This is a genomic window from Pseudomonas sp. CFBP 8772, from assembly GCF_014841665.1.
GTDB lineage: Bacteria > Pseudomonadota > Gammaproteobacteria > Pseudomonadales > Pseudomonadaceae > Aquipseudomonas > Aquipseudomonas graminis_B.
Genome location: NZ_JACYUI010000007.1, coordinates 1 through 225,980 on the forward strand (window position 1 = coordinate 1; position 225,980 = coordinate 225,980).

At 58.1% G+C, this 225,980-nt stretch carries 220 protein-coding genes, 4 tRNA genes and 14 pseudogenes (1 of these 238 running past the window's edge); 165 read left to right on the top strand and 73 right to left on the bottom strand.

Annotated elements, in window-relative coordinates; genetic code table 11:
* Positions 1 to 200 precede the first annotated feature (200 nt).
* The 47 genes from birA to bfr all read left to right on the top strand — a co-directional run bounded on the left by birA (position 201) and on the right by bfr (position 33,319).
* Positions 201 to 1,157 (top strand): bifunctional biotin--[acetyl-CoA-carboxylase] ligase/biotin operon repressor BirA, encoded by a 957-nt coding sequence (gene birA, locus IFT99_RS15200; protein WP_192133298.1) that lies wholly within the window; start codon positions 201 to 203, stop codon positions 1,155 to 1,157.
* 57 nt (positions 1,158 to 1,214) lie between these two features.
* A complete protein-coding gene (locus IFT99_RS15205; protein ID WP_192133634.1) occupies positions 1,215 to 1,652 on the top strand; it encodes a hypothetical protein in 438 nt (145 codons plus the stop codon).
* Positions 1,653 to 1,794: 142 nt separating this feature from the next.
* A tRNA-Tyr gene (locus tag IFT99_RS15210) sits at positions 1,795 to 1,879 on the top strand.
* Positions 1,880 to 1,906: 27 nt separating this feature from the next.
* A tRNA-Gly gene (locus tag IFT99_RS15215) sits at positions 1,907 to 1,980 on the top strand.
* Between the two features lie 26 nt (positions 1,981 to 2,006).
* Positions 2,007 to 2,082: transfer RNA gene (locus tag IFT99_RS15220), tRNA-Thr, on the top strand.
* A gap of 174 nt (positions 2,083 to 2,256) precedes the next feature.
* Positions 2,257 to 2,332, top strand: a tRNA-Trp gene (locus tag IFT99_RS15225).
* Between the two features lie 44 nt (positions 2,333 to 2,376).
* Positions 2,377 to 2,745 (top strand): preprotein translocase subunit SecE, encoded by a 369-nt coding sequence (gene secE, locus IFT99_RS15230; protein WP_037017694.1) that lies wholly within the window; start codon positions 2,377 to 2,379, stop codon positions 2,743 to 2,745.
* 9 nt (positions 2,746 to 2,754) lie between these two features.
* On the top strand, positions 2,755 to 3,288 hold the full coding sequence (nusG, locus tag IFT99_RS15235) for a transcription termination/antitermination protein NusG (RefSeq protein ID WP_003317113.1): 534 nt from the start codon (positions 2,755 to 2,757) through the stop codon (positions 3,286 to 3,288).
* A 119-nt stretch (positions 3,289 to 3,407) separates the two neighbouring features.
* Positions 3,408 to 3,839 (top strand): 50S ribosomal protein L11, encoded by a 432-nt coding sequence (gene rplK, locus IFT99_RS15240; protein ID WP_037017696.1) that lies wholly within the window; start codon positions 3,408 to 3,410, stop codon positions 3,837 to 3,839.
* On the top strand, positions 3,839 to 4,534 hold the full coding sequence (gene rplA, locus IFT99_RS15245) for a 50S ribosomal protein L1 (RefSeq protein ID WP_065988464.1): 696 nt from the start codon (positions 3,839 to 3,841) through the stop codon (positions 4,532 to 4,534). The genes rplK and rplA overlap by 1 nt, the downstream gene beginning before the upstream one ends.
* Positions 4,535 to 4,731: 197 nt before the next feature.
* Positions 4,732 to 5,232 carry a 50S ribosomal protein L10 gene (rplJ, locus tag IFT99_RS15250; protein ID WP_065988463.1) on the top strand — a complete coding sequence of 167 codons (501 nt, stop codon included), beginning with the start codon at positions 4,732 to 4,734 and terminating at the stop codon, positions 5,230 to 5,232.
* Between the two features lie 78 nt (positions 5,233 to 5,310).
* Positions 5,311 to 5,676 carry a 50S ribosomal protein L7/L12 gene (gene rplL, locus IFT99_RS15255; protein ID WP_019409897.1) on the top strand — a complete coding sequence of 122 codons (366 nt, stop codon included), beginning with the start codon at positions 5,311 to 5,313 and terminating at the stop codon, positions 5,674 to 5,676.
* A gap of 221 nt (positions 5,677 to 5,897) precedes the next feature.
* Positions 5,898 to 9,971: a DNA-directed RNA polymerase subunit beta gene (rpoB, locus tag IFT99_RS15260; RefSeq protein ID WP_192133299.1), complete on the top strand. Its 4,074-nt coding sequence runs from the start codon at positions 5,898 to 5,900 to the stop codon at positions 9,969 to 9,971.
* Between the two features lie 63 nt (positions 9,972 to 10,034).
* The gene (gene rpoC / locus IFT99_RS15265) at positions 10,035 to 14,234 is read left to right on the top strand and encodes a DNA-directed RNA polymerase subunit beta' (RefSeq protein ID WP_192133301.1); all 4,200 of its coding nucleotides are present in this window, start codon (positions 10,035 to 10,037) and stop codon (positions 14,232 to 14,234) included.
* Between the two features lie 200 nt (positions 14,235 to 14,434).
* The gene (gene rpsL / locus IFT99_RS15270; RefSeq protein ID WP_002555494.1) at positions 14,435 to 14,806 is read left to right on the top strand and encodes a 30S ribosomal protein S12; all 372 of its coding nucleotides are present in this window, start codon (positions 14,435 to 14,437) and stop codon (positions 14,804 to 14,806) included.
* A 116-nt stretch (positions 14,807 to 14,922) separates the two neighbouring features.
* Complete coding sequence (rpsG, locus tag IFT99_RS15275) at positions 14,923 to 15,393, top strand: 30S ribosomal protein S7 (protein WP_002555493.1); 471 nt, start codon at positions 14,923 to 14,925, stop codon at positions 15,391 to 15,393.
* A 30-nt stretch (positions 15,394 to 15,423) separates the two neighbouring features.
* The gene (gene fusA / locus IFT99_RS15280) at positions 15,424 to 17,529 is read left to right on the top strand and encodes an elongation factor G (RefSeq protein ID WP_065988460.1); all 2,106 of its coding nucleotides are present in this window, start codon (positions 15,424 to 15,426) and stop codon (positions 17,527 to 17,529) included.
* A 31-nt stretch (positions 17,530 to 17,560) separates the two neighbouring features.
* Positions 17,561 to 18,754, top strand: a complete 1,194-nt coding sequence (gene tuf, locus IFT99_RS15285) for an elongation factor Tu (protein WP_024646116.1) — start codon at positions 17,561 to 17,563, stop codon at positions 18,752 to 18,754.
* A gap of 139 nt (positions 18,755 to 18,893) precedes the next feature.
* Positions 18,894 to 19,205 (top strand): 30S ribosomal protein S10, encoded by a 312-nt coding sequence (rpsJ, locus tag IFT99_RS15290; RefSeq protein WP_003186070.1) that lies wholly within the window; start codon positions 18,894 to 18,896, stop codon positions 19,203 to 19,205.
* Positions 19,206 to 19,286: 81 nt separating this feature from the next.
* Positions 19,287 to 19,922, top strand: coding sequence for a 50S ribosomal protein L3 (gene rplC, locus IFT99_RS15295; protein ID WP_065988459.1), 636 nt, complete (start codon positions 19,287 to 19,289; stop codon positions 19,920 to 19,922).
* 12 nt (positions 19,923 to 19,934) lie between these two features.
* Positions 19,935 to 20,537: a 50S ribosomal protein L4 gene (gene rplD, locus IFT99_RS15300; protein WP_037017717.1), complete on the top strand. Its 603-nt coding sequence runs from the start codon at positions 19,935 to 19,937 to the stop codon at positions 20,535 to 20,537.
* Positions 20,534 to 20,833: a 50S ribosomal protein L23 gene (gene rplW, locus IFT99_RS15305; protein ID WP_065988457.1), complete on the top strand. Its 300-nt coding sequence runs from the start codon at positions 20,534 to 20,536 to the stop codon at positions 20,831 to 20,833. The genes rplD and rplW overlap by 4 nt, the downstream gene beginning before the upstream one ends.
* A 14-nt stretch (positions 20,834 to 20,847) precedes the next feature.
* A complete protein-coding gene (gene rplB, locus IFT99_RS15310) occupies positions 20,848 to 21,672 on the top strand; it encodes a 50S ribosomal protein L2 (RefSeq protein WP_003176423.1) in 825 nt (274 codons plus the stop codon).
* 16 nt (positions 21,673 to 21,688) lie between these two features.
* Positions 21,689 to 21,964, top strand: coding sequence for a 30S ribosomal protein S19 (gene rpsS / locus IFT99_RS15315; protein WP_002555486.1), 276 nt, complete (start codon positions 21,689 to 21,691; stop codon positions 21,962 to 21,964).
* 13 nt (positions 21,965 to 21,977) lie between these two features.
* Complete coding sequence (rplV, locus tag IFT99_RS15320) at positions 21,978 to 22,310, top strand: 50S ribosomal protein L22 (protein ID WP_003103908.1); 333 nt, start codon at positions 21,978 to 21,980, stop codon at positions 22,308 to 22,310.
* 13 nt (positions 22,311 to 22,323) lie between these two features.
* The gene (gene rpsC / locus IFT99_RS15325) at positions 22,324 to 23,010 is read left to right on the top strand and encodes a 30S ribosomal protein S3 (protein ID WP_003176422.1); all 687 of its coding nucleotides are present in this window, start codon (positions 22,324 to 22,326) and stop codon (positions 23,008 to 23,010) included.
* 12 nt (positions 23,011 to 23,022) lie between these two features.
* Positions 23,023 to 23,436, top strand: coding sequence for a 50S ribosomal protein L16 (gene rplP, locus IFT99_RS15330; protein WP_003186052.1), 414 nt, complete (start codon positions 23,023 to 23,025; stop codon positions 23,434 to 23,436).
* Positions 23,436 to 23,627 carry a 50S ribosomal protein L29 gene (gene rpmC, locus IFT99_RS15335; protein ID WP_002555481.1) on the top strand — a complete coding sequence of 64 codons (192 nt, stop codon included), beginning with the start codon at positions 23,436 to 23,438 and terminating at the stop codon, positions 23,625 to 23,627. Before rplP ends, rpmC begins: the two co-directional genes overlap by 1 nt.
* A gap of 2 nt (positions 23,628 to 23,629) precedes the next feature.
* A complete protein-coding gene (gene rpsQ, locus IFT99_RS15340; protein ID WP_003194644.1) occupies positions 23,630 to 23,896 on the top strand; it encodes a 30S ribosomal protein S17 in 267 nt (88 codons plus the stop codon).
* Positions 23,897 to 23,919: 23 nt separating this feature from the next.
* Positions 23,920 to 24,288: a 50S ribosomal protein L14 gene (rplN, locus tag IFT99_RS15345; RefSeq protein ID WP_002555479.1), complete on the top strand. Its 369-nt coding sequence runs from the start codon at positions 23,920 to 23,922 to the stop codon at positions 24,286 to 24,288.
* 11 nt (positions 24,289 to 24,299) lie between these two features.
* Positions 24,300 to 24,614 (top strand): 50S ribosomal protein L24, encoded by a 315-nt coding sequence (gene rplX, locus IFT99_RS15350; protein ID WP_002555478.1) that lies wholly within the window; start codon positions 24,300 to 24,302, stop codon positions 24,612 to 24,614.
* 20 nt (positions 24,615 to 24,634) lie between these two features.
* The gene (rplE, locus tag IFT99_RS15355) at positions 24,635 to 25,174 is read left to right on the top strand and encodes a 50S ribosomal protein L5 (RefSeq protein ID WP_037017720.1); all 540 of its coding nucleotides are present in this window, start codon (positions 24,635 to 24,637) and stop codon (positions 25,172 to 25,174) included.
* 13 nt (positions 25,175 to 25,187) lie between these two features.
* Positions 25,188 to 25,493 (top strand): 30S ribosomal protein S14, encoded by a 306-nt coding sequence (gene rpsN / locus IFT99_RS15360; RefSeq protein WP_003186042.1) that lies wholly within the window; start codon positions 25,188 to 25,190, stop codon positions 25,491 to 25,493.
* Between the two features lie 214 nt (positions 25,494 to 25,707).
* Positions 25,708 to 26,100, top strand: coding sequence for a 30S ribosomal protein S8 (gene rpsH, locus IFT99_RS15365; protein WP_037017722.1), 393 nt, complete (start codon positions 25,708 to 25,710; stop codon positions 26,098 to 26,100).
* A 12-nt stretch (positions 26,101 to 26,112) separates the two neighbouring features.
* Positions 26,113 to 26,646: a 50S ribosomal protein L6 gene (gene rplF / locus IFT99_RS15370; RefSeq protein WP_122536825.1), complete on the top strand. Its 534-nt coding sequence runs from the start codon at positions 26,113 to 26,115 to the stop codon at positions 26,644 to 26,646.
* A 10-nt stretch (positions 26,647 to 26,656) separates the two neighbouring features.
* The gene (gene rplR / locus IFT99_RS15375; protein WP_037017727.1) at positions 26,657 to 27,007 is read left to right on the top strand and encodes a 50S ribosomal protein L18; all 351 of its coding nucleotides are present in this window, start codon (positions 26,657 to 26,659) and stop codon (positions 27,005 to 27,007) included.
* A gap of 3 nt (positions 27,008 to 27,010) precedes the next feature.
* Positions 27,011 to 27,511 carry a 30S ribosomal protein S5 gene (rpsE, locus tag IFT99_RS15380; protein WP_037017729.1) on the top strand — a complete coding sequence of 167 codons (501 nt, stop codon included), beginning with the start codon at positions 27,011 to 27,013 and terminating at the stop codon, positions 27,509 to 27,511.
* A 2-nt stretch (positions 27,512 to 27,513) separates the two neighbouring features.
* A complete protein-coding gene (gene rpmD, locus IFT99_RS15385; protein WP_028621547.1) occupies positions 27,514 to 27,690 on the top strand; it encodes a 50S ribosomal protein L30 in 177 nt (58 codons plus the stop codon).
* Positions 27,691 to 27,693: 3 nt separating this feature from the next.
* Positions 27,694 to 28,125, top strand: coding sequence for a 50S ribosomal protein L15 (gene rplO, locus IFT99_RS15390; protein WP_037017733.1), 432 nt, complete (start codon positions 27,694 to 27,696; stop codon positions 28,123 to 28,125).
* A complete protein-coding gene (gene secY / locus IFT99_RS15395; RefSeq protein WP_065988454.1) occupies positions 28,126 to 29,457 on the top strand; it encodes a preprotein translocase subunit SecY in 1,332 nt (443 codons plus the stop codon). It begins immediately after the preceding gene.
* A gap of 28 nt (positions 29,458 to 29,485) precedes the next feature.
* Positions 29,486 to 29,602, top strand: a complete 117-nt coding sequence (gene rpmJ / locus IFT99_RS15400; RefSeq protein ID WP_002555468.1) for a 50S ribosomal protein L36 — start codon at positions 29,486 to 29,488, stop codon at positions 29,600 to 29,602.
* Between the two features lie 131 nt (positions 29,603 to 29,733).
* Positions 29,734 to 30,090, top strand: coding sequence for a 30S ribosomal protein S13 (rpsM, locus tag IFT99_RS15405; RefSeq protein ID WP_037017739.1), 357 nt, complete (start codon positions 29,734 to 29,736; stop codon positions 30,088 to 30,090).
* Positions 30,091 to 30,120: 30 nt separating this feature from the next.
* The gene (gene rpsK, locus IFT99_RS15410; protein ID WP_002555466.1) at positions 30,121 to 30,510 is read left to right on the top strand and encodes a 30S ribosomal protein S11; all 390 of its coding nucleotides are present in this window, start codon (positions 30,121 to 30,123) and stop codon (positions 30,508 to 30,510) included.
* Positions 30,511 to 30,528: 18 nt separating this feature from the next.
* On the top strand, positions 30,529 to 31,149 hold the full coding sequence (gene rpsD / locus IFT99_RS15415) for a 30S ribosomal protein S4 (RefSeq protein ID WP_037017742.1): 621 nt from the start codon (positions 30,529 to 30,531) through the stop codon (positions 31,147 to 31,149).
* A gap of 22 nt (positions 31,150 to 31,171) precedes the next feature.
* Positions 31,172 to 32,173, top strand: a complete 1,002-nt coding sequence (locus IFT99_RS15420; protein ID WP_007970428.1) for a DNA-directed RNA polymerase subunit alpha — start codon at positions 31,172 to 31,174, stop codon at positions 32,171 to 32,173.
* 42 nt (positions 32,174 to 32,215) lie between these two features.
* On the top strand, positions 32,216 to 32,602 hold the full coding sequence (gene rplQ, locus IFT99_RS15425) for a 50S ribosomal protein L17 (RefSeq protein WP_065988453.1): 387 nt from the start codon (positions 32,216 to 32,218) through the stop codon (positions 32,600 to 32,602).
* A 252-nt stretch (positions 32,603 to 32,854) separates the two neighbouring features.
* A complete protein-coding gene (gene bfr, locus IFT99_RS15430; RefSeq protein ID WP_192133303.1) occupies positions 32,855 to 33,319 on the top strand; it encodes a bacterioferritin in 465 nt (154 codons plus the stop codon).
* Between the two features lie 72 nt (positions 33,320 to 33,391).
* Here the strand turns inward: bfr and uvrA are convergent, their stop codons facing one another.
* Entirely contained in the window at positions 33,392 to 36,226 is a 2,835-nt protein-coding gene (uvrA, locus tag IFT99_RS15435; protein WP_192133305.1) for an excinuclease ABC subunit UvrA, read from the bottom strand.
* Positions 36,227 to 36,415: 189 nt separating this feature from the next.
* Between uvrA and IFT99_RS15440 the strand changes: the two genes are divergently transcribed.
* The 5 genes from IFT99_RS15440 to IFT99_RS15460 all read left to right on the top strand — a co-directional run bounded on the left by IFT99_RS15440 (position 36,416) and on the right by IFT99_RS15460 (position 43,264).
* Complete coding sequence (locus IFT99_RS15440) at positions 36,416 to 37,810, top strand: MFS transporter (protein WP_065988450.1); 1,395 nt, start codon at positions 36,416 to 36,418, stop codon at positions 37,808 to 37,810.
* 9 nt (positions 37,811 to 37,819) lie between these two features.
* Positions 37,820 to 38,359 (top strand): single-stranded DNA-binding protein, encoded by a 540-nt coding sequence (locus IFT99_RS15445; RefSeq protein ID WP_037017756.1) that lies wholly within the window; start codon positions 37,820 to 37,822, stop codon positions 38,357 to 38,359.
* 143 nt (positions 38,360 to 38,502) lie between these two features.
* Entirely contained in the window at positions 38,503 to 39,735 is a 1,233-nt protein-coding gene (locus tag IFT99_RS15450; protein ID WP_192133307.1) for a site-specific integrase, read from the top strand.
* A complete protein-coding gene (locus IFT99_RS15455) occupies positions 39,732 to 41,294 on the top strand; it encodes a site-specific integrase (RefSeq protein WP_192133309.1) in 1,563 nt (520 codons plus the stop codon). The genes IFT99_RS15450 and IFT99_RS15455 overlap by 4 nt, the downstream gene beginning before the upstream one ends.
* Positions 41,291 to 43,264: an integrase gene (locus IFT99_RS15460; protein ID WP_192133311.1), complete on the top strand. Its 1,974-nt coding sequence runs from the start codon at positions 41,291 to 41,293 to the stop codon at positions 43,262 to 43,264. Before IFT99_RS15455 ends, IFT99_RS15460 begins: the two co-directional genes overlap by 4 nt.
* A 607-nt stretch (positions 43,265 to 43,871) precedes the next feature.
* Here IFT99_RS15460 and IFT99_RS15465 read toward each other — a convergent pair.
* Positions 43,872 to 44,147, bottom strand: a complete 276-nt coding sequence (locus IFT99_RS15465; RefSeq protein ID WP_192133313.1) for a helix-turn-helix domain-containing protein — start codon at positions 44,145 to 44,147, stop codon at positions 43,872 to 43,874.
* Between the two features lie 192 nt (positions 44,148 to 44,339).
* Positions 44,340 to 44,810, bottom strand: coding sequence for a hypothetical protein (locus IFT99_RS15470; protein WP_192133315.1), 471 nt, complete (start codon positions 44,808 to 44,810; stop codon positions 44,340 to 44,342).
* A 183-nt stretch (positions 44,811 to 44,993) separates the two neighbouring features.
* On the opposite strand from IFT99_RS15470, the gene IFT99_RS15475 reads away from it, so the two are divergent.
* The gene (locus IFT99_RS15475) at positions 44,994 to 45,767 is read left to right on the top strand and encodes an SIR2 family NAD-dependent protein deacylase (protein ID WP_192133317.1); all 774 of its coding nucleotides are present in this window, start codon (positions 44,994 to 44,996) and stop codon (positions 45,765 to 45,767) included.
* Positions 45,768 to 46,062: 295 nt separating this feature from the next.
* Here IFT99_RS15475 and IFT99_RS26575 read toward each other — a convergent pair whose 3' ends face one another.
* Together IFT99_RS26575 and IFT99_RS15480 are read right to left on the bottom strand one after the other, a co-directional pair.
* Positions 46,063 to 46,353: a BPSL0761 family protein gene (locus tag IFT99_RS26575; RefSeq protein ID WP_342214627.1), complete on the bottom strand. Its 291-nt coding sequence runs from the start codon at positions 46,351 to 46,353 to the stop codon at positions 46,063 to 46,065.
* 245 nt (positions 46,354 to 46,598) lie between these two features.
* Positions 46,599 to 47,192, bottom strand: coding sequence for a TetR/AcrR family transcriptional regulator (locus IFT99_RS15480; protein ID WP_342214623.1), 594 nt, complete (start codon positions 47,190 to 47,192; stop codon positions 46,599 to 46,601).
* Positions 47,193 to 47,264: 72 nt separating this feature from the next.
* Between IFT99_RS15480 and bdcA the strand changes: the two genes are divergently transcribed.
* The 13 genes and pseudogenes from bdcA to IFT99_RS26810 all read left to right on the top strand — a co-directional run.
* The gene (gene bdcA, locus IFT99_RS15485) at positions 47,265 to 47,978 is read left to right on the top strand and encodes an SDR family oxidoreductase (protein ID WP_192133320.1); all 714 of its coding nucleotides are present in this window, start codon (positions 47,265 to 47,267) and stop codon (positions 47,976 to 47,978) included.
* Positions 47,979 to 48,461: 483 nt separating this feature from the next.
* A complete protein-coding gene (locus tag IFT99_RS15490; protein ID WP_192133322.1) occupies positions 48,462 to 49,415 on the top strand; it encodes a LysR family transcriptional regulator in 954 nt (317 codons plus the stop codon).
* A gap of 660 nt (positions 49,416 to 50,075) precedes the next feature.
* On the top strand, positions 50,076 to 50,987 hold the full coding sequence (locus IFT99_RS15495; RefSeq protein ID WP_192133324.1) for a dihydrodipicolinate synthase family protein: 912 nt from the start codon (positions 50,076 to 50,078) through the stop codon (positions 50,985 to 50,987).
* Positions 50,980 to 52,497, top strand: a complete 1,518-nt coding sequence (locus IFT99_RS15500) for an aldehyde dehydrogenase (protein ID WP_192133326.1) — start codon at positions 50,980 to 50,982, stop codon at positions 52,495 to 52,497. The genes IFT99_RS15495 and IFT99_RS15500 overlap by 8 nt, the downstream gene beginning before the upstream one ends.
* Positions 52,494 to 53,840, top strand: coding sequence for an NAD(P)/FAD-dependent oxidoreductase (locus IFT99_RS15505; protein WP_192133328.1), 1,347 nt, complete (start codon positions 52,494 to 52,496; stop codon positions 53,838 to 53,840). The genes IFT99_RS15500 and IFT99_RS15505 overlap by 4 nt, the downstream gene beginning before the upstream one ends.
* A gap of 69 nt (positions 53,841 to 53,909) precedes the next feature.
* Positions 53,910 to 54,758, top strand: coding sequence for a glycine betaine ABC transporter substrate-binding protein (locus IFT99_RS15510; protein WP_192133330.1), 849 nt, complete (start codon positions 53,910 to 53,912; stop codon positions 54,756 to 54,758).
* Positions 54,759 to 54,835: 77 nt separating this feature from the next.
* Positions 54,836 to 55,954, top strand: coding sequence for a quaternary amine ABC transporter ATP-binding protein (locus tag IFT99_RS15515; protein WP_192133636.1), 1,119 nt, complete (start codon positions 54,836 to 54,838; stop codon positions 55,952 to 55,954).
* Complete coding sequence (locus tag IFT99_RS15520; RefSeq protein WP_192133332.1) at positions 55,951 to 56,799, top strand: ABC transporter permease; 849 nt, start codon at positions 55,951 to 55,953, stop codon at positions 56,797 to 56,799. The genes IFT99_RS15515 and IFT99_RS15520 overlap by 4 nt, the downstream gene beginning before the upstream one ends.
* Positions 56,796 to 57,647 carry an ABC transporter permease gene (locus IFT99_RS15525; protein WP_192133333.1) on the top strand — a complete coding sequence of 284 codons (852 nt, stop codon included), beginning with the start codon at positions 56,796 to 56,798 and terminating at the stop codon, positions 57,645 to 57,647. Before IFT99_RS15520 ends, IFT99_RS15525 begins: the two co-directional genes overlap by 4 nt.
* An 11-nt stretch (positions 57,648 to 57,658) precedes the next feature.
* Positions 57,659 to 58,657 (top strand): 4-hydroxyproline epimerase, encoded by a 999-nt coding sequence (locus IFT99_RS15530; RefSeq protein WP_192133335.1) that lies wholly within the window; start codon positions 57,659 to 57,661, stop codon positions 58,655 to 58,657.
* Positions 58,658 to 58,787: 130 nt separating this feature from the next.
* Positions 58,788 to 59,771, top strand: a complete 984-nt coding sequence (locus IFT99_RS15535) for a GlxA family transcriptional regulator (RefSeq protein ID WP_192133337.1) — start codon at positions 58,788 to 58,790, stop codon at positions 59,769 to 59,771.
* A pseudogene (locus tag IFT99_RS26805) lies at positions 59,714 to 60,523 on the top strand (PAS domain-containing protein); the annotation flags it as partial. The gene IFT99_RS15535 and the pseudogene IFT99_RS26805, both read left to right, overlap by 58 nt.
* Positions 60,524 to 60,556: 33 nt before the next feature.
* Positions 60,557 to 61,591 (top strand): annotated as a pseudogene (locus IFT99_RS26810) (ATP-binding protein); the annotation flags it as partial.
* Positions 61,592 to 61,916: 325 nt separating this feature from the next.
* On the opposite strand, the gene IFT99_RS15545 reads toward IFT99_RS26810, so the two are convergent.
* Positions 61,917 to 62,132 (bottom strand): hypothetical protein, encoded by a 216-nt coding sequence (locus tag IFT99_RS15545; RefSeq protein ID WP_192133339.1) that lies wholly within the window; start codon positions 62,130 to 62,132, stop codon positions 61,917 to 61,919.
* A 354-nt stretch (positions 62,133 to 62,486) separates the two neighbouring features.
* On the opposite strand from IFT99_RS15545, the gene IFT99_RS15550 reads away from it, so the two are divergent.
* Entirely contained in the window at positions 62,487 to 62,801 is a 315-nt protein-coding gene (locus IFT99_RS15550) for a hypothetical protein (protein ID WP_192133658.1), read from the top strand.
* On the opposite strand, the gene IFT99_RS26815 is transcribed toward IFT99_RS15550, so the two are convergent.
* Positions 62,731 to 62,952: a PLDc N-terminal domain-containing protein gene (locus IFT99_RS26815; protein WP_192133341.1), complete on the bottom strand. Its 222-nt coding sequence runs from the start codon at positions 62,950 to 62,952 to the stop codon at positions 62,731 to 62,733. The genes IFT99_RS15550 and IFT99_RS26815 overlap by 71 nt on opposite strands.
* Before the next feature lie 406 nt (positions 62,953 to 63,358).
* Here IFT99_RS26815 and IFT99_RS15560 point away from each other — a divergent pair, with 406 nt between their 5' ends.
* Both IFT99_RS15560 and IFT99_RS15565 read left to right on the top strand, forming a co-directional pair.
* Positions 63,359 to 64,861 (top strand): M10 family metallopeptidase C-terminal domain-containing protein, encoded by a 1,503-nt coding sequence (locus IFT99_RS15560; protein ID WP_192133343.1) that lies wholly within the window; start codon positions 63,359 to 63,361, stop codon positions 64,859 to 64,861.
* Between the two features lie 222 nt (positions 64,862 to 65,083).
* On the top strand, positions 65,084 to 65,884 hold the full coding sequence (locus IFT99_RS15565) for an OBAP family protein (RefSeq protein WP_390896233.1): 801 nt from the start codon (positions 65,084 to 65,086) through the stop codon (positions 65,882 to 65,884).
* Positions 65,885 to 65,921: 37 nt separating this feature from the next.
* Here IFT99_RS15565 and IFT99_RS26325 read toward each other — a convergent pair.
* Together IFT99_RS26325 and IFT99_RS26820 are read right to left on the bottom strand one after the other, a co-directional pair.
* Positions 65,922 to 66,152 (bottom strand): annotated as a pseudogene (locus IFT99_RS26325) (tyrosine-type recombinase/integrase); the annotation flags it as partial.
* Between the two features lie 20 nt (positions 66,153 to 66,172).
* Complete coding sequence (locus IFT99_RS26820; RefSeq protein ID WP_192133347.1) at positions 66,173 to 66,442, bottom strand: DUF1652 domain-containing protein; 270 nt, start codon at positions 66,440 to 66,442, stop codon at positions 66,173 to 66,175.
* A gap of 582 nt (positions 66,443 to 67,024) precedes the next feature.
* Here IFT99_RS26820 and IFT99_RS15575 point away from each other — a divergent pair.
* The 3 genes and pseudogenes from IFT99_RS15575 to IFT99_RS15585 all read left to right on the top strand — a co-directional run bounded on the left by IFT99_RS15575 (position 67,025) and on the right by IFT99_RS15585 (position 70,988).
* On the top strand, positions 67,025 to 69,886 hold the full coding sequence (locus IFT99_RS15575) for a PAS domain-containing hybrid sensor histidine kinase/response regulator (protein ID WP_192133349.1): 2,862 nt from the start codon (positions 67,025 to 67,027) through the stop codon (positions 69,884 to 69,886).
* Between the two features lie 159 nt (positions 69,887 to 70,045).
* Positions 70,046 to 70,273 (top strand): annotated as a pseudogene (locus IFT99_RS15580) (DUF2188 domain-containing protein).
* A gap of 379 nt (positions 70,274 to 70,652) precedes the next feature.
* Positions 70,653 to 70,988 carry a hypothetical protein gene (locus IFT99_RS15585; protein ID WP_192133351.1) on the top strand — a complete coding sequence of 112 codons (336 nt, stop codon included), beginning with the start codon at positions 70,653 to 70,655 and terminating at the stop codon, positions 70,986 to 70,988.
* 339 nt (positions 70,989 to 71,327) lie between these two features.
* Here IFT99_RS15585 and IFT99_RS15590 read toward each other — a convergent pair whose 3' ends face one another.
* The 5 genes from IFT99_RS15590 to IFT99_RS15610 all read right to left on the bottom strand — a co-directional run bounded on the left by IFT99_RS15590 (position 71,328) and on the right by IFT99_RS15610 (position 74,858).
* On the bottom strand, positions 71,328 to 71,918 hold the full coding sequence (locus tag IFT99_RS15590; protein WP_342214624.1) for a nucleotidyltransferase family protein: 591 nt from the start codon (positions 71,916 to 71,918) through the stop codon (positions 71,328 to 71,330).
* Between the two features lie 20 nt (positions 71,919 to 71,938).
* Positions 71,939 to 73,465 carry an IS66 family transposase gene (gene tnpC / locus IFT99_RS15595; RefSeq protein WP_192133353.1) on the bottom strand — a complete coding sequence of 509 codons (1,527 nt, stop codon included), beginning with the start codon at positions 73,463 to 73,465 and terminating at the stop codon, positions 71,939 to 71,941.
* A gap of 50 nt (positions 73,466 to 73,515) precedes the next feature.
* The gene (gene tnpB / locus IFT99_RS26330) at positions 73,516 to 73,851 is read right to left on the bottom strand and encodes an IS66 family insertion sequence element accessory protein TnpB (protein ID WP_047579085.1); all 336 of its coding nucleotides are present in this window, start codon (positions 73,849 to 73,851) and stop codon (positions 73,516 to 73,518) included.
* On the bottom strand, positions 73,848 to 74,165 hold the full coding sequence (gene tnpA, locus IFT99_RS15605; protein ID WP_192133355.1) for an IS66-like element accessory protein TnpA: 318 nt from the start codon (positions 74,163 to 74,165) through the stop codon (positions 73,848 to 73,850). Before tnpA (IFT99_RS15605) ends, tnpB begins: the two co-directional genes overlap by 4 nt.
* A gap of 411 nt (positions 74,166 to 74,576) precedes the next feature.
* Complete coding sequence (locus IFT99_RS15610) at positions 74,577 to 74,858, bottom strand: hypothetical protein (protein ID WP_192133357.1); 282 nt, start codon at positions 74,856 to 74,858, stop codon at positions 74,577 to 74,579.
* 195 nt (positions 74,859 to 75,053) lie between these two features.
* On the opposite strand from IFT99_RS15610, the gene IFT99_RS15615 reads away from it, so the two are divergent.
* The 10 genes from IFT99_RS15615 to IFT99_RS15655 all read left to right on the top strand — a co-directional run bounded on the left by IFT99_RS15615 (position 75,054) and on the right by IFT99_RS15655 (position 82,690).
* Positions 75,054 to 75,527 (top strand): hypothetical protein, encoded by a 474-nt coding sequence (locus IFT99_RS15615; RefSeq protein ID WP_192133360.1) that lies wholly within the window; start codon positions 75,054 to 75,056, stop codon positions 75,525 to 75,527.
* A gap of 145 nt (positions 75,528 to 75,672) precedes the next feature.
* Entirely contained in the window at positions 75,673 to 75,912 is a 240-nt protein-coding gene (locus IFT99_RS15620; RefSeq protein ID WP_192133362.1) for a hypothetical protein, read from the top strand.
* A gap of 110 nt (positions 75,913 to 76,022) precedes the next feature.
* Positions 76,023 to 76,727 (top strand): hypothetical protein, encoded by a 705-nt coding sequence (locus IFT99_RS15625; RefSeq protein ID WP_192133363.1) that lies wholly within the window; start codon positions 76,023 to 76,025, stop codon positions 76,725 to 76,727.
* 94 nt (positions 76,728 to 76,821) lie between these two features.
* Entirely contained in the window at positions 76,822 to 77,058 is a 237-nt protein-coding gene (locus IFT99_RS15630) for a hypothetical protein (protein WP_192133365.1), read from the top strand.
* 507 nt (positions 77,059 to 77,565) lie between these two features.
* Positions 77,566 to 77,931, top strand: a complete 366-nt coding sequence (locus tag IFT99_RS26335; RefSeq protein ID WP_238785914.1) for a hypothetical protein — start codon at positions 77,566 to 77,568, stop codon at positions 77,929 to 77,931.
* A 62-nt stretch (positions 77,932 to 77,993) separates the two neighbouring features.
* Entirely contained in the window at positions 77,994 to 78,200 is a 207-nt protein-coding gene (locus tag IFT99_RS15635) for an antirestriction protein ArdR (RefSeq protein ID WP_192133367.1), read from the top strand.
* Positions 78,201 to 78,211: 11 nt separating this feature from the next.
* Entirely contained in the window at positions 78,212 to 78,463 is a 252-nt protein-coding gene (locus tag IFT99_RS15640; protein ID WP_192133369.1) for a hypothetical protein, read from the top strand.
* 387 nt (positions 78,464 to 78,850) lie between these two features.
* Positions 78,851 to 80,854, top strand: coding sequence for a putative bifunctional diguanylate cyclase/phosphodiesterase (locus tag IFT99_RS15645; RefSeq protein WP_192133371.1), 2,004 nt, complete (start codon positions 78,851 to 78,853; stop codon positions 80,852 to 80,854).
* 265 nt (positions 80,855 to 81,119) lie between these two features.
* Positions 81,120 to 82,217 (top strand): alpha/beta hydrolase, encoded by a 1,098-nt coding sequence (locus IFT99_RS15650; protein WP_192133373.1) that lies wholly within the window; start codon positions 81,120 to 81,122, stop codon positions 82,215 to 82,217.
* Between the two features lie 179 nt (positions 82,218 to 82,396).
* Positions 82,397 to 82,690, top strand: coding sequence for a hypothetical protein (locus tag IFT99_RS15655; protein ID WP_244656991.1), 294 nt, complete (start codon positions 82,397 to 82,399; stop codon positions 82,688 to 82,690).
* Between the two features lie 197 nt (positions 82,691 to 82,887).
* Here IFT99_RS15655 and IFT99_RS15660 read toward each other — a convergent pair whose 3' ends face one another.
* From IFT99_RS15660 to IFT99_RS15670, 3 genes are all read right to left on the bottom strand, one after another.
* Complete coding sequence (locus IFT99_RS15660) at positions 82,888 to 83,025, bottom strand: hypothetical protein (RefSeq protein ID WP_166650636.1); 138 nt, start codon at positions 83,023 to 83,025, stop codon at positions 82,888 to 82,890.
* A gap of 448 nt (positions 83,026 to 83,473) precedes the next feature.
* Positions 83,474 to 85,018 (bottom strand): calcium-binding protein, encoded by a 1,545-nt coding sequence (locus IFT99_RS15665; protein WP_192133376.1) that lies wholly within the window; start codon positions 85,016 to 85,018, stop codon positions 83,474 to 83,476.
* Between the two features lie 245 nt (positions 85,019 to 85,263).
* Positions 85,264 to 85,473 carry a hypothetical protein gene (locus tag IFT99_RS15670; protein ID WP_192133378.1) on the bottom strand — a complete coding sequence of 70 codons (210 nt, stop codon included), beginning with the start codon at positions 85,471 to 85,473 and terminating at the stop codon, positions 85,264 to 85,266.
* Positions 85,474 to 85,628: 155 nt separating this feature from the next.
* Between IFT99_RS15670 and IFT99_RS26825 the strand changes: the two are divergent.
* The 3 genes and pseudogenes from IFT99_RS26825 to IFT99_RS15680 form a co-directional block, all read left to right on the top strand.
* A pseudogene (locus IFT99_RS26825) lies at positions 85,629 to 86,396 on the top strand (MCP four helix bundle domain-containing protein); the annotation flags it as partial.
* A gap of 69 nt (positions 86,397 to 86,465) precedes the next feature.
* Complete coding sequence (locus IFT99_RS26830) at positions 86,466 to 87,254, top strand: methyl-accepting chemotaxis protein (RefSeq protein WP_407073268.1); 789 nt, start codon at positions 86,466 to 86,468, stop codon at positions 87,252 to 87,254.
* Between the two features lie 609 nt (positions 87,255 to 87,863).
* Entirely contained in the window at positions 87,864 to 89,948 is a 2,085-nt protein-coding gene (locus tag IFT99_RS15680; RefSeq protein WP_192133382.1) for a calcium-binding protein, read from the top strand.
* Between the two features lie 157 nt (positions 89,949 to 90,105).
* On the opposite strand, the gene IFT99_RS15685 is transcribed toward IFT99_RS15680, so the two are convergent.
* Positions 90,106 to 90,243, bottom strand: a complete 138-nt coding sequence (locus IFT99_RS15685; protein WP_187292089.1) for a hypothetical protein — start codon at positions 90,241 to 90,243, stop codon at positions 90,106 to 90,108.
* Between the two features lie 199 nt (positions 90,244 to 90,442).
* Positions 90,443 to 90,598: pseudogene (locus IFT99_RS15690) on the bottom strand (tyrosine-type recombinase/integrase); the annotation flags it as partial.
* 222 nt (positions 90,599 to 90,820) lie between these two features.
* Between IFT99_RS15690 and IFT99_RS15695 the strand changes: the two are divergent.
* Positions 90,821 to 91,126 (top strand): NIPSNAP family protein, encoded by a 306-nt coding sequence (locus IFT99_RS15695; RefSeq protein ID WP_003419173.1) that lies wholly within the window; start codon positions 90,821 to 90,823, stop codon positions 91,124 to 91,126.
* 825 nt (positions 91,127 to 91,951) lie between these two features.
* Here IFT99_RS15695 and IFT99_RS15700 read toward each other — a convergent pair.
* Positions 91,952 to 92,512 carry a hypothetical protein gene (locus tag IFT99_RS15700; RefSeq protein WP_192133384.1) on the bottom strand — a complete coding sequence of 187 codons (561 nt, stop codon included), beginning with the start codon at positions 92,510 to 92,512 and terminating at the stop codon, positions 91,952 to 91,954.
* Positions 92,513 to 93,238: 726 nt separating this feature from the next.
* On the opposite strand from IFT99_RS15700, the gene IFT99_RS15705 reads away from it, so the two are divergent.
* The 6 genes from IFT99_RS15705 to IFT99_RS15730 all read left to right on the top strand — a co-directional run bounded on the left by IFT99_RS15705 (position 93,239) and on the right by IFT99_RS15730 (position 99,388).
* Positions 93,239 to 93,766, top strand: coding sequence for a sigma-70 family RNA polymerase sigma factor (locus IFT99_RS15705; RefSeq protein WP_192133385.1), 528 nt, complete (start codon positions 93,239 to 93,241; stop codon positions 93,764 to 93,766).
* Entirely contained in the window at positions 93,763 to 94,704 is a 942-nt protein-coding gene (locus tag IFT99_RS15710) for a FecR domain-containing protein (protein WP_192133387.1), read from the top strand. The genes IFT99_RS15705 and IFT99_RS15710 overlap by 4 nt, the downstream gene beginning before the upstream one ends.
* Positions 94,705 to 94,822: 118 nt before the next feature.
* Positions 94,823 to 97,210, top strand: a complete 2,388-nt coding sequence (locus IFT99_RS15715; RefSeq protein WP_192133389.1) for a TonB-dependent siderophore receptor — start codon at positions 94,823 to 94,825, stop codon at positions 97,208 to 97,210.
* A 155-nt stretch (positions 97,211 to 97,365) separates the two neighbouring features.
* Complete coding sequence (locus IFT99_RS26345; protein WP_342214628.1) at positions 97,366 to 97,533, top strand: DUF3649 domain-containing protein; 168 nt, start codon at positions 97,366 to 97,368, stop codon at positions 97,531 to 97,533.
* 23 nt (positions 97,534 to 97,556) lie between these two features.
* Positions 97,557 to 99,053, top strand: a complete 1,497-nt coding sequence (locus IFT99_RS15725; protein ID WP_192133391.1) for a PepSY-associated TM helix domain-containing protein — start codon at positions 97,557 to 97,559, stop codon at positions 99,051 to 99,053.
* Complete coding sequence (locus IFT99_RS15730) at positions 99,050 to 99,388, top strand: DUF3325 family protein (RefSeq protein WP_192133393.1); 339 nt, start codon at positions 99,050 to 99,052, stop codon at positions 99,386 to 99,388. Before IFT99_RS15725 ends, IFT99_RS15730 begins: the two co-directional genes overlap by 4 nt.
* 162 nt (positions 99,389 to 99,550) lie before the next feature.
* On the opposite strand, the gene IFT99_RS15735 is transcribed toward IFT99_RS15730, so the two are convergent.
* From IFT99_RS15735 to IFT99_RS15745, 3 genes are read right to left on the bottom strand one after another with little or no spacing between them, the layout of a single operon-like run.
* Positions 99,551 to 100,618: a maleylacetate reductase gene (locus tag IFT99_RS15735; protein ID WP_192133395.1), complete on the bottom strand. Its 1,068-nt coding sequence runs from the start codon at positions 100,616 to 100,618 to the stop codon at positions 99,551 to 99,553.
* Between the two features lies 1 nt (position 100,619).
* Positions 100,620 to 101,036: a nuclear transport factor 2 family protein gene (locus IFT99_RS15740; RefSeq protein WP_192133397.1), complete on the bottom strand. Its 417-nt coding sequence runs from the start codon at positions 101,034 to 101,036 to the stop codon at positions 100,620 to 100,622.
* 37 nt (positions 101,037 to 101,073) lie between these two features.
* Positions 101,074 to 101,907: a dioxygenase family protein gene (locus IFT99_RS15745; protein WP_192133399.1), complete on the bottom strand. Its 834-nt coding sequence runs from the start codon at positions 101,905 to 101,907 to the stop codon at positions 101,074 to 101,076.
* A gap of 171 nt (positions 101,908 to 102,078) precedes the next feature.
* On the opposite strand from IFT99_RS15745, the gene IFT99_RS15750 reads away from it, so the two are divergent.
* From IFT99_RS15750 to IFT99_RS26860, 19 genes and pseudogenes are all read left to right on the top strand, one after another.
* Positions 102,079 to 102,993 (top strand): LysR family transcriptional regulator, encoded by a 915-nt coding sequence (locus IFT99_RS15750; protein ID WP_192133400.1) that lies wholly within the window; start codon positions 102,079 to 102,081, stop codon positions 102,991 to 102,993.
* A 214-nt stretch (positions 102,994 to 103,207) separates the two neighbouring features.
* Complete coding sequence (locus IFT99_RS15755) at positions 103,208 to 104,545, top strand: carbohydrate porin (RefSeq protein WP_192133402.1); 1,338 nt, start codon at positions 103,208 to 103,210, stop codon at positions 104,543 to 104,545.
* Positions 104,546 to 104,726: 181 nt separating this feature from the next.
* The gene (locus IFT99_RS15760; RefSeq protein ID WP_192133405.1) at positions 104,727 to 106,163 is read left to right on the top strand and encodes a sugar porter family MFS transporter; all 1,437 of its coding nucleotides are present in this window, start codon (positions 104,727 to 104,729) and stop codon (positions 106,161 to 106,163) included.
* Positions 106,164 to 106,240: 77 nt separating this feature from the next.
* Complete coding sequence (locus IFT99_RS15765) at positions 106,241 to 107,137, top strand: intradiol ring-cleavage dioxygenase (protein WP_192133407.1); 897 nt, start codon at positions 106,241 to 106,243, stop codon at positions 107,135 to 107,137.
* A gap of 45 nt (positions 107,138 to 107,182) precedes the next feature.
* Complete coding sequence (locus IFT99_RS15770; RefSeq protein ID WP_192133409.1) at positions 107,183 to 108,055, top strand: sugar phosphate isomerase/epimerase family protein; 873 nt, start codon at positions 107,183 to 107,185, stop codon at positions 108,053 to 108,055.
* 58 nt (positions 108,056 to 108,113) lie between these two features.
* Positions 108,114 to 109,109 carry an inositol 2-dehydrogenase gene (iolG, locus tag IFT99_RS15775; RefSeq protein ID WP_192133411.1) on the top strand — a complete coding sequence of 332 codons (996 nt, stop codon included), beginning with the start codon at positions 108,114 to 108,116 and terminating at the stop codon, positions 109,107 to 109,109.
* A gap of 45 nt (positions 109,110 to 109,154) precedes the next feature.
* Positions 109,155 to 110,246 (top strand): Gfo/Idh/MocA family protein, encoded by a 1,092-nt coding sequence (locus IFT99_RS15780; RefSeq protein ID WP_192133413.1) that lies wholly within the window; start codon positions 109,155 to 109,157, stop codon positions 110,244 to 110,246.
* Positions 110,247 to 110,354: 108 nt separating this feature from the next.
* Positions 110,355 to 111,425, top strand: a complete 1,071-nt coding sequence (gene chvE / locus IFT99_RS15785) for a multiple monosaccharide ABC transporter substrate-binding protein (protein WP_192133415.1) — start codon at positions 110,355 to 110,357, stop codon at positions 111,423 to 111,425.
* A gap of 54 nt (positions 111,426 to 111,479) precedes the next feature.
* Entirely contained in the window at positions 111,480 to 113,015 is a 1,536-nt protein-coding gene (mmsA, locus tag IFT99_RS15790) for a multiple monosaccharide ABC transporter ATP-binding protein (protein ID WP_192133416.1), read from the top strand.
* On the top strand, positions 113,012 to 114,202 hold the full coding sequence (gene mmsB, locus IFT99_RS15795; RefSeq protein ID WP_192133418.1) for a multiple monosaccharide ABC transporter permease: 1,191 nt from the start codon (positions 113,012 to 113,014) through the stop codon (positions 114,200 to 114,202). Before mmsA ends, mmsB begins: the two co-directional genes overlap by 4 nt.
* Positions 114,203 to 114,239: 37 nt before the next feature.
* A complete protein-coding gene (locus IFT99_RS15800; protein WP_192133640.1) occupies positions 114,240 to 114,542 on the top strand; it encodes a Dabb family protein in 303 nt (100 codons plus the stop codon).
* Positions 114,543 to 114,734: 192 nt separating this feature from the next.
* Entirely contained in the window at positions 114,735 to 115,064 is a 330-nt protein-coding gene (locus tag IFT99_RS26835; protein WP_192133420.1) for a reverse transcriptase domain-containing protein, read from the top strand.
* A gap of 85 nt (positions 115,065 to 115,149) precedes the next feature.
* Positions 115,150 to 115,326: a group II intron maturase-specific domain-containing protein gene (locus IFT99_RS26840; protein ID WP_446731136.1), complete on the top strand. Its 177-nt coding sequence runs from the start codon at positions 115,150 to 115,152 to the stop codon at positions 115,324 to 115,326.
* Between the two features lie 199 nt (positions 115,327 to 115,525).
* A pseudogene (locus IFT99_RS15815) lies at positions 115,526 to 115,699 on the top strand (transposase domain-containing protein); the annotation flags it as partial.
* 594 nt (positions 115,700 to 116,293) lie between these two features.
* The gene (locus IFT99_RS26845; RefSeq protein WP_446731132.1) at positions 116,294 to 116,971 is read left to right on the top strand and encodes a reverse transcriptase domain-containing protein; all 678 of its coding nucleotides are present in this window, start codon (positions 116,294 to 116,296) and stop codon (positions 116,969 to 116,971) included.
* Complete coding sequence (locus IFT99_RS26850) at positions 116,917 to 117,126, top strand: reverse transcriptase domain-containing protein (RefSeq protein ID WP_446731133.1); 210 nt, start codon at positions 116,917 to 116,919, stop codon at positions 117,124 to 117,126. The genes IFT99_RS26845 and IFT99_RS26850 overlap by 55 nt, the downstream gene beginning before the upstream one ends.
* A gap of 843 nt (positions 117,127 to 117,969) precedes the next feature.
* Positions 117,970 to 118,675 (top strand): annotated as a pseudogene (locus tag IFT99_RS15825) (IS3 family transposase); the annotation flags it as partial.
* Positions 118,676 to 118,757: 82 nt separating this feature from the next.
* Positions 118,758 to 119,543 (top strand): annotated as a pseudogene (locus tag IFT99_RS26855) (MCP four helix bundle domain-containing protein); the annotation flags it as partial.
* The gene (locus IFT99_RS26860) at positions 119,535 to 120,398 is read left to right on the top strand and encodes a methyl-accepting chemotaxis protein (RefSeq protein WP_446731137.1); all 864 of its coding nucleotides are present in this window, start codon (positions 119,535 to 119,537) and stop codon (positions 120,396 to 120,398) included. The pseudogene IFT99_RS26855 and the gene IFT99_RS26860, both read left to right, overlap by 9 nt.
* 406 nt (positions 120,399 to 120,804) lie before the next feature.
* Here IFT99_RS26860 and IFT99_RS26865 read toward each other — a convergent pair whose 3' ends face one another.
* Both IFT99_RS26865 and IFT99_RS15840 read right to left on the bottom strand, forming a co-directional pair.
* Positions 120,805 to 121,050, bottom strand: coding sequence for an Arc family DNA-binding protein (locus IFT99_RS26865; protein ID WP_446731138.1), 246 nt, complete (start codon positions 121,048 to 121,050; stop codon positions 120,805 to 120,807).
* Positions 121,051 to 121,577: 527 nt separating this feature from the next.
* A pseudogene (locus tag IFT99_RS15840) lies at positions 121,578 to 122,037 on the bottom strand (GNAT family N-acetyltransferase).
* A gap of 70 nt (positions 122,038 to 122,107) precedes the next feature.
* Between IFT99_RS15840 and IFT99_RS15845 the strand changes: the two are divergent.
* A pseudogene (locus tag IFT99_RS15845) lies at positions 122,108 to 122,854 on the top strand (transposase); the annotation flags it as partial.
* 248 nt (positions 122,855 to 123,102) lie between these two features.
* Here the strand turns inward: IFT99_RS15845 and IFT99_RS26870 are convergent.
* Positions 123,103 to 123,513, bottom strand: a complete 411-nt coding sequence (locus tag IFT99_RS26870; RefSeq protein ID WP_192133426.1) for a GFA family protein — start codon at positions 123,511 to 123,513, stop codon at positions 123,103 to 123,105.
* Positions 123,514 to 123,869: 356 nt separating this feature from the next.
* Here IFT99_RS26870 and IFT99_RS15855 point away from each other — a divergent pair.
* The 4 genes and pseudogenes from IFT99_RS15855 to IFT99_RS15870 form a co-directional block, all read left to right on the top strand.
* Positions 123,870 to 124,341 (top strand): annotated as a pseudogene (locus tag IFT99_RS15855) (magnesium chelatase subunit ChlI family protein); the annotation flags it as partial.
* A gap of 273 nt (positions 124,342 to 124,614) precedes the next feature.
* On the top strand, positions 124,615 to 126,198 hold the full coding sequence (locus tag IFT99_RS15860; protein ID WP_192133642.1) for a BCCT family transporter: 1,584 nt from the start codon (positions 124,615 to 124,617) through the stop codon (positions 126,196 to 126,198).
* 139 nt (positions 126,199 to 126,337) lie between these two features.
* Entirely contained in the window at positions 126,338 to 128,347 is a 2,010-nt protein-coding gene (locus tag IFT99_RS15865; RefSeq protein ID WP_192133428.1) for a CocE/NonD family hydrolase, read from the top strand.
* Positions 128,348 to 128,414: 67 nt separating this feature from the next.
* Positions 128,415 to 129,341: a LysR substrate-binding domain-containing protein gene (locus IFT99_RS15870; protein WP_192133430.1), complete on the top strand. Its 927-nt coding sequence runs from the start codon at positions 128,415 to 128,417 to the stop codon at positions 129,339 to 129,341.
* A 119-nt stretch (positions 129,342 to 129,460) separates the two neighbouring features.
* Here the strand turns inward: IFT99_RS15870 and IFT99_RS15875 are convergent, their stop codons facing one another.
* Both IFT99_RS15875 and IFT99_RS15880 read right to left on the bottom strand, forming a co-directional pair.
* Positions 129,461 to 130,522, bottom strand: coding sequence for a haloacid dehalogenase-like hydrolase (locus tag IFT99_RS15875; RefSeq protein ID WP_244656994.1), 1,062 nt, complete (start codon positions 130,520 to 130,522; stop codon positions 129,461 to 129,463).
* Positions 130,523 to 130,926: 404 nt separating this feature from the next.
* A pseudogene (locus IFT99_RS15880) lies at positions 130,927 to 131,115 on the bottom strand (tyrosine-type recombinase/integrase); the annotation flags it as partial.
* 101 nt (positions 131,116 to 131,216) lie between these two features.
* Here IFT99_RS15880 and tnpA (IFT99_RS15885) point away from each other — a divergent pair.
* Complete coding sequence (gene tnpA, locus IFT99_RS15885) at positions 131,217 to 131,645, top strand: IS200/IS605 family transposase (protein ID WP_192133434.1); 429 nt, start codon at positions 131,217 to 131,219, stop codon at positions 131,643 to 131,645.
* A gap of 275 nt (positions 131,646 to 131,920) precedes the next feature.
* On the opposite strand, the pseudogene IFT99_RS15890 reads toward tnpA (IFT99_RS15885), so the two are convergent.
* The 4 genes and pseudogenes from IFT99_RS15890 to IFT99_RS15905 form a co-directional block, all read right to left on the bottom strand.
* Positions 131,921 to 132,883: pseudogene (locus tag IFT99_RS15890) on the bottom strand (tyrosine-type recombinase/integrase).
* A 479-nt stretch (positions 132,884 to 133,362) separates the two neighbouring features.
* The gene (locus IFT99_RS15895; RefSeq protein WP_192133436.1) at positions 133,363 to 133,842 is read right to left on the bottom strand and encodes a nuclear transport factor 2 family protein; all 480 of its coding nucleotides are present in this window, start codon (positions 133,840 to 133,842) and stop codon (positions 133,363 to 133,365) included.
* A 49-nt stretch (positions 133,843 to 133,891) separates the two neighbouring features.
* Positions 133,892 to 134,470: a TetR/AcrR family transcriptional regulator gene (locus IFT99_RS15900; protein WP_192133643.1), complete on the bottom strand. Its 579-nt coding sequence runs from the start codon at positions 134,468 to 134,470 to the stop codon at positions 133,892 to 133,894.
* Positions 134,471 to 134,527: 57 nt separating this feature from the next.
* Positions 134,528 to 136,882, bottom strand: coding sequence for an FdhF/YdeP family oxidoreductase (locus tag IFT99_RS15905; RefSeq protein ID WP_192133438.1), 2,355 nt, complete (start codon positions 136,880 to 136,882; stop codon positions 134,528 to 134,530).
* Positions 136,883 to 137,099: 217 nt separating this feature from the next.
* Here IFT99_RS15905 and IFT99_RS15910 point away from each other — a divergent pair, with 217 nt between their 5' ends.
* On the top strand, positions 137,100 to 139,253 hold the full coding sequence (locus IFT99_RS15910) for a mechanosensitive ion channel family protein (RefSeq protein ID WP_192133440.1): 2,154 nt from the start codon (positions 137,100 to 137,102) through the stop codon (positions 139,251 to 139,253).
* A 3-nt stretch (positions 139,254 to 139,256) separates the two neighbouring features.
* On the opposite strand, the gene IFT99_RS15915 is transcribed toward IFT99_RS15910, so the two are convergent.
* The gene (locus IFT99_RS15915; RefSeq protein WP_192133442.1) at positions 139,257 to 143,570 is read right to left on the bottom strand and encodes a DNA glycosylase AlkZ-like family protein; all 4,314 of its coding nucleotides are present in this window, start codon (positions 143,568 to 143,570) and stop codon (positions 139,257 to 139,259) included.
* 191 nt (positions 143,571 to 143,761) lie between these two features.
* Here IFT99_RS15915 and IFT99_RS15920 point away from each other — a divergent pair, with 191 nt between their 5' ends.
* Together IFT99_RS15920 and IFT99_RS15925 are read left to right on the top strand one after the other, a co-directional pair.
* Entirely contained in the window at positions 143,762 to 144,646 is an 885-nt protein-coding gene (locus IFT99_RS15920) for a sugar nucleotide-binding protein (protein WP_065988444.1), read from the top strand.
* On the top strand, positions 144,639 to 145,568 hold the full coding sequence (locus IFT99_RS15925; protein WP_192133444.1) for an NAD-dependent epimerase/dehydratase family protein: 930 nt from the start codon (positions 144,639 to 144,641) through the stop codon (positions 145,566 to 145,568). The genes IFT99_RS15920 and IFT99_RS15925 overlap by 8 nt, the downstream gene beginning before the upstream one ends.
* A gap of 66 nt (positions 145,569 to 145,634) precedes the next feature.
* On the opposite strand, the gene IFT99_RS15930 is transcribed toward IFT99_RS15925, so the two are convergent.
* The 5 genes from IFT99_RS15930 to IFT99_RS15950 form a co-directional block, all read right to left on the bottom strand.
* A complete protein-coding gene (locus tag IFT99_RS15930; protein WP_192133446.1) occupies positions 145,635 to 146,321 on the bottom strand; it encodes an OmpW/AlkL family protein in 687 nt (228 codons plus the stop codon).
* A 113-nt stretch (positions 146,322 to 146,434) separates the two neighbouring features.
* Positions 146,435 to 146,950: a DUF3299 domain-containing protein gene (locus IFT99_RS15935; protein ID WP_192133645.1), complete on the bottom strand. Its 516-nt coding sequence runs from the start codon at positions 146,948 to 146,950 to the stop codon at positions 146,435 to 146,437.
* A gap of 16 nt (positions 146,951 to 146,966) precedes the next feature.
* Complete coding sequence (locus tag IFT99_RS15940) at positions 146,967 to 148,232, bottom strand: ABC transporter permease (protein WP_192133448.1); 1,266 nt, start codon at positions 148,230 to 148,232, stop codon at positions 146,967 to 146,969.
* A 1-nt stretch (position 148,233) separates the two neighbouring features.
* On the bottom strand, positions 148,234 to 148,944 hold the full coding sequence (locus IFT99_RS15945) for an ABC transporter ATP-binding protein (RefSeq protein WP_192133450.1): 711 nt from the start codon (positions 148,942 to 148,944) through the stop codon (positions 148,234 to 148,236).
* A 63-nt stretch (positions 148,945 to 149,007) separates the two neighbouring features.
* Entirely contained in the window at positions 149,008 to 149,586 is a 579-nt protein-coding gene (locus IFT99_RS15950; RefSeq protein WP_065988438.1) for a DUF2796 domain-containing protein, read from the bottom strand.
* A 182-nt stretch (positions 149,587 to 149,768) separates the two neighbouring features.
* On the opposite strand from IFT99_RS15950, the gene IFT99_RS15955 reads away from it, so the two are divergent.
* Positions 149,769 to 150,122 (top strand): hypothetical protein, encoded by a 354-nt coding sequence (locus IFT99_RS15955; protein ID WP_192133452.1) that lies wholly within the window; start codon positions 149,769 to 149,771, stop codon positions 150,120 to 150,122.
* Positions 150,123 to 150,210: 88 nt separating this feature from the next.
* On the opposite strand, the gene trxA is transcribed toward IFT99_RS15955, so the two are convergent.
* The 3 genes from trxA to IFT99_RS15970 all read right to left on the bottom strand — a co-directional run bounded on the left by trxA (position 150,211) and on the right by IFT99_RS15970 (position 152,292).
* Positions 150,211 to 151,083: a thioredoxin gene (gene trxA / locus IFT99_RS15960; RefSeq protein WP_192133454.1), complete on the bottom strand. Its 873-nt coding sequence runs from the start codon at positions 151,081 to 151,083 to the stop codon at positions 150,211 to 150,213.
* A 103-nt stretch (positions 151,084 to 151,186) separates the two neighbouring features.
* Positions 151,187 to 151,843: a 50S ribosomal protein L11 methyltransferase gene (locus IFT99_RS15965; protein WP_192133456.1), complete on the bottom strand. Its 657-nt coding sequence runs from the start codon at positions 151,841 to 151,843 to the stop codon at positions 151,187 to 151,189.
* Entirely contained in the window at positions 151,840 to 152,292 is a 453-nt protein-coding gene (locus tag IFT99_RS15970) for a hypothetical protein (RefSeq protein ID WP_133776016.1), read from the bottom strand. Before IFT99_RS15970 ends, IFT99_RS15965 begins: the two co-directional genes overlap by 4 nt.
* Positions 152,293 to 152,466: 174 nt before the next feature.
* On the opposite strand from IFT99_RS15970, the gene nrdR reads away from it, so the two are divergent.
* The 11 genes from nrdR to IFT99_RS16025 all read left to right on the top strand — a co-directional run bounded on the left by nrdR (position 152,467) and on the right by IFT99_RS16025 (position 160,902).
* Positions 152,467 to 152,931: a transcriptional regulator NrdR gene (nrdR, locus tag IFT99_RS15975; protein ID WP_065988433.1), complete on the top strand. Its 465-nt coding sequence runs from the start codon at positions 152,467 to 152,469 to the stop codon at positions 152,929 to 152,931.
* Between the two features lie 2 nt (positions 152,932 to 152,933).
* Complete coding sequence (ribD, locus tag IFT99_RS15980; RefSeq protein ID WP_192133458.1) at positions 152,934 to 154,073, top strand: bifunctional diaminohydroxyphosphoribosylaminopyrimidine deaminase/5-amino-6-(5-phosphoribosylamino)uracil reductase RibD; 1,140 nt, start codon at positions 152,934 to 152,936, stop codon at positions 154,071 to 154,073.
* A gap of 46 nt (positions 154,074 to 154,119) precedes the next feature.
* A complete protein-coding gene (locus IFT99_RS15985) occupies positions 154,120 to 154,791 on the top strand; it encodes a riboflavin synthase (RefSeq protein WP_192133460.1) in 672 nt (223 codons plus the stop codon).
* A gap of 17 nt (positions 154,792 to 154,808) precedes the next feature.
* Positions 154,809 to 155,900: a bifunctional 3,4-dihydroxy-2-butanone-4-phosphate synthase/GTP cyclohydrolase II gene (gene ribBA, locus IFT99_RS15990; RefSeq protein ID WP_065988430.1), complete on the top strand. Its 1,092-nt coding sequence runs from the start codon at positions 154,809 to 154,811 to the stop codon at positions 155,898 to 155,900.
* Positions 155,901 to 156,048: 148 nt separating this feature from the next.
* On the top strand, positions 156,049 to 156,525 hold the full coding sequence (ribH, locus tag IFT99_RS15995) for a 6,7-dimethyl-8-ribityllumazine synthase (RefSeq protein ID WP_037017809.1): 477 nt from the start codon (positions 156,049 to 156,051) through the stop codon (positions 156,523 to 156,525).
* Positions 156,522 to 157,022, top strand: coding sequence for a transcription antitermination factor NusB (nusB, locus tag IFT99_RS16000; protein WP_065988429.1), 501 nt, complete (start codon positions 156,522 to 156,524; stop codon positions 157,020 to 157,022). The genes ribH and nusB overlap by 4 nt, the downstream gene beginning before the upstream one ends.
* 37 nt (positions 157,023 to 157,059) lie before the next feature.
* Positions 157,060 to 158,025: a thiamine-phosphate kinase gene (gene thiL / locus IFT99_RS16005; RefSeq protein WP_192133462.1), complete on the top strand. Its 966-nt coding sequence runs from the start codon at positions 157,060 to 157,062 to the stop codon at positions 158,023 to 158,025.
* Positions 158,022 to 158,531, top strand: coding sequence for a phosphatidylglycerophosphatase A family protein (locus IFT99_RS16010; RefSeq protein WP_065988427.1), 510 nt, complete (start codon positions 158,022 to 158,024; stop codon positions 158,529 to 158,531). Before thiL ends, IFT99_RS16010 begins: the two co-directional genes overlap by 4 nt.
* A gap of 11 nt (positions 158,532 to 158,542) precedes the next feature.
* Positions 158,543 to 159,334, top strand: coding sequence for a substrate-binding periplasmic protein (locus IFT99_RS16015; protein ID WP_192133464.1), 792 nt, complete (start codon positions 158,543 to 158,545; stop codon positions 159,332 to 159,334).
* A 106-nt stretch (positions 159,335 to 159,440) separates the two neighbouring features.
* Positions 159,441 to 160,058 (top strand): GTP cyclohydrolase II, encoded by a 618-nt coding sequence (ribA, locus tag IFT99_RS16020; RefSeq protein ID WP_074891807.1) that lies wholly within the window; start codon positions 159,441 to 159,443, stop codon positions 160,056 to 160,058.
* 46 nt (positions 160,059 to 160,104) lie between these two features.
* A complete protein-coding gene (locus IFT99_RS16025; RefSeq protein WP_192133466.1) occupies positions 160,105 to 160,902 on the top strand; it encodes a cobalamin-binding protein in 798 nt (265 codons plus the stop codon).
* Positions 160,903 to 160,919: 17 nt separating this feature from the next.
* On the opposite strand, the gene IFT99_RS16030 is transcribed toward IFT99_RS16025, so the two are convergent.
* The 6 genes from IFT99_RS16030 to IFT99_RS16055 all read right to left on the bottom strand — a co-directional run bounded on the left by IFT99_RS16030 (position 160,920) and on the right by IFT99_RS16055 (position 168,575).
* Positions 160,920 to 162,803 (bottom strand): TonB-dependent receptor domain-containing protein, encoded by a 1,884-nt coding sequence (locus tag IFT99_RS16030; RefSeq protein WP_192133468.1) that lies wholly within the window; start codon positions 162,801 to 162,803, stop codon positions 160,920 to 160,922.
* A gap of 66 nt (positions 162,804 to 162,869) precedes the next feature.
* Positions 162,870 to 164,759 carry a 1-deoxy-D-xylulose-5-phosphate synthase gene (dxs, locus tag IFT99_RS16035; RefSeq protein ID WP_065988423.1) on the bottom strand — a complete coding sequence of 630 codons (1,890 nt, stop codon included), beginning with the start codon at positions 164,757 to 164,759 and terminating at the stop codon, positions 162,870 to 162,872.
* A 158-nt stretch (positions 164,760 to 164,917) separates the two neighbouring features.
* Positions 164,918 to 165,805 (bottom strand): (2E,6E)-farnesyl diphosphate synthase, encoded by an 888-nt coding sequence (gene ispA / locus IFT99_RS16040; RefSeq protein ID WP_065988422.1) that lies wholly within the window; start codon positions 165,803 to 165,805, stop codon positions 164,918 to 164,920.
* Positions 165,802 to 166,044 (bottom strand): exodeoxyribonuclease VII small subunit, encoded by a 243-nt coding sequence (locus tag IFT99_RS16045; protein WP_062384761.1) that lies wholly within the window; start codon positions 166,042 to 166,044, stop codon positions 165,802 to 165,804. The genes ispA and IFT99_RS16045 overlap by 4 nt, the downstream gene beginning before the upstream one ends.
* A gap of 284 nt (positions 166,045 to 166,328) precedes the next feature.
* A complete protein-coding gene (locus IFT99_RS16050) occupies positions 166,329 to 167,498 on the bottom strand; it encodes an L-dopachrome tautomerase-related protein (RefSeq protein ID WP_446731139.1) in 1,170 nt (389 codons plus the stop codon).
* Between the two features lie 69 nt (positions 167,499 to 167,567).
* Positions 167,568 to 168,575 carry a zinc-binding alcohol dehydrogenase family protein gene (locus tag IFT99_RS16055; protein ID WP_192133472.1) on the bottom strand — a complete coding sequence of 336 codons (1,008 nt, stop codon included), beginning with the start codon at positions 168,573 to 168,575 and terminating at the stop codon, positions 167,568 to 167,570.
* Positions 168,576 to 168,691: 116 nt separating this feature from the next.
* Here IFT99_RS16055 and IFT99_RS16060 point away from each other — a divergent pair, with 116 nt between their 5' ends.
* Positions 168,692 to 169,597, top strand: a complete 906-nt coding sequence (locus IFT99_RS16060) for a LysR family transcriptional regulator (RefSeq protein WP_192133474.1) — start codon at positions 168,692 to 168,694, stop codon at positions 169,595 to 169,597.
* A 204-nt stretch (positions 169,598 to 169,801) separates the two neighbouring features.
* Here the strand turns inward: IFT99_RS16060 and IFT99_RS16065 are convergent, their stop codons facing one another.
* Positions 169,802 to 171,586, bottom strand: coding sequence for an IlvD/Edd family dehydratase (locus IFT99_RS16065; RefSeq protein ID WP_192133476.1), 1,785 nt, complete (start codon positions 171,584 to 171,586; stop codon positions 169,802 to 169,804).
* Between the two features lie 47 nt (positions 171,587 to 171,633).
* Entirely contained in the window at positions 171,634 to 172,809 is a 1,176-nt protein-coding gene (locus IFT99_RS16070) for a fumarylacetoacetate hydrolase family protein (RefSeq protein WP_192133478.1), read from the bottom strand.
* A 121-nt stretch (positions 172,810 to 172,930) separates the two neighbouring features.
* Between IFT99_RS16070 and IFT99_RS16075 the strand changes: the two genes are divergently transcribed.
* The 10 genes from IFT99_RS16075 (at position 172,931) to IFT99_RS16120 (ending at position 181,570) form a co-directional block, all read left to right on the top strand.
* Positions 172,931 to 173,872 carry a LysR family transcriptional regulator gene (locus tag IFT99_RS16075; protein WP_192133480.1) on the top strand — a complete coding sequence of 314 codons (942 nt, stop codon included), beginning with the start codon at positions 172,931 to 172,933 and terminating at the stop codon, positions 173,870 to 173,872.
* 134 nt (positions 173,873 to 174,006) lie between these two features.
* Positions 174,007 to 175,392, top strand: a complete 1,386-nt coding sequence (locus tag IFT99_RS16080; RefSeq protein ID WP_065988415.1) for an MFS transporter — start codon at positions 174,007 to 174,009, stop codon at positions 175,390 to 175,392.
* A gap of 127 nt (positions 175,393 to 175,519) precedes the next feature.
* Positions 175,520 to 176,272, top strand: coding sequence for a maleate cis-trans isomerase family protein (locus IFT99_RS16085; protein ID WP_342214625.1), 753 nt, complete (start codon positions 175,520 to 175,522; stop codon positions 176,270 to 176,272).
* 58 nt (positions 176,273 to 176,330) lie between these two features.
* Complete coding sequence (locus tag IFT99_RS16090; RefSeq protein ID WP_192133482.1) at positions 176,331 to 177,212, top strand: LysR family transcriptional regulator; 882 nt, start codon at positions 176,331 to 176,333, stop codon at positions 177,210 to 177,212.
* Positions 177,213 to 177,370: 158 nt separating this feature from the next.
* Positions 177,371 to 177,988, top strand: coding sequence for a LysE family translocator (locus IFT99_RS16095; protein ID WP_192133484.1), 618 nt, complete (start codon positions 177,371 to 177,373; stop codon positions 177,986 to 177,988).
* Positions 177,989 to 178,098: 110 nt separating this feature from the next.
* Positions 178,099 to 179,154 (top strand): ADP-ribosylglycohydrolase family protein, encoded by a 1,056-nt coding sequence (locus tag IFT99_RS16100; protein ID WP_192133485.1) that lies wholly within the window; start codon positions 178,099 to 178,101, stop codon positions 179,152 to 179,154.
* Positions 179,155 to 179,446: 292 nt separating this feature from the next.
* Positions 179,447 to 179,941 (top strand): Hcp family type VI secretion system effector, encoded by a 495-nt coding sequence (locus IFT99_RS16105; RefSeq protein ID WP_192133487.1) that lies wholly within the window; start codon positions 179,447 to 179,449, stop codon positions 179,939 to 179,941.
* An 11-nt stretch (positions 179,942 to 179,952) separates the two neighbouring features.
* A complete protein-coding gene (locus IFT99_RS16110; protein WP_192133489.1) occupies positions 179,953 to 180,795 on the top strand; it encodes an RNase A-like domain-containing protein in 843 nt (280 codons plus the stop codon).
* A gap of 9 nt (positions 180,796 to 180,804) precedes the next feature.
* Positions 180,805 to 181,176, top strand: coding sequence for a hypothetical protein (locus IFT99_RS16115; protein ID WP_244656995.1), 372 nt, complete (start codon positions 180,805 to 180,807; stop codon positions 181,174 to 181,176).
* A gap of 34 nt (positions 181,177 to 181,210) precedes the next feature.
* The gene (locus tag IFT99_RS16120) at positions 181,211 to 181,570 is read left to right on the top strand and encodes a hypothetical protein (protein ID WP_192133491.1); all 360 of its coding nucleotides are present in this window, start codon (positions 181,211 to 181,213) and stop codon (positions 181,568 to 181,570) included.
* Positions 181,571 to 182,123: 553 nt separating this feature from the next.
* Here IFT99_RS16120 and IFT99_RS16125 read toward each other — a convergent pair.
* The 9 genes from IFT99_RS16125 to exaC all read right to left on the bottom strand — a co-directional run bounded on the left by IFT99_RS16125 (position 182,124) and on the right by exaC (position 189,449).
* Entirely contained in the window at positions 182,124 to 182,564 is a 441-nt protein-coding gene (locus tag IFT99_RS16125) for an HIT family protein (protein ID WP_192133493.1), read from the bottom strand.
* Positions 182,561 to 183,412, bottom strand: coding sequence for a macro domain-containing protein (locus IFT99_RS16130; protein WP_192133495.1), 852 nt, complete (start codon positions 183,410 to 183,412; stop codon positions 182,561 to 182,563). Before IFT99_RS16130 ends, IFT99_RS16125 begins: the two co-directional genes overlap by 4 nt.
* Entirely contained in the window at positions 183,409 to 183,921 is a 513-nt protein-coding gene (locus tag IFT99_RS16135) for a TIR domain-containing protein (RefSeq protein WP_192133497.1), read from the bottom strand. Before IFT99_RS16135 ends, IFT99_RS16130 begins: the two co-directional genes overlap by 4 nt.
* Positions 183,922 to 184,041: 120 nt before the next feature.
* Positions 184,042 to 184,284, bottom strand: a complete 243-nt coding sequence (locus IFT99_RS16140) for a hypothetical protein (RefSeq protein ID WP_192133499.1) — start codon at positions 184,282 to 184,284, stop codon at positions 184,042 to 184,044.
* A gap of 8 nt (positions 184,285 to 184,292) precedes the next feature.
* Complete coding sequence (locus tag IFT99_RS16145) at positions 184,293 to 185,015, bottom strand: LexA family transcriptional regulator (protein ID WP_192133501.1); 723 nt, start codon at positions 185,013 to 185,015, stop codon at positions 184,293 to 184,295.
* A gap of 439 nt (positions 185,016 to 185,454) precedes the next feature.
* Positions 185,455 to 185,982, bottom strand: coding sequence for an inorganic diphosphatase (ppa, locus tag IFT99_RS16150; RefSeq protein WP_065988394.1), 528 nt, complete (start codon positions 185,980 to 185,982; stop codon positions 185,455 to 185,457).
* Between the two features lie 107 nt (positions 185,983 to 186,089).
* Positions 186,090 to 186,908 (bottom strand): M90 family metallopeptidase, encoded by an 819-nt coding sequence (locus IFT99_RS16155; RefSeq protein WP_192133503.1) that lies wholly within the window; start codon positions 186,906 to 186,908, stop codon positions 186,090 to 186,092.
* 4 nt (positions 186,909 to 186,912) lie between these two features.
* Positions 186,913 to 187,560, bottom strand: a complete 648-nt coding sequence (locus IFT99_RS16160; RefSeq protein ID WP_065988392.1) for a DedA family protein — start codon at positions 187,558 to 187,560, stop codon at positions 186,913 to 186,915.
* Between the two features lie 368 nt (positions 187,561 to 187,928).
* On the bottom strand, positions 187,929 to 189,449 hold the full coding sequence (exaC, locus tag IFT99_RS16165; protein WP_192133505.1) for an acetaldehyde dehydrogenase ExaC: 1,521 nt from the start codon (positions 189,447 to 189,449) through the stop codon (positions 187,929 to 187,931).
* 313 nt (positions 189,450 to 189,762) lie between these two features.
* Here exaC and IFT99_RS16170 point away from each other — a divergent pair, with 313 nt between their 5' ends.
* The 4 genes from IFT99_RS16170 (at position 189,763) to IFT99_RS16185 (ending at position 194,302) form a co-directional block, all read left to right on the top strand.
* Positions 189,763 to 191,673: a sigma-54-dependent Fis family transcriptional regulator gene (locus IFT99_RS16170; protein WP_192133507.1), complete on the top strand. Its 1,911-nt coding sequence runs from the start codon at positions 189,763 to 189,765 to the stop codon at positions 191,671 to 191,673.
* A gap of 373 nt (positions 191,674 to 192,046) precedes the next feature.
* Positions 192,047 to 193,396, top strand: a complete 1,350-nt coding sequence (gene mpl / locus IFT99_RS16175) for a UDP-N-acetylmuramate:L-alanyl-gamma-D-glutamyl-meso-diaminopimelate ligase (protein ID WP_192133509.1) — start codon at positions 192,047 to 192,049, stop codon at positions 193,394 to 193,396.
* A complete protein-coding gene (gene ubiX / locus IFT99_RS16180) occupies positions 193,393 to 194,022 on the top strand; it encodes a flavin prenyltransferase UbiX (RefSeq protein WP_065988388.1) in 630 nt (209 codons plus the stop codon). The genes mpl and ubiX overlap by 4 nt, the downstream gene beginning before the upstream one ends.
* Positions 194,015 to 194,302, top strand: coding sequence for a YceK/YidQ family lipoprotein (locus tag IFT99_RS16185; protein ID WP_192133510.1), 288 nt, complete (start codon positions 194,015 to 194,017; stop codon positions 194,300 to 194,302). Before ubiX ends, IFT99_RS16185 begins: the two co-directional genes overlap by 8 nt.
* A gap of 138 nt (positions 194,303 to 194,440) precedes the next feature.
* Here IFT99_RS16185 and IFT99_RS16190 read toward each other — a convergent pair whose 3' ends face one another.
* The 3 genes from IFT99_RS16190 to IFT99_RS16200 form a co-directional block, all read right to left on the bottom strand.
* Positions 194,441 to 195,082 carry an oxidoreductase gene (locus IFT99_RS16190; RefSeq protein ID WP_192133512.1) on the bottom strand — a complete coding sequence of 214 codons (642 nt, stop codon included), beginning with the start codon at positions 195,080 to 195,082 and terminating at the stop codon, positions 194,441 to 194,443.
* A 202-nt stretch (positions 195,083 to 195,284) separates the two neighbouring features.
* The gene (locus IFT99_RS16195; RefSeq protein ID WP_192133514.1) at positions 195,285 to 196,979 is read right to left on the bottom strand and encodes a C13 family peptidase; all 1,695 of its coding nucleotides are present in this window, start codon (positions 196,977 to 196,979) and stop codon (positions 195,285 to 195,287) included.
* Positions 196,980 to 197,150: 171 nt separating this feature from the next.
* Positions 197,151 to 197,606: a MaoC family dehydratase gene (locus IFT99_RS16200; protein ID WP_065988385.1), complete on the bottom strand. Its 456-nt coding sequence runs from the start codon at positions 197,604 to 197,606 to the stop codon at positions 197,151 to 197,153.
* Between the two features lie 196 nt (positions 197,607 to 197,802).
* On the opposite strand from IFT99_RS16200, the gene IFT99_RS16205 reads away from it, so the two are divergent.
* The 3 genes from IFT99_RS16205 to IFT99_RS16215 are packed head-to-tail and all read left to right on the top strand — an operon-like array spanning position 197,803 to position 199,479.
* Positions 197,803 to 198,165, top strand: a complete 363-nt coding sequence (locus IFT99_RS16205) for a CidA/LrgA family protein (protein ID WP_065988384.1) — start codon at positions 197,803 to 197,805, stop codon at positions 198,163 to 198,165.
* A gap of 2 nt (positions 198,166 to 198,167) precedes the next feature.
* On the top strand, positions 198,168 to 198,878 hold the full coding sequence (locus tag IFT99_RS16210) for an LrgB family protein (protein ID WP_192133651.1): 711 nt from the start codon (positions 198,168 to 198,170) through the stop codon (positions 198,876 to 198,878).
* 10 nt (positions 198,879 to 198,888) lie between these two features.
* Positions 198,889 to 199,479 (top strand): LON peptidase substrate-binding domain-containing protein, encoded by a 591-nt coding sequence (locus IFT99_RS16215; RefSeq protein ID WP_065988382.1) that lies wholly within the window; start codon positions 198,889 to 198,891, stop codon positions 199,477 to 199,479.
* Positions 199,480 to 199,536: 57 nt separating this feature from the next.
* Here the strand turns inward: IFT99_RS16215 and IFT99_RS16220 are convergent, their stop codons facing one another.
* Genes IFT99_RS16220 through IFT99_RS16230 form a run of 3 tightly spaced genes read right to left on the bottom strand, consistent with a single transcriptional unit; the run spans position 199,537 to position 201,710 of the window.
* Positions 199,537 to 200,853, bottom strand: a complete 1,317-nt coding sequence (locus tag IFT99_RS16220) for a bifunctional DedA family/phosphatase PAP2 family protein (protein ID WP_192133515.1) — start codon at positions 200,851 to 200,853, stop codon at positions 199,537 to 199,539.
* A gap of 4 nt (positions 200,854 to 200,857) precedes the next feature.
* Complete coding sequence (locus IFT99_RS16225; protein ID WP_192133518.1) at positions 200,858 to 201,541, bottom strand: DNA-3-methyladenine glycosylase; 684 nt, start codon at positions 201,539 to 201,541, stop codon at positions 200,858 to 200,860.
* Entirely contained in the window at positions 201,534 to 201,710 is a 177-nt protein-coding gene (locus tag IFT99_RS16230) for a hypothetical protein (protein WP_192133520.1), read from the bottom strand. The genes IFT99_RS16225 and IFT99_RS16230 overlap by 8 nt, the downstream gene beginning before the upstream one ends.
* Positions 201,711 to 202,237: 527 nt before the next feature.
* On the opposite strand from IFT99_RS16230, the gene IFT99_RS16235 reads away from it, so the two are divergent.
* The 12 genes from IFT99_RS16235 (at position 202,238) to lipA (ending at position 213,778) form a co-directional block, all read left to right on the top strand.
* Positions 202,238 to 203,512, top strand: a complete 1,275-nt coding sequence (locus tag IFT99_RS16235) for a glutamate-5-semialdehyde dehydrogenase (protein ID WP_192133522.1) — start codon at positions 202,238 to 202,240, stop codon at positions 203,510 to 203,512.
* Between the two features lie 82 nt (positions 203,513 to 203,594).
* Positions 203,595 to 204,239 (top strand): nicotinate-nucleotide adenylyltransferase, encoded by a 645-nt coding sequence (gene nadD, locus IFT99_RS16240; protein WP_167355788.1) that lies wholly within the window; start codon positions 203,595 to 203,597, stop codon positions 204,237 to 204,239.
* A gap of 66 nt (positions 204,240 to 204,305) precedes the next feature.
* The gene (gene rsfS / locus IFT99_RS16245) at positions 204,306 to 204,725 is read left to right on the top strand and encodes a ribosome silencing factor (RefSeq protein ID WP_065988378.1); all 420 of its coding nucleotides are present in this window, start codon (positions 204,306 to 204,308) and stop codon (positions 204,723 to 204,725) included.
* 9 nt (positions 204,726 to 204,734) lie between these two features.
* Complete coding sequence (rlmH, locus tag IFT99_RS16250) at positions 204,735 to 205,202, top strand: 23S rRNA (pseudouridine(1915)-N(3))-methyltransferase RlmH (RefSeq protein ID WP_065988377.1); 468 nt, start codon at positions 204,735 to 204,737, stop codon at positions 205,200 to 205,202.
* 31 nt (positions 205,203 to 205,233) lie between these two features.
* Positions 205,234 to 207,132 (top strand): penicillin-binding protein 2, encoded by a 1,899-nt coding sequence (gene mrdA, locus IFT99_RS16255; RefSeq protein WP_065988376.1) that lies wholly within the window; start codon positions 205,234 to 205,236, stop codon positions 207,130 to 207,132.
* Positions 207,133 to 207,163: 31 nt separating this feature from the next.
* Entirely contained in the window at positions 207,164 to 208,267 is a 1,104-nt protein-coding gene (rodA, locus tag IFT99_RS16260) for a rod shape-determining protein RodA (RefSeq protein ID WP_065988478.1), read from the top strand.
* Between the two features lie 17 nt (positions 208,268 to 208,284).
* Entirely contained in the window at positions 208,285 to 209,295 is a 1,011-nt protein-coding gene (gene mltB / locus IFT99_RS16265; RefSeq protein ID WP_192133524.1) for a lytic murein transglycosylase B, read from the top strand.
* Positions 209,295 to 210,338 (top strand): septal ring lytic transglycosylase RlpA family protein, encoded by a 1,044-nt coding sequence (locus IFT99_RS16270; protein ID WP_065988374.1) that lies wholly within the window; start codon positions 209,295 to 209,297, stop codon positions 210,336 to 210,338. The genes mltB and IFT99_RS16270 overlap by 1 nt, the downstream gene beginning before the upstream one ends.
* Positions 210,339 to 210,533: 195 nt before the next feature.
* Positions 210,534 to 211,694 (top strand): D-alanyl-D-alanine carboxypeptidase family protein, encoded by a 1,161-nt coding sequence (locus IFT99_RS16275; protein WP_192133526.1) that lies wholly within the window; start codon positions 210,534 to 210,536, stop codon positions 211,692 to 211,694.
* A gap of 98 nt (positions 211,695 to 211,792) precedes the next feature.
* Positions 211,793 to 212,068 carry a DUF493 domain-containing protein gene (locus IFT99_RS16280; RefSeq protein ID WP_065988372.1) on the top strand — a complete coding sequence of 92 codons (276 nt, stop codon included), beginning with the start codon at positions 211,793 to 211,795 and terminating at the stop codon, positions 212,066 to 212,068.
* The gene (gene lipB / locus IFT99_RS16285) at positions 212,068 to 212,715 is read left to right on the top strand and encodes a lipoyl(octanoyl) transferase LipB (protein ID WP_192133528.1); all 648 of its coding nucleotides are present in this window, start codon (positions 212,068 to 212,070) and stop codon (positions 212,713 to 212,715) included. The genes IFT99_RS16280 and lipB overlap by 1 nt, the downstream gene beginning before the upstream one ends.
* A gap of 1 nt (position 212,716) precedes the next feature.
* The gene (gene lipA, locus IFT99_RS16290; RefSeq protein ID WP_065988370.1) at positions 212,717 to 213,778 is read left to right on the top strand and encodes a lipoyl synthase; all 1,062 of its coding nucleotides are present in this window, start codon (positions 212,717 to 212,719) and stop codon (positions 213,776 to 213,778) included.
* 85 nt (positions 213,779 to 213,863) lie between these two features.
* Here the strand turns inward: lipA and IFT99_RS16295 are convergent, their stop codons facing one another.
* The 5 genes from IFT99_RS16295 to leuS all read right to left on the bottom strand — a co-directional run bounded on the left by IFT99_RS16295 (position 213,864) and on the right by leuS (position 219,922).
* Entirely contained in the window at positions 213,864 to 215,201 is a 1,338-nt protein-coding gene (locus IFT99_RS16295; protein WP_065988369.1) for a lytic murein transglycosylase, read from the bottom strand.
* 86 nt (positions 215,202 to 215,287) lie between these two features.
* Entirely contained in the window at positions 215,288 to 215,446 is a 159-nt protein-coding gene (arfA, locus tag IFT99_RS16300) for an alternative ribosome rescue factor ArfA (protein WP_037017982.1), read from the bottom strand.
* 95 nt (positions 215,447 to 215,541) lie between these two features.
* The gene (gene holA, locus IFT99_RS16305) at positions 215,542 to 216,579 is read right to left on the bottom strand and encodes a DNA polymerase III subunit delta (RefSeq protein WP_065988368.1); all 1,038 of its coding nucleotides are present in this window, start codon (positions 216,577 to 216,579) and stop codon (positions 215,542 to 215,544) included.
* 42 nt (positions 216,580 to 216,621) lie between these two features.
* Positions 216,622 to 217,227 carry an LPS-assembly lipoprotein LptE gene (locus IFT99_RS16310; RefSeq protein ID WP_192133530.1) on the bottom strand — a complete coding sequence of 202 codons (606 nt, stop codon included), beginning with the start codon at positions 217,225 to 217,227 and terminating at the stop codon, positions 216,622 to 216,624.
* An 88-nt stretch (positions 217,228 to 217,315) separates the two neighbouring features.
* Positions 217,316 to 219,922, bottom strand: a complete 2,607-nt coding sequence (gene leuS, locus IFT99_RS16315; RefSeq protein ID WP_192133531.1) for a leucine--tRNA ligase — start codon at positions 219,920 to 219,922, stop codon at positions 217,316 to 217,318.
* A 300-nt stretch (positions 219,923 to 220,222) separates the two neighbouring features.
* Between leuS and IFT99_RS16320 the strand changes: the two genes are divergently transcribed.
* From IFT99_RS16320 to IFT99_RS16330, 3 genes are all read left to right on the top strand, one after another.
* Positions 220,223 to 220,594, top strand: coding sequence for a hypothetical protein (locus IFT99_RS16320; protein WP_065988365.1), 372 nt, complete (start codon positions 220,223 to 220,225; stop codon positions 220,592 to 220,594).
* An 85-nt stretch (positions 220,595 to 220,679) separates the two neighbouring features.
* Positions 220,680 to 221,441, top strand: coding sequence for a YdcF family protein (locus IFT99_RS16325; RefSeq protein WP_192133533.1), 762 nt, complete (start codon positions 220,680 to 220,682; stop codon positions 221,439 to 221,441).
* A gap of 476 nt (positions 221,442 to 221,917) precedes the next feature.
* Positions 221,918 to 222,394, top strand: coding sequence for an REP-associated tyrosine transposase (locus IFT99_RS16330; RefSeq protein WP_192133535.1), 477 nt, complete (start codon positions 221,918 to 221,920; stop codon positions 222,392 to 222,394).
* Between the two features lie 530 nt (positions 222,395 to 222,924).
* Here IFT99_RS16330 and lnt read toward each other — a convergent pair.
* The 4 genes in view from lnt to IFT99_RS16350 are tightly spaced (at most 26 nt apart) and all read right to left on the bottom strand, a layout consistent with a single transcriptional unit that may run on beyond the window.
* On the bottom strand, positions 222,925 to 224,445 hold the full coding sequence (gene lnt, locus IFT99_RS16335; RefSeq protein WP_192133537.1) for an apolipoprotein N-acyltransferase: 1,521 nt from the start codon (positions 224,443 to 224,445) through the stop codon (positions 222,925 to 222,927).
* A gap of 26 nt (positions 224,446 to 224,471) precedes the next feature.
* Positions 224,472 to 225,314, bottom strand: coding sequence for an HlyC/CorC family transporter (locus IFT99_RS16340; RefSeq protein ID WP_065988361.1), 843 nt, complete (start codon positions 225,312 to 225,314; stop codon positions 224,472 to 224,474).
* A gap of 5 nt (positions 225,315 to 225,319) precedes the next feature.
* On the bottom strand, positions 225,320 to 225,850 hold the full coding sequence (gene ybeY / locus IFT99_RS16345) for an rRNA maturation RNase YbeY (protein ID WP_192133539.1): 531 nt from the start codon (positions 225,848 to 225,850) through the stop codon (positions 225,320 to 225,322).
* Positions 225,843 to 225,980: the 3' end of a PhoH family protein gene (locus tag IFT99_RS16350; protein WP_065988359.1), read on the bottom strand. 879 nt of this gene lie beyond the right edge of the window; the window shows 138 of its 1,017 coding nt (coding positions 880-1,017); its start codon lies off the right edge, out of view; it ends in the stop codon at positions 225,843 to 225,845. Before IFT99_RS16350 ends, ybeY begins: the two co-directional genes overlap by 8 nt.

A 225,980-nucleotide genomic window follows, 5' to 3' on the forward strand; every position in this document is an offset into this window, starting at 1 on the left:
TCGTCAAGATTAAATTCCAGAACCCCATTTGCGAAAGCAGATGGGGTTTTGTTTTTGCGCGCGGAAAAAGCTGCCAACTAACCCTCCCAACCAATTAGAGCTCAAGCGCAGCACGCCTGCGGCCCAAGTGGTGAAACGTATGCTTGCGCAGGTCTTCTGTATGGCTATCATGCGCGTCTTACTACTAGGCACTCTCACTCATGCATACACTGCTAAAGCTACTTGAAGACGGTGCGTTTCACTCCGGCGAGGATCTGGGGCTTGCGCTGGGCGTCAGCCGGAGCGCCGTCTGGAAGAAGCTGCAGCAGGTCCAGGCTGACCTCGGCATAGAAATTTACAAGGTGCGCGGTCGTGGCTACCGATTGGCGTCGCCGCTGTCCTTGCTGGACTATGAGGCGCTGCGCCGGGAACATGTCGGGTTGGGTTGGACGTGCAGGATTCACGAAATTATCGACTCAACTAATGCTGAAGCCATGCGCGTAGCGAATTCAGGCGCTGAACTTCCTTGCTTGGTTCTTGCAGAGCGGCAGACGGCTGGCCGCGGAAGGCGTGGCCGTCAGTGGGTAAGTCCTTTCGCTGAAAATCTCTATTACAGCCTCGCCTTGCGTCTGGATGGCGGGACGCGCCGCCTGGATGGCCTCAGTCTTCTCGTAGGCCTTGCTGTGGTAGATACGCTGCGAGAGCTCGGTATTGGTACTGCGGGGCTGAAATGGCCTAACGACATTCTGGTTGGCGGTAAGAAGATTGCTGGGGTTCTGCTCGAACTCACCGGCGATCCTGCCAATGTATGTCATGTAGTGATTGGTATTGGGATCAACGTGAATATGCGTGAATCCATTAACGTAGACCAGGCTTGGACTTCATTGGCTCTGGAGCTTGTGCATGTTCAGGATCGGAATCGCGTTGCTTGCGCGCTCAGTCGAAATCTCAGCGTTTATCTTGCTGGTCATCAGGAGAAAGGCTTTGCGGCCTACCGAAGAGATTGGGAAGACAAGCACTTATGGCAGGGCCTTGCGGTCGCTCTCACTACGGGTGCGAAGATCACCAAGGGTGTGGTCTTGGGAGTTGGTGACGATGGAGCGCTACGGCTGGAGGTAGGTGGCCGTGAGGAGCAGTTTGCCGGGGGGGAGGTGAGTCTGAGGCTCGAGGGTAATTAGGGTAGAGATAGGAGTTGGTAGATATGCATTCGGATGCGTGTTGTCTATGAGGTGATTATGCCCTGGGCGTTTTTTTTGTTGCTCATGTTGAACGGTCTTTATTTTGTCTGGCATCAGCAGGATGCGCCGCTACGCCCGAAAGAGGTCGAGCCGCTGTTAACCCATCGATCATATGGCCAGGATATTCGGCTGCCTAGCGAGTCCGGATTGGGTAGGGGTAAGGAGCGGATGGACGCAGAGCAAGAGAAATGCCTCTATTTGGGCGGCACCGCCAAGCGGGCTGAGGTGACGCTTCTCGAGCAGCGCCTTGTTGCGTTGGATATCGATACTCACCTGGGAAAGCGCCTGGATCAGCAAGGCAGCGTGTTTTGGCTAAAAATTGCGCCTGCGAGTAGGCGGCTGGTGAGCGATGCGCTTATCGCCGAGCTCCGTAGAGATTTTCCCATGCTAAAAAATGAAATAATGTCGTGTGAAGGCATTGCAACTCCAGATTAGTTTGAATAGAATGGCGCCCGCTTCGCAGTGCAGATCGCTTGATTCGTACTGATGTAGCAAGAGTCAATGCTTGTAACCTCAAGTTTTTATTGAGAAAAAGGTTGACAGAAGGGTGGCATGATATAGAATGCTGCCTCGCTTAGGAGGGGTTCCCGAGCGGCCAAAGGGATCAGACTGTAAATCTGACGTCTACGACTTCGAAGGTTCGAATCCTTCCCCCTCCACCATATTTTGAGCGTAAGCAGCAAAGCTCAGCGGGTATAGTTTAGTGGTAGAACCTCAGCCTTCCAAGCTGATGATGCGGGTTCGATTCCCGCTACCCGCTCCAAGTTTGCTGGTTGTGCAATGTGTTTTGCTCTTGTAGCTCAGTTGGTAGAGCACACCCTTGGTAAGGGTGAGGTCAGCGGTTCAAATCCGCTCAAGAGCTCCATTACTAAGGCAGATATGTGAGTATCTGCCTTTGTTTTGGGTGCCAAGAATCCCGGGATCTTTACGCTCTTGGTGAGCTGGTGCTGCAGTGAGTCGATTTTTGCCATCGCATTATCGAGTTGCTGTTGAAATCTTCCTGTCAGGTCCGCATAATGTTCGGCCTGATTTTGCTTTTAGGTCAGTAGCTCAATTGGCAGAGCGACGGTCTCCAAAACCGTAGGTTGGGGGTTCGATTCCCTCCTGACCTGCCAGATTCTCAAATGTATCTGGCTTTCTTTTCACAGGATTTTAGTAGATGAATCCAAAGGCTGAAGCCCAAGACTCCCGGTTTGATCTCGTGAAGTGGCTTGTAGTAGTGCTTCTGGTGGTCGTGGGTGTCGTTGGAAATCAATACTATTCTGCGCAACCAATCCTGTATCGCGTTCTTGCCCTGCTTGTAATCGCCGCCGTGGCAGCCTATGTGGCGCTGCAGACGGGGAAGGGCAAGGCTTTCTTTGTTTTGGCCAAGGAAGCGCGCGCTGAGATTCGTAAAGTCGTGTGGCCTACGCGCCAAGAGACTACCCAGACCACTTTGATCGTGGTTGCAGTTGTTCTTGTGATGGCGCTGCTGTTGTGGGGGTTGGATTCCCTGCTCGGCTGGCTTGTTTCCTTGATTGTCGGCTAAGGGTGTCCCGTGGCTAAGCGTTGGTACGTAGTGCATGCCTACTCGGGTTACGAGAAGCATGTCATGCGCTCACTGGTTGAGCGCGTAAAGCTTGCAGGCATGGAAGATGGCTTCGGCGAAATTCTGGTCCCTACTGAAGAAGTAGTGGAGATGCGTAACGGCCAGAAACGCAAAAGTGAACGTAAGTTCTTCCCTGGCTATGTGCTTGTCCAGATGGACATGAACGAAGGTACCTGGCACTTGGTTAAGGATACTCCTCGTGTCATGGGCTTCATTGGCGGCACTGCAGACAAGCCTGCCCCAATTACCGATAAAGAAGCTGAAGCCATTCTGCGTCGCGTCGCTGATGGTAGCGATAAGCCAAAGCCAAAAACTCTGTTCGAGCCGGGCGAAGTCGTTCGTGTTACAGACGGTCCGTTTGCTGACTTCAACGGTACCGTTGAAGAGGTCAATTACGAGAAGAGTCGGATCCAAGTGGCCGTGCTCATTTTCGGACGCTCCACTCCGGTGGAGCTGGAGTTCAGTCAGGTCGAAAAGGCGTAACTGATCTCAGAATCCCATACCCCGCAGCCTTGGGCTGTGGGGTTTTTTCGTCACCGGGATAAACGCGCAAGTAACCGGGGAGCCTCTCGAGGCGCTAGAACCCGTAATTGGAGTGCCTCATGGCCAAGAAGATTACCGCTTACATCAAGCTTCAAGTGAAAGCCGCTCAGGCTAACCCGAGCCCGCCCGTTGGTCCTGCACTGGGTCAGCACGGCGTGAACATCATGGAGTTCTGCAAAGCGTTCAACGCCCGTACTCAGGGTATTGAGCCAGGTCTGCCTACTCCTGTGATCATCACTGTTTACAGTGATCGCAGCTTCACATTTGAAACCAAAAGCACCCCGGCTTCGGTACTGCTGAAAAAAGCAGCTGGCTTGACCAGCGGCTCGGCTCGTCCGAATACCGTAAAAGTTGGCACTGTGACCCGTGCTCAGCTTGAAGAAATCGCCAAGGCAAAAAATGCCGACTTGACCGCTGCTGATATGGACGCCGCCGTGCGTACAATCGCCGGTTCCGCTCGCAGCATGGGCCTTAACGTGGAGGGTGTGTAATGGCTAAGCTGACTAAGCGCCAAAAGGCTATCGCTTCCAAGGTTGAAGCTGGCAAATCGTATAACTTCAACGAAGCTGCTGCCCTGCTGGCTGAGTTGTCGACAGTGAAGTTCAGCGAGTCCGTAGACGTTGCTGTGAACCTCGGTGTTGACCCACGTAAATCCGACCAGGTTGTACGTAGCGCTACCGTACTGCCACACGGCACTGGCAAGACCGTTCGTGTAGCCGTATTTACTCAGGGTCCAGCTGCTGAAGCTGCTCTGGCTGCCGGTGCTGACCGCGTTGGTATGGACGATCTGGCTGCTGAAATGAAGGGCGGCGATCTGAACTATGACGTCGTTATTGCCTCCCCGGACGCAATGCGTGTTGTTGGTCAGTTGGGTCAGATCCTCGGCCCGCGTGGCCTGATGCCTAACCCGAAGGTCGGTACTGTTACTCCAGACGTAGCCACTGCCGTTAAAAATGCCAAGGCTGGTCAGGTTCGCTATCGCACCGATAAAAACGGCATTATCCACACTTCCGTTGGCAAGGTCGGCTTCGAAGCAGACAAGCTGCGTGAGAACGTTGAAGCACTGATCGCTGATTTGAAGCGTATCAAGCCTGCTTCCTCGAAAGGTATCTACGTCAAGCGCGTAACCCTGAGCACCACTATGGGCCCAGGCTTGGTCATCGACCAAGGTTCGTTGGACGCGTGAGACTGGCACGGCGCGGGTAACCGCGCCGTAGCGAAAATTGGGGTCCCTGCCTGGCGGGGGCTATCCAAGACCGTAGGCGGCGAAAGTCTTAAACCTCAAGCCTACGCAGATGGTGCTCCCGGTTCTTTACCGAATCAGACACCAAAACGACATCCGGCTCAGGTCAGATGAAACGGTAACAAGCAGGAGTTAAACCCGTGGCAATTAAACTCGAAGACAAGAAGGCCATCGTCGCTGAAGTCAACGAGGCTGCCAAAAACGCTCTGTCTGCTGTTGTGGCTGATGCCCGCGGTGTGACAGTAGGCGCGATGACCGGACTCCGTAAAGAGGCTCGTGAAGCTGGCGTATACGTGCGTGTCGTACGTAACACTCTGCTCAAGCGCGCCGTTGCTGACACTGAATACAGTGTCCTCAACGATGTGTTCACCGGCCCGACCTTGATCGCGTTCTCCAATGAACACCCTGGCGCTGCTGCCCGTTTGTTCAAAGAGTTCGCTAAAGGTCAGGATAAGTTCGAGATCAAGGCAGCTGCGTTCGAGGGCAAGTTCCTCGCACCTAATCAGATCGACGTACTGGCAACATTGCCGACACGCAACGAAGCGATTTCGCAGCTGATGAGCGTGATTCAAGGCGCTACCAGCAAGCTCGCTCGTACACTGGCGGCCATCCGCGAACAGAAAGAAGCCGCTGCAGCCTAAGGGCAGGCACTTCCTCTCGCGTATTTTTGTTTATTTTGATGGTCGCGTAGGCCGTCCCCCAATTCAGGAATTAGAGTCATGTCTATCTCTCAAGACGATATCCTCAACGCCGTAGCTGAAATGTCCGTTCTGCAGGTTGTAGAGCTGATCAAAGCATTCGAAGAAAAATTCGGTGTTAGCGCTGCCGCTGCTTCCGCTGGTCCAGCTGCTGCTGCTGCCGTTGTTGAAGAGCAAACCGAATTCAACGTCATGCTGCTGGAAGCGGGCGAGAAGAAAGTTAACGTCATTAAAGCAGTTCGTGAACTGACCGGTCTGGGCCTGAAAGAAGCCAAGGCAGTCGTTGACGGTGCTCCAGCAATGGTCCTGGAAGCAGTAGCAAAAGACGCTGCTGACAAAGCCAAGGCTACCCTGGAAGAAGCAGGCGCTAAAGTCGAGCTGAAGTAAGCATCGACTTTGCGTTTCCAGCCCAAGCGTTAAGCGATAGGCTGATGGCTGGTGGCTTCTGCCACCGGCCTTTTTCCGTTGTTGGCAGCTGATTCGGTTAGCGCTGATTACGTGATCTACCCACCTTGAACGGTGGCGCGAACCATGGGGTTCGCAAGATTTTTCTGGCTGCTCCCGTCGGGAGGAGCCAAACAAGCAGGTGACCAAGCTGGGGAACGCTGATGGCTTACTCATATACTGAGAAAAAACGTATCCGCAAGGACTTTAGCAAGTTGCCGGACGTCATGGATGTGCCTTACCTCCTGGCCATCCAGCTGGATTCGTATCGTGAATTCTTGCAAGCGGGAGCGACTAAAGATCAGTTCCGCGACGTGGGCCTGCATGCGGCCTTCAAATCTGTTTTCCCGATCATCAGCTACTCCGGCAATGCTGCTTTGGAGTATGTGGGTTATCGTCTGGGCGAACCGGCTTTTGATGTCAAGGAATGCGTGCTCCGCGGTGTGACATACGCCGTACCTTTGCGGGTAAAAGTACGTCTGATCATTTTCGACAAAGAATCGTCGAATAAAGCGATCAAAGACATCAAAGAGCAAGAAGTCTACATGGGTGAAATTCCCCTGATGACTGAGAACGGTACCTTCGTTATCAACGGTACCGAACGAGTGATCGTTTCCCAGCTGCACCGTTCCCCAGGCGTGTTCTTTGACCACGACCGCGGTAAGACGCACAGCTCTGGCAAACTGTTGTACTCGGCTCGCATCATTCCTTACCGTGGTTCGTGGCTGGACTTCGAATTCGATCCGAAAGACTGTGTCTTCGTACGTATCGACCGTCGCCGCAAACTCCCTGCATCGGTTCTGCTCCGTGCACTGGGTTACACCACTGAAGAAGTGCTGGATGCCTTCTACACCACCAACGTATTCCACGTTCAGGGCGAGAACCTGAATCTGGAGTTGGTGCCTCAGCGCCTGCGTGGCGAAATTGCCGTTCTGGATATACTGGACGACAAGGGCAAGGTCATTGTTGAGCAAGGCCGTCGTATCACGGCTCGCCACATTAACCAGCTCGAAAAAGCGAACATCAAGACCCTTGAAGTTCCGCTCGACTACGTAATCGGCCGCACTAGCGCCAAAGCGATCGTGCACCCGGCGACGGGCGAGATCATTGCCGAGTGCAATACCGAGCTGAACACCGAGATCCTGGCGAAGATTGCCAAGGCTCAGGTTGTCCGTATCGAGACGCTGTACACGAACGATATCGACTGCGGTCCGTTCATTTCCGACACCTTGAAGATCGACTCGACCGGCAATCAGCTTGAAGCCCTGGTCGAAATCTATCGGATGATGCGTCCTGGCGAGCCACCTACCAAGGATGCTGCCGAGACCTTGTTCAACAATCTTTTCTTCAGTCCAGAGCGTTACGATCTGTCGGCTGTAGGTCGGATGAAGTTTAACCGTCGTATCGGTCGTACCGAGATCGAAGGTTCTGGAGTGCTCCACAAAGACGACATCGTCGCTGTGCTGAAGACCTTGGTCGACATCCGTAACGGTAAAGGCATCGTCGATGACATCGATCACCTTGGTAACCGTCGCGTTCGTTGCGTAGGTGAGATGGCCGAGAACCAGTTCCGTGTAGGTCTGGTGCGTGTTGAGCGCGCGGTCAAAGAACGTCTGTCGATGGCGGAAAGCGAAGGCCTGATGCCTCAAGACCTGATCAACGCCAAGCCTGTAGCGGCGGCGGTGAAAGAGTTCTTCGGTTCCAGCCAGCTTTCACAGTTCATGGACCAGAACAACCCGCTGTCCGAGATCACTCACAAGCGTCGCGTCTCTGCACTCGGCCCTGGTGGTCTGACGCGTGAGCGTGCTGGCTTTGAAGTCCGTGACGTACACCCGACTCACTACGGGCGCGTGTGCCCGATTGAAACGCCGGAAGGTCCGAACATTGGTCTGATCAACTCCTTGGCTGCCTATGCGCGCACCAACCAGTACGGCTTCCTCGAGAGCCCGTACCGTGTGGTTAAAGATGCTCTGGTAACTGACGAAATTGTTTTCCTCTCGGCTATTGAGGAAGCAGATCACGTCATTGCACAGGCTTCTGCCGCAATGAACGACAAGAAGATCCTGATTGACGAGCTGGTTGCTGTTCGTCACTTGAACGAGTTCACCGTCAAGGCGCCGGAAGACGTCACCCTGATGGATGTTTCGCCGAAGCAGGTTGTATCGGTCGCGGCATCGCTGATCCCGTTCCTTGAGCACGACGACGCCAACCGTGCGTTGATGGGTTCGAACATGCAGCGTCAGGCTGTCCCAACATTGCGCGCTGACAAGCCGCTGGTTGGTACTGGCATGGAGCGCAACGTTGCGCGTGACTCCGGTGTTTGCGTCGTGGCCCGTCGTGGCGGCGTGATCGACTCGGTAGACGCCAGCCGTATCGTGGTTCGTGTTGCAGATGACGAAGTTGAGACAGGCGAAGCCGGTGTCGACATCTACAACCTGACCAAATACACACGTTCGAACCAGAATACCTGCATCAACCAGCGTCCGCTGGTGAGCAAGGGTGACCGCGTTCAGCGTAGCGACATCATGGCTGACGGCCCGTCCACCGATATGGGTGAACTGGCGCTGGGTCAGAACATGCGCATCGCGTTCATGGCGTGGAACGGCTTCAACTTCGAAGACTCCATCTGCCTGTCCGAGCGTGTTGTTCAGGAAGACCGCTTCACCACGATCCACATTCAGGAACTGACCTGTGTGGCGCGTGATACCAAGCTCGGGCCTGAAGAGATCACTGCCGACATCCCTAACGTGGGTGAGGCAGCACTGAACAAGCTGGATGAAGCTGGTATCGTTTATGTAGGCGCTGAAGTCGGCGCAGGCGACATCCTGGTAGGTAAGGTCACTCCGAAAGGCGAGACCCAGCTGACCCCGGAAGAGAAGCTGCTGCGTGCGATCTTCGGTGAAAAAGCAAGCGACGTTAAAGACACGTCCTTGCGCGTGCCTACCGGTACCAAAGGCACCGTTATCGACGTTCAGGTCTTCACTCGTGATGGCGTTGAGCGTGATGCTCGTGCGCTGTCCATCGAGAAGAGCCAGCTCGACGAGATCCGCAAGGACCTGAACGAAGAGTTCCGCATTGTTGAAGGCGCAACGTTCGAACGTTTGCGTTCCGCTCTGGTGGGTCGTACCGCTGAAGGTGGTGCTGGCCTGAAGAAGGGGCAGGAAATCACCAATGAAATTCTGGACGGCCTGGAACACGGTCAGTGGTTCAAGCTGCGCATGGTCGAAGATGCGCTGAACGAGCAACTCGAGAAAGCTCAGGCTTACATCGTCGATCGTCGCCGTCTGCTTGACGACAAGTTCGAAGACAAGAAGCGCAAGCTGCAGCAGGGCGATGATCTTGCTCCAGGTGTACTCAAGATCGTCAAGGTTTACCTTGCCATCCGCCGTCGTATCCAGCCTGGCGACAAGATGGCCGGTCGTCACGGTAACAAAGGTGTGGTCTCCGTGATCATGCCGGTTGAAGACATGCCGCACGATGCCAACGGTACTCCGGTGGATATCGTCCTCAACCCGTTGGGTGTACCTTCGCGTATGAACGTCGGTCAGATCCTCGAAACCCACCTCGGCCTCGCGGCTAAGGGGTTGGGCGAGAAGATCAACCGCATGCTTGAAGAGCAGCGTAAAGTCGTTGAACTGCGTAAGTTCCTGAACGAGATCTATAACGAGATCGGCGGCCGTCAAGAGAGTCTAGATGACCTGTCTGATCAGGAGATTCTGGATCTGGCGAAGAACCTGCGTGGCGGCGTTCCAATGGCTACCCCGGTATTTGACGGTGCGAAGGAATCCGAAATCAAGGCAATGCTCCGCCTGGCGGACATGCCGGACAGTGGCCAGATGCAGCTGTTCGACGGCCGTACCGGCAACAAGTTTGAGCGTCCGGTCACCGTTGGCTACATGTACATGCTGAAGCTGAACCACTTGGTGGACGACAAGATGCACGCGCGTTCCACTGGTTCGTACAGCCTGGTTACCCAGCAGCCGCTGGGTGGTAAGGCTCAGTTCGGTGGTCAGCGTTTCGGGGAGATGGAGGTTTGGGCGCTGGAAGCTTATGGCGCGGCGTACACTCTGCAAGAAATGCTCACAGTGAAGTCGGACGACGTGAACGGTCGGACCAAGATGTACAAGAACATCGTGGACGGCGATCACCGTATGGAGCCGGGCATGCCCGAGTCCTTCAACGTGTTGATCAAAGAAATCCGTTCGCTCGGTATCGATATCGATCTGGAAACCGAATAACACGTGACGCGAATCGAGGGTGGGTCGGTATGACTGCCCTCTGCTCCGCCAGGAGGAAAGGCCTTGAAAGACCTACTGAATTTGCTGAAAAACCAGGGTCAAGTCGAAGAGTTCGACGCTATCCGTATTGGATTGGCGTCGCCTGAGATGATCCGTTCGTGGTCGTTCGGTGAAGTTAAAAAACCGGAAACCATCAACTACCGTACGTTCAAACCTGAGCGTGACGGCCTGTTCTGCGCCAAGATCTTTGGCCCGGTCAAGGATTACGAGTGCCTGTGCGGTAAGTACAAGCGCTTGAAGCATCGTGGCGTCATCTGCGAGAAGTGTGGCGTTGAAGTCGCGCTGGCCAAAGTCCGTCGTGAGCGCATGGCTCACATCGAGCTGGCTTCGCCGGTAGCTCACATCTGGTTCCTGAAATCGCTGCCGTCCCGTATCGGCTTGCTGATGGACATGACCCTGCGTGATATCGAACGCGTTCTCTACTTCGAGAGCTATGTCGTTATCGATCCGGGCATGACCACGCTCGAAAAAGGGCAACTGCTAAACGACGAGCAATACTTCGAGGCTCTCGAAGAGTTCGGTGACGATTTCGACGCCCGTATGGGTGCCGAGGCTGTCCGCGAGCTGCTGCACGCTATTGATCTGGAACACGAGATTGGCCGGCTGCGCGAAGAGATTCCGCAAACCAACTCCGAGACCAAAATCAAGAAGCTGTCCAAGCGTCTGAAGTTGATGGAAGCCTTCCAGGGTTCCGGCAACCTTCCAGAATGGATGGTGTTGACCGTTCTGCCGGTTCTGCCGCCAGATCTGCGTCCACTGGTCCCGCTGGATGGTGGTCGTTTCGCGACTTCCGACCTTAACGATCTCTATCGTCGAGTGATCAACCGTAACAACCGCTTGAAGCGCCTGCTCGATCTGTCTGCTCCTGACATCATCGTGCGCAACGAAAAGCGCATGTTGCAGGAAGCTGTGGATGCGTTGCTTGATAACGGTCGTCGCGGTCGCGCCATCACAGGTTCGAACAAGCGTCCTCTGAAATCTCTGGCTGACATGATCAAGGGTAAGCAGGGCCGTTTCCGTCAGAACTTGCTCGGTAAGCGTGTTGACTACTCTGGCCGTTCGGTAATTACCGTAGGTCCGACCCTGCGTCTGCATCAGTGCGGTCTGCCCAAGAAGATGGCACTGGAGCTGTTCAAGCCGTTCATTTTCGGCAAGCTCGAGATGCGTGGTCTCGCTACCACCATCAAAGCTGCCAAGAAAATGGTCGAGCGCGAGCTGCCAGAAGTCTGGGACGTTCTCGCCGAAGTCATTCGCGAACACCCGGTGCTCCTGAACCGTGCGCCGACGCTTCACCGTCTGGGTATCCAGGCGTTTGAGCCGGTTCTCATCGAAGGTAAAGCGATCCAGCTGCACCCGTTGGTCTGTGCGGCATACAACGCCGACTTCGACGGTGACCAGATGGCTGTTCACGTGCCGCTGACGCTGGAAGCCCAGCTCGAAGCCCGTGCGCTGATGATGTCGACCAACAACATTCTGTCGCCAGCGAACGGTGAGCCAATCATCGTTCCTTCGCAGGACGTTGTATTGGGTCTGTACTACATGACTCGTGAAGCGATCAACGCCAAAGGCGAAGGTCGTGTATTCGCGGATCTGCAGGAAGTGGACCGTGTATTCCGTGCGGGCGAAGCCGCTCTGCATGCAAAAGTGAAAGTGCGCATCAACGAAACGATCAATGATCGTGACGGTGGCAGCGTCAAGAATACTCGTATCGTCGACACAACCGTCGGCCGTGCGCTGCTGTTCCAAGTGGTTCCGGCCGGCTTGTCATACGACGTCGTCAATCAGCCGATGAAGAAGAAGGCAATCTCCAAGCTGATCAACCAGTGCTACCGCGTGGTTGGCCTGAAAGAGACTGTAATCTTCGCTGACCAGCTGATGTACACCGGTTTTGCCTATTCGACGATCTCGGGTGTCTCCATCGGCGTTAACGACTTTGTTATCCCTGATGAAAAAGCTCGCATCATCGACGCAGCAACCGATGAAGTGAAAGAAATCGAGAGTCAGTACGCCTCCGGCCTGGTTACCCAGGGCGAGAAGTACAACAAGGTGATCGACCTCTGGTCCAAGGCCAACGATGAAGTCTCCAAGGCGATGATGTCGAACCTCTCGAAAGAGAAGGTTGTCGATCGTCACGGTGAGACCGTTGATCAGGAATCCTTCAACTCGATGTACATGATGGCTGACTCGGGTGCGCGGGGTTCCGCAGCACAGATTCGTCAGTTGGCAGGTATGCGGGGTCTGATGGCCAAGCCGGATGGCTCGATCATCGAGACACCGATCACTGCTAACTTCCGTGAAGGTTTGAGCGTTCTTCAGTACTTCATCTCGACGCACGGTGCTCGTAAGGGGCTTGCGGATACCGCGTTGAAAACCGCGAACTCTGGTTACCTGACTCGTCGTCTTGTAGACGTGGCACAAGATCTGGTCGTTACCGAGGTTGACTGCGGTACTGAACACGGTCTGGTCATGACGCCGCACATTGAAGGTGGCGACGTCGTAGAGCCGTTGGGCGAACGCGTATTGGGTCGAGTGATCGCCCGCGACGTATTCAAGCCTGGCACTGAAGATGTCATCGTTCCAGGCGGCACACTGGTTGACGAGAAGTGGGTTGAATTCATCGAGCTGAACAGCATCGACGAAGTGATCGTACGCTCTCCGATCAGCTGTGAAACACGTTTCGGTATCTGCGCCAAGTGCTATGGCCGTGATCTGGCGCGCGGTCACCAGGTGAACATCGGTGAGGCGGTCGGCGTTATCGCGGCTCAGTCGATCGGTGAGCCGGGTACCCAGCTGACCATGCGTACGTTCCACATCGGTGGTGCGGCAAGCCGTACTTCTGCTGCTGACAGTGTTCAGGTGAAGAACGGCGGTATCGTTCGTCTGCACAACCTGAAGCACGTTGAGCGTCTTGATGGTCACCTGGTCGCGGTGTCGCGTTCCGGTGAGTTGGCAATAGCCGACGAGTTCGGTCGTGAGCGCGAGCGCTACAAGCTGCCGTATGGTGCTGTGATTCTGGTGAAGGAAGGTGACAAGGTCGACGCCGGGTCCATCGTGGCCAAGTGGGACCCACACACTCACCCAATCGTCACCGAGATGAAAGGTACCGTGACCTACGTGGGCATGGAGGAAGGTATTACGATCAAGCGCCAGACGGACGAATTGACCGGTTTGACGAACATCGAAGTACTGGATGCCAAAGATCGCCCTGCAGCAGGTAAAGACATTCGTCCTGCGGTCAAGATGGTTGGTGTTGATGGTAAGGATCTGCTGCTGCCGGGTACTGACGTACCGGCTCAGTACTTCCTGCCGGCAAACGCCCTCGTCGGTGTTGCGGATGGTGTGCAAGTGGGTGTGGGTGACGTTATCGCCCGTATCCCGCAAGAGACCTCCAAAACCCGTGACATCACTGGTGGTCTGCCGCGCGTTGCCGACCTGTTCGAAGCGCGTCGCCCTAAAGAAGCATCGATCCTGGCTGAAGTCAGCGGTACGATCGCGTTTGGTAAAGAGACCAAAGGCAAGCGTCGTCTCGTTATCACGCCAAACGATGGTACCGATCCGTACGAAGAGCTGATTCCAAAATGGCGTCATCTGAACGTCTTCGAAGGTGAGCAAGTCAGCCGTGGTGAGGTTATCTCCGACGGCCCAAGCGATCCGCACGATATCCTGCGCCTGCTGGGTGTCAGCGCTCTGGCGAAATACATCGTCAACGAGATTCAGGACGTTTACCGCCTGCAAGGCGTGAAGATCAACGACAAGCACATTGAAACAATCCTTCGTCAGATGCTGCGTAAGGTCGAGATCGCTGAGTCTGGCGACTCCAGCTTCATCAAGGGTGACCAGATGGAGTTGACGCATGTCCTGGTTGAAAACGAGCGCCTTGCGACCGACGAGAAATTTGTTTCCAAATTCACTCGTGTGTTGCTTGGTATCACCAAGGCGTCGCTGTCCACCGAATCGTTCATCTCGGCGGCCTCCTTCCAGGAGACCACTCGCGTACTGACCGAAGCGGCGGTTACCGGCAAGCGCGATTATCTGCGCGGCCTGAAAGAAAACGTGGTAGTGGGTCGTCTGATCCCTGCAGGTACCGGTCTGGCATATCACAGCGAGCGCAAGCGTCGTCGTGAAGCCGACAAGCCGATGCGTGTAAGTGCGAGCGAAGTTGAAGCCGCGCTCACTGAAGCGTTGAACTCAAGCAGTAATTGAGAGTAGGGCCCCGATTTTCACAGTCATTGGTCTCAACCGGTTGATGGGTTGCCAGTGGCTGTGGACACCGGGGCTTTGCCTTGACTGGGGGCAGGATCCTCTTTAGACTCTTGTACCCCTAAATCTGGCGGGACGTATGTCCTGCCATTTTGCTTTTCTTGTAAGACAATAGCGTCGCAAGACAACAGTGGAGCTAGTAGATGGCAACTATCAACCAGCTGGTACGTCAGCCGCGTAAGCGTATCGTCGAGAAATCCGACGTGCCTGCCCTGCAGAACTGCCCGCAGCGTCGTGGTGTGTGCACTCGCGTGTACACAACTACGCCGAAAAAACCTAACTCGGCACTGCGTAAAGTATGCCGTGTGCGTCTGACCAACGGTTTCGAGGTTTCCTCGTACATCGGCGGTGAAGGCCACAACCTGCAAGAGCACAGCGTCGTACTGATTCGCGGCGGCCGTGTAAAAGACTTGCCAGGTGTTCGTTACCACACCGTCCGCGGTTCGTTGGATACCTCCGGTGTCAAAGGTCGTAACCAGGGTCGTTCGAAGTACGGTACCAAGAAGCCTAAGTAGTAGCGGCTTTTTGAAAAAACTGAATCATCTTATTTTCTGAGTCGATAAGAGTAAGGTCGGAGGCGCCGTTAGGTGCTGATTCCGAGCGAACCTGAAGACCGTTTGAGGGCTTATCCATGCCAAGAAGACGCGTAGCAGCCAAGCGCGAAGTGCTTGACGATCCAAAATACGGCAGCCAGATTCTGGCCAAGTTCATGAACCACGTTATGGAAAGCGGCAAGAAAGCCGTTGCCGAGCGTATCGTTTATGGCGCGCTGGAAAAGGTTAAAGAACGCAAGAACTCCGATCCCCTGGAAATCTTCGAGAAAGCTCTCGACGCCATCGCTCCGCTGGTCGAAGTGAAGTCGCGCCGTGTAGGCGGTGCTACTTACCAGGTCCCGGTCGAAGTTCGTCCGTCCCGTCGTAATGCTCTGGCAATGCGTTGGCTGGTAGACTTCGCGCGCAAGCGCGGTGAGAAGTCTATGGCTCTGCGTTTGGCTGGCGAACTGTTGGACGCCGCCGAAGGTAAAGGTGCTGCGGTCAAGAAGCGTGAAGACGTGCACCGTATGGCTGAAGCCAACAAAGCTTTCTCGCACTACCGCTTCTAATTTCAGCGTCACTAATTTTGCGAGGGCTTTATGGCTCGTACTACACCGATCAGCCGTTACCGTAACATTGGTATCGTCGCTCACGTGGATGCTGGTAAAACCACCACCACCGAGCGCGTCCTTTTTTACACCGGCAAAAGCCACAAGATGGGCGAGGTGCATGATGGCGCCGCGACCACCGACTGGATGGTTCAGGAGCAGGAGCGTGGTATTACCATTACTTCTGCTGCTATTACTGCCTTTTGGCAGGGTTCCGAGAAGCAGCACAAAGACCAATATCGCTTCAACGTGATTGACACCCCGGGCCACGTAGACTTCACGATTGAAGTTGAGCGTTCCCTGCGTGTACTCGACGGCGCGGTCGTTGTTTTCTGTGGTACCTCTGGCGTAGAGCCTCAGTCCGAAACCGTATGGCGTCAAGCCAACAAGTACGGGGTTCCACGTATCGTTTACGTGAACAAAATGGACCGTGCTGGCGCAAACTTTCTGCGCGTAATTGCCCAGATCAAGCAGCGTTTGGGTCACACTCCGGTGCCGATCCAGTTGGCAATCGGTTCTGAAGACAACTTCCAGGGTCAGATTGATCTGATGTCTATGGAAGCGGTCTACTGGAACGATTCCGACAAAGGTATGGTCCCTGTTCGCAAGCCTATCCCTGCTGAGCTGCAGGAGCTGGCTGACGAATGGCGCAGCAACATGGTTGAGGCTGCGGCTGAAGCCAGCGAAGAACTGATGAACAAATACCTTGAGGGTGAGGAACTCACCAACGAGGAAATCAAGGCTGCTCTGCGTCAGCGTACTATTGCTGGTGAGATCGTTCTTGCTGTTTGCGGTTCTTCCTTCAAGAACAAGGGTGTTCCCCTGGTTCTCGACGCTGTGATCGACTACCTGCCGGCTCCAGTCGACATTCCTGCTATCAAGGGTTCCAACCCTGATAACGAGGAAGAGGAAATGGAGCGTCACGCGGACGACAACGAGCCGTTCTCGGCTCTGGCGTTCAAGATCGCTACCGATCCGTTCGTGGGTACGCTGACGTTCGTCCGTGTTTACTCGGGCGTGTTGGCATCCGGCGACGGCGTGATCAACTCGGTCAAGGGCAAGAAAGAGCGCGTGGGTCGTATGGTGCAAATGCACGCCAACGCTCGCGAAGAGATCAAGGAAGTACGCGCTGGCGACATCGCGGCCTTGATCGGCATGAAGGATGTCACCACTGGTGAAACCTTGTGCAACGCTGACAAGCCAATCATCCTGGTTCGGATGGACTTCCCGGAGCCGGTTATTTCGGTTGCCGTAGAGCCTAAAACCAAGGATGACCAGGAAAAAATGGGTATCGCACTGGGCAAGCTTGCTCAAGAAGACCCGTCTTTCCGCGTCAAAACTGATGAAGAGACTGGTCAAACGATCATCTCTGGCATGGGCGAGCTGCACTTGGACATCCTGGTTGACCGGATGCGCCGTGAGTTCAACGTCGAAGCCAACATCGGTAAGCCTCAGGTTTCGTATCGTGAGCGCATCACGAAGAACTGTGAAATCGAAGGCAAGTTCGTTCGTCAGTCCGGCGGTCGTGGTCAGTTCGGCCACTGCTGGATCCGTTTTGCACCTGCTGACGAAGGTCAGGAAGGTCTGCAATTCGTGAACGAAGTAGTGGGTGGTGTGGTTCCTAAGGAATACATCCCGGCTATCCAGAAGGGTATCGAAGAGCAGATGAAGAACGGCGTTGTCGCCGGCTATCCGCTGATCGGCCTGAAGGCTACCGTGTTTGATGGTTCTTACCACGACGTCGACTCGAACGAGATGGCGTTTAAGGTGGCTGCTTCCATGGCGACCAAGCAACTGGCCCAGAAGGGCGGCGGTGAGTTGCTTGAACCGATCATGGCTGTAGAGGTTGTTACGCCTGAAGACTATATGGGTGACGTGATGGGCGACCTTAACCGTCGTCGCGGCATGATCCTGGGTATGGAGGATACGGTCTCCGGCAAGGTAATTCGTGCCGAGGTTCCGTTGGGTGAGATGTTCGGTTATGCGACCGACGTTCGCTCCATGTCCCAAGGTCGCGCAAGCTACTCTATGGAATTCAAAAAATACAATACAGCTCCGTCGCACATCGTCGAAACTGTAACCAAAAAACAAGGCTGATTCAGCGCCTTTAGGCTAGGAGTTATTTGTCGTGGCTAAAGAAAAATTTGATCGTTCCCTTCCGCACGTCAACGTTGGCACCATCGGTCACGTTGACCATGGTAAAACCACGCTGACCGCTGCTCTGACTCGCGTCTGCTCCGAAGTCTTCGGTTCGGCTCGTGTTGACTTCGATAAGATCGACAGCGCACCAGAAGAGAAGGCTCGCGGTATCACCATCAACACTGCTCACGTTGAGTACAACTCGTCTGTACGTCACTACGCGCACGTTGACTGCCCGGGTCACGCTGACTACGTCAAGAACATGATCACCGGTGCTGCCCAGATGGACGGCGCTATCCTGGTTTGTTCGGCTGCTGATGGTCCGATGCCACAGACTCGTGAGCACATCCTGCTGTCCCGTCAGGTAGGCGTTCCGTACATCGTGGTCTTCCTGAACAAGGCTGACCTGGTAGACGACGCTGAGCTGCTGGAACTGGTTGAGATGGAAGTGCGCGATCTGCTGAGCACTTACGACTTCCCAGGTGACGACACTCCAATCATCATCGGCTCCGCCCGTATGGCGTTGGAAGGCAAAGACGACAACGAGATGGGCACCACTGCCGTCAAGAAGTTGGTTGAAACTCTGGACAGCTACATCCCTCAGCCAGAGCGTGCTGTCGACAAGCCGTTCCTGATGCCAATCGAAGACGTATTCTCGATCTCTGGTCGCGGTACTGTTGTGACTGGTCGTGTTGAGCGCGGTATTGTCAAGGTTCAAGATCCACTGGAAATCGTTGGTCTGCGTGACACTACCGTCACCACCTGCACCGGTGTTGAAATGTTCCGTAAGCTGCTCGACGAAGGTCGTGCTGGCGAGAACTGCGGCGTTCTGTTGCGCGGCACCAAGCGTGACGACGTTGAGCGTGGTCAGGTTCTGGTCAAGCCAGGTACCGTCAAGCCTCACACTCAGTTCGAAGCTGAAATCTACGTTCTGAGCAAAGAAGAAGGCGGTCGTCACACTCCTTTCTTCAAAGGCTACCGTCCACAGTTCTATTTCCGTACTACCGACGTAACTGGTAGCTGCGAACTGCCGGAAGGCGTTGAGATGGTTATGCCAGGTGATAACGTGAAAGTTTCCGTTACCCTGATCAAGCCAATCGCAATGGAAGACGGTCTGCGTTTCGCTATCCGTGAAGGCGGTCGTACCGTCGGCGCTGGCGTCGTAGCCAAAATCATCGCGTAAGCGATGATCTTCAAAAAGAGCCCCCGCTTGCGGGGGCTTTTTTATTGGGTTGACACCCTGTTAGCTCGTCTATAGAATTGCGCCTCCTTTAAACGGGCGTATTGCGCTCGGTGGGAAGTAGCCTGGAGTCTGAAATCCAATGCAAAATCAGCAAATCCGTATCAGGTTGAAGGCTTTTGACCATCGCCTGATCGACCAATCCACCCAGGAAATCGTGGAAACCGCGAAACGTACTGGTGCTCAAGTGCGTGGTCCGATTCCACTCCCTACCCGTAAAGAGCGGTTCACCGTTCTGGTTTCTCCGCACGTCAACAAAGACGCGCGCGACCAGTACGAGATCCGTACTCATAAGCGTGTTCTGGACATTGTCCAGCCAACGGATAAAACCGTTGATGCGCTGATGAAGCTTGATCTTGCGGCAGGTGTGGAAGTACAGATCAGCCTCGGCTAAGACTCGGGTCTTAGTCGTGTAACGCTCTGAAATGGGCGGCCATAGCGGGTGAAAGCCCCGTACACTCATGAGGTTTACAACATGACTATTGGTGTAGTCGGTCGTAAATGCGGTATGACCCGTATTTTCACCGAAGAAGGTGTCTCCATTCCGGTTACGGTCATTGAGATCGAGCCGAATCGCGTCACCCAGTTCAAAACCGAAGAAGTCGATGGCTATCGTGCAGTGCAAGTCACTGTCGGCGTGCGTCGTGCTTCCCGTGTGACTGCTGCTCAAGCAGGTCACTTCGCTAAGGCGAACGTTGCCGCTGGTCGTACTGTCTTGGAATTCCGTCTTGAAGAAGGCGAATACAAGGCTGGCGATCTGATCAATGCAGAAATCTTTGCTGCTGGCCAGATGGTAGATGTTACCGGTCAGTCCAAAGGTAAAGGCTTCCAAGGTACTATCAAGCGCCACAATTTCCGTGGCCAAGATAATACTCACGGTAACTCCGTGTCCCACCGCGTCCCGGGCTCTATCGGCCAGTGCCAGACTCCTGGTCGTGTATTCAAGGGCAAAAAAATGTCCGGTCATATGGGCGCTGAGCGCGTGACCGTGCAGTCCCTGGAAGTAGTGCGCGTGGACGCTGAACGCAATCTGTTGTTGGTCAAGGGTGCTGTTCCTGGCGCTACTGGCGGCAATGTGGTTGTACGTCCAGCGGCCAAGGCTCGCGGTTAAGGGGAAGCTGACATGCAATTAAATGTAAATGACGCCCAAGCGATCGAAGTTTCCGAACTGACATTTGGCGGCGAATTCAACGAGACGCTGGTTCACCAGGCAGTCGTGGCCTACATGGCTGGCGGTCGTCAGGGCAGCAAGCAGCAAAAGACCCGTTCTGACGTATCCGGTGGCGGTAAGCGCCCTTGGCGTCAAAAGGGTACTGGCCGTGCTCGTGCCGGTACTATCCGTAGCCCGATCTGGCGCGGCGGCGGTACCACTTTCGCAGCACGTCCTCAGGATCATTCTCAGAAGCTCAACAAGAAGATGTATCGCGCTGCACTGCGCTCCATCCTTGCTGAACTGGTTCGCACTGATCGTCTGGTCGTGGTTCAGGATTTCGCTGTTGAATCGCCGAAAACCAAAGATCTGCTGGGCAAACTGAACGACATGAGCCTGACCGACGTTTTGATCGTGTCGGACGCTGTTGATCAGAACCTGTACCTGGCTGCTCGTAACCTGCCGCACGTTGATGTGCGTGATGTTCAAGGTTCCGATCCAGTTAGTCTGATCGCATACGACAAAGTGTTGATCACTGTGTCGGCCGTGAAGAAATTCGAGGAGCTGCTGGGATGAACCAGGAACGCGTATTTAAAGTTCTGCTTGGCCCGCACGTTTCCGAGAAGGCTACGGTTCTGGCAGACAAAAAAGGTCAGTTCGTTTTCAAGGTTGCTACTGATGCAACCAAGCTGGAAATCAAGAAGGCCGTCGAAAGCCTGTTCAGCGTGAAAGTAGAGCGTGTCACTACCCTGAATGTTATGGGTAAGACCAAGCGCACTGCTCGCGGTCTGGGCAAGCGTAATGACTGGAAGAAGGCAGTTATCTCCCTTCAGCCAGGCCAAGATCTCGATTTCAGCAGCAGTGCTGAGTAAGGAAGGGGTGCATCATGGCAATCGTTAAATGCAAACCGACTTCCCCTGGCCGCCGTTTTGTGGTCAAGGTGGTCAACCAGGAGCTGCACAAAGGCGCTCCTCACGCACCGCTGCTCGAGAAAAAATCGAAGACTGGTGGTCGTAACAACAATGGCCGCATCACTACTCGTCACATCGGTGGTGGTCATAAGCAGCATTATCGTCTGGTCGATTTCCGTCGCAACGACAAGGATGGCATTTCTGCCACCGTCGAGCGTATTGAATACGATCCAAACCGTACTGCTCACATCGCACTGCTGCTGTACGCAGACGGCGAGCGTCGTTACATCATCGCGCCTAAAGGCGTGAGTGCTGGCGACCAGCTGATCGCAGGCGCTCTGGCTCCAATCAAGCCAGGCAACGCTCTGCAGCTGCGCAACATTCCAGTGGGTTCTACCGTTCACGGCATCGAATTGAAGCCGGGTAAAGGTGCCCAGATCGCTCGTTCCGCTGGTGCATCTGCACAGCTGATCGCTCGTGAAGGTGTCTACGTGACCCTGCGTCTTCGCTCCGGTGAGATGCGTAAAGTTCTGGCTGAATGCCGTGCGACTCTGGGCGAGGTCTCGAACTCCGAGCACAGCCTGCGTTCGCTGGGTAAAGCTGGTGCCAAACGCTGGCGTGGCGTTCGCCCAACCGTTCGTGGTGTTGCCATGAACCCGGTTGACCACCCACATGGTGGTGGTGAAGGTCGTACCTCTGGTGGTCGTCATCCGGTATCGCCGTGGGGCTTCCCGACTAAGGGCGCGAAGACTCGTGGTAATAAGCGTACCGACAAAATGATCGTCCGTCGTCGCAAGTAAATAGAGGGATACGACAGTGCCACGTTCTCTGAAAAAAGGTCCTTTTATTGATCTTCACCTACTGAAGAAGATCGAAGTGGCGGCGGAAAAGAACGATCGCAAACCAGTTAAGACCTGGTCGCGCCGTTCTATGATCCTGCCACAAATGGTCGGTTTGACCATTGCTGTGCATAACGGTCGTCAGCATGTTCCTGTTCTCGTGAACGAAGACATGGTCGGCCACAAACTAGGCGAGTTTGCCGGTACCCGCACTTATCGTGGGCACGTGGCAGACAAGAAAGCCAAGCGTTAAGGGGTAAGGAACGATGGAAGTAGCCGCTAAGTTGTCGGGCGCTCGAATCTCCGCCCAGAAAGCCCGCTTGGTCGCCGACCAGATCCGCGGGAAGAAGGTGGGCGAAGCGCTCAACCTGTTGGCTTTCAGCAGTAAGAAAGCCGCCGAGATCATGAAGAAAGTGCTGGAGTCGGCCGTAGCCAACGCCGAGCATAACGAAGGCGCAGACGTTGATGACCTTAAGGTCTCCACCGTTTTCGTCAACGAAGGGCGTTCGCTGAAGCGAATCATGCCACGTGCCAAAGGCCGTGCTGATCGCATCGTCAAGCGGTCTTGCCATATCACTGTCAAGGTTGCTGACAAGTAACGGAGTCGAAGAGATGGGTCAGAAAGTACATCCCATTGGCATTCGCCTGGGAATCGTCAAGGAGCACACCTCCGTCTGGTACGCAGACGGTCGGACTTATGCGGACTATTTGTTCGCTGATCTGAAGGTGCGAGAGTATCTCCAAGACAAACTAAAAAGCGCGTCCGTAAGCCGTATCGATATCCATCGTCCGGCGCAGACTGCACGCATCACCATCCACACCGCTCGTCCAGGTATCGTTATCGGGAAGAAAGGTGAAGATGTTGAGAAGCTGCGTCAGGACCTGACCAAGCAAATGGGTGTGCCTGTGCACATCAATATCGAAGAGATCCGGAAGCCGGAACTCGACGGTATGCTGGTTGCGCAGAGCGTAGCTCAGCAGCTGGAGCGTCGTGTAATGTTCCGTCGCGCTATGAAGCGCGCAGTGCAGAACGCCATGCGCATTGGTGCCAAAGGCATCAAAATCCAAGTGAGCGGTCGTCTCGGCGGTGCTGAAATTGCACGTACTGAATGGTATCGCGAAGGTCGTGTGCCTTTGCACACCCTGCGTGCCGACATCGACTATGCCAACTACGAAGCTCACACCACTTATGGTGTGATCGGTGTAAAGGTTTGGATCTTCAAAGGCGAAGTAATTGGTGGTCGCCAAGAAGAGCTGAAGCCGCAAGCACCAGCGCCTCGTAAAAAAGCTGCTAAGTAAGGGGTACGCCAAATGTTGCAACCTAAGCGTACGAAGTTCCGCAAGCAGATGACCGGCCACAACCGTGGTCTGGCACTGCGCGGTAGCAAAGTCAGCTTCGGCGAGTTCGCGCTGAAGTCTGTTGCTCGTGGTCGTCTCACCGCTCGTCAGATCGAGTCAGCGCGTCGCGCACTGACCCGTCACGTTAAACGTGGCGGCAAGATCTGGATCCGTGTATTCCCGGACAAGCCTGTTACCAAAAAGCCCCTCGAAGTTCGGATGGGTAAAGGTAAGGGTAACGTGGAGTACTGGGTTGCCCAGATTCAGCCAGGCAAAGTCCTGTATGAAATCGAGGGTGTTTCCGAAGAGTTGGCGCGTGAGGCTTTCGCCCTGGCTGCTGCAAAGCTGCCGCTCGCCACCTCCTTTGTTAAGCGGACGGTGATGTGATGAAAGCGAATGAACTTCGTGAAAAATCAGCACAGCAACTGAACGAGCAACTGCTCGGCTTGCTGCGCGACCAGTTCAATCTGCGCATGCAGAAAGCAACTGGCCAGTTGGGGCAGTCTCACCTGCTCTCGCAAGTTAAGCGTGACATCGCTCGCGTGAAGACTGTGCTCAACCAGCAGGCAGGTAAGTAATCATGGCTGAAGCCGAAAAAACCGTCCGTACGCTGACTGGCCGTGTCGTCAGCGACAAGATGGACAAGACCATCACCGTACTGATCGAGCGTCGCGTCAAGCACCCAATCTACGGTAAATACGTTAAGCGTTCGACTAAGCTGCACGCGCACGACGAAACCAATCAGTGCCACATCGGCGACAAGGTCACTATTCGTGAAACTCGTCCGATGGCCAAGACTAAATCTTGGGCGCTGGTTGATGTTCTCGAACGCGCTGTGGAAGTCTAAGGGCTAGGGGTCGGAGAAATTATATGATTCAGACTCAATCCATGCTCGATGTGGCCGATAACAGCGGCGCACGCCGCGTTATGTGCATCAAGGTGCTTGGTGGCTCTCATCGTCGTTACGCTGGTATCGGTGACATCATCAAAGTTACCGTCAAGGAAGCAATTCCGCGCGGTAAGGTGAAGAAAGGCCAAGTGATGACTGCCGTAGTAGTCCGCACTCGCCACGGTGTTCGTCGCGCAGACGGCTCCATCATCCGCTTTGATGGCAACGCTGCTGTTCTGTTGAACAACAAGCAAGAGCCGATCGGCACCCGTATCTTTGGGCCAGTGACCCGTGAACTTCGTACTGAGAAGTTCATGAAGATCGTCTCGCTCGCCCCAGAAGTGCTGTAAGGAGATCCGACATGCAAAAGATTCGTCGTGACGACGAGATCATCGTGATCGCCGGCAAAGACAAAGGTAAGCGCGGTAAGGTGCTCAAGGTTCTCGCTGACGACCGTCTGGTCGTTGGTGGGATCAACCTGGTGAAGCGTCATACCAAGCCAAACCCGATGTCGGGCGTACAGGGCGGTATCGTCGAGAAAGAAGCGCCACTGCACGCTTCTAACGTCGCCATTTTCAACGGCGCAACCAACAAAGCTGATCGCGTTGGTTTCAAAGTTGAAGACGGCAAGAAAATTCGTGTCTTCAAGTCGACCCAAAAAGCGGTTGATGCTTGAACACTGCTAGGTAGAAGACCATGGCACGACTAAAAGAGATTTACTGGAAAGAAATAGCACCGAAGCTTAAGGAAGAACTTAAGCTTTCGAACGTGATGGAAGTTCCACGCGTTACCAAGATCACCCTGAACATGGGTCTGGGCGAAGCGATCGGTGACAAGAAAGTCATCGAGCACGCTGTTGCAGACCTGGAAAAAATCACCGGCCAAAAAGTCGTTGTGACTTACGCTCGCAAATCTATCGCAGGCTTTAAAGTCCGTGAAGGTTGGCCGATCGGTGTCAAAGTGACTCTGCGCCGTGAGCGTATGTATGAATTCCTGGATCGTCTGCTGTCGATCTCCCTGCCTCGGGTCCGCGACTTCCGCGGCCTGAATGCCAAGTCCTTCGATGGTCGTGGTAACTACAGCATGGGCGTTAAAGAGCAGATCATTTTCCCGGAAATCGACTACGACAAGATTGATGCCCTGCGCGGTCTGGACATTACCCTGACCACCACTGCTCGTACGGACGAAGAAGGTCGCGCATTGCTGCGTGCTTTCAAGTTCCCGTTCCGCAACTGATTGGAGTAGGACCATGGCCAAGAAGAGCATGAAAAACCGTGAGCTGAAGCGTCAGCTCACCGTTGCCAAGTACGCTACCAAGCGTGCTGCGCTGAAAGCGATCATCGTGGATCTGAACGCAAGTCCAGAAGCACGTTGGGAAGCAACGGTCGCACTGCAGAAGCAACCACGTGACGCAAGTGCCTCGCGCATGCGTAACCGTTGCCGCCTGACAGGTCGTCCGCACGGCGTATATCGCAAGTTCGGCCTCGGCCGTAACATGCTGCGCCAAGCAGCAATGCGTGGCGACGTACCAGGTCTGGTTAAAGCCAGCTGGTAAGCAGCTATTCTCGCACTGCGTCCATCGTGATCACCATGAACCGATGGGCGTAGAGCCTGAATTTGAATCAAGCCCCTTTTGGGGCTTGATTCATTTCTGGGGTGCGCCTAGAATTGCCGGCTCGCCAGAGCCCGTGCTTGCACGTGCCCGAAATTTTAAGGCGATAGGTTGTAGCCGTAAGGCTCATTTTTTTTGTATCAGGAGCGTCTAGCCCATGAGTATGCAGGACCCGTTAGCGGACATGCTAACTCGTATCCGTAATGCCCAGATGGCTGAAAAGCCCGTCGTAAGCATGCCATCCTCCACGTTGAAGGTGGCTGTAGCCAAAGTCCTGAAGGACGAAGGTTACATTGCGGGTTATCAGATCAGCAGCGAAACCAAGCCGTTGCTATCCATCGAGCTGAAGTACTTCGAAGGCCGTCCGGTCATCGAAGAAGTGAAGCGCGTTAGCCGTCCAGGCCTGCGTCAGTACAAGTCCGTCGATGAGTTGCCAAAAGTTCGTGGCGGCCTCGGTGTGTCTATCGTCTCCACCAACAAAGGTGTGATGACGGATCGTGCTGCGCGCGCTGCCGGTGTCGGCGGCGAAGTGCTTTGCACTGTGTTCTAAGGGGGGATAAGCATGTCACGCGTAGCTAAGAACCCCGTTAAGTTGCCAGCAGGCGTCGAAGTTAAACTCGTCGGCCAGCAGCTTTCGGTGAAGGGTGCCAAGGGCACTCTAGACCTGAACATTCATTCGGCCGTTGAAATTGTTGAAGAAGCCGGTGAGTTGCGTTTTGCTGCTCGCAATGGCGATCAACAAACTCGCGCAATGGCTGGTACCACTCGTGCGTTGGTAAACAACATGGTCCAAGGCGTAAGCCAAGGCTTTGAGCGCAAGCTCCAGCTGGTCGGTGTTGGTTACAAAGCGCAAGCAAAAGGCACGGTGCTGAACCTGGCCCTTGGCTTCTCGCACCCAGTGGACTACGAATTGCCGGAAGGCATCACCGCTGAGACTCCCAACCAAACCGATATCGTCATCCGCGGTATCGACAAGCAGTTGGTTGGTCAAGTGGCCGCTGAGATCCGCGACTTCCGCCGTCCAGAGCCGTACAAAGGCAAAGGCGTGCGTTACGCGGACGAAGTCGTCCGTCGTAAAGAAGCCAAGAAGAAGTAGGGCATAGCAAATGACCGTCAAAAAAGTTACCCGACTGCGTCGCGCTCGCAAAGCACGCCTGAAAATGCACGAACTCGAAGTCGTGCGTCTCTGCGTGTACCGCTCTTCGCAGCACATTTATGCCCAGGTCATCTCGGCCGACGGCAGCAAAGTCTTGGCAAACGCCTCGACTTTGGACAAAGAACTGCGTGATGGCGCCACTGGCAACATCGACGCGGCCACTAAAGTTGGCCAGCTGATCGCTGAGCGTGCGAAAGCCGCCGGTGTATCGCAAGTGGCTTTTGATCGTTCTGGCTTCAAGTACCACGGTCGCGTTAAGGCGCTGGCTGATGCTGCTCGTGAAGGCGGGCTGGAGTTCTAAGTTATGTCAAATAACGACCAAAAACGCGACGAAGGCTACATCGAGAAGCTGGTACAGGTTAATCGCGTAGCAAAAACCGTTAAAGGCGGCCGTATCTTCACTTTCACCGCGTTGACCGTGGTTGGTGATGGTAAAGGGCGCGTTGGCTTCGGCCGTGGCAAGTCACGTGAAGTGCCTGCCGCGATCCAGAAGGCAATGGAAGCTGCTCGCCGCAACATGATCCAAGTTGATCTGAACGGCACCACGCTGCAGTACGCCATCAAGTCCGCTCATGGGGCTTCCAAGGTTTACATGCAGCCTGCGTCGGAAGGTACTGGCATCATCGCTGGCGGTGCAATGCGCGCCGTTCTCGAAGTTGCCGGCGTCCACAACGTTCTGGCCAAGTGCTACGGTTCGACCAACCCGGTCAACGTTGTTCACGCAACGTTCAAGGGTTTGAAAACCATGCAGTCCCCTGAGTCCATCGCTGCCAAACGCGGCCTGAACGTCCAGGAGATCTTCTGATCATGGCTACCGTTAAAGTAACGCTGATCAAAAGCATGACCGGCCGCATCCCTAACCACAAATTGTGCGTTAAGGGTTTGGGCCTGCGTCGCATCGGTCACACTGTAGAAGTCGTTGATACCCCGGAAAACCGTGGGATGATCAACAAGGCTTACTACATGCTGCGAGTCGAGGGTTAATCGATGAAACTCAATGATCTGAGTCCAGCGCCGGGTTCCCGTCGCGAAAAGCATCGTCCGGGCCGTGGTATCGGTAGTGGTTTGGGTAAGACCGGTGGCCGTGGCCACAAGGGTCAGACCTCCCGCTCCGGTGGCACCATCGCTCCGGGCTTCGAAGGCGGCCAACAGCCGTTGCATCGTCGTCTGCCTAAGTTCGGCTTCGTCTCTTTGAAGGCTATGGATCGTGCAGAAGTTCGCACCTCCGAGCTGGCTAAAGTTGAAGGCGTCGTCACTGTGCAGTCCCTGAAGGATGCCAACGTGATCAACCAAAACGTGCAGCGTGTGAAAATCATGCTGTCCGGTGAGGTTACTCGCGCGGTCACCCTCAAAGGTATCGCAGCCACCAAAGGTGCGCGTGCGGCTATCGAAGCAGCTGGCGGCAAGTTCGAGGAATAAATGGCTAAGCAAGGTGCTCTCTCAGCGCTCGGCAAAAGCGGCGGGTTGTCCGAACTCTGGGCTCGTCTGCGTTTCCTTTTCCTGGCGATTATCGTCTATCGGATCGGTGCGCATATCCCAGTTCCAGGTATCAACCCTGACCGGCTGGCGGACCTGTTTCGACAGAATGAGGGGACCATTCTTAGCTTGTTCAACATGTTTTCCGGCGGTGCGTTGGAGCGCATGAGCATTTTCGCACTGGGGATCATGCCGTATATATCGGCCTCGATCATCATGCAGCTCATGACCGCCGTCAGCCCGCAGCTGGAGCAGTTGAAGAAGGAAGGTGAGGCTGGTCGTCGTAAGATCAGCCAGTACACCCGCTATGGCACCGTCGTCCTGGCCCTGGTTCAAGCCATCGGCATGTCCATTGGCTTGGCCGGGCAGGGCGTTGCGTTCTCAGCAGATATCGGCTTCCACTTCGTTGCAGTCACCACGTTTGTTGCTGGTGCGCTGTTCATGATGTGGCTGGGCGAGCAGATCACTGAGCGCGGTGTTGGCAACGGTATCTCGATGTTGATTTTTTCGGGTATCGTCGCCGGTCTTCCGAGAGCGATCGGGCAGTCTTTCGAGTCTGCACGTCAAGGTGATATCAATATCTTCGCTTTGGTCGCCATCGGTTTGCTGGCAGTAGCGATCATCGGTTTCGTGGTGTTCATCGAGCGTGGTCAGCGTCGTATTGCTGTTCACTACGCCAAGCGTCAGCAGGGCCGTAAGGTCTTTGCTGCGCAGACGAGCCACTTGCCGTTGAAAGTGAACATGGCGGGTGTTATTCCTGCCATCTTCGCGAGCAGCATCTTGCTGTTTCCGGCTTCGCTGGGTGCCTGGTTCGGTCAGTCTGAGGGTATGGGCTGGTTGCAGGACATCTCGCAGTCGATCGCACCTGGTCAGCCGTTGAATATTCTGCTGTTTAGTGCAGGGATTATTTTCTTCTGCTTCTTCTATACGGCGTTGATGTTCAATCCGAAAGACGTAGCGGAAAACCTGAAGAAGTCCGGTGCCTTTATTCCGGGCATTCGTCCTGGTGAGCAGTCGGCGCGCTATATTGATGGCGTTCTGACTCGTCTGACCATGTTCGGTGCTCTCTATATGATGGCCGTATGTCTGCTCCCACAGTTTCTCGTGGTCGCTGCAAACGTGCCGTTTTACCTTGGCGGGACCTCGTTGCTGATCGTGGTCGTGGTTGTGATGGACTTCATGTCCCAAGTGCAATCGCACCTCGTTTCGCACCAGTATGAATCCCTGATGAAGAAAGCCAACCTGAAGGGCTACGGCAGCGGCATGCTGCGCTGAAGCACCCATAAGGTTCGAGGAGTTGGTGATGAAAGTTCGTGCATCGGTGAAAAAGCTGTGCCGCAACTGCAAGATTATTCGCCGCGAAGGTGTTGTTCGAGTAATTTGCAGCGCGGAACCACGTCACAAGCAGCGCCAAGGCTAAATGTGATCTGTGCTAAAAGCCCAGCAGCTAGTGCGCTGCTGGGTTGATTATTTGTTATTACAGCGATATTATCTCGCGCCCTATTTCTTGGCTTCCGGGGCGTAGGTAGCTGTCAATTGGAGTCCCACTGAATGGCCCGTATTGCAGGCGTTAACATTCCAGATAACAAGCATACTGTTATCTCGCTGACCTACATCTATGGTGTTGGTCGCACAACTGCACACAAAATCTGTGCTACTACCGGGGTTAACCCGGCGGTGAAGATCAAAGATCTGAGCGACGAGCAGATTGAACAGCTGCGTGGCGAAGTCGCGAAGTTCACCACTGAAGGTGATCTGCGTCGCGAAATCAACATGAAAATCAAGCGCTTGATGGACCTCGGTTGCTATCGCGGTCTGCGTCATCGTCGTGGTCTTCCAGTGCGCGGTCAGCGTACCAAGACTAACGCGCGTACCCGTAAAGGTCCGCGTAAGCCGATCCGCAAGTAATCGCCCCAGCGAATCGACAGGAATTAAATCATGGCAAAACCTGCTGCTCGTCCTCGTAAAAAAGTTAAAAAGACAGTGGTTGATGGCATCGCCCACATCCATGCATCTTTTAACAACACAATCGTGACCATCACCGACCGTCAAGGTAACGCTCTTTCCTGGGCAACCTCCGGTGGTTCGGGTTTCCGCGGTTCTCGCAAGTCCACGCCGTTCGCTGCTCAAGTAGCTGCTGAACGTGCTGGTCAAGCTGCGCTGGAATACGGCCTGAAAAACCTCGACGTCAACGTCAAAGGTCCAGGTCCAGGTCGTGAATCTGCTGTCCGTGCTTTGAACGGCTGCGGCTACAAGATCGCCAGCATCACCGACGTGACGCCAATCCCGCATAACGGGTGCCGTCCGCCGAAGAAGCGCCGCGTGTAATCCAGGAGATTGTAAAGAATGGCTCGTTACATTGGTCCAAAATGCAAACTCGCTCGTCGCGAAGGCACCGATCTCTTTCTGAAGAGCGGCGTGCGCGCGATCGAATCGAAGTGCAACATCGAAGCAGCACCTGGTATCCACGGCCAACGCCGCGGTCGCCAGTCCGACTACGGCACTCAACTGCGTGAAAAGCAGAAAGTCCGTCGTATTTATGGCGTTCTCGAGCGTCAGTTCAGCGGCTACTACAAAGAAGCTGCCGGCAAGAAAGGCGCAACTGGTGAGAACCTGCTGCAACTGCTCGAATGCCGTCTGGACAACGTTGTATACCGCATGGGCTTTGGTTCGACTCGTGCCGAATCGCGTCAGCTGGTATCGCACAAGTCGGTCAGCGTAAACGGCAAAACCGTTAACGTTCCGTCCTACCAGGTCCGTGCTGGTGACGTAGTGGCAATTCGTGAAAAAGCGAAGAACCAACTGCGTATTGTCCAGGCTCTCGATCTGTGTGCCCAACGTGGCCGCGTAGAATGGGTAGAAGTAGACACTGAGAAAAAATCTGGCGTCTTCAAAAGCGTTCCAGCTCGCAGTGATCTGTCCGCCGACATCAACGAAAGCCTGATTGTCGAGCTCTACTCCAAGTAAGGGCTAGAAAATAGGTGCATCCATGCAGATTTCGGTAAATGAGTTCCTGACACCCCGCCACATTGATGTGCAGGTTGTCAGTCCGACCCGCGCCAAAATAACCCTCGAGCCTCTCGAGCGTGGTTTCGGCCATACCCTGGGCAACGCGCTGCGCCGCATCCTGTTGTCCTCCATGCCCGGCTGTGCAGTAGTCGAGGCCGAGATTGACGGTGTGCTCCATGAGTACAGCGCCATCGAAGGTGTACAGGAAGATGTCATTGAAATCCTGTTGAACCTTAAAGGTCTGGCTATCAAGCTGCACGGTCGAGACGAAGTTACGCTGACCTTGTCGAAGAAGGGTTCGGGGGTGGTTACCGCTGCCGATATTCAGCTGGATCATGATGTCGAGATCGTTAACCCCGATCACGTAATCGCTAACCTGGCGTCTAACGGCGCCCTGAACATGAAGCTCGTTGTAGCTCGTGGTCGCGGTTATGAACCAGCAGACTCGCGTCAGAGCGATGAAGACGAAAGCCGCAGCATTGGTCGCTTGCAGCTCGACTCTTCGTTCAGCCCGGTCCGTCGCATTGCATACGTGGTCGAAAACGCCCGTGTCGAGCAACGTACCAACCTGGACAAGCTGGTTATTGATCTGGAAACCAACGGTACTCTGGATCCTGAAGAGGCTATCCGTCGTGCAGCAACCATCCTGCAACAGCAGTTGGCTGCGTTCGTCGACCTCAAAGGTGACAGTGAACCCGTTGTAGTCGAACAGGAAGACGAGATCGATCCGATCCTGCTTCGTCCGGTTGACGATTTGGAACTGACCGTACGTTCGGCCAACTGCCTTAAGGCGGAGAACATTTACTACATCGGCGACCTGATTCAGCGCACCGAAGTAGAACTGTTGAAGACTCCGAACCTGGGCAAGAAATCCTTGACCGAGATCAAGGACGTTCTGGCTTCTCGTGGTCTCTCCCTCGGCATGCGCCTCGACAACTGGCCGCCTGCAAGTCTTAAGAAGGACGACAAGGCGACTGCCTGATCGTCGTAATCACCGAACGTAGTGTTTGGTAAGGAATGAACCATGCGTCATCGTAAAAGTGGACGTCACCTGAGCCGTACCAGCTCTCACCGCAAGGCCATGTTCCAGAACATGGCGGTGTCGCTGTTCGAGCACGAGCTGATCAAAACTACCCTGCCGAAAGCCAAAGAACTGCGTCGCGTTGCTGAGCCGCTGATCACCTTGGCCAAGATTGACAGCGTTGCTAACCGTCGTCTGGCATTTGACCGTACCCGTTCGAAAGAAATGGTCGGCAAACTGTTCAACGATCTGGGCAAGCGTTATGCAACTCGTGAGGGTGGCTACCTGCGCATCCTCAAGTGCGGCTTCCGCGCTGGCGACAACGCGCCAATGGCGTACGTCGAACTGGTTGATCGTCCTGTCGGTGGTTCTGTAGAAACCGCTGAATAAGACATCAGTCATTACAAAGAACCGGGCCCAGTGCCCGGTTTTTTGTTGCCTGCGATAATCGTCCCCTGGTAACCGGATTGTCTCGAATATGGGGTGACTCTAAGTGATAATCGGAACCCTCCTCATTTCCCGCCCTTTTCGGTACCAAATGGCCGAATTTCGCAGTATTTCTGACTTTATTTGCTATCCCATAGGGTGACCAACCAGTCTGGTTGGTTCAAACTAACGCCTTTCACGAGGAGATGGACGGCGATGCAAGGCCACCCGGATGTAATTGATTACCTCAACACGCTGCTGACTGGCGAACTGGCTGCGCGCGACCAGTATTTTGTCCACTCGCGGATGTACGAAGATTGGGGTTTCAGCAAGCTGTACGAACGTATCAATCACGAGATGGAAGAAGAGGCTCAGCACGCTGATGCGTTGATGCGCCGGATTCTGATGCTCGAAGGCACCCCACGCATGCGTCCGGACGACCTGGATGTGGGTACTACGGTCCCCGAGATGCTCGCCAGCGATCTTCGTCTGGAATACAAGGTCCGAGCCGCGCTGTGCAAAGGTATTGCGCTCTGTGAGCAGCACAGGGATTACGTCAGCCGTGACATCCTCCGCATTCAGCTCGCCGACACGGAAGAAGACCATACCTACTGGCTTGAAAAGCAGCTGGGCCTGATCAAATCCATCGGCCTTGAGAATTACCTTCAGTCGCAGTGCTGAGGACTGAAAAGCTCGCTACAAAAAAGCCCCTGCCGCAGATCGCGACAGGGGCTTTTTATTAAGAGCATGCGATTAGGCGCGATCGCGCTCCAGGAGCGGCTTCAGATAGTGGCCGGTGTAGGACTGTTTCATGTCCGCCACCTGCTCGGGCGTACCGGTAGCGATGATCTGTCCGCCTTTCGAACCGCCTTCCGGGCCCAGGTCGACCAGCCAGTCCGCGGTCTTGATCACGTCCAGGTTATGCTCGATCACGACGACCGTATTGCCGTGATCTCGCAGGCGATGCAGGACGTCCAGCAATTGCTGGATATCCGCGAAATGCAGACCCGTGGTGGGCTCATCGAGGATGTATAGCGTCTTGCCGGTGTCACGCTTGGACAGCTCGCGAGACAGCTTCACACGCTGGGCTTCGCCACCGGAAAGCGTGGTCGCCGACTGACCCAGCTTGATATAGGAAAGACCCACATCCATCAGCGTCTGCAACTTCCGGGCGAGAGCAGGTACGGCGTCAAAGAACGTCCGCGCCTCTTCGATCGTCATCTCCAGTACTTCGTGGACGTTTTTGCCCTTGTACTTGACCTCAAGCGTCTCACGGTTGTATCGCTTGCTCTTGCACACATCGCAAGGGACGTAGATGTCAGGCAGGAAATGCATCTCGACCTTGATCAGGCCGTCACCCTGACACGCTTCGCAGCGACCCCCTTTCACGTTGAAGGAGAATCGGCCAGGCCCGTAACCCCGTGACCTTGATTCAGGCACGCCCGCGAATAACTCACGGATGGGTGTAAACAGCCCGGTGTACGTCGCAGGGTTCGACCGTGGTGTACGCCCGATTGGGCTCTGGTCAATGTCGACGACTTTATCCAGGTGCTGCAGGCCGTCCATGCTGTCGTGTGCCGAAGCCTCAAGCGTCGTTGCACCATTGAGTGCGGTGGCGCTGAGAGGGAACAGCGTGTTGTTGATCAGCGTCGACTTGCCCGAGCCCGATACACCGGTCACGCAGGTCAGCAGGCCGATTGGAATTTCCAGATCGACGTTGCGCAGGTTGTTGCCGCGCGCGCCTTTGAGTTTGAGCGACAGCTTTTTATTACGCGGCGTGCGCTTGGCAGGCACAGCGATCTTCACCCGGCCCGACAGGTACTTACCCGTCAACGAGTCCGGATGATCCATCACTTCCTGCGGCGTGCCTTCCGCGACGATCTTGCCGCCATGCACGCCTGCGCCCGGACCGATGTCGACTACGTAGTCGGCCAGTCGGATGGCGTCCTCGTCGTGCTCAACCACGATCACCGTGTTGCCGATGTCTCGCAGGTGTCGCAACGTCTCCAGCAGACGATCGTTATCGCGCTGATGCAAGCCGATTGATGGCTCATCGAGGATGTACATGACGCCGACCAGGCCGGCACCGATCTGACTGGCCAGACGAATCCGCTGCGCCTCACCGCCAGAGAGCGTATCGGCGCTACGGTCCAGTGTCAGATAGTCCAGCCCGACATTAACGAGGAACTGCAGGCGCTCGCGAATCTCTTTGAGAATCTTGTCAGCGATTTCACCGCGGCGGCCTGTCAGCTTCAACTCGCCAAAATAATTGGTAGCGTCGCCAATAGGCATGTTGGTCACGGCGGGAAGTGTCTTCTCGCCGACCCACACGTGACGCGCTTCACGGCGCAACCGCGTGCCACGGCACTCGGGGCAGGGCTGGGTGCTGAGAAATTTCGCCAGCTCCTCGCGGACTGTGGTCGATTCGGTTTCCCGGTAACGGCGCTCCAGATTGGGAACGATGCCTTCGAACGGGTGCGCACGTTTGACGATGTCGCCACGGTCGTTCAAGTAACGGAAGTCGACGCTGTCCTTGCCACTGCCGCCCAGCAAGACCTTCTGCAGATCGGCAGGGAGCTCCTTGAACGGCACCTCGAGGCTGAAGCGGTAATGCTTGGCCAGCGAGCCGAGCATTTGGAAGTAGTAGACGTTACGCCTGTCCCAGCCACGGATCGCGCCTTCTGCCAGCGTGAGTTCGCCATTGACCAGCCGCTTGGTGTCAAAGAATTGCTTCACGCCCAGGCCGTCGCAGGTTGGGCATGCGCCGGCAGGATTGTTGAACGAGAACAGCTTTGGCTCCAGCTCACTGATCGCATGACCGCAGATCGGACAGGCGAAGCGCGCGGAGAAAATGATCTCTTCGCCTGGCTCATCGTCCATCGGCGCGACCAGCGCAATGCCATCTGCCAGCTTCAGCGCGGTTTCAAAGGATTCGGCCAAACGCTGTTGCAGGTCTGAGCGTACCTTGAAGCGGTCAACCACGACGTCGATCGAATGCTTTTTCTGCTTGTCGAGCTTCGGCAGCTCGTCCAGCTCGCACAGACGGCCGTTGACCCGGGCACGTACGAAACCCTGAGCGCGGAGCTCTTCGAAAACCGCCAGGTGCTCGCCTTTACGCTCCCGAACCACGGGAGCAAGCAGCATCAGTTTCGCGCCTTCGGGTTGTGCCAGCACCAGATCGACCATCTGGCTGACGGTCTGCGCCTCCAGAGGAATGTCGTGATCCGGGCAGCGCGGCTGGCCCACTCGTGCATAGAGAAGGCGCAGGTAGTCGTAGATTTCGGTGATGGTGCCCACGGTCGAGCGCGGGTTGTGGGACGTAGACTTCTGCTCGATGGAAATGGCCGGGGAGAGGCCTTCAATCGTGTCGACGTCCGGCTTCTCCATCATCGACAGAAACTGACGCGCGTAGGCGGACAGCGATTCAACATAGCGGCGCTGGCCCTCGGCGTAGAGCGTATCGAACGCCAGGGACGATTTTCCTGAGCCGGACAATCCGGTGATGACGATCAGCTTGTCGCGTGGAAGGGTCAGGTCGATGTTCTTCAGGTTGTGGGTTCGAGCCCCACGAATCAAGATCTTGTCCAAAGCTGGCCTCGCACGGCGGGCGTGTAAAACGTGGAAGTATACGGGGAAATACTGGATGGATACACACTATTGAAGGGCGTGCCGCCTCACTCGGAAAAAAGAATATTCCTGCGATGCGCGGCAAACCGTCGTATGTGCTCTAAACGATGGGACTGGTAGAATCGCCGCCGGTTCATACGAGGTTTCTTCATGCACGATTCTCACAGCGAGCGCATGAGCGGCAGCGAAACCCGCGCGGCGGGCGGTCTGGCGCTGGTGTTCGCCTTCCGTATGCTTGGCATGTTCATGGTGCTCCCCGTACTCGCCACTTACGGGATGGACCTGGCCGGCGCGAGCCCGGCACTCATCGGTCTGGCGATCGGCGCTTATGGCCTGACACAGGCGGTGTTGCAGATTCCGTTTGGCATTATCTCCGATCGCATCGGCCGTCGCCCCGTCATCTATTTAGGGCTGATCGTGTTTGCGCTCGGCAGCGTGCTGGCCGCCCAGTCCACCTCGATCTGGGGTGTGATCGCCGGTCGGATCCTGCAAGGCGCGGGTGCTATCTCCGCGGCGGTCATGGCGTTGCTGTCCGATCTGACCCGCGAGCAGCATCGCACCAAAGCCATGGCGATGATCGGCATGACGATCGGCGTGTCGTTCGCCGTTGCGATGGTGGTCGGCCCCATTCTGACCAGTGCGTTCGGATTATCCGGACTTTTTCTGGCGACCGGCGCGATGGCGCTGGTGGGCGTTGCGATCGTTGCCTTCGTCGTGCCCAAGTCCACGGTGACCCTGCAGCACCGGGAATCCGGTCTGGCACGACAGGCATTGGGCGCGACGCTTCGTCATCCCGACCTGTTGCGTCTGGACTTGGGTATATTCGCGTTGCACGCCATGCTGATGTCCAGTTTCGTTGCATTGCCGCTGGCGCTGGTCGAAAAAGCCGGCCTGCCCAAGGAACAGCACTGGTGGGTGTATCTCACAGCGCTGCTGATTTCTTTCTTCGCGATGATCCCTTTCATCATCTACGGCGAAAAGAAGCGTCAGATGAAGCGGGTTTTGCTGGGCGCCGTGCTGGTGCTGATGCTCACTGAGCTATTCTTCTGGGAGTTCGGAGACACGCTGCGGGCGCTGGTCATCGGCACTGTGGTCTTTTTCACCGCATTCAATTTGCTCGAAGCGTCGCTGCCGTCGCTGATCAGCAAAGTGTCTCCGGCGGGCGGGAAGGGCACGGCGATGGGGATTTACTCCACCAGTCAGTTCCTGGGTTCGGCGGCGGGGGGCATCCTCGGCGGGTGGCTTTTCCAGCACGGCGGACTGGATGTGGTGTTCCTCGGCGGCGCCGGGCTGGCCGCCATCTGGCTGGCGTTTGCTGTTACCATGCGCGAACCTCCCTACGTAACCAGCCTTCGCTTGCCGTTGTCGCCCGAGGCTCAACGCGACACAGGCCTTGCCGATCGCGTGTTGGCCGTACGCGGAGTAACAGATGCAGTAGTGGTCGCCGATGAGGCTGCCATCTATATCAAATTTGACAAAGAACTGTTGGATCGGGCGTCTTTCGACGAAGTGGTCAATCCAGCGTCGGAAACGTGTGAAGCCTAGGAGAACGTTATGGCCCGTGGGGTTAACAAAGTCATATTGGTCGGCACATGCGGCCAGGATCCCGAAGTCCGCTACATGCCTAACGGTAATGCCGTGACCAACCTGAGTCTGGCAACAAGCGAACAGTGGACTGACAAGCAAACCGGTCAGAAGGTCGAGAAGACCGAGTGGCACCGTGTTTCGATGTTCGGCAAGGTCGCCGAAATCGCCGGCGAGTACCTGCGCAAGGGTTCGCAGGTTTACATCGAAGGCAAGCTGCAGACCCGCGAATGGGAAAAAGACGGCATCAAGCGTTACACGACTGAAATCGTCGTCGACATGCAAGGCACCATGCAATTGCTCGGTGGCCGTCCTCAAGGCGACGGCGCTCCACAGGGCCAGGGTGGTGGCGGTTATCAGAACTCCCAGAACTCGGCACCGCGTCCGCAGCAGCAGGCACGCCCGCAGCAATCCGCTCCTCAGCCACAGCGTGAATCACGCCCTGCGCCGCAACAAGCGCCGCAGCCAGCGCCTGATTTCGACAGCTTCGATGACGACATTCCTTTCTAGGATGGACGTTTTATCAAAACGTAAAGAATTACTATTAAAGCCCTGATTAGTCAGGGTTTTTTAATTAAACATTATTTGTTCTTGACGGCGTCAAAAAAAGCTACTTAGCTACCTTGATCGGATTGTATTGTTTGGAGGCAGGTATGCTGCGCGCTCAACGGTTCGTGATGAAGTCAGGTGAGCGCTATGTTTCGTTGATTGATGAGCGCACCCGACTCCCCCATTACGCCTCCAATCTGTTCATTACCACCCAAGTGCGCAACGCCAGCCTCTCCTGTGCCGCCATGGTGGCCGCAGCTGGACACCTGACGATCCTGTACCGGTTCTTCGCCATCCGAAACATCGACTGGGCAGCGCGTTGCTCTTCTACGGAATTCCTGTACTCGCACGAAGTAGACGCCCTGCGGGACTTCATGTCGTACCGCTTTCGACAGTGGGACATCTGTACTGTCGAGCAGCAAATGTTCACGGTGGAAGAATTGCTAGCCTCACACGGCACAGTGCACAAGGATGTTCTGTACTCCCGGATGACGACTGCCAGTCGATACATTCTCTGGTTTGGGCGACGTTATTTCGATCACCTCAACCCAGAGCCTGAGGCGCTTAAAAATTTGTTTGAGCAAATCAAGGCATTGCGACCTAGCCATAGAGGACGCAACCAAGAATTGAACGACCGTGCTTTAGACGATCGGGAGAAAGCGTCGCTTAATCGACACGTCGAGGTAGGTGCTGCGGTGAATCCCTTCCACAGCCGTGTGCAGGAGAGAAACCGCCTTATAGTGACGATTGAGTCCGAGTTGGGCATCCGCGGCGGCGAACTGTTGAACATTCGGGTGTCCGACTGCAACTTTTCGACCAGCACGCTGCTCGTTGCTCGCAGGCCCGACCAGAAGGACGATCCCCGTCATTACCAGCCCCTAGTCAAAACCCGTGAACGTAGGTTGTCGGTGTCTAACGAGCTGATGGCAGAGATCCATAACTATATTCTCGGCCCCAGACGCGCCGTACGTAATGCCAGCCGGTGCCCCTATCTGTTTGTCACGCACAAAAATGGGCCCTCGGTCGGCCAACCGCTCTCCATCTCCGCTTATCAAAAAATGTGGGATGTTTTGCAGTCCATCGTTCCCGAGCTGCGGGCGGTCACAGGTCATCGCCTTCGGCACAGTTGGAACCACGCCTTTTCGACCGAAATGGACGCGCTGTCCAATCCTCCCTCTCCGGAAGAGCAAGAGCAGATACGGTCCCGTTGTATGGGTTGGAGGGAAGGGTCGGGAACGGCCAGTCGATACAACAAGCGATTCATCCAGGCTAAAGCCAACGAAGTTAGTTTGATGCTCCAGCGGACGTCACGTTCTAGAACCGGGGGAAAGGCATGAACAAGCGTCTTACAGAGCCTCAGCCTGGTTTCTCGGAGTCATTTAGCTCCTTTGACGGCTACCGCTGCAATTTCGCCGATGATTACTGGAAGCTGAATCGAAACACCACCATCTCCACCGGTGTGGTCCGGGGCTTACTTTCCCCTGAGAGCGAAGATGGGTTGCTGCGAACTTTAAAATTTTTCGTGATAAACGCGTCTGCTGGTCATGCGCAGAACATATTTATGCGTTACTACGCGCTTATTAAGTTTGGTGATGGCGAGCCCGTTAGTCCTAAATCAATAGCACGTTATCGTCAGACGCTAGAAGCAGATCATGAGTGGTACCTTGGCGCTATCCGAGTCTTGGTAAAACAATGGCACCGCCTGGGCTACCCAGGCTTGCACCCAGAGCTAAACAGCTTTCTGACGGACCTCGTGCTTCCGGCCAACCGCAAGGGGGAGGCGGTGAAGCAGTTGGATCCTGAAAAAGGACCGCTGTCGGATATTGAATTGCTGGGATTTAATGATGAGGTTGTGCAAGCCTACGAGGTGGGGAGGGTAAGCATCACGGAGGTGGCACTTTCTCTGCTGGCGAGCCATACCGGCAGTCGCCCCGTCCAGCTCACCAATACGCGACTGGTTGACCTATCGGAAGGCAGTAACGAGCAGGGTGACCGGTTCTTCTTCATTGCGGTACCGCGTGGCAAACAGCCCGGTCAGGCGTTCCGGCTTCTTTTTCGTAAAAGGGCCATCACTGAAGAACTCTTCACGATTCTGACCGCCCAGGCGGCCCATGTAAGGGCGACAGTGGCTGCGATATGGCGCTTTTCATTAAGCGAAAACATGGCTAGAGAATTGCCACTATTTCCGAACTGGAAGGCGATTAAGTCCATAGGCAGCGAGGCTGAGTTCGTGGCCATCGTGACGACCGATTGGCTTCATCTTAAAAGCGGATGGGTCTCGTTAATCCTCCGGAGACTAAGCGAGCAGATAGGTTTTAGATCCGAAAGAACCGGCCAGCCGCTCAACTTGTCCGCCAGGCGTTTCAGGTACACGGTGGGGACGCGGGCAGCTCGCGAAGGCTATGGACCTTTGGTCATCGCTGAGCTGCTCGATCATGCGGATACCCAGAACGTGGGGGTCTACACCCAGAATGTACCCGAGCACGCGGCTCAAATCGACCGGGCTGTAGCGTCCCAGTTGGCGCCATTCGCCCAGGCATTCGCCGGGGTGATCGTGAGTTCCAAGGCCGCAGCTGTTCGGGGAGATGACCCGCAAAGCGACGTTCGTTCCACCAGCGGTCGGGGAGCGGGAACTTGTGGGTCTTTTGGCTTCTGCGCCGCCAGTGTGCCCATTCCCTGCTACACCTGCATTCACTTTCAACCGTGGCTAAATGGTCCCCATCAGGAGGTGCTGTTCGAGCTGTTGAAAGAGCGTGAGCGGGTTGTGAGCGTGACCCATGACTTGACCATCGCTTCGGTGCTGGATCGCAGCATTCTGGCGGTCACCCAGGTGGTGGAGGCGTGTAATGCTCGAAAGACCACAGCGACCACTACAAGCGACGCGGTGGGCACATGATCGACACGTCACGCGTGGTTCCGTTCGTCTCGCGCAAGAATCTGACCGCATCGGTCAACGCCCAACGTTTCATCGACCATATGAAGGCCTGCTTCGTCGGGTCCGCGGACGCGTGGACGGCGGTGCGCTGGCCCGGAATAGGTTTTTCCAAGCTCGGATGCAAAAGTGTTCACATCCCCCGAGACATGGTCATGGATGTCGACTTCATGAACTTTGCGAAAGCCTATCTGATGCACCGCAGGATGGTGGATGCCCGCGCGCATATTGCACAGCACGGCATCATGTTTCGCTGCCTGGAGACCGCACTTGTCAACGCCCATGGTGCCGGACGTATTCATCTGTGCACCGTTGCAGACCTGGACGAAGCGGCACTCACTGCCTCCCAGCATTACTCCCGCGATACGGCTTATGCCACCGGGCTTTACCTGATGCAGATGGCAGAGTATTTGAGCAGCCACTTCCTATGTGGGCAGAATCTGAAGGATTGGGTGAGCCCGATGCCACGCCCGCTGGACATGAACAGCACCACGGGAAAGGAGGCCGAAGAGGCTCGGTCAAGGAAATTGCCAGGCGAAGCGGAATTGAATGCCATTGCTGAAGTGTTTGCCAATGATCCTCAGGATCCCAAGGACATTTTCACCACGTCGACGTTCGCCCTGCTGATGTGCGCGCCTTCTCGGGCCAACGAGGTCTTGGCCCTTCGCGCGGATGCCGAGGTGGCTGAAGTTGATAGAGACGGTCAGGTCAGGTATGGATGGCGGTTTTATTCCAGCAAGGGGTTTGCGGGCGATATCAAATGGATACCCTCGACAATGGAAAGCTTAGCCAGAGAAGCGTTCGGCAGAATGCTGAAATTGAGTAGTCCGGCCCGGGCGCTGGCTTCTTGGATGGAGGAGCATCCCAATGAGTTCTATCGGCATGAGAGGTGTCCACAGGTTCCGGAAGATCAGCCCTTAAGTTTGATTCAACTTGCGGCCGCACTCGGTCAAAAACTTGAAGATCCGAAAACGGCCGCAGCTTTTGTAGCAGCGCGAGGATTAAGGGTTGCGCAAGGTGCGTATACCCTGAAATCACTCGGGGATTTCTTGCGCGGTAAGCTTCCGCCCGATTTTCCATGGTTTGATAGAAAAAAGGGCGTGAAATACTCAAGTTGTATTTTTTCAATTTTGAAAAATCAACTTCATGCGAAAAGTCTCACCATGCCTGTGATGCTGCAGAAGGTGAAGGTCAGCACTGTGTGGGCAGATCTCGGGCCGCGCACGACCGTCATCAATCATCGCAGCGTGTTTGACAGGCATGGGTATCGGCATCCGACGGGTGAATGTTACAAGATGACTACCCATCAGCCCAGGCATTTGCTAAATACGATTGCCCAGCGAGGCGGTCTCAGCAATCTTGCCTTGGCGAAGTGGTCCGGGCGGGCGAATGTTAGCAGCAATCAGGTGTACAACCACGTCAGTGATGCCGAGGTTTTTGAAAAACTTCGGATGTTAAGAGCGGCGGATGAGAGCACTGGTTCGCTCAGCATGCACCATGTCGTCCAGTCACCCATTGATAGCGATGGTACGTTGATCTTTCGTGATGGCGCGGCGCATATCACTGAGTTTGGATACTGCGTGCATAATTTCGTGATAAGTCCCTGCACGAAATTTCGAGACTGCATCAACTGTACAGAGCAGATCTGTGTCAAGGGGCGTCAGCCGAATCGAGACCGTCTGATCGATCGTATGGAGAGGCTCAAGCGAGTGCTCGCATTGGCCACCGAAGGCGAAGGGGTAGGAGAGTATGGTGCCGACAAGTGGGTGACTCATCATATCAACTCAATAGAGAGAATTACAAGTTTGCTTGCGTTGATGGAGGATCCTGCGATTGAAAATGGTGCACTGATAAGGCTTCGAGGGAAAGATTTTAGCCAGTTGAACAGAGTGTTTCATCGACTTGGTGCCGATGACAGGCGGCAGGCAGACTGACAGATATGGCCAAACACTTATCCACGTCCAACGTCGCGGCGATTGTCAATGTTATCCATGGTTGGGAGGGTTCTCAGATCACTTGGGAGGGAATCTGTGCCGCTGTTGTTGACTTAGTGGGAAAGCGACCGAGCAGGCAGTCTCTGAACAGCCACCGGGAAATAGTGAGCGCCTATACGGCAAGGAAGTCCAAACTAAAAAACGCTGAGCCACTCATTGCAAAGCCGTCCAGTTTGACCACAGCGGCGCATCGGATTCGCAATCTTGAAAGTAAGGTCGCCGACTTGCAACTGCAGAACGCAGCCCTTTTGGAGTACCTAACGTTGCTCCAATATAACGCTTACAAACGCGGGATGACCGAAGGGGAGTTGACGATCCCGTTACCCAAAATAGATCGTGAACGAACGGCTGAGTAGCCTAGCCGCACTTGAGTTTAGCTGCGCTTTTCAAGGCATGTGATCCCTGGTCATGTTTTTTGATGCTGATTTGGTCAACGCTGGCCGCGTCACCCGCAGCGGTGCTTTCTAACTGCTTTGGCTTCTGGACGCTTCGCGAACCTGCGCGGCGTTTAGGCTAACAGTGCGGGGCCAGTTTTTTATTGAGCAAGCTATGATTCGGCTATTTCTTTAAGTTCTTGCTCGACTCTCGCCAAAAGCTGCTGGCTATCTTCCGGCCCTAGATTGGCGTAGACCGCTGTGATCAACGTCAGCGGGTGAATACCCAAGCCTTTTGCAATCGATGCCATTTTGGGCAGCGTAGGAGCTTTAAGACCGCTCTCCAGTTCGCTGAGATATCCCTGATTGACGCCCACCGCGCCCTGCGAAAGACCTTTTCCCAATCTGATGGCTCTAAGTGTTATGCCGAATGATTCCTGGAGTTCCATTTGCCTGCCCGCAAAAGGAACGATAAAGCCCGGACTAGACAGAAATCTCTATACGCTATAGCAATATTGATCTTTTTCTTTTTAAAACGGCTTTCAGCAGCACTGGATTGATTCCGCATTAGCAGCTATTTAAGGTGGCCCAGCATTTGAGCGCTTCTCAGAAACGCAGCCCGGCTTGGGTACTAAAATCAATCATCGTTTCCACAGCGCCGCGAGCATGTGGTTGTCTTGGGCAATCTCCAAGTGGGCCGCATACAAAGGGGTATGATCCAATAGTTGCTGTGTTGAAAAGAGAATCCGGCCTTTCTTTCGACGGCGCAGATCTAGGTCGCCCAGCTTGTAGCTTGCGACCGCAGTCTTGTAAACGACAGCATTGTCATTGGTGTCCATGCCGCTGAACGCCACAACGCTCTCAAGCTCCTCTAAGGTCCAGAAAGCCCGCCCGCTGATCGATGGCGGGCACAGCATATGAACGTGTCTGATCGAAACATTGGTTGCGGTCAGCATGTAATGGCGCAACTCGTAGGCGCATCCGAGTATCGCTGCGCGGTCGGCTTGGCGCGTTGTAAGTGAGCGGATGGTTGCAATAAAGCATAGGCCGTCGATCTCTCCGTGGGTCCAGGTGCGGGTCTTATCTTGCTCGGGGTCGAAAACTAGAATCACTGAACACCCCATTCGAGTTTTTGCTGCATTGGTAGTTATGCAATGCTATATGCTATAGCAATTCTTAAAAAAGAGTATTTTTTGTTTGCTCATGCGGTGTTGTCGATTCTGCGTTTGCCTGCACTGCAAATGCTTACAGGCCGCCTCTTCAACGTGAGGCGGCACGGCTCAAGAAGGTGTTAGATGGAGCGTTTACATCTGGCCGTAGAAGCGCTAGTGAGCGCCCGGAGTATTGTCTGCTTTTCGGGAGCAGGCATTTCTGCTGAGAGTGGCATTCCTACCTATCGGGATACGTTGACGGGATTATGGGCTCGCTATGATCCGGCGGAGTTGGAGACCGCGAACGCATTTCGCCGCAATCCCAAGCTGGTCTGGGGATGGTACCTGTGGCGCAGGCAACAGGCGGCCAACGCGCTACCCAACGCAGCCCACTGCGCATTGCAGAGACTCGAATGCCTAGGCTATAACGTGCCTGTCATCACACAAAACATCGATGATCTTCACGAGCGGGCAGGTTCCTCATGTGTGCATCATCTCCATGGGACCTTGGCCACGCCCAAATGCTTCGCCTGCCATCGGCCGGCAGCAAAGTTTCCAGTCGAAATGGTCATTCCCGCGGAGGGAATACTGGTTGAGCCCCCCAGGTGTGGGCACTGTGGGGGTAAAGTTCGCCCTGGTGTGGTCTGGTATGGAGAGAACCTCTCCTCGGAGCTATGGAGAACCGCGGTGTTGTTGGTCAAAAACTGTGACGTCCTCATATCGGTGGGGACTTCAGGAACCGTCACGCCCGCCGCGAATCTTCTAGAGATTGCGCAACAGGGCGGGGCAACCGTCATACACATCAACATTGTGGATGTCGGGACGAACGAGCCCCGCGAGATAGTGCTGGTTGGTGAGGCAACCAAGGTCCTTACGCAACTGGTAACACTGTTACTTCAAAAGGTATGCCCATCATGACAACGCCCTTGGAAGGAACGCAGCATCTTCGAACCTACTGGGTTCCCCACCAAGCTCGCCCAATACATCCTCTGCCAAACTCAGTTCAGCACGAGACAAACGATTGTTTCGCCACCATCCGCGCCCGCTAGACATCTGGCGCGTTGGTCGGCGCGAACTGTGCACGCAGAAGGAAACGCAGCTCCATGGCCCGTCGTCATGCAGTTGGTAAAAGGTGGGTGCCGCTCGCGGAGATACCGACAGGGTGGATGATAAGCCTTCATGCACAGCCTTATCCTTTGACAGTCCGGTACCGCTAGGGCTTTATATCCGCAGTAAACATAGGGTGATAACCGTTGATGGCCAATTCGCGCCTAGGATCTCCGGGTTCTGCTCCTTGAATAATGTCATCCATCTTGCCCACGTGTAAGACAAACGACGACTCAGGGTAATGCCGCAGGAGCCGCTTCGCTTCAATACGGTACTCCTCAGGGATAACGGGGCATTTTGATAACTCTCGCAAAAACGCTTCTGTTTGGATAACACATCGGGTGCGTTCACTCGGTATAGTCATTAAGCCTCCCACTTGTTGATGTTTTATTGCCATCAATAAATGGCCAAGACCACGATTATGACTGAAGGACTGACAAGGTCCAAGTCGTTTAGATACCGCATTCCCTGAGTTCTTTTGATAGCTCACTCCGCAATTTCAGAAGTCCAACTGGCAACATGGGGAGGCAGCTATGGGTCGATTGGAGACACGCTCAGCGGCCGCGGGCTATTGGCTATGAAGTGAGTATTGTCGGCATCGGGCTGTCTCTTCCTGGCAGCTGCAGAACTACCGCGTCCTCCTCACATTTCAGCTGGCATAGCTTGGGCGAGCGCAACGCTGGCAAGTTGTGCGGTGGCCAGGAGACGATCTAGGCTTTGTCCGTGACACGCGCTGGCTGAAAGGCCAGCCATCGTGGTGCTGACGTAATCTGCTAGCCGGTCCGCCTCCTGCGGGTAGCGCTCGGCAATGATGTTTTTGATCACACCCTGTGCAGCGACATGGAAGGTGCAAGCTGCCTCGCGCGCTTCCATGTTGTTGCATCGAGTCCCCTCCAGCACCATACAGCCAGTGGCCGAAGGATCGGCAGCGTAGGCGCGCGCGGCTTGCTCCAAGACCTGCGCAAGCGAGACAGCCAGCGGCCGGCTCGTTCCGAGTATTTCCGATAACGGTATAGCTCCGGTCAGGGCATACTGCTCAAGTACCCTTCTGTACAACTGCGCTTTGCTGCCAAATGCCGCGTAAAAGCTCGGCGGATTGATCCCAAAGGCTTTGGTGAGGTCGGCGACGCTTACGTCGTCATAGCCTCTTGCGTGGAACAAGCTCTGGGCGGTAGCAATAGCCTGATCAGGGTCGAACCGGCGAGGACGCCCACGTGCGGGTTTATCTGTAGTCACTATTACAAGATCCTTTGACAGGGTGGCCGTTGATAAATGTAACATGCGCTACATTAATCAAGAGGTACATTCATGTCGAATTTCAAGAAAAAGTCAGTTCTGGTGCTTGGCGGAAGCCGTGGAATTGGTGCAGCTATCGTCAGGCGTTTCGCCTCCGATGGCGCCAAAGAAGCTTTTACTTACTCAGGTTCGCCGGAAGCGGCACATTCACTGGCTACCGAAACCGGCGCCAGTGCTTACTTAACAGGCAGTGCCAACCGTAACGCAGTCATCGCTCGTGTTCGCGACAGCGGTCCATTGGACATACTGATCGTAAATTCTGGCATCGCCATCTTCGGCGACGCACTCGAGCAGGATCCGGACGCGATTGATCGGCTGTTCCGCATCAATGTGCAAGCGCCTTACCATGCCTCGGTGGAGGCGGCGCGACAGATGCTTCAAGGCGGTCGGATTATCGTGATCGGTTCGGTGAATGGTGACCGAATGCCTATTCCCGGCATGGCGTCCTACGCGTTGAGTAAATCCGCGCTTCAAGGAATGGCCCGTGGGCTGTCCCGTGATTTCGGCCCGCGTGGAATTACGATAAATATTGTGCAGCCAGGGCCCATCGATACTGAAGCCAATCCACCGAACGGTCCCATGAAAGACCTTATGCACAGCTTCATGGCGAACAAAAGGCACGGTCGTTCTGAAGAGGTAGCGGGAATGGTGGCCTGGTTAGCCGGTCCGGAAGCAGGTTTTGTTACCGGCGCAATGCACGCCATTGACGGGGCCTTCGGCGCCTGACATGCAGCCGGGCAGGTTCAAATGCCCGGCCTACTATGCGCTCAGCCTCCACAGGAGCAAGCGAGATGCTGATTTGCTGGTATGGTGTTAGCAGTCCTGATAACTGCTTTCGACCCAAAGCAGCATTCGCCAACAGCGGCAGTTGGGCGAAGCTGTGGTGCATACCATTGTAGGCTGCACCACCACCTGATTGCTCAGGCGAAGCTAGGTGCAGCTAGCAAAGTCTTCGACTCACTAGCCCACGCCCTTACTCAGCACTCCAGCGAACAACCTGCGGCGCGCTAATGGATTAATGCCCAAGCCTAACCCGACCTGTCCAAGCCTCTACCATCTAGCACAACCAACCCGTGCTAAGGATCCACTGCTGCGATAACCGCAACCGAGCTGACCTGCATCGCGTTGTACCGTCATGCTGAATCAGACGCAGGCTGGGACAGTTCCCGTTATCCTGTGGGGCGCTCAAATGGGGTCTTACATTAAGTTATGGTCAAGCACATCGATCCGGATATGACACTCTTGAAAATGCCGTCCCTCAAGGCGGTTAAATCATTTGTCGCGGCCGCCAAATACCAGAGTTTCACGCGCGCTGCAGAGGCGCTTTGCGTTACGCAGGCTGCGATCAGCAGGCAGATTCGCGAGTTGGAGACATATCTGGGGGTGAGCCTCTTCATGCGGGTGGGGCGCGCAGTAGAACTGACGGAAGCGGGGGCCATATTTTTCGATGCGGCGCAGATGTCCTTCGTCAACATCTCACAGGCCGCCGAACGCATCCGCACCCACAACGCTGGCAAGCGCGTGCTGACGCTGTGCTGTTCTCCGGCCTTCTCGGCATTATGGCTTTCAGCCAAACTGCCCACCTTTTTCAGCCAGAACCCGCACATTGATCTCAACCTGATCACGACTCAGAATTTTCTATCGATGGAGCCTGGCATTCGTCCTGACATCTTCATTACCAAGATGGCACGGGTTCAGGAAGGCTATCGTAGCTATCCGCTGTTCCATGACGTGATCTATCCGGTGTGTACACCGCGATACCGAGATGCCCATCCCGAATTGTCGAGCCTGGAAGGGTTGCGCGATTGCGTGCTGCTCAATCTCAGCCCCTACGGCCGCTCGCAAGTGGCGGAGCATGTAGACTGGAATGTCTGGCTTGCGTTTCACAACATCAATCTTGACGACCGCCCCCATACCAGCGCTCACGTGCTAAACGCCAATGACTATAACCTCGTCATCAGCATGGTTTTGACCCATCAAGGTGTCTCCCTAGGCTGGAATCATCTGGTGAGTACGTTGATCGAAGAGGGCGTTCTAGTGCGTCCGGTGAAAGAAGAAGTTGTGCTCAGGGAAAGTCAGCATTACCTGACGTGCAGGGAGGACCGTGAAGGCGACGAGGCCTGCTGCCGGCTTAGGGACTGGATTCTCTCCCAGTTCCAGTGATTAATTCCGGGCCACATTTAGGCCACACCGTCGCCGGTGAGCTGCGACGTCTATCCGCAGCAACGGCCGAGGCAAAAAAACGATAACTTTTTGTTATGCATTGCTCAGCGTAAATGTTTCTTGTTGGCAGCCGCCTCTGACACGTAGTCTTCACACAAGCCGCCAGTAGTCCTCGGCCCCGTGCAAGAGGATTCGAGACGTGCAAAAGCCGACGGGAACATCCCATACGTGCTGAAAATAAGAAACCGTCGTCACTGCCAATGGGGATAGATACGGTCAAAACTATGTTTATTAAAGCTATTGCTCATCTGCCCGTGTCGAACAGATTTTGCCTGACGAAAAGGCGTTGTACCGACGAAAATATTTCATTTATTCAGTTCGCGCTGCCGTTTGGTCGATGCTTGTCGTTCCGGCTTGAAATCAGCAGCAATGAGCAATGAATAAATAGTTAAAGCTTAGCAGTCAGGATCCATTCGAGCCTACTCGCTGATTTAGCAGCAGGTCTGTGGCTGGACAAAATCTATATAAAGTCGGGGTCGTTCCCGATGTAGGCGATGTGAAGACAGTTCAGGTCTTCGGGCAGGTACACATTGCCTATTATTTATTGCTCGTTTTCGTTGGTTAAAACGTAAAGGCTCTTTCTAATCGGAGAATATCGTCTTGAAATTCGAAGGCATCTATACACCGGCAGTTACGCCGCATGCCCCCGGCGGGGAAATCGACTGGGACGTCTTCTCTGGGGTTTTGGAATCCCTGATCGAAGCTAAAGTGCATGGCATCATCATTGGCGGTTCCACCGGAGAATATTATGCGCAGACCGGCGAAGAGCGTCTGAAACTTGCTGCCCATGCCAAGGAAGTGATTGGCTCACGAGCGCAACTGATCATCGGCACTGGCGCTATTCGGACCGAAGATGCGGTGCTGTTTGCTGAAGATGCCAAACGAATCAAGGCCGACGCCATTCTGGTCACAACCCCGCCTTACGCGCTTCCTACCGACCAGGAAAATGCCATCCACGCGTTGACCATCGACCGCGCGGCGAACATGCCGATCATGTTGTACAACTACCCCGGCCGCATGGGCGTGCAAATGAATGAGGCGTACCTTGCGCGCGTGGGTAAATCCAAAAACGTAAAGGCTATCAAAGAAAGTTCTGGCGATATGGGCCGCGTGCACTTGCTCGCTCGGGAATTCCCCCATATCGCCTTATCATGCGGCTGGGACGACCAAGCACTGGAATTCTTCGCGTGGGGCGCAAGAAGTTGGGTATGTGCCGGCTCCAACTTCCTGCCAAGAGAACACGTTGCGTTATATGAAGCGTGTGTAGTCGAGAAAGACTTCGACAAGGGCCGTCAGATCATGTCCGCCATGATGCCGCTGATGAACGCATTGGACGGCGGTAAGTTCGTACAGTGCATAAAGTTCGGGTGCGAACTGAACGGACTCAACGTCGGCGACGTGCGTGCGCCACTGCGTCCTCTCAACTCAGAAGAAAAACGCAGCCTGCAGAGCGTCATCACTACCGTTAAACGCACCGTTGCCTATGTCACCTCGGGAGCCAACAATGCATGATCTTCTAACTGCGGCCGAATATGCCGCCATCGCCAAGTCGATGTCGTTTCCGAATACAGCATTCATCAATGGCGCCTTCAAACCTGCCATTTCCGGCAACACATTTTCTACCCTTAATCCGGCCACCGGCCATCTGCTGACCGAGGTGTCGGCCTGCGGGTCTGAAGACGTCGACTGTGCCGTCAGCAAGGCTAAAGAAGCGTTCGAAGATGGTCGCTGGAGATTGTTGCCTCCCGGCGAACGCAAAGCGGTGTTGCTCAAGTTCGCCAAACTATTGGAAAACAACCGACACGAACTGGCGGTACTGGAGAGCCTGGACAGCGGCAAGCCCGTACGCGAATGCCAATTGGTAGATGTGCCTGACACCATCCATACGCTACGTTGGCACGCCGAAGTCATCGATAAGCTGTACGACCACACCGCCCCGGTGGGCAGCGACGCCCTGACCATGGTCGTGCGCGAGCCGATCGGCGTCGTCGGATGCGTATTACCGTGGAACTTTCCGCTTTTGATGCTGGCGTGGAAGATCGGCCCGGCGCTGGCATCCGGCTGCTCCGTGATCGTCAAACCTGCCGAGCAGACTTCCCTGACTACCTTGCGTGTCGCCGAGCTGGCGTTCGAGGCTGGGGTTCCTGCAGGCGTACTGAACATCGTGACCGGGACCGGCAAAGACGTCGGAGAACCTATCGGGCTGCACAAAGACGTCGATATGGTGAGCTTCACGGGCTCTACTGCAACCGGCCGCCGTTTCTTGCATTACTCCGCCGATTCCAACCTCAAGCGTGTAGTCCTGGAGTGCGGTGGCAAGAACCCGGCAGTGGTGATGGATGACGCCGAGGATCTAGACCTCGTTGCCGAGCAAGTGGTCAATGGCGCTTTCTGGAACATGGGAGAAAACTGTTCAGCGACTTCGCGTCTGCTGGTCCACGCCTCGGTGAAGGACGACCTGCTTGAGCGCATGGGGGCTTATATCCGAGAGTGGAAAATGGGCGACCCCCTCGACCCGCATAATCGCGTGGGGGCGCTGGTCAGCAGCGACCATTTTGCCAAAGTGAAGTCGTATTTGGATTACGCCAGTGCTGGCAATCTGCAGGCCGTATACGGGGGCGACACTCAGAACGGCGCGTTTATCCAGCCTACGGTAATCGACGGCGTGGACCGCGACAGCCGTCTGTTTCAGGAAGAAATCTTCGGCCCGGTGCTCTCGGTTACCACCTTCAGCTCGATTTCCGAAGCCATCGCGCTGGCTAATGACACGCACTATGGCCTGGCCGCTTCGGTGTACACCGGTAGCCTGCGCAGGGCCATCAAACTGGCCCGGGAGATCCGCGCCGGCATCGTGACCGTGAACTGCTTTGGCGAGGGCGATGCTTCAACTCCGTTTGGCGGTTACAAGGAGTCCGGTTTTGGGGGGCGCGATAAATCGGTATTCGCCCATGACCAGTACACCGAAATCAAGACCATCTGGATCGATGTATCCGATCGGTCGGTTGACGAGACCGTAAAATGAGCGAGCACACCATCAAGCGCTTACCGGTGGATACCGGTGTTTCAGGCTGGGAGGCGATTTCCACGCGTTCTGCTCCTGTGCGAATGCTTGATGGGAGCGTATCGGCAGACTGGCTGGTCATCGGAGCGGGGTTTGCCGGCATGTCGGCGGCGCGTCGGCTGTCGCAACTCCGTCCCAATGACAGCATCGTGGTCGTCGATGCCCATGAAATTGCCAAAGGCCCGGCAGGGCGCAATTCGGGCTTCATGATCGACGTGCCCCATAGTCTTTCTTCAGGTGAGTACTCGGTGGCCGGCGAGTCTGCCACTGCGCTAGAGATTGCGCAGAACCGGTTTGCCATCAGCTTTGCCGCTCAGGCTGCAGCCGAGTACGGCATGTCGCCGCAGACGTTCGACCCCTCCGGGAAGATCAACGCGGCGGCCACCGAGCGCGGCTTGAAGCTGAACCTCAACTACGCGAAGTCGCTGGCGGGAATCGGTGAGCGGTACGAACTGTTCGATGCCAGACAAATGCTCGAAATAACCGGTACCCATTACTATCGCGGGGGGCTGTATACGCCCGGCGCTGTAATGATCCAACCCGCTCAGTACATTCGTGATCTTGCGCAAGGGCTCGGCGAGAAGATCAGTCTCTACGAGCGCTCGCCGATTATTAGTCTGTCCCGGTCAGGCCCAGACTGGGTCGCCAAATCTCACAACGGTCGCGTCTCGGCGCCGAAGGTGATTCTGGCGGTTAACGGTCACATTGAAGACTTCGGCCATTTCGAGGGGCGACTGCTGCACGTCTTTACCTACGCATCCATGACGGCCGGGTTCAGCCACGCCGAGTTCAAGCGCAACGTGACCGGCCACGACCGTTGGGCGTTGTTGCCTGCCGATCCCATGGGCGCAACGATGCGAAAAGTCACCGTGAACGGGCTGTCGCGCATTGTCATTCGAACTAAGTTCACCTACGACCCAAATATCACGGTGACGCCTATGCGTGTCGCAGCAGTTGCCGAAGAGCAGCGCCATTCCCTAGATGCCCGCTTTCCAGAGCTCAAGTCGACGCCGATCGAGTTCAGTTGGGCAGGGCGCCTTTGCCTCAGCCGCAACAGCGCACCCGCGTTCGGCGAGGTGGAAGAAAATCTCTACGCTGCTTGTTGTGAGAACGGGCTGGGGACAGTGAAGAGTACGTTGGCTGGGGTGATGGCGGCAGAGTTGGCCACAGGCACCCAGTCTGAATTTTTGCAGCGCTATAGTCAGGCGCCTGGGCCGAGCAAGCTGCCACCCAAGTTGTTGACCCAATTGGGGGTCAGCTCCGTCATCCGCTGGCAAGCGCTCCGGGCCGGCCGGGAAGGTTGAAAAGCGATCGCAATACTGAGTTTCGAAAACACCCATAACCAGTTTCTAAACGTGAGATCGGGGAACGCCATGAAGATGATTTGGAAGGCAGTCTGTGCGGTTGCGGTAGCGGGGGTGATGAGTCTGTCGGTCCACGCTGAAGAGAAAACCATCACGATGGGTACGTTGTCCTGGGAAGACCTGACGCCTATAACCGGGATCACCAAAAAAGCCCTTGAAGATTCAGGCTACAGCGTCAAGGTGGTCGAGTTTTCCGAATGGGGCATCGCTTACGCCGCTTTGACCAAGGGCGACGTCCAAGTGCTGGCCTCGCAGACCGACTACGCAGCAGCGGACTACTGGAACAAAAACAAGAACCGCCTGGAGAAGCTTTCCCCAGTGTCCCACGGCCTCTATCAAGGTATCGCGGTCCCTCGTTACGTCGACATCGATTCAGTCGACCAGTTGAACGCCAACGCTGACAAGTTCGGCGGCAAGATCATCGGCATCGAGCCGGGGTCGGGCCTGATGGGCGATGCCGCTAACGTCGTCAAAGCTTACGAGCTCCAGCTCAAGCTGGTTGAAGGCAGTACTGCGGCCATGACTGCGGCGCTCAAGTCCGCAGTGGATCGTAAGGAGTGGGTAGCGGTCACGGTCTGGGAGCCTTCCTGGATGGTTCAAAAGTTCGGTGTAAAATTCCTGAAAGACCCGAAAGCGGTATTCCCGCCACCACAAGGTTACTACTGGATCGGCCACAAAGGCTTTGCTGAAAGCTACCCGCGCGCCCGTGAGGTCATGGCGGGTGTTTACATCCCGGTCGCCGACATCACTGCCATCAACACGCAGGTCAAGGACGGCAAAACCATGGAGCAGGCCATCAAGGACTGGACCGACAGCCACGCCGATTTGATGAAGCGCTGGGAAAACATAAAAAAATAAGCATGCGACACTTTTTGCCACTGCCGCCTTTTGATCAATGACAGAAGTCAGCCATGACTGACTCGACGGGTTACGACATGACTACGGCTAAAAAAGACACGAACGAAGTGCTGGTGGATTGCCAGAACGTCTGGAAAATTTTTGGAAAGAGCGCACCTGCGGCGATGAAAGCTGTCGTTCAGCAGGGGCTGTCCAAGACCCGGATTCTGCAAGATTACAGCTGCGTAGTTGGCGTCTCGGACGTCAGTCTGCAAGTCCGTCGAGGCGAAATCTTCTGCATCATGGGGTTATCCGGCAGTGGCAAATCCACCCTAATCAGGTTACTTAACAAACTGATAACCCCGAGCTCAGGAAAGGTTCTGGTTAAGGGCAAGGACCTCTCCACTCTATCAGCGGCACAGTTGCGCGAAGTCCGGGCTCGGCACATCGGCATGGTGTTTCAGAGTGTAGCGTTACTGCCCAACCGGACCGTGCTGGAGAACGCTGCGTTTGGCCTTGAAGTCCAGGGCATCGGCAAAGGCGAGCGTAACAAGGTCGCCGAGCGTGCGCTTGCCAAGGTCGGTTTGAGCGAATGGTCTTCGCGTTATCCGAGCGAACTGTCAGGGGGAATGCAGCAGCGAGTCGGCTTGGCTCGTGCCATCACCGCTGACCCGGAGGTGATCCTGATGGACGAACCATTCAGCGCGCTCGACCCTCTGATTCGCCGTCAACTGCAGGACGAGTTCCGCCAATTAACGAAAGATCTGGGTAAATCAGCGGTCTTCATTACCCACGATCTGGAGGAGGCGATCCGAATCGGCGACCGCATCGCGATCATGAAAGATGGCGTAATCATCCAGGTCGGCACTGCCGAGGAGATCGTGCTCCATCCGGCCGACGATTACGTGGCCGAGTTCGTTGCAGGCATCTCGCGTTTGCATCTGGTCAAAGCCCATTCGGTGATGACCCTGGTCGAGCCGTTCAAGGTGTCCAACCCCGGCTGTGATATCTCGCGCCTCGTCAAAACCGCGCCCAATACGGACATTGATGAACTGATCGGCCTGATCATGAAGTCAGAGCGCGATGCGGTGGCGGTGGTGGATGACCGTGGGATCATCGGTATCATTACAGCCAAGGATCTTCTGCGCGGCGTGCAGGGAATTCCAAACGAGTTTTCCGACGCCAGCGCGACCGCTGCATTGGAGGCCTCGGCATGAGTACCCCCGATTTTTCCAGCGAATTCGACCTGGCGATTGACTCAAGTCTCGAGTGGCTGGCCGAGCATGGCGAGTTTGTTTTTGATGCCGCCAACGATGCGCTTACTGCGGTGTACAAAGGCGTGATGTGGTGCATCGCCATGCCGCCGTTTTATGTCATTGCGATACTCATCGCGCTGATCGGCTGGCGGCTGATCGGTGTTCGCTTCGCTGTACTGGCGGGGCTGGCGATGATGTTCTGCGCTTACATGGGCCTGTGGTCGGAAACGGTCAGCACGCTGGCACTGGTACTCACCGCGACCATTCTGGCGCTGCTGGTAGCGATCCCGCTGGGTGTCATCGCAGGACTGGCGCCTGCTTTCGATCGGATCGTAGATCCCTTTCTGGATCTGGTGCAGACGATGCCGCCCTATATTTACCTTTTGCCCGCCATCGCATTGCTGGGTTACGGCCCTGCTACCGCCTTGCTGGCAACCTTTATCGTTGCTCTGCCACCGGCATTGCGCCTGACCTCGTTGGGCATTCGAATGACGCCCAAGGAGTTCATTGAACTGGGTGACGCCAGTGGTGTGACCCGAATGCAGATGTTTTTCAAGATCCGCTTGCCATTCGCGATGCCTAGCATCATGGCGGGCGTCAACCAGAGCCTGATGATGGCGTTCGGCATGGTGGTGATTGCCGGAATCGTCGGTTCGGGTGGTCTCGGGGAGTCGATCTACGGCGCGGTCCGCACACTGGATATCGCCAAATCGATCAATGCTGCCATTGCCATCGTCATTCTGACCATGATCCTTGACCGCCTGGTGCAGAGCGCGGCGCAATCTGGCTTGGGAGAATACGCATGAACGTCACCGACCTGCGCTCCTCTCCCGGCGAGTTCCTTGCGCCCGGCGTGGACTGGCTGAACGCCAATCTGCATGGTCTGTTCGTGGCCATCAGTCAGGTCGTTGAAGCGGTGCTGGGGCTGGTCGAGCGTATACTCCTTGCGCCTCATCCGTATGTACTCATCGCTATTGTCTTCATCGCTGCGTTCTTCTTCGCCACCAAGCGTGTCGCGGTGTTCGCGGCGCTGATGCTTGCATTTTGTCTGTTTTCCGGCCTGTGGGTTGCGTCGATGCAGACTATTGCCTTGGTGTCGGTGGCGGTACTGGTCTCGGTCACGATTGCCTTTCCGCTGGGTGTGTTGGCGGCACGTTTCAGGCGAATTGACGATGCACTGTTGCCCATTCTGAACATCATGCAGACCGTTCCGCCCTGGGTGTACCTCATCCCTGCGGTGATCCTGTTCAGCCTCGGCCGCGTTCCAGCGATCATCGCGACCGTTGTCTATGGCATCCCGCCGATGCTTCGGCTCACCACCCTCGCGTTCAAGCAACTGCCCAAGGACCTGCTCGAACTGGGTCAGGCGTCGGGAGCATCGCCCCGAGACATACTGTTCAAGATCGAGTTGCCGACCGCCGCACCGACGCTTCTGGTGGGACTGAACCAGTGCATCCTGATGTCGCTCGCCATGGTGGTGCTGGCGGGACTGGTGGGCGCCGGCGGTCTGGGCGCTGAGGTGACGCGCGGGCTATCACGAATGGAAATGGGCCTGGGCCTTCGGGCAGGCCTTGCTATCGTCGCCATTGCGTTACTCCTGGATCGCCTTTCACGCGGCGCACTGCAGCGCCATTCCCCAACCAAGATGGTCTAGCGGAACTCACCATGAGACGTAGTTTTTTCTGCATCGATTCCCATGCCTGCGGTAACCCGGTTCGCGTTGTGGCAGGTGGCGGCCCGTTATTGCCCTCGGTGTCGATGGCCGAGCGGCGAGATATTTTTGTCCGCGATCATGATTGGGTGCGTACGGCGTTGATGTTCGAGCCTCGCGGCCACGACATCATGTCGGGCGTGATCATTTATCCGTCGGTGCGCGAGGATTGCGATTTCGGTGCGTTGTTCATCGAGGTCAGTGGCTGCCTGCCCATGTGTGGCGCGGGCACCATCGGGTTATCGACGGTGGTTATCGAAGAAGGGCTGGTGACGCCCAATGAGCCCGGCAAGCTTGCTATCGAGACCCCAGCCGGGCGCGTTGACGTCGAGTACACCATGGACGGCGAATTCGTCGAGTCGATCAAACTGTTCAACGTCGCGAGCTTCTTGCACAGTGCCGACGTCGTTGTGCAGGTGCCCGGCCTAGGCCAATTAACCGTAGACATTGCCTATGGGGGCAATTTCTATGCTGTAGTGGAACCGCAGGCGTGTTGGGCCGGCCTGAGCGGGCAAGGCACTGGCGACATCGTCGCTCTGAGTCAGAAGCTGCGTGCAGCGCTGGCGCAGATCTGCCACCCCGTGCACCCCGAGAACGACAAAATCACCGGCGTACATCACATCATTTGGTGTGATGAGCCGCAGAGCAGCACCGCCCACGGTCGTTGCGCCGTATTTTATGGCGACAAGGCCATTGATCGCTCCCCCGGTGGCACCGGAACCTCAGCCAGGATGGCGCAGTTATTCGGCAAAGGCCGATTGAAGGTCGGCGATATTTACCGGCACGAAAGCATGATCGGTACGCTTTACGAGGGGAAGGTCGAAGAGGGCGTCAACGTCGGAGAGTTTGACGGCATGCGCCCGAGTATCACTGGATGGGCCCGGATAACCGGCCACAATACTATTTTTGTCGATGATCGAGACCCGTTGGCTCATGGTTTCCAACTGGCATGAGCGCAATGCTGTGCAACGCTAATCAGCCGAATGCAGCGGATACAGGCACACCGAATCGACATCAGGAGCAGGTTCGCTGGAACCCGTGGCGAGGGGCACGTTGAGCGATAGACGGGAATTCAGCGGTGGGATGAAGGGCAAGAACCTGCGCTATCTGCAAGCCCATGAAGAAGCAACAAGCACATTCACCCGCACAGGTTTTTTGCTGCTGGAGCATTTTTCGCTTCCTGCATTTACTCAGGCATTGAATACCATCGTCACGGCGAACCTGCTGCGGCCTGGCCTGTTCTCATCGAGGACTTTCGGTCTGTATGATCGCGAGGTCATCAGCGACCTAGGGTTGGTCATCCGGCCGGACGCGCGCCTTGATGTGCCTTCGCTCGACACTCTTGATCTTCTGGTGATATGCGGCGGTTATCGAACCGAACTCAAGACCGACGAGTATCTGACCCACCTGCTCATCACTGCATCGGCGCTGGGGGGCGCCATGGCGGGCTTGTGGAATGGCGCCTGGTTCCTGGGCGCTGCCGGCTTGCTTGAAGGCTATCGCTGCGCAATCCACCCCGAGCACCGTCCGGCACTGGCGGAGATCAGCAAGTGCACTCATGTCACCAGCGAGTCTTTTGTCGTGGATCGCGATCGACTTACCTCATCCAGTCCGTCGGGCGCCTTCCACATGGCACTTGAATGGATAAAGAGTTTGCACGACAAGGCGTTAGTCGAAGGCATTGAAGACATCCTGTCTTTTGAGGAGTCGCGCTATCGACGCATCAAGCCCAGCCGTCACATCACCGTCAGCGCTCCGCTCAAGGAAGTCGTAAAACTCATGGACGCCATCCTTGAGGAGCCGCTTGAAATGGACGAACTGGCGGTTTACGCGGGGCGCTCTCGTAGGCAGCTCGAACGTCTGTTCAAGGAGCAGTTGGGCACCACCCCGCAACGCTATTATCTAGAACTGCGCATAACCGAAGCCAGGCGCCTGTTGCAGCACACCGAGCTGTCTCAGGTCGAAGTGGTCGTCGCCTGCGGCTTCGTGTCCCCCAGCCATTTCAGTAAATGCTACAGCACATATTTCGGCTACCGGCCTTCAAAGGAAAAGCGTCTGGTGAAGTAGGATGTCGAGTCAGCGGCAAGCGGAGACCCTTTTTCAGCTACTGTCTCTGCTACTCGCATGCCCATGCTGATCACCGATCACCGATCACCGATCACCGATCACCGATCACCGATCACCGCCAAGATGACAACCCTGTCGTTTTTGCGAACGCCGCTTTTTATCAGTTGACCGGATACGCTGCCGAGGACGTTATTGGCCGTAACTGTCGTTTTCTGCAGGGTCCAGCAACGAATCAGGATCACATAGCAAGGGTTCGAGAGGCCATAAGACGGCGCGAGCCTATTGAGATCAAGCTTCAAAACTACCGCAAAGACGGCAAGAGCTTCTGGAACCATTTGCACGTGCACCCCGTGCTCGGCGGAGAGGGGGAACTAGTGTATTTTTTCGCTTCGCTTTCAATTCTTTGCTCTGAGCAGGAGCGATTGCGCTATTTCGACGATGAGCTGACCACCAATGAACGCGCCCTTGACGCCCTCATCCGGTCATCTACCGAAGTCCGTTACCGCATCAGCACGGACTGGAGTGAATTGCATCAGCTTAATGGCGGCGACTTCATTACGGATACTCAGGGCAACGACCGCCAGTGGCTCGATAGATACATACCTGCTGAGGACCTCGAGGCTGTTCGAGCCGAGATTGCGCGGGCAACCAAGACCAAATCGACCTTAGAACACCGAGTCAATCGGGTCGATGGCTCCGTCGGCTGGGCCCTCTCTCGCGCGATTCCCATGCTCGACGAGTCGGGTGAAATCAAGGAATGGTTTGGTGCGGCTTCCGATATTACCGAGCGCAAGAATGCTGAAGAGGCACTGCGCCAAGCCCACGAAAGCCTCGAGGAAAGGGTTGCTCAGGCCTTGGCCGAACGCAGCCAGATTGAAGAGCAACTGCGCCAGTCTCAAAAGCTGGAAGCGATCGGTCAGCTCACCGGCGGCGTTGCGCACGACTTCAACAACCTGTTGACGGTCATTCGTTCCTCCACGGACTTTCTCAAGCGGCCCAACCTCTCGGAGGAACGACGCGGTCGCTACGTAGATGCCATTTCAGAAACGGTGGACAGAGCGACAAGGCTGACCGGGCAACTCCTTGCCTTTGCCCGCAGGCAAGCACTTAAGCCTGAGGTCTTTTCCGCCTGCGATGCGGTGCGATCGATCTCTGACATGATGAATACGCTCACTGGCAGCCATATTTCGATCAACTTCGTTCTGCCTGACACGCCCTGTTTTGTGAAAGCCGATCCGATCCAGTTTGACACCGCCACCGTTAACATCGCTGCCAACGCGCGGGACGCGATGGGTCAGAGCGGCCAGCTCACTGTTTCCGTAAGCGCTGTTGAAGTCCTTCCTGTCATCCGTAGCCATGCAGCGGTTTCAGCACCCTACGTGGCCGTCTCGCTGACAGACACGGGGTGCGGTATTCCGGCTGACAGACACGAGCGTATCTTCGAGCCTTTCTTCACAACCAAGGAAACGGGCAAGGGCACAGGACTGGGGTTGTCGCAGGTATTTGGCTTCGCGAAACAGTCGGGAGGTGAAATTGCCGTAAAAAGCACTCAGGGCAAAGGCACCACATTTACTCTGTACCTGCCACGAGTTGAGTCAGTCGAACGCTCTGAGCGGGTGGAGAGCTCCATGAGTCAGTTCGATGGGCAAGGTTTGCGAGTGTTGGTTGTAGAGGACAACTCAAGCTTGGGACTATTCACGATCGAAATGCTGACAGACCTTGGTTATAAACCTGTCCTGGTGTCTGATACGCAAGCCGCACTAGATCGTCTCGCTGAGAATGCCGAGCATTTCGACGTTGTATTGTCATGCCGGGCATGAACGGCATCGAGCTAGCCCAACGAGTTCGCCGCCTGTACCCAGATCTTCCGGTCGTGCTGACATCAGGCTATAGCCACGTGCTAGCGCAAAACGGTACGTACGGATTCGAACTGCTGCACAAACCCTATTCGGTGGAGCAGGTTTCCCAAGTCCTACCGAAGGCCGCCATCCAAACACACTCTTAATAGGCGCTTGAGCTTTCCTGGGCAGGCGTGGGGCAGGCATGATCCTCAGCGCAGACCAATTTCGCTGGGTGAGCGCTGAGTACTGCAGACACGTGAGGGTCGGGCATCAATCTGATACGAAAAACGTGTCGTGATGAGCTTCAGAACGCAGCAAAGGGCACATCAGCGCTCAGGCTTGGCATTTCTGGAAGAGACGAGGTTGCCGCAGGTTTCAAGAGATTCGCCCGAATCAAGTGAATGCGGGCATGATCGAACTTGCCGGCGCGTTCCAGCTCAGTGGCCATGTCCAGATGCCAGTCCATCATCGCCTGAAGTTTGGCGACCTGGCCTGTGCTTCGTCCTTTTACTGTGGGCATCCTGCCCTCCTTTAGATTGTGGCTTACACCATTACAGTATAGTGCCTACGTGCCGGGGCCCACATACGACTTCGGTATGACGTCCAACGAGGAATGCCCGCCATGCCCATTACCAATGCCGACACCGTGGCCCGTGGGCAGGAGATCATCGATACAATTGGCACGCTGTCCGACTGACTGGCCCAGTACAACGCCGCCCAGGCGCGCTACTACATTGCCTCGCTGTATGAGCTGGGCCTGCTGGAGCAATCCTAGTTTAACGAGCTGATGGCCGCCAACGTGCAGGCGCTCAATGATTGGGAGACGCACCACGCCGGCATGAAGGCCGATCGCATCTTAAATGATTGATTGCACTTGCAAAATGAAGAAAATGACCCGGAGCGCGTCAAGCTGCTCATCAAGGCGATCCGTGGCGGGAGGAGCGACGCGTTCGCCGAGCACAATGCAGCACTGACCATCGACTACATCAAGCAGGTGCATGAGAGGGGCATCATCAATGCCGAGCAGTTAGAGGCCTTAGTGATCGCCGTGAATGACGCTGCGGACAGTTGGTATCCAAAATTGAATAAGGGCGGCCAGCTGCTGCAGGGCTCACGTTTCATCCCTTGCTGTGTCCAGGGAAGGAGGGGGGACGGACTGTACCGCGCGGACCTGCGATGCCCCACGTAGCCCAGCCTACAATGGGAACGATCAACACAAATGCAGCCCACGCAGCTTTGACCAACCCGCTCTTGTTACTTCGAGAAACGCTGTAAATGATCCAGGCGTCGATGAGCAACATGATCAACAGCATTGCAGTCGTGAAGAGTGTGATTTCCATGTGAGTTACTCCTGACGATGGTTAAAAGGAAGACCTGTTCAAGGCTTGTTTGTCTTCAACAACACACTGACTGAATGACGAGCGGCGGGGTTCGATGGAGTCCATGCGAAAGTTTTAGTTTGTTAGTTCATCCTGTTGACGCACATCCCCCCTTCTTTTGCTCGCTACGTCGGCATGCGTATGTGGATCATGACCTCTCGGCTGTGTGGGCTGAATCAATCATGCCGCTGGAGTCATTCGGGCTATGTCGTCTCTGGATGGATGCGAAAAATCAAACAAACACGGCTTTGACCGGTCTACCAGGCCAATGTCGGGAAATGCTGAACGTTTCCGATGCTCGTGGTGACTGGTTATTCATTTTATGAGAGCGGACCCAGCGTCACATCCTCCTATCGCGAGAACAAACATGGCTCAATCAAAGAAAACTGCACAGCAGAGTGACGCGGATGACACTGTCGTGGCGATCCCGCATGGCTTCTACGACAAGTATGTGGGCACTGCGGACGAAGACACGATTGTCGGCACCACCAACGCTGATGTCATCTTTGGCGGCGAGGGCGACGACATTCTCATCGGTCAGGGAGGGGATCCCGATCCGTTCAGCAACGCACAGGATCGCTACAACGGCGGCGCAGGCGTCGATACGATCACCAGCCACTCCGCTTATGTCTACGGGAACACGTTCGTCTACACCTCGGTGACGGACAGTTACTTCGACAAACAGGGCTCCCACTCGGACCTGATCAAAGATTTCCAATCCACTGACGTACTTGACCTGACGGCCCTCGGGCTAGAGCGTGTTGGCAATGGCCACAACGGCGATCTGGCGGTCACCTACAACGTCGACGAGGACATTACCTATGTTCGCTCGCTGGATAAAAACGCCCAGGGCCAGGCATTCGAAGTCAGACTTGAAGGCGATCACGCCGCTGAGCTTGGCACGCAAAATTTCGCCCTGCGTTACGACCTGACTGCAGAAAGCACTGGCCGCGAACATGGGCTAAGCAACAAGCAATACGTCATCACCGGGACCGATGGCGATGACATTCTGGTCGTTCCCCGCTCCGGCAACATCGTAACCGGTGGAGGCGGAGCGGACGACATGTCCGGCGGCGGTTCCCGTAACACGTTTGTCTTCGAGCATCTCACCGATAGCTTCGTGAACGACGGCACAGGCCAATCCAGCGTTGACCTCATCCACAATTTCAGACTCGGTGACGGTGATCTGCTGGACGTTTCGGCACTGGGGTTCACTGGCCTTGGGAATGGCTACGACGGCACGCTCAATTACAGCTATGACAGCGTAGCCGGTTACGCGATTGCCCAATCCTTTGAAGCCGATGAAGACGGCAACCGATTCGCCGTGCACCTGACTCAATACGACCGGGATCCGCTCACCGGCCTGCAGGACATGGATCGCTTCACCTTTGCCGGAGACAGTGCAGCAGACCGCGCCAACCAGACGCTGACTGGCGATAACCACCGTGACACGTTCACCAATTCGACCGCGGGCGGCATCCTCGTCGGAGGCGGTGATGATGATCTGTTGGTGGGCAACACCGGGGTCGACACCTTCCGATATGTCGAGAAGAGCGACAGCTTCCGGGGCAATTCGGACTTCATCAAAAACTTCGACGCCACTCAGGACCGCATCGATGTTTCAGCGCTGGGCTACACTGGCCTTGGCGATGGCACCGATGGCACGCTTAAGGTGATCTACGACACCGCCCTGAACCGCACCTATCTCAAGGATTACGAGGCGGACGCTGACGGTAACCGATTTGAGATCAGTATCGACAAGAACGTCGCCAAGACTTTCACCGCCGATAACCTGATCGTGGCTGACGCGAGCGCTGCGCATATCGAGCTTGTGGGCCTGGCACCCGCTGACCTTCACCCGATCGGTTGAATCGAGAAGCGCCATTCAAGATGGCAAACACAAAAAGCCGTCGTACGTTCGACGGCTTTTTAACGTTCGACCTATATGCCCTACCGAAGCGAGTTCAGCTGATCCTTAGTGATCTTGGTTTGCAAGGCGCATACCGGTTTGATCGTGCGCCGTACCTGGTCAAGGTAGTGGATGGTTGGGCAAGCGAAGCAATTACTTCCTACACAAAAAAGGAGCAGTGCTGTGCCACAGATCAAATGGTCTCATTTAATAACTTTATCCATCTCCTGTAGCCTTCTGTGGGCATGTTCTGGCGCGAAAACAGAATCTCCAGTTGAGGCTCCTGGCAGGCCCGAGAGCACCCTCACCAAAGTGTTGGAAGCAGGCGCTGCCACGCTTCAGTCAAAACCACCGCTTGATGCTTTGAATGCCTACCTGGATGGGTTCCATTTCTACAACGGCCATCCCAAGGTGCAAATGGAAGCTCATCATTACTGCTCCATCCTCAATGAGGATGTCATCCAGTGCGTCATCTATGATGGGAACACTAAAGACGCCAAGATCATGGGCGTTGAGTACATCATCGACGAAAAGCTGTTTGCAACGCTGCCCGCTACTGAGAAGCCAATGTGGCACAACCACGGTTACGAAGTGTCTTCCGGCCAGCTCGTGGCTCCAGGTATCCCTGCCACAGCCGAGCATGCGCTCATGGAAAGACTGGCTCACACCTACGGCAAAACATGGCATACCTGGCATACCGACCAAGACAAAACGCTCCCCTTGGGCGTGCCGCAGCTGATGATGGGCTTCACCGCCGACGGCCAGGCTGACCGCGCGATGTTGCAGCAACGAAACCAACGCCTGGGGATAGATGCAACGGCAATCAAGGCTCAGCGCTCAGACATACAGATTCCGAAGGCTGATCCAGCTGCGGACGGTTGGCAGCATGGCAAGGTAATTCAACTGAAGGATCCGACAGGCCACATTCATGGCCCAGCTTCGTCGCCGACACCTCAAGGCACTAACAGCCGCTCCAGCCAGTGATTGACGACGCCGAGCCAACTTACGGGTTCGGTTCAACATGCTCCAGGGCATTGGTGGCTACGGTTGCGCTGAGGCCGTGAACGCGCAGTCCGTCCACTTGCCCAAGCTTTTTTGCGTAGGCCGTGATGCCGGCCCCCGTCAGATTGACTCTCTGAGATATGAATAGCAGCAGCCTCCTGTCCGCCAGATGATGCTCTGTGCTTTCCAGGTACTGCTAAGTGCGGCCGGCCGCGACCGGGTGCAGCGGCATCTGTTGCAGTGAAGGTCCTGCGTCGTTTGTTGTTGAAACTATCCCCGACGGTCCATAGGAGAGCTTGAGTCGCGGTTTGCCAGCATTACCAACCTGTACTCCTCCCTTATTTGGGCGACTAGATCGGAGACCGACCTCATGGTAATCAGGTCGGAGATCGGGATACCAGGCACGGTAAGGTCCACCTGTTTCGTTGGTGGATTTAGCAGCTGAATGGTCATGGTGCCAACAGCGTTGACGGTGCAAATGCACTTTTGAGGCAAGAAGCTTGACTCGATGATATGGCGCAATTCGAGACTGGAGAGCATGGCGTTCCTTCCTAGAACATCGACCTCGTTCCAAAGTATTGTAGCAACAGTAATTCAACGTTCCAGAAGTATTGCAGGAGCTGCATCATCTGATACTCACTCGGCAACATTCCGATTATAGCCCTGCCTTGCCAGCTTAAAGCCAATGCGGTCACAGAACAGATTCCGAGCCACGGGAACCCTTCAGGCAAATGGGAAAGCATCAAGCAGCGCGATTCAGCAGGATGCCGAGTCAGGCTTGCTGGTCGCGCACTGCACTGGATTCTGTGCCTGATAGGTCAACACAACTTTCAAATCGTCCATGGTTACCCTAACGGCAAGCAGGGTTACTGCATTCATGCACTAGGTGCAGAAAAGCGGTCGTGAGCGATTCTCAGCCCTGCGCATTCAACATTGGATCCGCGGATAAGTCGCTCAGATGTACCCCAGGCTCTGTCGTCAAGCGTGGGGGCAGGCGCGTAGAAGGACACCCATTTCACGTCCATGTCTACAGACAGAAGGCTGGAATCCTCAATCCGATCATGACAAATTGCGTGCCACACGCAGCAGTGTCGTCTTGGGTATGGAAGGGGATTTGGGGAATTGTCCGAAATTGAGTTAACTCTGCTATCACGCCAGGCGCTTGAGGCAAAGGCGCGTCAGCTACAGGCTCAACTTCGCAGTCAGGATGAGGAGCACGCCCGTGCAAAAGCGGTCTTCGACAGTGCGATCGAGTTCGCCATCATAACCACCGACCGCAGCGGGATCATCACCGCGTGGAATCTAGGCGCAGAGCAGGTGATGGGTTGGACTTCCAGTGAAGTGTGTGGTCATGACGCCTCATGTTTTTTCACGCCGGAGGATCGCGCCAGCGGGCTTCCCGGCTATGAAATGGCCACGACATTGCGCGATGGTCGGGCGAGCGACGAGCGCTGGCACTTGGGCAAAGGTGAAAGACGGTTTTGGGCTTCTGGTGAAATGATGGTACTCCGCGGCCAGGACGAGGAGCACATCGGTTTTGTTAAGATTTTTCGAGATCGGACCGCTGAGCATCTGGCTGGCATAGTCCTGAAGCAAACCGAACGTTTACTTCGCCAGGCACAGGAAGCAGGCGGCGTTGGTTTGTTCTCAATCGACTTGGCCAGCGATGTGCTCTGGGGCACTCCAGAGTTTTTCCGCATTTATGGGTTGGCTCCATCCGACAGTTATCCGGTTGCCGAAATCGAGGCATTGACGACCCTAGGGCATGGTCATTTTGATTTAGCCATAGGGGGACGTTTAAAAAGTGATTACCGTGCTGACATCGATTACTGCATTCGCAGGCCAGATACTGGAGCCCTGCGATGGATCAACCGCATCGGCAAAATGGAAGCGGATGAACACGGAAATTGGGTACGTTTTTCCGGTTCTGCTCGCGACATCACGGAGCAACGCAAAGCTGAAGGAGCGCGTATAGCGAGCGAAATTCGCTATAAGACCTTATTTAACATTATTGATGATGGTTTCTGCGTCATCGAGTTTCTCGATGGTCCTCACGGTTCACTTAGCGATTACATACATGTGGAGGCTAATGCTGGATATCAACGACAAACCGGTATCACCGGCATCGTGGGGCAGACCATTCGAAACTTGGCACCGGCCGAAGCAGACGGTTGGGTTGAGTTGTACCGCGAGGTGCTGGAAACCGGGCGTACTATCCGTTTCGAGCGTTTCTTCGCAGCAGCAGGCCGTGACATCGCAGTATCGGCCGCTCGTATCGACCCAGGCAGTCGGCGACAGGTGCTGCTGTTATTCCGAGATATCACCGCACGGAAGAAAGCTGAGCGTGTTGCTCAAGCGAACGTCGAACGGGTGCAGCTTGCTTTGGCAGCTAACGCGATCATCGGCACATGGGTTTGGGACGTTCCGACTGATCGGCTAACGGTAGACGAATCCTTCGCGAAGGCATTTGGCTTAGATCCTGTGCTGGGCCGAGAGGGAATTTCATTCACCCAGATCATCGAAAATGTACATCCTGACGATCGGGACAACTTGGTTGCAGTCACCCAAGAGGTCCTTAAGCGTGGCGGGAGCTATGCATACCAATATCGCACACGACGCGCCGATGGGCGCTACTACTGGCTTGAGGCCAACGGCCATTGCAACCTGGGTGCTGATGGGGCCCCTACGACTTTCCCAGGCGTGCTCATTGACAAAGAGGATCGTCGCGCCCTTGAAGCCGAGCGTGATAATGCTACCGCTGCCTTGCGTTTGCTCGCCAATACGCTAGAAGAGCGCGTCGCTGAACGCACCGAAGAACTGCTCCGTTCCGAAGAACAGCTGCGGCAGTCGCAGAAAATGGAAGCTGTGGGCCAGCTGACCGGCGGCATTGCTCACGACTTTAACAATTTGTTAGCTGGAATTTTGGGCAGCCTAGAGCTCATGAGTCTTCGCGTTGACGAAGGGCGCCTCGCGCACGTTCATAAATACCTGGCTGCTGCCTTGAGTGCGACCAAGCGTGCAGCCGCGCTTACGCAAAGGCTGCTTGCATTTTCGCGTCGCCAGATTCTTGCTCCGATCACTATCAACGTTAACGACCTGCTTTGCGACTTGAAAGAACTGCTGCAACGCACTGTCGGCCCTAATTACCAGATTAAGGTCAACACTGCGCCTGGTCTGTGGCTGGCCCTGGTCGATCCGTCCCAGTTGGAAAATGCACTCTTGAACCTTTGCATCAATGCGCGCGACGCGATGCCTGAAGGGGGAACGATTTTCATCGAGACAGCCAATCGTGAGATAGACAAGAAAGCAGCCCTACGTCAGGACATGCCTCAAGGGTGCTATCTAGCGCTCAGTGTCTCAGACACGGGGACCGGGATGCCGCCTGAAGTGATTGCCAAAGCGTTTGATCCTTTCTTCACTACTAAGCCGGCTGGTAAAGGAACCGGACTGGGTCTATCCATGATTTACGGATTCGCCAAACAGTCTAACGGGCAGGTCCGTATTCATTCCGTTGTAGGTCAGGGATCGACAGTGACGATCTACCTGCCGCAGCACCAAGGTGAAGTCTGTTCGCCAAGCGTTCTCTCCGCGCCAACGTTGACATCGCACGCGAGAGAGGGAGAGACGGTACTGGTGGTCGAGGACGAGCCTACCGTCCGTTTAATGGTCACTGAAGTTTTGGAGGAAATGGGTTATATCGTCATTGAAGCAACTGACGCTGCAGGGGGGCTTCGCGTGCTGCAGTCCAATGCGCGCCTAGACTTGCTAATCAGCGATATAGGGCTTTCAGGACAAATAAACGGGCGACAGCTTGCAAGCACAGGTCGATTGACGCGGCCTGGACTTAAAGTGCTGTTTATCACGGGCTATGCAGAAAATGCCTTGCTTGAAAACGGTCAGTTAGAAGCAGGGATGTCAGTGTTGGCCAAACCGTTTTCAGTGAACATCCTCGCGAACAGCATCCAAGAAATGCTTGCACGGTAAGCCACTGCCTTTCGTGAACTCTCGCAAGCGCAGCGGCTGTAGTGACCCATGGGTCGAGTGAGGAAGGTCCCTCTGTGTCAGCCACCATGTCCAATCGCCGATAAAAATAAACGTTCATTGCTCAAACGCATCATATGCTGAGAATAAATAGGAGGTCTCATGGACAATTATCACATTAGCAAATCTGTAGACGGTTGGGATTTGAAGAAAGAAGGCGCTACCAGGGGCGTCTAAAAAGCGCGTCGACAAAGGCAGAGATCGTGGCGTTGGCTGCAGAATTTCTTGACGGTAAGACAGCTTCTGTAAAGATTCATAAGGAGGACGGGACCATCCAGGATGAACGAACCTATCCCCCGTAGGGCGGACCCTGCGAAAAGTGAAGGGTGAAATGGTCGAACGCAGCGAGCAGCATGTTGTAGGTGCCCACAATGTTCACTGGCAAAAGCGAAGTCATGAAGTCAGCGTCGGGGCTTGCGTCTGCTGCCAAGTGGATAACGGTATCGATGCCTTTGCACGCTTCAAGGCAGCTCGGAAGATCCTGATATCCAGAGAAAAGCGCTGTGCTGATTCCGGGAATGTCTGCACGTCGATATCAGCCAGGCGAAAATCCAGCTTGTCAATTTGCGCCGACCAAAAGGCGGTGCCAATACGTCCTGCAGCACCTGTGACAACCGCTACCGCTCATCACAACGTAGTCATGACACAGCTTTAACGACAGGCGCGGGTAGAATTAGCCACTTACAGACGCCCTATACCGAGACTTCCGATGAACACAGAACTCACAGAAGAAGAGATGCGACGTGCGCTCTTCGGCACCTCCGAGGTTTCGGCTTCGGCTGTATCCGCAGCAGCAAAAGAACCTGCCTCACAAACAGTGGTCGAGCCCCCACCAAAACCTGCCGTTAAAAGGAAGACAGCGAAAGCCTTTACGCCAAGGCTAGGAGTGACCCTGCGGGTTGGGAATATTTTCGAAGGCGAGACCCAAGAAATCTTTCACGAAGCTGACACCATGAGCACCCTCCTTGCAGAGCAAGAAGCTACCCGATTGGCGAGAAAGAAGTTCAGGTACGTTGACGTGGTTTCGGTTAAGCCCATTTTGTAATCACACGCCACCGATATATGGAGCCGCGTAGGTGCACGGGCACAAAGCGACGTCCATTCCTTCTCATTAGGTCGGATGTAGGAGTATCAATGCACCTTTGGGGTTGCTGAGGTGTGCTATGCGATGGCCGCAGGTAGCTGCTTAGCAACCACCTCGTAAAGCTGGTCCAGCGTCCAGGGCTTCGCCATGAACATGGAGTGAGCTGGGAGCTCATGTCCCTGAACTGACCTGTGACCAGAGGTCAGAATTACCGGCAGGTCAGGCCATTTTTCCCATACGATTTTTGCGAGTTCGAAGCCGTTCAGGACACCAGGAGTCCTGATATCAGTAAGCGTCCGGTTAAGTCGCCTTGACGCAAGGGATTGAAGGTAAAGGCGCTGATGCAAGCGTGAGAAGTGGCCAGATATCTATCCAGTTTTTGGACTTGAACCGTTCTTGATAGATCTTTGTTTTCTCCGTGGCAAACTTCCCTGCTGGCCTGATAACCAACCCAAACAGATCATCGAGGCCCAATGGCGCTGCGACCTCGCATGAACCTGACTCTCCTAGTCTGACGGCTACCGCCGTTGCGGTTTCCGGCCAGTAGCGCATTGCGTCGGTCGTTGAAAGGTATGGTTCATCCCCATTCTGAACATGCATTCTGGCTTGGTTTTTTACAGACCACATTGCAGTCGGGTCTAGCCCTCTGAGGAGCGTCTCCAAGGCTTCATCTTCCTCTGGAGAGCAACGTTTATGATCAAACCAAATGACGTCGACGTCTGTTGATACAGGAGAAGGACTGCGCCCGTGTAAATAGTCCCAAACCGCGTTTCGGAGGAAACCTGCTCCAATCCAGCAGTCTGGCAAATTGAGGGAACGCACCATTTTTAGTAGTCGCCAGCGGATGGGATCTTCTGAAATAAGCGTTTGGATTATCGATATATCGTCCACGAAAAACTCCCTTTTTCAAGCTATGCAGATATCCACTGATGCGGCAGCAGTTGCTCGATCTCGCTGGCTCGCTGCGTCGGCAGCCGCGTCAGCACATCCTTGAGATAAGCATAGGGATCATGCCCGTTGATGCGCGCCGACTGGATCAGGCTCATGATCGCCGCCGCTCGTTTGCCGCTGCGCAACGACCCAGCAAACAACCAGTTCGAACGCCCAAGCGCCCACGGCCGGATCAAGTTTTCGATCTGGTTGTTGTCGATGGGCACAGTACCATCTTGCAGGTAGCGCGTTAGCGCTACCCAGCGTTTAAGGCTGTAATCCAGGGCCTTGGCCGTGGCCGAACCCTCGGGCACAAGTTCGCGTTGAGCCAGCATCCACTCATGGAGTTTTTCAGCGATGGGTACCGCTGTTTCCTGGCGTAATCGCCAACGGTCTTCGTCGCTCATGTCCTTGGCGTGCCGCTCGACTTCATACAGCGCGCCAATCGAGTGCAACGCCTGTTCCGCCAACTGACTTTTGTTCGCCACGTGCAGGTCGAAGAACTTGCGACGAGCATGCGCCATGCAGCCGATTTCGGTGATACCTAACTCGAAGCTGGCCTTGTAGCCGGCGAAGTCATCGCAGACCAGCTTGCCGTTCCAGGTGCCCAGGAAGTTGCGTGCGTGTTCACCGGCGCGGCTGGGGCTGAAGTCGTAAACCACAGCCTTTAGGGCCGAGAACGGCGTAGAGCTGTAGGCCCAAACGTAAGCGCGGTGAGTTTTCTTCTCGCCGGGCGCTAGCATTTGTACTGGCGTTTCATCGGCGTGAACCACGCGCTGGGCCAGCACCACTTCGCGCAGTGCATCGACCAGAGGCTGTAGCTGCACGCCGGTTTGGCCAACCCACTGCGCCAGTGTCGAGCGAGGGATGGCCAAGCCGGCACGGCCGCAGATCTTCTCCTGTCGATAGAGCGGCAGGTGATCGGCGAACTTGGCCACCATCACGTGCGCCAGCAGGCCGGCAGTGGGGATGCCCTTGTCGATCACCTGCGGCGGCACCGGGGCCTGAATCAGTATCTCGCACTGCCGACAGGCCCATTTTCCACGCACATGCTGTTCGACGGTGAACACGCCCGGCGTGTAGTCCAGCTTCTCGCTGACGTCTTCACCGATGCGCTGAAGCTGGCAGCCGCAAGCGCACTGAGTGTTGTCCGGCTCGTGATGGATCACGGTACGAGGGAACTGCGGCGGCAACGGCGCACGCTTGGGTTGCTGGCGTGGTTCTGCCTGTGCGGGAGCGGGATGTAGTGCTTTTAACTCGACCTCGATGGCTTCGAGGTCGGTATTGAGCAGGTCATCGAGCAGGCTGCCTTGCGCCGGGCTGATCTGCTCGCTGCGCTTGGCGAACTTGTGGCGTTTAAGGATGGCGATCTCGTGAGTGAGCTGCTCGATGATCGTTTCATCGCGATGGATCTTTCGGCCCATAGTGTCGACCTTGGACATCAACTGCGCAGCCAGTGTGCGCAGTTGTTCGGGGCTCATTTGGTCGAGATCGGGCAAGGAAGTCATGGTGTGGATTTTACCAAAGCAGCCCGACTGCTTCAGCTAAAAGGCAGCATTTAAAGCAATGTAATTGCGCCGCCCGCACCGACTCGTTGCCAGGGTAATCCAAGTACCAGCGCCTGGAGTTGCTCTGGGTCGAGTTCGACCTCCGTCCCACGATGGATGCCTGGCCAATGAAACTTACCTTGGTTCAACCTGCGCGCCGCCAACCAGATACCGACGCCGTCGTGCACCAGCACTTTCATGCGGTTGGCCCGGCGGTTGGCAAAGAGGTAAGCGCAGTGCGGCTTTGCCGCACCGAATACCGCGACCACTCGGGCCAGTGCCGTCTCGGTGCCGGCACGCATGTCCATGGGCTCGGTGGCGAGCCAGATGGCATCGATGCGAATCACTGGGCTAGGCCACTGATAAATCGTGCGCAGCCGTCCGGATCCGAGGATGGCCATTTTACGGTGATGGATTTATCGCCCAGAGACAGCGAGATGATCGCCATCTCTTCTCTTGCGCGTCTTGGGGGCGTTTTTACGGGAACGAAGGCCGGCAGGGTGGCGGGTAATCGATCCCGGTAAGTCGGTAGCCACTTGCGGATCACGTTGGCGTTGATGCCGTGATGAATGGCTACGCTGGAAATCGTCGCTCCAGGTTGCAGGCACTCCTGGACGACTTGGGCTTTGAACGATTTGGGATAAGAGCTTCGTTGGCGCATGAAAATCCTGGCGATAAGGGCGATGGTGTCCGCTTAAAAATACGCGGACACCATCGCCCTTAATGCTGGAGTTCGGTAGGTGACTTGGCCGGACGGTTACGATCCATTAGCAACTTGGATCAGAGAGTCGCGTCACCTAGAAGCCTCAATAGCTGGGATTGTTCCCGTGATCATCGATCTTGAATGGTACGGAGGGGAGGCGGATACACCAGTAATCCACAGAGCATTGGAGCGGTCGAGTTTCCTGGTCTATTGGGGTTCGGCGTGATGGTATTTTTCAAGCTCGCCTTACCGAGGCCATGTGCAAAGGAAACCTCGCTCGACTCGGCAGCCCGCATAGTGCGGGCTAAGCTCAATGGTCGTCGGTAGCCTCGACTACGACAGAGTTCTGAGCCATTCGAATTTTTGAGCTCAAAGATTTTTCGCACAGATTGGCTGTGATCGGGCATCAAGCAGCGGTTCACTGCGGAGTTGTCCATCAGGTGCAACACCTTGGTAACGGGCGCAGCCCTTGGGGTCGTACTCAATGCGCGCTTTGTGATACTTGAGGCGCGCATCAGCCGCCTGAAAGGCGGTGACCTCGGCGCTCGGTAAGCCGTCATTGCCATAAGAATGAAGGACTGTAGTAGCTGGCTTAGATTGCGCACAGCCTGCGATCAAAGCTGAAGAGAGAATAAATAACAGTGCTTTCATCAGGGCTTCCCATGGTTAAGGATGTTGCTGAACAATTTACTAGTCTAATCGATCTTGAAAGAGTCAGGCCTTGGCCTTCGTCAAGGCTACCTGAAACTGCGCTGCCACGTTGCAGCTGGGATGCTTGATTAGGGTCAGATTTACCGCTTTCCGCCTATACCCGCTTGCCAAGCAAATCCAAATAGGAAAAAGAGCATGGATCTAGACGCGATTCCGGTTGCAGCATTGTTAGCTTTGGCAGTCTCGCTGTTTGGGCTATGGCGTGGCGAGCGGGCTCATAACAGGTCTAGAGAAGCAGAGCGATTTCTGCTGCAGCAGGCTGTTTTACTCAAGGCGGAGGCGGTTCGCTCCGAGTGGTATGCCTTAAATCGGGAAAATGACACTTTGATCCTTCGCTTGAGCCTTCATAGAGACCTCCAACCTGAACTGCGAGCGATCGCTTCCGACTACCTTCAAGGTCAGAAGGAATTTCTCGCGATGTGTATTGCGGATGCGACCGCATATGCAGAAAACGTTTTTGCTAACGGGACCATGTTTAGCGAGAAAAGATGCCGCGAGGACATTCGCCTGATCGAACTCAGTCTCGAAAAACTAAGGCGGAATCAAGGGGTATCAGAGCGGAAGTATGACGAACTCATGCAGCAAGCAGCCGTCTACGGCGTCGTCTAGGAAAAGTCGCTGCACCCACAAGCCCGCCCAGTCGCGGGCTTTGTCAGTAGCACAAGGGCACCTTCGGGCCTCAGATCGTGCGGGGTTAGACCAATGACAACTGAACCGGATTGTTGTACGGGCTGCACCACAAGGAATCCCTACTATGCCGATGATTGATACATCTCCGTGTAACGTCCAGTTGGCCGACATGGATGCTGCCGCACTGGCTTTTGATCAAGCGTCGCAAGCGCTGGCCTTGGCTGAAGAAAATGAGGACGAGCCCGCTTGCGAAGCAGCCCGCGCAGCGGAACACAGGGCGCACGAGGCCTGGCGAGTGGCCGCCCAGGAAGTAGGCCGCGTTGTGCATATGCTGGTCAAGATGGTCGAGGGACGTTACTCATAACAGGGCCGAGCCAAGACGCGACAAGCACCCCATCCACCACCAGCTCTACGTACAACGGAAAAAAGGCATCCCGTTTACTACCAGCCCAACGAAGAAAGGAAAGATTGATAATGGATTTTTTGACTGGGATCGGTGGATCAAAAGAACTCTGGAGCGCACTCGGCGGTGCGCTCATCGGCGGCCTTTTTACCCTGTGGGCAACACATCGCACCCAGAAGGCAGAATCTGACCGTGCGACCCAGGAGCGGCGGGATAATCGAGCACAGGTCGAAGATGAACGTCAGCTAACCCTTGCCAACACGGCTCAGTTGATTTTGGTAGAGGTCACCACTGCTTGGAAGGTCTACCAAGTTGAGTATGCTACTGGGCTAATGCAGATTCCCGACGGTGCCCCCTACCTTTGCGTCTTCCCTATTGGCGATAACTCTTTTCCCATTTTTGATTCTGCCCCCGGGTCTTTAGCCCAACTGCCTATTGCAACCTCTCAACTAATCGTCAGGTTCTATATGCGCGCTAAGGGGCTGATTTCTATGATCAATATGAACAATTTTGATACAGAGCGAGCGCGCGAATTTGCGAACGTAGAGTTACAGAAACGGAGCAGTCAAACGGACTCGCTAGCGGGGTTTGAAACCGAGCTCGCCGAGATCACACCGCGCTACGCCCAAGACGCTCACAAAATGGCTTCATTGCTCGGAATGGGTAGCACTGCCGATGGCTTGAAAGGACTCACGAATGAAATCGAAGGCTTGGTTCTCGACATCCAGGCTCGATTGAATCGAGCCATGGACTTAGGGGCCCAGATGAACAGTTAACGGAAAAGTAGCTGCACCCTCAAGCCCGCCCTGTGCGGGCCGAGGTCGTAAAGGGATAGCGATTTTCGCGTCCGCGAAAAGCAGAGAAGTGCTTATGACCGAAGTAACCATCGAAGCGCTCAAGAAAATTGACGGGTGTCAGGTCGCGATGCTGGCTCAGCATGAGCGTGAGGTATTGCGTGAGTTTATGGATCAAGGTCGCAAACTAGGCGTGTGCATCGTTGGGTTTGATACAGACACGGACGTGCAGGGATGGGAAGAAATGAATTCAGCCCGAGCACTGGAAATTCTGGCTGTCGCGAACAGCTACGTCCGACTCTGTTTCTCGTAGGAAACCCCATGCCCACCAAGGCCCCTACAAAGCCGCTGGACGAGCGCGCACTTGACGCCGAAACCCGGGCAAGCCAGTGGCTTGCCGATGGCAACCAGGCTCGCGAGGCGGGCCGAACGGTAAAAGCAGAACGCTGTTTTCAGAAAGCTCAGTTCTGGTTGGATCGCGCGAACCTACTTTCCGGCCGGGCCGAGCGCCCAGCTCCAGCCCGATAGGAAAAATCGATGCCCCGTCAAAGAAAGGCTTCAGTTGCAACGTGGTGCCTCATTGTTTCACTAGCACCACTATCTAGCCTAGCGGGCTCAGGTCCATCAGGTCACGACTTTGTGGTTGCCTTGAATCCTGCAAGTGGCAGTGCCGTAAGCGGGCGGTGAACACATCTTGCTTTCTATCGTCGTGAGTTGCGGCTCCGGGGTAGGCAAGCAGACCACTCTTCAGGCAAGAGAAAATGGCTTAAGATCATCGAAGACTGTAATGGAACATCTCGACTAAAAGGACGCGACATTTATGGAAATCCCCCTTGCTCAAATCAGGGAGCGTTTGAATAATCGCCGATTTACGGTAGCGGGTAACGCCCACGGGCTATCCGGTGCCGGCACAGTATTTCACTACCATGTCGAAGAAGATTCCATTTGGGGTACTTACCAAGGTGGCCGGATCCGCATGGGTCATCAAGTCGGACGCGTGACTAGCCCCGATACGATTGAGCTTCTTTATCATTGCTTAACTACGGATGGTGAAATTCTTGCTGGCTGGTCTCGTGGCACGGTAGGCGTTGATCACGCAGGACGTACCACTCTGTTGTTCGTATGGGGTTGGTTGTCGGGCGCGACTGGAGGTGGGGAGTCTAGCTACGTTGAGCTTGCCGCGTAGCGGTTAAGCTTTTTGATTACGCCCGCGTCCATCTGTGCGGTAGTAACTCGGAAATCGAGACCATGGCAAAGCTGATCGAGGCGCTACGCTCGACCGCCGCGAAGTGGCGAGCAGGCAACCAGGAGCACCGTGAAGGCGTCGTGCTGGTGTGGGACGGCGAGGTGTACGGCTGGAAGGATGAACTGCGCGACCCGGCAAGCGAGCGCCCAGGTGGCGACGACTACAACGGGGCGAAAGCGTGGGTCGCTGTTGACCCCGATCAGGAATAGGAAAATCAGCCGTGACCAATCTTAGTGAAGCGCTTCGTGCAACTGCCAGAAAATGGCGGAATGCTAACCAGGATCACCGTGGCGGCGTCGTGCTGATCTGGCAAGGCGCGGTGTACGGCTGGAAGGATTCCTTGCGTGATGCGAGCGATGAGAGCCCAGGCGTATACGCTGTGAATGAAATAGATCACATTTTCATTGCCGAAGGCGGTGATGAATGTAACGGCGCGAAATGCTGGGTTGCCGCTGTCTTGGACAACAAGTAGGAACAGGACCATGCCCACCAAGGCCCCTAAAGCGCCGCTGGCCGACCGCGTGCTAGATGCCGAGACAAGGGCAAGCCAATGGCTTGCAGACGGCAACCAAGCCGCTGAGGCTGGCCGAGTGACGAAAGCAGAGCGCTGCTTTCAGAAGGCTCAATTCTGGCTGGATCGCGCAAATCATCTTTCAGGCCGGGGTGATCGACCGGCTCCAGCACGGTAGGAAAACGACATGGCCACTACGACCCCGCTTGTGCTGTATGTGTAGCTTCCACCAGCAAACCTCGAGAAATCACCGCTGGGCAGATTCTGGTGGCTCAACGTTCGCGGCAAGGTAGAATGGTGGCTTATAGCCATCACCAAGGCTTCACTAGTGCAAGCTGTGGAATCCCTATGTTAGACGCTAGCCAGATTGACCGAGAACTCGAGAAAAAACCCAGCGCTGTACGCTTCTCCGATCAATTGGAACTACGTTATCAGAGCGATATCCATGCTACCCGCCGGCGCCACCTGATCTTATGCTTGATCTTGGGAGGATTCACATTCAGTAGTTTTTCACTATGGACAGCTGTCATAAATCCAAAGGAACTGGTATCAGCAATTTTGCAGATGGTCGGAACATGTGTACCTAGCACTCTAATGGGGGTGTTGCTTCTAAAGAAATTATCTGAGCGCTGGAGAGAGTACGCCTCCATGTTGCCGTCATACACAGGATTTATAGTTGTCTACAACGTAGTGGTCAATGGTGAACAGCCTGCTTCGGGCGAGCAGTCACTGTTTATGTTCTGCTGGCCGCTGATGCTTATGTATGTTAATACGTGCATGAAAAGCCCTTTCAATGTGGCCTTAGTCTATAACATATTTTGCTTGATCATCACGGCTTGGGGAGTGCATACAGCCCCGATTTCCCTGAGTGCCGGGGGCCTGATAATGACCGCTATAGGCTCTTCATCTTTTTTCTCATTGCTTGGTAACTACTGGTCCAACGCCGAAGCCAGACGACGTTATCTTTATTGGCTCCGTGAGGAAACCAGAGCCTCTAGTCTCACCGATGCCAACAGTGACTTGCAACGTCTTTCAGAGACCGACTCGCTGACAGGACTGGCTAACCGTAGGCACATACAACCGCAACTGGACGCAATTACGACAAACCATTTGAATCGACAGTCCGAGGGTGCAGTATTATTGATCGATATAGACCATTTTAAACGCTATAACGATCATTATGGACATCTCCTTGGCGATGAGTGCCTGAGAGTTGTTGCCACTGCTCTAGGCAGTTGCTTCATATCGCCCTGTACCGTAGCACGATTCGGCGGAGAAGAGTTTATTGCCGTTTTGCCAGATACCTCTCATGATGAGGCCCGTAGGATCGCTCACCATGTACTGCAGACCATACGTGAACTAAACATCGCCCACCTCGGACGTACAGACGGCATCTCCATTATCACTGTCAGCATCGGATTAGCGCACAGTGCGAGTATCGAGCTAACCGATAGCTCCTCACTCCTGGATCAGGCTGACAAAGCGCTGTATCGAGCTAAAAGAGGTGGCCGTAACCGTTTGGAGGACACGGGATTTATATTTTCACAGAACGATGAATCGCTTCTGACCCCGGAGGATATCCGAGAGGCTTTAGCAACAGACCAATTCTGTTTGTACTTCCAACCGCTGTATCAGCTCGAACCTTATCAGCTCACTGGATACGAAAGCCTTATTCGCTGGCAGCATCCCAAGCTCGGAAATGTTCCGCCTGATCTATTCATCGCAATGGCAGAGCGTAGCGGATTGATTCATGCTGTAGGTGACTGGGTTCTGGATAAAGCCTGTGAGCACGCCAGCCGGTGGCACGACGCTGTGAGCATATCGGTAAACCTTTCACCTATACAGCTTGCCAACCCTGATTTTCCAATGAAAGTGGCGGGTGCATTACTCAAGCAGGGTCTTGCAGGGCATCGCCTCATATTGGAAATAACCGAAGGAGTGCCTTTGCGCATAGATGATCAACTATTGAAAACAGTTTCAGGCCTCAGCAACTTGGGCGTGCGACTGGCTCTGGATGACTTCGGTCAAGGTCATGCCAACCTGGCTTATCTCCTGAAGCTTCCATTCCATTCTTTGAAGGTTGACCGTCAGGTATTGAGAATCGAAGACAAATCCCAGCGCGAGCAGGTGTTGATGGCTCTTTTGAAATTAGGGCATGCTTTTGGTCTCAAGGTGCTGGCTGAAGGCGTTGAGACCGCCCAGGATCTCGAATTACTGCGTGATATAGGCTATGACCACGCTCAAGGCTATTATCTTGGACGTCCTCAACCCAATACATTTTCATGTAACACGTTGCCGCCCACCCAAACCCTGGACCCCTACTGTCATCTTCATATAGTTTCGGGCAACTGACTGGACTTGCTCTTACAAAACCGGAAACCAACTACCCATTAACTTGAATGGTCCTAGACGCTTCTTCGCAGCGCAGCCCGTAATAAAGATGTACAGCTAATATCGCCCGACTCGCGCAGTGTTGGATTCAGCTTCCTGCCGCTGATCCGGATGACTGCTGCTTGCTTTGAACACTACGTGTTTTCCTCGGACAAAGCGTAGGAGCGGCTTGTGCAGCGCCTGCCACCACATTCGTCGAGATAGCTGCACCCATCGAGGATTCACCATGCGTTCGCCCCACCCAATACGTTGTGCATTGGTTGCTACCGTAACTGCCGTCAGCTTGGCAACCTTGGCCGGTTGCGCTCGCGATCCGGAAAAACCTACCTTGTCGGAATTAGCTGTCAGCTCGACCAAAAGCATGTTCCGCACTGACAGCGACATGCAGAAAGTGCTTAACGTCCAAGCGGCGTTCGATCCTAAAGCTATTGAAAAAACCACGCCGGAGGAAGCCCGTAAACAGCCTACTGTGGCTGATGGCGTAAAGCGGGTACTGGCCGACCAGAAGCGTGACAGCAGCCCCACAGCACTGGTCCCGGGCGTGGCAACCCATGAGATCACGGTAGCCGGTGCTGCAGGGAACTTGCCAGCAACCGTCTATACCCCTGCTGGTAACGGACCATTCCCGGTAGTGCTGTATTTCCACGGCGGCGGTTGGGTGATCGCGGACCGCACCGTGTATGACGGTGGCGCCCGCGGCCTGGCCAAGCAGGCCAATGCTATCGTGGTGTCAGTGGACTACCGTCGCGCGCCTGAATATAAATTCCCGGCAGCGCATCTAGACGCTGTTGCTGCCTACCGCTGGCTCACTACCAACGCTGCTAGCATTGGCGGAGACCCTAAACGCCTAGCGTTGGCCGGCGAAAGCGCCGGCGGCAATCTGGCGCTCGCCACTGCTGTGGCAGCACGCGATCAGGGCCTGACCTCGCCTAAGAGTGTGATTGCTGTGTACCCAGTGGGGCAGACCACGACCAACACCGAGTCGTACTTGAAGTACGCTGACGCCAAGCCACTCAATCGCCCCATGATGCTTTGGTTCGTGGCTAATGTGACCAAAAGCTCTGCCGATCTGAAGGATCCACGTCTGGATCTTGTGCACGCCAACCTTCACGGTCTGCCGCCAGTGACTCTGATCAATGCCGAGATCGACCCGCTGCGTGATGACGGTGCGCAACTGGAGCAGGCGTTGCGAAACCAGGGCGTAAGCGTGGAGCGCAAGCTGTATGACGGCGTGACCCACGAGTTTTTCGGCACCGCTGCGGTGGTGGAAAAGGCTCAGGAAGCACAGGCCTATGCCGGCGCTCGCCTGAAGGCAGCATTCTAACCAGCCCTCTGGCTGCTGCGATGTCAAACCGTAGCAGTCAGCACCTTGGCTTACCAGCTGGGTAAGATCGTAGCTACCGTATGAGTCGCCTCAGGTTTCATAGACACCTCCAAGCCTCGTCATGAGGCCCAAACAGGAGGTGCGATGAACTGGCGCTCGAAGGCTACCTGACGGGGCAGTTGAACAGCCCCAACCTGGTGTTCACGGCCCCCACCGTCGAAGGAACGGCCGGCAGGGACGTGATCATAGGGACCGCTACGTCGGAAGTCATTTACGGCTTGGCCGGCAAGGACCATATCGACGGCGGCATAGGCTCGGATCTGATCATCGGAGGCACAGGTGCTCACCTGTTGATCGCCGGCGGCGACCCCAATCTCTCGGTCTATCGCCGCAATGGCACCAACGACGCTGACGTGTTCCGCTACACGGCGGCGACTGACAGCTACCGGAGAGCCAGAGCTTTGTGGATCTGATTGCCCGGTTCGCCGACAACGATGACAAGGCCGAAGCTGGCAATCACTCTTGCGGGATTGTGGGAGGCCGGGGAGGGGTACCCAAGGTGTCGCTCCTCTTGCTGGCCGCTGTAATCCAGGGCTCAAGTGTCCTTGGATTACAGCGATTACTCGGACATGGGAAAATGCTGGGGTCAGACGCGTTCAGTAGCAAATGTCTACTTTTTCTTTTTGTCTGGGGTTTGAGTCAGTGCCGAACCAGCGACTGATTTTTCTGCAGCAGAAGATTTATCGTCCTTCAATTGCTTACCTGCTTTTGACGCTACGCCTTTGCTGGTTTTTTCATTGCTAGCCATATTGAGCCTCCAGTAGGTGTGCCGGTGATGGCACTGTTTCTCTTCTAATGTATAGCTGAGCGGCTGGCTTTGGGCGAATCATAAACAGGACTTTTTGGAAACTGCTTACATCAGCAGGTGCTGGCACCACTGTTTTCCTCTATTAGTAGTTAGCCTTTTAGAGTCGGTAATCCGGTCATTCCTCCGTCGGTTCTACCGGCAATCGTAGATTCGCGCCGTGGTGATATTGGCAAGGGGCAAACTGCGTAGCAAATGCACAAGGATACTGATGCACCTACGATCATCCTTGGCTTGATATCGTGCAGCAGCCCCGGCTGGTGGCTGCTTACGGTCGATAGCGGTCGGTCATGGGTGACCGCTATCGCCCCACAGCTGCCGTTCAGCACGCACACCATAGCGGTTGCGTAAGCTAAAGTTGCGTGCTGATAGCTCAGTTGCTCAGGCAGCGTTAGCCCACGTGGTCAATGTCAATAGTGGCGTGGCCAATGAGGACCACCTCTGCCTTATCAGCAACCACCAAATCGGCATTGGTGATCAACTGCGTGTAGTCGAATCCGGCTAGCGTGACCTGGAAAGCGTGCCCATCGGCCCCCGCTTCGCTGCTGCGCAGGTAGGTACGATCAGTGTTTTCATCGTAGGTCATGCGCAAGGTACCGTCACGGCCGTCTCCCAAACCGGTCACGCCGAGCGCGGCGACGTCGAGCTTGTCCTGGCCCCAGATGAAGTCAGTGATCAGGTCGCTGCTACCGGCATAGCTGTCGGCGCTGCTCGTGAACACGAACCGGTCGTTGCCTGTACCGCCAGTGAGCTTGTCCGCGCCTAACCCACCGGTCAGCACATCGTCGCCGGCGTTACCCTCCAGCGTGTCGTTTCCGGCGCCGCCGGCCAGCGTGTCGTTTCCCCAGTAGCCATACAGGATGTTCGCCTTGTCGTCGCCGGCCAGATTCACGGGTGTGATCGGCTGCGGGGTGGTCACGGTGGTCGCGTCACTGGGCGGGGCGAACAGCACGGTGCTGGCATTGAGCTCACTGACGTGGTTCCCGCTGAGCAGAACTTCGAAGCGGTTGCCGTTGGCATCGGGCTCCAGCGATTTAAGCGCGGTGGTATCGCCGGCCAAGTTGAGGACCACCTTCAGCGTACCATTGTAGCCGTTGCCCAGCCCGGTGAAGCTCAACGCTGACACGTCGATCATGTCATGGCCGCTGCCACTGAAGTCGGTGATTAGGTCGCGGCTGCTGTAGCTACCACTGGCATCATTACGGTAGCTGTCGCTGAGCCGGGTATACACGAAATTGTCGGCACCTGCTCCGCCGCTCAGGGTATCGCCGCCGGCGCCGCCGAATAGCCGGTCATTGCCCGCGCCTGCTTCGACGGTATCGCGGCCAGTGCCGGCCTTAAGGGATTCGCTGGCGTCTGTGCCTTCGAGCAGATCGTCGTGCGAAGTGCCGTTGATCAGCGGCTGGAAGTTGGCATCGGTAATAAGGCCGCTATTGGCCAGGAACTGCACGGCAAAATGTTTGCCATTACCGTCTTGCTCGTAGCTTTCCAAAATGTAAATGCCGCGCAGAGGCTCGCTACGGATGTGCAAGGTATCGCCATAACCATTGCCTAAATGGCTATAGCCCAGAGCCGACACGTCGAGGATATCGTGGGCGGGATCGAAATAGTTGATGGTGTCGGTATACTCGCCTCCGTCCTTGATAAAGCTGTCGCCGAGGCGGTCGAAGCGGAATACATCATTACCGGCGCCGCCGTCCATACCGTCGTATCCGGCACTGGAGACCATCACATCGTTGCCCCCCCCGCTGACTAGCTGGTCGTTGCCGCCCCCACCCATTAGCAGTTCATTGGCCAGCCCACCACGTATGTAGTCATTGCCAGGAGTACCCTGCACGATGAGTTCGATCGCGTTCTTGCTGACCTGGCTACTGGCACTTGTGACCTGTAAATCCGTATAGCTGGTGACTTCCTTGATGCCGGAAATTTGGGTCATACCTGTTCCTTATCTGCGGTTGGTCCACAGCACGTGTGGTGTAACGCTATTAACGCCGTTTCGTTGCGGGCAATGGGCCGGTATCGACGAAGCGGCGATAAGAAGCGGGTCAATACACATCGTTACGCGGTAGCCTTTAGGTGTTTGACATTCGATGCCAATGGCCGCTTTGGGTCGATAGCGGCCCCCCAAAGACCTTGGGTTTTGTCAGATTTCGGTACTAGATGCCGTCAACGTAACGCCTCTTAATTCGTATCGGGAAGGCTTGCCAGCTGATCGAGCAGTTGGGCACCTACAGCGTCGAATCGCAGACGCGCTTTATCCCAGAAGCCGCATGACAGCTCGTACTCGTACAGTGGCACGATCGGCAGTCGATGGATCTGCCAAAGGTGCCAGAGCAATCCCTGGCCCACCCCCTGACGCTGATGCACAACCTTGATCTTGTTGATGTACATTCGGATACAACGATGACGGTTCGACGATATTGCTTGCTACCTGGCCGCACTGATACCGCTGTAATTGACCCTTGTTCTAAATTTACGTTTTTCATTGCCGATGGCTTCCGTACAGAACGCAGAAAGTTTCTGCGTTTGCCCTTCGGAGTTGCACCGTGAACCTACGTTCTTTAAATATTGCGCCCCGTGCCGCCTTGTGTTTCGGTTTAATCACGCTGCTGGTCATTGCCCTCGGCGGCTTCGCATACGTGCAGCTAGGGAAGCTGCGTGGCACCGAGCAGGACATCGAAAAGAACTGGCTGATCAGCGTGCAGACCGCCGACGACATCCAGATCGCCCTGCTCGGCGCGCGCCTAGAGAGCATCCGTCTTCTGGCGACTTCGAATCCCCAAGAGCAAGCGACCGCCGTGCAGCACCTGGAAGACGCTAAGCGCATGCTCAACGAGCGCACCGACTTCTACCGCAATAACCTCATTTCCGACCCAGAAGAAGGGGCCAAATTCGAGGCCGCAGCGGCGCTGATGAAGACCTATCTTGATGGACTGCAACGCGTCGTCGATCTTGACGCTACCCAGCATGAGCAGGCCGTGACATTCGCCAACACTGAACAACGCGACCGTGCCGCAGCGTACCAGGTCAAACTCAATGAGTTGCGCCAGCACAATACCGACGGCGCTGCAGCAGCAGGCGTGACCGCCACTGAGGTGTATGCCCACAGCATCACCATCGTCGATAGTGTGGTACTCGCCGCGCTGGTGCTGACGCTGGTGCTCGCCACCCTGCTGACTCGCAGCATTGTCCAGCCTATGGGCGCCTCGCTGAAAATGGCCGAGGAAATCGCCGACGGCGACCTGCGTCTTATCCTGGAGGTTAAGGGTAATGACGAATCTGCGCGGTTGATGCGCGCGCTAAACACCATGCAAGGCAACCTGCGAAGCACCATAGAGCAGATCTCCGATGCTTCCGCACAGCTCAGTTCCGCCGCAGTAGAGATGACTTCCATCACCGAGAGCGCCAGCCTCACCCTGCAGCAGCAGAACAGTGAGATCGAGCAGGCCGCCACGGCGGTAAACCAGATGAGCGCCGCCGTCGATGAGGTCGCGCTTAACGCTAACTCCACCTCCGAAGCGGCCAAGGACTCCACACGCGCTGCCGCCACCGGTAACCAGAAAGTCGGCGAAACCCTACATGCCATGCGCAGCCTAACGGACCGCGTGGAAATGACCTCTGAACAGGTGCAGGGCCTCGCTGGTCAGGCGCAGGACATCAGCAAGGTGCTGAGCGTGATCCGTGCCATTGCAGAACAGACCAACCTGCTGGCCTTGAACGCCGCGATCGAAGCGGCCCGCGCTGGTGAGCAAGGCCGAGGCTTCGCCGTGGTGGCTGATGAGGTTCGGGCACTGGCTCATCGCACACAAACCTCAACTCTGGAAATCGAACAGATGATTTCAAGTATCCAAGCAGGCACGTCACTGGTTGTGGATTCGATGAGCAGCAGCACCATCGAGGCACACAACACGCAGCGCACTGCCGACGAAGCCGGGATGTCACTGAAAGTCATCGCCGACTCGGTGCAACTGATCAATGACCGCAATCAGCAGATCGCCACTGCCGCGGAAGAGCAGGCTCATGTAGCTCGCGAAGTAGACCGCGCGCTCGTGAGCATTCGCAACTTGGCGCTGCAGAGCAGCGAAGGCACGCAGCAAACCCTGGCCGCCAGCAATGAGCTTTCGCAGTTAGCGGTGAACTTGAATCAGATGGTAGCGCGCTTCAAGACCTGAAATTAGCGTTTAATCTAGTATGGAAAATTGACCGATCAACGATCGGAACTTCATTCCTAGAGGCGCTGACAATGTGGTCGCTTTTCGAGTTAGCTCCGATCTTTCGCCAAGGCCAGAGGCTCCAACGAAACCGAAGTTGACGATCGTCCGGCAGTCGCCGAGCATGAAAGAATGTGCGTGCTGGGCTTATAGACAGGGAAGTATCGAATCGCGAAATGCCACGCCTCAATCGGCCTCAAGCATCGTCACAGACGGCTGCGGGTCGAAAGCAGTGATCCACGGCCGACCGCTATCGATCCAAAGCGTCGCTCAGCCCTTCGGCATCTTGCTGCGTCTTGACTGCGTGTAACGGGATATCCGTTAAATAGTCCCCCGGACTTTGCGTGAAGTCTGGGGGCCTTCTGTGGAAGGCCACAACTGACTCACGAGAAAGCAGCTGCAGAAGGACGGGGATCCCAATTTTCCGAGAATTTCTGCCGCGGGGTGCAGTTGGTGTGGTGAGCCAGAGCCTAAAAAGTTCGCATTAATAGATCCTACCAAGGTCAGATTCAACGGACCCGTCCAAGCTTTATCCCAATCCATCGGGTTCCATGCCAAAAGGACAATGTCATGGCTTCAACAGACAGCAAGCCCACCATCGATTACACCGTACGAAGCGGTCCGGGCACCGTGCAGGTCGACCCCTCCACCGGGGGCGATCAAACGTGGAGCATCATTCTCCAGCCTGACGGCAAGATCCTCGTCGGCGGCGAAAGCTTCCAGACCGCCATTGGTTATCCAGGCTCGCCGGGCGATGAAAGCTATGGCACCCGCGGCAGCTTCACGTCGGTGCGCCTCAACAGCGACGGCAGCCTGGACAGCAGTTTCAGCCAGGACGGAATTGCCCTCGTGCCCGGCAACCTAGATCCGGAAGCCTATGCTGACTACGTCATGGCGGTGCAGGCTGACGGCAAAGTGCTCGCCGCGCAGCCGGGGCTTGGCGGTTTGAAGGTTGAACGCTTCAATGTAGACGGCACCCTGGACACCACCTTCGGCCACGACGGCGCCGCAGCAATGGTCCCGCCCTTCAACTACGACGGCCTGGCGATGTACGCGACGGCGGATGGCTCGGTGTATGTCAGCCTTCGCGGCACCGCCCAAGCAGTGGTGTTCAAGCTGGACAGCAGCGGGGCTCCGGCGGAGGATTTCGGTACCGACGGCGCACTCGTCCTCAACCCGACCGGGCATTACGGCACCGGCAATATCGCCACAGTTGTGCAGCCAGACGGCAGCGTATTGCTCGGCAGTTGGCTGTACGTGGGCTCCGACGGTCCCCACGACCCGGGCGATCCGGTTTACGCCGTTCAGCGACTAGCAGCCGACGGCAACCTGGATACCGCGTTTGGCGTGGACGGCGTGGTGTACTTCGATACCGCGCTGGGGCTGGACTACCGCGCTGCGATGACCGTGCAAGCCGATGGCAAGATCATCATTGCCGGCGAGAGCAATGACAATACAGCCTTCAACGTACTGCGGCTGAATGCGGACGGCTCCTTCGATACCTCCTTTAGCGGTGATGGCAAGCTCACCGTCCAGGTGCCTCACGGCGATAAGAACTATGCCCACTCGGTAGTCGTTCAGCCCGATGGCAAAATCCTGATCGCCGGCGACGTGATCACCCGATTGAACGCCGATGGCAGCCTGGACACCACCTTTGGCAGCCAGGACGGCCAATACCATGTGGATGGCTCCAGTGAGGCCAATCACCTGATTGGCAACGACACGGCCGAGATCATCCACGGCCTGGGCGGTGACGACGTGCTGCAAGGCGCGGGTGGCCGTGACGTGCTGACAGGCGGGACGGGCGCAGACATTTTCCGCTTCACTCAGATCAGCGACAGCTACCGTACCGCTACGGAAACCGGCAGCGACCGGATTCTGGACTTCGACGCCTCCCAAGACCGTGTAGATCTGATTGCGTTGGGCTTCACCGGCATTGGCGACGGCCACAATGGCACGCTGGCCATCCAGGCCAACGCTGACGGCACCCGCACTTACCTGAAAAGTTTCGATGCCAACGCCGACGGGCAGCGCTTTGAACTGGCGCTCGAAGGCAACCTGACGGGGCAGTTGAACAGCACCAACCTGGTGTTCACGGCCCCAACCGTCGAAGGAACGGCTGCCAAGGACGTGATCACAGGGACCGCGATGTCGGAAGTCATTTACGGCTTGGCTGGCAACGACCGTATCGACGGCGGCAGAGGCTCGGATGTGATCATCGGGGGCGCGGGTGCCGACCATCTGAGCGGCGGCGACGATCCGAACCTTTCGGTGTACGGCCGTAACGGCATCAATGACGCTGACGTGTTCCGCTACACCTCGGCCACTGACAGCTACTGCACCGACACCCAGAGCTTCGTGGACCTGATTGACCGGTTCGCCAACAACAACGACAAGATCGACGTATCGTCATTAGGTTACACGGGGTTCGGAGACGGTACCGGGACCACCCTGAAGATGATCTATAACCACGACCTGGATCGCACCTACCTCAAGGATGTGGAACCGGACGCTCAGGGTCATCGGTTCGAGATTGCCCTCACTGGCGATTGGACCCAGGACCTGGGCAATACCGACATGATCTTCGCGTCCACGGTGCAAGTGTCTTTGGTGGGCGTAGTTAGCGCGTCCATCGACTCAACTGAAATGCTGTAGTCAGAAATAACTCTAGCGGGATTGTGGGAGCTGGGGGTGGTGACCAGCGTGCCTTTCCGCTGGCTGGCCAATGTAATCCAAGGCGACAGGTCTCCTTGGATTACAGCGACTCCACGAAAATGAAAATGCCAGGCCCATACGCTTTCGTCAGGCAGATCTACTTTTTCTTTTTATCGGGGGTTTGAGTCAGTGCTGAACCAGCGACTGATTTTTCTGCAGAGGAAGATTTCTCGTCTTTCAGTTGCTTGCCTGCTTTTGACGCTACTCCTTTGCTGGTTTTTTCATTATTAGCCATATTGAGCCTCCAGTAGGTGTGCCGTGGTGGCACGCTGTCTCATCTGATGTATAGCTGACAGGCTAGACGTGGGCTAATTTTTGACGAAAAAACAGCCTGGAAAAAAGAAGCACGGTTTGAAATTGCTTACGCCAGCAGATGCTGGCACCACTGTTTCTTCTCTATCAATACTTGACCTTTTAGGTCGGTGAGTCCCCCGCCGGTTCTGCCGGCAATCGTAGATACGCGCCATGCTGAGATTGGCGTGGCCAAGCCAGGCCTGCACCTTGGCGATATCCGCCTCGTGCTCCAGGCCATTGGTTGCTGCTGCAGCGCGCAGCCCGTGCACACCCAGTTCAGAAACCTCCATCCCCGCAGCCGGCCTATTGGCCCATGCCCGGCGCAAGTCTTAAACGCGTCGTCTACTAGATGGCACTTGAAGACACATGGGCGTAAGCGTCCGCACAACACACCTTGCGTGATTGCACCTTGATACCAGGATGCGAGAGTGAAACCTGTAGAGGGTGGAAGGATGGTATTCGGACAGGTGCCAATTAGGCAGGTAGAATGCTGGCCCTTAATTCAATGGACTGATTGCATGATCACCTGTCACGTCAAATACGTTATCGATCCTTACCAACTCGCTGCATTCGAACGCTATTCGCGCCAGTGGATCGGTCTGGTAACCCGTCTGGGAGGCGAGCACCACGGCTACTTTCTGCCCGCTGAAGGTGCCAACAACATTGCCTATTGCTTGTTCAGTTTCGCTACCCTCGCTGATTACGAACGGTATCGCGATCAGGCTGCGCAGGATGAGGAGTGTGTGCGTCTGGTGGAAGAGGCGACGGCGTTGAAGTTGATCGTAAGCTACGAAAGAAGTTTTCTTCGTCCCATGCTTGGGTGATGAAGTGGCCCATCTCATCGTAAGCGAGCGGCGAGCGATATGCGCCCGGCTAACCCACCTTGCGTGATTTGATGCAGCCTACTGGGAAAAATCCGCTGTGCACCACAGGCCTTTGGCAGTACCAGGGCGCGTCTTTCGCGTCCGAGAGTTCAAGGGGAAGATCGCTTCCAGAATGTTGCCGATGTGCAAAAAGAGATCACAGGTAGGTCATGGATGAAAGCAGAACTCAGTGATGCCCCGGAGCGAATTACCCGAAGAGGCCACAGGCGTGGCGTGCAAAGTCTTGTCGCGTGCCTAGCAATAGGCAGTGTTATTGGAGTCAGCGCTTTGCTGTGGTCAACCCGATCGGAGCCCCACCGAGGAGTCGCGTCGATGGAATCCAAAGCTCAGGTGTTGAACGCAGAAGTGGACAGGGGCTCTGTCATACGCTCGAGTCCAACATCGTTGGACACGGGTCCTAACCCCGGGCCTCGGCAAACCAGCTTCAATAACCAGAACTTTGTTCCCACGGGCGCTCACAACATCGTCACCTTTCATCACAGCCCCTCTATCCCTCCTCGGGCTGAGTCTCCGCAGAAGGTCAAGCTGACGATCGTCGGGCAAACTCCCAGCATGAAAGATCGGGCGTGCTGGCCTTTCAGGCAGGGGAGTATTGAGTCCCGCAACTGTCGGCTTTCAGTGGGCCTCAAGCATCGCGACTAAGGAAAAAGAGTTAGCCGCGCACCGTACCGGCCGGCGATAACATCGACATCTTATAAGTGGATGAAGGCAGCTATAAGTTCTTCGAAGTGCCGGTTACCTATACCTCCGAAGTTGCGGTGAATTTTAGCGATGAATCCTGCACACTTCCTGTTTGATGGCTTTAAGCACACGTCTACGAATCAGCCCGCTGAAGGGGCGTATCAGGTACCAATACGGGCGAAATTGGCGCAGGGCAACGGCATCAAGGCACTGCACGCGTGTTTCCGTAACAAGGCGGGTGAGACCGTCACCAAGTTCATTGGCGCTGAATCCTAGCACTAGACGCGCCGCGCCAGGCTGTTCGAAATGCTTAAAACTTTCAGCATCCGGGACGATTTCTTGGCCGTAGTCTAGCTTCCAAAAGCGCCCCGCCAGACCTAATGCGAGAGCTTTATCAGGAATGGTTCTAAGGTTGGTAAAGTTTTCAAGACTGAATGGCGGACGATTGCTAGCGGGAGCATTACCTAGCCTCCAAATTAACCGCTGCGGCATCTCGCGCAACGCGGTCATCGCCCGAACGAGTCGATCCTCGGTACTATCGTAGCTTTCGACAGCCCCCATTACTTGGGCAGCGGTAGCGCGAATATCGAGGGCGTGACGCTCACGAAAATGGTAATGAGGGAGGTAAATATCAAGCAGTTCCATTGCGTTACCTGCGGTTTTCGGTGCCCAACTCTAGCCATCAAGGCGATCGACACGCAAGGGGTATTTCGGCACTAGGGTATGCCTCCCCTCTCTCTCTTCTCTTAACAGGCGACACGATCAGCCCGGCAAGTAAACGCAATGACATAATAAGCGATCGCACTTTATTGACAGCATGTAAGCCCTCTAAGAACACAGGAAAAGACGCAAGAGCGCGTGGGGTAGCGCGTGATCAAACCGATGTATGAGGCTTGTGCATGGCACGATTAAAATTTTCTGCTAGTCGATATGGTTCCGTCCTCCTATCGCCGGATGCTTAAACGTGGCGAAGGCGGCGGCACCTCAGGCGTTGCTCAGGCAAATTAATTACGCAAGATGCAGACCGGCTCAACCAGAGGTGCCCATCGTTTATGTCAAGCTGCCTTTTGGCATGATTTTACAAGTAGAGCGTCAACATGGAGGATATAAACACCCAACTGGTGATTCTGCTGGTGATAAGGCTTTCGCCGCTCTAGCACTTGGTACGCCTTCTAGCGGGCGTTCATGGCAGAGTCCAAGGCGTGGAACGACCAACTCCTGTTGTGGTGTCTGAAATTATCGTCAAGCGATAGCGAATCTCGGTATCGCCGCCAATCTGGGCGGTCTTTTTCTGTCCTGCCAATGACTTTTATTGCGAGAGCAGATTGGGTTTGACAGAATTGAGAACCATTTCCATTAGTGATGCTCTCGATGGCAGTCAATTCCAGTGTCGCCAGCGTCAAGTTGACCGCCCGCCAAAGCCTGCTCCATCAGCTGTTCGGCGATCACCATGGGTGGTTGTTCGACCGGTTGCGGGCGCGATTGGGTTGCCCCAGCGATGCCGCAGACATGGCGTCGGAAACCTTTGCTCACGTGGTAGCACTGGATGATCCACATTCGATTCGCGAGCCTAGGGCACTGTTAACGACCATTGCCAAGCGCTTGGTGTACGCCAGTTGGCGCCGCCGCGATCTGGAGCGTGCCTATCTGGAGACGTTGGCCGGCGAGCCTGAGCAGTTTGCCCCGTCAGCAGAGCAACAAGCGCTCGCGGTCGAAGCCTTGGTCGAGATTGATCGTATGCTTGAGGGACTGTCATCCCGGGCCCGGGCGGCGTTTTTGTACAGCCAGCTCGATGGCATGACCTACCTTGAAATCGGGCGCGAGCTGGGGGTGTCCGTGCCGCGTGTTCACCAGTACGTGGTCCAGGGGCTGCGTGCCTGTTTCGGGGCGCGGCTATGACCGCTGCACCGCCTGCTGCTGTGGATGAAGCCATTGCCTGGATGGCCTATCAGCGTTCCGGGTTTTTCGATGCGCAGCAGCAACTGTCTTTCGAGCAGTGGCTTGCGGCCGACCGACACCATCAGGAGGCCTGGCAACAGTTGCAGCTTCGGTTGCAGGCAACGTTTGCCGGCGTTGACGGTGTGTCGGGCCGAATGTTGGCCAAGGACCGACTGGTTCGTCGTCGTGCCTTTCTGCGAGGGGCGTTGGGGCTATGCGGGTTGGCAGCTGGCAGTTATTGTCTGACCGGCCCGGGGAGGGGGCTGGCGGGACTGCGCTCAGATTTGAGTACCGGCACCGCCCAGCGTGAACGCATCGCTCTGCCAGACGGTTCGTCTCTGCTGCTCAACGCGCAAAGTGCAGTGAACCTGCGTTTCGGGGCACATAAGCGCGATGTTGAATTGCTTGATGGCGGTGTGATTGCCGACGTTCGGGCCAGCGAGCGGGATGCCCTGCGGCTGTGTTCTCGCCTGGGTACTGCGAGCATGGCCGAAGGACGCTGCATGATGATGCTCTTGCCGGAGGAGTCCCGTATCTGGGCGTTGAAGAAAAGCCTGCGGGTAACGCACATCAACGGCTCGGGTGCGACGTTGGCAGAGGGGCAGGGTGTACGGCTGACCGGCAGAGGTATCGAGCCGATCGGCAGGTCCGCGAACAGTGCTTCAGCGTGGTCGCAGGGCATGCTGGAGTCTCACGACCAGACGCTGGCAACGGTCATCGAGGCGTTGCGACCTTATCACCGAGGCGTGTTGACCCTCAGCCCCAAAGCTGCGCGACTGAAAATCTCCGGCGTGTTCAGCCTCGATCAAAGTGAACAGGCGCTGGCTGCAATGGCTGATGTGTTGCCGCTGCGGGTCGAGCATTTCCTGGGGTTCTGGACCCGTGTGTCCCTGAGCTGAGGTCCGCAAGAAAAAATTTTTCAATAGGCTCTTAATATTTCGCTGGCTCATCGCACAAGCAAGACAGTGCTGCGCCGTTTGCAGCTGTTCTGTCCTGACACCGGAGAGTCATTCACCCATGCGTCCTCAGTTCCTTTGCCCTTTGGCCATTGCTGTCAGCATTGTCGTTACGCCTGTAAACATCATTTTTGCTGCAGAGCCGGTCAGCGCGGCGGGGCGCCAGATGTACGCCTGGCTCGCAGGTCCTCTGGAGGCGACGCTTATCGCGATCGGTCAGCGCAGTGGTCGTCAGGTGGTGTTCCTGCCGGATGACGTCAGAGGGCGACAGGCCCATGGAGTTTCCGGCCAACTGACAGCAGAGCAGGCCGTCGAGCAGGCACTGCAGGGCAGCGGACTGTCGCTTTTGATTAGTGGCAGCGGCGCGCTGAGCGTGCAGCCGGAAACCGGCGCGCTGATGTTGGGTGTGTCGAACATCGATGCAGTGTCCGATCAGGAATCGGCCTACGGTCCGGTCTATGGCTATGTGGCCAAACGTGCCGCCAGTGCGACCAAGACCGACACACCACTGATTGAGACACCGCAATCGATTTCCGTAGTTACCCGCGCCGAAATGGACGACCGCAAGAGTGACACCTTGGCCGATGCTTTGAGCTACACGCCAGGGTTTGTAAGCCAGCCCAATGGTTTCAGCCGGGTGGCGGACGATTACACCTTGCGCGGTTTCAACGTTGGCTCCGGGACTGGCGGTATTCTGCTCGACGGCATGAAATTGCAGTCCAGCGTCTACGACGGCGGCATCGAGCCGTTTGGTTTGGAGCGCGCCGAAGTGCTCAAGGGCGCTTCGTCTGTGCTGTACGGGCAGCTGTCGCCGGGAGGCATGATCAACGCCGTGAGCAAGCGGCCCACCGACACCCCGTTGCATCGGGTCGGCGTCGAATACGGTAGCCATAATCGCAAGCAGTACACCTTCGACCTGGCCGGCCCGCTGGATGAACAGGGTGAATTCTCCTATCGGCTCGACGGCCTGTGGCGCGACGCTGACACGCAGGTAGACCACATTCGCGACGACAAGCGCTACATTGCACCCTCTTTCACCTGGAAGCCGAACGACGATACCTCTCTCACTGTGCTCGCCAGCCACACCGAAGCACTCACCGGGCTGACGCCGCCGCTGACTTACGCCATGACCACCTACAGTCCAAACCCTGGACGCAAGATCGGGCGCGACGATTTTGTGGGCGAGCCCGGTTACGATCATTTCAACAGCCGCATCGATACCTTGGGCTACGTGTTCGAACACAGCTTTAGCGACACGCTCAAAGTACGTCACGCCCTGCGCTACTACCAATCTAGGGTTTCCTGGAACTACCTGTTGCCGTTCAGCATTTCCGGTAACACGTTGAACCGCCGTTACAGCGAACGTGAAGAAACCTCCACCGGCTGGACCAGCGACAACAACGTTGAATGGAAGATCGACGCGGGCCGCTGGCGCCACACACTACTGGCGGGTGTGGACTACTACCACAAGACCTACGACACCCATCGCCACATCAGCGCCACAGTGGCGCAACTTGCTCCCCGCCTGAACCTCTCGACCTTTGCCTACACCGGGGTAGGGGCGAACACCGCACCCGAATCTGGGTGGGATATCCACAGCCGTCAGGTGGGTCTCTACCTTCAAGACCAGATCACCTTTGACGATCATTGGGTGTTTCTGTTGGGTGGTCGCCAGGACTGGGCAGAAAGCCGTAATTATTCCTTCGTCAATGGCGACCGTACGCCACGCAGTGACCAGAAACCTACCGGCCGTATCGCGCTGTTGTACCTGTTCGATAACGGCGTAGCGCCCTATGTCAGCTATAGCCAGTCGTTCCAGCCGGCCGATGTTGCCAACCCTGGCGTCGCGGGGACGTTCGACCCGATCGAAGGCGAGCAATACGAGGTCGGCATTCGCTACCAGCCACCGGGCAGCAACACGGTGCTCAGCGCGGCGGTCTACGAGCTGACACAGACCAACGCGATCACCTACAACGCCCTGACCGCGCAGTACGAGCAGTATGGCAAAAGCCGCTCCAAGGGGCTGGAACTCGAAGCCAAGACCGACCTGACTGACACCGTGAGCATGACGGCCAGCTACAGCTATACCGACGCGCATGTCTTGGAAGATAACGTCGTCACCAACATTGGCAAACGCCTTGAAGGGGTGCCTTACCACAACGCCTCGCTCTGGACGGACTATCGTCTGGCTGCGTTCGGTCTGCCGCAGGTCAAGATCGGCATGGGCGCATTGTACGCCGGTACCACCCGCACCACACCGACCGTCACTGATCGCAAGATCCCGGCCTACACCCGCTTTGATGCACGGGTCAGCTATGACATCGACGACCATTGGCAGTTGACTGCCAAGGCCCAGAACCTGACCAATGAGTCGTACCTGTCGTGCAATACCTCGTGCCGCTACGGCGACGAGCGCAGTGTCATCGGCTCTGTGAGCTACCAGTGGTGAGGCATGGCAGGCCCCAGCTGTCCGTTCGCTATAGATTAGGGGTATTCTCAAGAATCCTCGCAGCGGTGATAGGCGGGTACGCCGTCACCGCGCTGTTCACCGCCTGCCTGGCCATCGGGTTGCCCCTTGTCGTGTTACAGCCTCGCGCCGAGACCGTGTTGGCAGCGACGTTGCCTGCCTTCCTGATTCTGTGCCTTGCAGCCATATGGGTTTTCGCGGCACGCTCGGCCAGGCGCGCCTGGCTGGGGCTGCTTGCCGCGATGTTGCTGCTCGGGGGCGTCTATGGGTGCTTGTCCGCCGTCTCCCTGCCCGGTGATGCGTGATGAAAGAAGGATTGCGTCAAAGCATGGCTTGGCTGCACACCTGGTCGGGGCTGGTTGTCGGCTGGCTGTTGCTGGCTATTTTCATGACCGGCACTGCCAGCTATTACCGCAGTGAAATCACCGCCTGGATGCACCCGGAAATTCGCCCCTCGGCGCCGATCAGCGAGGCCGCTTCACTCAAACAAGCGATGGACTGGTTGGAGCAGTGTGCGCCGGATGCCGCTTCCTGGCTGATTGATCTGCCCACGACGCGTCTGCCTGTGACTCAGGTCATGTGGCAAGGTGCAGGGGAGCGGCGTTACAACAGCGAGTGGCTTGATCCAGCCTACGCGCAGACGCTAACCCCGCGCAAAACCTTTGGCGGAGACTTCTTTTACGCGTTTCATTTTCAGCTCAGCCTGCCGTCGCAGATCGGCCGCTGGATCGTTGGCGTTGCCAGCATGGCCATGCTCATCGCCATCGTCAGTGGCGTGATTATCCATCGGCGCATCTTCAAGGACTTCTTCACCTTCAGGCCAGGCAAGGGCCAGCGCTCTTGGCTCGATGCGCACAATACTTTGAGTGTGTTAGCGCTGCCGTTCCATGCAGTGATCACCTACACCGGGCTGATCACCTTGATGTTCATGTACATCCCGTGGGGCGTCGATCTGGTCTATGGCCCCGATCGCGCAGCGTTCTTTCGTGACATTCGCGACTTCAGTGCGCCGCAGGTGCCGGCGCTCGGGAGGGCCGTTTTGGCCTCGCCCGAAACCCTCATTCAGCAAGCCCGGCAGCATTGGGGTCAAGAGCATATTGCTCGTGTGTCGATCACTGCGCCGGGAGCCGTCAATGCCCGCGTCGAGCTGTTCAGGGACACCCTGGATCACGTCTCATCGCAGCCGCAACGGCTGGTGCTGGACGGCGTGGGCGGTGAGTGGGTCGGCACGAACCCGTCAACGGGGCCCGTCAAGGCTTTCTACGGTGTGATGTACGGGCTGCACTTGGCGCATTTCGCCGATCCGCTGTTGCGTGTGTTGTTATTTCTCAGTGGGCTGGGCGGCTGCGCGATGATTGCCACAGGGCTGCAGCTGTGGGTGGTCAAACGCAGAGGCAATTCAAGGCGTGGGGTCTATCGGCATATTGAAGGCCTGAACATCGCGGCAATGCTCGGACTGCCCACGGCGATGGCTGCGTTTCTCTGGGCCAACCGGCTACTGCCCGGCGATATGCCCGCTCGGGATATTCGTGAAATACAGGCCTTTTTCTGCACCTGGCTGCTAACGCTACTGCACGCTCAAATGCGGTTGACCCAACATGCCTGGCGAGAGCAGGCAATGCTGTGTGCGTTGACGTGTGGTGGTTTACCTGTGCTCGATATCCTCACAGGTCCCAATCCAATAAACGGGCTGAACCTGGTCTGCGGACTGCTGGGAATGAGTTTTGCGGTTGTGGCCTGGCGGCTCTACCAACCTGCGCAGCAGTGCATACCGCAAACTCGTGCGCCGGGTTCAAGGCCCCCCCGACGCGAGAGGCATTCATGAGCCTGCTGACATGGAGCGCTTTGCTATACGCGGCCCTGACGGCCTTGTGCCTGTCGCTAAACAGACACTACCGTGACGTCTTTAATAACCGACCGATATGGCCCAGCCAGCGGGCGTTGCGTTGTTTGGGGTTCACTGGCATTGCGGGCTCGTTAATCTTTTGTATAGCGAGTACGCCAGATGGCCGATCATGGGTCATGTGGTTCTGCACATTCGCGGTGTTGGGCTACACGATTAGCGTGGGGTTGGCTTATTTCCCGCATTTCATTTCGCTGGCCGGGAAGACAGCGGTGACGATGTTCTTAACGGCTGTGACCATCGAGTTTTCTTTTTGAGAGGTTTGACGCTGCACTGACCGTCCGCTATCGACCCAAAGCAGGCAGTCGTATTACTTTCTAGGAAATGCGACGGCCTAATGCGCAAGCTTCATGTTGCTATAGCAACGGCTCTTTCGCCCCCGCCATGCAAGATGATTTCTTCTTGTATCTGGCAAATTCTTACTGTGGGCGCACACCCTCATAGGCGTCTTGCAACAGCTGACGAATGCCCGATGCTTCGATAGGCTGCGGGTTCCAGTACGGATTGGAGAGGGCAATATCGGTGGCGCGATCGAGGTCAGCTTCGGTCAGGCCCAGATCCTTCAGGCGCGTGGGCGCACCGAGGGAGGTGGACAGGTCGAACAGCGCCGCCGCCGGGCTGGCGTTATCCGCGCCCAATGCGCGGCTGATGCGCGACAGGGCTGGAGCGGCCGACTGGTTATAGGAAATGGCATGCGGCAGCACGATGGTGTGAGTTTGCGCGTGCGGCAGGTTGAAACTGCCGCCCAAGGTGTGGCAAAGCTTGTGGTGCAGGGCCATGCCGACATTGCCGAGCACGGTGCCGCACAGCCATGCCCCGTACAGGCAGTCTCCTCGGGCATCCAGATCATTGGGGTTGCGGTGAATATTGCGCATACCTTCGGCCAACGCGCGGATGCCTTCCTCGGCCATCAGCGACATGACCGGGTTACCATCCTGTGCGTACAAGCCTTCGGCAGCATGCGCGATGGCGTTCATTCCGCTGGTGATGGACATTTCCAGTGGCAGGCTGAGGGTGAGCTCTGGGTCATAGATGACCGTCTTGGGCAATACGCGAGGATCTTTGCCTGTGCGCTTGAGGCCATTCTCGGTCAAGCCGTAGACGGGAGTCATTTCCGAGCCAGCGTAGGTTGTGGGAATAGCCAGGATCGGCAGACCGGAATCCATGGCGATGGCCTTGCCTAGGCCGGTCGTGGAGCCGCCACCGATGGCCACGGCGCAGTCGGCACCCAGCTTGCTGGCGACCTCTCGGGCTTCGCGGGCGGTTTCAATTGGCACATGCATCACTGCTTTGTCGAAGATCGCGGCAGCACGATTACCCAGCAGTGACGCGACATGTTCGGCTTGCGCACGCTGCTCGGGGGTACAAAGCACCAAGGCGCGGCGTGCGCCCAGGCGATCTATTTCCGCTTCAAGTTGCTGCAGCGAGCCTTTGCCGAAAATAACGCGTGAGGGCTGGCCGTTGTAGACGAAATCGGCAGTAGACATTTTATTGTTCTCCAGTGGCAGGGGCAGGGTTGGAGCGCTGCACTATCGGTGTGGGCTGGTAAGCGAATAGTTGCCAGCCCGCAGCGCTTTTCAGCCAGACGCTGAGGGTGCGGTTGTGAATATTCTTATCGATACCGTGAGAGGTAATTGACGCTGACATCTCGCCAAACGCCAAAGCCGTGTTTTCGTTGAGCCGAACCTCATGCACGGTGTGATCGATGCGGTGGTACAGGTACACCCCTTGGCGACATCTATGCTGATAGCTGTCGAGACTGTCCGCGACACCGTTTGAGTGCACATAGACCAACGCCGGATGGCTCAGACGGGCGAACTCGCCATGGTCGCCTTGCAGCATGGCGGTGTAGCGCTGTGCTTCCAGCGCGCGAATCTGTGCGGTGATGAGTAGGTCCTGGGTCATGGGCTCTGGCAATAGTTGTGCAAATGGTGGGTGGAAATCAGGCAGGCGCCAGCACGAAGTCGAACGACAGGGTGTAGAACGGCTGATCGCTCACCGAGCCATCCGGGGCGGGGCCCCTGTCCTGGTATTTCCATTCGGCAATCAGCGAGGCTCGCACTCCGAACAGTGCATCGGCACCCAGATAAGGGTCATCGTCGCGAAACACCAGAGTGGTCAGCGGTCGATAGCCACTGGCACGGATAACGAACTCCAGATGGGCTGGCCGCCAGGCATGACGATCCAGAGCAGCAAGCAAAGTGTTGACTGCACCTTGTTCAACGACGCGATATGGCTGCGGCAAGGCAGTGCTAAAGCGCACCTGGCCATCGCCGTCAGCCTGCAAAAGAGCAGGGCGCATGTCCTGACCGGATGAACTGATCTGCACTGCGGCATAAGGAACCGGCCTGGCCTTGGTGTCGTGCACCGATGCCTGTACCCAGAGTCTGGGTCCGGCAGTGGTTGCGCTGATGTCTGTTCCCTGATCCTGAATCTGATGTTGACTCTCTGCCGGGCAGTCGGGCTGGCTGTCGAATGCTGCAGGTTCAGTGCCGACAGCCGTCCGTGGGCGGTTTTGCGCCAGTACCAATGTCGACAGTCCCAACACGTGGGAGAGCAGGGCAAATTCGGGCTGCAGGCCGGTGCCGATGTTGGCGACCTGTTCCAGGAAAGCAACACCGTGCTGCCATTCCTGTTCAGTCAACTTGATGTCACGGGCGAAGGCATGCAGATGTTGCACAAGGCTGGTCATGACTTCGCTCAAACGCCCATCGGCGGCACTGTGATGAGTGGCCAACACGGCTTGAGTGATGGTGGTTTCGTCCAGGTTGCGCATCTTGACTCCCGGTCTTATTAGAGCACCGACTTTACGGCGGTACTGACTGACAGACCGATTGCTGCTCTTTTCAGCCTGTCGTTTCGCACGTTATAGTTCCGCGCAGTGTAAGAAAAGTCCGCTTTTGGAATTCTTTATTTCATCAGTGAAAAAATAAGAACGGAGCACGCCATGGATCGCCTCACCGAACTCGAGCTGTTTGTCCTGACAGCCGAAGTGGGAACCCTGAGTAAAGCCGCAGAGATACTGGGCCTTTCCAACGCTGCTGCCAGCCGTCATCTGGTCGCCCTGGAGCAGCGTCTGAATGTGCGCTTGATCGACCGAAATACCCGTCGTCTGGCGCTCACCCATTCTGGTCATCAGTTCTATACAAGCTGCAAAAACCTGTTGGGCGAACTCAAAGAAGCCGAGGCTTCGCTTAATGAATCCCTGGTGCAGCCAATGGGTACGCTGACCATTACGGCGTCGATTTCCTTTTGCATGCTGCATATCGGGCCGCTCATCCCGGCTTTTCGCAAGCTGTATCCCCACATCAACGTCAAGGTGCTGGGGGAGAATCGTTACTTCGACATCATTGATAGCGAGATCGACCTGGCCATTCGCACCAAGGAATACGAGCCTGACTCAAATATCACTATTCGCCGCCTGGCCGAAACCCGCCGGGTACTGGCTGCCTCGCCCGGCTACCTGCAGCGCAAGGGCACGCCGCGCTCCATTGATGATCTGGCCAATCACGACCTGCTGATATACAGCCATGCCAACCAGCCAAGGGTCATGCGCTTTACCCGGGGCGAGGAAGAGATGGCCTACAAGGCCGAGCCGATACTGGAAACCAACGACGGCCAGATCGTTCGCGCGGCGGCGTTGGCGGGGGGCGGCATCCTCGTACAGCCCAAATACATCATCAATGCTGATCTGGTCGCCGGGCGGTTGATTCCGGTTCTGGACGATTGGGATTTGCCGCGCCTGACAATCAATGTTGCGTTTCAGAGCCGTCGTTATATGCCTGCTAAACTTCGGGTATTCATCGACTTTCTGCTGGCCGATTTCAAGGAGCAGCAATACGAGCGCTACTGGACACGCTGACAGTTTTCCGCGTAGCGGAATTCACTTTTATGTTTTTCGTGACTAGTCGCTTGATTATTCCCTACCTATGATCCGCTGCGCAGTGCAGGTGCGTCACCTGTACTTGGCGGTCGTTTTGATAACTAACTGCGTAGCACTGGCAAACACAATTTTGTCAGGAGTAGTTATGCCCGCACGTTTTTAATAATACTTACAATAAGGAAACGTTCTTCTCATGAAAAACTTTGCCAAGAGCACAGTTGCGGTCAGCCTTTGTCTCCTGATTCCCGGTTTGTCCCAGGCCGCCAATGATGCATTCTCCCTGGATTCGAAATGGGGCAGCGGTGATTGGGGGGGCGTGCGCACCGACTGGTTGAATCAGGGAGTCGATGTTCAGCTGGGCTACACCGGGGAAATGGCGGCCAATGTCCATGGCGGCTATGACGATGACCGCACTGCGCGCTGGACTGAACAGTATGCGCTGGGCCTGACCGGCGATCTGCAGAAACTGCTTGGCTGGGAGAACTCGAAGTTCCAATTGACCATTACTGAGCGCGACGGCCGCAACCTCACCAATGACCGGGTTGCCGACCCACGCGTCGGGGGGTACTCATCGTCGCAGGAGGTTTACGGGCGTGGGCAGACCTGGCGGCTGACCCAGATGTGGTTCACCAAGGCCTGGCTCGACGGGGCGCTGGACGTCAAGGCCGGACGCTTTGATGAAGGGTCTGATTTCAACGCCTTTCCGTGCGACTTCCAGAGCACGCCGTTCTGCGGCGCCCAGGCCGCCAACTGGATCGGCGACATCTGGTACAACTGGCCGGTCAGCCAGTGGGCAGCGCGGGTGCGCTATCAATTTGCACCCGAGTGGTTTGCTCAGATCGGGGCCTTCGAGCAAAACCCTTCCTACCTGGAAACCGGCAACGGCTTCAAACTCAGTGGCAGCGGGGCGAAGGGGGCGATCATTCCCGTCGAGCTGGTCTGGAGTCCCAAGCTTAATGGCCTGGCCGGTGAATACCGCTTGGGCTACTACAAAAGTACGGCCAATGCCGATGACGTGCTGGATGACCGCAACGGCAATCCGCAACCGCTGTCCGGCGGGACGTTTGATCAGCATTCCAGCCGGCATGGCTACTGGTTAGTGGCACAGCAGCAGCTGACTGCACGGGACGGCGATCCTCTTCGGGGGTTGTCGGTGTTCGCTAACTTTACTTCCCACGACAAAGCCACCAGCAAAGTCGATCACTTCATCCAGGCCGGCATTGTCTACAAAGGCCTGCTGGACAGTCGTCCCAAGGATGACCTGGGGATTGGCATCGCCGAGGTCCATACCAACCCGGCATTCAGAGACAGGGCGCAGCTGACCAATCAGCGCAATGGCATCAGTGATTATGACAACCCTGCCTTTGTCCCGGTCCAATACAACGAGATCAGTAGCGAAATCTATTACGGCATCCATTTCAGCGACTGGCTGACCGTACGGCCGAACGTGCAATACGTGAATTACCCCGGCGGCGTGCGTGAAATCGATTCGGCTTTGATTACCGGCATCAAGCTGCAGGCCAAGTTCTAGAAAAACGAAAGGTAATGACCGGATTGCGCCGGTATCACGGCTGAGACGCTGTGTTACCGGAGCTTTCGGTTTTCCACCAGGCGGAAAACACATTTGCCGTACAGGCATGTTTTTTCCAATTCGATGGCAGTAATCTCACACCCACTGAGCGTACACATAATTTCAATAAAAGGTTGACCTCATGTCCACTATGCAAACCTCCGGCCGGGCTTCATCCAAAATACTATGGCGTATCGCCGCCATCACCACGATGGGCTCGCTGGGCTTCGGTTACGACACCGGGGTCATTTCCGGCGCATTACCGTTCATGACCCTCGATGCGGCCCATGGCGGTCTGGGGTTGACCCCGATGTCTGAAGGGCTGGTTGCTTCCTCCCTTATTTTCGGTGGCGCATTGGGTGCGCTGTGTTCGGGGCAACTGTCCGACCGCTACGGCCGACTGGGCGTACTCAAGGCGCTGGCCTTGCTGTTCGCCATCGGTGCCCTCGGGACTGCCTGTTCCCCTGACCTGACCACAATGATCATCACCCGCTTCATTCTCGGCATTGCGGTAGGTGGCGCGTCATCGACCGTGCCCGTGCTGATCGCCGAACTGGCGGCCCCCCAGCATCGCGGGCGTCTGGTGTGCCAGAGCGAGTTGATGATTGTCTCTGGACAGTGCCTGGCTTACATGGCCAGCGCTGGTCTGGCACATCTGTTCGACAGCCCGACCATTTGGCGCTACATGCTGGCCATCGCACTGCTACCGGCCCTGTTGCTCTATGTCGGCATGTATTTCGTACCAACGTCGCCACGCTGGCTGGTCAGCAAAGGGCGGATAGTTGAAGCCAGTGAGGTCCTCAGCGGGATCCGCGATACGCAACGCGAAGTAGACCGGGAAATGCGCGAAATCATCGCCAAGCACAAGGTCGAGAAGAAGCACAGCAGCGCCTGGAGCAAGCTGAGCGAGCCTTGGATCGTCAAGCTTCTGGGCATCGGTATCGGTCTGGGCTTCGTGATTCAGTTCACCGGCGTCAATGCGTTCATGTACTACACGCCGATGATCCTCAAGGAAACCGGGATGGGCACTAACGCTGCACTCATCGCGACCATTGGCAACGGTGTTATCTCGGTAATCGCAACGCTCGTCGGGATGTGGTTGATCAACGGTATGGGGCGGCGCTCGATGTTGTTGATGGGCCTGACCGTAGTCGTGGCAGCGCAGATCTACCTCGGTCTGGTGGTCAACTTCCTGCCGCACTCTTTGATGCAGAGCTACCTGGCACTTTCTGGAGTGCTGGTATTCCTGTTCTTCATGCAGATGTGCATCGGTCCGGTTTACTGGTTGCTGATGTCCGAGATGTTCCCGACCCATGCTCGCGGGCTCATGAACGGTATCGCCGTGGGTATTTTCTGGATCTTCAATGCCATCGTCGCGTTGCTGTTCCCCCTGCTACTCAGCGTCATGGGCGGGATGACGTTCTTTATGTTTGCGGTGATCAACATCGGCTCGATCGTGTTTTGCACGCTGTGCCTGCCTGAAACCAAGGGCCTGACCCTGGAGCAGATCGAAACATTGATGAAACAACGTTTGGGCTCGCGCAAAGACCGCGCCGTCGCCATTACCGCACGCGCATAACAGACACTGAATTGACGGATGCCGGGCAGTGCGATTTGCGGCCCGGTCCCAATAATAAGAATCAAGGAGAACATGTGATGACAGCCCACCTGGATGCCGAAACGCCTATCGGCGGTCTGTTCGAAGAAGAGCGCTCTGCTGAAATCGTTAACGCTCGTATTACCGATCAAGGCAACCCACGTCTGAAAGAAGTCATGTCGGTGTTGACCCGGCACCTGCACGCGGCCGTCAAGGAAATCGAACCCACCCACGAGGAGTGGTTCATGGCTATCGATTTCCTCACCAAGACCGGGCAGATGTGCACCGATTGGCGCCAGGAGTACATCCTGCTGTCCGACGTGCTGGGTGTGACGATGCTCGTCGATGCAATCAACCATCGTCGTCCCAAGGGCGCTACGCCGAACACTATCCTGGGGCCGTTCTACGTGGCCGATGCGCCACGCTACGCAAACGGTGCCAATATTTGCCTGGACGGCAAGGGTGAGCCGACGCTCGTCAGTGGCAGGGTGCTGGACATCGATGGTAATCCCATCGCCGGTGCGAGGCTGGATATCTGGCAGACCAACGACGACGGCTTCTATGACGTGCAGCAAAAAGGCGTACAGCCGGATTACAACTTGCGCGGGCTGTTTACCAGCGACGCCGATGGCTACTACGCGTTTCGTACCGTCAAGCCACGGCATTACCCGATCCCTGCCGATGGGCCGGTCGGTAAATTGCTGGGCAGTCTGGGGCGCCATCCCAACCGTGCTGCGCACCTGCACTTCATTGTCACGGCTCCCGGTTATGACCAGGTGATCACCCACATTTTCACCCCGGACTGCCCTTATCTGCACGAGGACACCGTGTTCGGTGTGAAGAAAGAGCTGATTGCCCATTTCACTACGCAAACCGATGCAGCCACTGCCCAACGGTATGACTTGCAAGTGCCTTTCCTGGCCGTCAATTGGGACTTTGTCCTGAACCCGGCCTGATTTCCAAAAACCGCTTCTCAACCCTATGATTCATGAGTGAGCGTCATGCCCGATAAAAAAGTAGAACTGCTGGCTGCTTATTGGACTCTCGCAGGCGACACCTACCCAGGTGCGCCCAGCGAAATCAGTCCGTTCTCGCTCCAGGCGCGTGCCGAGGCAGCCGCGAATGCCGGCTGGCGTGGCATGGGCTTGGTGCATGCTGACCTGATCTACAACGTCGCGAAGCTCGGTCTGCCGACCATGCGCAACATCTTCAAGGACAATGGCATCAAGTTTCTGGAAGTCGAGTTTCTGATCGACTGGCACCTGCAAGGCCCGTTGCGCGCTGCGTCCGACAGAGTGCGTGACGAGCTGCTGGACATTGCCGGGGAACTCGGTGCCCACAACCTGAAAGTGGCCGGTGGCCTGTTCGAAGAAGGCCTGCCGGACATTCCGTTGATGCGCGAAAGTTTCGCCGTGCTCTGCGACAAAGCCAAGCCATTCGACGTCAACGTGGTGATTGAGTTTCTGCCGTTCTCCAGCGTCAACACCATCGACCGCGCCATCGCCGTGACTGAAGGGGTACGCGCAAATGGCGGGGTTCTGGTGGATACCTGGCACGTGGCACGCGGCGGCATGAGATTCGATGAAATCGCCAAGTTGCCCCTGGAACTGATCAAGTCGATCGAACTGGACGACGCCAATCACGCGATTGTCGAGTCACTGTTCAATGACTCGACACACCATCGCAAGTTCTGTGGTGACGGCGAGTTGGATGTTCCCGAGTTCATACAACAAATCGTGAATGTCGGTTATCGCGGGCCGTGGGGTGTTGAGTTGATTAGCGCTGAATGCCGTAAGTTACCTTTGGAAGTTGCGGCGAAACGGGCATTCGATAGCACCATGGCACAGTTTGAAAATATCAGGTTTCCGGCATAAAGCCGTTGTACATCTTCGCTGTTAACAACAACTAATAATCGTATTGTGGAGAGACATCATGGTAGGTATCGCAGTTCTGGGCGCAGGCCGTATCGGCAAAATTCATGCTGCCAACGTCGCCGCGAGCAAACTTGCAAAACTGGTAGTGGTCGCCGATCCGTTCGCCGATGCTGCCGCACGGCTGGCCGATGAGCTTGGGGCCGAGGCGATGACCGATTGCGAGGCCGCCATCGACCGGCCCGATGTAGACGCCATCGTGATCGGCACGCCGACTCACACCCACATCAATCTGATGCTGCGAGCAGTGCGCCAGGGTAAAGCAGTGCTGTGCGAGAAGCCTATCGACCTCGACATGGCCAAGAGTCTGGCCGCAGTCGAAGAGGTCGAGCGTCTGAATGGTCGAGTGATGTTGGCGTTCAACCGTCGTTTTGAAACCACCTTTGCCCAGATGCGTGCAGCCATCGAAGCCGGTGACATTGGTGAAGTGCGTCAGGTGATTATCAGTAGCCGTGACCCTGGCCTGGCCCCTGAAGAATACATCCAGCACTCGGGCGGCATTTTTCGTGACATGACCATCCATGACCTGGACATCGGACGCTGGTTGTTGGGCGAAGAGCCGGTGGAACTGACCGCCATCGGCAGCAGCCTGATCGACCCTGCCTTGATGGAAAAGTATGACGACTACGACACTGCAATGGTGCAAATGCAGACGGCTTCAGGCAAACAGTGCCACATCAACAACTGCCGTCAGGCTGTATACGGTTATGACCAGCGCATCGAAGTCTTCGGCTCCAAAGGCATGCTGCAAATGGACAACCTGCGTCCTACCACCATTCGCCGCTGGAACGAAAGCGTTACCGACGCCCGCGAGCCGCTGCTGAATTTCTTCCTTGAACGCTACCAGCAAGCTTACAAGGCTGAGCTGGATGCCTACATCGATGCTCTGGCTAATCGCAACCCCATGCCAACCACCGTACAGGACGGCCTGCAGGCCCTGCGATTAGCCGATGCCGCGGTTGAATCGGTCAAGACCGGGCGCGCCGTACGCCTTTGAACGCTGGTAACGCAGATTTCTGGACTGCAACTCCTGGAGAAGATCATGTCCTACAAACTTGAGAGCGGTACCACCATCGGGGTCGCATGCCTGGGTATCACCCACCCGCACACTTCGGGCCGGGTCAAGGCCTTCCAGCGCATGGCTGATACCCGGTTCCTCGGAGCCTACGATGACAGCCCGCTGCTGCAGCCGTTCTGTGATGCCCTTGGCCTGCTGGCTCGCAGCAAGGAAGAGATCCTCGCCGACCCGAACGTGCACGTGGTCCTGGTACATCCCAAGAGCTATCTGATGGCCGAATGGGCCATCGAAGCGCTCAAGGCCGGCAAGGCCGTGCTTTGCGAGAAACCGGCCGGGCGTGGCAGTCATGACACCCAGCGCATCGTCGAAGCGGTGCAAAGCACTGGCGGGCTGTTCCAGGTGGGTTACTGCTGGCGCTACGCGCCATCGGTGGAAAAAATGCAGCAGGTGCTTGAGAGCGGCGAGATCGGCAAAGTACTGCAAGTACGTGCCCATGCCGGATGTTCCCACGATGAGGCTGACACCAATCATATGAAGCAGCCCGGTGACCGGGGCGGTGCCTTTTACGTGATCGGTTGCCACACTATCGATCGCATTCTGCTGCACTTTGGCAAACCACACTCGGTCAACGCCCGGATCACCAAATTCGCCGGGCAGATGAGCGATTCGGCCCGTGAGGATGCGGTGGGTGCTGTTCTCAACTACGACGACAAACTGGTGACCATCGACTTCATGTCCTGGGACCCGACCCCGTGGACTGAAAGCTGGGACATCACCGCCTACGGCACGCACGGCATCATGCATTCCACGCCCATGCCGGCGTCCTACAAGCTTTACCACGACGGCAAGATTGGCCATCAGCAAGGCTGGACGCACTGGAACGAAAACAGCTTCCCGGAGATATGGGCCGTCAGAAAGACCGTCTATTCGCCGGAAATCGCCGAGATTGGTAACCCGGTTTATTTCGATCGCGAGGCGGCTGCGTTCGTCAAGTCGTTGCGCACCGGCGAGCCGTCGATCGTTCCGGCGACCCAGGCGCACAACATCAACGTGATACTCGAAGCGTTGTTCGAGTCGGCTGATGCCAACGGTCAGGAAGTTCACCTGAACTGGTAATACCTCGCAGTCCCGATTGGCAAAAAAATCCTGTCCGGCCCTGAATTCAAGGCCGGCCGGGCCCCTACATCGCCAAGAAAATGAAAACAACAAGAAAACGAGGACACTATGCACAAGATCATCAAGTTGGTTGCGACCGTGGTGCTGGGCCTGACCATGGTGGCCTGCAATAAACAGGACACCAACAGCAAGGGCACGATCGGCATCGCCATGCCGTCGAAGACAGAAGCCCGCTGGGTGTCGGACGGTAGCAACATTGTCGATTCGCTGAAGAAGCTGGGCTACGACACTGACCTGCAATATGCCCAGTATGAGGCGCCAACCCAGTTGTCGCAGATCGAAAACATGATGGTCAAAGGCGTCAAAGGGCTGATCGTGGCACCCATCGACGGCACCACCATGGCTGACGTGCTCAAGCAGGCCAAGGAGAAAGGCATCAAGGTGATTTCTTATGATCGCCTGATCCGCAACTCCAAGGACTTCGATTACTACGTCACTTTCGATAACTACCGCACGGGTGTGCTGCAAGGGCAATCGATCGTCGACACGCTGGCACTCAAGCAGGGCAAAGGCCCGTTCAATCTGGAGATATTCGCCGGCTCCACCGATGATAACAACGCCCACGTGGTCTACGCCGGTGTCATGTCTCAGCTCAAACCTTATATCGACAATGGCAAGCTAATTGTGCGCAGCGGTCAGATCGACATTGACAAAACAGCTACGCCTAACTGGGACGGAGGCCTGGCCCAGGCGCGGATGGACAACCTGCTCAGCGCGTTCTACGGCACTGCGCACCTTGACGCGGTACTGGCAATGAACGACCAGATCGCCAACGGCGTGGTGTCTTCATTGCGCGGTGTCGGCTACGGCAGCAGCAAATCGCCGATGCCGGTCATCACTGGCCAGGATGCCGAAGTCTCCAGCATCAAATCGATCATCGCCGGCAATCAATCCTCGACCATCTTCAAAGACACCCGTTCCCTGGCACAGGCCGCAGCGCAGATGATGGACGCAGAACTCAGCGGCAAGACCGTCAGCGTCAACGATACCAAGTCCTATGACAACGGTTCGATGGTAGTACCGACCCAACTGCTAACCCCGCAACTGGTGGACCGCTCCAACTGGCAGAAGAGTCTCGTCGACGACACCAAGTTCTACACCTTGGAGCAGTTGCGCTAGTTGATTGCGCCGCAGGCGGTCGGTGACGGCTGCCTGCCGGGCAGGAGAAATGAAATGAGCAAAACGATTCTCGACATGCGTGACATCCAAAAGAACTTCGGTCCGGTGAAGGCGCTGACCCGTGTGAGCCTGACCGTCGATGACGGCGAGATTCACGCTATCTGTGGTGAAAACGGTGCTGGCAAATCGACGCTAATGAAGATCCTCAGCGGGGTCTATCCCCACGGTAGCTATGGAGGGGAAATCATCTTCGACGGCGAGCTGCGAAAGTTCGGCAGCCTGCGTGACAGTGAAGCCCTGGGCATCTGCATCATCCATCAGGAGTTAGCGCTCGTGCCGATGCTGTCGATCACTGAAAACCTGTTCCTGGGAAATGAAATCGCCACCCACGGGGTGATTGATTGGGATCAGGCGCACCGGCGTGCCCGTGAGTTGCTGGCGCGAGTCGGTCTGGATGCACTGCCGCAGACCCTTGTTGCCAACCTGGGTATCGGCCAGCAACAGATGGTTGAGATCGCCAAGGCGCTGGCCAAGGATGTGCGCTTGTTGATACTCGACGAGCCCACCGCCAGCCTCAACGAAAAAGACAGCGACACCTTGCTCCGCCTGATGTTGGAGCTCAAGGGACGAGGGATCACTTCGATCATCATTTCCCACAAGCTCAACGAGATCGGCCGAGTCGCCGATACGATCACTGTCATCCGTGACGGCAGTACCGTGGATGTTATTGACTGCAGCGCCGAAGCCATCGACGAGGCCCGAGTCATCCGTTCAATGGTTGGCCGCGAGTTGTCTGATCGCTATCCCTCGCGGGTGCCGAATATCGGCGAAGTGCTGTTCGAGGTTGAGGGCTGGTCGGTCGGCGACCCCGAGCATGCCGGACGCGATCGCATCCGCGATATCAAATTCAATGTCCGGCGCGGGGAAGTGGTGGGTATTGCCGGCCTGATGGGCGCCGGTCGTACCGAGTTCGCCATGAGCGTGTTCGGCAGGTCTTACGGCACCAATGTTCGTGGCAAGGCGCGTCTTGATGGCGAGAATGTTGACCTGCGCACCGTGCGCAAGGCCATCGACCTGGGCCTGGCTTATGCAACTGAAGACCGCAAGGGCGCAGGCCTAGTGCTGGGCGACAGCATCACCCACAACACCAGCATGGCCAACCTGGCTGCCGTCTCCCAGCGCTGGGTCATGAACGGTTTGGCGGAAACCGCCGTCGCCAAGGACTTTCGCAGTCGTCTGCGTATCCGCAGTCCAGACGTCGAGCAGTCGGTGGAGAAGCTTTCAGGGGGCAATCAGCAAAAGGTCGTGCTGGGCAAATGGCTGTTTTCCAACCCCAAGGTGCTGATTCTCGACGAGCCCACACGCGGAATCGATGTCGGGGCCAAGTATGAAATCTACGGGGTCGTCAACCAGGTCGTTAGCGAGGGCAGGGGAGTGGTGATGATTTCCTCGGAACTGCCGGAACTGCTGGGCACCTGTGACCGTATCTATGTGATGAATGAAGGACGTTTTGTGGGCGAGTTTTCCATCGCCGAAGCGTCTCAGGAAAAAATCATGCAAGCAATCATGAAAAATGAGGTGATCCAATGAGCGAAGCCAGCCTGCCTCTATCCTACAAGTCGACGGCATTGACCTCGTTCAAGCGCGGTGCGCGCGAATACGGTCTTCTTGCGTCGTTGATCGTCATTATGATCTTCTTCCAGGTGGCTACCGGTGGCGCACTGATGCAGCCCCTGAACCTGACCAACCTGTTGTTGCAGAACAGCTATATCGTGGTCATGGCCCTGGGCATGTTGATGGTCATCGTCTGCGGCCACATTGACCTGTCAGTCGGCTCGGTGGTCGGTGTGATCGGCTCCATCGCCGCGGTTTTGATGGTGAAGTACCAGATGGATTTTTTCAGCGTCATGGTCATCTGTCTGTTGGCCGGTGGTTTGATCGGTGCAGCCCAGGGCTATTGGGTGGCGGTGTGGCGCATGCCTTCGTTCATTGTGACCCTGGCCGGTATGCTAATTTTTCGTGGCGCAACTATCGCCATTTCCGAGGGGCAGTCGATCGGTCCGTTCCCTCCGGCCTTCACAGCGCTGAGCTCGGGTTTCATTCCAGAATTGTTCAGTTATGCGGACCTACGGATCACCTCGTTACTGCTGGGTGTGATAGTTGCGGCGCTGTTCTGGGTCGTGGAATACCGCAGCCGCAGACGTGCCGCCAGAAGCGGCGGTGCAGTGGCCCCTATTGCCTTGTTCGCGTTGAAAAACGGCATTGTCGCCGGGTTGATCGTATTCTTCTGCTACTTGCTGTCGACCTATCGGGGCATTCCCACCGTGATGGTCATCATGAGTGTGTTGATCGGCGTCTACACCTTCGTAATGAACCGTACTGTGATCGGTCGCTGGGTCTATGCCGTCGGTGGCAACCTCAAGGCGGCCAAGCTTTCTGGGATTAACACCTCTCGCGTCACCTTTCTGGCTTTTGTCAACATGGGGGTTCTGGCGGCCGTGGCCGGGCTGATTTTTGTGGCCCGCCTCAACAGCGCGACACCCCGTGGGGGCACCGGCTTCGAGCTGGATGTCATCGCAGCAGTATTCATCGGCGGCGCATCGGCCTCCGGCGGAGTCGGCAAGGTCGTAGGTGTGGTGATCGGCGCATTCATCATGGGCGTACTCAACAATGGCATGTCGATCATGGGTATCGGCATCGACTATCAGCAAATGATCAAGGGCGCCGTGCTGCTGGCCGCGGTATTCGTCGATGTCTATCAAAAGAGCAAGGCGTGATATGGCTGTCATCCAGGGCATCGCGGGGGGGACAGCGATGATCAAGCATATAGTGATGTGGAATCTGGCCGGCGAGACTCCGGAAAAAAACCGCAGCAACTGCCGGGAGCTTAAGGAATTGTTCGAGGGCTTGGCTGGGCGGGTGCCAGGTTTATTGAAAATCGAAGTTGGAGTGGATATCAGCCGGATTGATTATGCGTGCGATGTGGTGCTCTACACCGAATTTGATTCGCAGCAGTCACTCAGCGGCTATGCCGTGCACCCTGAGCACCTGCGTGTGCGGCAAGTGCTAGGTAACCTGCGAATTGCCCGGCATCAGGTGGACTATGTAGTTGAGTAGCCAGGGCAGGTGTCGAGGCAATGGTGCGAATCCGAAAACGCATGGGCTAGCCCTGACCCTCACAACTTCAACTCGCAATGACGTTCGTAGCTGGCTGACTCGGGCCACTAATGGCCTGTGGAAAGGAAAGCACCAAGGACTGGTCGACCCTGTACCGAGTCGATCAGGGTCTTACGCTGGCTGCAAGCGCCGATGCAGAGTGAGACGGGGTTGCTTCAGGAGCGGGGACGAGGGACACCTCAAGGGGGTGTGATCTCGCCCTTGTTAGCCAATTTATTCCTGCATTACGCCTTTGATCGTTGGATGGACAGGGCACATCGCGGCGTGTCGTTTGAACGGTATGCCGACGATATTGTTATTCACTGCACAAGGATGAGCGAGGCTGTCCGAATCAGGGAGAGCCTGACACGACGGATAAGTGAAGTGGGTCTGACCATCAACGAAGAAAAGTCGAAGATTGTCTACATCGACACATTCGAGCGGCACAATGTCGCGACGAGCTTCCACCTTTCTTGGATATGACTTCAAGGTGCGAACCCTGAGGAACTCCAAGGGCGAACTCTTTCGTAAGTGCATGCCGGGAGCGTCGATGAAGGCGATGCGCAGGATGGTAGACACGATCAAACACTGGCGCATCCATCGATCCACTACGGATGACCTGAGGGATTTTTCTCGTAGGTACAACGCTGTGATTCGAGGATGGATCGAATACTACGGTAAATTCTGGTACAGAAACTTCAGCTATCGATTGTGGAGCGCATTGCAATCGCGCCTGCTCAAATAGATGAACAGCAAGTATCGAATCTCTACACGTCAAGCGGAGCATCGGCTGCGTCTTGTTCGAAGAGAGAATCCGGAGCTGTTCGCGCATTGGTATTTACTACGTGCATCGAATGTGTGATCAAGAGCCGTATGACGGGAGACTGTCACGTACGGTTCTGTGAGCAGCCGAGGGGTGAAACTCCCTTCGGCTGACTCGACTCGCGGGCTCGTTACGCGGCGGTAAACGTGCGGCGGCGATCATGAGTTTGATCCAGTCGGCGCGGCTCAACGGACATGATCCGTACGCTTACTTGAAGGATGTTCTTACACGCCTGCCGACACAGCGGGTGGGTGAGATTACCGAGCTGTTGCCGCACAGGTGGGTGCCCGTTTAATCACGCAAGGTGTGTTGGGCGGACGCTTAGAGCGCCAGTTAAAGCTGGCAGAGGATAGTCGATGAAAGTTCGATACTGGTAAGAAATGGCGAATCAACCAGACCCCGAGTCATGCATGTTGCACCGCGAGGTGCAGGGTGAAGCGTTGACAGGGGAAACCGATGGGCCAGCCATTGAGCCGCGTAATCAGGAATTCGGGATGCCGATGCTGTTAAGCGAAGCAGAAGGCAATACGGAATATGGCGCTATACGCCAGTCATGCTCTGATCCCGCGCGGTCGGAGACCCTGTGCACGTCGGGAAGTCCTTTGCAGAGAAACTGGAAGATCTCAGCGGTGCCCGGCGCGCAAGCACCGGGCGGAGCAGGAAAGGCCAAAAGCCGTAACCCTGCTGCCTACGCCGCTGAGAAGTCGGATACGTCCGTAGTACTGAGAAGCCGTCGAACAAAGGGACAGGCCCTGCGGAGATGGTGGAGGAAAGGGACGTAGCCAAGGGAAACACCGACAGGCCTCCCGTGCCCCGGACACAGAGCCGGATCAGTTGCGCGTCGATGGGACTTGGAGGTGTACGTGAAGCAGCCCGCAGGAACAAGGGCATGCAGTTCACGGCATTGCTGCACCACATCACACCACAGTTATTGGCGCAGAGCTTTTATGCGCTGCGGCGCGATGCTGCGGTGGGCGTGGACGGTATGTCGTGGCGAGACTATGAGGAAGGTCTTCCCCAGCGTGTGACCGAGTTGCACGGAAGGCTTCACAAAGGAGCTTTTCGAGCAACGCCATCGCGGCGGGTCTACATTCCCAAAGCCGATGGCAGGCAGCGCCCGTTGGGTATTGCTTCTTTGGAGGACAAGCTCGTCCAGCAGGCGGTTGTCACCGTTCTGAATGCGATCTATGTGGAAGACTTTCTTGGATTCTCGTATGGGTTTCGACCGGGCCGCAGTCAGCACGATGCGCTGGATGCGTTAACGGTCGCGCTGAAAAGCCAAAAGGTGAATTGGATACTTGATGCGGATATCACGTCGTTCTTTGATGAGATCGACCATGAATGGATGCTGATGTTTCTAGGGCACCGGATTGCAGACCCGCGCTTGCTCGGGCTTATCTGCAAATGGCTTCAAGCGGGTGTTATGGAGGATGGCCGTAGGGTGGCTGCGACCAGGGGACGCCCCAAGGCGCAGTTATATCGCCGCTGCTGGCGAATATTTATCTTCACTACGTGCTGGATCTATGGGCAAGGCAGTGGCGCGAGCGCCACGCCCGTGGTGATGTGATTTTCGTGCGCTATGCGGATGACAGTGTGGTGGGGTTCAGGACGAAAGTGCAGGCTCAGCAGTTCCTGGTGCAGTTGCAAGATCGGTTGGCCAGGTTCGGCCTATCGCTCAACGCCTCGAAAACACGGCTGATTGAGTTTGGTCGTTTGCCGTGATGAATCGCAGGAAACGAGGCTTGAGAAAACCGGAGACTTTTGATTTTCTGGGTTCACCCACTGTTGTAGTGTCAGCCGACGCGGTGACTTCCAAGTACTGCGACTGACTGTCAAAAAGCGTATGCGTGCGACGCTGCTGGCTATCCGGAGTGAGTTGAAATACCGGCGTCATGAACCCATCCAGGTTCAAGGGCAATGGCTTACCCGAGTAGTGAGTGGGTACTTTAATTACCACGCGGTACCGGGAAACTTGAAGCGGCTGAGTGGCTTCAGGAAAGCCGTTTGTCGATACTGGCGCCAGGCGCTCATGCGACGTAGCCAGCGAAATCGGCTGCAATGGTCTCGCTTCGGGTTGCTCACAAATCACTACATACCCAGCCTAAAGAATGCACACCCATACCCTGAGGATCGCTTCGCGTCACGTACCCGAGGCAGGAGCCGTATGCGGTAGTTCCGCACGTACGGATCTGTGCGGGGGGTGGCAGGTAACTGCCATCCCTACCGCGACCCATCCTTCGGCTGTTAGTCTCCTAGACAGCCGTCGGTCGACCCGAGTTAAAAAGGCATGCCCCACCCGCCTGTTGGGGTCCAAGGACTGTGATGATCATCTGCAGCAATTCGCCATAGCTATTGTCGGTTGCACTGAGGGCGTATCGCGGAAAATAGTGGACTCCATCCCGCTCAATGGAAATAAGCATCCTAGCGCGAACCATGCCATCAATATCCAGAGTGTGAACGTAAGCCATATGTGTAATCAGAGCATATAGTTCATTTCGGGCTAGCCAATCACCGCAGGCCATCAGCCTTAGCTTTCCTCGCTCGACAATGCCGGCCACCCTTTCACGAGCCCGAATGCAGGTGGCGGAAAATTACACCGAAGTGTGTCGTGCTATGGCAGACATCTTCGAGTGCAATCATCGCTGCTATGGCTACCGACGTATGAGGGCTTTGCTGAGAGGGCAGGCGTGCGTTCGTCAGAGAAGGTGGTGGAGCGCTCGATTAAGCAGGAGCGCCTAGTGGTCTCCAAGCCAAAACGGCGTCGATACGGTTCCTACCTCGGAGAGGTCAGTCCCGCGCCGGAGAATCTCGTCAACCGGGACTTCAAAGCTGTTGCTCCGAATGAGAAATGGCTGACTGACATCTCGGAGTTCCAGATCCCGGCCGGCAAGGTGTACCTGTCTCTAATCATCGACTGCTTCGATGGGAAGGTTATCAGGTGGTCGATCGGCACCCATCCCGACGCCGGGCTCGTCAACACGATGCTGGATGCCGCCGTTAAAACGGTGGCCGGCGACGATAAACGGCCTGTGGTTCACTCCGATAGAGTCGCGCGCTACCGATGGCCCGGCTGGCTATCCTGCATCGCTGATGCGAAGCTGATTCGGTGGATGTCGCGCAAGGGTTGCTGATAACGCGGCTTGTGAAGGCTTCTTCGGCCGGCTAAAAACGGAGCTGTTCTTCTCACAACTGGCAGTCAACGAGCATTGAGCAGTTCATTCAATGCATGGACTCATACATTCGCGGGTACAACGAGAAACGCATCAAGATATTCCAACAATCCCTCAAGTCTTCCGGGATCCGGCCGATACAAAGCTCCGTTTCAAATTTCTATAAACCCCTAAGAGAACTTTATGTCTTTGTTGGTAAATGTCAAGTTGAAATCTAAACTGCTGCTTGCTTTTGGTTTGTGCTCCCTGATCACCATAGCTGTGGCAGCACTGGGCCAGTCCGGCATCAGCAAGATGTACGGTCAACTACAAGAGACCGTTAGCACCAATTTGGTCTCGATTCAGAAGACCGACACGCTTAAGGCAAATGTGATTGCCACTAACCGGGACTTTTTCAAAGCCATCGTATTGACCGCTGCGAACGCCAGCGCCGCCGACGTCAACGCCGTCATCCAGTCGTATCGTGATAACAGGTCCGATGCCGAGACTGCCTTCAGAATTTACCGTGAAACACCGCTACAAAACGACGAACGAGTTGCTGTCGACAAATTCGAACGTGACTGGATGACCTACATTTCAGCCGTCGAGACCGGTTTTACTGCACTCACTCATGGTGACATTGACCAGGCTCGAAAAGTCGCTACAAGCAGCGTTGGACCTGCTTACCGTATCGTTGTGGATGAGATCAAGATCTTGGTCGAATCAAATGCCCGCCAGGCTGCTGACGTAGTCACAACTGGCGATATCGCTAACAAACAGGTTACCTGGATACTTATCATAGGGTGCTTGGTCGCTGTAGTAGGTGCCGCAACACTCGGTATGGTTGTCACTAACATGATCATTCGTCCAATTCAGCGATCAGTTGAAGCTGCAGGGCGAGTTGCCAAAGGTGATTTGACACAGTCCATCGAAGTACGAGGTACCGACGAAACTGGACAGTTGCTACGGTCACTATCCCACATGCAAGACAATCTCAAAGACACAGTGCGGCAGATAGCAGATGCTTCGAATCAACTGGCGTCTGCAGCGGAAGAGCTCACGTCAGTGACTGAAGACAGTTCCCGTGATCTGGTGCGACAAAACGACGAAATTCAACAAGCCGCTACTGCAGTCAATGAAATGACTGCCGCAGTTGAAGAGGTGGCACGCAACGCAGCCAGCACTTCCCAGATTTCCACTCAGACGGCTGATAATGCGCTGAAAGGCAAGAAACAAGTGGCGCAGGCGGTGACGTCTATTAATACGGTCACAGTGGAGATTATCGATTCCACGCAGTCTGTCGAGGCATTGGCCGGACAGATTCACGGCATTACGAAGGCTCTGGACGTAATCCGTGGCATAGCTGAGCAGACCAATTTACTAGCTTTAAATGCTGCAATCGAAGCTGCACGGGCTGGTGAGCAGGGCCGTGGCTTTGCTGTCGTAGCCGACGAGGTACGCGCTTTGGCGCATCGTACACAGGTTTCGACAGGGGAGATCGAGATAATGATCAGTAAGGTGCGTAACAGCGCTGATGATGCGGTTCAGGCAATGGGAAAAAGCCGGAACCTTGTCAAAAGTACTCAAACACTCGCCGCTGAAGCTGGCCATGCCCTGGAAAGGATCAGTGAAGGCGTTGGTCAGATAAATGAGCGAAACTTGGTAATTGCAAGTGCGTCTGAAGAGCAGGCGCAAGTTGCCCGTGAGGTGGATAAAAACCTCGTCAACATTCATGATCTGTCGACGCAAACCGCATGTGGTGCAAATCAGACAAGCTCATCGAGTCATGAATTATCAAAATTAGCCATGTCGTTCAATACCTTAGTAGGGCGTTTCAAGCTATAATCACCTGTCGCCCTAACCGTCATACCACTGTGAAATGCGGCGTGCCTAGGGACAGCTTAGAGGCTTGCAAATTCTGGGAGGCTACTGCCAGGGCACTCTCGGTTAAGTAAAGCGCCCAAGTACTTCACGTTCTTGGGCTTACCTAAGTGTTAAGCGCCGCCCCTGGTGGGACGGTGCTCTCCGCGCGCGACGCGCCTCGATCAGTTGAGTCATGGTCTATTCAGTGATCAGACGCCATCGTTACCAGGGGATAGATCGATGTCGGAGTGCAGTTCTGAATGCCACCAGTTCGATTTGGAAATCACTGAAACCACTCAAATGATGCCGACAATCACAGGCGTAGGAGCCAGTGCAATCGCGGTAGCTGATACCCCGCCGTTCGCCATTGCTGCCTCAAATCACTGCGCTAATAACAGATAATGCATTCACGATACATCCACGGACTTGATTGATCTTCATCCCTATCATTTCCTCTACTCTGAACGTCCAGCTTGGCGCATAGCGTTTTCAGCGAGCTGTTGTTTTCAGCTTCTAAGGCGCTTTGCCCGCATTCATGGAAGCGGGCTTTCAAGCGCGCGATTATTTCTGAGTTGATGCTGCGGCGGTTGACCACCGCACTGCGTTTAAGCCGCTCGACCAGTTCTGCCGAAATGAATACGCACCAGACGGCTTTTTTTACTCATACGGCCTTTTCCTATGCGGATTTGTTGGCTAGCGGGTATAGGAGGAAATCGGTAAATCTGACCCTAATCAAGCATTCCAGCCGCGGCGTGGCAGCGCAGCTCCAGGTACTCTTGGCAGAAGGCCGCAGCATGACTCTTCCAAGATCGAGGAGCCTAGTAAGCTTAAGCGTCTCGTGAAGTCGTCTGGATAGAGCAAATGGTCTAAATACGATCAGATTTCCCGAAAGAGCAATTCGCCAATTTGCATTTTCGGTTCTTGACACATTGCTCAAATTTCCAGATTATCAATCAATGACCTCTACAAATCTAGTTAGCATGATGCGTCCCTTGATAACTGCATTTGGCGGGCCATAGGGCGATGCGCGCTTAGAACAGAAGCATAACCGGAAGCCCCGCCAGAAATGGATGGGGCTTTTTCATTCCCCTTCCAAACATTGATGACAAGGAGTAAGCGTCCGGGTAATACACCTTGCTTAGGTTTTTTGCTGTTATTGCCTCAAGGCTGAGTATTACTAGCGTTATACTTGTTGATATCAAATCTTTTCTGCATGAAAAACCGGTTGTATCCAACGACCGGGTAATCTTTAAGTTCTCCAAATATGCTGAAGCCGAGCCGGAGGTAAAAGTCCGGTGCTTGAAAAGAGAATGTGTCCAGCCAGATACCTTGACAGCCTTTTCTCACGCGCCAGAGCTTCCGCCTTGTTCATCAACTTTGCGCCCAACTCTTGCCCTCGGGCGACGTCAGGTACTACCAGCAACTCAACAAATAACCACTGCCCAGAAATTTTTGCGTATGGCCCACCTTGCATAGCCCCCGCGTCATCCTTGATTAAGATCGCAAGTTTTTTAGTTCCGATGAGCCCCGTTTGTGCTTGGTTGTATTCGCGAAACGGTACCAAAATAGCTTGGTAATCCGCCTCTTGAGGCGTCTCATGTATCTCTATCCGTAAGTCCACAGCTTTCTCGTTGAGTAGTTTGTGATTAAACGGGCGCCACAACGATGTGGTAACAAGTTGGTAGCGTCACTTGACCGACCAGGGTGCCCGTTCGATGATGACGCGCGGCAGCGGTATCGTCGGCTACAACGTGCAGACGGCTGTCGATACGCAGCACCATCTAATAGTTGCTCATGAGGTCACCAACAGCGGTTCAGACCAAGACCAACTCAGTTCAATCGCGAAGCAGGCTCGTGAAGCTATCGGCGCAGAAACGCTATCCGTGGTGGCTGACCGAGGCTACTTCAAGGGTGAAGAAATCCTTGCCTGTGACGACGCAAACATCACGGCCTACGTGCCTAAGCCAGTAACTTCAAGCGCCAAGGCTGATGGGCGATTCAACAAAGATGCCTTCGTGTATGACTCGACGAAAAACGAATACACATGCCCGGCGGGAGAGGCACTGATCTGGCGATTCTCCAGCGTTGAGAAAGTCATGAATATGCACTCCTACTGGAGTTCAAATTGCCAGAGTTGCACCCTGAAAACCCAGTGCACGCCAAGCACAAATCGTCGAGTAAGGCGTTGGGAACATGAAGCTGTGCTGGAGGAAATGCAACGCCGACTGAACCAAGCACCGGAGATGATGCGAGTTCGAAAACGGACTGTTGAGCATCCGTTCGGGACGCTCAAGCAATGGATGGGGGCAACGCACTTCCTGACTCGAAAACTGAACGGGGTGAGCGCAGAAATGAGCTTGAATGTGCTCGCCTATAACTTGAAGCGGGTGATGAAAATCATCGGCACCGAAAGCTTGTTGAAGGCGATGGAGGCATAAAAGCTCGGTTTTACTGCCCCAAAGAGGTGCCAAAGCTCTTCATACGTGCTCTGAAGCGTTACCGGCGCAGATCCTGGTAAATAGTCGGGAAATCGCCACGCCCACCAGCAATGGGCTGAAGCACGCACGATAAGAAAGAGTGTATACACACTCTGGGCCAGTTATGGACGCCGAGAAGCTCGGCTGGAATTGGCAATCGGAACAGGACTGCCTCTTCGAAATCACTCGAGAAATCAGTGCGTTTTCGACTACTGAGGTGACTGTGGAAAGTGAGGGATTCTAGGATCAAGGCAAACCCACTGCTGCGCACTAGCGGTGTAGATGTCAAGCATCGGTTTGAAGCTTGTAGCATCGTCTAGCGAGGGGAATCGGATTGATGTGAACTGTGGGTGCGCTTCGCTGCATGTGAACAAAGGCGTGCCGCAATCGGAGCAAAAACTGCGGGTCGCGAGTCCATTACTGCTTGCAGGCACTGCGTAGGTCTTTGGCGTACCGCTGATCTGAAGGTCGTCAGTCATGACGACGATACCGGAGGCAAAAGGAGCACCGCTTGAGATCTGACAATCCTTGCAATGGCAGTTGATCATGGCAATGGGCTCCTGCGCTCCTATGTAGCGGACCGATCGGCATGCACACCCACCGGAAAAAGGAGTATTCATTTTGTGGCCTCTTATTGACGATAATTCAAGTATAACGACTTATTGAATAGCCGGCCTTTTTTGGCCGATTCCTGCCTATCGTCACCCGTTGAACGACCCACTCAAACGATAAAGGTGGATGAGCGTCGTCGTCCAAACCGTTGCAAATCGGGGACCAAAGTGGACTGCAATTTCCCACCTAGTCCGGTGCTATGCAAGTGAGCGGTAACACCGGTTGCGATGAGTTGTGAAAACCGGAGTGCATTTACCTCTGGCTATAATTATTAGCGCCTCAAGCGGTCCCTTGCAGCGTCGAATTCGATATGTGGATGTGCAAAAAATAGCTGCTAGGTTCATTTTTTCTGTTAAAGGCCTTGATTATACTAGCGATGAATCCCTGCCCTGTGGATATTTGTAGAGGCTATGGACGTTGCCGTTGCTCGACCGAGCAGATTCAACACAATCGCAACATACTCCGGACACTATTGGATCGTATTGACCTGCACCTGACAGTCGCCCGGAAGGTCACAGCACTCAATCCGGGGCCACAAACCGGTGAGAGCACTGCCAGCGCTGCCCTGTTAGTGGCTCAGACACGAGATATCCAGAACAGGCGTCAAGGCTAGCGCCAATGCATTTCTCGACTTGCCCGCCCTGCGACGGCATTGCGCACTGACACGCACCGACGAAGCCTGGCTGGAATTGGCGTGCAAGCGCCTTACGTTGTCCTTGCGAGCGGCCAATCGACTGCTGAAGCTGGCGCGCACGCTGGCTGATCTGGATCAGGCTCAAGCGATCGGCAGAAACCACATCGCCGAGGCATTGCAATATCGCCCGGCAAGCGGCTAAGCGCCGGACAGCGCCTGCCGGGCGACAAAAACCTGGACCCGCTTGCATCAATTGCAGGCACTCAAGCGGCTGCGGCATCTGATATGAGCTTAAACAGTGCGACATGTCGCTGCGGAATGCCCCCATGCCCAATCGTTGATTGCGCCTCAATGGCTTTAGACTGTTATCTATATGGCCCTCGAGACTTCGATGCGAACTCGACGCGGGATGCGTTCAAAGTGCGCAATAACACAGCCAGTTCAGGCTAAGAACTATTTGTCCGGGAGACACGAGATGAAGTATCCGTTACGGCAGTTAGTTTTCTGGCCGACCTTTTTGATTCTGATGGCGGCGGTCACCGCCAGCTACGTCGACCTTGAGTCGTTCCTGCGCACAAGTTCGCAGCTCAACAGCTTGATCCTCACCAATTGCTCATGGCTGTTCAGCGCGGGCTCTTTCGCGTTGCTGGTGTTGACGTTTGTCGCGTATTTCTCGCCGCTGGGCAAGGTACGTATTGGCGGCAAAAATGCCGAACCGCTGCTGAGCAAATGGCGCTGGTTCATGGTCGCGTTATGTACAACGCTGGCGGTCGGGGTGTTGTTCTGGACAACTGCCGAGCCGCTCTACCACCTGCACTCTCCGCCGAGCAGCCTGTCACTTGAACCAGCCAGCGCGGCGGCAAAAAGCTTCGCTATGGCCACGATGTTCCTGCATTGGACTATCACGCCTTACGCGATCTATCTGGTGCCGTCGCTCGTTTTCGCGCTGGTGTTCTACAACCTGCGCAGCAATTTCTCTATTGGTGCGATGCTGCAGCCATTGCTGGGGCAAGCGCGCGTCAAACGCTACGCGGGCCTGATCGACACCATGGCCATGTTTGCACTGGTCGCCGGCATGGCCTCTTCACTGGGCACCGGCGCACTGACGCTTTCAGGTGGCCTGAGCCAGTACATCGGTGGCGAAACGACGCCGTTGCGGCTGGCCATAATCATCGGCGTCATCGTTATCACCTTCGTGGCTTCCGCCGCCAGCGGCTTGCAGCGCGGTATCGTAATGCTCTCCTCATTCAACACTTGGATCATGCTCGCGCTGGGTCTGTTCATGCTGGTCTGTGGGCCGACTCTGTACATGTTCAGCCTTGGTGTCGAATCGCTGGGCGTGTATTTGGATAATTTCTTCGCCATGAGCCTGTTCACCGGCGCCGCAAGTGGCGACACGTGGCCGCAAAGCTGGAGTGTCTTCTACTGGTCGGTATGGTTCGCCTGGGCGCCTGTCAGTGCGATGTTTCTCGGCAAGATCGGACGTGGCTATACCGTACGTGAATTCGCGCAGATAACCATGTTTTATCCCGCGCTGTTTACTGGCCTGTGGATCTGCATTTTTTCCGGTAGCAGCCTGTATTTCGACGCCTTGGGCGATGGCAGCCTGAACAAAGTGCTCACTGACCAGGGCGTGGAACATGTGCTTTATCAGTTATTCCAGCAACTCCCGGCCAGCGGGTTGATGGTCGCTTTCCTTCTATTTGTCGCGTTCATCTCGTTCGTAACTGCGGCGGACTCCAGCACCGACGTCATAAGCAATCTGTGCAGCAAGGGCGTGACGGCGGACTCGGACCTTGATGGCAACCCGCTGCTGAAGGTGGTCTGGGGCGTGATCATTGGAGTCGTGTCCTGGGTGATGGTGGCGTTTGTAGGCATTGATGGCGTGAAAATGCTTTCGAACCTCGGCGGCCTGCCAGGGATGATCATCGTTTTACTCGCTAGCACCTCCCTGCTCATCTGGCTAAGACACCCAGAGATCCTCTCCGGCAACGTAACTGAAACAGTGCTCGACCCGGAGGCGCCGGCAGGTACTCGTGCGGGAGAAGTCATGCAGTGATTCGACGCTATTAATCTGCTTGATCAACACCCTTACAGGCCCACCCGCTGCCCTTGAGGCAGTTGGCAAGCAATTCATCGACAGAAGCCGACCGGGCGGGCAGCGATCCGTTCGCGCATGTTTTGATTTGGAAGATTGAATGAAAGTGATTGAAGAGTTCGCCTACACCGTTCGGGAGATCGAGCATCGCCTGATCCCCTTGAGCGATGGCACACAGTTGGCAGCACGAATCTGGCTCCCACAAACCGAGACTGTGCAGGCATTTCCAGCAGTCCTGGAATACCTGCCCTATCGCAAGCGTGACGGCACAGCTGTACGCGACGCACTGACCCATCCTTGGATGGCGGGCCAAGGCTACGTGTGCATACGTGTTGATATGCGTGGTAATGGCGAGTCTCAGGGGCTTATGGCTGACGAGTATCTTCTGCAGGAACAGAATGATGCGCTGGAAGTCATCGACTGGATGTGCAAACAACCCTGGTGTGACGGCAATGTCGGGATGATGGGCATCTCCTGGGGCGGGTTCAACAGCTTACAGGTTGCTGCTCGGCAGCCAGAGGCCTTGAAAGCGATCATTACGTTGTGTTCTACGGATGATCGCTTTGCTGACGACATCCATTATAAAGGTGGCAACTTGCTGCTGGAAAATTTTGGCTGGGCGGCAACGATGCTGAACTTCAGCGCGGCAGTCCCGGACCCATTGCTGGTGGGCGACGGCTGGCGCGAGCAGTGGTTGGAACGCTTGAACGCCATGCCGTTGCTGGCCAAGACCTGGCTGGAGCATCAGACACGCGACGGCTACTGGCGTCATGGATCGGTATGCGAAGACTACTCAGCTATCAAAGCGGCAGTTTATGCCGTTGGCGGCTGGGGCGATGCGTATAAAAATAGCGTTCCGCGCATGATGCAGCACCTGCAAAGCCCAACAAAATCGATGGTCGGACCGTGGATCCACAAATATCCACACTTCGCCGTGCCCAATCCTGCCATCGGATTTCTTCAGGAGGCTCGCCGCTGGTGGGACTACTGGCTCAAGGGGATCGATAACGGCGTGATGGATGGTCCAACAAGCTGTTTTTATCTTCAGGATGCATTGCCGCCCCGTGGCAGTTACGCTAAACGCCCCGGCCATTGGGTACAAACCGATGGCTGGCCAGATGAACAGATCCAATGGATGGATTACAGCCTTTGCGCTTCTGGCTTGAACAAAGGCTGTGCTGTACTGGAAGACTCGCTGAGTGTTTGCTCCCCGCTGGCCACAGGCCTGCATCAAGGCGAGTACTGTGCAATCTGGTTTGGCCCTGACGGCCCGACGGACCAGCGCCGCGACGATGCCAACTCGTTGTGTTTCGACAGCCCGATACTCAGCGAAACGCTCGAGATACTAGGCGATGTCCGATTGAATCTGCGTCTTGCCAGCAATACCGCAGGCGGTCAGTTAGTGGCTCGTCTGAACGCTGTTGCGCCGGATGGGCAGGTGTCGCAGATCACCTACGGGGTGTTGAATCTCAATCTCCGTGACGATCCAAGCACATTAGCGCCGCCCGTACCCGGCGAGCCCATGCAGGTTCGCCTGAATCTGGATCATGTTGGTTACCGCCTGCCGGCCGGTTATCGTCTGCGCATTTCCCTTAGCACAGCGAGCTTTCCCTTGATCTGGCCGAGCCGCGAGCTAACCACGCTGACGCTCCTGCCTGAACTGCAAAGTGTGCAAGTACCGGTGTTTACCGGGCAACATGTGGACTGCCCTTTTGAAGAGCCTCAAAGCTCAACACCCACCGCGCTGGAGACCATTCGGAAGGCTCAGCCCAAGCGCAGCCTGAACGAGGACGTCGGCAGCGGCGAAGTATGCGTGCATATCCATGATGATCTGGGTGCCATGCGTTTTCTAGATCATGGCCTATGGGTCGACCAGAAATGCTCCGAGCAATATCGGATCCTGCCGTGGGATCCGTTGTCTGCCCGGGCGGATATCCAATGGTCCTACCGGGCAGGCCGGGACGAATGGGGGGTGGAGGTTGATAGCCAATTAAGTATCTGCGCTGATGAGCAGTGGTTCTATGTCAGCGCTGAGCAAGTGGCGCGAGAAAACGGCAAGGAGATCCATCTCCGCACCTGGGAGGAACGAGTGGCCCGAGTCGCATTGTGATACAGATGATGGCAGGATGGCCGCAGGCCGGTTCTGCCTGGGCCCGCCTCTCGTCTCTGGAATTGCCATGTCGCGCCGTAATGTCGACCTACCGCCACTCAATTGTCTACAAACCTTCGAAGCGGCTGCACGCCAACTGAGCTTCACTCAGGCCGCTTACGAATTGAACCTGACCCAGAGTGCGGTAAGTCGCCAGATCAAACGGCTGGAAGAAAACCTGGCCCGACCTTTATTTCACAGACAGGCAACGGGAATCACCCTGACCCCCGCTGGCAATCAGTATTTCCGTACAGTGCAACGACTGTTGCGAGAGCTTGATCGCGAGTCGGCGGAACTGCGTCGTCGCGGTGCGGATGGTCAGCTGACGCTGGCCAGCACACCCACTATCAGCTCTATATGGTTGGCGCAATTGCTGCCGGAGTTCGAGAGCCTGCACCCGGATCTACACATCCGCATCCTGTGCAGCGAAAGCCCGCAACATATCGACGTCAGCGAATATGATCTTGGATTGTTCTATCACCTGGACGAACTCCTCTCACCCCACGGACTGGATCTATCGCCGGTATTCCAGCACGAACAGGTCATCAGCGTATGCAGCCCCGAATACCTGGCGCGACGCGGCATTATTCAGAGTGCGCAACAACTGCTGACCTCCCACACGTTGCTGATCGTTGAAGACCATTTCCATGACTGGCTGACCTGGGCGGACTGGTTTGCAGCCATCGGCGCGGTGTACAGCACCCCACGTCATGCACTGCGCACCAACAGCTATGAACTGCTGATGCAATCAGCCATCCGCGGGCAAGGCGTTTCCTTGGGCTGGCGCAGCCTGCTGGAGACCGAACTGGCGTCCGGGCGTCTGGTCATGGCCTTACCAAATACGATGGTTAGTCGAGGACGCTTGCATCTGATGCAGCCTCACCACCGCAACCCTCCAGCCTCGGTACGCAGTTTCTGTCAGTGGCTGCTGGAACGTGCAGGCAGCGGCGGTTGATTACGCCCTGAGTACACGGCCAGCGCGTGTATCACTCAACGAAACTGATCAACTTCCTTACTCAGCCCGGTAGCCAGCGAGTTCAACCTTTCTGCGGTGACGGCCACCCACACCTCAACCTAGTTGATTTGGTCGGGCCTCACAAAGATCCAATTTTTGTCTGCGGTTACCGCTATTCCATTTTCGGCCTGAGCTTTGGCATTATCCTTGATCATAGTGTCGATCTCGGTTCGAGATTTAGCATTATTATCCAACCAGAGACGCATACCGCCTTTTGTTGAATCCAGCGCATGGAAAAGCATAGGGCCATCGCTGTCTGGAGTATCACCCGCAACGAGAATAGGTTTTTTCCACTGATTAATGTAGGTAGAAATCGCAGCAGGTTTACCAGCAAACCAGGTTGCAGGAGTCCACAAATATGAGGACATTTTGAGCTTAAGATTGGCAACAGAATTGTAACGGCCTTCTGCGATCTGCTTACGCGAAGTCGTCAATTCTCCGCTTTCTGGATCACTAAGCAATGTCGTAACACCTATAACATTTTGTGGTTTTACCCCATAGCCATAACGGGGGTCGCTAGCAATCATCCTCACTAATTCCTCATGCGCTGCTGACACTACATAAACGTTAATACCATTTTCCATCAGTTTACGATAAAGTTCCTGCTGGCCTGCATATAATTTAGGTGCGCGAACTTCGCGAATCTCAATAATATTGTTTTTATCGTACTGATAGATAGGAATTGGTTTTTCATAGGCCATTAGTTCGTCAACATATCCTTTGAGCTGAGCCAAGGTGAACCCTGAATATACCTGTGCTGCCCAAGGGTAACAGACCATATTGTCAAAAGCACAAAGCCGGTAATAATAACTGCTCAGGCTTTCTTTGTGGCCGTTTACATCTTTGAAAGGAATGAGCTTTAGGGAGGGGTCAAGGTTTTCTCGGTTAAGTAATCCTTTCATCTCCAGAAAAGGGAGTAGCGCTTCTTCCAAGTCATATTGATAACTAGTGTTGTCCATGTCAAACACTGCGTAGCCGCCGGTATTTTTATTTGAATTTATTAAATTGTTCAGATGACTCGCTATTGATGGTGGCCAATGATTAAGTTCGGTAGCGCTTACGGTAAAGCTAATGACGCCTAAGAAAAACAAATATACTGATTTTTGAAGCAAAGAAAACATTAGTCCATCCATGCATGAGTTTTGCGAAATGTAAAGCTCGTTTCGCAATGATACCTGAACGCAATCTGTATTGCACCTCATTCCACTTTTAGGATCAAAATCGTGTACGTCGGGATACCCTATGCCAGAGCCACTCGTGCTAGTAGTTCATAGAATACCTATGAATTCCAATCGTTGAACTTCACTGTCTTATCACGGGGAGGTAATGCCTAATGCTACGTCAAATGAAAATGCTGGCCACCCTGCTCGCGGGTGTGTCAATCATTATTAATACGAGCTTGTTAGTGCAAACATATACATACTCACCGATGAAATAATTCGCTAGTTTTCAACGCAAGGTTCTCTCATTGCCTGACAATCTGCTTAGTCCAACTCATCGACGCGACCATGGGCCGTTCTACACATTAAACCCCCGTGCCGCAGATCACGGAAAATGTAAACCCCGAGCGATTCTCCCGGCTGTTGTAGATCTTGGTCGTGCTGATATTGGCATGGCCCAGCCAGCGCTGGACGTTGGCGATGTCAGCTTCATGCTCCAAGGCATTGGTAGCCGCTGTCGCTCTGAGTCCATCTAGTCCCAAGCCGTCGCAAGCATTGCCTTGGCGGGCTTGTCCTTGATTCTTAACTTCAATGTCTTGGTAAGTTCCATGACACCATTATAAACTTGGTCTTTTAAAGGAATCAAGGAACCAAAATGGGCAGACTGCGCAAGCTAGATGGGGATATTCGCCACGGACGCCATTGCGTATTTGCGCTTCATGTTCACTTCGTCTTTGTTACCAAGTTTCGACGCAATGTGTTCCAGAAAGAACATCTGGAGGCGATGCAGCCGATATTGGCAAGCGTCTGCCGGGATTTTGATGCCGAACTGCTGGAGTTCAGTGGCGAGCATGACCACGTCCATCTGCTGCTCACCTATCCGCCGAAGGTGGCACTGTCCAATCTTGTCGCGTCCTTGAAAGGCGTGTCTTCACGCATCCTGCGACAGCAGTTCGGAGACTTTCATCCCTGGCTCAAGCGTCGAGGCGTGCTGTGGTCGCCGTCCTATTTTGCATCGTCGGGCGGAGAAGCGCCTATCGACATCCTGCGGCAATACATCGAGGACCAGCAGTCTCCTCACTAGGGCGCCTACGGCGTCCGTTCTCTTGACCCCGGACTGAACTCCGGGGCTTTGCGCATACAGGGTAATCATCGTGGATGGAAGTGTCGCTTGATGATTCCGCGCCGCAGCGGGCTCGTAAGTGCTTGAGTTGCGTGGCGAGTTTGGGAAAGCCCCCTTTTTCCATGCCGTTAACTATGCGTCTGGCGACAGAGTCGACCATTATCCATGGGTAGCTTGCGCGGTATTCGCGACATTGCGCGCGGGCTAGTAGTCGCGTAGGCACTAATCCCGCTCTATTAATACTTTACCTTGTAGGTGGGTGAATCCTCCGGCCTGTCCTCTCGCCGATCGTAGATCTTGGTCGTGCTGATGTTGGCAAGTCCGAGCCAAGCCTGGACCTTGGCGATGTCGGCCTCGTGCTCCAGGGCATTGGTGGCTGCGGTTACTCTAAGACCATGGACGCCCAGGCCGTCGACTTCAATCCCGGCTTTTTTCGCGTACGCCGCGACTACCGTATATATGCCGTTGGCCGTGATGCAGGCACCGTCCAGCTTGCCTCGCGGCGGTATGAACAGCGGCACCTTTCCGTCGGCCATATGATGCTCTGAGCTTTCCAGGTACTGATGAGTGCGCCCAGCTGCCACCGGGTGCATCGGCAGGTAGCGCACCTTTCCGCTCTTGCTATGCACCTTCAAATGCTGAATACCACGGCGCTCCTGGATGTCGCTCACCTGCAGCAGGGCCGCTTCTTCGCGGCGCAGCCCGTGATAAAGAAGAACAGCCAGTATTGCCCGGTCGCGCTGCCCTTTCAGGGTTGTTTCATCGGGCGCCTCGAGCAGCGCCTTCGCCTGGTGATCGCCCATTGCCGGGGTTTTGCCTTCGTTGCTTTTAATCTTCGGTCGTTTCACCCCATGCACGGGATTGCCGCCGGCGATCGCGTTGCTCTCCAGAGGGGATCTAAGAGGCTGGCCAGCGCGGCCAATTTGCGCCGGATCGTGGCGCCGGCCAAACCGCGATGCTCGGGCTGGGCACGCCAGGCCAAAACGTGCAAACGGGTGACGACGCGAAACTCATCTGCGGAGGCCAAATCCACAAAGCCGCATAAGTCTTCTAGATCATTTTGGTAGGCGCGTCGTGTTCGAGGGTAGTCCAGGTTGGCAAACCACTCGACCGCGGCCGGAACCCGGGTCAGTGTCTGAAATTCGACCTGCTGTGAGCCGAAGCTGATCGTTCTGGTGGGTTTTCGTCAGCTCTTGCATAGCGCCCTCATCATTGGCTCGGGTGCGTCGTTCATCACACATCCAGTCACGAAATTAACGGGAATACTTCCACCTATACAACCTACGTATCCATCGTCTCCCGTGTTGACGCGGGAGCAGCGTTTGCCATGGCAGGTAAGCCAGAGATCGAAATCCCCGAGTACCTGTTCGGGTGTCATTGCAGCCTCTGTCCCCGTTACCTGCTTCCTCTCTGCCTTTGCTGGGGAGACAGGAATAGCTTGTTGTGGCACATGTAAAGAATAAGGCGCCTTTTAGGTGGAAATTTAGCAAAATACTAGACAAAATGCCGTTCGGGATTGGGCATCTGGTTGATTTACAAATATTTTTACTGCGAAGTAGTTCCCTCAGCTGTACAGAAGATTTCTAAACACCGCGTGATCCAGCCGCGATAACGCAGCAAACAAAAGCCCCCGCACAGCTCAGCTGTCGGGGGCTTTGTTTTGGGTCGCGTTCGAGGGTTACAAACCCAGATCCGATAACCCGGGATGATCGTCAGGACGGCGTCCCAGCGGCCAGTGAAACTTGCGCTCTGCCTCTTTGATCGGCATGTCATTGATGCAGGCGAAACGCCGCGCCATCAAGCCGTCTTCATTGAACTCCCAATTCTCGTTGCCGTACGAGCGGAACCAGTTGCCTGAATCGTCGTGCCATTCGTAGGCGTAACGGACCGCGATGCGGTTGTCGGTGAACGCCCAGAGCTCTTTGATCAGGCGGTAGTCGAGCTCCTTGTTCCACTTGCGGATCAGGAAATTTTGCGCCTCTTCACGGTTTTCGACGAAATCGGCGCGGTTGCGCCATTGGGTGTCGAGTGTGTAGGCCAGCGACACCTTTTCAGCGTCACGGCTGTTCCAGCCATCTTCAGCCAGGCGAACCTTTTCGATGGCGGATTCTCGGGTGAAAGGGGGAAGTGGCGGGCGAGTTTGGGCATTGGACGACATGATGGGCCTCCAGGCGGTGATGATTCGGCGGTGGGTGGGACGTGTGTGGCTAGGAACTGGAACGCAAGCGCTGTTCGAGCATCAGCTGGGCAACAGTCTTCGCGCTCTCTGCAGCACTGTAGTCGCCCATGACGCGAGCGACGGTGATCGCGCCTTCCATGAGGATGAGCAGCTGTCTGGCAAGAGTGTGCGGATCGGCAATCCCGAGCTGCTCGCAGAGCTCCAGCGTGTAATCCAGCAGTTTCTGCTTGTGCAGCTTGGCAATAAGACGGATGGGGTCCTGTGGATCGCCAACTTCGCCGGCGGTATTGATAAACGCGCAGCCGCGAAAGCCTTCGGACTCGAACCAGCCTTTGAGCACATCAAACATATTTAGAACGCGCGCTTCAGGGGTGTCGGCCTTGCTTGATTCAGTCCGAAACCAGTCCATCCAGCGTACGTCACGTGCGTTGAGCGCAGCAGCCGCGACCTCGTCTTTGGTAGCGAAGTAGCGATAGATGCTTTTCCTCGCGACGCCCGACGTCTTTACCAGAAGGTCCATGCCGGTGGCCTGAATGCCATTCTGGTAAATAAGCTGTTCGGCGGTTGCGAGGATTTTCTCGCGGGTATTGGCCGTTGATGTATTCATGATGCAGAAGGTAGAACGTCCGTTCTCACGCGTCAAGCCGCTCCTCCAAGAACAGGCTCAGCGCACCTGGTCAGACTCCGGCAGCGCGCGTTTCAAATCCTCTGCACTGGGTGATGCCTTGGCCAGCGTTACGGGGATGGATTTAGCCGCAGGCACCTTGCTGCGTTCAGCGTGATGCCACAACGGAACAAGTGGATTGCACTCGGGGTAGTACGCCGCGCAGCAGTTCTCGGGGATGTCATAGGCAATGATCTGCAGAGGTCCTACCGAACGCGTGACCTGAGGCTCGATGGCGGTGGTGACGTTGACCCAGTCTCCCGGTTTGAAGCCCATTCGCAGGACGTCGTTGCGGTTCATGAAGATGACCGCGCGGGTGCCGCTCACGCCACGGAAGCGATCTTCGTAGCCGTAAATCGTGGTGTTGAACTGGTCATTGCTGCGCAACGTCATCAGTTGCAGCACGTCGCGGCGTGTGTGGTTCGGGTACACGTCATCGTTTTCTTCGAGCAGTTCGGGCGTGATGAACATCGCGCGGCCACTCTCGGTTTTCCATTCACGCTTCGCTGCCGCGATGGGGCGATGAAAGCCGCCGGTTTCCCACATGCGGGTTTCCATGTCGTGGAAAATCTCGGGATAGACCTGAGCGATGCCCTGACGGATCAGCGCGTAATCGCGGCGCCAGGCGTCCCAATCGATCCGGGTGGCACCGGATAATGTTGCCTCGGCAATGCCAGCGAGGATCGCGGCTTCGGCGCGGGCGTGGGCGCTGGCCGGTTCGCTGTTACCCTGCCACGCCCGCACGCAGCCGGTGCTGTCTTCGGTGGTATAAACCTGCTCGACGCCGTTTTGCACATCCTTTTCGATGCGCCCGAGGCAGGGCAGGATCCACGCGTTCTTGCCCGGCACCAGATGAGTGCGGTTTAGCTTGGTGGCGATCTGAACGTTCAGGTCCAAGGTATTCCAGGCCGGCTCCATGCGGGACGTGTCGGGGATCGCCCGCAGAAAATTCCCGCCGAGCCCGATGAATCCGCGCACGCTCCCGTCCAGAAGTCCTTCGCAGGTCTCAACGGTATTCAGGCCTTTTTTCGAGGGGACCGCGAAGCCATACAGTGCCTCAATCTTATCCACAGGAATCTTGTTCGGGTCTTCGGTAATGCCGACGGTGCGCTGGCCCTGCACGTTGGAGTGACCGCGCACCGGGCAAATCCCGGCGCCGCGCTTGCCGATGTTGCCGCGCAGCAGGAGCAGGTTCACCAACATCTGCACGTTAGTCACGCCGCGCCGGTGTTGGGTGATGCCCATGCCGTAAACCAGCATCACGCGCTCGTGTCTGGCGTACACCGTCGCCACCGCCTCCAGCGCGCTGCGGCTCAGTCCTGCCTGACGCTCGATGGTGTCCCAAGGCGTTTCGAGCGCGCAGTTGCAGAACTCGGCGAATCCTTCGGTGTGCTGGGCGATAAACCCCTGATCGATGACTCCGGGCTGACCCTTAGCCAACGCCGCCTCGTCCATTTCGAACAGCGATTTGGCAATGCCCAGCACCACCGCCGTGTCGCCACCGATTGCCAGCTGGTGATATTGAGTGCTGATGACCGTCGATTTCGGCCCGAGCATTTCCACCGGGGACTGCGGATTGACGAAGCGTTCCAGGCCGCGCTCGCGGATCGGATTGAACGTGATGATCGGCACGTCACGCTGCCGCGCTTCACGCAGCTGATGCAGCATACGCGGGCTGTTGCTGCCCACGTTCTGGCCGAAAAACAGGATGCAATCGGTGTGCTCGAAGTCATCCAGCGTCACTGTTCCTACCGGTACGCCGATACTTTCCTGCAGGCCGACCGACGTGCTCTCGTGGCACATGTTCGAGCTGTCGGGCAAATTGTTGTTGCCGTAGGCACGGGCGACCAGTTGGTACATGAACGACGTTTCCAGCGAGGCCCGCCCCGATGCATAAAAAACCACGCTCTCCGGCGTCATGCTTTTCAGCTGCGCGCCAATGTCGCGGTAGGCCTCCTCCCACGTGGTTTCCTGGTAACGATCAGTTCCAGCGTTGTACCGCATGGGGTGCGTGAGGCGGCCCTGTTGCTCAAGGTCGTAATCGGGCCACTGGCGCAACTCGGTGAGGGTGTGCCGGGCGAAAAAGGCCGGGTCGGTCTTCCGCGACGTCAGCTCCCACGCGGTGGCCTTCGCGCCGTTTTCGCAGAACTCCAGGCTGTGGGGTTTGCCGGGCTTGGCCCATGCGCAGCTGACACAGGCAAATCCGCCCGGCTTGTTCTGCTTGATCAGCGGCAGGCCTGCGCGAATCGGTGCCTGCTCACGCCAGAGGATCTCCATCACCGACTTCGCCGAGCCCCAACCGCCGGCGGCAGAGGTGTAGGGGCGGAAATGGGCTTTGGGATGGATGAGCGACATGGGGTTGATCCTCGGCGGAGCGGGCGCACTGGAGACAGTCGCCCTCGTAAGGCTACGACGAAGCGGCTCGGTAAAGGTTCGTTACATTTGTCGGTAAGAGGACCGTCAACGGCCAACATGACGATTGCGTGTCGGATCGAACTTGCCGGGTGAAATCCGATCAGTGTCAGAGGGCCGTTTTTTCCACGGTTCCCTGATCGAAGGAGTGACTCGCGTTTTGCCGAATTTCAAACCCTTTCTGTTGCTTTGCCTGCTGTTAAGCGTTTGCAGCGTCAATGTTCAAGCCGCTGACGCCCCCGCCGCAACAACCGCTGCCGCTGCGGCACCCGCCGATTCTGCACCGGAGGATCCCGCCAAAGCGGAGATTCTGGTCAAGGGAGGATTGCTCGGCGCCATCAGTTCCAGCATCGACAGCGTGCAAGACAAGCTCGATGTGGATGGCCACCTGCTCGACTCCTGGCGTCTGCGCGCTGACCGCGCCGCCGACGAGATCGACGCGCTGGTCAACAAGCCGCAGTCGCGCTCAGCGTGGCGGATCGCCGGCGATTTCGTGATGCTGTCCCTGGTGTGGGCGGGGGCGTTCCTGCTGCTCAATCGCATCGGCGCGTTCCTCGTCACCCGGCTATCGCGGCACCGGTTTTTGATTCGCCGTGATCGCGTGGTCGGGGTGCTGGGTTATATGCTTCCTTATATGGTGCCGGCGCTCATCTGCCTGCCGCTGACCCTGTACGTCAGCCACTTCATGCCGACATCGGTCGGACGCGCGCTGGCGCTGTGTCTGGCGTACTCGACCAGCAGCGGGATTTTCTCCACCTCGGTGCTGTTGTCCCTGATTGTGCTGTTCAACTCGGGCCATAAACGGCCAGCGGTGCGCATCATTCGTCACTACGCGCCGCATCCGCTGTTCATCATCGGCTTTCTCGCGGCGTTGAGCGACGCGTTGACCAGCCCGCAGATTGCCCGGCTGTTTGGTGGCAACGTGACCACCAGCATCGCGGCGTTCACCGGGCTGATGGCGTCGGTCATGTTTGGCATGGTCGTCATCCGCATGCGTCGGCCGATCGCCCATCTGATCCGCAACCGTTCCCTCGGCGCCCGGCTGGCGCGGCCCGCGGTGCAACAGACGCTGAAGATTTTCTCCAGCCTGTGGCACTTGCCGATCCTGCTGATGATTCTGGTCTCGGCGGTGAATCTGATCGGTGCCGGCGAAGGCAGTCAGGAAGCCCTGCGTTGCGCGTTGCTGACGACAGTCCTGTTGATTGGCGCGGTGTTTCTGAGCACCTTGTTCCAGCACGTGTTCAAGCCCACCGAGACGCGGACCGACAGTGTTTACAAGGAGCGTCTGCTGAGCCTGTTGCACGCGGTCATGCGTATTGCGCTGGCGATCGGCTTCATCGAGTTGCTGGGCCGGATCTGGGGTTTCTCGCTGTTCGAATTTGCCCAACGCAATGCACTGGGCAAAGTGATCAGCGATTCCCTCAGCAGCATCGGCCTGATTCTGTTGGTGACCTGGCTGCTATGGGTGGTGATGGACACGGCCATTCAGGAAGCCCTGAAGCCTGCGGCCAATGGACGTTCCGCGCGTCAGCCGAGCACGCGGGTGAAGACCATCCTGCCGCTGCTGCGCAACGCGATGAAGATCATCCTCGTGGTGATCTGCACCATCACGACCATGGCCAATCTGGGCATCAACGTCGCGCCACTGCTGGCCGGTGCGGGGGTTGTCGGTCTGGCGATCGGCTTCGGTTCGCAGCAGTTGGTGCAGGACGTTATTACCGGCCTGTTTATCATCATCGAGGACACTATCTCCATCGGCGATTGGGTGGTGCTGGATTCAGGCCATGCCGGCACGGTCGAGAGCCTGACGATCCGTACGTTGCGTCTGCGCGACGGCAAGGGCTTCGTGCATTCGGTGCCGTTCGGGCAGATCAAGGCGGTCACCAACCAGTCGCGGCAGTTCGCCTACGCCTTCTTCTCGTTCCAGTTCACCTACGACACCGACGTGGACGCGGCGACCTCGCTGATTCGTGAAGCGGGCCAGTCGATCAGCGACGATTTACTGCTGGCGAGCAAACTGCAGGGGCCGCTGGAGGTGTTCGGGCTGGACCGCATGGACATGAATGGGATCGTCATCACGGCGCAGTTCCGTACGTCATCGGGCGGGCAGTACGCGGTGAGCCGTGCATTCAATGATCGGCTCAAGCGACTTGTGGATAAGTCTCCTGAGGTGCGATTCGCGCAAACTTATCCACAGCTGGTGATGAGCCCGCACAATCGCCAGGCACCTGAGGGGGAAGAGGGCGCTGAGCAACAAGCGCTGCCCGGCAAGACCTCGGTAGTGAACAAGGACGGGTCCGAAAGCCCGGCTTGAGATCTACCGGAACAGCCGATCGCGCACCTGCAACATCAGCGCCTCATCCACCTCGCCCCAATACTGGGGCTTGCCGGCGATGATGGCGGCGATGGGGATGCCGTCGCGGTAAACCAGCTTGTTGCCCACAATCGCCGGGACCTTCGCGCCGGGCAGCAGCGTCCCGGCGAGGTTGAGCGGGTCGACGCCGCTGACGGCAATCAAGCTGCCGTCCAATGGGCGGTTGCGGACTTCGCGCAACAGCGGGATGGCTTCGGGCAATGCGAATTGCTCACCGGCCAGGCCTGAAACGAAGCGCCCGCCGCGAATCTCTCCGCGTGCCTCAAGCCTGTGGAACGTGCGCAGCAGCTCGCGCCAAGTCGGCAGCCAGTCCGCCTCGCGCTCCAACAGGCGCCAGAACACCACGCCGTATCGGCGCAGCAAGGTCATGGCGACATGCTCCAGCGTGTCACTGTCGATCCGTTGTGACGCGCCTTCTTCTTTCGCCGGCGCGCGACGCAACAACGCCCAGCGCCCGGCATCGTCCATGCCGCCAATGAACGCGCCGCGATTGCGTCGACTGGTGTGGCTGCTGCGTTTGCTCGCCGGGGTGATCAGCGCTCGCAGCCCGGCGAAGCTGTCGGCATTGACCAACCCGGCACCGACCAATTCCTGCAGTGCCGTCTCCAGCTCGGCCCGCAACAAGTGCGCTTCGCCGGTCAGCTCATCGAAAAACATCGCGCCCTGGCTCGACAATACCTCGTGAACCTTCTGCGCGCGCAGGGATAATTCAGTCGGCGCCGGCTGTTCGGTCAGCCCGGTCCACAGGCGGACCTGCGGTCGCGGCAGCAGCACAATCGGCGTACTGCGCAACGCAGCGCTGCCCACCTTGTTGCGACTGGTCAGACGCATCCACACCACCTTGCCGGACCGACACAAGTCATCCAGCCAGATCGATGAATAGTCCTTCAGGCGTGCCGGAAGAAGATCACTGTCCCAGGCGCCTGCCGCCGACGAGAAACCTTCCAGTTGCGCGACGACTTCCGGCAGCGCGGCTTTGCCCTGGCTTTGGGTCGTGGCAGACAGATGCTGCCAGTCGAACAGGAATCGAGTGAAGTCCTGCAGCGACACCGGCTCGATTTCCCGGCGCAGGCGTTTGACCGTGTAACGGTGAATGCGCGACAGCAGATGCCGCTCGCACCATTCTTCCTTGCCGGCGTCAGGGTTGAACTGACCGCGCAGCACGTAACCTTCGTTCTCCAGCTGCGCGAGTGCCTGGGCGACTTCGTTCTGCGTCAGCGCCAGTGGCTCGGCAATGTCAGCGACCGTAAGCGGGCCGAAACCGCCCAGCCGCGCCCGCACGATTTCGACGCGCGCTTCGTCTTCGGTCCACGCTTCATCGAACCCGGCCAATGCCGCCAATGGCGGGTGCATTTCAGCGGCGGGGTAGATCGCCTGCAAACACGTCAGCCGCTCCAGAGGAATCCACAGCGCCTGTTCCGGGGTGACCTGCAAGCGCGTGCCACGACCCGAGCGGGCCAGGCTCTCCAGCCATTTCATCCAGTCGCTGTGCTCGCGGGCCTCAACGCCGGTGATGCACCCCAGGCTCATGAGCGCCTCGTGCATCTCATCCACGTTTTGCGGCTGCGGCCAGGCTTCATCGGCCACCGCTTTGATCGCATCGACATCCAGCGCGCCGAGATCGTCGGTGGATTCCGGGTCGCTCCAGCGCCGATTGAGCACCGCCTGGGTGCGACGTTCTTCCAGCGGCGCGTTGTCGAGAAACGCATACGGCTTGGCGTTGAGGATTTCCGCCGCCAGCGGGGAGGGCGCAGGCAGATCGCGACTGACCAGACGCACCTCGCCGTTTTCCATGCGCCGCAGCAGTTTCAGCCAGCTTTCGGCGTCCATGGCTTCGTGCAGGCAGTCGTCCAGGGTCTGCTCGATCAGCGGATGCTCCGGCACATCCCGCTCGCCCACCAGATTTTCCAGGCAGGCGATCTGGTCCGGAAACACCGTGGCGATCAGGTCATCGCTCTTGATCCGCTGCAACTGAGGCGCCACTTTTCGCCCCCCGGTGTAACGCGGCAGGGCCAGGGCGACACCGGCGTTCCAGCGCCAGCGCACGCCGAACAGCGGCGCATCCAGCACCGCCTGAATCAGTAAATGCTCGGCGGTGGCGGCGTTGAGATAACGCCAGACTTCGTCAAGCGCAAAGCTGTGCGCCGTGGACAGCGACAGCACGATGGCGTCCTCGCTGGCGGCGGCTTGCAGCTCGAAGTTGAAGGTTCGGCAGAAGCGCTTGCGCAGCGCCAGCCCCCACGCGCGATTGACCCGGCTGCCGAACGGGGAATGAATCACCAGTTGCGTGCCGCCGGACTGATCGAAAAAGCGCTCGATGACCAGCGTGTCCTGTGACGGCAGCGCGCCCAGGGCCGAGTGCGCGCGGGCGAGGTATTCAATGATCTGCTCGGCGCTGGCGAGGTCCAGGCCCAGGCTTTTTACCAGCCAGTCCGTGCAGGCCTGAAGATTGCCGGGGTGGGCGCTGAGCTGCTCGTCGATGTCGGCCTGCAAGCGGGCGACGGCGAACGACAACTCGTCGCTGCGCCCGGGCGCTTCACCCATCCAGAACGGAATGTTCGGCGGCATGCCGTGGGCGTCCTCGACCCGCACGCGGCCGGACTCGATCCGCAGAATCCGGTAGGACGTGTTGCCCAGCTGGAAGATGTCCCCCGCGGCGCTCTCCACGGCGAAGTCTTCGTTGACGGTACCGATGTTCAGCGCCTGGGGTTCGAGGACCACGCTGTAATCGGCGTTGTCCGGAATCGTGCCGCCACTGGTGACCGCCGTGAGTTTGCTACCGCGCCGGCCACGCAACGTGCGGGTCAGCGCGTCGCGATGCAGGTACGCCGCGCGCACGCCCTGACGCCCGCTGTAACCCTCGGCGAGCATGCTCAGCAGCGCCTGATAATGGCCTTCATCGACGTCGGCGTAGGGCGAAGCCTTGCGGAACAGCGCCAGCAGGTCCTGCTCCTGCCATTCCTGACAGCTGACCTCGGCGATGATCTGCTGCGCCAGCACATCCAGCGGCGCCTTGGGAATGACCAGCGTGTCGAGCTCGCCGCGACGCACGCAATCCAGCAGCGCCGCGCACTCGATCAGATCATCTCGGGAAACCGCGAACAGCCGCCCCTTGGGTGTGCCGCCTACGTGGTGACCGGAGCGGCCGACGCGCTGCAAAAAGGACGCGATGGAGCGGGGCGAGCTGATCTGGCAGACCAGATCGACGTCGCCAATGTCTATCCCCAGTTCCAACGACGCCGTGGCGATCAGTACCTGCAGGTCACCGCGCTTGAGGCGCTGCTCGGCGTCGAGCCGCTGTTCCTTGGCCATGCTGCCGTGGTGGGCGGCAACGGCCTCGTTGCCCAGTCGCTCGCTCAAATGCCGCGCCATGCGCTCGGCCAGGCGCCGGGTGTTGACGAAAATCAGCGTGGTGCGATGTTCACGCGCCAGCACCGCGAGCCGGTCGTAGACCAGTTGCCAGACGTCGCTTGACATCACGGCGCTCAGGGCCACAGGCGGCACTTCGATAGCCAGATCCCGGGGGCGCGCGTGGCCGATGTCGACGATGGCGCACGGCCGGCTGACCGGGTCGCTGCCCACCAGAAAGCGCGACACCCGCTCGATAGGTTTTTGCGTCGCCGACAGCCCGATGCGCAGCAGCGGTTTTGCACACAGCGCCTGTAAACGCTCCAGTGTCAGGGCGAGATGACTGCCGCGCTTGCCGGCCGCGATCGCGTGAATCTCATCGACGATGACGGTCTGCGTGCTCGCGAGCATGCGCCGACCGGAGTCGGACCCCAGCAGCACGTAGAGCGATTCCGGCGTCGTCACCAAAATGTTCGGCGCGGTTTTACGCATCGCGGTGCGTTCTTTCTGCGGCGTGTCACCGGTGCGCACGGCAGTGGTGATGCGCAGCCCGGGCAGACCTTGCTGAATCAGCTGATCGGTGATGCCCGCCAGCGGGTTTTGCAGATTGATCTGGATGTCGTTGGACAGCGCTTTCAGGGGCGAAACGTACACCACGAAGGTCTCGTTCGGCAGCTCGCCACCCCGCTCCAGCCCCTGATGCACCAGATCATCGATGACCGCCAGAAACGCGGTCAGGGTTTTCCCGGATCCGGTGGGCGCGGCAATCAGCGTGGACTCGCGGCGTTTGATCAGCGGCCACGCCTGGGCCTGGGCCGCGGTAATGGCCGGGAATGTCGAGCGAAACCACGCGCTGACCGCCGGATGAAAGGCGTCGAGCACCGGGTCGGGTGTCTGGGGAAGGTTCATCGCTAATTAATGCGGGCGCAGGCAGGCAGATGCAAGAGGCAGATACCGGGCCAAGTGATCGGCGGCGCGCCTCAACAGCTTCACGCAGTCCCGCGCGCCCGAGGCTGTTGGGACTTGCCCGTCGACGTGTTATGTTTGCGGACGTTTTTCACCTAATTTTAATCGACCTGAAGACTGAGCCTGCTGACTCTATGCGAATGCGCCTTATGCTATTGGGCGGCGGGAATGCCCTCGGGCAGGCGTTGATTCGTCTAGGTGCCGAGGAGAACATTGGATTCCTCGCGCCGCGCCCACCGCAAGACGGTTGGGATGCGGCAAGCCTGACGCAACTGCTCGATGACACCCGCCCGGATGCCTTGATCAATCTCGCTTACTACTTCGACTGGTTTCAGGCGGATCGGGTAAGCGCTGACAGGCTGGATAATCAGGAACGCTCTGTGGAGCGTCTCGCTGAACTGTGCCAGCACCACAACATCGTCCTTGTTCAACCCTCCAGCTACCGAGTTTTCGACGGTTCGCGGGCGACGGCTTACAGCGAAAAAGACGAGCCCGTGCCGCTGGGTTCCCGTGGGCAGGCCCTGTGGCGCATCGAGCAAAGCGTGCGGGCAACCTGTCCGCAGCATGTGCTGCTGCGTTTTGGCTGGCTGCTCGACGACAGCGCCGAAGGCGTACTGGGGCGCTTTCTCAGCCGCGCCGAATCCCCCGGTGAATTGCTGCTGGCAGACGACCGTCGTGGCAATCCGACGCCGGTCGACGATGCCGCGAGGGTGATCATTTCGGTGCTCAAACAGCTCGATTGCGCCGCGCCGCTGTGGGGCACTTATCACTACGCCGGCCACGAAGCGACCACGCCACTGGCGTTCGGTCAGGCCGTGTTGACCGAAGCCCGTCTGCTGCGCCCGCTGGCGATCGAGGTACCTACCGCGCAGGCCCACGCCGCACGTCCGGACGCCAGCGAGGAGCCGCAGAACGCCGTGCTCGCCTGCAAGAAAATTCTCCACACTTTCGGTATCAAGCCACGCGCCTGGCGTGCCGGCCTGCCCAACCTACTGGACCGCTATTACCGCCATGTCTGATGCTCCTGTCCTCATCACCGGCGGCGCCGGTTTCATCGGTTCGCACCTGACGGACGCGCTGCTCGCCAAAGGCTATGCCGTGCGTATTCTCGACGACCTGTCCACCGGCAAGCCCAGCAACCTGCCGCTGGACAACCCGCGTGTTGAGCTGATCGAAGGTGATGTGGCCGATGCCGCGCTGGTGGCCCGAGCGGCGGTAGGTTGCCAGGCCGTGGCGCACCTGGCTGCCGTCGCGTCGGTGCAGGCCTCGGTGGATGATCCGGTGAAGACGCACCAGAGCAATTTCATCGGCACGCTGAATGTCTGCGAAGCGATGCGCCAGGCCGGTATCAAACGCGTGGTGTTTGCTTCCAGCGCTGCGGTGTACGGCAACAACGGTGAAGGCGAGGCCATCACCGAAGACACCCCGAAAGCACCGCTGACGCCCTATGCGTCGGACAAACTGGCCGGTGAGCACTACTTCGATTTCTATCGCCGTCAGCATGGTTTGGAGCCTGTCGTGTTCCGCTTCTTCAACATCTTCGGCCCGCGCCAAGACCCTTCATCGCCGTACTCCGGCGTGATCAGCATCTTCGCAGAGCGTGCGGTAAACGGCCTGCCGATTGCCGTTTTCGGTGATGGCGAGCAGACCCGCGACTTCTTCTACGTCGAGGACCTGGTTGACCTTGTGGTACAGGGAATCGAAATGCCGACCGTGGCAGAGGGCGCGGTCAATGTCGGCCTGAACGCGACGACTTCGCTGAATGAGCTGCTGGCCGCCCTTGCCGAGGTGGTGGGGAACCTGCCAGCGGTAAGCTACCTGCCGGCGCGTTCGGGTGACATCAAGCATTCCCGGGCGAGCAATCAGCGTCTGCTTGAGCGCTTCAAAGTGCCAGAGCCCACGCCGCTGAAGGTCGGGCTGGCGCGACTGCTGGGGCGCTGAAACCCGCGCAGCAAAAAGGCACCGATGAGGTGCCTTTTTTATGCCTGTTCGTTGGGGCGCAAGCGCTTAGAACTTGTAGCCCACGCCAACCATGTACACCCACGGATCGACGTCCACGTTCACTTTGGTCCGGCCGACGCCCAGCGCCGACGGGCCGTCCAGCGTCGCTTGGGTGTCGATGTCCACGTACCAGACGGCGGCGTTGAACATGATCTTGTCCGTCAGCATGTAGTCCGCGCCGATCTGACCGGCCCAGCCCCACGAATTCTTGATGTGCAGGTTGTTCATGCCCTGGCCTTTGCGTTCGCTGCTCAGGTTTTCATCGTAGAACCAGGTGTAGTTCACGCCGACACCGGCATAGGGCTGGAATTTCGACGTCGCATCCATCGGGTAGTACTGCAGCGACAGGGTCGGCGGCAGCTGCTTCACGTCCGCCAGCTTGCCATCCAGACCCGGGCCCAGGCCCTTGACCGCAACGGTGTGCTGGAAAGGCGTTGCCGCCAGCAACTCAAGGCCCACGTGGTCGGTGAGCATGTAGGCGAAGGCCAGGCCCAGTTGGGTGTCGCTGTCCAGTGTCGCTTTGGTCCCCGGGACTTTGGTGCCGTCCAGCTTGAGGTTGCCGCTCTCTTCATTGGGCGCCGTTGTGGCAGCACCGGCGCGAATGATGAAGTCACCGGCCTGGTGGGCGTGAGCAGCGAGGGGGACACCGAGTGCAAGCGCGAGCAGGGGCGCGCTGAGCAGGTACTTGTGCATGGGGGCTCCGTAAGGGCATAAAAAAGGTATGCCGTATGTTACGAAGCGTCTAGGTCGCGGTTTTTGACCTGGCTCAATGAAAACTCGATTAGGGTGTGCCTGTTAACGGCCACTCACTGCTCATCCGGCATTTCGTACACCAGAATCTTGTCCGCTTCCATCTGGTAACCCGCGTCGGCCAATTCGCTGGTCGAGGATTTGACCTGCATCGGGCCTTCGATCCAGTAGGGTTGGTACAGCTCGTCCACCTTGACGCCCAGTTCGCTCGTCACGTGGACGATCTGATTCGGCGGCGGTGGGGGCACGTGAATGCAGGCGCCGAAGTAGGGCACCAACAGAAACTCTGTCACCCGGCCTTCCTCGCTGACTTCCAGCGGCACGATATACCCCGGCAGCCGCACTCGCTGGCCATCGAGCGATTTGACCACCGGCGCATGGGGCGCCAGTTGATGGGCGGCGGGCGCCGACTCGACTGACAGGGTGTCCGCCATGCTCGACAGGTTGTGAATGGGCGCGGTGATCAGCTTCACCGGCGGCGCGTCAGGCGGGATCATTTCCTGCCACGTCAGCACGCGCAGGTCCTGCGCCCACAACGGCGTCACGACGAGCATTACCAGCATCCAACCCATCCGCATCACAACGACCTCATAAACGAATCGACAACCCGTCTGCCAGCGACTGGCGATAGGCTCGCCACGCGGGCACGGTGCCCATCAACACGGCAGCGCCGAGAATGCCTGCCAGCAGCGTCCACTCGTAGGCGCTGGGCAGGGAGAGCGGCAAATACAAACCGTAATTGGCCTGCACGTAACCCTGCGCGGAGGCAATGCCGATGTAAAGCAGCGCCAGGCCGCAGACCGAGCCTGCCAGCGCCAGGGCAAAGGCTTCCAGCACCAGCAGACTGGCGATATGCCAAGGCCGCGCGCCCACCGAACGCAGAATCGCCATCTCGCGGCGCCGCTCGTTGAGGCTGGTGAGAATCGCCGTCAGCATGCCGATCAGTCCGGTCAAGACAACGAACAACGAGATCACGAACAGCGCTTTTTCAGCGGTGCCCATCAGGCTCCACAGCTCCTGCAGCGCCACCCCCGGCAGAATCGCCAGCATCGGTTCGCCGCGGAACTCGTTGATCTCGCGCTGCACGGCAAAGGTCGCGATCTTGCTGTTCAGCCCGAGCATGAAGGCAGTGATGGCCGTGGGCGTGAGGTCCATATTGCGTGCCTGGTCGGCACTGATCCGACCGGCGCCTTGTGCCGGCACGCCGTTGTGCCAGTCGATGTGAATCGCTTCCATACCGCCCAGGCTGATGTGCAGCGTGCGGTCCACCGGCGTGCCGGTGCGTTTGAGGATGCCGACGACGGTGAACGGCTTGTCGTCATGCTTGACCAGGCTCACCGTCGCGACGCCGTGGGCCAGCACCAGCTTGTCGCCGAGCTTGTAATGCAGCGCGTCCGCCACTTCTGCGCCGAGCACCACTTCGAACGGGTCGGTGGCAAACGGCCGGCCGTCGGCCAGCTCCAGGTGCTGCTGACGACCGTACTGGTAGTGCTCGAAATACGATTCGTTGGTGCCCATCACCCGATAGCCGCGATGGCTGTCACCCAGGGAAATCGGGATCGCCCACTTCACCTGCTTGCTGTTGGCGAAGTGCTCGAAGCTGTCCCAGCGAATGTTGTTGGTGGCGTTGCCGATGCGGAACACCGAGTAGAGCAGCAGGTTGACCGAGCCCGAGCGCGCGCCGACGATCAGGTCTGTGCCGCTGATGGTGCTGGCGAAACTCGCGCGCGCTTCGGTGCGCACCCGTTCGACCGCCAGCAGCAGGCAGACGGAGAGGGCAATGGCGAACGCGGTGAGGAATGCAGTGAAGCGGCGGTTGGCGAGGCTGGCCAGCGCCAGACGAAGAAGATACATCTCAAACCTCTGCAGCGACGGCGGCGCGATTGAGTTCGGCCAGCGACAGGTTGCGGTCGAACAGCGGCGCCAGGCTCTGATCATGGCTGACGAACAACAGGCTGGCACCGGCCTCGCGGCATTCGGCGAACAGCAGCTGAATGAAGGCTTCGCGGGCGTCGGCATCCAGCGCCGAGGTGGGCTCGTCGGCGATGACCAGTTCCGGCTGGCCGATCAGGGCGCGTGCGGCAGCGACGCGCTGCTGCTGACCGATGGACAGGGAGTCGGCGCGGCGGCCCAGCATTTCAGGGTCTTTCAAGCCCAGGTGAGCGAGCAGGGTTTCAGCCGCTGTGTCGACGCTGCCGTGGCGCTGGGTCGCCCGCTGGGTGCGTAATGTGGAAAAGCGGCAGGGCAGCTCGACGTTCTCGCGCACTGACAAAAACGGCAGCAGGTTGAACTGCTGGAAAATGTAGCCCGTGTGATCGACACGAAAGCGGTCCCGCGCTCCGGCCGAGAGCTGTGTCAGCTCTTGACCGAGCAGGCGAACGCTGCCGCGACTCGGGCGCTGCACACCGCCCAGTAGACCCAGCAGTGTGGTTTTGCCGCTGCCGCTGGGGCCTTTGAGGAACAGGGTTTCGCCGGCATCAAGGCGAAACGCCGGAATGTCCAGCAGTTGCGGATGCCCCGGCCAGCTGAAGCCGAGTTCGGACAATTCAATGAGCGCTTGAGTCATGGCCACACGTGCGTCTGAAAAGTGATCGACCGGGAAGCCCGGTCGCTGATGGAGCGGCGTTGGTTAAAACTTGATCGCCGGATTGCTCGGACGCACTTCGGCGCCCATTTGGCGTTTCGGTGTCACCAACTGCACCTGAATGGTCTGAGTGGCCGGGAAGCTTTTGAACAGTTGGGTCAGATCGAGCTTGTTGAACACATTTGGCGCGCTGCAGGTGAATTGATAGTGGCCATGAATTTCGCTGTGCTCGTGTTCGGCGGCGTCGCCATCGGCGTGGTCGTGATCGTCGTCATCCTTGTCGCCGAACAGCGTGCTTTCCACCCGTTGTCTGGTGGCGGTGCAGCCGGCCGCTTCCGGAAGACTGAACAGCGCGTGGGGCTTGAGCAGGGTTTCCTTGGCCAGGGCAAGGGTCATTTTGTCTGCGTCGGTGGTTGCCGGGTGCTCAAAGCCGACGATATTCATGGCCGGGGTGTCGAGTTCCAGTTCCAGCGTGCGGCCGTCCAGCGCCATATCCAGCCGCGCGACACCGTGGACGTGCGCGCCGAGACTGCCGTGCTCATGATCGTGGTCATGTTCATCGGCCGCGAAGGCGACGGCGAGGGGCAGCAGGGCGAAGGGCAGGGCGAGTAGCAAACGACGCATGGGGGAAAGCTCCGGAAGCGAGTCTGAAATGTGTTATGTAATCTTATAACAATGTGTGGCGCCGTTTCTTAACTTTTTCAGGCAGCGCTTATGGAGGTGCGTCGCGGAGGGTTCAGGGATCACGTGCAGGTCGCCAATTCCTGTGGGACCATGCCGGTCCGCCCTATCAGAGGACACACCCCATGCTGCGAATCCGTGGAACCGTCGGCGATCTGCCGGTGGATCTGACTGTGGAAATGGACGACGCCGATTGGGCTCGGCTGGGTGTTCAGTTGGGCACGCAGGTGCGGGAAGCGTCTACGCCCACTGATACGCCGGTCAAACCTGTCGCCAGCCGCAACGATGCTGTCTGGGATATCGCTCAGGCGCTGTTGCGCAAGGCAGGTCACCTGAACGGGCCGGATCTGCTCGGTCAGCTGGAAGGTCTCTCGGGCAGCACCGCTGCGGGCAAACGCCTGATGGTGCGCATGCGTCACAGCGCCAACGTGAAAGTGGAAAGCCAGGGCGACACGCCGGTGTATCACTGGGTTGAGTGATACACAGCCTGCAGGACCCCCATAGGACCGCGTAGATCTATGGGACTGGCTCGGCCCGTCAATGTAGGACGAGCTTCAGCCGGGAAGGCTAGTAAAGCGCCGCAAACAACCGACGACGATAGGTAGTCACCAGCGGATGATCGTTCCCCAGCAAGTCGAACACCTGCAGCAGCGTCTTGTGCGGCTGGCCTTCGTTGTAGCTGCGGTTCCGGACGAACAGCTTGAGCAGTCCCTCCAACGCGGCTTCGTATTGCTGACGGGACAATTGCTGGATCGCCAACTGGTGCGCGGCTTCATCGTCCTGCGGGTTCTGCGCCAGGCGCGATTTCAGCTCAGCGGCGTCAGGCACCGCGGCGGCTTCGGCCAGAAACGTCAATTGCGCCTTCGCTCCGGCCAGCGCGGCTTTGTGCTCATCGCCTTTCACCGCGTCCAGCACCGTGCGGGCTTCCGTCAGCTCGCCGCGTTCGGCCAGGCAACGCGCGTACAGAATCAGGGCCGCAGCATTGGTGTTGTCCTCGGCGAGGATGGTCTGCAGGACCGCTTCGGCTTCGGCGAAATGGCTCTCGGCGAACATCGCCTGCGCGGTTTTCAGCGGGTCGGCGGCGGCTGGCGGCGGCATCTGCACATGGGGCTCAAGCAGCGCGCGGATTTGCGATTCAGGCTGGGCGCCGGAGAACCCATCCACCGGTTGGCCGTCCTTGAACAGCACCACAGTAGGCAGGCTGCGAATGCCGAAGCGCGCCACGATGTCCTGTTCAGCGTCGCAGTCGACCTTGGCCAGCAGCAATTCGCCCTGATAACTCTCGGCAATCTGCTGCAGCAGCGGCATCAGCACCTTGCACGGCGCACACCACTCGGCCCAGAAATCCACCAGCACGGGTTTGTGAAAGGAGTTCTCGATGACCATCTGATCGAAAGTGGCGGTGGTGGCATCGAAGATGTACGGCGTGTCCTGGCTCATCGCGGGTCTCGAAAGAAGGCTTGATGGCGCGAACTATAAAGGGCTGGGGGGATTGTCGGAAGCGCGGTTGATGCCTGTCGCTAAATTGCAGGCGCTAAGCGAGTCATGACCTGACCGCATGGTAAAGACTCACCCTGCGAAACTCCCACGGTTCGGCCAGATCGGGCAGCGTCAGCGCCTCAAGAATGCCCAGCCGCCGATACAGAGGATGCTGGAAATCCCGCACCCGGGAATCAGCCACCAACGCTTGTTTCCCCCGACTGAGAAACTGATCCAGCAGCGGCAGGTTGGCGCGGTCGTACAGCACGTCCGCCACCAGGATCAGGTCGAAGCGATCTTCCTCGGCGAAGAAGTCGCCCGAATACCCAAGCGTCACGCCGTTCAGCTCGGCGTTGGCCCGGCAGGCCTCGATGGCCTGCGGATCGAGATCGCACGCAACCACTTCAAGGGCGCCGGCTTTCATCGCCGCAATGCCTGCGACGCCCGAGCCTGCGCCGAAATCCAGCACCCGCTTGCCCGCGACCCACTGCGGCTGCTCGGCAATAAAGCGCGCCAGCGCCAGGCCACTGGCCCAACAGAAACTCCAGTAGGGCGGGTCTTCAAGAATGCGCCGGGTTTCTTCGGGGCTGAACGCGCGATCCATATTGTTCGCGTCGATCAGCCACAACCTCAGGTCCGTGCCCGGTAGCGCTTCGGCCACCAGTTGCGCATCGCCCAGCAGCTCGCTCAATGCGGCTTGCAGGTGAAGCGGAGCGGTCACGGCGCGGGAGCGAATTGCAACTGACCCAGCGCCTGAGTGGTGGGTTGAGTGATCAGCACGGACGGCAGATGCAGAATCAGCTGGCCCGACTTGCTGGCGCGACCACGCAGCTCCACGCGCGCGCCCACCGGGAAGGCTTCGGGATTGAAGCGCAACTGGAACGGCAGCGACTGGTTGTTTCCCACCAGTTTGGTGCTAGTCAGCAGCTTTTGCGGGCGGTTGCGATCGTCAATGACCAGCAACGCCAGTTCGACCTCTGCGCCGGCCGGCACGCCCAGCAACTGGCCGCTCAGTTCGCGCTGGAAGGGCTGCAGCGGACCTTGCCCTTCCGGCAGCGTAATGGCGTTGGGGGCAGGCTTGGCGGGGGCGGCAGGTTTCGGCGCCTCGGCCGTGCTGCAGGCAGCGAGCAGGCCCACAAGGCTGATTACAGCAAGCGTACGTAGCGTCATGAACAGCTCCAGAAAAAGCAGAATGCGGGCGGGATACGCACGGGATAGCGCAGTATCGCTGAGTGCGGCGGGTTTCACCGCACTGAATGCGCGTCTATATACCTCAAAGCCTCGCACTTGTCTTGCCAGCGAGATGCGCTACCATGGCCCTCCCTTTTTTTGTTGCCTGCCACCATGCACTGTCCCTTTTGCGGTGCCAACGACACCAAAGTCATTGACTCGCGCCTTGTTGCTGAAGGCGATCAGGTTCGCCGCCGCCGTGAATGCGTCGCCTGCGAAGAACGCTTCACCACATTCGAAACCGCTGAACTGGTTCTGCCCCGGCTGATCAAGCAGGACGGCAGCCGTCAGCCCTTCGACGAAGAGAAGCTGCGCGCCGGCATGCAGCGCGCGCTGGAAAAGCGCCCGGTCAGTGTCGAACGTCTGGAAGCGGCCCTGGCCCACATCAAAAGCAAGCTGCGCGCGACCGGCGAGCGTGAGGTCAAATCGCTGATCGTCGGTGAGCTGGTGATGGGCGAATTGCAAAAGCTCGATGAAGTGGCCTACATCCGCTTTGCTTCTGTTTATCGGCGGTTTCAGGACCTCAACGAATTCCGCGAAGAAATCGACCGACTGGCTCGCGAGCCGGTTAAAGAGTGAGCATGACCTCCACAGAGCAAAGCGTGCTCGACGCAGCCTATATGGCGCGGGCGCTGGAACTGGCGCGCAAGGGCGTCTACTCGACGCACCCCAACCCGCGAGTCGGCTGCGTGATCGTCCGTGATGGCGAGATTGTCGGTGAAGGCTGGCACGTCCGCGCCGGTGAACCCCACGCCGAGGTGCATGCCCTGCGCCAGGCGGGCGACAAGGCAAAGGACGCGACCGCTTACGTCACCCTCGAACCCTGCAGTCATCATGGCCGCACCCCGCCGTGCGCCGACGCGCTGGTCAACGCCGGTGTGGCGCGCGTGGTCGCCGCGATGCAAGACCCTAATCCCGACGTGGCCGGCCGTGGCCTGTTGCGCCTGATGAGCGCGGGCATTGCGGTGCAGAGCGGCGTGCTCGAAAGCGAAGCGCGGGCGTTGAACAAAGGGTTTCTCAAGCGCATGGAACACGGCCTGCCGTACGTGCGGGTCAAGCTGGCGATGAGCCTCGACGGACGCACGGCCATGGCCAGCGGTGAAAGCCAGTGGATCACCGGCCCCGAAGCGCGCTCGGCTGTGCAGCGCCTGCGAGCGCAGTCGAGTGTGGTGCTGACCGGCGCCGATACCGTGCTTGCCGATAACGCGCGACTCACCGTGCGGCCTGACGAGTTGGGCCTGAACGCCGAACTGACTGCCCTGGCCGCGACCCGACCGCCGTTGCGCGTGTTGATCGATGGGCGCTTGCGGGTGCCCCTCGATGCGCCTTTCTTTAAAGCGGGCAATGCGCTGGTGGTGACCTGCGCGGCTGCCTCGGCCCGCGAGCGTTACCACGACGAAGGTCACGACATGCTGGCGCTGCCGAGCAGTGGCGGGCACGTCGATCTGCGCAAGTTGCTGATCGAACTGGCCGCCCGCGGCGTCAACGACGTGCTGGTCGAGGCCGGGCCCAAGCTCGCTGGCGCGTTTACCCGGCTCGGTCTGGTGGATGAATACCAGATCTTCGTGGCGGGCAAGTTCATGGGCTCGTCGGCGCGGCCGTTGCTGGACCTGCCGCTGGCGCAGATGAGCGAAGCGCTCGAACTCAAGATTGTTGAAATGCGTGCAGTCGGCAATGACTGGCGAGTCATTGCGATACCCGCGTCGCACCCCGGCGTATAATTCCGGCTTTCGCGTTCAGCGCTGGCCCTGTTTTCCAGGAGCACCCATGTTTACCGGCATAATCGAATCCATCGGCAGCATCCGCGCCATCACTCCGAAAGGCGGCGACGTCCGCGTCTACGTAGAGACCGGCAAGCTCGACCTCTCCGACGTCAAGATGGGCGACAGCATTGCGGTCAACGGGGTCTGCCTGACCGCCGTTGAATTGCCAGGCGACGGCTTCTGGGCCGACGTCAGCCGCGAAACCTTGAACGTCACTGCGTTCGTCGATCTGAAAACGGGCAGCCGGGTCAATCTGGAAAAAGCCCTGACCCCGACCACGCGCCTGGGTGGCCATCTGGTCAGCGGCCACGTCGACGGCGTCGGCGAAGTGCTGTCCCGGGAAGAAAACGCCCGTGCGATCCAGTTCCGCCTGCGCGCCCCCCGCGAGCTGGCCAAGTACATCTCCCACAAAGGCTCGATCACCGTCGACGGCACCAGCCTGACCGTTAACGCAGTCAATGGCGCCGAGTTCGAGCTGACCATCGTCCCGCACACCCTCGCCGAAACCATCATGGGCGACTACCGCGCAGGCCGTAAGATCAACCTGGAAGTCGACCTGCTGGCGCGTTACCTCGAGCGTTTGCTGCTCGGTGACAAAGCGGCCGACCCGACGCCGGCCCAGGGCGGCAACATTTCTGAAAGCTTTCTGGCCGCCAACGGCTACCTCAAATCCTGAATCGAAGGGGGTGCCGCGTGGCGCTCAACAGCATCGAAGAACTGGTTGAAGACATTCGCCAAGGCAAGATGGTCATCCTCATGGATGACGAAGACCGCGAGAACGAAGGCGATCTGATCATGGCCTCCGAGTGCGTCAAGGCCGAGCACATCAACTTCATGGCGCGTTATGCCCGTGGCCTGATCTGCATGCCGATGACCCGCGAGCGCTGCGAAACCCTGAAACTGCCGTTGATGGCGCCGCGCAATGGCTCGGGCTTCGGCACCAAGTTCACCGTGTCCATCGAAGCCGCCGAAGGCGTCACCACCGGGATCTCCGCCGCCGACCGCGCGCGCACCGTTCAGGCGGCTGCGGCCAAAGAGGCCAGAGCCGAAGACATCGTCAGCCCTGGCCACATCTTCCCGTTGATGGCCCAGGCCGGCGGCACATTGTCCCGCGCAGGTCATACCGAAGCAGCCTGCGATCTGGCGCGCATGGCCGGTTTCGAGCCGACCGGCGTGATCTGTGAAGTCATGAACGACGACGGCACCATGTCCCGTCGCACGGAGCTGGAAGCTTTCGCGGCCGAGCACAACATCAAGATCGGCACCATCGCCGACCTGATCCATTACCGGATGATCCACGAACGTACCGTTCAGCGGATTGCCGAACAGCCCCTCGACAGCGAACTGGGCCATTTCAATCTGGTGACCTACCGCGATTCCGTTGAAGGCGACGTCCACCTGGCGCTGACGCTGGGCAAGATCTGCGCAGAAGAAGCCACGTTGGTTCGCGTGCACAACATGGACCCGCTGCGCGACCTGTTGATGGTCAGACAGCCCGGCCGCTGGAGCCTGCGCGCTGCCATGAAGACTGTGGCCGAGGCTGGAAGCGGCGTGGTGCTGCTGCTCGGTCACCCACTCGATGGCGACACGGTTCTGGCCCATGTGCGTGAAACCGCCGGCGGCACACCGATCAAGACGCCGACCACTTACAGTACCGTCGGTGCCGGTTCGCAGATCCTTCGTGACCTCGGCGTGCGCAAAATGCGCTTGATGAGTTCACCAATGAAGTTCAATGCGATATCCGGTTTCGATCTGGAAGTTGTAGAATATGTGCCCTCCGAATAAAGGCCGGCAGGTGACAGGCCCCGACAGCATTCAGCCGTTGGTGGTTTTTGTCCCGGCAGTCGCCCGATTCGTGGCCTAAAATCCCTGAAAGCGCGCGCCCTATGCGCGCTTTCATGCTCTTTAATACGAGAACACGAGACTCAGCCGAATGACCCTGAAGACCATCGAAGGTACCTTCATCGCCCCCCAAGGTCGCTATGCCCTGGTGGTTGGCCGCTTCAACAGCTTCGTCGTCGAAAGCCTCGTCAGCGGTGCCGTTGATGCCCTGGTTCGCCATGGCGTGAGCGAAAGCGACATCACCATCATCCGCGCACCGGGCGCGTTCGAAATCCCGCTGGTGGTGCAGAAGGTCGCTCAACGCAGCGAATTTGCTGCCATCATCGCGCTCGGCGCCGTCATTCGTGGCGGCACCCCGCACTTCGAATACGTTGCTGGCGAATGCACCAAGGGCCTGTCCCAGGTGTCCATGGAGTTCGGCGTGCCGGTCGCCTTCGGCGTCCTGACTGTTGATTCCATCGAGCAGGCGATCGAGCGTTCCGGCACCAAGGCCGGTAATAAAGGCGCCGAAGCTGCGCTGTCCGCCATTGAGATGGTCAGCCTGTTGGCGCAGTTGGAGGCCAAGTGATTAACGACGAAAGCGATCAGTTCAACCCGCGTGATCCACGTGCGGCAGACGCCGGCAAGCCCTCCAAAAGCGAAAAGCGCCGCGCAGCTCGCCAGATGGCGATGCAAGCCCTCTACCAGCGCCACATGGCTGGTCAGTCGTTGAACGAAATCGAAGCCCAATTCCGCGTCGACAACGACTTCACCTCCGTCGATGCGAGCTATTTCCACGACATCCTGCACGGTGTCCCGGCCAATCAGGACAAGATCGACGCGGCGCTGGCGCCTTGTCTGGACCTGACCATCGAAGAGCTGGACCCTGTTGAACTCGCTGTCCTGCGTCTGTCGACCTGGGAGCTGCTGGAGCGCATCGACGTGCCGTACCGTGTGGTCATCAACGAAGGCATCGAGCTGGCGAAAGTCTACGGTTCGACCGACGGCCACAAGTTCGTCAACGGCGTGCTCGACAAGCTGGCTCCGCGTCTGCGCGAAGTCGAAGTGAAGGCGCACAAGCGCTGAGGCTTCTGGGTTTCTCCAGAACCTGAGCGTCTCCGCCATGGGCGAGTTCGAGCTGATCCGCAATTACTTTGCCGCTGCGCCCTGCGCGCAGCCCGGCGAAGGCGTTGCCTTGGGGATCGGCGACGACTGCGCCCTGTTGTCGGTGGCCGCTGGCGAGCAACTCGCCATCTCCACTGACACGCTGGTCGCCGGGGTGCATTTCCCCGACGCCTGCGATCCTTTCTTGCTTGGCCAGCGCGCACTCGGCGTGTCGGCCAGCGACCTGGCCGCCATGGGCGCCAGTCCCCTTGCATTCACCCTTGCCCTGACCCTGCCGCAGGTTTCCGCCGACTGGCTGGAAGCGTTCGCCCGTGGTTTGAATACCATTGCCCAGAGCTGCGGCCTGCGCCTGATCGGCGGCGACACCACGCGCGGTCCCTTGAGCCTGACCCTTACTGTCTTCGGCACAGTCCCGACCGGGCAGGCCTTGACCCGAAGCGGCGCGCGGCCTGGCGATTTGTTGTGCGTGGGCGGTCCGCTGGGCGACGCGGCCGGGGCGCTGCCGTTGGTGTTGAACCAGCGCAGCACCGAGGCGTCTACCACTCAGGCCTTGCTGGCGCATTACTGGTCGCCGCAGCCGCAGTTCGAGTTGGGCATTGCGTTACGCGGCAGGGCCAGCGCGGCGCTGGACATCTCCGACGGACTGCTCGCCGACTGTGGACACATCGCAGCGGCATCGGGCGTGCGTTTGCTGGTGGAGCGCGAGAAAGTGCCGATGTCTGACGCGCTGCTGACGTTTTTCGGGCCTGACGCTGCGTTGAATGCCGCGCTCAGTGGGGGCGATGACTACAGACTGGCTTTCACGTTGCCGCCATCATGGCTGGCTGAACTGCAGGCTGCCGGCTTGCCTGTTTTCGTTCTGGGTCGAGTGGTCGAAGGTCGCGGCGTGGCGCTGATTGACCCACTTGGGCAGGACGTCACCCCGTTGACTCGGGGCTATCAACATTTTCAGGAGACACGGTGACAGATCATCCTAATCAGGTCCCGGCGGAAAACGTTCCCCCGTCGGTATGGACCAATCCGTGGCATTTCCTGGCCTTCGGTTTCGGCTCAGGCACACTGCCCAAAGCGCCCGGCACCTGGGGCTCGATGGTCGCCGTGCCGTTCATCCCGTTGTGGCAAATGCTGCCGGACTGGGGCTATTGGCTGATGCTCGGCCTGACCATGCTGTTCGGCTTCTGGCTGTGCGGCAAGGTGGCCGATGACCTGCGCGTCCACGACCACGAAGGCATCGTCTGGGACGAGATGGTCGGCATGTGGATCACCCTGTGGCTGGTGCCCGAAGGCTGGGTCTGGCTGCTGGTGGGTTTCCTGGTGTTCCGCTTTTTCGACATCCTCAAGCCCTGGCCCATCCACTGGATCGACAAGCACGTGCACGGGGGCGTCGGCATCATGCTCGATGATGTGCTGGCCGGTGTGTTCGCATGGCTGGCGATGCAAGGGCTGGTCTGGTTGTGGGCCGTGATGTAGGGGCTGCGCTCATGAGGCGTTCAGGCGGGGTATGGCTGCTGAGTCTGGCGTTGATGATGACGAGTGTGTGGGCGACTGCCGGCGCTGCAACCATTGCACCGATGTCTGACAAACCCTCCGACATCCTGCTGGTGAGCGAGCACTGGATTCGCTACACCGAAACCGACGGCACGGGGCTGGGTTGGGAACTGATGCGGGAGATCTTCGAGCCGGCTGGCGTCAAGGTCGAGCAGCGCATCGAGCCCTACACCCGCGCGGTCGGGCTGGTGCAGCGCGGCGAGGCCGATGCCTGGATTGCCGCCTACAAGGGTGAGGTCGAGGGCGCGCTTTATTCAAAGTGGCACTACGACACAGACGAAATCTACACACTGGGTCTGGCGTCGAAGCCGCCCCCTTCGCTACAGACGCTGGGCAAATATCGTCTGGCCTGGGTCCGTGGCTACGAGTATCAGCACTACCTGCCCAACGTGATGCACTTCAACGAAGTCGCCCGGCGTGACCACATTGTGCCGATGCTTGAATATGGGCGCGCGGATCTGTACATCGATGCCAAGCCGGAGATGGACTTCATCCTCGCGCAGACCAGCGACCCGCAGCGCTATCGACTGACCTACCTCACTGCGATTCCTCTGTATCTCGGCTTCGCGGATACTCCCCGAGGGCATGCGCTGCGGGATCTGTTTGACGTGCGGATGAGCGATCTGGTGCGCAGCGGCAAGCTGCGGCCGATCTTCGCGCGCTGGAAGCATGCGTATCCATTCGATTCAGGCGATGCTCAGTCCCGCGCTGGCGAGAGCCACTGATCAAACGAGTTGATCTGATTGGCTCACAATTCAGCCTAAGCGTCTGTCGGAACCTGCTGTTACAATGTTGCGAATTTCCAGCCCTCATACTGATCAGGAGCACCCGGTGCCCGTCGTATTTGTCGCGGCTTCCAAGCTGCCTACCCCCTTTGCCACTTTCAAGATGAATGGCTTTCTCGAGCAGGAAAACGGTCGCGAGCATGTCGTGCTGACCTTGGGCGATGTATCCGATGGCGCCCCGGTGCTTGGGCGTGTGCATTCCGAATGCCTGACGGGTGATGCGCTATTCAGTCAGCGCTGCGATTGCGGTTCCCAGCTTGAAGCGGCGTTGCGCGCCATCGCCGCCGAAGGCCGTGGCGTGCTGTTGTACCTGCGCCAGGAAGGCCGCGGCATTGGTTTGATGAACAAGATCCGCGCGTATGAATTGCAGGACGGCGGTGCCGACACCGTTGAAGCCAACGAGCGCCTGGGCTTCGCCGCTGACCAGCGCGATTACGGCATTTGCCTGCCGATGCTTGAGCACCTGGGCATCAAGTCTCTGCGTTTGATGACCAATAATCCGCGCAAGGTCAAAGCGCTGACCGACATGGGCATCACCGTCGCCGAGCGCGTGCCGCTGCACACCGGCCACAACCCGCACAACAAGCTCTATCTGGCGACCAAGGCCGGCAAGCTGGGTCATATGATGGGCAACGAGCATCAGAGCGAAGTCGACCCGGCATGACACGCGGCAGCCTGCGCCGTGGTCTTGCGCAGGCTCGACGCGCTTGATGCGCCCACTGAGTGCCTGCCTGCTGTTGCTGATCGCTTTTCAGGCCGGCGCTGCACAGCGGGTCGTCAGCCTCGCACCCTCTCTTACCGAAATCGTTATCGAACTGGATGCTGCCGATCTGTTGGTCGGCGTGCTCGATGGCGGCCCGCGCCCGGAGAAGGTCGCGGGCCTGCCTTCGGTGGGCCGATACGCGCAGCTCGACATCGAGCGCCTGCTCAGTTTGCAGCCCGATCTTTTGCTGCTATGGCCCGGCAGCGTCAGCGCGGCCCAGCGCGATCAGTTGAAGCGCCTCAACATTCCCACCTACACCGCTGAGCCTCACACGCTGAACGAGCTGGCTGATCAGATCGAACAGATGGGTGAGCGCCTTGGCCGCGCTGACCGTGGACGACAGGCAGCGAAGGACTTCCGTGAGCGATTGGCCGCGTTGCGTGAGCGGTATCGACGCGATGCCCCGTTGAAAGTCTTTTACCAAGTGTGGGATCAGCCGCTCTATACGGTAGGCGGGGGGCAGATCATCAGCGATGCACTGACCGTGTGCGGCGCACGCAGCGTCTTTGATGACCTCAAACTGCCTGCGCCTCAGGTCAGTCTCGAGTCAGTGCTGCAGCGCGACCCGGACGTGATTCTGGCCAGTGATGCCGTGTTGTTGCCAGGATGGAAGACTTGGTCGCAGTTGAAGGCGGTGAAAGCCGGCCGCCTGCTTGCCGTGCCCGACAAAGGCCTCGAACGAGCCAGCGGGCAAATGGTGGGCGCGGTGGCGAAAGTGTGCAGCGTGATCGCGCCAGATCGCTAAATCAGGCGGCTATACATTTACAGCGTCGGCGTCCAGGTCACGCCAAACATCCACGTCCGGCCCTCTTCGCGATAGCCGTAATTGCTGCCATCGAAGCTGTACAGCGTGCGACTGTAACGTTTGTCCAAGGCGTTATCCAGCTTGAACTCCAGCTTCACGTCGTCGCTGGCCTTCCAACTGCTGCGCAAACCGAACAACGAATAACCTCCGACATGCTGGGTGTTGGCCTCGTCGTTGTAGCTGTCACTGACGGCCTGCCAGCTGGCGCCGACGCCGAGCCGATCAAACTGCCGATCAATATCGAGATTCAGGGTGCGGCGAGCGCGACGGTTGAGCGTGTGCCCAGTGTCTCGGTCACGCGGGTCGATGACCGACGCCCCAAGCTTGCCGGTCCAGCCGAACAGTTGCTGCTCAAGGGACCCTTCGAAACCATTGATCCGTGCCGAGCCGATGTTCTGGGGGCGAAAGTCGCTGTCGAGGGCGATCGCGTCCTGCAGGTCGGTGCGATAGAGCGAAGCCTCAAGACGGGCGGTTTCGCTCAGACGACTGCGCCATTGCAGCTCGTAGCTTTTGGAGTGCTCGGGCTTGAGATCCGCGTTGCTGAAATCCGGGTAATACAGGTCATTGAATGTCGGCGCGCGGAAGCCTTCGCTGTAGGAAAGCAGCACGTCGTTGGCGTCATTGAGCGGAACGGTGACCGTGCCGCTCCAGGTGTTCTGGCTGCCGAACTGCTCATTCTGATCATGGCGCAGGCCCAGCTCGGTGGAGAAATGCTCGCTTTTGAAACGGTGCTGAACGAACACCGCGCGGTTCCAGCGGCTGTCCTCCTCGAACGCCGTGCTGCTGTTGACACGGTCCTCGTACCAGTCGCCCCCCAGCGTCAGGCTATTGCGCTCGTCCAGCGTCAGGTCGTTCTGCCAATTGACCGAGTCGCGGTAGGTGTTGAACACGTAGTGATCGTCGCTCAGCTTGTCCAGCGTCTTCTCGCGGTTCTCGCTATGGCCCAGTTCCAGACGGGTTTTCCAGGTCTGGTTGATGCGGGCGTCGACGTAAGTGCCGAGGCTGCTCAGCTCAAACTTGCTGTATTGCTGCTGACCCACGGTGTCGAACGTGACCGGGTCGAACAGACCGAACGGGTTGTCGAACTCGGTCTTGCCCCGGTTATCCAGCGCGTTGAGACCCACTTCCACGTCGTCGTTGAGCCAGTGGCTGAGGCTCAGGCTCAGGAATTTATTGCGGTAGGCGTCGTGGTCGTCATCGCTGGCGAAGGACGGGCCGGTACGGTTGATGCCTGCCGTTTCATCCAAACTGGTACTGAGGTTGAAATGCGTTTGCTGGTCGCCACCCGACAGACCGAGGCTCTGCTGCTGCGTGCCGCGATTGCCGAAACCCGTATGCAGCCGAGCTTGCAGCCCTTGCTCGGCGCCTCGTCGGGTGAATATCTGAATCACCCCGCCAATGGCGTCCGCGCCGTAGATGACCGAACGTGAACCGCGCAGCACTTCCACGCGCTCGATCTGCTCGACGTCGAGGTATTGCAGGTTACTGTCCGCCGACGTGGCATTGGCAATGCGCTGGCCATCGACCAACACCAGACTCTGCGCAGCCTTGGTCCCGCGAATGAAAATCCCCGGCAAACTGCCCCGGCCGCCGCTGGGCGCCACTTGCACACCGGGGACACGACTCAGCAGGTCAGTGACGCTACTCGGTTGCAGCCGCTCGATGTCAGCGCGAGTGAACACGGTGTTCGCCGCACTGCTGGCGTCCCGCTGTTCGACCTGACGATTGCTGCTGATCAGCACACTGTCCAGCTTCAGGGCGCGTTCGCGATCAGGCTGATCGGCAAAGACCTGCGTGGCGGGGATCAGGGAGAAGGCGAGGGCAAGACGGGAAAGGGTCATTTGATTGATCGCATAACTTGCAGGCATGACCGGGGTGGACTGCACCTCGGTCACGCTTGCGAGAGGCTACATCTTCAACAGGCGCTGGTTGATCGACGCTTCGATGCCAGCGACATCCAGCCCGCACTCAGCCAGCATCTGCGCTGGTTTGGCGTGCTCGACGTACACATCCGGCAGGCCCAGGTGCAGGACCGACTTGAGAATGTTCTCCCGCGCCAGGAACTCGCTGACCGCCGCGCCCGCGCCACCCATGATGGCGTTTTCTTCGATCGTCACGAGCAGGTCGTGGCTGCCGGCCATTTCGCGCACCAGTGACTCGTCCAGCGGTTTGACGAAGCGCATGTCGACCACGGTCGCATCAAGCTTCTCCGCCACGATTAGCGCTTCGGTCAACTGCACGCCGAACACCAGCATGGCGACTTTGCTGCCTTGACGGCGAACCACACCCTTGCCGATTTCCAGCGGTTCGAGACGGCTCTCGATCACGGCATTGGGACCGTTGCCGCGCGGGTAACGCACGGCTGCGGGGCCTTTGAACAGATGGCCGGTGGTGAGCATCTTGCGAAGCTCGTTTTCATCGCTCGGCGTCATGACCAGCATGCCGGGGATGCAGCGCAGGTACGACAGATCGAAACTGCCGGCGTGGGTCGGGCCGTCTTCGCCCACCAGACCCGCGCGGTCGATGGCGAACAACACGTCCAGATTCTGCACGGCCACGTCATGAATCAGTTGGTCGTAACCGCGTTGCAGGAACGTCGAATAAATCGCCACAACCGGCTTGGCGCCTTCGCAGGCCATGCCCGCCGCCAGCGTCACCGCGTGCTGCTCGGCGATGGCGACGTCGAAATAGCGCTCCGGGAAACGTTCGCTGAACGCCACCAGATCCGAGCCTTCTTTCATGGCAGGCGTGATGCCGACCAGACGTTCGTCCGCTTCCGCCATGTCGCACAGCCACTGGCCGAACACGCCGGAATACTTGGGGCCGCCGGCTTTTTTGGGCACGACAGGTGCGTTCAGCGGGTCAAGCTTGGTAATCGCGTGATAGCCGATCGGATCGACCTCGGCCGGCGCGAAGCCTTTGCCTTTCTTGGTGACCACGTGCAGGAACTGCGGACCCTTGAGGTCACGCATGTTGCGCAGGGTGGCGATCAGGATAGGCAAGTCGTGTCCGTCGATCGGACCGATGTAGTTCCAGCCGAGTTCTTCGAACAACGTGCCGGGGACCAGCATGCCTTTGGCATATTCCTCGGTACGACGGGCGATTTCCCACGCGCCGGGCAGACGCGACAGTACTTTCTTGCTGCCTTCGCGCATGCTCGTGTAAGTGCGGCTTGAGAGAATTTTCGCCAGATAATTCGACAGCCCGCCAACGTTGCGCGAGATCGACATGTCGTTGTCGTTGAGGATCACCAGCATGTCGGCGCTGACTTCGGGGGCGTGGTTCAGCGCTTCGAAGGCCATGCCGGCGGTCAGTGCGCCGTCGCCGATCACGGCAATGGACTTGCGCTCACTGCCTTGCAGCCGGGAGGCGATCGCCATGCCCAGCGCGGCGCTGATGGAGGTGCTGGAGTGACCGACGCCGAAGGTGTCGTATTCACTCTCGCTGCGACGCGGGAATGCCGCCACTCCGCCTTTCTGGCGCAGGGTCGACATGTGTTCGCGACGACCCGTGAGGATTTTGTGCGGGTACGCTTGGTGACCGACGTCCCAGACCAGCCGGTCGTCGGGGGTATCGAAGACGTAGTGCAAGGCCACGGTCAGTTCGATGACGCCGAGGCCGGCGCCGAAATGGCCGCCGGTCTGGCCGACGGTGTAGAGCAGCTCCAGGCGCAGTTCGTCAGCCAGGGCTTCAAGCTCTGCTTCACCTAAGCGGCGCAGGCCGTCCGGCGTCACTGCCTTGTCGAGCAGGGGCGTGGACGGGCGCTCGCGGGGAATCTCTTTGAACGTCGTGGGCATCAGGCGAATCGTTATAAGTAAAAGAGGCGGCAGTTTACCTGATGCATTGCCGGCTGCGCACGATGTGCAGCAACGGGATGTTCAGGGGCAACGATTGCCGGCGAAATCAGGCAGCGGCAGCAAGGCTGCCGACACCCGGTAAGTTTTATGACCTGCGCTCAGTTGCGGCGTTCGACGATATAACGCGCCAAGGCTCGCAAGGGTTCGGCCGATGCGTCGTACGGTCGCAGGGCCACGAGGGCCTGGTCGCGCAACTCAAGTGCGTAATGTTTGGCTTCTTCCAGGCCCAGCAGCGCGGGGTAGGTCGGCTTGTCCCGGGCGATATCGGCGCCCTGGCGTTTGCCCAGCGTGGCGGTATCGCTCTCGACGTCGAGAATGTCGTCCTGCACCTGAAAGGCCAGGCCGATGGCGCGGGCGTAAATCTGCAGCGAATCGAGCTGGACCTGGGTTGCGTTGCCGCTGGCCAAGGCGCCGAGCCTGACGCTGGCTTCAATCAGTGCGCCGGTCTTGTGCCGGTGCATGAATTCCAGCGCCGTCTGGTCGAGCTTGAGTCCGACAGAGCCGAGATCAATGGCCTGTCCGCCGACCATGCCGGCAGGGCCGGATGCACGGGCGAGGGTGGCGACCATCTTCAGCCGGGTCTCGGCGTTCTGTGGGGTCAGTGCGTTATCGCTCAGTACGCTGAAGGCCAGGGTCTGCAGACCGTCGCCGGCGAGAATCGCGCAGGCTTCGTCGAAGGCTTTGTGGGTCGTGGGCAGGCCGCGACGCAAATCGTCGTCGTCCATGGCCGGCAGGTCGTCGTGCACCAGCGAATACGCGTGGATCAATTCGACGGCGCAGGCTGCGCCGTTGGCGTGCTCGGCGTTGCCGCCCAAGGCTTCGCAGGCGGCGTAGACCAGCAGCGGGCGCACACGCTTGCCGCCGTTGGTGACGCTGTAGCGCATGGCGGCGTAAAGGCGGGTCAATTCAGGGGCGGGCGCATCGAACAGCGTCTCCAGCGCCGCATTTACGCGAGCCTGGCTGAGTGCCTGATACGCCGCGATCATTCCGGCTGTTCCGCGTCGAACGGCTCTTCGGCCAGTTCTCCGTCGCGCTCCAGCAAGACCTGCACCTTCTGCTCGGCCTGGGCCAGTGCGCTCTGGCACTCGCGGGTCAGGCGGATGCCTTGTTCGAAGGCGGTCAGTGAGTCTTCCAGCGACAGCTCACCGTTCTCCAGACGCTCGACGAGCGTTTGCAAATCCGTGAGGGACTGTTCGAAATCCAGTGCAGCTTTCTTGCGGGCCATGGCGGCTATCCCGGTAGACGTTAAACCGGCGCGACACTAGCAGAGCGCACGCATCGGGGCAAATGAGAAGGGGTACGCAGGTGACGGCTTGCAGTGCATCACTCCCACAAGAATTGCATCAGCCTGGCGGATGTTGACCAAAGATGATGGGCGTGTGGGAGTCGAGCTTGCTCGCGAAGGGGGCCGCACATCGGCTCAATCTTCAGCGGCTGAAATACCGTCTTCGCGAGCAAGCTCACTCCTACAGGATCTGCGCTTTCGCGCGACTGACTATGCCTGCACGATCAACGAGTCGGCGCAGGCGCGGCGTCGATCTTCACCCGAAGCAGGCTGTAGGGCTTTTCGCGCAGGTCCTTGCCATCGTGGAAACCGGCCTGGCGCTGCAGCTGGTTGGCGGTGAAATACAGATAGCCGTCCGGCCCGACCGACAACGTGTCCGGCCACAGCACGCGAGGGTCGTGAACGATGGTCTGCCAGCTGCCGTCCGCCAGACGTTTGCGGATGCCGTTGTGCTCGTAGTCGCCGGCGTAGACCGCGCCGTTGGCGTCTGCTTCCAGGCCGTCGGACGCGCCTTTTTCGCCGAGGTCTTTGACCGCTGCGTTCAGTTGAGCCTCGCTGACGTTGGCATCACGCAGCATGGTGGTGGGCACCGCATACAGGTGGCGGCTGGAAAGCGCGCTGAAATACAGCGTCCTGCCGTCAGGGGACAGCGCGATGCCATCAGACGCAACGGCCATGGTTTTCGGCTTGCCGTCCGGGCCTTTGGTGACCAGGGCGGCCTGGCCTTCGACCACCGGCTTGAAGTCAGGGTCGGCCGAAGTGGATTTCGCGCCGCTCAAACGACGGGTCGCCTTGCCGCTGGCGATGTCCATGACGATGATCGCGCCGGGCCCGGAGACCGACGAATCTGTCACGTAAACCGTGCCTTCCTTGCCAGCGCGGAAATCAAAACGCATGTCGTTGACGTAGGTGCTCGGCAGGATGACGTTGGCCGGGAAGACCAGGGTTTTGACCACTTTGTTACTGGCCAGATCAACCGCCACCAGCTTGGCGCCGCCGGCTTTTGGCGCGGCGAAATTCGGGGCGGCAGTGTCCAGCAGCCAGACGCGGCCCTGACCGTCGGCGACCACGCTCTGCACGCTGATCAGCCCTTTGGCCGGGTCTTTTGGGTCTTCTTTGTTGATGGCTGCATCGGGGTAGGCGACGACCTTGCCGTCACGGATTTCGCCTACGGTAAACGGCACGTCGTCGCCCCAGTGCGGGTAGTTGACGAAGATGCGCCCGGTTTCCGTCACGGTCACGCCGGTGGGCATGGCGTCGTGAAAGGTGAACACCTGCTCAAGCTGACCGATGGTTTTCTCCGCCGGTGCATTGGCGGGTAGTGCGGTGGCGGTCGTGGCTGCGATGCCGGTCTGGCTGATCAAAGCGACTGACAGGGCCAGCGCTGACAACATCATGTTCTGCTTCATGGACACAAACGGCTCCCGGCCTGCCGCAGCAGGCCCTTCAAAAAATGGACAGGGTTAGAAACCTTCGAGAACGATCTTGCCCTTGGCCTTGCCGCTCTCGATCACGGCGTGGGCGCGGCGCAGGTTTTCGGCGTTGATCGCGCCGAAGTGCTCACCGAGGGTGGTCTTCAGCACGCCTTGGTCAATCAGGTCGGCGACGCGATTGAGCAGTTCATGCTGGGCAATCATGTCCGGGGTTTCGTAGAGCGAGCGGGTGAACATCAGTTCCCAGTGCAGCGACAGGGCCTTGCGTTTCATCGGGACGACGTCGAGGGATTTCGGGTCATCGATCAGCGCTAACTGGCCTTGCGGTTTCAGGGCCTCAATCAGCTGCGTGAAGTACGAGTCGGTGTGGGTCAGGCTGGCGACATGGCTCACCTGACCGACGCCGATCTGATTCAGTTGCTCGACCAGCGGCTGGCTGTGATCGATGACGTGGTGGGCGCCCAGGCTTTCGACCCATTCGCGGGTTTCCGGACGGGACGCTGTACCGATCACGGTCAGTTTGGTCAGTTGGCGGGCCAGTTGCACCAGAATCGACCCGACGCCGCCACCGGCACCGATGATCAACAGGCTGTCACCTTCGCCGCCGCCTTCTTTAACGCCCAGACGGTCAAAGAGCAATTCCCAGGCGGTGATCGAGGTCAGCGGCAGGGCGGCGGCGTGGGCGTTGTCGAGGCTCTTGGGTTTGTGCCCGACGATGCGCTCGTCGACGAGGTGGAATTCGCTGTAGCTGCCCGGACGGGCGATGGAGCCGGCGTAGAACACTTCGTCCCCGGCTTTGAACAGCGTGACGTCGCTGCCCGTTTCACGAACGACGCCGACGGCGTCCCAGCCAACCACTTTGGGTTCGGTGGCGGCAGAGCCGGCGCGGATTTTGGTGTCGACCGGGTTCACCGAAATTGCTTTGACTTCGACCAGCAAATCCCGAGGGCCGGGCGTTGGCTTGGGCAGGTCCATGTCCAGCAGCGCGTTGGGGTCTTCAATGGGTAGACCGTGCTGGGTGAAGGCGATGGCTTTCATGGCGATCTCTCTAGTCAGTGGACAAAAGGTGGCTGAAACGTTGGACCCATCTTGTTCTTGTTCGTTGGGCAGAAAAACCCGCAGAATCCGGCAACACTTTCACGGCTGGAGTGAAAATGATCCGCATCGACGACCTGACACTCTTCGTCCGCACCGCCGCGCTGGGTAGCTTTTCCAATGCTGCGCGGGAGGTGGATCTGCTGCCGGGGCAAGTCGCGGCGGCCATCAAGCGCCTCGAACGGGAGCTGGATATCCGCCTTTTTGCCCGTTCGACGCGCAGCCTGCGCCTCACCGCTGAAGGCGAGCAGTACCTGCCGACCGCCCAGACGGTGCTCGATGCCTTACGGGATGGCCGGGAAAAGCTGCAGCGGGAAAGCGCTCAGCTGCAAGGTACGCTGCAAGTGGCGGCGCCTTCGGATCTGGGGCGAAACATGCTGCTGCCCTGGCTGACGGATTTTCGCAGTCAGCACCCGGCGCTGAATCTGCGCCTGTTTATCTCCGATCAAGTGGCCGATCTGTTTCGCGATCCGGTGGACGTTGCGATTCGCTACGGCGTGATCGAAGACGCTAACTACATCGCGTTGGCGCTGGCGCCGTGGAATCGCCGAGTGCTGGTGGCATCGCCCGAGTATCTGGCGCGCAAGGGCCGACCCGTGGTCTCCGACGACTTGCTGCGCCATGAGTGCTTGCTGTTCACCCTGGCGGGCCGGGTATATGACAAGTGGCGGCTCGGTGGTCGGGTGTTCTCGGTGTCAGGCCCGTTGCTCACCGATGACGCTGATCTGGTGAGACGCTGGGCGGTGGCCGGGCAGGGCGTGGCGTACAAGTCGTGGCTGGATGTCTGCGAGGACGTGCGCGCCGGGCGGCTGGAACTGTTGCTGCCGGATTACCCGGGCGAGCCGACCCCGCTCAATCTGGTCTGCCCGCACCGCAAACAGTTTTCCCCGGCGGTGCAACAGCTGCATTCGCTGTTGAAAAACCGCCTTGCCGGCATGGAAAAGGGGTTGCCGGCGTTGTTGTGAGTACTGCCCAACCCTCTGCGTCCATGGCGCAACTCTCGGCACAATGATGTCCCTGTAGGAGCGTGGCTTGTCCCGCGATCGGCTGCAAAGCAGCCGTAAATTGACTACCTCGGGAAACCTTCCACACCGAGATGACAGGTTTTGCGACGACTTCGTCGCCGATCGCGGGACAAGCCACGCTCCTACAAGAGCGCGCGCGGCTGCTCAATGGGAATGCCGCGGCTCGCCGCTGCGTGCAATCACCCGCAAATGCAACGTCGCCGGCTCCAGGCATCCGCCGGTGGATAACTGCCCCACCAACTGCCGATACAGCTCCTGCCACGGGGTTTGCGAGGCCGGCATCTTCGGCTCGAACAGCGCGCGGCGTGCGGCCATTTCCTCGTCGCTGACCAGCACGTTGACGCTGCGGTTATTCAAATCCACGCGCAGCCGGTCGTTGGTTTTCAGCAGCGCCAGGCCACCGCCCACCGCTGCTTCTGGCGACATATTCAGGATCGAAGGGCTGGCCGAGGTGCCGCTCTGCCGGCCATCGCCCAGGCACGGCAGCGAATCGATGCCTTGTTTGATCAGCGCAGACGGCGGCGCCATGTTCACCACCTCGGCGCTGCCGGGATAACCGACCGTGCCAGCGCCACGGATCACCAGAATGCAGCGCTCGTCGATTTCCAGCGAAGGATCGTTGATCCGCGCGTGGTAGTCCTCCGGGCCCTCGAACACGATCGCTCGCGCCTCGAAACTGTTCTCCGCGCCGGGCTCGGACAGGTAGGTCTTGCGGAACGCCTCGCCGACCACCGACATCTTCATGATCGCGCTGTCGAAAAAATTACCGCTCAACACGATAAAGCCCGCGCGGTGTTTGAGCGGGTCTTCGTACGGACGAATCACGTCGGTGTCGTGGGCGACGGCGTTGCGCACGATGTCACCGATGATTTTGCCGGAGACCGTATAGCAGTCTTCATGCAGCTTGCCCGCCTTCTGCAGCTCGTGCATCACCGCCGGCACGCCGCCTGCGCGGTGGAAGCCTTCGCCCAGATACTTCCCGGCCGGCATGCAATTGACCAGCAACGGCACGTCTTCGCCGATGCGCTGCCAGTCGTCGAGGCTTAACTCGACGCCCATGTGCCGGGCGATGGCGATCAGGTGCGGCGGGCAGTTGCTTGAAGCGCCCAACGCGGAGGCGACCGCGATTGCGTTTTCAAACGCCTCGCGGGTCATGATCTGCGAAGGGCGCACGTCTTCGCGGACCAGATCGCAGATGCGCTTGCCGGTCATGTACGCCATCTGCCCGCGCTCGCGGTACGCCGCCGGAATGCTCGCGCAACCGGGCAGCGACATGCCCAGTGCTTCGGCCAGCGCGTTCATCGAAAGCGCCGTGCCCATGGTGTTGCAGTGGCCGACCGACGGCGACGCGGCGGTGGTCATTTCCATGAAGCCTTCGTAATTAATCTCGCCGGCCGCCATTAAATTCCGCGCGTGCCACAGCACCGTGCCGGAACCGATCAATTCGCCCTTGTGACGACCGTCGAGCATCGGCCCGCCGGACAACACGATGGCCGGCAGGTCGGTGGTCGCCGCCGCCATCAGGCAAGCTGGCGTGGTTTTGTCGCAGCCGGTGGTCAGAACGACGCCATCCAGCGGGTAGCCGTGAAGAATTTCCACCAGCCCGAGGTACGCCAGGTTTCGGTCCAGGGCCGCGGTCGGCCGGCGCGTCTGCTCGGCCATCGGGTGCACCGGAAACTCCATCGGAATGCCGCCCGCATCGCGGATGCCGGCTTTGACCCGCTGGGCGAGCTCAAGGTGATGACGGTTGCAGGGCGCCAGATCAGAACCCGTCTGGGCGATGCCGATGATCGGTCGGCCCGATTGCAGCTCCTCGCGGGTCAGGCCGTAGTTCATGTAGCGCTCGACGTACAGCGCCGTCATGTCAGCGTGTTCCGGATCATCGAACCATTGCTGGCTGCGAAGGGGGCGTTTCGGCGTGTCGGACATGGTTCGGGTCTCTCTTGGAATTAGGTGTGCTGCGTAGGTGTTCAGCGTTACAACAAACCGCGCACGGCAAGATTGCGTATCAACGCGCCGACGCCGAACCTCCACGGCGCCGCGTCACTGCTGTGGGTCACCTCATTGTGCAGGCCGCCGAGCAGGCTGCTGCTGATACTGACCTGATCGCCCAACTTGTGGGTGAAACCGCCGCCGACATGGTCACGGTCGGCGGTCGGGGCGAAGAGGGTACCGAGAAACAGCAGGAAGCCGTCCGGGTATTGATGGTTGGCGTTGAGCGCCTGGCCGGCGATGTCGGCCGGATCGCGGCTGATCTGCGACATCGAGCTGGAGCCTTTCATCACGTAGCCGTCATCGCCTTTTACCTGCAGATCGACCACGCAGTTGCGCACGTCATCCAGGGAGAAGGTTTCGTCGAACAGCCGAATGAACGGGCCGATGGAGCACGAGGCGTTATTGTCCTTTGCCTTGCTCAGCAGCAGCGCGCTGCGGCCTTCGAAGTCACGCAGATTGACGTCGTTGCCCAGGGTCGCGCCTTGGATGTGCCCGCGGCTGTTCACCGCCAGCACCACTTCCGGCTCGGGGTTATTCCACTCGGATTTCGGATGAATGCCCACCTGGCTGCCGCTGCCCACTGCCGCCAGCACCGGCGCTTTGGTGAAAATCTCGGCGTCCGGGCCGATGCCGACTTCAAGGTACTGCGACCACATGCCTTGCTCGACCAGCAGCGCCTTGAGTGTGCGGGCTTGTTCGGAGCCCGGTTTGATGTTGCGCAGGTTGTCGCCAATCGCGTTCTGCACGATGGCGCGCACGCTCTCCGCCTTGGCCGGGTCGCCCGCCGCTTGTTCCTCGATCACCCGTTCGATCATGCTCGCCGCGAAGGTGACGCCGGCGGCCTTGATCACTTGCAGGTCTGCCGGTGCCAGCAGGTATGGCTTGTTCGGATCGGGCGTTGCGGTCGAATTCGCCAGCAATTCTTCGAGACTGGCGACGCGCGTACCCTGGGCTTCGCGAACGGCGGCCAATGGCGAGTCGACCTCCAGCAAGTCGCTCAACGTGGCGAAGCTCGACGAAAGATCGAACACCCCGTCGCTACGCACCACCACGGGCGACGGGCCGCCAACTTTACCGGGCACCCAGGCGCGGCCGATCAGCGTGCCATTCAGGCCGTCGGCGGGGAGGGTGTTTTCGGGAGTGAGCTGAATCGGCATGGTGAAGTCCTCAACGCTTTTTATGATTTATCAACGACCCTAATCAGCGCCGTCGATAAACTCCAATGACATCTGCTCAAGAATCGATAACATTGGGTTATCGCTTATTGAGGCCGCGCTCATGTCGGACATTTCATTTTCCACGGTCTGTAACTGGCTCAAGTTCAAGCATCTGGTGCTCATCGAAACCCTCGCGCGCACTCGCAACATGCACGCGGCGGCGCAACACATGAACCTCAGCCAACCGGCGGTGAGCAAAATGCTGCGCGAGATCGAGCGGCTGCTGGGCTTTGATGTGTTCGAGCGTCTGCCGCGGAACATGCCGCCGACCGCCCTCGGTGAACACGTGGTTCGCTACGCGCAGATCGCCCTGAACGACGCGAGCAAGTTCGTTGATCAGATCAGCAGCCTGCGCGAGGGCGGGCATGGTTTCCTGAAGGTGGGGGCGATCTTCGCGGCGACCGCGGTGGTGCTGCCGGAAGCCATCGTGCAGTTGAAAGCGCGCTGGCCGCTGCTGTCGATCGAGGTGGTCGAGCAGACCAGCGACCATTTAATGGAAATGCTCGACGACAAGAAGCTTGATCTCGCGGTGGCGCGCTACACCAACGAAAACCAGCAGCAGGTGTATGACTTTCAGGCGTTGGCGCCGGAGCCATTCTGCATGGTCGTCAACAGTCGTCACCCGCTGATCGAATTGCCGCAGACGCCGCTGCAAGCGCTCGGAAGCTGGCCATGGATTCTGTATCCGCTGGGCACGCCCATTCGCGCACGGATGGAGCAGGCCTTCGCCAAAGCCGGCATCCCCACCCCAAAGAACACCATCGACACCATCTCCATGCAGACCTTTCTCCAGGTGCTGCAGGCAGGGCCGATGATCGCCATGTTGCCCGCCTCGATGGCGCAGCCGCATCTGGATTCCGGTTTGCTGAAAGTGCTGAATACGCCGCTGAAACTGGCGCCCCAGGATTACGGAATTCTCACCCGCCGTGGTGAGCCGTTACTCGGAGCTGCATCGGAATTTGCCGAGATCCTGCTGGCAAATGCGCGGCTGGCCCATCAATAGGCGATAACGCGGCGTTATCAATCAATGGAAACAAGTCATTATCCTAATCAATGCCGTTGTCAGTACCATCGGCCCGTGTTTCGACCCTCACATAACAACAATACAGGCGCCTCCGAGTGCCTGGAGGTCCCACCATGGAAACCGTTTCCCAGCGCCTGCCCGAGTCCTCGGGTCCCGGGCACGCCAGCTTTGAAGACCGCACCTACCGCAAAGTCATCCTTCGCATCCTTCCCGTCCTGCTCCTGTGTTACATGGCGGCCTACCTCGACCGCGTGAACATCGGCTTCGCCAAGCTGGACATGCTCAACGACCTGCAATTCAGCAACACCATCTATGCCCTCGGCGCGAGCATGTTCTTCTGGGGCTATTTCCTCTTCGAAGTCCCGAGCAACCTGTTGCTGCATCGCTTCGGCGCAAGGTTCTGGATCGCCCGGATCATGCTCACCTGGGCCATCGTGTCCATGGCCGTCGCGTTTACCGTGCCGCTGGCGAAGTTTTTCCACATCGAGTCGGAAACCATGTTCTACGTGCTGCGCTTTTTGCTCGGCATCTGTGAGGCAGGCTTCTTTCCCGGCGTCATCCTTTACCTCAACTACTGGTTTCCTACCCGTCGGCAGAGCCGGGTGATGGCGGGTTTCCTCATGGCGATGCCCATCAGTCTGACGCTGGGCGGTGTGATTTCCGGCTGGTTGATGACCCGAATGCAGGGCGTCAACGGCATGGCCGGCTGGCAGTGGCTGCTGATCATCGAAGGCCTGCCTTCGGTGGTGATGGCATTCGTGGTGCTGGCGTTCATGGCCAATAACATCGACGCGGCCAAATGGCTGTCGCCCCAGGAAAAGGCCATGCTCAAGGCCAATCTGGAGAATGACAGCAAAGGCAAGGCGACGAATTTGCGCGAGGTGTTTTTCAACGGACGCGTGTGGCTGCTGGTGCTGATCCTGCTGACGTTCAACACCGGGTTCTACGGGCTGGCGTTCTGGATGCCGTCGATCATCAAAAGCGCCGGCGTCTCCAACCCGATGGACATTGGCCTGCTGACGGCCATTCCCTATGGCATCGCCGTGATCGCCATGACCCTCAACGCGCGGCACTCCAACAAGACCGGCGAGCGCCGCTGGCACGCAGCGATTCCGGCGATCATCGGCGGCATCGGCTTGATCCTCAGCGCCTACTTCGCCAGCAACGTGGTGCTGTCGATCATCTTCCTCAGCGTGTCCGCGTCCGGCGTGCTGAGCCTGATGCCGATCTACTGGACCCTCCCGGGCACCGTGCTGTCCGGCGTCGCGGCCGCTGCGGGGATCGGCATGATCAACGCCATCGGCAACCTGTCAGGCTTCACCGGTTCGATGATCACCGCCGTCGCCGAGAACCTCACCGGCAACATCAACAACGGCACCTACGTGCTGGGCGCCTGCTTGTTCATCAGCGCCGGACTGATCCTGTCGATCCCTCGGGCGATGCTGGGCAATCACAAGGCCGAAGCGCCTGCGCGGGGCGAGGTGCTTTCTCACGCGTAGACGAGAATCAGGGCCTGCCATCGCCAGCCGCGATGGCAGGCTCGCCATTGCCTGATATACGCCGCTCACGGTCACTCCTAGCATCGGTCGCACATGACCTCGCCGTCGGCGAAATGGAGAAGACCTTGTGAGAAATTTCCGGATTGGCCAGATCGTCCCCAGCTCCAACACCACCATGGAAACCGAGATCCCGGCGATGCTGACGTCGCGGTACGCCCTGTTTCCGGACGAGCGCTTCACCTTCCATTCTTCCCGCATGCGCATGATGAAAGTCAGCCCCGAAGAACTGAGGAAGATGGACATCGACAGCGACCGCTGCGCGCTGGAATTGAGCGATGCGCGGGTCGATGTCATGGCGTATGCCTGCCTGGTGGCAATCATGTGCCAGGGCGCCGGCTACCATAAAGTCTCCCAGGAGCGCTTGAGCAAAACCGTCGCCACCAACGCCTCCGACGCACCGGTGCTCAGCTCGGCCGGCGCGCTGATCGACAGCCTGCAGATGCTCAACTACAAGAAAGTGTCGATCATCACGCCCTACATGAAGCCACTCACCCAACAGGTCATCGACTACATCGAAGCGGCCGGAATCGAGGTGGTGGACGCCATCAGCCTGGAAGTCTCCGACAACCTGCAAGTCGGTCGCCTCGACCCGATGGATCTGGTTTCCCACGCCGACCGGCTCAACATCGGGCAAGCCGATGGCGTCGTGCTGTCGTGCTGCGTGCAGATGCCGTCGCTGCCCGCCATCCAGGTCGTGCAGGATTGGCTGGATAAGCCGGTGCTGTCTGCGTCCGTGGCGACCGTCTACCAGATGCTTAAAACCCTCGGCCTTACAGCGCAGGTTCCCAACGCCGGCCATCTCTTATCCGGCGCGTTCTGAGGCGATGCCTGACGGGGTACTATGGCGGCCACTCAGGCCAGCACGCCCGGTACCCCACATGAAACTCGACCCTGTCTCGCTGCGCCTCTTCGTCAGCGTCGTCGAAGAAGGCACCATCGCTGCCGCCGCCAAGCGCGAACACATCGCGGCGGCGGCCGTCAGCAAGCGGCTCAGCGAACTGGAAGAGCTGCTCGACTCGCGACTGCTCACCCGCACCAACAAAGGCATCACGCCGACCGACGCCGGCCTGTCGCTGTTGTTCATGGCCCGCAGCGCGCTGAACAACCTCAACGACATCGTCCTGCAGATGCGCGACTACTCCAACGGCACGCGCGGCTCGGTGCACGTGCTCGCGAACATCTCCGCGATCACCCAATTCATGCCCGGCTTGATCAAGTCGTTCATGGCGCTGTACCCGCTCATCAACATCGTCCTCGAAGAACAACAAAGCCTGGCGATCACCAAAGCCGTCGCCGAAAACCGCGCCGAGATCGGCATATTCACGCGCTTGCCCCATGGCGCCGACATCGAGGTCTTCCCGTTCCGCACTGATCGCCTCGTATTGATCGTGCCCAACGACCACCCGCTGGCAGGCCGCGAATCTGTTCGTTTCAGCGACACCCTCGACCATCAATACGTCGCCCTGCGCAGCGGCACCCACTTGAATTTCCAGCTGATCAAAGCCGCCAACGACCTCGGCCGCTCCCTGAGAATCCGCATGGAGGTCGCCAGCTATGACGCTTTGAGCCTGATGGTTCAGGCCGGCGTCGGCATCGGCATCATGCCCGAGGGCAGCGTAGGGATTTACCGCATGGACGGTGCGAAAGTGGTTCAACTGGAAGAGGAGTGGGCCAGTCGCGAACTCAACGTTTGTGTGAGATCAAGGGAGGGTTTGTCGGTGGCGGGGGCGTTGTTTTTGCGGCATGTGTTGGCGGGGTGAGGTTGATCGCCGTTATCCTCGACTATCGCCGAATGGAACTGCAGGTGCGGTGACCCGCCTTGCTGCTTCCTTCGATGAGTCACGCAGGCTGGTGAGGGGCTGCCTGACACTGATCTCATCCGCCAGCCGCTGGATACCCGACAACAAGGAGCGTTCACATGGTTAATTGGCCCGCCGTAACAGCTGTCTTCTCGGTCTACTGTGCCGGCGTGATCATCCCCGGCCCCACCTTCGTTGCGGTCGCGCACAAAGCGGTTTCTGCGACAACGGCTCACGCACTGATGCTGGTGGCGGGCATCGTGGTGGTGAATCTGTTCTGGGCGACATGCGCCATCCTGGGCATTGGCGCGGTTTTCTCGCTGCTGCCGTGGCTGGCGTTCGTCGTCAAATGCCTAGGCGCGGGATACCTCGTCTGGTTCGGCATGCGCCTGATATTCGCCTCCGGTAAACCCCCCACACTCAATGCCCGGGCCGGCCAGATGCCCAGCCTGCGAAGCGCCTTCAAACAGGGCGTCGCAACCAACATCGCCAACCCCAAGTCAGTCGCGTTTTACGCCGCGATCTTTTCCGCTGCCGCACCCAGCCATGTCGAGTTTGAAACCTTCGCGGCGATGCTGGCGATGGTCGGCCTCGTGTCATCTGCCTGGTACGCACTGATCGCGACCGCGCTGTCACGGCCTCGGATTGCCGGTGCGTATGCCAGCAAGAAAAAGGCGATTGATCGGGCGTGTGGGGCGGTGATTGTGATGCTTGGGGTTAGGCAGATGGGGCGGTGAGGGCGTACAAGGGAACACCGATCCGCCCTGCGAGCATATGATCCTCTCGTTCCACTCAAAAAACGCTCAAACGGCTCCAACCATGATGCAGTTACTGCAAGGAAGCACAGATGGACAGACTTGAACGGATCAAAGGCTGCCTGCTCGGCGGCGCGGTGGGCGATGCGCTGGGTGCGCCGGTTGAATTTCTCAAATGGAACGACATCCACGCGACATTCGGTGCGCGTGGCATCGTCGATTTCGCCCCGGCTTACGGCCGCGTGGGCGCCATCACCGACGACACGCAAATGATGCTCTTCACCGCTGAAGGTCTGCTGCGCGCCCATGTGCGCGGTGTCTCCCGCGGTATTTGCCACATACCCGGCGTCATCCACCATGCGTTGTTGCGCTGGTTGATGACTCAGGACTACTCGCCTGCCATCACAAGCGTCAGCCTGGATGGCTGGCTGGTGAAGGAGCGCGAGTTGTGGTCCCGCCGCGCGCCCGGCCTCACCTGTCTAAGCGCACTGAAGGCCAGTACGGAATTTGGCTCTTTCGCTCAAAACGACAGCAAAGGCTGTGGCGCCGTCATGCGCGTTGCGCCGTGCGCATTCTTCCGCAACGCCTTCGACGTCGCCGCAGACTCCGGCCGTCTGACCCACGGTCACCCGACGGGCTACATGGCGGGCGGTCTTTTCGCCGACATTCTCCAGCGCATCGTCGACCGCCAGGTCAGTCTGGATGACGCCATTGCCAAAAGCCTGGCCGAGCACGGGGACAAACCTGGAATGGAGGAAACCCGAGCGATCGTCGAGCGCGTGCTCTTCTTTAGCTACGAAGGCCACCGCCCAACCCCCGAGCGGATCGACGAACTGGGCGGCGGATGGATCGCGGAGGAAGCCTTGGCCATTGGCATCTGGTGCGCACTGACTGCGACTTCGTTTGAAGATGGCGTGATCAATGCCGTGAACCACAGCGGAGACAGCGACAGCACCGGGCTGATTGCCGGGCATTTGCTGGGTATTCAGCACGGCGTTGAAGCGATCCCGGATCGGTGGCTTGGGCCTCTTGAGTTGCGTGGGGTGATTGAGGCGGTGGCGGAGGATATTGAAAGAGTGCCGAGGGATTATTCGGGGTATGGCGGGGAGTTTGATGATGAGATTTGGAAGCGGTATCCGGGGGGTTGAATTCCAGCCCTTGGCGAGGAGGACCTGATCACACGAAATTGTCCAACAGCCTGTTGGACATACTCTTCGCTTGGGCAAATCTTGTAAAACAGCTTTAGGGGGGGCAGCATCGAGCTGAGTTAGTCACTCTTTGTACTTATTATGAAGACTGATCTGTATAGGGTTGCCCGAACATCGATCCGAAGTTTTTTAAACTGTCGTCGACGTCACAAATATATGCCGCCAATGGGGTGTGATCATTAACGTTCATCAGGTAGCATCGCTTTTCATTTAAAAAAGCAGGGAGCTAACGATGTCGTTTGACGCATTTATGCAGGTGGACGGGGTAGAGGGTGAGTCGATGGATGCCGACCATAAGGGTTGGATCGAGCTGCTCTCTTATCATTACGACGCAATCCAGTCGATCGGCCAGTCAGCGAGTTCCAACGGCGGGGCATCCGCAGGCGGAGTGGCACTGGGCGATTTCCAGATCAGCAAATATATAGATCGAGCAACACCCAAGCTCTTCGAGCTGTGCTGCCGAGGCTCGCACATCAAGACGGTGACGATTCGCATACATCGTTCTGGTGGTGAAAAATTCAAATACATGGACATCGTACTTGAGGAAGTTCTAATCGCAACCGTAAGCGGGCAAGGTGCCGAACAAGGTGGTTTTCCTGTCGAGGTCATTAGTCTGAATTATGGTCGTATCAAATTCGAATACTCTCAACAGCGTCGTGCTGATGGCGGTAGTGCAGGGATCGTGTCCGGAGGTTGGGACAGAACCGCCAACAAACCATTCGCGTGAGGAAACGCAACATGGCAGACGATGGAGAGTTTCGCGTGGCGCTAAGCTTTGCTCAGATGGCTGCGATCTTGACGCAAGAGTCGCTCACACCTGCGGAGATAATGTCGAACCGTATCTTCGGGAGTCTGCGCCTTGTTGGCGGTATCGTAGAGCTGGCAGGTTCAGGGGTACTCTGCGCCGTGCCCGAACCAACGATGATTACTAAAATCGGATGTGTCGCAATGGGCGTGCATGCTTCCGACCAACTTTCCTCAGGAGCAACACAGCTCCTAACAGGCAAAGAGACTGACTCTTTTGCTTTCAAAGCCGGTTCATCTGCCGCTGAAGCGCTCGGCACCTCTAAATCGGCTGGCCAGGTGATCGGTCTTGCAACTGAGTTTGCCGTTCCGATTTCCACCGCTTCTCTGTACAGCGCGTTCAGAGTGTCGTCCGTGCGAGCAGGCCGAATATCGGTCGTCACGAGCGAAAAAATGCCAAATGTACCTAAGAATTTGGGCGGAGGGCATGCACAGCGCAAGCATGTAGGTAAGGACATTGGTTACTTAGTCACAAGGTTCGCATCGAAAAAGGTAGATGTGTCATCCACGTTCTATGGCTTGGAAGTGGCGGAGTGGGCGGTCAGTCGTGCACTTCAAAAAAACAGGCTTAAGATCTTAATGTATTCCAAAGCTAAATTCTTGTTAAGGCATGAGCAATATACCTTTGATACTAGTCTTGAAAAAGCTGTAGGCTGGGGTATCACTAGATGGGACCAATCTAAAGCACTCACGATGTCAAAGATCACCATCACAATCAAATATTCCGAGTATAACCACATGCCTTACTATATCGTCACTGCATTCCCATCGTTATGAGGTGATACGTTGAGCAAATATATGCACTTGCACAGCTTTATGTATGAGGTTGGCGAAGGCGTCGGCGAATTTCTGTCGGATGAAGAAAGGCAGCACTTTAAGCCGCTGACCCTGCCTGAGATTGTCAAAAAGTCTTTTGCTAAGGGCGGGGTTCTAAACTTGGTTCACGCCTTAGTTCTAAAGCGCCAAATAAAGCTTTATATAAAAAATCATATGACCGCTGAAGGTTTGGAGTATGTCTATCCCCCTTTTGGACAGGAAACATCGTTCGCGGAAGATTATTTTGAGGGTGATCTATTTGTGTTTTTGACTGACGTCCTGATGTTGCTGAACAGAGAAATCAAAGTTCGAGCCCCGAAAATTTTCAGGTTCTTACTATGAGTGCGCCCGCAGTTTTAATCTTGTAGGTCTGAATATGCAATACAGCTATTTACTCGGATTCATGTTTTCCGTCGGTGATGCAGTAGGCGAGTTTCTAGCCGAAGAAGAAAAGAAAAAATTCGAACCCCTCGCGTTGCCCCAGATAGTCAATGAATATATCGGCTATGGGTTTATGGATCTGCTTCATGCAATCTTATTCAAACGACAGATAAAGACCTATATCCGAAGGAACATGTCTCCTGAAGGATTGCAGTACGTCGATCCGCCTTTTGCCCAAGATACTTCCTTCGCCGAAGACTACTTCGAAGGTGATCTGTATGTATTCCTGACCACCGTATCCGCATTGCTCGACAGCGAAATCAAAACCCTAAGAAGAAAGCTTTTCGGATTCTGATTAAAAACCGATATGCATCCTTATGCCTCCGCTGGATCGTCTGTCGCAAGGCTTCGGGGGTCAAGAAGTGCTACGGCAGTCGCCCGCATCCAACCCAGCCGACTTCAACGTCTTCAGAATCACCAGCAGTCAGAGACAGTTGTTGCCTTTTTTGCAACAACTGCCTGACGTTGCAACTCGCTGCTGTCAAAGATGTTTTCAGGTGGCGCGAGATAACGGATTTGTCTCGCGCAAGTAGCAGGTGTATTCCAGCGAATGAGAGATGCGAAGGTGGCTGTGAGACTGCTGCACGGTTGCCGAATAGAGATTTGCCCTGGGGGTGCAGAGTCGTTGATGTCCCAGCACGGGTTCATAAGTGAGGCCAAGCCAAATTGGGCAGCAGGCTGCTGCCCAAATAGGCCGCCAGATCCGAACCGGGCCCACGCAACACTGAAAGATCCATACCCTCTTCATTTTCTTAGTTTGGTCCCAGACGTGCGGAACGCGAAATCGCTGTTCTGGAAGGTATTCAAAACTGCGCGGCAATGAAAGTGGCCGACGCTGCGGCGATGGCCTATCTCGCCTCCAGCAACCGCCGCGCAATCTCATCCGTCTCCATCACCGATATCTCCTGCACTTCCCCAAACTCCGTCCCCCCACCCGACAACGTCCCCGCCACATGAAAGTGCACATGCCCGATCGCCTGGCCCGCCGGCACGCCGTTGTTCTGCCAGACCGCAATCCCGGTTTTCCCATACGCCTTTTCAATCAGCCTCGCCGCATTGCGCACTTCCACCGCAACCGCTGCAACCTCCTCGTCGGTCATTTCCAGCAACGAAGGCACGTGGCGTTGGGGCAGCACCAGCACGTGCGGGTGACCCCGTTGTTCGCGGGTCACGAACGTCGCGGTTTGCGTTGTGCAGGAGAGAATGGTGTAGGGCCGTTTGCCTTTCAGGTACGCGCAGAACGCGCAGTCGGGGTTGTCCGGCATGTCCAGGCTGGTGGTCGCGCTCATGATGACCTCAATGACGAGAGGAACGACTGCAGTTCCAGCCGATCAAGTTTTCGGTAGTCGTCGGGGCGGACGACGATGCGCAGTTCGTCGCAGACCTTCGAGTTGCGGGAGGCGAACATGAATGACAGCAGGGTAAAGCGGATGGCGTCCTGGGCGGGGAGCACGCTGGACAGTCGCGCCTGTCCGCCGCCGATGACCGGGATCGAGATCGTCCCGCCGTTGCCGCGCCGGGACACTTCGGCCCACAGCGCGAGCAAGCCCTTCCACACTTTGTCCGGCGTGGAGCGCGCGACGTTCTGGGCGTCCATTTCGCAGTAGGCCAGGAAGAAGATCAGCCGGTGTGCATGTTTGAGCGTCGCGATGGTGCCGACACCGTATTGCACGTGTTTGCCTGGCTTGTTGAGCGTGCCGACGCAGGGCGCGTTGACCAGCGCGTCGTCCAGGTGCCGATCAAGTTCTTTCAGGTCGCCGCCGTAGAGCACCTGCAGCGCCTGGCCCTGCAGGCTGGAGGTGGCAATGATGTTCGGCGTTTCCGTGTCGAAGGTGTCGTTGGTACCAATCACCAGATGGCTGTCTTCCTTAAGAAGGTCGCCGGGCACGATGGTGATCCGCGTTTTCGGCGCGTTGTATTCCTCGACAATCGGGCGCGGCCATGCCTTGAAAAGCGCTGCGGAAACTGACACCACGATGATCGCTATCAGGATGCCGACACCTTCCATCGCATGGCTGCCAGGGTAAATGACGTTGAAGGTCTGCATGATCGTCGACAGTCCGCCGACGCAGGCGAACAACGCCACCAGAAAGTGGCGCCAGAAGCGCCACGTTTGCATGTCCTGAAGAATGGTCATTGCAGGCCCAGCTCGTTGTAGATTCTTCCGACATACCGATGGGGACCCTGCATCTCGCTCTTCGCGTAGCCCTCGACGTAGTTGTCCAGCGCGTACTGAATGATTTTTGGCTGGAAGGACACAGACACATTGAAGTGTTTTTGATCGATCAGCGGCTGGGGAATGTTATCCATGACGATGTTTCTGCTCTGGCAGAGATTGGCGATGACGATCGGAAGGTCGAGTTCGAGAATCACCTCGACTTCATAAGCAAGAAACGAATCCCCGTCGCCGCCTTTGCGACGGCCATCTTCGCTGCCCAGAAAGATGACTTGTTTGGTGTTGTTGAGGCGCTCGCGCAGTCGGCGTTTGATGGTCTCGGGCGAACTGCTGTCCCGTGCTTCGAACAAGTCATGGGCATTGAAAAAGTCGAAGTCGATTCTCTCGTTCTGTTTCCAGGCTTTCATCAGCCAGTAATGCTTGATGTCTTCACTGGCGAAGGCGATGTAAGTCTTGTTGCGATAACTCATGATGAACTTCCTGTAGTAAAGCGAAGGCGGTTGTCTGCTTCGTTGATCAAGGCGCTCAGTCCATTGATTGCCGATTGACGCGCGCGCGGAGGCGCCGCATGGGTTAGCGGTGCGACATATTCACGGGGAGTTAAAAAGCCGGCTTGTGGCCGGCTTCTCGGTGACGGGTTTGATTAGTTTTTGGCTAACCGCACCCGTCCGCAAAAGTGCGCGCTGCAAAGAGGCGCTTGTCAGGTAGACCGGGCAGGTCGCGGAGACGGTGCCAAGTCGATCACCCATCAGCGTGTGGCTGACGGGTGCTAAAACGAAGGCGTGCAGGATACCCATGTTGCTGGCGTCTGCCCAGTTCTGAAACACGCTCATTGCGCACCTCACCGCAACGTTGCCGGATGGCGGCGGTTATTGAGCGTCGACCACCAGAAGATCCACCCCGGAATCTGAATGTGCTGCGCCTGCACCTGTTCGGCGCTGAAGATCTCGTCCGGGTACTCGGCGCAATTGTGGCTGCGCAGACGCAAACCGCCGCCCGGCAGGCGATACAGGTATTTCACCCGCAGCATGCCGTCGTGTTCGAGGGCGTACATTTCGCCATCGATGATCTGCACGCGCCCGCGATCAATGCCGATCAGCGAACCGTCCTGGATCTTGTCCGCCATGCTGTTGCCGACCATCGCAACGCAGATCGCGTTGTGCAGCTCAACGTCCATGGTTTCGAGCACGCGTCGGGACAAGCGCACTTTGTGGTTGTGGATCTCGCCCACCGCGGTCCGGCCGGAGCTTTGCGTCTCCAGTTCGGTGTAGACCGGCATTTCCAGTTCTTCGCGTACGTTTCGCTCGGGCCGGGGTGGTTGAGTCTCTGCCTTCTGGCCAGTGTCCCGATCGTGTCCAGGGTGCTTGGGTCCCTCGCCACTGCGCAGCCAGCGCGCGTTGACGCTCAGCAGTTCAGCGACTTCTTCAATGCGCGCCATGGGGATGCCGCGCTTGAACCAGTTGTTCACGTGTTGCGGCGTAACTTTTCGGTTGGCGGCAAAGTCTGTTGCGGAGAGATGGCACTCTCGCAAAAGGCCGCGCAGTCGATCACCTGATGTATTCATGGGCCGAAGTTTACGGCGGGTTGAAGCTCGTTTAAATGAACGAAGTGTTCAAATGAGCACGCCGTCATGCCTGGGCGTGAATGTAAGGATTACAACGTTCGGCTGTTTTTGTAGCCCGTTTCTTTCACTGTTTTCGCTTGCGTCAACAATGGCTGAAACCGTTGTCCTTCTTGGGCTTGGGCGATTAACGGGCACAGGGGCCTGATTAAAGCGGCTGCCAGAGAAGTTTCAAACGCCCGATCGTGTTCAAAGAAGAAAATCATACGACGCAATTAAACACTCTGTGTGCACGAGGCGAGTTTTAAACATTTGCGAAACGACAGAGGACAAAAAAAGCGGGATGTACGGGGGAGGGGTATTCAAAAAGCAGAAGGCGGGGACATGCGGGTCAAACATGGCCCCGTCGAAGCGGCGAGCGCTTCGGCGGGGCGCAACCGGATCAGCCCTTGTAGGCCGCTACCGATTTGGTGATCGCTTCGCGAGCGGCGTCAGCGCCAGCCCAACCTTCGATCTTCACCCATTTGCCTTTTTCGAGGTCTTTGTAGTTCGCGAAGAAGTGCTCGATCTGCTGGATCAGCAGAGGTGGCAGATCGGTGTATTCCTTCACGTCCACGTACAGCTGGGACAGCTTGTCGTGGGGGACTGCGATGACTTTGGCATCGCCGCCGCCGTCGTCGGTCATGTTCAGCACGCCGACCGGACGGGCGCGAATCACCGAACCCGGGGTGACCGGATAAGGGGTCACGACCAGCACGTCGAGGGGGTCGCCGTCGTCAGCCAGTGTGTTGGGGATGAAACCGTAGTTGGCCGGGTAGAACATCGGGGTGGCCATGAAACGGTCAACGAAAAGGCAGTCGCTTTCTTTGTCGATTTCGTACTTGATCGGCGCGTGGTTGGCCGGGATCTCGATTGCGACGTAGATGTCATTCGGCAGGTCTTTACCGGCCGGAATCTTGCTGTAGCTCATTGGGCTTTGCCCCCTTGGTTGACCATTCAGAATCTGGCATGCAACGCCAAAAAGTGGCCCGGATTATAGGCACATTCCTGAAGCGTTGCCATGCGTGACGGCGGGCTTCAGGCGTCGTGTTGAGCCTGATAGACAGGGTTGTCGTGCTGAAGTGCCGTCAGCCGCGCCAACGGATCCTGCCGATAGAACGCTTTCAGCTGCCCGTAGACGGCGGGATAGGCGTCGACGAGCAAATCCGGGGCGCTGAAGAAGTATTCGCTGATGACCGCGAAAAACTCGGCGGGGTTTTCTGCGGCATACGGATCGATGGCCGTCTCAGCGTCCGGGTTGGCGTCGAGTTGCCGGTTGAGATCGTCGTACGCGCTCTGCATGGCGCTGGCCCAGTCACTGACGCGCATGTCCGGGTGCAGCGGTGGCAGCCCGTTCGCCTCGCCGTTGAGCATGTCCAGCTTGTGCGCCAGTTCGTGGATTACCAGGTTATAGGCTTCCCACCCGCCGCTGGTCAGCACACCGGGCCAGGCCAGAATCACCGGGCCCTGGGACCACGCCTCACCGCTGTGCTCGCCATCCCATTCGTGCTCGACGCCGCTGGCGTCGCGATGGCGTTGCGGGCTGATGAAATCGTCGGCGTAGAGGATGATTTCGTGAAAACCCTGGTACCAGTTCAGATCGCCCAGGGCGAGCAACGGCAGTTGCGCCTGAGCAGCTAGAAACAGCCGCGATTCGTCATCCAGCTCGACGCCTTCCAGCGCGGTGAGGTGTTTGGCCTGCAGGAACAGCACGCAACTGTCGAGCAAGTAGCGGTCCTCATCGGCCGTCAGCCCGTCGAGGATCGGCAGGCGCTGGCGTACGCGTTCCCACACCTGCGGATCGACCGGATGGCGGGCCAGCGTGCGCCGTTTGCGCCATTCCCGGAACGACCACATGGGATCAGCGCGCCTCGGCGGAGCGACCTGCGCGGCTGCGGATCAGGCCGATGATCATCGGCAGCAGCGAGATCAGAATGATCGCCAGCACCAGCAGCGTGAGGTTCTTCTTGATGAACGGGATATTGCCGAAGAAGAAGCCCAGAGTGACCAGCCCGCCGACCCACAGCACCGAGCCCAGCACGCTGAACCCGAGAAAGCGCAGGTAAGGCATGCGGCCAAGACCGGCCACGAAGGGTGCGAAGGTGCGGATGATTGGCAGGAAGCGCGCGAGGGTGACGGTCTTGCCGCCGTGGCGACCATAGAATTCCTGGGTTTTGGTCAGGTAATCGCGACGGAAGATTTTCGAATTCGGATTGCTGAACAGCTTGTCGCCGGCCGTGCGGCCGATGATGTAGTTGGTGCTGTCGCCGAGTATCGCCGCCGCCATCAGCAGGCACGCCAGCAACACCGGGTCCATGCCGCCACCGGCCGCGACGGCGCCCGCGATGAACAGCAGCGAATCGCCTGGCAGGAAAGGCATGACCACCAGGCCGGTTTCGCAAAAGATCACCAGGAACAGGATCGCGTACACCCAGGTGCCGTATTGGGTCACAAGCAGGTCGAGGTAGACGTCGAGATGAAGAATCAGATCAAGCGGGTTGAAATCCATTAGGCACCTGGTTTTGAGACCCGATCCGGGTCGTGCGGGGCGAAGAGGGGAAATGTGCGCGGCATTATAGAGGCATGCAATGCAATTATGGCGCTCGACATGCCGCCCCCTTTCACTCCCGCAGGGTTTGCGTCTGCTACGTGTCAACGGCGGGTACGAACCGGTAGGAGCGTGGCTTGTCCCGCGATCGGCTGCGAAGCAGTCGTAAACCTGCCGCCGCGCGATTATGGATAGCCCGCATTGGCCGGATTGCTGCCGCTGCGCGCGAGATCGCGGGACAAGCCACGCTCCTACAGGGTGCATAGTCGCTATCTGCCAACAAAAACGGCCTCCGAAGAGGCCGTTGCTTGTCGCTCGTTTACGCTAAATCAAAAGAAGCCCAGCGGGTTGATGTCGTAGCTCACCAGCAGGTTCTTGGTCTGCTGATAGTGCTCGAGCGCGACCTTGTGGGTTTCACGGCCGACGCCGGATTTCTTGTAGCCGCCGAAGGCAGCATGGGCGGGGTACAGGTGGTAGCAGTTGGTCCAGACGCGACCGGCCTTGATTGCGCGGCCCACGCGATAGGCGCGATTGATGTCGCGGGTCCAGACGCCGGCACCCAGGCCGAATTCGGTGTCGTTAGCGATGGCCAGGGCTTCCGCTTCGTCCTTGAAGGTGGTCACGCTGACTACCGGGCCGAAGATTTCTTCCTGGAAGACGCGCATCTTGTTGTTGCCTTTCAGCAGCGTCGGCTGGATGTAATAGCCGGTCGCCAGCGAGCCTTCGAGCTTCTCGACCTTGCCACCGGTCAGCAGCTCGGCGCCTTCGCCCTGAGCAATTTCGAGGTACGAAAGAATCTTGTCGAACTGCTGCTGCGACGCCTGCGCACCCACCATGGTGTCGGTGTCCAGCGGATCGCCGCGCTGAATCTTCAGGACCTTCTTCATCACGACTTCCATGAACTGCGGGTAGATCGATTCCTGAACCAGGCAGCGGGACGGGCAGGTGCAGACTTCGCCCTGGTTGAAGAATGCCAGCACCACGCCTTCAGCGGCTTTGTCGATAAACTCCGGTTCGGCCTGCATGATGTCTTCGAAGAAAATGTTCGGCGACTTGCCGCCCAGCTCGACGGTGGACGGGATGATGCTGTCGGCCGCCAGTTTCATGATGTGCGAACCCACCGGCGTCGAACCGGTGAAGGCGATCTTGGCGATGCGCTTGCTGCTGGCCAGCGCTTCACCGGCCTCGCGGCCATAACCCTGCACCACGTTGAGCACGCCTTTTGGCAGCAGATCGCCGATCAGTTCCATGAGCACAGTGATGCCCAGCGGCGTTTGCTCGGCGGGTTTGAGGACGATGCAGTTACTGGCGGCGAGGGCGGGCGCGAGTTTCCAGGCAGCCATCAGCAGCGGGAAGTTCCACGGGATGATCTGCCCGACCACGCCCAACGGCTCGTGAATGTGATACGCCACGGTGTTGCCGTCGATCTCCGCAGCAGAGCCTTCCTGGGCACGCAGCACGCCGGCGAAATAACGGAAGTGGTCGACTGCCAGGGGGATGTCCGCGTTGAGGGTTTCGCGCACGGCTTTGCCGTTGTCCCAGGTCTCGGTGACGGCCAGCAATTCCAGGTTCTGTTCGATGCGGTCAGCGATTTTCAGCAGGGTCAGCGAGCGTTCCTGCACCGAGGTTTTACCCCACGCATCGGCCGCGGCATGGGCGGCGTCGAGGGCTTTGTCGATGTCTTCGGCGGTGGAGCGAGGGAATTCTGCGATCAGCTTGCCGGTGATCGGCGAAATGTTTTCGAAGTATTGGCCTTTGACCGGCGGCACGAATTCGCCACCGATGTAGTTGCCGTACTGGGTCTTGAAGGTAACGATTGAGCCTTCAGTACCGGGGTGGGCATAACGCATGGTGAATATCTCCTTGCTCTTGTGATTGTCTGGGGATAACGCGTTGCGGCGCATGACTAGGTCGCATGGTTAGAGCGTAGAGCAAAGCGCGGGCCACTGCCGTCCGGTCCCCGGTTTATCGGGGTTTTGTCGATGAATCCTGTGGTCATGCCCGAGTGGTGTATCAACGGCGGGGCGGCAAGGGTGACACTTTGTACCCTTTGCGTGACAGCTTGGCGGACCCCGCCTTTCGCAGCATTGCAATGAGTCCGGGCGAGGAGGATGCTGATCGGCAAATCCTCCGCAGAGCCCTGGCTCAGGATGAACAATAAAAATGCACAGCAATCACCTGACGCGTCACGCCGAACAAGTGCTGACCGTTACTCAAGGCAAAATCCCCCATCAATACGGCCCCGGCGCCGACCCTTCCATTGCCCGCTCCTGGCTGCGGTGCCTGGAGGATTACCACCTCGACCCCGCGCAAGCGATGGCGCCCACCGTGCTGGAGCATGCGCGCGTGCTGGAGAGTCGCGAGCAGTTGCAGCAGGTCCTGACCATCGCCGGCGACGAGATGAACAGCCTGCACCGTCAGCTTGCCGGCGGCAGTGCGGTGCTCCTGACTGATGCGCGCGGGATCATCCTCAACTGCGTGACCGAGCCAGGGGATCGACGGATTTTTGAGCGCGCCGGCCTCTGGCTGGGCGCCGACTGGAGCGAGGCGCGAGAGGGCACCAACGGCATCGGCACCTGCCTGGTCGAGCGTCAGTCGGTGACGATCCATCGCGACGAGCATTTTCGCGGCCGTCACACCGGCCTCACTTGTTCGGCGAGCCCGGTGTTCGATCCCCATGGCGATCTGCTTGCGGTGCTGGACGTCTCATCGGCGCGTCATGACGTGTCCCGCCAGAGCCAGTTTCACACCATGGCGCTGGTGAATCTGTCGGCGAAGATGATCGAAAGCAGCTACTTCCTGCGTCATTTCGACGGTCAGTGGCTCCTGCGTTTTCATCTTCAGGCTGGCGCGGTCGGTTTGTTCAGCGAAGGGCTGTTGGCGTTAGACGGCGAGGGCCGCGTCAATGCGCTGAACCAGAGCGCGCTGAATCTGCTCGGCTTGAGCCGTGACGAACTGGTCGGGCAGGGCGTGGAATCGTTGTTTGACTGCTCGCTGGATGAGCTGCTGAGCCGCGCTTCGCCGGACGCCGCCGCCAGTTGGCCGCTGCGCACGCGGGACGGGCGGGGATTCTTCGCCGTATTGCGTGGGCAATCGCGTGCCGAGCTGAAGGGCCTTGTTGCGCCGGTGGTCAGCACGTTGGCTGTGCCGTTTTCTTCGCACGACATCTGCCTGGGCGATGCGTCGCTGCAAACTGATTTCCGCAGGGCGCTGAAGGTATTCGAGCGCGACGTGCCGTTGCTGATCAACGGTGAAACCGGCTCTGGCAAGGAGGCGTTTGCCAAGGCAGTGCAGCAGGCGAGTCAGCGCTCCGCCAAGCCGTTCGTGGCGCTGAACTGCGCGGCCATTCCGGAAAGCCTGATCGAGAGCGAGCTGTTCGGTTATCGCGGCGGCAGCTTTACCGGCGCGCGCAAGGAAGGCATGCGCGGCAAGCTGCAACAGGCCGATGGCGGCACGTTGTTTCTGGATGAGATCGGCGACATGCCGGTGGCCTTGCAGACACGGTTATTGCGCGTGCTGGAAGATCGGTTGGTGGTGCCTATTGGCGGCGAGCCGCAAGCGGTGGATGTACGACTGATCAGCGCGACCCACCGGAACCTGCTGGAGCGGGTGGAGGACGGCAGCTTTCGCGAGGATTTGTTTTATCGGCTTAATGGCCTGGAAATCGCCTTGCCGCCGTTGAGAGAGCGGAGTGATAAGGCGCAGTTGCTGGAGTTGTTGCTGAAGCAAGAGGCGGATGGGCTTTCGATTGTGATTGAGGCGAAGGCGAGGCAGGCGCTGCTCGACTTTAACTGGCCCGGCAACGTGCGGCAGATGCGCAACGTGCTGCGGACCCTGGCGGCGCTGTGTGACGAGGGGCGGATTGGTTATGAAGATCTGCCGGCAGCGATTCGGCAGGTGAGTGCGCAGACAAAGCCCGTTGAGGTCCACTCGCCGCTGGACAACGCCGAACGCGCAGCGCTCATCGCCACCCTGGACACCCAGCGCTGGCACATGACCCACGCCGCCCGGGAATTGGGGGTGAGCCGCAATACGCTGTACAGAAAGCTGCGCAAGCATGGGATCAACCGCTGAGGTTCTGAGTGGATGAAACCGGTGTGAACGCTCGCAATTCTGCGTGTGCATGCGGTCCCCTGTAGGACCGGCTCAGCCGGGAAGAGGCCGGCGTGAGCGCCATCAATTCTGCAGTGTGCGATCTGACGTCTTCCCGGCTAAAGCCAGTCCTATAGGGGGATCGCGGTCAATTAGTGGGACCGGCTTTAGCCGGGAAGGCGCCAGGCGTCACACCGCAGGGGGCACTGTCTGAAGCGGGGACAGATTAATTTACGGTGAAGCGTTGTAAATAAATCAGTCCCCTTCAACCAGTCTGATCGAGCACCCTCAATTCCCCCGTGCGCATCCACTGCCTTCTACGCTAACCTGCGGCCCATGTTCTAAGAGGTCGGTCATGCACATTCATATTCTGGGTATCTGCGGCACGTTCATGGGTTCGCTGGCGGTGCTCGCCAAGGATCTGGGCCATAAAGTCACGGGCTCCGATGCCAACGTCTACCCGCCGATGAGCACGCAGCTCGAAGCGCAGGGCATTCAGTTGATGCAGGGTTACGACCCTTCGCACCTCGAACCGGCACCGGATCTGGTGGTGGTCGGCAACGCCATGTCGCGCGGCAATCCCGCGGTCGAGCATGTCCTGAACAAGGGCCTGCCCTACGTTTCAGGGCCGCAATGGCTGGCCGATCACGTCCTTCGCGGTCGCTGGGTACTGGCCGTCGCCGGCACCCACGGCAAAACCACCACCAGCAGCATGCTCGCCTGGGTGCTGGAACACGCTGGCATGGCCCCGGGCTTCCTGATTGGCGGCGTGCCGCAGAACTTCGATGTCTCGGCGCGCCTGGGCGATACGCCCTTCTTCGTCGTCGAGGCGGATGAATACGACAGCGCCTTCTTCGACAAGCGCTCCAAGTTCGTCCATTACGGCCCGCGCACCGCCATCCTCAACAACCTGGAATTCGATCACGCCGACATCTTTCCGGATCTCCCGGCCATCGAACGGCAGTTCCACCACCTCGTGCGCACCATCCCGAGCGAAGGCCTGGTCATCCACCCGACCGCCGAGCCCGCCCTTGAGCGCGTGATTCAAATGGGCTGCTGGACGCCGGTGCAGACCACTGGAGAAGGCGGTCAATGGCAGGCGAACCTGCTCAGCGAAGACGGCTCAAAATTCGAAGTGCTGTTTGAAGGTGCGGTCCAAGGCGTCGTCGATTGGGGCATGACCGGCCAGCACAACGTGGCGAATGCCTTGGCGACCCTCGCCGCTGCCCGCCATGTTGGTGTGGTGCCGCAGCAGGGCGTCGACGCGCTGAGTGCGTTCAAGAGCGTGAAGCGGCGCATGGAGAAGGTCGCCGAAGTGCGCGGCATCACCATCTACGATGACTTCGCCCACCACCCGACCGCCATCGCTACCACGCTGGATGGACTGCGCAAAAAGGTTGGCGATGCGCCGATCATCGCCATCGTCGAGCCGCGCTCCAACTCCATGAAGCTCGGCGCCCACCGCGACGGCCTGCCGGAAAGCGTCGTCCAGGCCGATCAGGTGGTCTGGTATGCGCCGGCCAATCTGGGTTGGGATCTGGCGGCAACCGCCGCGGAGTGCACCATTCCATCGTTGGTGTGCGACAGCCTCGACGGCATCATCGAGCTTGTGAAAAACCAGGCCGAGCCCGGCACCCACGTGGTCATCATGAGCAACGGCGGCTTCGGCGGCCTGCACGGCAAACTCGCGGAGGCCCTGCAATGAGCGGCCCGGAACGCATTACCCTGGCGATGACCGGCGCGTCCGGCGCGCAATACGGCCTGCGCCTGCTGGACTGCCTGGTGCGCGAGGACCGCGAAGTGCACTTCCTCATCTCCAAGGCCGCGCAGTTGGTCATGGCCACCGAGACCGACGTCAATCTGCCGCCCAAACCGCAGATGATGCAGGCCTTCCTCAACGAATACACCGGCGCGACAGCGGGCCAGATTCGCGTGTACGGCAAGGAAGACTGGATGTCGCCGGTGGCGTCCGGTTCAGGTTCGCCGAGTGCGATGGTCGTGGTGCCGTGTTCGACCGGGACCTTGTCGGCCATTGCCACAGGCGCCTGCAACAACCTGATCGAGCGCGCTGCGGACGTGACGTTGAAGGAGCGCCGGCAGTTGATCCTGGTGCCCCGCGAGGCGCCGTTCTCCAGCATTCATCTGGAGAACATGCTCAAGCTGTCGAACATGGGCGCGGTGATTCTGCCGGCGTCGCCCGGTTTCTATCACCAGCCGCAGACGATCGACGATCTGGTGGATTTCGTCGTCGCGCGGATTCTGAATCTGCTCAACATCCCGCAGGACATGCTGCCGCGTTGGGGCGAGCATCATTTTGGCGCCGATGAATAAGCTCGTTGTCCTTGCGCTGGGCCTGTTGCTGACGACAGGCTGCTCGACCGTGCGCACCCTCGACGCCAATCAGCCCGGCGCACCGGTCGTTTATGCCGGCACGCGACTGGATCTGTACGCCATCGAAGGGGGCTGCTGCGAGAAGGATCGCTTCGGCACCGAGGCGCCGAAATACCCGATGCTTGACCTGCCCGGTAGCGCGCTGCTCGACACGCTGCTGCTGCCGTTGTCGATCCTCACCGCGCTGGGCGTGGGGTTTCAGGCTACGGGCGGGATGTAACTCAGAACGGCGATCCCTGTAGGAGTGAGCTTGCTCGCGATTGCGGTCTGACCGTTCCATTAATGGTGACTGTCAGAACCTGATCGCGAGCAAGCTCACTCCTACACCGTTTGTGTCGTCAGGTGGATCAGCTTGGCGCTACTTCCCCAACCGCCGCAAATCATCCGACTCTACAACCCGCACCCCTTCCTGCTCTTCCAGCGCCAGGCGCCACAGCGCGCGGGCGAGGTTGCAGGCTTCGATGCCGCCGTATTTGCCAGGGATCAACTTGGCAATCGGCGCGGCCAGCTGTTCCACAAACCGTTGATCTTGGCGCTCGCCAATCAACAGCGACGGCTGCGCGATGGTCAGCTGCGGCCAGCTTTGAAGCTTCAGCGCTTCTTCCATCTCGCCTTTCACACGGCTGTAAAAGATGCTCGATTGCGGGTCCGCGTTCACTGCGCTGATCACCAGCAGATGACGCGCCCCCAGCTCGCGAGCACGTTTGCCAAACGCCACGACCATGTCCAGATCGACGGCCCGGAAGGCTTCCTGGGAGCCGGCCTGTTTGATCGTGGTGCCCAGGCAGCAGAAGGCGATGTCCACAGGACCTTCGAGGGTGGGCAGCAAACTCTGGAGATCGCCGACCGGGTTTTCCAGACGTGGGTGTTCAGCCAGGGGGCGACGGCTGGGGGCGAGGAGGCGGGTGACAGTGGGTTCGTTGAGCAGGCGGTCGAGCAAGTGCTCGCCAGTCAATCCGGTAGCTCCGGCAAGCAAAATGTGCTGAGGCGTCAAGTACATGATCTTTCTCCCTTGATACGCCACAAGCATAGGCGCTGTACCGGAACAGACTGCGGGCGTAGCGGGAGGGTTTCACAAAAACACATGAAATGTTCGCGCATCCCGCACTTGAGCCTGGATCAATCTGTCGGAACCGGTTTGCAGGCGGACCCGCCCGGCCCCTTCCCGGTTGAAGCCGGTCCTGCATCAGGTGCGATGGGACTCAGCGTCGAACGGTATTCAGCGCGCGCTCCGCCTGACTTTTTCGCAGCTGCCGCCAATGGTTGACCACGCCTTTCGGTGCCCACATCTGCGGCTCGGAGGCTTCGAAGCTTTCGTCCGTTTCACGCTGAGCGACGATGTCTTTTGCCTCATTGAACGCTTGCACCAGATCGTCGGTTTCCACCAGCGCCTTGCCGAATAGCGCCTCGCCGAAGTAGGTGAAATCCGCCTCTTCAGAACAGCCAAAGGACACCCGGTCCTCACGGGATGCGGTAATCACCATCGTCCGCTCGTCCTTGATCGCCGGAATGAAACCACCCGAATAGCACGCGGAAATCACCACCACCTTGTCGCGATTCTTCAGCGGCGCCAGCACGCCGGCCATCTCGTTGGCGGGCAGGTCGGACAGCTCCAGGCGCGGCTGATCCAGCACCAGCTCGTGTTCATGGGTGCCGTGACTGGTGAGGTAGATGAAGATCAAATCTTCCGGACCACTGCGCTTGGCCAACGTCTGCACGGCGCGGCTGATGGTTTCGCGGGTTGCCAGCGGGCGATCGGCCATGTGATCGCGATGGTTGACCAGCGTGATCTGGCCAAACGCACCGAAGCGCGTGGCGAGCAGCTTGTTCACGTAATCGGCCTCGCGCAGAAACACGCTCTGCTTGCCATCGCCACCCACGACGAGGCTGTACAGCTCGATGGCCGGCGTGGAGGCGGGCACGGCGGCGAGGGCTTTTTCGACCAAGGCGCCCTGGGCGAGCAGGCCCATTTCCAGCGGGTCCGGCAGCAGCTTTCCGGCCGCATCGCGCACGCGCTGGCCGTTGGACCAGGTGCCGCTCTGGACTTCGCCGTCCGCCGTGGTCAGCACGCCGCTGCCTTGATAGTTATCGTTCTCGAACTGGCCGATGTACACGCTGCCGTCCGGGAGCTTCAGGCTGCCTGAGCCTGCGAAGCGCCAGTTCTTGAAGTCCCCTTGATAGCGGGTGCCATCGGAGCCGATCAACTCGCCCTTGCCGGTGAACGCGCCATCCTTGAACTGCCCCGACCAGACATCGCCATCGGCGTTTTCGTAGCGACCGCGGCCATTGAGCTGATTGTTGTGAAAGCCGCCGACGTACTGGTCACCATCGGCGCTGTTGAAATTGCCCGTGCCTTCAAGCTGGCCATCGACGAACTTGCCGCTGAACTGGTTGCCCGCCGAATCGTTGCGCTGGCCTTCGCCGTTGGGTTTGCCGTGGGCGAACTGGCCCTGATACTCGCTGCCGTCGTCCAGTTCCAGATGACCGGCGCCGTCGTACAGGTCGGCCTTGAACTCGCCGCGATAGCTCATGCCGTGCTCTTTCAGCGTGCCTTCCCCGTCGCGCCGCCCCAGCTTGTAGCCGCCGACGTAACTGCCGGCGCTGGTCGTCAGCGAGCCTTGGCCATGGAAAAGCCCGTCCTGAAAACCGCCGCGGTACACGTCACCGTTGCTGGCGTGCCATTCGCCCTGGCCGTTCCATTGCCCGCTCTTGAATTCCCCGGCGTACCAGCTGCCATTGGGGTAATCGATCCGGCCCTTGCCTTGCAGCACGCCATTGATCACGTCGCCGCGATAGCGTCCGCCGTCGGGCAGGCGAGCGTCCGGGGGCAACAGCGATTCGCCGTCGCCGCAAGCGGTAAGAAGGAAGGTCAGGGCCAAAGGAGCAAACGCGCGCATGGTAAATCCCGAAAAAAAGATGTTTCGGCGTGATCTGATCGCGTACGTGTATCGAGTCGCTCACACAGCCGCAGCGAGTATGCCGCAGCGAGGAACGCTCATGAAACAGTCTGTTACGACTGTTTCATGTTTCTGGAAGGTTTGCAGAGGCTTTGTAGAGGGACGGCGGGGTTATACGAAGCACAGCGAAAGCGGTTCAGCAATGAACGCGGGCTTGTCCAGGCCTTCGATTTCAAGCGTTGCCGTGGCTTTGAGCAGCCATTGGCCGGGCTTCTTTTCGGTGACCTGCGCCAGCGTGACTTTTAGACGAACGCGCGAATTCACTTTCACCGGCTGAATGAATCTCACGCTGTCCAGGCCATAGTTGATCGCCATCTGCATGCCTTCGGGCACGACCATCAGGGACTCCATCAGCTTGGGGATCAGCGACAGCGACAGAAAGCCATGGGCGATAGTCGAGCCGAACGGGGTTTGCGCCGCTTTCACCGGATCAACGTGGATAAACTGAAAGTCGCCGGTGGCCTCGGCAAACAGATTGATCCGCGCCTGATCGATGGTCAGCCATTCGGAGCATCCCAAGTCCTTGCCTTCATAGCGTTTGAGTTCTGCAACGGGTACGTGGGGCATCGCTACTCTCCTTGTCAGTTATTTTTTTTGCGCGCGATCTTCACAGGCAGCGTGGCGTCGGCGCTGTTATTGCTTGGCACTGAAGATCAGCACGCCGCACCGCGCGGGTCAACGTTCCCTCAACTGGCGAATGCCACCCCATAGGCAGAGCGGGTGGCGTGCCTATAATGTCGGCGCGAATCTGCTGGAGTTTTCTATGTTGCTAAGAGGCCTGACCTGGCTTGTGCTGTTCCAACTGATCGGAACCGCGCTCAATCACCTGTTTCTGTCGATCCTGCCCGGCCCGATCATCGGGCTGGTGCTGCTGATGATCTACCTGATGACCCGCGGCGAAGTCAGCGAACCCATCAGTTTGGCGGCCAGCAGCCTGCTGCGCTACCTGCCGCTGCTGCTGGTACCGCCTGCCGTGGGCGTGATGGTGTATGCGGACCAGATCGCCGAAGATTTCTGGGCGATCGTCGGCTCGCTGGTGATTTCTCTGATGGTCTCGCTGACCTTCGCCGGCTGGCTGATGCAGAAACTCATCGACCGTCAGGCCAATCGCCGGGAGCCATCATGAGTCTGGACTGGCACGGCGCCTGGCTGTCGGTGATTCATCACCCCTTGTTCGGCATCGCCATCACGCTGGGCGCTTATCAACTGGTGCTGGCCGGTTACGAGAAAACCCGCTGGGTGTTTCTGCAACCGGTGCTCATCTCCATGCTGGTGGTGATTGGCGTATTGGTGAGCTGCGGACTGTCCTACGTCGAGTACCGCAAGAGCACTGAAATCCTCAGCATTCTGCTGGGCCCCGCCACGGTTGCGTTGGCGGTGCCGCTTTATCTGAATCTGCGGCGCATCCGGCAACTGTTCTGGCCGGTATTGACTACGCTGGTGGTGGGTGGCGTGCTGGCCACCGGGCTGTGCGTGGGGCTGGGCTGGATGCTCGGCGCCGATCACATGATCCTGATGACCATGGCGCCCAAGTCCGTGACCTCGCCGATCGCCATGCTCGTCGCCGAGCAGATTGGCGGCGTGGCGGCGCTGGCCGCGGTGTTTGTGTTGATAACCGGGGTGATCGGCGGCATATTCGGCCCCGGTCTGCTGACCCTGGCGCGGGTAACCAGCCCGGAAGCGCGAGGCATGGCCCTCGGGCTGACGGCCCACGCGGTGGGTACGTCGGCGGCCCTGCAGGAAAGTGAGGAATGCGGCGCATTCGCGGCGCTGGCAATGAGTTTGATGGGTGTCGCCACGGCCTTGTTCCTGCCGTTGGCGGTGTCTCTGGTTGCTTGAGGATGGGTTTATGTCGTTGCCGTTGTTTCCACTGAATGCCGTGCTGTTCCCGGGGTGCGTGCTCGATCTGCAGCTCTTCGAGGCGCGCTACCTCGACATGATTGGCCGCTGCATGAAGCAGGGCGAAGGCTTCGGCGTGGTCTGTATCACTGAAGGCAGTGAGACGGGCGACGTGCCGGACGGTTTCTCGCTGATCGGCTGCGAAGCACGGGTGACCGATTTCCAGAAGCAGGACAACGGCCTGCTCGGCATTCGCGTTGTGGGGGCTCGACGCTTTCGGGTGAAGGACTACAGCACCCAGCGCGACAACCTGCTGGTCGGCGAGGTCGAGTGGCTGGACGATCCCCAGGAGCAACCGCTGCAGGAAGAGGACGACGATCTGGTCGCGTTGCTCGCTGCGCTGGCTGAACACCCGATGGTGGCCGCGCTGAACATGGGCCTCACCGCCAGCGGTCAGCACTCGCTGGCCAATCAACTGGCGTACCTGTTGCCGTTCGCGGAAGAAGACAAGATCGAGCTGCTGGAAATCGAAGACGCCGAAGAACGGCTTGATGCGATTCAGGACCTGCTCGACGAAATGCAGGGCGACATGCAGGCCTGAAGATAGATGTTGCTCGCAGCCCGGCTCGTTACCCCGCCGGGCCGCATGCACGTCGCGTCAGTACTGGTAGCGGATCAAACCGTGGGGGAACGAGTGCAGGCCGAACCCGCCGAACAGCGCCACCATCGCCGGCAGCACCAGCCACCACACCTTGATTGGCAGCGCCTCCAACGGCTTCTTGTTCTGCACGAACGCAAGGCTCGCGGCGCAGGTGAAAAACGCCAGCAGCATCCCGGCCGTGACATCCGTCGGCCAGTGCACACCCAGATACACCCGAGACATGGCGATCGCCAGCGCCGGAATCCCGCCCAGCAGCAGCCAGGTCAATCGCAGCCGAACCGGCTGACCCCGGCCGGCAAGCACCGCCAGCGACATGAATAGCGCAAACGAGGCCGAGGCATGTCCGCTCGGCATGCTGTAAGTCCCCAGGGCCTCCGTCAGGACCTCAGGCCGTGCGCGGGCGAAGGTGTATTTCATGCTCTGATTGATCAGCGCCGCGCCAAGGGTGGTGCCGATCACGAAGATTGCATGGCGCCATTGCCGCGTGACGACCAGCAGGATGGTCAGCAGGGCGGCCGCGCAGAACTGAGTCCGGAAATCCCCCAGGCCCGTCACCATCACCACGAAGTTCTCGGCTGCAGCGCTCCGGCTGGCCTGCACCACAGTCATGATGCCCTGATCGAAATCGGCCAGGTACGGCCAGCCCAGGAAAACGCTTGCCAGCAAAATGAAGCAGGTCAGGGCGATAACTTTCGTCGCGTAGGGCTTTTGTCGCAGGCTGCTTTGGATGCTGATGCCCAGCAGAAGCGCCAGCCCGCCGCCCACCACGGCAGCCTGGGGCCAGAAGTTTTCCGGCAGCGGCAGGCGGATCGCAGCACCGGTCGCCCAGCCCGGCAGAATATAGGCCACGGACCATCCGGCCGCGGCGATCAGGCTGACGCCGGCAAAGCGCACGAACGGCATGTCGCACATCCCGGCCACCATCGGCAGCATCGGGCGCAGCGGGCCGATGAAGCGGCCGACCAGCAGGCTGGCAATGCCGTAGCGCTGAAAGTAGGTCTCGGCGCCGCCGATCCACTCCGGGTGACTGCGCAGACCCGGCAATTGACGAATCCTCGGATGGAAGCGCCGGCCGAGGAAGTACGACACCAGGTCGCCCAGGATACCGCCGAGGAAGCCCAGCAAAAGCGCTTCGCTCAATGGGAGTATCCCGCTGCCGGCCAGTGCGGCAATCGCGAACAGCACAACGGTGCCGGGGACGACGATGCCGGCAATCGCCAGGCATTCGATGAACGCGACGATAAAAATCGCCGCGCCGAGCCAGGAAGGGTTGGCGCTTAGCCAAGAAGTGATGCTGTCGAGCCATGCGCCCATGGGTTCAGTTTCCTTGCTCGATGAGAATATAGTCGCGCCCTTCGACTTGCCCGCGTCTGATCGGGTTCCGTGTGCAGAAGCGGGCATAGGCGGCGTCAACGAACCGGTACATCAGGTGCTCGTCACGCCCGGCGGGAATGCCCAGGCGCGTGGTTTGAATAATCCGCGGCGGTCGCTGACCCACGTCCTGGACAAAGAGTTGCTCTTCATCGAAGCGCCTGGCGTCCCACATCGGCACTTTCAGGCCCAGCGCTTTGCACAGTAATGTCTGCCCGGCACACAGCCGCTCGGGCGTGCGCACGTTGCCACTGGCGTCGGGATTGTTCAGCAGCATGCGGGCGAGGGCGTTCTCATCGGACACCGCATCGACCCAGGGATAGGCCGATTTGATCAACACCGCATTGCCCGGGCCCTCCGCACTGAAATTCAGCGAATCACCGCCGCGGGCGTAATACATATAAATGTGCCCGCCTTCCAGAAACAAAGCTTTACGTTTTTCCGTGTAACCGAGGGACGCATGACTGCCTTTCTCGGCCACGTAATACGCCTCCGTCTCAATAATCCGGGCCGACAACCACACCCCGTCGACCTTGTGACGAATGACCTTGCCGAGTAACTCCCGGGCAAGCGTCTGCGCGTCGCGATGAAAAAAACTGTCCGGCAGGGCGCGTGGCGATTGGTCAGGCATAAACAACGGCAGTCAGAGAATGGACCGCGATCATATCAACATCGGCCTTAATTGGAGCTGAATGGGTGAGGGTGGGCGCGAAGCCGGGGACAGATTGATTTACGGTGAAGCGCTGTAAATAAATCAGTCCCCTACCAACGGGGAGCAGATCAAAAATCTCATTGCCCACACGTGCGCCTTCCCGGCTAAAGCCGGTCCCACTAAAAAGCATCGCGTCCCGCCAGTGAGACCGGCGGCGATCCCTGTAGGAACGGCTTCAGCCGGGAAGCTCTTGATCTGCCTAAACGCGCTTTTGATCTTGATCTCCATACACAAAAAGCCCAGACACCGCCAAACGCGACTTGGGTGCAGGCTGAACGCAGGTCTCGCGCAGTGGGCCGAGCCGCAGGGATGCGGCGAGAGCGCCGTCAGGACATGGATGTCCGTTCGGCGCGGGCCCACGGAGCGAGACCGGAGTGAAGGAACCCGACGAAGTCGGGCCCAACCGGGAGCAGGCACCCTTGGTTACTTGGGGTGCTTTTCCAAGTAACTCGCCGAAGGCGAAACAGTTCCGTCGTTAGGCGGAATCCACGCTCGGTGGGCCTGGTTCACTGAACAAAACCTCCTTATTCCGACCATCCGCCTGTCGCCGCTGTCGTTCAGCACGCCCGACAGCTATAATCCGCCGCTTTCCCATTTGCCAAGACCCCCGAGACCATGACTGAGTCCGTTCTTGACTACATGACCCGCCTGGGTCGCGCCGCCCGCGAAGCCTCCCGCGTGATCGGCCGTGCCAGCACCGCACAGAAGAACCGCGCCCTCGCAGCCACCGCTGCCGCGCTGGACGCTTCCCGTGCCGAGCTGACCGCCGCCAACGAACAGGACCTCGCCGCTGGCCGCGCCAATGGACTCGAACCCGCTCTGCTCGAACGCCTCTCCCTGACCCCGGCCCGCATCGACAGCATGATCGCCGGCCTGCGCCAGGTCGCCAGCCTGCCAGACCCCATCGGCACCCTGCGCGACATGAGCTTCCAGCCCTCCGGCATCCAGGTCGGCAAAATGCGCGTGCCACTGGGCGTCGTCGGCATCATCTATGAGTCGCGTCCCAACGTAACCATCGACGCCGCCAGCCTCTGCCTCAAATCCGGCAACGCCACCATCTTGCGTGGCGGCTCCGAAGCCATACATTCCAACCGCGCCATCGCCGCCTGCATCCAGCGCGGCCTTGATGACGCAGGTTTGCCTGCCGCCGTCGTACAAGTCGTCGAAACCACCGACCGTGCCGCCGTTGGCGCACTGATCACCATGCCGGAGTACGTGGACGTCATCGTGCCGCGTGGAGGCAAAGGCCTGATCGAACGCGTCAGCCGTGATGCCAAAGTCCCGGTCATCAAACACCTGGACGGCATCTGCCACGTCTACGTCAGTGCCCATGCCGACCTGGCCGCTGCCCAGCGCATCAGCTTCAACGCCAAGACCTACCGGTATGGCATCTGCGGCGCCATGGAAACCCTGCTGGTCGATCAAGCCATCGCCGCAGAGTTTCTGCCTCCCATGGCTACCCAGTTTCGCGAGAAAGGCGTCGAACTGCGCGGCTGCGAGCGCACCCGCGACCTGATCGATGTCTTGCCGGCCACCGAAGACGACTGGCACACCGAGTACCTTGCGCCGATCCTGTCGATCCGCATCGTCACCGGTCTGGACCAAGCCATCGAACACATCAATCACTACGGCTCGCATCACAGCGACGCCATCATCTCCGACTCGCAAGCCCAGACTCGCCGCTTCATGGCTGAAGTCGACTCGAGTTCGGTGATGGTCAACGCGCCCACCAGTTTTGCCGACGGTTTCGAATACGGCCTGGGTGCGGAAATCGGCATTTCGACCGACAAGATTCACGCGCGCGGTCCCGTGGGGCTTGAAGGCCTGACCTGCGAGAAATACATCGTTGTCGGCGACGGCACGCAGTTGCGCGGGCAGGGGCCGGTCTGACTTGGCCCACGTCGGTCAGGCTTCAGGAAGCGGCGCGCAGGCAATGGCCGATCCGATTGCGGTTCCGCTGAACACGGCACGGGTGCCACAGCGCATCGGCATACTCGGCGGCACGTTCGACCCGGTGCACATTGGCCACTTGCGTGGCGCACTGGAAGTCGCCGAACTGCTGGAACTCGATGAGCTGCGCCTGACGCCCAGCGCCCGACCGCCTCATCGCGACACGCCGAGCGTGTCGGCGCAGGACCGTCTGGCGATGGTGCAGTGCGCGGTCGCCGGGGTGCCACCCTTGACGGTGGATGATCGCGAGCTGTTGCGCGACAAGCCGTCGTACACGATCGACACGCTGGAATCGATGCGCGCGGAACTCGCCGCCGATGACCAGCTATTTTTATTGCTGGGTTGGGACGCCTTTTGCGGGCTGCCTTCCTGGCATCGGTGGGAAGAGTTGCTGGAGCACTGCCATATCGTGGTGCTGCAACGCCCGGACGCCGACAGCGAGTCCCCGGATGCGATGCGAAATCTGCTCGCGGGACGTGCCGTCAGTGATCCAAAGGCCCTCAAGGGGCCCGGCGGAAAGATTACGTTCGTCTGGCAGACGCCGCTTTCGGTGTCTGCCACCCAGATCCGTCAACTGCTGGCCAGCGGTAAGTCGGTACGTTTTCTGGTGCCAGACGCGGTACTGGCCTATATCGATACGCACGGGCTGTACCGTGCGTCGAACTGAAGGTGTGTTGCTACGCAGCCAAGTGCGCGAAGAAACGCCCAAACATACGAGTTAAAAGAGTTTTTTATGACTGACAAACGCGCTGTAAACCCAATCATCGAAGTGATCAGGGCTGCCCTGGAAGACGTCAAGGCCCAGGATATCCAGGTGCTGGACGTTCGTGACAAACAAAGCATCACTGATTACATGGTCATCGCGACCGGTACTTCCAATCGCCAGATCAACGCGATGCTCGACAAGGTCCGCGAAGAAGTCAAAAAGCAGGGCCTCAAGCCGCTGGGCGAAGAAGGCAAGGGCGACAGCGACTGGGTGCTGCTGGACCTGGACATCGCCATTGTTCACATGATGACCGCCTCCGCTCGCCAGTTTTACGACCTCGAGCGTCTGTGGGCCGGTGCCGAGCAGAGCCGTTCGGCCAGCGCTGCACACCACAGCCCGGAAAACGCTCACGAGCATTTCGACAAGCTGAACAAAGACCAGGCCTAAGGCGTCGTTGTGCGTCTGCGTCTGATCGCTGTCGGTTCCCGCATGCCCAAGTGGGTGGAAGAAGGTTGGCATGAATATGCCAAGCGTCTGCCATCCGAACTGGCGCTGGACCTGGTGGAAATTCCGCTCAATACCCGTGGCAAGAACGCCGACGTGGCACGCCTCATCCGTCAGGAAGGCGAGGCCATGCTGGCGAAAGTGCAGCCGGGCGAGCGGATCGTCACGCTTGAAGTGCACGGCAAGCCCTGGAGCACCGAGCAACTGGCGGGCGAGCTCGATCGCTGGCGTCTGGATTCGCGCACGGTCAACCTGATGGTCGGCGGTCCGGAAGGGCTGGCGCCGGAAGTCTGTGCACGGGCCGAGCAGCGTTGGTCGTTGTCGCCACTGACGTTGCCGCACCCGCTGGTGCGCATCCTCATCGGCGAGCAGATTTATCGTGCCTGGACCGTGCTGTCCGGTCACCCTTATCACAAGTAGCGCCGCTGCCTTCACTGTGAACCTGCCCTAAATGTCTCAGCCGATCCGCCTGAAAGACCACGAAAAGGACGCACGCCTGGTGCGCAGCCGAGTCGTGGTCGGTGCAGTCGCGGTCGTCGTGCTGATCTGCGTTCTGATCGCGCGGCTTTATTTCCTGCAGGTCATCCAGTACGAGTACCACTCGACGCTGTCCGAGAACAATCGCGTTCACGTGCAGCCGATTCCGCCGAGTCGCGGGCTGATCTACGACCGCAACGGCGTGGTCATTGCCGACAACCGGCCGAGCTTCAGCCTGAGCATGACCCGCGAACGTTCCGGTGACTGGACCCAAGTGCTTGACACCATCGTTCAAGTGCTTGAGCTGACGCCGGATGATCGGATCATCTTCGAAAAACGCATGAAGCAGGGGCGACGGCCGTTCGAGCCGGTGCCCATTCTGTTCGAGCTGACCGAAGAGCAAATCGCCCGTATCGCCGTTAATCAGTTCCGGCTGCCGGGCGTTGAAGTGGTGGCGCAGTTGGTTCGTCACTATCCGCAGGGCGAGCACTTCGCCCACTCGGTGGGTTACATGGGGCGGATCAACGAGAAAGAGCTGAAAAGCCTCGATCCCGTGAATTACAGCGGCACTCACCACATGGGCAAAACCGGTATCGAGCGCTTTTACGAGCCCGAGCTGCACGGCCAGGTCGGTTACGAAGAAGTCGAAACCAACGCCCGCGGCCGCGTCTTGCGCGTGCTCAAACGGACCGATCCGGTGCCCGGCAAGGACATCGTCCTGAGCCTCGACATCCAGTTGCAGGAAGCCGCCGAAGCCGCGCTGGCCGGGCGTCGCGGCGCCGTGGTGGCGTTGGACCCAAGCACCGGCGAGGTGCTGGCGATGGTCAGCCAGCCGAGCTTCGACCCGAATCTGTTCGTCACCGGAATCAGCTTCAAGGCGTACTCCGAACTGCGAGATTCGGTCGACCGCCCACTGTTCAACCGTATTTTGCGGGGCCTGTATCCACCGGGTTCGACGATCAAGCCGGCGGTGGCGATTGCCGGTCTCGATACTGGCGTTATCACGGCGAGCACGCGGGTGTTCGACCCCGGCTATTACATGCTGCCGAACTACGACCACAAATACCGCAACTGGAACCGCACCGGCGATGGCTGGGTGGATCTGGACACGGCGATTATGCGCTCCAACGACACCTACTTTTACGATCTGGCCCACAAGGTCGGGATCGATCGGCTGTCGGCGTACCTGAACAAGTTCGGCATCGGCCAGAAAGTCTCGCTGGACATGTTCGAAGAATCCCCCGGCCTGATGCCGTCCCGTGACTGGAAACGTGTCACCCGGCGGCAGGCGTGGTTCCCGGGTGAAACACTCATTCTGGGGATCGGCCAGGGCTACATGCAGGCCACCCCGCTGCAGTTGGCCCAGGCCACCGCGCTGGTGGCGAACAAAGGCAAATGGAACCGCCCGCACCTGGCCAGGACCGTCGAAGGGCAGAAGCCGGTGGACCACAACCCGATGCCGGACATCGTCCTGCGTGATCCGTCTGACTGGGCCAAGGTCAACCACGGCATGCAGCAAGTGATGCACGGCGCTCGCGGCACCGCGCGCAAGGCCGCGATCGGTGCCCAGTACCGCATCGCCGGCAAGAGCGGTACGGCCCAGGTCGTGGCCATTCGGCAGGGCGAGAAGTACGACCGCTCGAAAGTCCAGGAACGCCACCGCGACCACGCCTTGTTCGTCGGCTTCGCGCCGGCCGACAGCCCGAAGATCGTCGTTGCGGTGATGATCGAAAACGGCGAGTCAGGGTCGGGCGTTGCCGCGCCGGTGGTGCGGCAGGTCATGGACGCCTGGCTGCTTGATCCTCAGGGCCATCTGAAACCCGAATACGCCAGCAATGCACAGCCTCCGGAGACCGCGGCCCGTGAAGAGTAATTTCGACCGCATCCTGTCCAGCGAAGATGTGATGCGCCGTCGCGCCACGTTTCTGCAGAAGATTCACGTCGATGGCCCGCTGCTGATCCTGCTGCTGACGTTGGCGGCGGGCAGTCTGTTCGTGCTGTATTCGGCCAGCGGCAAGAGTTGGGACCTGCTGATCAAGCAAGCGACCTCCTTCGGCATCGGCCTAGTGTCGATGTTCGTCATCGCCCAGCTTGAACCCCGATTCATGGCCCGCTGGGTGCCCGCCGCCTACGTGATCGGCGTTCTGCTGCTGGTGGCGGTGGACGTCATGGGCCACAACGCCATGGGCGCGACGCGCTGGATCAACATTCCCGGAGTCATCCGCTTTCAGCCCTCGGAATTCATGAAGATCATCATGCCGGCGACCATCGCCTGGTACCTGTCCAAGCGCACGCTGCCACCGCACCTCAAGCACGTGGCGGTGAGCCTCGGGTTGATCGGTCTGCCGTTCATTCTGATCGTGCGTCAGCCGGACCTCGGCACCTCGCTGCTGATTCTGGCCTCCGGCACCTTTGTGCTGTTCATGGCCGGCCTGCGCTGGCGCTGGATCATCAGCGTGGTGGCGGCAGCGGTCCCGGTCGCGGTCGGCATGTGGTTCTTCTTCATGCACGACTACCAGAAGCAGCGGATCCTGACCTTCCTCGACCCGGAAAGCGATCCGCTCGGCACCGGCTGGAACATCATCCAATCCAAGGCGGCGATCGGTTCGGGCGGCGTGTTCGGCAAAGGCTGGCTCATGGGGACGCAGTCGCACCTGGACTTCCTGCCTGAAAGTCACACCGACTTCATCATTGCGGTGCTCGGCGAGGAATTCGGGCTGGTCGGGATTTGCGCGCTGCTGCTGATCTATCTGTTGCTCATCGGCCGCGGGCTGGTGATCACCGCCCAGGCGCAGACGCTCTACGGCAAGCTGCTCGCGGGCAGCCTGACCATGACCTTTTTTGTTTACGTTTTCGTCAATATCGGTATGGTCAGCGGTCTGCTGCCGGTCGTAGGCGTGCCGTTGCCCTTCATTAGCTACGGCGGAACTTCGCTGGTGACGCTGCTGTCAGCGTTTGGTGTTTTGATGTCGGTCCATACGCATCGCAAATGGATCGCTCAGGTTTGATTAAGGTGAAGAACTCAATGCAAGTAGTGCGTGGCTGGGCTGCTCGATATGCGCCGCTGGTCGGTCTGATGGGCATCTTCGGCTCAGTGCAGGAATCACTTGCCGGTGACTATGACGGCTCTCCTCAAGTCGCCCAGTTCGTCAGCGAAATGACCCGCGATTATGGATTCGCGGGTGAACAACTGATCGATGTGTTCCGCGATGTGCAGCGCAAGCAGGCAATCCTCGATGCTATTTCCAGGCCTGCCGAACGCGTCAAACCGTGGAAAGACTATCGCCCGATGTTCCTCACCGACGCCCGCGTTGCCCGGGGCGTCGACTTCTGGCGTCAGCACGAGGCCGCCCTGGCGCGCGCCGAGCAGGAGTACGACGTACCCGCTCAGGTGATCGTATCGATCATCGGCGTCGAGACGTTTTTCGGCCGCAATACCGGGAATTACCGGGTGATGGACGCATTGTCGACCCTGGCGTTCGACTATCCCCAGCGCGCCGACTTCTTCCGCAAGGAGCTGCGCGAGTTCCTGTTGCTGTCCCGCGAACAGCAGGTCGATCCGCTGACGCTCAAAGGCTCCTACGCCGGGGCGATGGGCTTGCCCCAGTTCATGCCGAGCAGTTTCCGCGCCTATGCAGTGGACTTCGACGGCGATGGCCACATCAACATCTGGAACGACCCGGACGATGCAATCGGCAGCGTGGCCAGCTACTTTCAGCGTCACGGCTGGGTGGCCGGCCAGCCGGTTGTCAGCCGCGCGGACGTGCGCGGTGACCGCGTCGACCAGGGCTTGAGCCCGGGCATCGATCCGGTGAAGACTGTTGGGGAGTTGCGAGCGTTGGGCTGGGCGAGTCATGATGCGCTGCGCGACGACATGCCGGTCACGGCATTTCGCCTCGATGGCGACAAAGGCCCTGAATACTGGATGGGCCTGAAGAATTTTTACGCAATCACGCGATACAACCGCAGCGTGATGTACGCCATGGCCGTGCATCAACTGTCTGAAATGCTTGTTCAAGCCCGGGACGTCAAGTAATGCGGCCACTGCCGATGCACCAACCATTGAAACTGATGGCCTTCACGGCGCTGACGTTGCTGATCGTCAGCTGCTCGACCAGCCGCCCGACGACAACGACGCAGCGGCAGCAGGGCAACGTCATTCGCTCGCAGCCCGGGCTGGACATCAACAGGGCGCACAAAGACGGCGCGCCCTGGTGGGACGTTGATGTGTCGCGCATCCCCGATGCCATTCCGACCCTGCACACCGGCCCGTACAAGGCCAACCCGTACACTGTGCTGGGCAAGACCTATTTCCCCCTCAGCGATTCCAGGACCTATTCCCAGACGGGAACGGCGTCGTGGTACGGCACCAAGTTCCACGGGCAAAATACGGCCAACGGCGAAGTCTATGACCTGTATGGCATGAGCGCGGCGCACAAGACGCTGCCACTGCCCAGCTATGTTCGCGTGACCAACCTGGACAACAACCGCACCGTGATCCTACGGGTCAACGATCGCGGCCCGTTCTATTCGGACCGCATCATCGACCTGTCCTATGCAGCGGCGAAGAAGCTCGGTTATGCCGAAAACGGCACCGCACGGGTGAAAGTTGAAGGCATCGACCCTTCTCAGTATTGGGCGCAGCGCGGCAAACCGGCGCCGCTGATGCTGGATCAGCCGCAAGTGGCAAGCAGCAATCCGCCGCCTCGGCAGGCAGCGGCGCCGGTGATTACCGCATCGGCCGGTACGATCGAGCAATGGACGCCACCGCCGCAGCAACACGCCGCTCCGGTCACGCCCGTGCCGATCGACGCAAAAAAAAACGCTTCCGGACAAGCGTCTGGGCTGTTTCTCCAAGTGGGAGCGTTCGCCAACCCGGACGCTGCGGAACTCCTGAGGTCGAAATTGAGCGGGATGGTCCGCGCGCCGGTGTTCGTGAGTTCGATCGCGCGCAACCAACAGACGCTCTATCGCGTGCGGATGGGACCGGTCGACACGCCGGGTGAAGCCCAGCAGCTGCAAAACAGCGTAAGGTCGGCCAATCTCGGCTCGCCAAGCGTCGTCACGTCGGACCAGTAACGCTTTCATCAGCGATTAACGCCCCGGCAACGGAGGCGCGTTTCGCTGCCTGACCGACGACGTGCCGACCGGGTTTGTCGTTGTCAGCAGCTTTTCACGGCACGTTCTGTAGAATGTGAGCCCGTTTGCCGGGGTAGCCCGGCACCCGCTTTGCCCGCAAGGGCATGTTTGCCCATTAGCATTTTCGAGAGACGGATGAACATCACCAGCTTTGCAAAACGCCTTTGCCTGCTTATCCCGCTATTCACCACGCCTGCCGTGTTTGCGGTCGAACAGATGACGCCATCGCCACCGCAACTGGCTGCCAAGGCTTATGTGCTGATGGACGCCAACAGTGGCAACGTTCTGGTCGAAAACAATGGCGACCAGCGCCTGCCACCGGCCAGTCTGACCAAGCTGATGACCGCCTACATCGCCACGCTGGAAATCCGTCGTGGCCAGATCGGCGAAAACGACCCGGTGACCGTCAGCGAAAACGCCTGGCGCACCGGCGGTTCGCGGATGTTCATCAAAGTGGGCAGCCAGGTCACCGTCAGTGACCTGCTGCACGGCATCATCATTCAGTCGGGTAACGACGCCAGCGTTGCGCTTTCCGAGCACATCGCCGGCAGCGAAGACGCCTTCGCCGACCTGATGAACAAGACCGCTGCCGACCTGGGCATGGTCAACAGCCACTTCATGAACCCGACCGGCCTGCCGAACCCTGATCACTACGCCACCGCCCATGACATGGCCCTGCTGGCGCGCGCGATCATCCACGAAGACCCGGCGCACTACGCGATCTACTCGCAGAAAGAGTTCTTCTGGAACGGCATCAAACAGCCAAACCGCAACCTGCTGCTGTGGCGTGACAAGACCGTCGACGGTCTGAAAACCGGTCACACCGAAGAAGCCGGCTACTGCATGGTGTCCTCGGCCGTGCGTGATGGCATGCGTCTGATTGCTGTCGTGTTCGGCACCAACAGCGAGCAAGCTCGTGCTGCCGAAACCCAGAAGCTGCTGACCTACGGTTTCCGTTTCTTCGAAACCCAGACCTTCTATCAGAAGGGCACCGAACTGGCTCAGGCGCCGGTCTGGAAAGGCACAGAGCGTCAAGTCAAAGCCGGTCTGGCTGAAGACCTGACCATGACCATGCCAAAAGGCGAGCTGAAGAAGCTGGCCGCGAGCATGACCATGAATCCACAGCTGGTTGCGCCGATCGCCAAAGGCGACGTCATCGGCAAGGTTGAGGTCAAGCTGGACGACAAGGTCGTGCACAGTGCCAACCTGATCGCTCTGGACGCCGTCGAGGAGGGTGGTATCTTCCGCCGCCTGTGGGATAGCATCCGCTTGTTCTTCTACGGTCTGTTCAACTGATCAACGATTGATCAAAAGCTGACCGTTGCTCCGTACGCCCCCGTCGCCGACCGCGCCGGGGGCCTGTCCGTTTTCCGGCTTACGAGGCCGTTACTGCCATGACAGATACCGAAGTAAAAGCGCCAAAAATCGAATTTCCCTGCGCCGACTATCCCATCAAGATCATCGGCGACACGGGCGTGGGCTTCAAAGACAAGGTCATCGAGATTCTTGAGAAGCACGCCACCGTCGACATGAAAACCCTGGCCGAGCGCCAGAGCAGCAACGGCAAGTACACCACCGTTCAGCTGCACATCATTGCCACCGGGCAAGACCAGCTTTACGACATCAACAGCGAATTGCGGGCCACCGGCTTCGTGCACATGGTGCTGTGATGGGTGCGGCTCTGGGCTTTCGTGAACTCGGTCTGACCGACTACGAGCCCACCTGGCAGGCCATGAAACGCTTCACCGACGGCCGCGACCGCGAAACCGCCGATGAGGTCTGGCTTGTGCAGCATCCGCCTGTCTTCACCCAGGGCCAGTCCGGCAAGCCCGAGCATTTATTGCTTCCGGGGGATATCCCGGTGGTGCAGGTCGATCGCGGCGGCCAAGTGACTTATCATGGCCCCGGCCAACTGGTGGCGTATCTGCTGCTGGACGTGCGCCGTCTGGGCTTTGGCGTTCGCGACCTGGTCACCCGGATCGAACACAGCCTGATCGACCTGCTGGCCGGTTATGGTGTCACCGCCGCAGCCAAGGCTGATGCGCCAGGGGTCTACGTCGACGGCGCCAAGATTGCCTCACTGGGGCTGCGCATCCGTAACGGCTGTTCGTTTCATGGCCTTGCGCTGAACGTCGATATGGATCTGGACCCTTTTAAACGGATAAATCCCTGCGGGTATGCGGGGCTGGCAATGACCCAGCTGCGCGAACAGGCAGGTCCGATTGAATTTGCCGAGGTTAGTGCCCGGCTGCGTGCGCAGCTCGTCAACCACCTCGACTACGCTGAGCAGACGACCCTAACGGGCGGAATCGATTGATATGACTACTGCGTATGAGGCAGCTGACACTGTCGTGAATACAGAGAATGCCGTACAAACCCTGATCCCGACGGTGAACGTGGCCACGCCTGAGCGTGTGGCGCGTCCTAAAGTGGAAGCCGGCGTGAAGCTGCGCGGCGCCGAAAAAGTCGCGCGCATCCCGGTGAAGATCATTCCGACGGTCGATCTGCCGAAGAAGCCGGACTGGATTCGTGTGCGTATCCCGGTCTCGCCGGAAGTCGACCGCATCAAAGCGCTGCTGCGCAAGCACAAGCTGCACAGCGTGTGCGAAGAGGCGTCCTGCCCGAACCTGGGCGAGTGCTTCTCTGGCGGCACCGCGACCTTCATGATCATGGGCGACATCTGCACCCGTCGCTGCCCGTTCTGCGACGTCGGCCATGGCCGTCCGAAGGCGCTGGACACCGATGAGCCGAAGAACCTCGCCGTCGCCATCGCTGACCTCAAACTCAAGTACGTCGTGATCACTTCCGTGGACCGTGACGACCTGCGCGATGGCGGCGCTCAGCACTTCGCCGACTGCATCCGCGAAATCCGCCTGCTGTCGCCGAACGTCCAGCTGGAGACCCTGGTCCCGGATTACCGTGGCCGTATGGACATCGCGCTGGAAATCACCGCCGCGACGCCGCCAGACGTCTTCAACCACAACCTGGAAACCGTACCGCGCCTGTACAAGGCCGCGCGTCCGGGTTCGGATTACCAGTGGTCGCTGACCTTGCTCAAGCGTTTCAAGGAAATGGTTCCCCACGTGCCGACCAAATCCGGGCTGATGCTGGGCCTGGGCGAGACGGATGAAGAAGTCATCGAAGTCATGCAGCGCATGCGCGAGCACAACATCGACATGCTGACCCTGGGTCAGTACCTGCAACCGTCGCGCAACCACCTGCCGGTGCAGCGCTTCGTGCACCCTGACGTATTCGACTGGTTCGCCGAAGAAGGCTACAAAATGGGCTTCAAGAACGTCGCCTCCGGCCCGTTGGTCCGCTCCTCGTACCATGCGGACGAGCAAGCCAAGCTGGTCAAGTCGCTGCTCACGGCGGGTTGATCACGGCGTCGCTGACGCAGAAAGCAAAACGGGCCGGATAGAAATATCCGGCCCGTTTTTTTGTGTTGCGTTTCATTCTGCGCAGTTAAGGCTGGCGTAACTGCTGCAGCAATTCCTGGGTCGGGTACCCGTCCGCCGGCCAGCCAAAGGATTGCTGCGCGCTGCGAATCGCCTTGCGCGTGTTGGCGCCGATGATCCCGTCCGGCGCGCCTGCGTCGTACTGTCGGGCCGAGAGCAGCGTCTGCAGCTCGATCCGCTCGGTGCGGCTCAGCGGACGATCACCGCGCGGCCAGCTTCCCTGCACATAACCGCCGCCGCTGAATCGTTCGGACAGCAAGCCGATCGCCATCGCATAGGACGACGAGTTGTTGTACTTCAGGATGGCGCGGAAGTTATCCATCACCAGAAAGGCCGGGCCTTTATAGCCCGCAGGCAGCAGCAAGGCGGCTTGTTGTTGCAGCAGATTGGCCGGCAGCGCAGAGCCGCTCGGCAGCTTCAGGCCCAGCTGCTGCCATTCGCCGATGGATTTGCGCGTTGAGGCGTCCGCCAGGGCGTAGTCAAACCCCTGAGCCAGCTGCACTTCGAATCCCCAGGGCTGGCCTTTCTGCCAGCCCGAGCTTTGCAGGTAATGTGCAGTGGAGGCCAGTGCGTCGGTGGGGGAGTTCCAGATATCACGGCGACCGTCGCCGTCGAAATCCACCGCGTGGGTGTTGTAGGTCGTCGGTATGAACTGCGTCTGGCCCATGGCGCCAGCCCAGGAGCCCAGCATGCTCGGCGCATCGATGTCGCCGTGCTGAATGATCTGCAGCGCGGCGATCAGTTGATCCTGGGCGAACTGTGGTCGGCGTCCCTCATAGGCCAGCGTCGCCAGCGAGCGAATCACCGACTGCGTGCCCTGGAACTGACCGAAGCTGCTCTCCATCCCCCACACGGCGACCAGTGCCTGGCGATCGACGCCATAACGCTGCTCGATGGCGCTCAGCGCGTCGGCGTATTGATTCAGCAGGGCCTGACCCTTGCGTACACGCACGGCGGACATGGCGCCGTCGAGGTATTCCCACACCGGACGACTGAACTCCGGCTGGCTGCGATCGGCCTTGACCACGCTCATGTCCGGCGTGACGCCGGCAAATGCGTTATCAAACACCTCCGGGCGCACACCCGCGTTCAGCGCGAGAGCACGAAACTGGCTCTGCCACTCGCTGAAGGTCATTGCGGGCTGGATTTCAAAGTTGCCGTCGTCAGGTTGCGCAACAGCGCCGGAGGGCACGGGCAGACTTTTGACGACTTGCGCCGCGGGTGCGGCCTGGAGCGGGGTGGCAACGGCAGCGGTAGGCTGCTCGGCACAGGCAACCAGCGCGAAGAGGCTGGAAGCGGCGATCAACTGGCGGAGGTGCCAGCGACGGGGAAAGCTTGGGGGCATTCTGGGGTCCACAGGGCTAAACCGGAAGGTGCAGACCTTAACATGCCGGCCCTGTCGGTGGGGCGTCAGTCAGTAACCTGAAGTTTTCAAGCCGCCATAACGGAAGAAGCCTCCCAGCTTTTAGACTGGAAGGCTTCGCGGCGGTAGCTGCCTTTGCCCTTGCCGGGTTGTTCCTGACGGCTGCGGAACAGTGGCTGGGCGATGATGGATTTGGCCTTGTTCGGCCGCTTTTTGGCTTTGCTCATGGCGTTCTCGCTCAAGTGGTGGGGTGGAGCAGCGGGGATATTCTGCCAGTTAGGCGCCGCTGTCCAATTAACCTGAGCTATCGAAACGTTACAGATTATTCCGCCGGCAATGCCAGTCGTTGCCCCGCCATCAGCAGCGTCAGACGACTGAGGCTGCTCCAGACCGATCCCTGGGCCTGGCCTTTGATCTGCGCGTCGATGTGTTGGGCGTCCATCAACAACTGGCCCCAGCGTCGCGCCGAGTGGCGTTGCAGGGCTTTGCTCATCAACGGCTTGCGCTTGTCCCAGATGGGCGGACGCGCCTGGCTGAAGGCTTTGTCCAGCGGGATGCCCTGACTGAACTGCAACGCCAGATTGGCCAGCACGCGAAGCTCGCGGGACAGTGCCCAGAGAATGACCGGAGGCTCGACGCCTTCGCCGCGCAGGCCTTCGAGCATCCGCAGCGCGTGGGCCGCTTCGCCGTTGAGGATGGCGTCAGTCAGACCGAAAACATCGAAGCGCGCGCTGTCGGCCACCGCCGCCTGCACGGTCTCAACCGTGATCTGGCCTTCTTCGGCCATCAGCTTGAGCTTTTCGATTTCCTGCGCAGCGGCGAGCAAGTTGCCTTCAACCCGCGCCGCGATCAGTTCGATGGCGTCCGGGGTCGCTGCGAGGCCGGCCTGTGACAGGCGCTGACGAATCCATTGCGGCAACTGGCTGGCGTCCACCGGCCAGATCTGCACGAACTGTGTCTGCGGCCCTTCGACCAGCGCTTTGCCCCATTTGGTTTTCTGCGCCGAGCCGTCGAGCTTGGGCAGGCTGATCAACAGCAGCGTGTCTTCGGCAGGGCGGCCGCAGTATTCCAGCAGTGCGGCGGCGCCTTTGTCGCCGGGTTTGCCGGATGGCAGGCGCAACTCCAGCAGCCTGCGCTCGGCGAACAGCGACATGCTCGCGCCCGCCTGAAGCAGGGTGCCCCAGTCGAAGCTCGAGTCGGCGCTGAACACCTGACGTTCGTCATAGCCTTGCTGGCGCGCAGCCGCACGGATGGCGTCGCACGCCTCCTGACATTGCAGCGGGTCATCGCCGCTGACGATGTAGACAGGCGCAAGCGCACCTTGAAGGTGTTTGGAAAGCTGGGCGGGGGCGAGTTTCATGGGTCAGAAAAGATCAGGGCCGGCGAACCGGCCCCGACGCCGTCACTTGGACGGGATTTCGATAGGCGACTGCTGTGGCGTCTCGTCGCGAATGCGCTGAGCAGCGGCTTCGGCATCCGCCTGGGCGCGAGCAGCGACGTCGGCTTTGGCTTGCAGCTCGTCAAGGCGCTGAGGTGTCAGCTGCTGCAGACGGGCCAGCACTTTCTGCACGAGGTCAGTGCGCATTTCCTTACGGATCTGATCGGCTTCCTGGTCAGAGCCGATCAGGTTGTTGCCGTCATGGACAAAGACTTTCTGCGACTGCACGGAGTCATCAAGCAGCAGAACATCTTTGCTGCCGTGAATTTCGTACTTGAGCACGGTGGTCAGCTCGTATTCGGCGGAGCGACCGGAGCCGGCGTAGCTCGCCGTGCGCTGGGCTTCGTCTTCACGGGCGATGAACAGCTTGTACTGGGCGCCGGTGTAGACGTGCACGCCGCTGTTGGTCAGGGTCTGACGCAGCTGGGTGACGACGTCGCCGTAAGCGTCGCGCGCGCTCACGTCCAGTTCCTTGATCGACAGGGCGTTGGTGCCGGTGCCGCGCAGCTGGAAACCGCAGGCGCTCAGCAGAACCGCGAGTCCCATTACCAGCAGATTGCGTTTGATCATCTTGTTGCTCCCTTGAATCCGTTAGAACCCGGCATCCCGGGTTCTTGAAATTTATGCGGGGCCTGCAGACAGGCGCCCGATGATTGCGTCAGCTGGCGACGATATTAACCAGTTTGCCCGGCACCACGATGACCTTGCGGATCGTCAGGCCGTCGATGAAGCGCAGCACGTTTTCGTTGATCCGTGCGGCAGCCTCGACTTCCTCGCGGGTGGCGCTGGCCGGCATCTCGATATGGCCACGCAGCTTGCCGTTGACCTGAATCACCAGCTGCAACGTGTCCTGCACCAGTGCCGAGCCATCCACCACAGGCCAGCCGGCGTCGATGATTGGACCTGAGTGGCCCAGCGCCGCCCACAATTGGTGGCTGATGTGCGGGGTGATCGGCGCCAGCAGCAGGGCGACCGTCTCCAGACCTTCCTGCAACAGCGCGCGGTCCTGAGCCGACACCTGCGGCGCTTTTTCCAGGACGTTCATCAGCGTCATCACCTGAGCGATAGCGGTGTTGAATTTGTGGTGCTGGCCCACGTCCTGACCTGCCTGCTTGATGGCCAGGTGGATCGAGCGGCGAATGGCCTTCTGGTCGTCGTTCAGCGCGGTTTTGTCGAGTGCGCCTGCAGCGCCCGCCGTCACGTGAGCCTGCGCCAGACGCCAGACGCGCTTGAGGAAGCGGTGGGAGCCTTCCACGCCGGAGTCAGACCACTCCAGGCTCATGTCAGGCGGCGAGGCAAACATCATGAACAGGCGGCAGGTGTCGGCGCCGTACTGGTCGATCATCGACTGAGGGTCGACGCCGTTGTTCTTCGATTTCGCCATCTTTTCGATGCCGCCGATTTCAACCGGCTGGCCATCGGCAATCAGCTTGGCGCCGATAATCTTGGCCTTGCTGTCGCGTTCGAACTCGACATCCGCCGGGTTGAACCAGGTTTTGCTGCCGTTGGCTTCCAGACGATAAAACGTCTCGGCCACGACCATGCCCTGGGTCAACAGGTTCTTGAACGGCTCGTTGGAGCTGACCAGGCCTTCGTCGCGCATCAGCTTGTGGAAGAAGCGCGCGTACAGCAGGTGCAGGATCGCGTGTTCGATACCGCCGATGTACTGATCAACCGGCAGCCAGTGATTCGCGGCCTTAGGGTCAACCATGCCGCCCTCGTAGTGAGGCGAGGCATAGCGGGCGAAATACCACGAGGACTCGACGAAGGTGTCCATGGTGTCGGTTTCGCGCTTGGCCGGCGCACCGCAGGTCGGGCAGCTGCACTCGTAGAACTCGGGCATGCGCGCAAGCGGTGAGCCCGCGCCGTCCGGTACCACGTCTTCAGGCAGCTTGACCGGGAGTTGATCTTCCGGGACAGGCACGTCGCCGCACGTGTCGCAGTGGATGATCGGGATCGGGCAGCCCCAGTAGCGCTGGCGGCTGATGCCCCAGTCGCGCAGGCGGAACTGGGTGCGTGAGTTGCCCAGTTCTTTCTTGAGCAGCGCGGCTTCCATGGCGTCGAACGCGCTGGTGAAGTCCAGACCGTCGAACTCACCGGAATTAATGAGCTGGCCGTGCTCGCCGTACGCGTCCTGCCAGGGCGCAGGGGTTTCATCGCCCGCGCTGGTGCGCACAACGGCTTTGATCGGCAGGCTGTACTTGGTGGCGAACTCGAAATCGCGTTCGTCGTGTGCAGGCACGGCCATGACCGCACCGTCGCCGTAATGCATCAGCACGTAGTTGGCGACCCACACCGGGAGCTTCTCGCCGGTCAGCGGGTGTTCGACGAACAGCGAGGTCGGCAGGCCTTTCTTTTCCTGGGTAGCGACGTCGGCTTCGGCGACGCTGCCGCTTTTGCATTCGTTGATGAACGCTTGCAGCTCGGGATTATTCTGCGCCGCGAGGGTCGCCAGCGGGTGCTCGGCGGCAACGGCGACGTAGGTCGCGCCCATCAGGGTGTCGGGGCGGGTGGTGAAGACTTTCAGGGTGCCGGCTTCGCCGATGGACGCCTGGTCGTACGGGAACTGCACTTCCATGCCACGGGATTTGCCGATCCAGTTGCGCTGCATGGTCTTGACCTGTTCAGGCCAGCCCGGCAACTCGTCGAGGCTCTCCAGCAGCTCATCCGCATAGGCGGTGATCTTGAAGTAGTACATCGGGATTTCGCGTTTTTCGATCACCGCGCCCGAACGCCAGCCGCGCCCGTCGATGACTTGCTCGTTGGCCAGGACGGTCTGGTCGACCGGGTCCCAGTTCACGGTGCCGTTCTTGCGGTAGATCACGCCTTTTTGGAACAGGCGAGTGAACAGCCATTGTTCCCAGCGGTAGTAATCGGGTTTGCAGGTGGTGATTTCGCGGGACCAGTCGATCGCCAGACCCAGGCTCTTGAGCTGGTTCTTCATGTAGGCGATGTTTTCGTAGGTCCACTTGGCGGGGGCGACGTTGTTCTTCATCGCGGCGTTTTCCGCCGGCATGCCGAACGCGTCCCAGCCCATCGGCTGCAGCACGTTTTTGCCTTGCATGCGCTGATAGCGGGCGATCACGTCGCCGATGGTGTAGTTGCGCACGTGACCCATGTGTAGCTTGCCGCTGGGGTAAGGGAACATCGACAGGCAGTAGAAGGTGTCCTTGCCTGGCTGTTCACTGACTTCAAAAGACTTTTGCTCGTCCCAGAAGGTCTGGGCGGCGGCTTCGATTTCGCGGGGCTGGTAGAGTTCGTGCATGGCTACTTTTGGCTGAAATGAGTGACCCTTGACCGCTTCTCGGCGTGACCGGATCAGGAAGCCTTCGCATGCCAGACGGGGCCGTCCGCATTGCGATGCATCCATGCCCGGTTGGGCGGAAGTGGATTTACAGGAAGCGCCGTAGCATACATGAGGCTACCAAGCCGAGGGAAACCCTGATTGCGTGCTCAAGACTCGGCATCTGCGGCATCCGCCGTTGGTCGCGGCATCGCGCCGGTTTTTGCAGCGGCGCTAAGCTCACTGACGGGGGTAAGTGTTTATCTTCAGTGAGGTGAACGGATGGCAGAGCTGCAGCATGAAGTAGAGCAACCTGATGTGTATGACCGTCTGATCGATCGTCTGGGCCTGGCTCTGGACACGGCAAAAACAGCGGTGCGACTTCGAAACGAATCCCCCGTTGAGCTTGAGTTGCGTGGCTTGAGTCACGCCGAGTTTCAGTTGATCGAGGCTTATCTGGGCAGAACTGAAGTCGTTGTGAAAGAGGATTCTCCGATCGCCACGAGGGGAAGTTCCAGCACCTCACGGGAGCCTTCAGAGCCGATGCGAGCGTCCCATCCCCACGCCAATGTCATCTGGCTCAAGGATCAGCGCCGAGCCAAGGTGTCGGCAAAGTTGAGTCGCTACAGTTCCAGCAAACATTTCAAGCGTTAACTTCTGCGGGGACTGACCCCGGCCAATCGAGCATTGCTGCTTAGCGTCATTGCTTCTAGGCTTCGGGCATCTTTGGAGATGCCCGATGCCCTTTCGTTACTTCATCAAAAATCTGCTGCTGCCTCCGGGCCTATTCCTGTTGTTGTTAGTGCTCGCCTGGTGGTTGAGAAACAGGCGACCAGTGTTGGCGCGGGTGCTGTTCGTGATGGGCGTTGGCGGGATGGCCGCGATGAGTCTGCCGATTGTGGTGGAGTGGTCGGCGAAGGGCATCGAGCGCATCCCGCCGCTGCCGCAGAGCAAGTGGGCAACGCTGGCCCAGCGCGCCGATGCGATCGTGATTCTGGGCTCGGGCCGGGAACGCAATGACCCGAGCTGGGGCACCGACATCCCGACGGGGGTTGCGCTGGAACGCATGAGATACGCCGCGCGTCTGTCGAAGGCGTCGGGCCTGCCGATCCTCACCACCGGCGGGCTGCATTACGGCGAGCCGCCGAGCGAGGCGGCGATCATGGCCGACTCCCTGCGCGACGACTTTGGCGTGACTGTCCGTTGGCAGGAAGGTGAAAGCCGCACGACCTGGGAAAACGCCAAGATGACGGCCGCGATCTTGTTGCCGCAGGGCATCAAGCGCGTGGTCGTGGTGACCCAGGCGTGGCACATGCCGCGTTCGGTCTGGAGTTTCGAGAAGGCCGGGTTCAGCGTGGTTCCAGCTCCGGTCGGCTTCCTGAGCGTGGACAACGCCCGCCCATTTGGAGGCTGGACGCCGGAGGCGAGGGCGGTGTGGCAGAACGGGCAATTGATCAACGAAGCGGCGGGGTTGGTGGGGTATCGGTTGTTTTACCGGTGAGCTGAGCAGCAGGCGTTCGGTCCCGCTGTCAAAGCGCGTATCCCCTGACACCGCGCACGCTGTTAGTGGGACCGGCTTTAGCCGGGAAAGCGCCGGGTGTCACACTGCAAATCTGATGATGCGCAAACTGGCCTCTTCCCGGCTAAAGCCGGTCCCACTAATAGACCGCATGCATCCAGTCATGCTGGTGCCCAATTGTAAGATCATGCGCACTCAGCGGGACTGGCGGTGGCCCAATGGTGGAACCGTACGCGTTCAGCGAGACTGGCTGCGGTTTAATGTGGGACCGGCTTTAGCCGGGAAAGCGTCAGGTGACACACCGCATATTTGATGGTGTTCATGCGGGCCTCTTCCCGGTTGAAGCCGGTCCCACGGGGATGTCCTCATCCACCAGACATCTCTCGATACCCACTCGCCCTAGGTAAAGCGTTTCACTGCTTTTACTGTTCGCCTTCACAACGAGGGAGAGCGGCGAAATGCATGGAAGCAAACATGAACGGTCTTTGCGTATCGGTCGATATTCCCAACAGGGGAACGTCTATCTCGTAACCTCTGTGGTGAAGGATCGCACCCCTCTGTTCAGTAATATTCAAATAGGCCGCCTAGCGGTTCAGGAAATGAAACGTTTGCACGACTCAGGCGTTGTGCACTCATTCGCCTGGGTGGTTATGCCCGATCATCTGCATTGGCTGTTTGAACTCAAGTCAGGATCACTGCCTGCGCTCATGCAAGCGCTGAAGGGCAGAACCGCTTTCGCAGTGAACAAGGCACATGGCGCAAAAAAAATGACATGGCAGAAGGGTTATCACGATCATGGGGTCAGGGCCGATGAGGAGCTCGTCGAAATGGCTCGCTATGTCATTAACAACCCGATTCGAGCAGGGCTGGTGATGCACCGGGGGGACTATCCACTGTGGGACTGCGAATGGATGCTTGAGTGGGACTGCCTTTAGCTGTCCCACTAATAGACCGCGTGCGTTCAATCAGGCTGGTGCAGGCCAACTGTGAGACCTCAAGCAGTCAGCGGGGCTGGCTGAGGCTCAATGGTGCGACTGTGCGCAGTCAGCGGGACTGGCGAGATTTATTGTGGGACCGGCTTTAGCCGGGAAAGCGTCGGGTGTCACACCGCATATTTGATGGTGTTCGTGCCGGCTTCTTCCCGGCTAAAGCCGGTCCCACTAATAGTCCGCGTGCATTCATTCAGGCGGGTGCAGGCCCAATTGTAGGATCGCGCGCGGTCAGCGGGGCTGGCTGAGGCTCAATGGTGGGACCGTACGCAGTCAGCGGGGCTAGTTGAGATTTATTGTGGGACCGGCTTTAGCCGGGAAAGCGTCAGGTGACACACCGCATGTTTGATGGTGTCCGCGCTGGCCCTTTCCCGGCTGAAGCCGGTCCCACTAATGGTCCGCGTGCATTCAGTCAGGCTGTTGCAGGCCAGTTGTAGGACCAAGCGCAGTCAGCGGAGCTGGCTGTGCTCGAGGGCTCACACCGCCTTCGCCATCCGACCCGCGAAGAACGCCCAGCCGATCAGCAGCAGTGACAGCACGATCAGCGGCCACGAGCGCCAGTGCAGGTACGGCGTGAGGTTTTGCATCGGGGTCACTTCGCCGTACATCACGGCGCGCTCGAACTGCGGCACGGTGGTAGTGATTTCGCCGAACGGGTCGATCAGCGCGCTGACGCCGTTGTTGGTGGCGCGGATCATCCAGCGGCCGGCTTCCAGGGCGCGCATCTGCGCCATCTGCAAGTGCTGCAGCGGACCGATCGAGGTGCCGAACCACGTGTCATTGCTCACCGTCAGCAGCAGATCGCTTTGCGCCGACAGCCCTGCGGCGAACTCCGGGTACACCACCTCATAACAAATGAACGGCGCGATCTCATAACCCTTGGCCTGCAACAGCGCTTGCCCGGACGGGCCGCGCGCAAAGTCGGACATCGGCAGGTTGAAGAACCCGATCAACCCCCGCAGCAGGTCCTGCAACGGCACGTACTCACCAAACGGCACGAGCTTCTGCTTCAGGTAAGTGCCATCGCCTTCACCGGTTACGGTAATGGCGTTGTAGTAACGGTATTCCCCATGGGTGCCTTTCTCTCGCAGTGGCACGCCGGTGATCAGCGCCGAATCGCGCTCGGCCGCAAACTTGCCCATCACCGACAGGTAGCCTTCGACCGATTCCTTGAGCACAGGCACGGCGGTTTCCGGCCAGATGATCAGGTCAGCTTTCTTCGAGGTGAACGTCATGTCGCGGTACAGCGCCAGTTGCGCGTTGAGCGCCGCCGGGTCCCACTTCATGCTCTGTTCGACGTTGCCCTGCATGGCTGCGACGGTCAGCGGCTTGCCGGCAGGCTCGGTCCAGGCGTGATCTTTCAGGGCCAGCCCGGCAACCCATGGCGCCAGCAGCAACGCAATGCCTGCCGCCAATTTTGGCGCGCGGGTGCGCAAACGAGGCAGATTGCACAGCAGCGCGGCACTCAGGGCGAGCACAAAGGAGATCAGCCACATGCCGCCCAGTGGCGCGAGTCCTTTGAGGGGGCCGTCCAATTGGCTGTAGCCGGAATAAAGCCAGGGGAAACCGGTGAGGAACCAGCCGCGAAACATCTCCTGGCCGAACCACAGGGCTGCGAAGGCTAGAGAGTCTGCCAGCGGCGCTTCGTTACGACGGATCCAGCGGGCCCAGATCCACGCCGGCAGGGCGAAGAAAAACGCCACCGCTGCGCAGAACAGCACCATCAGGAAAGCCGCCAGCCAGACCGGCGCCTCGCCATAGGTGTGGATGCTGACGTAAATCCAGCTGGTGCCGCCGCCGAACAGGCCGAACCCGTAGGACCAGCCGCGCCAGAGGGCCTGACGCGGTGTGAGGTCACGCAGACCGAGATAGAAAACCACCAGCGCGACAATCGCCAGGGGCCAGATATCGAACGGTGCCAGGGCCAGGGTAATCAACGCGCCGGCCACCATGGCCAGCAGGTTACCGGGCCAGCCGGGGCGGGTGATCCAGCGCATTTACATTCCTTAAAGCGGGTAGGGCATTACGTGCGGTTGATCGGGCTCAGGCGCAGCAAGTGAATACGACGGCTGTCGGCATTCAGGATGCGGAAACGGTACGCGCCGATTTCGGTGATTTCATTACGCTTGGGCAGATGCCCGAACGCGTTCATCACCAGACCGCCGACGGTGTCGAATTCGTCATCGGAGAACCCGCTGTCGAAGAACTCGTTGAAGCTCTCGATCGGGGTCAGCGCTTTGACCAGGAAATCGCCACTGGGCAGCGGCTTGATGTAGCTGTCTTCCTCGACGTCGTGCTCGTCTTCGATGTCGCCGACGATTTGCTCAAGCACGTCTTCGATGGTCACCAGACCTGCGACGCCGCCGTATTCGTCGATGACGATGGCCATGTGATTGTGGTTGGCGCGGAATTCCCGCAACAGCACGTTCAGGCGCTTGGATTCAGGGACGAAGGTCGCCGGGCGCAGCAGGCTTTTCACGTCGCCGCTGCCACCGTCTTCCTTGAGAATCAGCGGCAGCAGGTCTTTGGCAAGCAATACGCCCAGCACGTCATCGTGGCTTTCGCCGATGACCGGGTAGCGCGAGTGCGCCGAATCGATCACGGCCGGCAGGAATTCGCGCGGGGTCTGGCTGGCCTTGATGCTGATCATCTGCGAACGCGGCACCATGATGTCGCGGACCTGCAGGTCGGCGACCTGGATAGCGCCCTCGACGATGGCCAGCGCTTCACTGTCCAGCAGCTTGTTCTGATGGGCTTCGCGCAGCAGCTCTAGCAGCTCCTGGCGGTTTTTCGGCTCATGGGCAAATGCCTGGGTCAGTTTGCCCAACCATGACTTTTGCCCGTTGCTCGATCGGTCTTCGCTCATAGCCCTTACTCGTGGTCCTTGGCTGATGTTTCTAAATGGGGTGTGTCGGAATGCGATGCTTCTTTATGAACAGCTTCGACAGGTTCTTCGTCTGCGTAGGGATCCGGATAGCCAAGTTCTGCAAGCAACTCCCGTTCCAGCGCTTCCATCTCTTCCGCTTCGTCATCATCGATGTGATCGTAGCCCAACAGATGCAGGCAACCATGAATCACCAGATGCGCCCAATGGGCATCCAGTGATTTGCCCTGTTCAGCGGCTTCACGGGTGACCACAGGCACGCAGATGACCAGATCGCCCAGCAACGGAATGTCCAGCATCTCGTCGGGGACGTCGGCAGGAAACGACAACACGTTGGTGGCGTAATCCTTGTGCCGCCACGTGTTGTTCAGCTCTCGGCCTTCCGCTTCGTCGACGAGGCGAATGGTCAGTTCCGAGTCAGCCGAACGCTGGCGCAGGCCCATTTCACACCAGAGGCGGAACTGGGCTTCGCTCGGGGCGCTGGCCTGACTCGCAAGTTGCAGATCCAGCTCAAGCATCGCGGCGAGTGTCCGGTGAACCGTGGGGAGCGGCCGGGTTGTCGGTGCGTTCTTCGTAGCGCTCGTAGGCTTCGACGATGCGCTGCACCAGCGGGTGGCGCACGACGTCCTTGGGCTTGAAGTGGGTGAA

Excerpts from the sequence above, each read along its gene's own strand:
- IFT99_RS15530 (WP_192133335.1), top strand. The coding sequence starts at position 57,659 with ATGAGACGTAGTTTTTTCTGCATCGATTCCCATGCCTGCGGTAACCCG.
- rpoB (WP_192133299.1), top strand. The coding sequence starts at position 5,898 with ATGGCTTACTCATATACTGAGAAAAAACGTATCCGCAAGGACTTTAGC.
- IFT99_RS16190 (WP_192133512.1), bottom strand. The coding sequence starts at position 195,082 with ATGTACTTGACGCCTCAGCACATTTTGCTTGCCGGAGCTACCGGATTG.
- rpsC (WP_003176422.1), top strand. The coding sequence starts at position 22,324 with ATGGGTCAGAAAGTACATCCCATTGGCATTCGCCTGGGAATCGTCAAG.
- IFT99_RS26830 (WP_407073268.1), top strand. The coding sequence starts at position 86,466 with ATGACTTCCATCACCGAGAGCGCCAGCCTCACCCTGCAGCAGCAGAAC.
- IFT99_RS15475 (WP_192133317.1), top strand. The coding sequence starts at position 44,994 with ATGGAGCGTTTACATCTGGCCGTAGAAGCGCTAGTGAGCGCCCGGAGT.
- rplB (WP_003176423.1), top strand. The coding sequence starts at position 20,848 with ATGGCAATCGTTAAATGCAAACCGACTTCCCCTGGCCGCCGTTTTGTG.
- lipB (WP_192133528.1), top strand. The coding sequence starts at position 212,068 with ATGGGTGCGGCTCTGGGCTTTCGTGAACTCGGTCTGACCGACTACGAG.
- iolG (WP_192133411.1), top strand. The coding sequence starts at position 108,114 with ATGGTAGGTATCGCAGTTCTGGGCGCAGGCCGTATCGGCAAAATTCAT.
- tnpA (WP_192133434.1), top strand. The coding sequence starts at position 131,217 with ATGGGCAGACTGCGCAAGCTAGATGGGGATATTCGCCACGGACGCCAT.
- IFT99_RS16155 (WP_192133503.1), bottom strand. The coding sequence starts at position 186,908 with ATGTGGTCGTTCCGGGAATGGCGCAAACGGCGCACGCTGGCCCGCCAT.
- IFT99_RS15610 (WP_192133357.1), bottom strand. The coding sequence starts at position 74,858 with ATGAAAGCACTGTTATTTATTCTCTCTTCAGCTTTGATCGCAGGCTGT.
- IFT99_RS15635 (WP_192133367.1), top strand. The coding sequence starts at position 77,994 with ATGGCAAAGCTGATCGAGGCGCTACGCTCGACCGCCGCGAAGTGGCGA.
- IFT99_RS15895 (WP_192133436.1), bottom strand. The coding sequence starts at position 133,842 with ATGTCGTCCAATGCCCAAACTCGCCCGCCACTTCCCCCTTTCACCCGA.
- rpsD (WP_037017742.1), top strand. The coding sequence starts at position 30,529 with ATGGCTCGTTACATTGGTCCAAAATGCAAACTCGCTCGTCGCGAAGGC.
- IFT99_RS26820 (WP_192133347.1), bottom strand. The coding sequence starts at position 66,442 with ATGCTCTCCAGTCTCGAATTGCGCCATATCATCGAGTCAAGCTTCTTG.
- IFT99_RS15760 (WP_192133405.1), top strand. The coding sequence starts at position 104,727 with ATGTCCACTATGCAAACCTCCGGCCGGGCTTCATCCAAAATACTATGG.
- IFT99_RS15500 (WP_192133326.1), top strand. The coding sequence starts at position 50,980 with ATGCATGATCTTCTAACTGCGGCCGAATATGCCGCCATCGCCAAGTCG.
- mltB (WP_192133524.1), top strand. The coding sequence starts at position 208,285 with ATGCAAGTAGTGCGTGGCTGGGCTGCTCGATATGCGCCGCTGGTCGGT.
- IFT99_RS16110 (WP_192133489.1), top strand. The coding sequence starts at position 179,953 with ATGGCAGACGATGGAGAGTTTCGCGTGGCGCTAAGCTTTGCTCAGATG.
- IFT99_RS15520 (WP_192133332.1), top strand. The coding sequence starts at position 55,951 with ATGAGTACCCCCGATTTTTCCAGCGAATTCGACCTGGCGATTGACTCA.
- IFT99_RS15510 (WP_192133330.1), top strand. The coding sequence starts at position 53,910 with ATGAAGATGATTTGGAAGGCAGTCTGTGCGGTTGCGGTAGCGGGGGTG.
- rodA (WP_065988478.1), top strand. The coding sequence starts at position 207,164 with ATGCGCCGTCGCGCCACGTTTCTGCAGAAGATTCACGTCGATGGCCCG.
- IFT99_RS15700 (WP_192133384.1), bottom strand. The coding sequence starts at position 92,512 with ATGGAACTGCTTGATATTTACCTCCCTCATTACCATTTTCGTGAGCGT.
- rplN (WP_002555479.1), top strand. The coding sequence starts at position 23,920 with ATGATTCAGACTCAATCCATGCTCGATGTGGCCGATAACAGCGGCGCA.
- IFT99_RS16270 (WP_065988374.1), top strand. The coding sequence starts at position 209,295 with ATGCGGCCACTGCCGATGCACCAACCATTGAAACTGATGGCCTTCACG.
- secE (WP_037017694.1), top strand. The coding sequence starts at position 2,377 with ATGAATCCAAAGGCTGAAGCCCAAGACTCCCGGTTTGATCTCGTGAAG.
- IFT99_RS16030 (WP_192133468.1), bottom strand. The coding sequence starts at position 162,803 with ATGACCCTTTCCCGTCTTGCCCTCGCCTTCTCCCTGATCCCCGCCACG.
- IFT99_RS16205 (WP_065988384.1), top strand. The coding sequence starts at position 197,803 with ATGTTGCTAAGAGGCCTGACCTGGCTTGTGCTGTTCCAACTGATCGGA.
- IFT99_RS16105 (WP_192133487.1), top strand. The coding sequence starts at position 179,447 with ATGTCGTTTGACGCATTTATGCAGGTGGACGGGGTAGAGGGTGAGTCG.
- IFT99_RS16140 (WP_192133499.1), bottom strand. The coding sequence starts at position 184,284 with ATGAGCGTGTTTCAGAACTGGGCAGACGCCAGCAACATGGGTATCCTG.
- rplR (WP_037017727.1), top strand. The coding sequence starts at position 26,657 with ATGACCGTCAAAAAAGTTACCCGACTGCGTCGCGCTCGCAAAGCACGC.
- IFT99_RS16160 (WP_065988392.1), bottom strand. The coding sequence starts at position 187,560 with ATGGATTTCAACCCGCTTGATCTGATTCTTCATCTCGACGTCTACCTC.
- leuS (WP_192133531.1), bottom strand. The coding sequence starts at position 219,922 with ATGCACGAACTCTACCAGCCCCGCGAAATCGAAGCCGCCGCCCAGACC.
- trxA (WP_192133454.1), bottom strand. The coding sequence starts at position 151,083 with ATGAGCCAGGACACGCCGTACATCTTCGATGCCACCACCGCCACTTTC.
- IFT99_RS16275 (WP_192133526.1), top strand. The coding sequence starts at position 210,534 with ATGAACATCACCAGCTTTGCAAAACGCCTTTGCCTGCTTATCCCGCTA.
- IFT99_RS26835 (WP_192133420.1), top strand. The coding sequence starts at position 114,735 with ATGCAGAGTGAGACGGGGTTGCTTCAGGAGCGGGGACGAGGGACACCT.
- exaC (WP_192133505.1), bottom strand. The coding sequence starts at position 189,449 with ATGCGTTATGCCCACCCCGGTACTGAAGGCTCAATCGTTACCTTCAAG.
- IFT99_RS16075 (WP_192133480.1), top strand. The coding sequence starts at position 172,931 with ATGTCGGACATTTCATTTTCCACGGTCTGTAACTGGCTCAAGTTCAAG.
- mpl (WP_192133509.1), top strand. The coding sequence starts at position 192,047 with ATGCACATTCATATTCTGGGTATCTGCGGCACGTTCATGGGTTCGCTG.
- IFT99_RS15730 (WP_192133393.1), top strand. The coding sequence starts at position 99,050 with ATGAGCCTGCTGACATGGAGCGCTTTGCTATACGCGGCCCTGACGGCC.
- nrdR (WP_065988433.1), top strand. The coding sequence starts at position 152,467 with ATGCACTGTCCCTTTTGCGGTGCCAACGACACCAAAGTCATTGACTCG.
- IFT99_RS15505 (WP_192133328.1), top strand. The coding sequence starts at position 52,494 with ATGAGCGAGCACACCATCAAGCGCTTACCGGTGGATACCGGTGTTTCA.
- ybeY (WP_192133539.1), bottom strand. The coding sequence starts at position 225,850 with ATGCTTGAGCTGGATCTGCAACTTGCGAGTCAGGCCAGCGCCCCGAGC.
- IFT99_RS16280 (WP_065988372.1), top strand. The coding sequence starts at position 211,793 with ATGACAGATACCGAAGTAAAAGCGCCAAAAATCGAATTTCCCTGCGCC.
- rpsQ (WP_003194644.1), top strand. The coding sequence starts at position 23,630 with ATGGCTGAAGCCGAAAAAACCGTCCGTACGCTGACTGGCCGTGTCGTC.
- rplO (WP_037017733.1), top strand. The coding sequence starts at position 27,694 with ATGAAACTCAATGATCTGAGTCCAGCGCCGGGTTCCCGTCGCGAAAAG.
- dxs (WP_065988423.1), bottom strand. The coding sequence starts at position 164,759 with ATGCCCACGACGTTCAAAGAGATTCCCCGCGAGCGCCCGTCCACGCCC.
- IFT99_RS15985 (WP_192133460.1), top strand. The coding sequence starts at position 154,120 with ATGTTTACCGGCATAATCGAATCCATCGGCAGCATCCGCGCCATCACT.
- IFT99_RS16185 (WP_192133510.1), top strand. The coding sequence starts at position 194,015 with ATGAATAAGCTCGTTGTCCTTGCGCTGGGCCTGTTGCTGACGACAGGC.
- IFT99_RS15765 (WP_192133407.1), top strand. The coding sequence starts at position 106,241 with ATGACAGCCCACCTGGATGCCGAAACGCCTATCGGCGGTCTGTTCGAA.
- IFT99_RS15205 (WP_192133634.1), top strand. The coding sequence starts at position 1,215 with ATGCCCTGGGCGTTTTTTTTGTTGCTCATGTTGAACGGTCTTTATTTT.
- ppa (WP_065988394.1), bottom strand. The coding sequence starts at position 185,982 with ATGAGCTACAGCAAGATTCCGGCCGGTAAAGACCTGCCGAATGACATC.
- rplP (WP_003186052.1), top strand. The coding sequence starts at position 23,023 with ATGTTGCAACCTAAGCGTACGAAGTTCCGCAAGCAGATGACCGGCCAC.
- IFT99_RS15670 (WP_192133378.1), bottom strand. The coding sequence starts at position 85,473 with ATGTACATCAACAAGATCAAGGTTGTGCATCAGCGTCAGGGGGTGGGC.
- IFT99_RS15870 (WP_192133430.1), top strand. The coding sequence starts at position 128,415 with ATGTCGCGCCGTAATGTCGACCTACCGCCACTCAATTGTCTACAAACC.
- IFT99_RS15685 (WP_187292089.1), bottom strand. The coding sequence starts at position 90,243 with ATGGCTAATAATGAAAAAACCAGCAAAGGAGTAGCGTCAAAAGCAGGC.
- rplD (WP_037017717.1), top strand. The coding sequence starts at position 19,935 with ATGCAATTAAATGTAAATGACGCCCAAGCGATCGAAGTTTCCGAACTG.
- rpsM (WP_037017739.1), top strand. The coding sequence starts at position 29,734 with ATGGCCCGTATTGCAGGCGTTAACATTCCAGATAACAAGCATACTGTT.
- IFT99_RS16330 (WP_192133535.1), top strand. The coding sequence starts at position 221,918 with ATGCATGGAAGCAAACATGAACGGTCTTTGCGTATCGGTCGATATTCC.
- fusA (WP_065988460.1), top strand. The coding sequence starts at position 15,424 with ATGGCTCGTACTACACCGATCAGCCGTTACCGTAACATTGGTATCGTC.
- IFT99_RS16225 (WP_192133518.1), bottom strand. The coding sequence starts at position 201,541 with ATGCCTGACCAATCGCCACGCGCCCTGCCGGACAGTTTTTTTCATCGC.
- IFT99_RS16195 (WP_192133514.1), bottom strand. The coding sequence starts at position 196,979 with ATGCGCGCGTTTGCTCCTTTGGCCCTGACCTTCCTTCTTACCGCTTGC.
- IFT99_RS16100 (WP_192133485.1), top strand. The coding sequence starts at position 178,099 with ATGGACAGACTTGAACGGATCAAAGGCTGCCTGCTCGGCGGCGCGGTG.
- IFT99_RS16145 (WP_192133501.1), bottom strand. The coding sequence starts at position 185,015 with ATGAATACATCAGGTGATCGACTGCGCGGCCTTTTGCGAGAGTGCCAT.
- rpmD (WP_028621547.1), top strand. The coding sequence starts at position 27,514 with ATGGCTACCGTTAAAGTAACGCTGATCAAAAGCATGACCGGCCGCATC.
- IFT99_RS26575 (WP_342214627.1), bottom strand. The coding sequence starts at position 46,353 with ATGGCAATAAAACATCAACAAGTGGGAGGCTTAATGACTATACCGAGT.
- rpsL (WP_002555494.1), top strand. The coding sequence starts at position 14,435 with ATGGCAACTATCAACCAGCTGGTACGTCAGCCGCGTAAGCGTATCGTC.
- rplF (WP_122536825.1), top strand. The coding sequence starts at position 26,113 with ATGTCACGCGTAGCTAAGAACCCCGTTAAGTTGCCAGCAGGCGTCGAA.
- IFT99_RS26845 (WP_446731132.1), top strand. The coding sequence starts at position 116,294 with ATGCAGTTCACGGCATTGCTGCACCACATCACACCACAGTTATTGGCG.
- IFT99_RS16235 (WP_192133522.1), top strand. The coding sequence starts at position 202,238 with ATGACTGAGTCCGTTCTTGACTACATGACCCGCCTGGGTCGCGCCGCC.
- IFT99_RS16070 (WP_192133478.1), bottom strand. The coding sequence starts at position 172,809 with ATGCCGATTCAGCTCACTCCCGAAAACACCCTCCCCGCCGACGGCCTG.
- tnpC (WP_192133353.1), bottom strand. The coding sequence starts at position 73,465 with ATGACTTCCTTGCCCGATCTCGACCAAATGAGCCCCGAACAACTGCGC.
- rpsE (WP_037017729.1), top strand. The coding sequence starts at position 27,011 with ATGTCAAATAACGACCAAAAACGCGACGAAGGCTACATCGAGAAGCTG.
- IFT99_RS16220 (WP_192133515.1), bottom strand. The coding sequence starts at position 200,853 with ATGGGCGCATGGCTCGACAGCATCACTTCTTGGCTAAGCGCCAACCCT.
- IFT99_RS15545 (WP_192133339.1), bottom strand. The coding sequence starts at position 62,132 with ATGCCCACAGTAAAAGGACGAAGCACAGGCCAGGTCGCCAAACTTCAG.
- IFT99_RS15725 (WP_192133391.1), top strand. The coding sequence starts at position 97,557 with ATGGCTTGGCTGCACACCTGGTCGGGGCTGGTTGTCGGCTGGCTGTTG.
- rplV (WP_003103908.1), top strand. The coding sequence starts at position 21,978 with ATGGAAGTAGCCGCTAAGTTGTCGGGCGCTCGAATCTCCGCCCAGAAA.
- bfr (WP_192133303.1), top strand. The coding sequence starts at position 32,855 with ATGCAAGGCCACCCGGATGTAATTGATTACCTCAACACGCTGCTGACT.
- IFT99_RS15900 (WP_192133643.1), bottom strand. The coding sequence starts at position 134,470 with ATGAATACATCAACGGCCAATACCCGCGAGAAAATCCTCGCAACCGCC.
- IFT99_RS15925 (WP_192133444.1), top strand. The coding sequence starts at position 144,639 with ATGTCTGATGCTCCTGTCCTCATCACCGGCGGCGCCGGTTTCATCGGT.
- IFT99_RS15715 (WP_192133389.1), top strand. The coding sequence starts at position 94,823 with ATGCGTCCTCAGTTCCTTTGCCCTTTGGCCATTGCTGTCAGCATTGTC.
- secY (WP_065988454.1), top strand. The coding sequence starts at position 28,126 with ATGGCTAAGCAAGGTGCTCTCTCAGCGCTCGGCAAAAGCGGCGGGTTG.
- rplW (WP_065988457.1), top strand. The coding sequence starts at position 20,534 with ATGAACCAGGAACGCGTATTTAAAGTTCTGCTTGGCCCGCACGTTTCC.
- IFT99_RS15630 (WP_192133365.1), top strand. The coding sequence starts at position 76,822 with ATGACCGAAGTAACCATCGAAGCGCTCAAGAAAATTGACGGGTGTCAG.
- lnt (WP_192133537.1), bottom strand. The coding sequence starts at position 224,445 with ATGCGCTGGATCACCCGCCCCGGCTGGCCCGGTAACCTGCTGGCCATG.
- IFT99_RS15660 (WP_166650636.1), bottom strand. The coding sequence starts at position 83,025 with ATGGCTAGCAATGAAAAAACCAGCAAAGGCGTAGCGTCAAAAGCAGGT.
- mmsA (WP_192133416.1), top strand. The coding sequence starts at position 111,480 with ATGAGCAAAACGATTCTCGACATGCGTGACATCCAAAAGAACTTCGGT.
- IFT99_RS16025 (WP_192133466.1), top strand. The coding sequence starts at position 160,105 with ATGCGCCCACTGAGTGCCTGCCTGCTGTTGCTGATCGCTTTTCAGGCC.
- tnpA (WP_192133355.1), bottom strand. The coding sequence starts at position 74,165 with ATGCGCCAACGAAGCTCTTATCCCAAATCGTTCAAAGCCCAAGTCGTC.
- arfA (WP_037017982.1), bottom strand. The coding sequence starts at position 215,446 with ATGAGCAAAGCCAAAAAGCGGCCGAACAAGGCCAAATCCATCATCGCC.
- IFT99_RS15970 (WP_133776016.1), bottom strand. The coding sequence starts at position 152,292 with ATGACGCTACGTACGCTTGCTGTAATCAGCCTTGTGGGCCTGCTCGCT.
- rplL (WP_019409897.1), top strand. The coding sequence starts at position 5,311 with ATGTCTATCTCTCAAGACGATATCCTCAACGCCGTAGCTGAAATGTCC.
- IFT99_RS15440 (WP_065988450.1), top strand. The coding sequence starts at position 36,416 with ATGCACGATTCTCACAGCGAGCGCATGAGCGGCAGCGAAACCCGCGCG.
- rpmC (WP_002555481.1), top strand. The coding sequence starts at position 23,436 with ATGAAAGCGAATGAACTTCGTGAAAAATCAGCACAGCAACTGAACGAG.
- IFT99_RS15465 (WP_192133313.1), bottom strand. The coding sequence starts at position 44,147 with ATGGAACTCCAGGAATCATTCGGCATAACACTTAGAGCCATCAGATTG.
- rpmJ (WP_002555468.1), top strand. The coding sequence starts at position 29,486 with ATGAAAGTTCGTGCATCGGTGAAAAAGCTGTGCCGCAACTGCAAGATT.
- IFT99_RS16215 (WP_065988382.1), top strand. The coding sequence starts at position 198,889 with ATGTCGTTGCCGTTGTTTCCACTGAATGCCGTGCTGTTCCCGGGGTGC.
- IFT99_RS15755 (WP_192133402.1), top strand. The coding sequence starts at position 103,208 with ATGAAAAACTTTGCCAAGAGCACAGTTGCGGTCAGCCTTTGTCTCCTG.
- IFT99_RS15875 (WP_244656994.1), bottom strand. The coding sequence starts at position 130,522 with ATGTTTTCTTTGCTTCAAAAATCAGTATATTTGTTTTTCTTAGGCGTC.
- IFT99_RS16080 (WP_065988415.1), top strand. The coding sequence starts at position 174,007 with ATGGAAACCGTTTCCCAGCGCCTGCCCGAGTCCTCGGGTCCCGGGCAC.
- IFT99_RS15620 (WP_192133362.1), top strand. The coding sequence starts at position 75,673 with ATGCCGATGATTGATACATCTCCGTGTAACGTCCAGTTGGCCGACATG.
- mmsB (WP_192133418.1), top strand. The coding sequence starts at position 113,012 with ATGAGCGAAGCCAGCCTGCCTCTATCCTACAAGTCGACGGCATTGACC.
- IFT99_RS16125 (WP_192133493.1), bottom strand. The coding sequence starts at position 182,564 with ATGAGCGCGACCACCAGCCTGGACATGCCGGACAACCCCGACTGCGCG.
- IFT99_RS16325 (WP_192133533.1), top strand. The coding sequence starts at position 220,680 with ATGCCCTTTCGTTACTTCATCAAAAATCTGCTGCTGCCTCCGGGCCTA.
- IFT99_RS15560 (WP_192133343.1), top strand. The coding sequence starts at position 63,359 with ATGGCTCAATCAAAGAAAACTGCACAGCAGAGTGACGCGGATGACACT.
- IFT99_RS16320 (WP_065988365.1), top strand. The coding sequence starts at position 220,223 with ATGGCAGAGCTGCAGCATGAAGTAGAGCAACCTGATGTGTATGACCGT.
- IFT99_RS15950 (WP_065988438.1), bottom strand. The coding sequence starts at position 149,586 with ATGCGTCGTTTGCTACTCGCCCTGCCCTTCGCCCTGCTGCCCCTCGCC.
- IFT99_RS15780 (WP_192133413.1), top strand. The coding sequence starts at position 109,155 with ATGTCCTACAAACTTGAGAGCGGTACCACCATCGGGGTCGCATGCCTG.
- IFT99_RS16310 (WP_192133530.1), bottom strand. The coding sequence starts at position 217,227 with ATGATCAAACGCAATCTGCTGGTAATGGGACTCGCGGTTCTGCTGAGC.
- thiL (WP_192133462.1), top strand. The coding sequence starts at position 157,060 with ATGGGCGAGTTCGAGCTGATCCGCAATTACTTTGCCGCTGCGCCCTGC.
- IFT99_RS15645 (WP_192133371.1), top strand. The coding sequence starts at position 78,851 with ATGTTAGACGCTAGCCAGATTGACCGAGAACTCGAGAAAAAACCCAGC.
- ribH (WP_037017809.1), top strand. The coding sequence starts at position 156,049 with ATGACCCTGAAGACCATCGAAGGTACCTTCATCGCCCCCCAAGGTCGC.
- IFT99_RS15585 (WP_192133351.1), top strand. The coding sequence starts at position 70,653 with ATGAACACAGAACTCACAGAAGAAGAGATGCGACGTGCGCTCTTCGGC.
- IFT99_RS15945 (WP_192133450.1), bottom strand. The coding sequence starts at position 148,944 with ATGACTCAAGCGCTCATTGAATTGTCCGAACTCGGCTTCAGCTGGCCG.
- IFT99_RS16060 (WP_192133474.1), top strand. The coding sequence starts at position 168,692 with ATGATCCGCATCGACGACCTGACACTCTTCGTCCGCACCGCCGCGCTG.
- IFT99_RS16015 (WP_192133464.1), top strand. The coding sequence starts at position 158,543 with ATGAGGCGTTCAGGCGGGGTATGGCTGCTGAGTCTGGCGTTGATGATG.
- IFT99_RS15745 (WP_192133399.1), bottom strand. The coding sequence starts at position 101,907 with ATGCGCAACCTGGACGAAACCACCATCACTCAAGCCGTGTTGGCCACT.
- rsfS (WP_065988378.1), top strand. The coding sequence starts at position 204,306 with ATGACTGACAAACGCGCTGTAAACCCAATCATCGAAGTGATCAGGGCT.
- IFT99_RS15930 (WP_192133446.1), bottom strand. The coding sequence starts at position 146,321 with ATGCACAAGTACCTGCTCAGCGCGCCCCTGCTCGCGCTTGCACTCGGT.
- IFT99_RS15940 (WP_192133448.1), bottom strand. The coding sequence starts at position 148,232 with ATGTATCTTCTTCGTCTGGCGCTGGCCAGCCTCGCCAACCGCCGCTTC.
- rplE (WP_037017720.1), top strand. The coding sequence starts at position 24,635 with ATGGCACGACTAAAAGAGATTTACTGGAAAGAAATAGCACCGAAGCTT.
- holA (WP_065988368.1), bottom strand. The coding sequence starts at position 216,579 with ATGAAACTCGCCCCCGCCCAGCTTTCCAAACACCTTCAAGGTGCGCTT.
- IFT99_RS15450 (WP_192133307.1), top strand. The coding sequence starts at position 38,503 with ATGCTGCGCGCTCAACGGTTCGTGATGAAGTCAGGTGAGCGCTATGTT.
- IFT99_RS15740 (WP_192133397.1), bottom strand. The coding sequence starts at position 101,036 with ATGACCCAGGACCTACTCATCACCGCACAGATTCGCGCGCTGGAAGCA.
- birA (WP_192133298.1), top strand. The coding sequence starts at position 201 with ATGCATACACTGCTAAAGCTACTTGAAGACGGTGCGTTTCACTCCGGC.
- IFT99_RS15420 (WP_007970428.1), top strand. The coding sequence starts at position 31,172 with ATGCAGATTTCGGTAAATGAGTTCCTGACACCCCGCCACATTGATGTG.
- rplC (WP_065988459.1), top strand. The coding sequence starts at position 19,287 with ATGACTATTGGTGTAGTCGGTCGTAAATGCGGTATGACCCGTATTTTC.
- IFT99_RS16095 (WP_192133484.1), top strand. The coding sequence starts at position 177,371 with ATGGTTAATTGGCCCGCCGTAACAGCTGTCTTCTCGGTCTACTGTGCC.
- IFT99_RS15680 (WP_192133382.1), top strand. The coding sequence starts at position 87,864 with ATGGCTTCAACAGACAGCAAGCCCACCATCGATTACACCGTACGAAGC.
- IFT99_RS16170 (WP_192133507.1), top strand. The coding sequence starts at position 189,763 with ATGCACAGCAATCACCTGACGCGTCACGCCGAACAAGTGCTGACCGTT.
- lipA (WP_065988370.1), top strand. The coding sequence starts at position 212,717 with ATGACTACTGCGTATGAGGCAGCTGACACTGTCGTGAATACAGAGAAT.
- IFT99_RS16295 (WP_065988369.1), bottom strand. The coding sequence starts at position 215,201 with ATGCCCCCAAGCTTTCCCCGTCGCTGGCACCTCCGCCAGTTGATCGCC.
- IFT99_RS15860 (WP_192133642.1), top strand. The coding sequence starts at position 124,615 with ATGAAGTATCCGTTACGGCAGTTAGTTTTCTGGCCGACCTTTTTGATT.
- IFT99_RS15665 (WP_192133376.1), bottom strand. The coding sequence starts at position 85,018 with ATGACCCAAATTTCCGGCATCAAGGAAGTCACCAGCTATACGGATTTA.
- IFT99_RS15770 (WP_192133409.1), top strand. The coding sequence starts at position 107,183 with ATGCCCGATAAAAAAGTAGAACTGCTGGCTGCTTATTGGACTCTCGCA.
- IFT99_RS16130 (WP_192133495.1), bottom strand. The coding sequence starts at position 183,412 with ATGACCATTCTTCAGGACATGCAAACGTGGCGCTTCTGGCGCCACTTT.
- IFT99_RS16045 (WP_062384761.1), bottom strand. The coding sequence starts at position 166,044 with ATGGCCCGCAAGAAAGCTGCACTGGATTTCGAACAGTCCCTCACGGAT.
- IFT99_RS26840 (WP_446731136.1), top strand. The coding sequence starts at position 115,150 with ATGGTAGACACGATCAAACACTGGCGCATCCATCGATCCACTACGGAT.
- IFT99_RS15905 (WP_192133438.1), bottom strand. The coding sequence starts at position 136,882 with ATGTCGCTCATCCATCCCAAAGCCCATTTCCGCCCCTACACCTCTGCC.
- IFT99_RS15800 (WP_192133640.1), top strand. The coding sequence starts at position 114,240 with ATGATCAAGCATATAGTGATGTGGAATCTGGCCGGCGAGACTCCGGAA.
- IFT99_RS16120 (WP_192133491.1), top strand. The coding sequence starts at position 181,211 with ATGCAATACAGCTATTTACTCGGATTCATGTTTTCCGTCGGTGATGCA.
- ispA (WP_065988422.1), bottom strand. The coding sequence starts at position 165,805 with ATGATCGCGGCGTATCAGGCACTCAGCCAGGCTCGCGTAAATGCGGCG.
- IFT99_RS15490 (WP_192133322.1), top strand. The coding sequence starts at position 48,462 with ATGGTCAAGCACATCGATCCGGATATGACACTCTTGAAAATGCCGTCC.
- IFT99_RS16090 (WP_192133482.1), top strand. The coding sequence starts at position 176,331 with ATGAAACTCGACCCTGTCTCGCTGCGCCTCTTCGTCAGCGTCGTCGAA.
- IFT99_RS15515 (WP_192133636.1), top strand. The coding sequence starts at position 54,836 with ATGACTACGGCTAAAAAAGACACGAACGAAGTGCTGGTGGATTGCCAG.
- rpsJ (WP_003186070.1), top strand. The coding sequence starts at position 18,894 with ATGCAAAATCAGCAAATCCGTATCAGGTTGAAGGCTTTTGACCATCGC.
- IFT99_RS15615 (WP_192133360.1), top strand. The coding sequence starts at position 75,054 with ATGGATCTAGACGCGATTCCGGTTGCAGCATTGTTAGCTTTGGCAGTC.
- rpsG (WP_002555493.1), top strand. The coding sequence starts at position 14,923 with ATGCCAAGAAGACGCGTAGCAGCCAAGCGCGAAGTGCTTGACGATCCA.
- IFT99_RS16065 (WP_192133476.1), bottom strand. The coding sequence starts at position 171,586 with ATGTCCGACACGCCGAAACGCCCCCTTCGCAGCCAGCAATGGTTCGAT.
- IFT99_RS15920 (WP_065988444.1), top strand. The coding sequence starts at position 143,762 with ATGCGAATGCGCCTTATGCTATTGGGCGGCGGGAATGCCCTCGGGCAG.
- IFT99_RS26870 (WP_192133426.1), bottom strand. The coding sequence starts at position 123,513 with ATGAATACTCCTTTTTCCGGTGGGTGTGCATGCCGATCGGTCCGCTAC.
- IFT99_RS15455 (WP_192133309.1), top strand. The coding sequence starts at position 39,732 with ATGAACAAGCGTCTTACAGAGCCTCAGCCTGGTTTCTCGGAGTCATTT.
- rplA (WP_065988464.1), top strand. The coding sequence starts at position 3,839 with ATGGCTAAGCTGACTAAGCGCCAAAAGGCTATCGCTTCCAAGGTTGAA.
- IFT99_RS26860 (WP_446731137.1), top strand. The coding sequence starts at position 119,535 with ATGCAAGACAATCTCAAAGACACAGTGCGGCAGATAGCAGATGCTTCG.
- rpsN (WP_003186042.1), top strand. The coding sequence starts at position 25,188 with ATGGCCAAGAAGAGCATGAAAAACCGTGAGCTGAAGCGTCAGCTCACC.
- IFT99_RS15445 (WP_037017756.1), top strand. The coding sequence starts at position 37,820 with ATGGCCCGTGGGGTTAACAAAGTCATATTGGTCGGCACATGCGGCCAG.
- IFT99_RS26815 (WP_192133341.1), bottom strand. The coding sequence starts at position 62,952 with ATGGAAATCACACTCTTCACGACTGCAATGCTGTTGATCATGTTGCTC.
- rplK (WP_037017696.1), top strand. The coding sequence starts at position 3,408 with ATGGCCAAGAAGATTACCGCTTACATCAAGCTTCAAGTGAAAGCCGCT.
- IFT99_RS15935 (WP_192133645.1), bottom strand. The coding sequence starts at position 146,950 with ATGGGTTGGATGCTGGTAATGCTCGTCGTGACGCCGTTGTGGGCGCAG.
- IFT99_RS15955 (WP_192133452.1), top strand. The coding sequence starts at position 149,769 with ATGCTGCGAATCCGTGGAACCGTCGGCGATCTGCCGGTGGATCTGACT.
- IFT99_RS16135 (WP_192133497.1), bottom strand. The coding sequence starts at position 183,921 with ATGAGTTATCGCAACAAGACTTACATCGCCTTCGCCAGTGAAGACATC.
- IFT99_RS15625 (WP_192133363.1), top strand. The coding sequence starts at position 76,023 with ATGGATTTTTTGACTGGGATCGGTGGATCAAAAGAACTCTGGAGCGCA.
- rplQ (WP_065988453.1), top strand. The coding sequence starts at position 32,216 with ATGCGTCATCGTAAAAGTGGACGTCACCTGAGCCGTACCAGCTCTCAC.
- IFT99_RS15750 (WP_192133400.1), top strand. The coding sequence starts at position 102,079 with ATGGATCGCCTCACCGAACTCGAGCTGTTTGTCCTGACAGCCGAAGTG.
- IFT99_RS16050 (WP_446731139.1), bottom strand. The coding sequence starts at position 167,498 with ATGTTGTCAGCGCTGGCCCTGTCAGTCGCTTTGATCAGCCAGACCGGC.
- IFT99_RS16200 (WP_065988385.1), bottom strand. The coding sequence starts at position 197,606 with ATGCCCCACGTACCCGTTGCAGAACTCAAACGCTATGAAGGCAAGGAC.
- rpsK (WP_002555466.1), top strand. The coding sequence starts at position 30,121 with ATGGCAAAACCTGCTGCTCGTCCTCGTAAAAAAGTTAAAAAGACAGTG.
- rplX (WP_002555478.1), top strand. The coding sequence starts at position 24,300 with ATGCAAAAGATTCGTCGTGACGACGAGATCATCGTGATCGCCGGCAAA.
- IFT99_RS15650 (WP_192133373.1), top strand. The coding sequence starts at position 81,120 with ATGCGTTCGCCCCACCCAATACGTTGTGCATTGGTTGCTACCGTAACT.
- IFT99_RS15915 (WP_192133442.1), bottom strand. The coding sequence starts at position 143,570 with ATGAACCTTCCCCAGACACCCGACCCGGTGCTCGACGCCTTTCATCCG.
- bdcA (WP_192133320.1), top strand. The coding sequence starts at position 47,265 with ATGTCGAATTTCAAGAAAAAGTCAGTTCTGGTGCTTGGCGGAAGCCGT.
- ubiX (WP_065988388.1), top strand. The coding sequence starts at position 193,393 with ATGAGCGGCCCGGAACGCATTACCCTGGCGATGACCGGCGCGTCCGGC.
- mrdA (WP_065988376.1), top strand. The coding sequence starts at position 205,234 with ATGTCTCAGCCGATCCGCCTGAAAGACCACGAAAAGGACGCACGCCTG.
- IFT99_RS15735 (WP_192133395.1), bottom strand. The coding sequence starts at position 100,618 with ATGTCTACTGCCGATTTCGTCTACAACGGCCAGCCCTCACGCGTTATT.
- IFT99_RS15535 (WP_192133337.1), top strand. The coding sequence starts at position 58,788 with ATGAAGGGCAAGAACCTGCGCTATCTGCAAGCCCATGAAGAAGCAACA.
- IFT99_RS16055 (WP_192133472.1), bottom strand. The coding sequence starts at position 168,575 with ATGAAAGCCATCGCCTTCACCCAGCACGGTCTACCCATTGAAGACCCC.
- ribD (WP_192133458.1), top strand. The coding sequence starts at position 152,934 with ATGACCTCCACAGAGCAAAGCGTGCTCGACGCAGCCTATATGGCGCGG.
- IFT99_RS15695 (WP_003419173.1), top strand. The coding sequence starts at position 90,821 with ATGATCACCTGTCACGTCAAATACGTTATCGATCCTTACCAACTCGCT.
- IFT99_RS26335 (WP_238785914.1), top strand. The coding sequence starts at position 77,566 with ATGGAAATCCCCCTTGCTCAAATCAGGGAGCGTTTGAATAATCGCCGA.
- IFT99_RS15705 (WP_192133385.1), top strand. The coding sequence starts at position 93,239 with ATGGCAGTCAATTCCAGTGTCGCCAGCGTCAAGTTGACCGCCCGCCAA.
- IFT99_RS15865 (WP_192133428.1), top strand. The coding sequence starts at position 126,338 with ATGAAAGTGATTGAAGAGTTCGCCTACACCGTTCGGGAGATCGAGCAT.
- chvE (WP_192133415.1), top strand. The coding sequence starts at position 110,355 with ATGCACAAGATCATCAAGTTGGTTGCGACCGTGGTGCTGGGCCTGACC.
- IFT99_RS16340 (WP_065988361.1), bottom strand. The coding sequence starts at position 225,314 with ATGAGCGAAGACCGATCGAGCAACGGGCAAAAGTCATGGTTGGGCAAA.
- IFT99_RS15460 (WP_192133311.1), top strand. The coding sequence starts at position 41,291 with ATGATCGACACGTCACGCGTGGTTCCGTTCGTCTCGCGCAAGAATCTG.
- IFT99_RS15710 (WP_192133387.1), top strand. The coding sequence starts at position 93,763 with ATGACCGCTGCACCGCCTGCTGCTGTGGATGAAGCCATTGCCTGGATG.
- IFT99_RS15525 (WP_192133333.1), top strand. The coding sequence starts at position 56,796 with ATGAACGTCACCGACCTGCGCTCCTCTCCCGGCGAGTTCCTTGCGCCC.
- rpsH (WP_037017722.1), top strand. The coding sequence starts at position 25,708 with ATGAGTATGCAGGACCCGTTAGCGGACATGCTAACTCGTATCCGTAAT.